Below are 188,221 nucleotides of genomic sequence, written 5' to 3'. Positions count from 1 at the left end.
CTTCGAGGGCTGACCGTCCCGACCCGCCGCGTGAGCAGACCTGGCGCGCGGCGGGGCGAGCGACCGTCGTTCCGGTGAGTCGTACGGGCAGTCGGAGTTCACGTGTCCCCGCGGGGGGCGGCCGACCGCGGCGGACGGGCACCCCTGTGCCGCCGGGGCCCCCTGTTGTCTTCCCAGTTGTCATGCATGCGAAGACCACGGTTCAGCGGGCGGACCGTCGAGAAGGCGAGCTTCTTCTTGTCCAAGAGGCAAGTGAGGCAGGGGAGTTCGCTGATGACCGGAGCAACACCGCCCGACCGACGCCGCTTTCTGACCGCCGGCGCCGCTGTGCTCGGCGCCGCCGCCTCCGCCCAGCTGTGGGTGCCGGGTACCGCCCGGGCGGCCGGATCGGCGCTGCCCGACGGTGTGTTCAGCCTCGGTGTCACCTCCGGCGACCCGCTGCCCGACGGCATCGTCCTGTGGACCCGGCTCGCCCCCGACCCGCTGAACGGCGGCGGCATGCCCGACCGGGCGGTGCCGGTGCAGTGGGAACTCGCGGAGGACGAGCGGTTCAGGAAGACCGTGCGCCGGGGCGTGGCCCAGGCCCGGCCCGAGTACGGGCACAGCGTTCACGTGGACGCACGCGGTCTGCGCCCGGGCCGCACCTACTGGTACCGCTTCCGCGCGAGCGGCCAGATCTCGCCCACCGGCCGCACCCGCACCGCCCCCCACCCGCACGCCAAGGGCGGCAGCCTGCGCTTCGCCCTCGCGTCCTGCCAGAACTACCAGCACGGCTGGTTCACGCCGTACGCCGACATGCTCGCCCAGGACCCCGACTTCGTGCTCTTCGTCGGTGACTACATCTACGAGTCCTCGCCCGCCTCGACCGGGGTGCGCCGGCACGAGGGCACCGGGGAGCCGTACACCCTGGTCCAGTACCGCAACCGGTACGCCCAGTACCGCTCGGACCCGGACCTGGCCGCGATGCACGCCGGCGCCCCCTGGATCGTCACCTTCGACGACCACGAGGTCGACAACGACTTCGCCGGCGAGATCCCGCAGGACCCCGACAAGCAGGCGCACGACGCCTTCACGGCTCGGCTGACCGCGGCCTACCAGGCGTACTACGAGCACATGCCGGTCCGCGCGACCTCCGTGCCGAACGGCCCGCACATCCAGATGTACCGCCGCCTGGAGTTCGGCCGCCTCGCCCGTCTCAACGTGCTGGACACCCGCCAGTTCCGCTCCGACCAGGCCACCAGCCAGGAGGGCGCCCAGGACCCCGCGCTCACCATGCTCGGCGCCCGGCAGAAGGAGTGGCTCCTCGACGGACTGCACGACTCACCGGCCCGCTGGAACCTCGTCGCCTCGCAGATCATGATGGCCGAGACCGATCTGAAGGTCGGCGAGGGCAAGCTCTGGTACTACGACGCCTGGGACGGCTACCAGGCCGAACGCAACCAGCTGATGCGGGAGTTCGAGGACGTCCGCAACCCCGTGGTGCTCACCGGCGACCGCCACCTGACCATGATCAGCGACCTCAAGGAGGACTACGCCGACCCGGACTCCGACGTCGTCGGCGCCGAGTTCGTGGGCACCTCCATCTCCAGCAACGGCGACCAGGACCAGGACGCCTTCCGCAAGCAGTGGGACCCGCTGATGGCGGACAACCCGCACTGGAAGCTGCTCGACGCCCACCGCGGCTACCACCTCTTCGACGTCGACCGGCACGGCATCGACGCCCAGGTCAGGGTCGTCGACACGGTGCGCCGGCCGAAGGCGACGGCGGGCACCCTGGCCAAGCTGCGGGTGGAGTCGGACCGGCCCGGGGTCGAGCTCGCCTGACCGTGGACCCGGGGTGACGGGAGCCTGGGACTCGTCGGTGTCCCAGGCCTCTCACAGCGTCGTCTCAGGAACCTGAGGGACCGGCTCGGTGCGCACGGGTTCACCTGGCCGGCCACCACCCGGCCTCCGATGGAGGGCCGCGCTCGCCGCGTGCGGCCGACCCGCGATGACGGGCGACATCGCGCCCACCGTTGGTCGAGCGCTGGGCCCGGGCGGTCGGGCCGGAGCGGATCACCGTCGCCGTGGTCGACGGCCGCGACCGGGGCGGACTGACGCGCGCCTTCGAGCGGCTCCTCGGGCTGCCCGAGAATCTCCTCCAGCCGGTCCCGGACGCCGCGAACCGTTCGCTCACCCTCGGCGAGACCGAAATGCTGCGGAATCTTAATAAGGAATTCCGCGGCAATGGACGGCCCGACGAGTTGTATTCCAAGCTCGTCGGCAACGGCGCCGTCGTGCATATGAAGAACACGTGCAGTCCCTCGTCCGAGGACGTGAAGATCGGCGCCCCGGACCGGGCCGTCGAGGCCGCCGCGCGGATCGGCGCCGAGACGGTCGGGCGGATCGCCGCGACGGGCGTGCGGGTGCTGGGCGATCCGGCGCTGCCGGCCGCCGTACCGCCGCCGCCCGTGGGGGAGGCGCCGGCTGAACCGCACGTCGCACCCGAGGTGACTGCCCAGGCACGGTACGGCGCCCTCGCGGCCGCCTGCAGCGCACACCGCGCCCGGCGCGGCGCTCTCGGTGCACCAGACGCACGCCCTCCCGGGAACTCGTGAAGGTGTTGGGGCATCGCTGTCTGAAGAAGCTCCGCGGACATTGACCGTTTGTGCGCTTACTCACAGCAATTCCGCGGGCGCCCGATTCGGGTCTCCCGCCGTCACCTGGAGTACAAGGTGAATGACAGATGGCGCGCACATATGCGGCGGAGGGCGCTCACCTTGCACTGCGGTAACCCGAAGTGGGACCATTTCCGAGTTCCCTGTCGCCCCGAGGTAGGTCATCTGTGTCCCAGCACATCGCCAAGCCCCGCACCACCGCAGTGATCCTGGCCGGGGGTACCGGTCAGCGCGTGGGTCTCTCGATCCCCAAGCAGCTGCTGAAGATCGCCGGCAAGGCAGTCATCGAGCACACCCTGACCACCTTCGAGAACGCCGACTCGATCGACGACATCATCGTCCTGATGGCGCCGGGCTATGTGCCGGACATAGAGAAGATCGTGGCCAAGGCCGGGTTCACCAAGGTCAAGAAGGTCATCGAGGGCGGCTCGACCCGGAACGAGACCACCGAGCGCGCCATCGAGGCGCTCGGCGAGGGGCTGGCCGAGGGCGAGGACCTCAACGTCCTGTTCCACGACGCCGTTCGCCCGCTGCTGTCGCAGCGCGTCATCGACGACTGCGTGGTCGCGCTGGAGCGCTACCAGGCCGTCGACGTCGCCATCCCGTCCGCGGACACCATCATCGTCACGCGCAAGCACGGCGACGACGGCGAGTTCATCACCGAGATCCCGGACCGCTCCCGGCTGCGCCGCGGCCAGACCCCGCAGGCCTTCAAGCTGTCCACCATCAAGCGGGCCTACGAGGTCGCCGCCGGTGACCCCAACTTCCAGGCGACGGACGACTGCTCGGTCGTGCTCAAGTACCTGCCGGACGTGCCGATCCGCGTCGTCGCGGGCGACGAGTACAACATGAAGGTCACCCAGCCCGTCGACGTCTTCATCGCCGACAAGCTCTTCCAGCTGGCCTCCACCGCCGCGCCCGAGCAGGTCTCCGAGGAGGCCTACCGCGAGCTGCTGACCGGCAAGACCGTCGTGGTCTTCGGCGGCTCGTACGGCATCGGCAAGGACATCGCCGAACTCGCCGAGGCCTACGGCTCGAAGGTGTACGCGCTGGGCCGCTCCACCACCGGCACGCACGTCGAGAACCCCGAGGAGGTCGACGACGCGCTGTCCAAGGCGTACGCCGAGACCGGGCGCATCGACTACGTCGTGAACACCGCGGGCGTGCTGCGCATCGGCAAGCTGGCCGAGACCGACAACGCCACCATCGAGGAGGCGCTGAAGGTCAACTACCTCGCCCCGGTGCAGATCGCGCGCTCCAGCTACAAGTACCTGGCCGAGACCAAGGGCCAGCTGCTGCTCTACACCTCCAGCAGCTACACCCGCGGCCGTGCCGAGTACAGCCTGTACTCCTCGACCAAGGCCGCGATGGTGAACCTCACCCAGGCCCTGTCCGACGAGTGGGCCGGTGACGGCGTCCGCGTCAACTGCATCAACCCGGAGCGCACCGCGACCCCGATGCGCACCAAGGCCTTCGGCCAGGAGCCCTCGGGCACGCTGCTCTCCTCCGAGGCGGTGGCCCGTACCTCGCTCGACGTCCTGCTCTCGGAGCTGACCGGTCATGTGATCGACGTCCGCCAGCAGGACCCGACCGCGGCCGCCGGTCAGGCCTCCGGCTTCGAGCAGGCGCTGGCCGCCGTGCTGGACCGTCAGGACGGCGTGGCATAATCGTCTGCAATTGAACATCTGCTATTCAGGCCTCTGTGGCTGCCCGTTATCGGAGCATTCGCAGGGGCCTGAATAGCTCCCCCTCGCGAATTCCTCACATGTTCGCTGCACGTCAGAACCACACCAGCACTCCCCCTCCAAGAGCAGGTTCCTCTGTGATAACCAGAGCCATTCGCGTCGCCCGGGTGGGCAGCGCGGCCGAACTGGCCGCGGCGGCCCTCATGATCCTGGGCTTCCCGGCGCTCATGCTGGCCGCGCTCGTCCCGAGCGTTCCCGCCTTCACGGCCGCCGCCGCGGTGACGTACCTGGCGGACCACTTTCTGCACCGCAAGGGCAGCTATCTGATCAACCGCCTGAGCAAGGTGCGCGCGGGCCTGTCGATCCGCTTCCTGATCAGGCAGCTGCTCCTGGTCCTGCTGCTGGCCCGCCTCGGCCTCGCGGACGGCCTGGTCTTCTACGGCACGGTCGCCTGCTTCATCGCGTTCTACGGCCTTCAGGCCCCGCACGGCGCGCTGGTCACCCTGATCCGCAACCGCCGCCGGATGCCGGTCGCCACCCGCAACGTGGACCTGAAGTCCCGCATCCGCATCCCGGACGCCCCGCCGCGCCGGCTGCTCAACCGCTCCGCCGAGAAGATGCTGCACCTGGACCTCGCCGCCGTCGTCGGCGTGCTGGTCGGCGCGGCCGTGGACGAGACCGTCCCGGCCCTGATCGGCACCGGTATGACGATAGCGCTGGGCTGCCTGTACGTCCTCGCGCTCATGCCGTACGTCCGCGGCAGCAAGACCCCGCCCAACGCGGATGCCGTGCTCGCCGCCGTCGACGACTGGCTGGCCGCCTACCGGCCGGAGACGGTGCTGTACTTCTCCGGCTCCAAGGACTCCGCCTACCAGGTCAACATGTGGCTGGAGACCATGGAGCAGCTGGACTCCAGGCCGCTGATCATCCTGCGTGAGCGGGTCATCCTGGCCAACCTGGCGCCCACCACGGTCCCCGTCATCTGCGTGCCCGGAGGGGTGCACCTGATGAACATGGACCTGACCAACGTGCGCGTCGCGCTGTACGCGGCGAACGTCGGCAAGAACATCCACCTGCTGCGGGTGCCGACCATGAAGCACGTCTTCATCGGCCACGGCGACAGCGACAAGCTCGCCAGCGTCAACCCGTTCAGCAAGGTGTACGACGAGGTGTGGACCGCGGGCCGCGCGGGCCGCGACCGCTACGCCATCGCCGACGTCGGTGTCCGCGACGACGACATCGCCGAGGTCGGCCGCCCCCAGCTGGCGCCCATCCAGACCTGGCAGGGCGTGCCCGAGGGCCGTATCCCGACCGTGCTGTACGCGCCCACCTGGGAGGGCTGGGACGGCAACCCCGGCAACACCTCGATCGTGCTGGCCGGCGAGAACATCGTGCGGCGGCTGGTGCAGGCCGACCCGCCGGTCCGGGTCCTGTACAAGCCGCACCCCTTCACGGGCACGGTGAGCAAGGAGGCGGGCGCCGCGCACGCGCGGATCACCGCCCTGGTCGAGAAGGCCGCAGCCGAGCGTGCCGCCGACGCCCGCTTCACCGCCGACGCGGCCGCCCAGGCGCGGGCCAAGGCGGACCTCGCCCGGATCGAGGCCCGGATCGCCGTGCTGTCCGGCAACGGCGGCGACAAGGGCGACGAGGCCGAGGCCACCCGGGACGGCGTGGTCGACGTGGCCAGGCACGAGGAGATCGCCCGGCTGCGCGCCGAGTGGAACGACGCCTACTGGCGTTCCTTCGGCAGCTTCGAGCACCGGGTCATCACCGGTGCCGAGCCGCGGCTGTACGACTGCTTCAACGTCTCCGACGCGATGGTCTCCGACATCTCCAGCGTGGTCTCCGACTTCATCGCCAGCGGCAAGCCGTACGCGGTGACGGACTCCGCCGAGCTGGGCGTGGAGGAGTTCAAGCGGCAGAACACCGCGGTGCGCGCCGCGACGATCCTGTCCAACAGCGCCGTCGAGCTCGGCGCTCTCCTGGACGCGGCCCGCGACCCGGCGGGCGACCCGCTGGCGGCGGACCGCAGGGAGCTCAAGCAGTACCTGCTGGGCCCGGACGAGCCGACCTCCATCGAGCAGTTCAACACCGCGGTGGCGAACCTCGCCCTCAAGGCGGAGGCGCGCAACGTCGGCCAGGAGTCACGGGCGGCGAGCGGAGCGACCGAGGCCACGACCACGGCCTGACCGACGCAGCGTCAAAAAGGGCCCTGTTTTCGAGAAGTGATTCCCGGAAACAGGGCTCTTTTACGTATGTGCAGCAGGGACAGCAGGGACAGCAGGGACAGGAGGGATGCGTGTCCAGGGCTCGGTGACCTGCGCCACAAAAATGGTATGAGCAGGCAACCGCTTCCCGTCCTCGTCCGTCTACTACGTTGCGAATAAGCCAATACAGGGGGAATGCCCTATGACCAAGGGTTCCTCATGATCTGGGGGAAGTGTGACCGTGCCGCAGCCTGATGTGACCGTGATCATCGGGGCGTACGAAGCGATGCCGTACCTGGTCGACTGCCTCGCCTCCGTCGAGGCCCAGACCATCGACCCCACACGCATCGAGGTCATCGCGGTGGACGACGGCTCCACCGACGGCACCGGCGAGTGCCTGGAGCGGTTCGCCGCCCGCGCCGACATGCCGGTCACGGTGATCCGGCAGGACAACTCCGGCGGTCCCAGCGGCCCGCGCAACGTCGGCCTGGGCAAGGCCGCCGGACGGTACGTGTTCTTCCTGGACGCCGACGACCGGCTCGGCCCGGAGGCCCTGGAGCGGATGGTCGCGATGGCCGACCGCAACGGCACCGACGTCGTGCTCGGCCGCGTCGAGGGCATCAACCGCAAGCCCCCGAAGTCGATGTGGGGCAAGACGCTGGAGCGCACCGACATCTGGTCCTCCAACATCAAGTTCACCCTGAGCGCGCAGAAACTCTTCCGCCGTGAGCTGCTGGAGCGTCACGGCATGCGCTTCGACGAGTCGTTGTGGACCGGCGAGGACGCCCTGTTCACCATGGAGGCCTATCTGCGGGCCGACGGCGTCTCCCTCATCGACGACTACGTCTGCTACTACCTGGTGGGCCGTGAGGACGGCAAGCACGTCACCAAGAGCGGCAGCTACACCCTGCGCTTCGACTCCGCGCGCGCCCTGATGACCCTGATCGCGGAGATGGTCCCGGCCGGCCCGCGGCGCGACATGCTCATGCTCCGCCCGTTCCTCGTCACCCTGCTGCCGCAGTTCGGCCCCCGCTTCCTCAAGGACAGCGAGCAGGTCCGCCGGCACAAGCTGGAACTCGCCAAGCCCCTGATGGACGCCTACTGGACCGACGAGGTCGCCGTCCGCCTCAAGGTCGAGGAGCGGCTGCGCCTGCACCTGATCGCCGAGGAACGGCCCGATCTCCTCCTGGACGTCCTCAGATTCCTGCGGGACAAGAGGCAGGCCGCCGCGCTCCTGGAGAAGCGCGGCCGCCGTCTGTACCTCGCCTACCCGCACTTCCGCGACGCCGCCGCCGGTATCCCCGACGCGGTCTACCTCGCCGAGCCGCGCGAGGCCCGGAACTTCCCCGGCTACCGGGAGGGCGGGCTCGACTCCTTCACCCGGCGGGCGGCGCGCAAGGCCCGCCGGATGCTGCCGGGCCGGGGCGTCAAGCGGGCTGCGGCGGTGTGACCGGCGCCTCGGCCTCGGTCTGCCGCGGAGCGGGGATCTCCGTCGCCAGCCGCTCCCGCATCCGCGTGCGGTGCTCCCCGGACTTCGCGCACAGCGTCTGCACGGCCGCGTCGAAGCGCACCTGCGACACCGGCTCCGCCGGACCCAGCAGATGGCGCTTCAACGCCGCCCGCTCCTGGGCCAGCCCGTCCTTCTCCGGCCTGCGCACCGCCTCCAGCAGCGCCGGCACCCCCTGCCCGTCCGGCGTCAGCACGGTCGCCGCCCGCACGGTCGGGAAGGTCTCACGGAACGCCTCCTCGGCCAGCCCGCTGGTGTTGGCCACCGCATAGGGCTTGCCGCTCGCCAGGAAGTCGCTGACCACGCTGGACACATCGCTGATCAGCAGATCGGCCTGGTTGAAGCAGGCGTACAGCGCGGGCCGGGCGTCGGTGACGACCTGGTGCTCCCACTCCGGCAGCGACGCCCAGTACGCCTCCTCCCAGGCGGCCGTGGCCCGCTCCACCGCCTGGGCCCGCCCCTTCGGCGGCACCGACTGCAACAGCATCCGCTCCACCTGGTCGGCGCCGTCCCGGAAGTCGGCCGTGGTGAGCCGGTCCAACTCCGCCGTCCGCAGCGCCAGTTCCCCGTCATCGGAGGGCCGCGGCCCGGTCCGCCGCCGGTTGGCCGCCCGGATCAGCTCCCGGATGCGCTGATCGGCCGCCCCGGCCCGCGGATCGACCGAACCGGTCAGCGGGTGCGGCTTGTACAGCAGCCGTACGCCGTCGTCGGCGAGCAGCGCCCGTACGAGGTTCTCGCCGGCCGCGATCACCGAGGTGTTGCCCGGGTTGCCGTCCCAGCCCTCCCACGTCGGCGCGTAGAGCACCGTGGTGTACGCGCCGGTCGGCGGGCCCGCGTACGGCGTCACGGCGTCCAGCTGGGGACGGCCGATCTCCACCACCTCCCGGTCGTCCACGCCGACCTCGGCCAGCGCGTAGCGCTCACGGGCCGCGGGACCGGCCACCCACACCTCGTCGTACGCCTTCGCGTACGGGTTGCACGAGGACAGCTTGTCGCTCTCGCCGTGGTTGACGAAGGTGTGCTTGAGCGTCGGGATGCGCAGGACCTGGGAGGTCTTGCCGGAGTTGGAGGGGTGGATCAGGACCTGGAGCGTGGACTGCTCCAGCCGCATCAGCGTGGTGACCTTGGGCAGGCAAATCACCGGGATGTCGGTCGCCGCGATCTTCTGCACCATGAACCGCTCACGCAGCACGACCACCGGCCGCGCGTCCAGCTTCGCGAGCGGCTCCAGCCACATGTTCGCCTGGTACGCCGAGGACGCGCCGCCGGAGAAGTACAGCCCGACGGTCGGCCGGTACTCGGCCAGCCACGCGTCGAACCAGTCCAGCACCTCCTGCTCGCCCGCCGGACGACGGCTCGGCAGCAGCCGCAGCAGCAGCTCACCCAGACCCAGCAGCGCCAGCAGCAGCGACAGCGCGACCCCCGCCGCCGCGGCCGCGGGCACGTCGGTGGCCGCCGTCGCCGCGAGACCGGCGGTGGCCGGCAGCCCGAACAGCAGCAGCCGGTGGCCCGGCCGGCGCAGCAGCAGCGCGGGCGGGGCGGTGGACAGGCGCAGCGCGGAGGCGTCGATGTTCCGGGTCACCACCGGCAGGGTGCGGGTGCGGCGGACCAGGACCGAGACCGCCTGGATCGCGAAGTGCAGACCGTAGAAGATCAGGACGCCGGCGACGAGCGGGGCGTACACCGACTCGCGCTCCTGCTCGCCGACCCGCAGCAGACCGGCCACGAGCAGCAGGTCGCGCAGCACGTGCCGCACGGTGATGTCCGCGTGCGACTTGGCGAACATCGACATCATGGGGCGCTGCCACCGGTACAGCACACCCTCCCCGGCCACGGAGGCGGCCGTCGCGGCGAGCAGCAGCGGGATGTCGGGCAGGAGGGCCGCGACGGCCTGCGCGGCGAACGCGGCGGCGAGCAGGGCGATGACGGACAGCTGGGCGGCGCGACGGCGCAGCGGGAGGGCGACCCGGCGCCTGCGCGGCCGGCTGAAGGGACGTTTCACGAGACCCGCGAGCGAGCGTGTGCGCGGGCGCCTCGGGGAGCGTCCGAGGCGGAGTCTCTTCGCGGGCCGTTTCGGCGTCTTGGACGCCTTCGGCCTCTTCTTGAAGCGCCGGCGGGCAAGGGAAGGGGACACTGCGTCACTCCAAGGTCGTCGCAGGACGTGCGCCCGGGTTAACGCCCGCCGACCTCTGGACGACACGCGCGTGTCCGGGCGCCTTGCGACGACCGTGGAGTGCTGGTGCCGCGGCACCAGGGACCGGCTCTCGCCGACCGGCCTACGGGCGGCCCGACTGAAGAGCCCGGCGGATGGGGGCGCCCACCACCCGGCGCGCCCGGCGGTAGACCGACGGCGCCGGAAGGCTCGCGGACGTCCGCGAACCGGACCTCGCCCGGGCCAGGTCCCGCTTCAGCCGTTCGTTGTCCCGGCTCAGTTCGGTGATCTGGCGCTGCATGTACGCCATCCGCCCGGCCAGCGAACCGAGGTCCGCCTCGAGCCAGGGACGCACCCCCGGCGGGAAGGAGAGCTTGCTCATCCGCTTCTCGAAGGCCGCGCCGCCGTCGCCGTGCGTGAAGGTGTTCCGCAGGCCGTTGCGCTCGAGGAACCCGGTGAACCGCTCGAAGCGCTCCTGGTGACCGCTCACCAGCGCGCCGAAGTCCGCCTCCTCGTACAGCCGCGCCGGGTCCAGGTCGGCGGGCACCTTGTCGATCGGGACGTGCGGGATGTCGAAGTAGCGGCACAGCTCCAGCGTCCGGGAGTCCCCGACGAGCACGGTCGCGGGGGTGCCCGCCAGCAGCGCCGCGATGTTGCCGTGGATGCGGGAGCCGAAGGAGAAGTCGAACTCGCGCAGGTCGTCGATCCAGGTGATCGGGTCGAGGTAGACCCGGACCTTGTCCTCCTGGTACATCGGGTGGTCGGGGTGCGTCGGTATCGCCGTCACCTTGGCGTTGGGGTCCGACAGGTCCCGCCAGTGCAGCTGCCGCGCGTCACTGAGGTTCTGGCCGATGAAACGCAGGTGCGGGTAGCGGGCGTGGGTCTGGGCTATGAGCTTGCCGAGGCCCTGCTTCTGCACCGCGTTGTGCGAGCCGTTGATCGCGATCCGGGACTCGGTGGTCAGCGCGGGCGTCCGCTTGCGCACGTCGAGTTCCTTGCCGTTCATGAACAGCGACGGGCAGCCGATCGTCTCGACGTCCCGGAACCCCATGTCCCTCAGGTACTGCTCGGTGAACTCGCCGCGCACCCCGATGGAGGCGCTGTGGTCGAGGACCGCCGAGACGAACGCGCGCACCGACGGCTCGATGGGCTTCAGGCGCGAGGGGTCGTAGTTCAGCCCGGTCTGCGCGCCGACCCCGACCACCACGACCGGGATCTTCAGCCGCTGGATCAGTCGCGTCAGGCGCTGGAGCTGGGCCTCGAACGACGGGCGGAAGGCGTTCGCCAGCGGCACGACGAAGGCGTCGTACTCCTCGTTGATCCGGGCGGCCTCGGAGACCAGGGACTTGATCCCGTTCGAGACGACCTCGGTGTCGGGTGTCTCAAGGATCTTGTGGGTGGCGTCACTGAAGATCAGGTTGCCCGAGTTGGTGGCGATGACGTCCCGTTGGAGGGATTCCTCCACGGGGACGACGTCGAACGGACTCTTGCCGGACCGGATCAGGATGCGCTGGGAGTTGCGAGCTTTGGGTGGCACACACTTCACAATAAGTTTTGATCTCCTTTGATTCCTAGACGCAACCCCTACAACCTTTTTGCCGTGCGCAAAGGGTGAGGGAGCGGTTACCTCCCGATGCGTCCGGGGGGTGGACCAGGACGTCTCAAGCGGGCCGCTTCGCGTAGATTGCTGCCAGGCGTGAGGAAGTGGGGACCGTGCAGGTGGCAAGCGCAAGGCAGGCCGTGGGCGAGGCCCGCAGGATCGTCGTCAAGGTGGGCTCCTCGTCGCTGACCACGGCGTCGGGCGGCCTGGACGCCGACCGGGTCGACGCCCTGGTCGACGTGCTCGCCAAGAGCCGCGGCGGGGGAGAGCGGGAGGTCGTCCTCGTCTCCTCCGGGGCCATCGCGGCCGGACTCGCCCCGCTGGGACTGCGCCGCCGCCCCAAGGACCTCGCCCGCCAGCAGGCCGCCGCCAGCGTCGGGCAGGGCCTGCTCGTGGCCCGTTACACCGCCTCCTTCGCCCGCTACGGCGTCCGGGTCGGCCAGGTCCTGCTCACCAGCGACGACATGAGCCGCCGCGCGCATCACCGAAACGCCTCCACGACCCTCGACAAGCTCCTCGCGATGGGCGCGTTCCCGATCGTCAACGAGAACGACACCGTCGCCACGGACGAGATCCGCTTCGGCGACAACGACCGTCTCGCCGCGCTCGTCGCCCACCTGGTCCGCGCCGACCTGCTGGTGCTGCTGTCCGACGTGGACGGGGTGTACGACGGCGATCCCAGCAGGCCCGGCACCTCGCGGATAGCGGAGGTGCGGGGCCCCGCGGACCTGGCGCACGTGGAGATCGGCAGCACCGGCAAGGCCGGCGTCGGCACCGGCGGCATGGTCACCAAGGTCGAGGCCGCCCGGATCGCCGCCGCGGCCGGTATCCCGGTGGTGCTGACCAGCGCGGTCCACGCCGCCGAGGCGCTCTCCGGCGGTGACACCGGCACCTACTTCCACCCCACCGGCAAGCGCTCCGCCGACCGCCTGCTCTGGCTCCAGCACGCCTCCACCCCGCAGGGCTCGCTGACCCTGGACGACGGCGCGGTCCGCGCGGTCGTGCAGCGCCGCACCTCGCTGCTGCCGGCCGGGATCGCCGCCGTCGAGGGCGAGTTCAACGCCGGTGACCCGGTCGAGCTGCGGGACGCCGAGGGGCGCGCGGTGGCCCGCGGGCTCGTCAACTTCGACGCCAGGGAGATTCCCCAGCTGATCGGGCGTTCGACCAGGGAGCTGGCGCAGGAGCTGGGCGCGGCCTATGAGCGCGAGGTCGTGCACCGCGACGACCTGGTGATCCTCCAGCCCTGACGCCGTCCGGGCGGCGTACCCGAAAACGGGGTGAACGCCCCGGCGGGACCGTCGCCCTCAGGTGGACGTTCCGCAAAAGCGCCACGCGAACCCTTGCGGCCTGCTCAACTTTGTCCCAGGGACACATTCCGCACGACCACCGGGTCGGTCACTGAGTGGAGGAGGCCGTCGTGAGACGAGTGCGCCCGGGGGATCGGTCCCGCAGCGAGGAGCGCGCCCTGACGAGCGTGGCGGCCGGTGACCGGTACGAGCAGCCGCGTGACCTGCCCCGGCTGTGGCATGTCACGCTCAGCGTCTCCGGGCCCCAGGCCCCGCTGACGGAGGTGCGGCGCGGTCTCGAACAACTCGCCCACGACCACCCTTTTCTGCTGACCAGCCGCTACGCGGGCGACCACGCGGAGATCCGGTACTGGGAGGAGGCCCGCGACCTGCACGACGCGGCCGCCGTCGCGCTGCGGCTGTGGGGCGAGCACCGGCTGACCGCGGGACTGCCGCCCTGGGAGATCGTCGGCCTGGAGGTCATCGACCGCGAGACCTACCACCACCGCATCGCGGAGGGGTACGGTCCGCTCCCGGCGACACCGGTGGGGGTCCACCCGTTCTGACGGCAGGTGGACGGATGTCTCGCGGTGTGGGATGAACGGTGGCCGCCCCGCTTGTGCGCACTACCCTTCCCTCATGACCACGCTTTCGCCGTACGACGCCATGTCCCCGGTCACCCAGGCCGCCTACCGTGCCAAGGCCGCCGCCGCCGACCTCGCCCCGCTGCCGCGGGTCGAGAAGGACGACGCGCTGCTCGCGATCGCGGACGCGCTGGAGGTCCGGACGAGCGAGATCGTCGAGGCGAACGCCAAGGACATCGCCAAGGCCCGCGAGGCCGGTACCAGCGAGGCGATCATCGACCGGCTCACCCTCACCCCCGAGCGGGTGCGGGCCATCGCCTCCGACGTCCGGGACGTGGTCGCGCTGCCCGACCCGGTCGGCGAGGTGGTGCGCGGCTCGACCCTGCCCAACGGCATCGACCTGCGCCAGGTCCGCGTCCCGCTCGGCGTGGTCGGGATCATCTACGAGGCCCGCCCGAACGTCACGGTGGACGCCGCCGCCCTGTGCCTGAAGTCCGGCAACGCCGTCCTGCTGCGCGGCTCGGCCTCCGCGTACGAGTCGAACACCGCCCTCGTACGGGTCCTGCGCGACGCCGTGGGCGGCGCCGGACTGCCCGCCGACGCGATCCAGCTCGTCCCCGGCCAGTCCCGGGAGAGCGTGCAGGAGCTGATGCGCGCCCGCGGCCTGGTCGACGTGCTCATCCCGCGCGGCGGCGCCTCGCTGATCCAGACCGTCGTCACCGAGTCGATCGTCCCCGTCATCGAGACCGGCACCGGCAACTGCCACGTCTACGTCGACGCCCAGGCCGACCTCGACATGGCGATCGACATCCTGATCAACTCCAAGGCCCAGCGGGTCAGCGTCTGCAACGCCGCCGAGACCCTCCTGGTCCACCAGGACATCGCCCCCGAGTTCCTGCCGCGGGCCCTGGACGCCCTCGCCGAGGCCGGGGTGACCGTCCACGCCGACCCGCGCGTGCTGGCGTACGCGAAGGACACCAAGGCGACCGTCGTCGAGGCGACGCTGGAGGACTGGGACACCGAGTACCTGTCCTACGACATCGCCGCCGCCGTCGTCGACTCGCTCGACAAGGCCGTCGAGCACATCCGGCTGTGGACCTCCGGCCACACCGAGGCCATCGTGACGACCTCCCAGCAGGCGGCCCGCCGCTTCACCCAGCTGGTCGACTCCACCACCGTCGCCGTGAACGCCTCCACCCGCTTCACCGACGGCGGCCAGTTCGGCTTCGGCGCCGAGATCGGCATCTCCACGCAGAAGCTGCACGCGCGCGGCCCGATGGGACTGCCGGAGCTGACGAGCACGAAGTACATCGTCACGGGCGACGGGCACGTCCGGCGCTGAGGCGCCGAGGCGCGGAAGAGGCGCATATGCGGTCGGCACACGCGTCCGGTACGCACCCGTACCGCACGAGAAGTGCCTCGGACGGCGGACGAATTTCCATACCGTCTGCCCAAAATGACCCCCCAGGTCTACTCTGGATCCGTGCCGGAGGACGTGGGGGGCATGCCGTTCCCTGACGGCTGGGAGCCCGACGACGACCACGACCGCGGGGTGTCGGACGAAGAGTTCGCCTCCGTGGTCTTCGACGAGGCTTTCGTACGAGCGGCCGTGGTGCACGAGCCGACCGCCGTCGAACGCCTCCTGGCCGCCGCCCAGGCGAGAGCGGAGGCCTCCGAGGCCGAGGCCCGCCGGGCCCACGGCGGCAGCGAGCGCTACGAGGACGGGTTCGGTCCCGCGGGACGCGGCTCTTTCGGCCATGATCCCGAGCTCGACGAGCTGGACGACACCGACATCCTCGAAGGCCGCTACGGCGCCCCCGGGACCTACGGCAAGCAGGTCCGCTGGCACCGTCCCGTCGCCTGGATGCTGGCGCTCGTGATGGGCATCGGCATGGTCGCGCTGGCCTTCGTCGCGGTCTACCGGGGCGCATCCTCCGACAGTCGGGACCAGGGCCCGCCCGCACCCGCCTCGACCGGTCTGGAACAGGGTTCCGCGGCGGCCCCCTCGGCCTCCGCCGACCATTCCCAGCCAGCCATCTCGGCCTTCCCGCGCACCCCCTGACCGAGGACCGGCCACCTGCCGACGATCCCGGTGAGAACGTGTCAGAAGTTGTCGCACAGCGGGGCGTTTACCTGAGCTCCCGGAGACCTACTCTGAAGGTATGGGAGGGCCTGGAGACCCGCCTGAGGGGGCACCCGAGGGCGTCCCCGGTGGCGGTGAGGACGAGTACCGATCCGTCGTCTTCGACGAGTCGTTCGTCCGCGCTGCCCGGCTCCAGGAGTTCTCCGCGCGGGAGCGCCTGGCCGACCACGCGCCCGCCGTCCGACGCCTCCCGCCGATGCGCCGGGGCCTGTCCCGGCAGCTGCTCGTGCTGGCCCTGCTGATCGCCCTGGCCTTCGGCACCGCGATCTACATGGGCGTACGGCACCCCTACGAGAACCCCGCCGCGCTCCGGGACGTCGAGGCCTCCGCGTTCCGCACGACGGTCGTCCCGCTCGCCCCGCAGGGCAAGGTGCCCGGCGCGGCCGACCCCGGGTTCCTGTACGACCACAGTCCCGCCGCCCAGTTCCGCGTCGGCGCCGCCGGGATCACCCTGCCCGCCGCCCGGGACACCTCGCACTTCTCCGCGACGCAGGTCATGAGCGCCCTGGACACCGTCAAGGAGTACCTCGTGCGCTCCGCGCTCTACCCGGAGGTGCTCACCGGCGGGGAGACCCGGCCCGTGCGGGTGCTGCTGCCGGCCGACCAGCACCCCCAGTTCGACGAGAGCCTGCACCGTCCGGCCGCCGACGGACGGCACGCGGTCACCGGATGGCTGGTGCGCTTCGACCCCGAGACCGTCGAGCTGGCCGACCCCCGGATCCGGGTCCAAGGCACCCTCAGGACCACCGAGACGTCCTCGGCGTTCCTCGAGATCACCTCGGACCACACCTTCGTCTACGCGCTGCGGCCGGCCGGCGCGGCCGCCGGGGCGGACTCCTCGCTGTTCACCGTGCGGCGCGAGATGCGCTTCCGCTTCGACCAGAACGACGTGCGGCTGCACCAGGCGCAGCTCACCGTGTCGTACGTCCAGGCCGGGCCGCTGTCCTGCGGGGACGACACGGCGGAGCTGCTGCGCCCGCTGCTGGCCGGCCGGACCGCGAAGGAGGGCGGGCCGGCCGGGACGGACCCGTTCGCGACGGGACGGGCGGCGGCGGTGTGCGGGACGTTGGCCACTGGGGCTCAGCCGAAGGTCTGAGGCCTCGACCCCGCGCCCCTTCGGGCGTCTTCAGCGGCTCTCAGTCGTCGTTGCGGGGCGGGGTGTCGCTCGGCGGTTCGTCGGCGGTCGGGGTCGTGGTCGCGAAGCCGCCGAAGCCGCGGCGGACCCGGCCGCCCAGGTCGCCCGCACCGCCCGCGATGTCCGAGACGAGCTTCATCAGCGGGTCCTTGGAGCTCTTGACGTTGCTCGCGTAGGCGGCCGCCGACTCGCGGAAGGAGTCCGTGACCGAGGTGTCCTTGTCCTCGTCGCGCCGCGGGTAGTGGCCGTCCATGATCCGCTGGTGGTCGCGGGACTCGGCCCACTTCTTCAGCTCGGCCGCCCGCACCGTGGTGAAGGGGTGGGAGCGCGGCAGGACGTTCATGATCTTCAGCACCGAGTCGCGCAGGTCGCCCCCGGCCTCGTACTCCTCGGCCTGCTTCAGGAACGCGTCCACGTTCATCTCGTGCAGATGGTGGCCGCCCGCCAGCTTCATCAGGCCGCGCATCGAGGCCCGCAGGTCCTGGCCGACCAGCAGGCCCGCCCGGTCCGCCGACAGCTCCGACTTGCGGAACCACTCGCGCAGCGCGGTCACGATCGCCATGATCGCGAGGTTGCCCAGCGGGATCCACGCCACCCGGATGGCGAGGTTGGTCAGGAACAGCAGGATGGTCCGGTAGACCGCGTGACCGGAGAGGGCGTGCCCCACCTCGTGCCCGACGACCGCCCGCATCTCCTCCTCGTCGAGCAGGTCGACCAGGCCCGTGGTGACCACGATGATCGGCTCGTCCAGGCCGATGCACATCGCGTTCGGCTGCGGGTTCTGGCTGACGTACATCGGCGGGACCTTCTCCAGGTCCAGGATGTAACAGGCGTCCCGCAGCATGTCGTTGAGGTACGCGAACTGCTGGTCCGACACCCGCACCGAGTCGGACAGGAACATCAGCCGCAGGCTCCGCTCGGGCAGCAGCCCGCTGAGCGCCTTGAAGACCGTGTCGAACCCGCTCAGCTTGCGCAGCGCCACCAGCGCGGAGCGGTCGGCGGGGTGCTCGTAGGCGCGCGAGGAGATCCCGGGGAAGCGCCTGCGCTGCCTGCTTGGCACGTTCTCGTGCCCGTTCTGCTCGTGGCCGTCGTCGGACATGTCTTCCCCCATGTGCGTGAGAGGTGGTCCTTTGCGGACCCTTGTGCGGTCCTTTGCGCCCCCGAAGCAGAGCCCAGCGTAGGCGGAGATACGGTGGACGGGCAGTACAGCGAAGGAGTCCCGTCATGGAGCACCACCCCGCGTCCGCCTGGCTCACCACAGCCGCGGGCGCAGCCGAGCAGCAAGGGCCGGGAAACCTGCTCCGGGTCGTACTGGTGGTGATGCTGGTGGGCTGTGCGCTGACCGCGTGGTTCCTGCTGCGTGGCTACAGGCAGAAGGACGACTGACGCGGCGCGGAGGTTCCCTTCGGCGCGAGCCGGACGGCAACCCGGCGTCCCAACGGCGGAGTCGGCGTGATCGGCGCGGGGCCGCCCGCTTACCATGGGCCGACATCTTTATCCCGCCCACCGGATAGGTCCTGCCGAAGATGAGCTTCCACAGCGCCGCTGCCCAGTTGGTCACCCTTGCCGCCGAGGGCGAGGAGCACGGCGGCAACCACGAGAGCCTCAGCCCGCTGCTCACCGGCGGCGGCGCGTTCGTCGCCCTGATGCTCCTGCTGTGGATCACCACTCGCTTCAACCGCGACCGCTGAGGCATCCGGTGCCCATACCGGGGCACCTCGGGCCTCCTCCGTCCGCTGCCCTCAGGACGGGCCGGTAGGGTCTGCACGCATGGGAGAGCAGGACATGCCTACCGGCCCGGGCAACGCCCCGTCGAACCGCGGCAAGCGTCGCCTCGGCGTGATGGGCGGAACGTTCGACCCGATCCACCACGGGCACCTCGTGGCGGCCAGTGAGGTCGCCGCGCAGTTCCACCTGGACGAGGTCGTCTTCGTGCCGACCGGGCAGCCGTGGCAGAAGAGCCACCGCAGTGTCTCGCCGGCCGAGGACCGCTATCTGATGACGGTCATCGCGACCGCGGAGAACCCGCAGTTCTCGGTGAGCCGGATCGACCTCGACCGCGGCGGCCCCACCTACACCGTGGACACCCTGCGCGACCTGCGCGCGCTCAACCCCGACACGGACCTGTTCTTCATCACCGGCGCCGACGCCCTCGCCCAGCTGCTCACCTGGCGAGACATGGAGGAGCTCTTCTCCCTGGCGCACTTCATCGGGGTCACCCGCCCCGGCCACCACCTCACCGACGCCGGACTCCCGGAAGGCGGTGTCTCCCTGGTGGAGGTTCCCGCGCTCGCCATCTCCTCGACGGACTGCCGCGCGAGAGTCGCCAAGGGCGACCCCATCTGGTACATGGTGCCGGACGGAGTCGTGCGCTACATCGACAAGCGCGAGCTGTACCGCGGCGAGTGAGCCGAGAGGGGCACCCGGTGAACGATCCATACGACGCGGGACACGGCGGCGACCACGAGGACCGCTACGAGGTGGTCGGCTACGACGAGTATGGCCGGCCCGTCTATCAGCAGGTCGCCCCCCAGCAGCCGCAGCAACACCCGCAGCAGCAGCCGTACGACCCGTACGCCCAGGGGCAGGGCTACGGCTACGACCCGTACGCCGCCGGCGGACAGCAGCAGGAGCAGTACCCCGCCCAGTACCCGACCCAGTACCAGGCGCAGTACCCGGGGCAGCCCTACGACACCGGCCAGCAGGCACCCGTGCCGCCCTACGACCCGTACGGGCACACCGGGGCTCCGGCCGCGGGCACGGCGTACGACCCCTACGGGCAGGCCGCCGCGAGCGGGCAGCAGCCCCGGGTCGCCGAGCAGACCGCCTACATCCCGCAGCAGGCGGGACCGGCCGAGGAGCCGGACGGCGGGGGCACACGGTCCGAACGGGACTACGAGACCGGCCAGTTCGCCTTCGTCGAGGAGCCGGACACCGACTCCGAGGACGTCATCGACTGGCTGAACTTCACCGAGAACCGCACCGAGCGCCGCGAGGAGGCCAAGCGCCGCGCGCGCAGCCGGCTCGTCGCCCTCGTCGTCGTCCTCGCCCTCACCGCGGTCGGCGGTGTCGGCTACCTCTGGTACGCCGGGAAGCTGCCCGGCCTGTCCTCGTCCGAGGACAAGACCGGCACGGCCACGTCCGCGGCCGCCCAGAACCGCGACGTGATCGTCGTCCACCTGCACAACACCAAGAAGGGCGGCACCTCCACGGCGCTGCTCGTCGACAACACCACCACGAAGCAGGGCACCACCGTCCTGCTGCCCAACTCCCTCGCCGTGGCCGACGACAACGGCACCACGACCACGCTCGCCAAGTCCGTCGAGGACGACGGCTCCTCCGGCACCCGCGAGGCCATCGACACGGTGCTGGGCACCCAGATCCAGGGCACCTGGCGGCTGGACACTCCCTACCTGCAGAACCTCGTCGACATCATCGGCAACATCGAGGTCGACACCGACGCCGACGTGCCCGACCCGGACGCCGGGAAGAAGGGCACCGCACCCCTGGTGAACAAGGGCGCGAACCAGACCCTCAGCGGCAAGATGGCCGTCGCCTACGCCACCTACCGCGGCTCCGGCGAGGCCCAGAACGCCCAGCTGGAGCGGTTCGGACAGGTCATGCAGGGCGTGCTGCGCAAGATGTCCTCCGACGCGCAGGGAGCCACGGTCACCGTCCAGACGCTGGCGCAGATCCTCGACCCCTCGCTCACCGACAAGGACCTCGGCACCTTCCTCGCCAAGCTCGCCGACCTCGCCAAGGGCGGCGACTACAAAACCGCCCTGCTGCCCGTCCAGACCGACGGCGCCCTGAGCGCCCAGGCCAGCGACAGCGTGGTCAAGGACGTTCTCGGCGGCACCGCCAAGAGCCCCGACCAGGACGCCGCGGTCCGGGTGTCCGTCCAGAACGCCAGCGGCGTCAAGGGCAACACCGAGAAGGCCCGCATCGTGCTCCTCAACGGCGGCTTCACCTTCCTGGAGGCCGGCACCGCGTCCACCGCGCAGAGCGCCTCCGAGGTGGTCTACGCCGACGCGGACGACAAGGAGAACGCCACCGAGGTCGCCAAGACCCTGGGCCTGCCCACCGGCGCAGTCACCAAGGGCAAGGTCTCCTCGAACGCCAACGTCTCCGTGGTCCTCGGCCAGGACTACGCGCCCTCGTCGTCATGATCACCGAACGGACGGGGACCCTCTGCGGTCCGTGAGACCCTTGAGGTCCAGCCATCACCGACCGAAAGCCGTGTAGTGACCGCCACTGACCGCTCCATCGAGCTCATCCACACCGCCGCCCAGGCGGCCGCCGACAAGCTCGCGCACGACATCATCGCCTACGACGTCAGCGACGTGCTGTCGATCACGGACGCCTTCCTGCTGGCCTCCGCGCCCAACGACCGCCAGGTCAAGTCGATCGTCGACGAGATCGAGGAGCGACTGAACAAGGAGCTCGGCGCCAAGCCGGTGCGCCGCGAGGGCGACCGCGAGGCCCGCTGGGTCCTGCTCGACTACGTCGACATCGTCGTGCACGTCCAGCACAGCGAGGAGCGCGTCTTCTACGCCCTGGAGCGGCTCTGGAAGGACTGCCCCGAGCTGGAGCTGCCCGAGGACGCCAAGGCCACCCGCGGCAAGGGCGAGGAGCACGCCAAGCTCAAGGCCGCCGAGGAGGCGGCCGACCTCGGTGAGGACTGGCGGTGAGCGCCACCGGTGAGGTGACGGGCGGCCGGTCCGGCCGGGGCCGCCGCGTCATTCTGTGGCGGCACGGCCAGACCGCCTGGAACGTGGAGCGCCGCTTCCAGGGCACCACGGACGTCGAGCTGACCGAGACGGGCCTGTCCCAGGCCCGCCGCGCCGCCCGGCTGCTCGCCTCCCTGAGGCCCGACGCGATCGTCGCCTCGGACCTGAAGCGGGCCGCGCACACCGCCGCCGAACTCGCCGCCCTCACCGGCCTCGACGTCAGCCACGATGAGGGCCTGCGGGAGACCTACGCGGGCGTCTGGCAGGGGCTGACCCACGACGAGATCATCGCCTCGCACGGCGAGGAGTACACCGCGTGGAAGCGCGGCGAGCCGATCCGCCGCGGCGGCGGCGAACTGGAGACCGAGGTGGCCGACCGCGCCGCCCCCGTGGTGCTCCGGCACGCCGACAAGCTCCCCGACGACGGCACCCTCGTCGTCGTCAGCCACGGCGGCACGATCCGCACCACCATCGGCCGGCTCCTCGGTCTGGAGGCGCGGCACTGGGAGAGCCTCGGCGGGCTCTCCAACTGCTGCTGGTCCGTCCTCGGTGAGGGCGCTCGCGGCTGGCGGCTGCTGGAGCACAACGCCGGCACGCTGCCCGAGCCGGTGCTCGGGGACGACGACTGAGCGGATTTCACTTTCTGGCAGGTCGCAGGCTAAAGTTCTTCTTGTTCGCCCCGCGGAGCGGAACGAACAAAGCAAGGGGCTATAGCTCAGTTGGTAGAGCGCCTGCATGGCATGCAGGAGGTCAGGAGTTCAATTCTCCTTAGCTCCACAGATCAAGATCCCGTCCCCTCAGGGGGGCGGGATCTTGTCGTATCGGACCGATCCGCATCCGGTCCGCATCCGATCCGCGTCCGGCTTGAGTCACTTGGGCCCCGGAGGCGTATACCTCTGCGGAGGCGCCTTGGCGTGGCTGTTCGCGCTGTCCGGCACGGCCCGCGGTGGGTGCCGTGTCCGGACTGGTACTGAGGCGTCGCTGACCGTATTGGTCCGGCCGTGGCAGAATCAAACGGCCGGAAGGGGGCGCGGCCCGACGGGAGGGAGCAGTGATGCCTGCGAGCATCCTCAAGGAGGTCGGCCACCTCCTTGAAGCAGCGTCGACACGGGACACGGTCACCCGGTTCACCTGCCCTTCCTGCGGTTCCCTGCACGTTGCCCAAGTCCTCGGTGACAATGGAGGGGTTTCCTACGTCTGCACGGCCTGCGGCCACAGCTGGAGCTGATCGATGGGTGCGCACAGGCGAAAGTGCGACTGGTGCGGCAGCGGGACGCCGATCGTGCGGGACATGGAGCCGGTCAATCCCGACTACCAGTACTGGTGCGAGGAATGCGCGCGAGCGCTGATCATAAAAGGCGACCCGATCGAGACGTACCGCGAGCTCGAGGGCGAGCCGATCTACGGCCGGCTGCTCGAGGAGCACTGCACGCTCAAGAGGTTCTACTCGTTCGTCACCGCGTGAGGCCCGCCGGTGGCGGGCCTCGGAAACGATTTGGTGTTCCACCCGGGTGACCGTGTAATGTTGGCGTCGCCGCCGGGGAAGCCCGGAGGACACCGCAAGGGGCTATAGCTCAGTTGGTAGAGCGCCTGCATGGCATGCAGGAGGTCAGGAGTTCAATTCTCCTTAGCTCCACGGAAAGATCCCGCCAGATCATCTCGATCCGGCGGGATTCTTGTGTTTCCAGAGGCAGTTGACACGGCGGTCGATACAGCGGTCGATACGGCGGTCGTGACGCCGAAGGGGCCGCCCGGAGACGGGCGGCCCCTTCGTGCTGCCGGTTCGTGCTGCCGGCTCAGCGGCCCAGGGCGCGGCGGCCGCGGCCCTGGGAGAGCACCGGGAGGTTGCGGGCGGTGCCGTTGTCGCGCGGGGCCGACTCCTCCAGGCGCAGGGCGAGGGCGGGGCAGCGGCGGACCGCGCGCAGCGCCTTCGCCTCGGCGTAGCGCGGGACTTGGGCCTGGGCGACGGTGGGGAAGCCGTCGGCGCCGAGCTCGAAGACCTCCGGGAGGATGCCGGCGCACAGACCGTGGCCCCGGCAGAGCGTCCAGTCGACGTAGATCTTCTGGCGGCTCGGGCCGTTCTCCTCGGACTCGGTGCCGCCCGGGAGGCCCGAGGGGGTCTGGCCGCCCTCGAAGAGCGGCAGGACGCCCTCCACGGGCCGTCCGCAGCCGTTGCCGAGGACGTGGGCGGCGAGGTCGTCGGTGAAGGCCTTGATGGTCGACTCCAGGAACATCGCGGAGCCGTCGGGGTGCGAGCACGCGCCGCGCCGCTTGACGTTCTTGGCGACCTGCTTGAGCGCCTCCAGGGCGGCCGGGCCACCGCCGTTCAGGATGTCCTCCAGGCCGCGCGCGGCGGCCGGCAGACCGAGGTAGCAGGGGCCGCACTGGCCGGCGCTCTCCTCGGCCAGCCACCTCGCCACCATCAGCGACTCACCCAGCGGGCAAGTCTCCTGACTGATCGGCAGGATGGCGCCGGCGCCGAGCGAACCGCCCACGGCGTCCAGGGAGTTGCGGGAGACGATCGCCTCGTTGACGGTCGCCGCGTCGATCCACTTGCCGTGGTAGCCGCCGGTCAGCACGCCCTGCGGGACCGGCGGGGCGCCCGCGAGCTGCAGGACGTAGCGCAGCGGCACGCCCGTGGGGACCTCGATCACCATGGGGCGGGCGACGGCGCCGGAGACGGTGAGCATGACGGTGCCCGGTTCGTCGTAGAGGCCGGTGTTGCCGTAGCGCTCGGGGCCGATGCGGGCGGCGATGGCGAGTTGGGCGAAGGTCTCGGCGTTCGACAGGAGGGTCGGGGCGCCGCCGACGCCGTTCTGGGAGGCGCTGACCTTGCGGCCGGGCGGGATCGCGGGGCCGCCGTCGATGGAGCGGACCAGTGAGGCCGCCGCCCCGGTGACCATCCGGACGGGGTTGCGCTGCACGCGGGCGCGCAGGGCAGACCTGCGGCCGTTGCTGAGGCCGCGTTCGGCGAGGGCGGCCTCCATGGAGCGCTGGGTGGACTCCCGGGTGACCCCCACCACGAGCGTGCGGGCGCCGAGGGCCTCGGCGACCAGCAGGGCGCCGTCCAGGATGAGGTGCGGGGCGCGGTTGATGAGCACCGTGTCCTTGCGGCAGGCCGGTTCGTCCTCGCTGCCGTTGACGACGACGACCGGGCGCACCCCGCGCTTGATCGCCGCCTCGGCGACCGAGCGCAGCTTCTTGTGGAAGGGGAAGCCCGCGCCGCCGCGGCCCTTCAGGTTGATGTTCTCGGAGAGCTTCGCGAGCTGCTCGCCGCCCAGGGGTTCCAGCGGCCCGTGCACCTTCAGGTGCATGGGCAGATCAAGTCTTTCGACAAGGTCGAAGCCCGACGTGAGCTGAGGAAGTCCGACCACGCGGACTTCTGGGACGTCGGGCAGGGCCTCGTTCACCTATAGCCTCCGGAAGGCATGTTCCAAGGTTCGCCCGGGCCCGGTGTGTCGAAGTCGTACGACTCACCCGGCGTTGGACCAGTGGCGGGACCGCTGTTGTACGTGTCGTTCGAGTAGTACGCGCCGGACATGGTGTTTGTCTCACCGGTGTCGTACATGTCACTCGTGCCGTATCCGCCCGTGCCCGGATCGCGGTAGGTCGGGATGGTGTAGCCGGTGTCCTGGAGCGGGTCGTAGGCCGAGGGGGGCGCCTCGCCGACCGGCGGGGGCAGGGGGATCGGCCAGCTGCCGGAGGTGCTGCCGCCGGTGTCGTAGCGCGGGATCGCCTCCGTGGCCTGCATGTCCGTCGGCAGGTCCATGCGGGCGGTCTGGTCGGCGCCGTAGGAGGGCTGCTGGGGGATGCGCGGGGTGGGTGTGACGGCACGGTAGGCGGCCGCGAAGCCGTTGGCGGGCTCCGCGGCGGAGGGTGCGGGGTCCTTGAACGCGGTGGACGGGCGGGACCGCGTCGCGCGCGTGCCCTCGTAGCCCGGCAGCGCGGAGGAGGAGGTCTCGGCGTTCCTGGCGCGGCTGGCGTCCAGCTCATCGCGGCCCCGGTTGTCCGGGGTGCCGAGGATCGCCTGGATGCGGTCGGCGACCTTGCGCTTGACCGGGCGGGGGGCGGCGCGCAGGGCCAGGGCGGCCATGACGCCGGCGAGCGACAGGCCGTAGAGGATCACGAAGACCGGCTTGGCCTCGCGGCCCGAGTACAGGCCGTGGAGCAGGGCGAAGCACCAGGCCGGGTAGGCCAGCATGTGCATGGCGCGCCAGCGGGCGGCGACCGGGGCCGGGGAGGCGAACTGGCTGCGCAGGGCGCCGGTGATGCCCACGAAGATCATCAGCAGGCCGGCCAGCGAGCCGAGGCCGATCAGGCCGGCGCTCCCGGTGACGCCGAGTGAGAACGGGATGATCGCGGAGATCAGCGTGGTGTGGTCGAGGACGACCTTGGTGGTGATGTGCAGCAGCAGGAAGGCGATCGAGCCGACCGCCGTGGTCCGGTGCACGGCCTGGCCGATGATCCGCTGTTGCGGGTTGAGGAAGATCCGGTCCTGGGCGACCAGGCCCCAGATCACCGAGCAGGTGAGGGAGACCAGGGACAGCACGCCCGCGCCGAAATTGAGGAAGTCTCGGACCCTCTCACCTCCGACCAGCACGAACACGGGTATGAAGAGCAGGACGACAGCCGACACCATCCCGTAGACCGAGCGACCGGCCTTGGGTAGTGAGCTGTTACTACGACGAGGGTTCATGGGGGCAACTCCGAGCAGTTCGGGAAAGCGGTCCCGCCGCCGCACTCTAAGTCGAGCCATACCGGTGGGTACGAGGTTTGAGTTATTGCGTTGTTATCAAAGGACAATGGGGTCGTGGTGATGTCCCTTAGCGGTTGTTACGCGAAGTAACTTTTGACTGTTGTTCAGTTGTTGTCGGGTGATGTTGGAGTGCTCTGCGGGATCTGAGCGAACGGCACCCGGTGCCAAGAGGGCATACGTAAGCGCGTCGCGGCTTGCTCAATGGCTGCGGTACCCTGACGCCATGCGTGCCGTACGCCTTCTGCTTAGCGAGCCGCGCTGATCAGTCCCGACCGCCGGTAACGGCCCGGTCGGCATCGGCGCGGCGTCCCCTCCTGTGCGAGGGGATTTTTCGTTTCCACACGAGACAGCCGCCGGCAGAGACGATCGATGGAGCTTGAGGATCATGAGCGAGACGAACCCCGCCGCTGCTGCCGAGGTGGCCGCGCCGCACCGCTACACGGCCGCCGTCGCGGCCGAGATCGAGGCGCGCTGGCAGGACTTCTGGGACGCCGAGGGTACGTACGCCGCACCGAACCCCAAGGGTGACCTGGCGGGCGACGCGGAGCTGGTCGCCAAGCCCAAGAAGTTCATCATGGACATGTTCCCGTACCCCTCCGGTGCGGGCCTGCACGTCGGCCACCCGCTGGGGTACATCGCGACCGACGTCTTCGCCCGGTTCCAGCGCATGACCGGCCACAACGTCCTGCACACCCTGGGCTTCGACGCCTTCGGCCTGCCCGCCGAGCAGCACGCCGTGCAGACCGGCGAGCACCCCCGGGTCACCACCGAGGCCGCCATCAACAACATGAAGTCCCAGCTGCGCCGGCTGGGCCTGGGCCACGACAAGCGCCGGTCGTTCGCCACGATCGACCCGGAGTACTACAAGTGGACCCAGTGGATCTTCCTGCAGATCTTCAACTCCTGGTACGACGACGAGGCGAGGAAGGCCCGCCCGATCTCCGAGCTGGTCGCCGCGTTCGAGTCCGGTGAGCGCGCGGTACCCGGCGGCCGTTCCTGGTCCGCGCTGACCGCCGCCGAGCGCGCCGACGTCCTGGGCGAGTACCGCCTGGCGTACGCCTCGGACGCGCCCGTCAACTGGTGCCCCGGCCTGGGCACCGTGCTGGCCAACGAGGAGGTCACCGCCGACGGCCGCTCCGAGCGCGGCAACTTCCCCGTCTTCAAGGCCAAGCTGCGCCAGTGGAACATGCGGATCACCGCCTACGCCGACCGGCTGCTGGACGACCTGGACGCGCTGGACTGGCCCGAGGCCATCAAGCTCCAGCAGCGCAACTGGATCGGCCGCTCCGAGGGCGCCCGCGTCGACTTCCCCGTCGACGGCGAGCACATCACCGTCTTCACCACCCGCCCCGACACCCTGTTCGGCGCGACGTACATGGTGCTGGCGCCCGAGCACCCGCTGGTCGAGAAGCTCACGCCGGCCGCCTGGCCCGAGGGCACCCACGACGTCTGGACCGGCGCTCACGCGACCCCCACCGAGGCCGTCGCCGCCTACCGCGCGCAGGCCGCCTCCAAGTCGGACGTCGAGCGCCAGGCCGACGCCAAGGACAAGACCGGCGTCTTCATCGGCTCGTACGCCACCAACCCGGTCAACGGCGAGCAGATCCCCGTCTTCATCGCCGACTACGTCCTGATGGGCTACGGCACCGGCGCGATCATGGCCGTCCCGGCCCACGACAACCGCGACTTCGCGTTCGCGCGCGCCTTCGAGCTGCCGATCCGCTGCGTCGTCGAGCCGACCGACGGCCGCGGCACGGACACCGCCACGTGGGACGACGCCTTCGTCTCCTACGACGCCACGATCGTCAACTCCGCGCGGGAGGGCGTCTCGCTGGACGGCCTGGGCGTCGCCGAGGCCAAGGCGCGCATCACCGAGTGGCTGGAGCGGACCGGCGTCGGCGAGGGCACCGTCAACTTCCGGCTGCGCGACTGGCTGTTCAGCCGGCAGCGTTACTGGGGCGAGCCCTTCCCGATCGTCTACGACGAGGACGGCATCGCCCACTCGCTGCCCGAGTCGATGCTGCCGCTGGAGCTGCCCGAGGTCGAGGACTACTCGCCCCGCACCTTCGACCCGGACGACGCGGACACCTCCCCGGAGACCCCGCTGTCCCGCAACGAGGACTGGGTCAACGTCACCCTGGACCTGGGCGACGGGCCGAAGAAGTACCGGCGTGAGACCAACACCATGCCCAACTGGGCCGGTTCCTGCTGGTACGAACTGCGCTACCTGGACCCGCACAACAGCGAGAAGCTGGTCGACCCCGAGATCGAGCAGTACTGGATGGGCCCGCGCGAGGGCCAGCCGCTCGGCGGTGTCGACCTGTACGTGGGCGGCGCCGAGCACGCGGTGCTGCACCTGCTGTACGCCCGCTTCTGGTCCAAGGTGCTGTTCGACCTGGGGCACGTCTCCTCCGCGGAGCCGTTCCACAGGCTGTTCAACCAGGGCATGATCCAGGCCTTCGTCTACCGCGACAGCCGTGGCTTCCCGGTGCCGGCCGAGCAGGTGGAGGAGCGCGACGGCGCCTTCTTCCACCAGGGCGAGAAGGTCTCCAGGCTGCTGGGCAAGATGGGCAAGTCCCTGAAGAACGCGGTCACCCCGGAGTCCATCTGCGAGGAGTACGGCGCCGACACCCTGCGCCTGTACGAGATGGCCATGGGTCCGCTGGACGTCTCCCGGCCGTGGGACACGCGCGCGGTGGTCGGCCAGTACCGCCTGCTGCAGCGGCTGTGGCGCAACATCGTCGACGAGGCCACCGGCCAGGTGACCGTCGTCGACACCGAGCCCGACGAGAACACGCTGCGCGCCCTGCACAAGGCGATCGACGGGGTGCGCCAGGACCTGGAGGGCATGCGGTTCAACACCGCCATCGCCAAGGTCACCGAGCTGAACAACCACCTGACCAAGGCGGGCGGCGCGGTCCCGCGTTCCGTCGCCGAGGCGCTGGTCCTGCTGGTCGCCCCGCTGGCCCCGCACATCGCCGAGGAGCTGTGGCGCAGGCTGGGGCACGCGGAGTCGGTCGTCCACCAGGACTTCCCCCTCGCCGACCCGGCGTACGTCGTCGACGAGACCGTGACCTGCGTGGTGCAGATCAAGGGCAAGGTCAAGGCCCGCCTGGAGGTCTCGCCGGCCATCTCCGACGAGGAGCTGGAGAAGGTCGCGCTGGCCGACGACAAGGTCGTGGCGGCGCTCGAGGGCGCGGGCATCCGCAAGGTGATCGTGCGGGCGCCGAAGCTGGTGAACATCGTTCCGGCGTGACGGGCTGGCGCGTGATGGGCTGGCGCGTGGCGCGCGGGGGTGTGTGACCTACGCGGGCGTGACGCGGACGCACGAGGGTGTGACGCACGACGGCGTGACGCGGACGCACGAGGGTGTGACGTACGAGGGTGTGACGCACGAGCGTGTGACGCGCGACGGCTGTCGCCTGCCGGTGGTGGTCCCCTAAGGGTTCGGTGCGGGCAGGGTCGGGGTTCTCCTGGAACTCCGGGCCTGCCCGTAGCGTTTACCGTGGGAGAGCGGCGCGGAACGTCGCGCCTGGTCCGAGGAGGAGCGTTGTGGAGGCATGGATGACGGTGGTCGCGCTGCTTTTCGTGCTCTTCCTCGTGCTCGGCGCCTACGCCACGGTGAAGGCGGTCGGCGCCGCCAAGCGGGGCGTGGACCGCACCCTGACCCAGGCCCGCCGCACGGTCGAGGACCACACCCTGCGCGCCAAGTCCTTCGCCCAGCCGGGCCCGGGGGGCGAACTGGCCCAACTCCGGCTGAAGCTGCGCACCTCCATGCGCGCCACCCAGGACGCGCTGCACGCGGGCGTGGCCGAGGACGAGTCCCTCAAGGAGTCCCTCGCCCTCTTCCAGCGGCTCAGCGCGCACGGACACGAACTGGACGGTGAACTCAGGCGGCTGGAGTCCGAGCCGGACCGGACCACCCTCGCCGAGCGGCTGCCCGGACTGCGCGAGCGCACCGAGCAGATCACCCACTCCGCGGACTCCCTGCGCTGGGCGGCCCGGGACCGCGCTCGCCGTTTCGCCGACGACGATCTGGACTCGCTGAGCACCCAGATCGACATGGAGGCCGGCGCCCTGCGGCACTGGACGACAGAACCGACCGCGTCGAACGGACCGGCGGGGCCGCCCGGATCGGCCGCCCAGGCGGCGCCGCCGTGGCCGGAGGCACCGACGGTCGCCGACGACGCGAGCGGTCAGCAGACCTGGCCGCAGACGCCGAGGTCATCCACCGCCGAGGAACCGACCCGGCCCGCCATCACCCCGCCGGGACAGCGGCCCGCCTACCCCTGGCAGAAGAAACCCCGTCCCGAGAGCACCACTTGATCCGGTCAAGGCTGTTCCAGGTGACAGGGGTCGGGCTGCCGCGCCCCCGCTACGGCAGGTAACCTCCAGCTCATGTCCCGCCATGTCGCGATCGTCACCGATTCAACGGCCTACCTGCCGCAGCGGACGATGGAGCGCCACGGCATCACCGCGGTGCCCCTGACCGTCGTCCTCGGCGACCAGGCACTCGAAGAGGGCACCGAGATCTCGACCCGTTCCCTGGCCCAGGCGCTCCAGAAGCGGCGCTCCGTCACCACCTCGCGCCCCAGCCCCCAGCAGTTCGCCGAGACCTACCGCGAGATCGCCGAGACCGGCGTCACCGGCATCGTCTCGCTGCATCTGTCCGCCGAGCTCTCCGGCACCTACGACGCGGCGGTCCTCGCGGCGCGCGAGGCGCCGGTGCCGGTGCGGGTCGTGGACACCGGGATGATCGCGATGGCGCTCGGCTTCTGCGCGCTCTCGGCGGCGGAGGCCGCGGAGTCCGGCGGCACGGTGGACGAGGCGGTCACCGCGGCGGAGAAGCGGGCCGCGGGGACCGCGGCCTACTTCTACGTCGACACCCTCGACTATCTGCGCCGCGGCGGCCGGATCGGTGCCGCGCAGGCCCTGCTCGGCTCGGCGCTGGCGGTCAAGCCGCTGCTCCAGCTGGAGGGCGGCCGGATCGTGCCCCTGGAGAAGGTGCGCACGGCGTCCAAGGCCATCGCCCGCCTCGAGGAGATCGTGGCCGACCGGGCGGGCAGCGCGCCGGTCGACATCGCCGTTCACCATCTCGCCGCTCCCGACCGGGCCGCGGCCCTCGCGGAGCGGCTGCGGGTGCGGGTGCCGGGGCTGGTGGATCTGCATGTCAGCGAGGTCGGTGCGGTGATCGGGGCGCATACGGGGCCGGGGTTGTTGGGGACGGTTGTGTCGCCGCGCTGAGAGGGCGCGGTGGGAGAGGTCGCGGTGGAGGGGTCTCGGCTTCACTCGTGTGAGTGGCCGAGTTATCCACAAGTGGGCTGCCGTCCCCGGGAATTGAGCAAGATCATCGCGTGAGCGCGGGGTGGCCGATCCTCGTCGCATGGCACTTCGATCACGTTCACGTACAGCGACTTTGACCAGTGGGCCGGGCCGTGGGCCCGCCTCCGACGTCCGTGCCCGCCACCGGCGCCGGTCACGGGTCCGGCATCGGCATGCGTCGGCCGAGGAGCTTCGGCGGCGGGCGGAGGCGATGTTCGCCGATCGCGTGGGGGAGCGGGGCGCGAGCGGGGACTCGGGGGTGGACTCGGACGCGGGTGCGGGCCCCGCCGTGGACTCGGGTGCGGTTGCGGGCGGTGTGCGGGCGCCGGATGCCGGCTTCGGGGTAGTTGACGCGGGGGCCGGGGCGCTGGTGGGCGCGCGGGTCGGGGGGGCTGCCGAGGGTGTGCGGGGCGGGGTGGCTGCCGAGGGCGTGCCGGAGGTCTGGGCCGACGGTCGTTCGGGCGCTGGGGTTGGGGCTGGGGCTGGGGCTGGGGCTGGGGCTGACGCCGGGGTCGGGGTCGGGGCTGGGGAGTGGCGGGTGCGGGCCGGGATGGCTCTGCGGGAGCGGCTGCCGGTGTGGGTGCAGACAAGGTGTGGGCTGGAGCGGCGGAGCGTGGTCGCGCTCGCGGTGCTGCTCGTCGTGGCCGCCGGTTTCGCCGTGCAGCACTTCTGGACCGGGCGGGCGCAGACCGTGCGGGCGCCCGAGGTGGTGGCGGCGCCCTACGCGGAGCGGGGTGCCGAGGCCGGGTCCGGCCCGGGTGCGCCGAGCACCGCGGGCACACCCTCGGCCGAGATCGTGGTGGACGTCAGCGGGAAGGTCCGCGAACCCGGCGTCCATCGCCTCCCCACGGGCTCGCGGGTCGCCGACGCGCTCCGGGCGGCCGGTGGGGTGCGGCCGGGCGCGGACACCACGGGGCTCAACCGTGCCCGCTTCCTCGTGGACGGTGAGCAGGTCGTCGTCGGTGCTCCCGGGGCAGCGCCCGGTGTCGGCGCCGGCTCGGGTGGTACGGCGGCCGGTGGTCCGGCCGGTGCGGTCGGTGCGGTGCCGGGAGCGGGGCCCGTGGCGCCGGTCTCGCTCAACACGGCCACCGTGGACCAGTTGGACACGCTGCCGGGGGTCGGTCCGGTTCTCGCCCAGCACATCGTCGACTACCGCACCCAGCACGGCGGCTTCCGCTCGGTGGACGAACTGCGCGAGGTCAACGGCATCGGCGAACGCCGCTTCGCCGATCTGCGGAATCTCGTACGGCCATGAGCCACGTACCCGAGGTTCGTCCGGCGGTGTCCCGGCCCCGCCGAACCGTGCACGCCGCCTCCGGCACCCGGCTCGGCGCGGCCCACCCCCGTCAGGAGGGGCCCACCGACCTACGGCTGGTCCCGCCCGCGCTCGCCGCCTGGGCGACGGCGGCGCTGACGCTGGACGCGGCGCCCGAGTGGACCGCCGGTGTCGTCGTCGCCTGCCTGGTGGTGGCTGGCGGGCTCCTGGTGACGCGGCGCGGCGCGGGGCCGCGGGTCGCGGTGGCCGCCGTGCTGCTCTGTGTCGCCGCGGCCGCCGCCTCGGCCGGGTTGCACGGAGCGGATCTGCGACGCGGGCCGGTGCCGGGGCTGGCGTGCGCGTACGCGACGGTGACCGCCGAGATCGAGGTCACCTCCGACCCCCGGCTGACCCGGCCGCGCGTGACGGGGGACCGGCCGGCCCCGGTCTCCGTGCTGATCAAGGGGGAGGTGCGGCGGGTCCGGAAGGCTGACGGGACGTCGGTGGACACGCGGGCGCCTGTGCTGGTCATGGTGGACGCGGGGGCCGGGGTGGATGCCCGGGAGGGGAGGGGAGCGAGCGCCGGGGCGGGGGGTGGTGAGGGGACGGCGGCGAATGCCGGGGACGGGATCGGGGGGAGGGGTGGCGAGGGCGCCGGGGAGGAGACCGGGGGGAACGTCGCTTCGGATGGGTCCACCTCGTCGTCCTGGCTGCGGCTGTTGCCCTCCACGCGGGTTCGGGTGAGCGCGCGGTTGGCGCCGGTGATGGTGGGTGGGGACCGGATCGCGGCCGTGGTGCGGGTGTGGGGGAAGGGGGCGCCGGAGATCGTCGCGGGGCCCTCGGGGGCACAGCGGTTCGCCGGACGGTTGCGGGCCGGACTGCGGGATGCCACCGACGAACTCCCGGGCGACGCGCGGGCGTTGCTGCCGGGACTGGTCGTCGGGGACACCTCGCGGATCACCGCGGAGTTGGACGAGGCGTTCAAGGAGACCGACCTCGCGCACACGCTCGCCGTGTCCGGGAGCAACCTCACGATCATCCTGGCCCTGCTCATCGGGCCGCCCGGACTGGCCCAGCGTGTCGAGCGAAGAGGGCTGGCGCCCAGGCTCGGCATCCCCCTGCGCACGACGGCACTGCTCGGCGGTGCGCTCACCCTCGCCTTCGTCGTCGTGTGCCGGCCGGACCCGAGTGTGCTGCGGGCCGCGGCCTGTGGAACGGTCGTCCTGCTCGCCCTGGCGACCGGGCGTCGCAGGTCCCTGATCCCGGCGCTGGCGACGGCCGTCCTGCTGCTGGTGCTCTACGACCCCTGGCTCGCCCGGAGTTACGGCTTCCTACTGTCCGTCCTGGCCACCGGGGCGCTGCTCACGCTGGCGCCCCGGTGGAGCGCGGCCCTGCGACGGCGCCGGGTGCCACCGCGGCTGGCCGAGGCGTTGGCCGCCGCGGGTGCCGCGCAGGCCCTGTGTGCGCCGGTCGTCGCGGTGCTGTCGGCGCGGGTGAGCCTGGTGGCGGTGCCGTGCAATCTGCTGGTGGAGTTCGCGGTGGCGCCGGCCACGGTGCTGGGGTTCGCCGCGCTGGCGACCGCGCCCCTGGCGATGCCGGTGGCCAAGTCGCTGGCGTGGTGCGCGAGTTGGCCCGCCGATTGGATCGCGGACGTCGCCCGTACCGGAGCCGCGCTGCCCGGCGCCGGGGTGGACTGGCCCGGCAGCTGGACCGGGGCGGCACTGCTCGCCCTGACGACGGTGGTCGGGGTGACGGCCGGTCGGCGCCTGCTGCGGCACCCCTGGTGGTGCGGGGTCTGCGGGGCGCTGCTCCTGCTGGTGGTGGTGCAGCCGCCGCCGCTGGCCAGAGTGGTCACGGGATGGCCGCCGCCCGGTTGGCGGTTCGCGATGTGCGACGTGGGACAGGGCGACGCGACCGTGCTCGCGGCGGGCGACGGTACCGGCGTGGTGGTGGACGCGGGGCCCGATCCGACGCTCGTCGACCGGTGTCTGCGCACCCTGGGCATCACCAGGGTTCCGCTGGTCGTCCTCACCCACTTCCACGCCGACCACGTGGCGGGCCTGCCCGGGGTGCTGCGTGGGCGGAGCGTGGCGGAGATCGAGACGACCGGGTTCGAGGAACCGGCGGACCAGGTGGAGTTCGTACGGCGGCAGGCGGCGCGGCATCGTGTTCCGGTCACCCGTGCCGTGGCGGGGGAGAGGCGGCGCACCGGGCCGCTGTCCTGGGAGGTGGTGTGGCCGCCGCCGCAGCAGCCGAGCCGGAGCGGGGCCTTTCCCGTACCGGGACCGGAACCCGAAGGCCCGAACGACGCGAGCGTCACCTTGCTGGTGCGGTCGGGCGGGCTGCGGTTGCTGTTGCTCGGCGATCTCGAACCCCCGGCGCAGCGGGCGCTGTCGAGATCACCGGCGGGTGCGCTGCTGGGCGGCGTGGATGTGCTCAAGGTCGCCCACCACGGCTCGGCGTACCAGGACCCGGACCTCATACGGCGGGTGGCTCCGCGCTTGGCGTTGATCTCGGTGGGCCGGGACAACACCTACGGGCATCCGGCGCCCGGCACGGTCGCGGCGCTGCGGGCGCTGGGCGCGAGGGTGCTGCGGACCGACGAGGACGGCGCGCTGGCGGTGGTGGGGACGGGCCCGGGGTTGCGGGTGGCAGGAGACTGACGGCATGAATTCCGCACAGGTTGATGCCTGTCTCCGCCGCCTCGGTGTCGAGCACCCGGCGTGGCCCACCGTGGACGTCCTGCGCGAACTGCACCTGCGCCACCTGCGGACCGTCCCCTTCGAGAACCTGTCGATCCATCTCGGCGAGGAGATCGTGCTGGAGGAGGAGCGGTTGCTGGACAAGGTGGTGGGGGCGCGAAGGGGCGGGTTCTGCTACGAACTCAACGGCTTCTTCGGGGCGTTGCTCGCCGCGCTGGGCTTCGAGGTGACGCTGCTCGCGGCCCGGGTGTACGGGGAGGAGGGGCGGCTCGGCGTCCCGTACGACCATCTCGCCCTGCGGGTGCGGACGGTGGACGGCGGCGACTGGCTGGCCGACGTCGGCTTCGGGGCGCACAGTCACCATCCCCTGGCCATCGGGGCGCGGGGCGAGCAGGTGGATCCCGGCGGCACGTTCCGGGTCGTCGAGGCCGGGGCGGACGCGGCCGGGGTGCGGGGTGGGCACACGGCGGCGGAGGCGGCCGACCTGGACGTCCTCAGGGACGGCCGGCCCCAGTACCGGCTGGAGGTGCGGCCCCGGGTGCTCGGCGACTTCGTGGCCGGCGCCTGGTGGCACACCACCTCACCGGCCTCGCACTTCACCCGCTCACTGGTGTGCTCGCTGGTCACGGAGGAGGGAGGCCGGATCACGCTCAGCGGCCGGACCTTCACGGCGACGGCGGCTGACGGAACGCGCGAGGTACGGGAGTTGGGGACCGACGAGGAGGTGCTCGGGGTGTACCGGGAGCGGTTCGGGATCGAACTGGAACGGGTGCCGGTGGTGCGGGGCGGGGGTGGGGGCCGGGGGGCCGACGAGGAGGGGTGAGCGGGGTCGGCTTGGGGATGGCGGGGCGGGGAGGGGAGGGGAGGGTTGCTGTCGGGTGGGTGGATTCGGGGCGCTGTCGGTGACGGGAGGGGCCGGGAGCGTAGGACGCGTCCTGTGGCGGCGGTTCGGTGCCGGTCGGGGTGCAGCGCCCGTCCGGCTCCGTGTCCCGGGGTTCGGCGCCTCCTCGGGGGGCTGTCCGGCGTGCCGGAGAATGGGGCTGTGAGCGATGTGAGACATGTGCTGGTGCTGCCCGACCGGGATGCCGCGGAAGCGGTGGTGGAGGCGCTCGGGGAGCGGTTCGGGGTGGCTGAGGAGCCGCGGATCGTGCGGGACGCGCTGGCGGGGGAGGACGACGCCGAGGACGCGCAGTGGCTCGTCGTGCTGCGGGACGAGGAGGGGCGGCTGGATCCGGGGGAGCTGGACGAGTTCGCCGGGCAGTGGGAGGGGTGGCGGGAGGAACCGTGACGCTCCGCCGGGACGCCGGGACGCCGGGACGCCGGGACGCCGGGACGCCGGGACGCCGGGACGCCGGGACGCCGGGACGCCGGGACGCCGGGACGCCGGGGCGACGGGGGTGCCGGGGACGCCAGGGTGCCGGGGGCGCCGGGGGCGCCGGGGACGCCGGGGTGCCGAGAGTGCCGGGGACGCCAGGGTGCCGGGGACGGAGAGGGCGGCGGGAGCCGGCGGGTGTGCGTGGCCGTACCGGTCGTCGTGTCAGTGGCCCGTGCCATGCTGTACGCGATGGCCAAGAAGACTGCGCATGACGACCTCCTCGCCCCGGTGACGCTCGCCGTGGGACAGGAGGACCTGCTGCTCGACCGCGCCGTGCGGGAGGTGGTGGCCGCCGCGAAGGCCGCCGACGCCGACACGGACGTACGGGACCTGACCTCGGACCAGTTGCAGCCCGGCACGCTCGCCGAGCTGACCAGTCCGTCACTCTTCGCGGAGCGCAAGGTCGTGGTCGTACGCGATGCGCAGGATCTGTCGGCCGACACCGTGAAGGACGTGAAGGCGTATCTCTCGGCGCCCGCCGAGGAGATCACCCTCGTGCTGCTGCACGCCGGCGGGGTGAAGGGCAAGGGACTGCTCGACGCCGCGCGGAAGGCGGGGGCGCGGGAGGTCGCCTGTCCGAAGATGACCAAGCCGGCGGACCGGCTGGCGTTCGTGCGGCAGGAGTTCCGGGCGACCGGGCGGTCGGCCACGCCCGAGGCGTGCCAGGCGCTCGTCGACTCCATCGGCAGCGATCTGCGGGAGCTGGCGTCGGCCGTGTCGCAGCTGGTCGCCGATGTCGAGGGGACGATCGACGAGGAGGTCGTGGGGCGGTACTACACCGGGCGGGCCGAGGCGTCGAGCTTCACCGTCGCCGACCGGGCGGTCGAGGGGCGGGCCGCGGAGGCGCTGGAGGCGTTGCGGTGGTCGCTGGCCACCGGGGTGGCGCCGGTGATGATCACCAGTGCGTTGGCGCAGGGGGTGCGGGCGATCGGGAAGCTGTCGTCAGCGCGGGGTGGGCGGCCCGCGGATCTCGCGCGGGAGCTCGGCATGCCGCCGTGGAAGATCGACCGGGTGCGGCAGCAGATGCGGGGGTGGACGCCGGACGGGGTCGCCGTCGCGTTGCGGGCGGTGGCCGAGGCGGACGCGGGGGTGAAGGGTGGCGGGGACGATCCCGAGTACGCGCTGGAGAAGGCGGTCGTCACCATCGCCCGGGCAGCGCGGTCGCGGGGGTAGGGAGTAGAGGGAGCGGGGTGGGCGGCTCGCGGTGCGCCGTGGCCGGTGGTGGGGTGTTTTCGCCCCCGCCGCCCTTTCCCGTTCCCATCCCCGTCCCCAGGGGCGCCGCCCCTTCGACCCCGGTCCTGAGGGCTCCGCCCCCAGACCCCCGTCGGCCCTGGACGGGCCTCGTCCTCAAACGCCGGACGGGCTGACAACAAGGACCTCGACAAAGCCGAAGACCCCGGCTTCCGCCCTGGGGAAGGGCGGGCTCCGGGGCCTCGGTGCAAGATGTCGAGCCCGTACCCGCGTGGCGAACGCAGGCCGCGTACGGGCTCTTGTGGGCCGGGCGGGAGCGGAAGAGAGAGGGCCCGCTCGGGTCCGTCCGGCGTCAAATCAAGTGTCAGCCGTTGAGGGACGCGACCTTGGAAGCGAGCGCCGACTTCTTGTTGGCAGCCTGGTTCTTGTGGATGACGCCCTTGGCGACGGCCTTGTCGAGCTGACGCGCGGCAGCGCGCTGGTACTCGGTGGCCTTCTCGGCGTCACCCGCGGCAGCGGCCTCACGGGCCTTGCGGATCGCGGTCTTCAGGGAGGACTTGACGGCCTTGTTGCGCAGCCGGGCCTTCTCGTTGGTCTTGATCCGCTTGATCTGGGACTTGATGTTCGCCACTGATGAGCCTTCTCAGGTTCAGGCACAGGACCGCGCGGGCCCCATGCCAGGTGATTTCTTGGGTTGTGCCTCGCGCTGAGAGGGCATGAGACACAGCCACCCAGGCTACCAGGGCCTCGCCCGACGGCCCAAAACGGCCCCCGGTCGCCCGTCGTGGGACCATGGAGCCTACGTATCGATCCGACCCGAGCCGCTGCTGACCCTGCGGATACCTCAAGAATCAGGACCCTGCGTGCCCGCGACCCCTAACAATGTGCCCGCGCCGAGCCGTACCGACCCGGCTCTGATCCGCAACTTCTGCATCATCGCGCACATCGACCACGGCAAGTCCACCCTCGCCGACCGGATGCTCCAGCTGACCGGTGTGGTCGAGCAGCGGCAGATGCGTGCTCAGTACCTCGACCGTATGGACATCGAGCGCGAGCGCGGCATCACGATCAAGTCCCAGGCGGTGCGTCTGCCGTGGGCTCCCACCACGGACCCCGGCACCACGCACATCCTCAACATGATCGACACCCCCGGGCACGTCGACTTCACCTATGAGGTCTCGCGGTCGCTGGCCGCGTGCGAGGGCACCGTCCTCCTCGTCGACGCCGCCCAGGGCATCGAGGCCCAGACCCTCGCCAACCTGTACCTGGCGATGGAGAACGACCTCAAGATCATCCCCGTACTGAACAAGATCGACCTGCCGGCCGCCCAGCCGGAGAAGTTCTCCGAGGAGCTCGCCAACCTCATCGGCTGCGACCCCGAGGACGTGCTGAAGGTCTCCGCCAAGACGGGTGTCGGCGTCGACGCGCTGCTCGACCGGGTGGTCCGCGAGGTCCCGGCGCCGGTCGGCGTCAAGGACGCCCCCGCCCGTGCGATGATCTTCGACTCGGTCTACGACTCCTACCGCGGTGTCGTGACGTACGTCCGTGTCATCGACGGCCAGCTCAGCAAGCGCGAGCGCATCAAGATGATGTCGACCGGCGCCACCCACGAGCTGCTGGAGATCGGCACGAACTCGCCGGAGATGCTCGGGGCCGACGGCCTCGGCGTCGGTGAGGTGGGCTACCTCATCACCGGGGTGAAGGACGTCCGCCAGTCCAAGGTCGGTGACACCGTCACCAGCCACTCCAAGGGCGCCACGGAGGCCCTCGGCGGCTACAAGGACCCCAAGCCGATGGTCTTCTCCGGCCTGTACCCGCTGGACGGCTCGGACTACCCGGAGCTGCGCGAGGCCCTCGACAAGCTTCAGCTCAACGACGCCGCGCTGGTCTACGAGCCGGAGACCTCCGCCGCCCTCGGCTTCGGCTTCCGCGTCGGCTTCCTCGGGCTGCTCCACCTGGACGTGATCCGCGAGCGCCTGGAGCGCGAGTTCGGCCTCGACCTGATCGCCACCGCGCCGAACGTGGTCTACCGGGTGGTCATGGAGGACGGCAGCGAGCACGTCGTCACCAACCCGAGCGAGTTCCCCGAGGGCAAGATCAACGAGGTGTACGAGCCCGTCGTACGCGCGACGATCCTCGCCCCCTCCGAGTTCATCGGGGCGATCATGGAGCTGTGCCAGACCCGGCGCGGCACCCTCCTCGGCATGGACTACCTCTCCGAGGACCGCGTCGAGATCCGCTACACCCTGCCGCTCGCGGAGATCGTCTTCGACTTCTTCGACCAGCTGAAGTCCAAGACGCGCGGGTACGCCTCCCTGGACTACGAGCCCACCGGCGAGCAGACCTCCAGCCTGGTCAAGGTCGACATCCTGCTGCACGGCGACAAGGTGGACGCCTTCTCGGCGATCACCCACAAGGACGCCGCGTACGCGTACGGCGTGCGGCTCGTCGCCAAGCTGCGCGAGCTCATCCCGCGGCAGGCCTTCGAGGTGCCGATCCAGGCCGCCATCGGCTCCCGGGTGATCGCCCGCGAGACCATCCGCGCCATCCGCAAGGACGTCCTCGCCAAGTGCTACGGCGGCGACATCTCCCGTAAGCGCAAGCTTCTGGAGAAGCAGAAGGAGGGCAAGAAGCGGATGAAGATGGTGGGCTCTGTGGAGGTTCCGCAGGAGGCCTTCATCGCCGTTCTGAGCAGCGACGAGAACGCGGGCTCGGGCAAGGGCAAGAAGTAACCGCGTACTTCCGCGTGAACAGGGGCCTGTCGCGTCCGAGCGCGATGGGCCCTACGCGTGCGTAACGTCGCGCACTGTAGGAAGTGACAGCCCGCCGCCCCTTACATAGGGGGCGGTCGCGCTCTAGTCTGATCTCCACTCGATGGTTACTCGTGAGTTAAACAACGCGCGAGAGCACACCAGCCGCACTGAGCAGCCGCCGCACTGTCGCGGGCCCCGGAGGATGTCGTGAGCGACACACAGACCCTGATCGAGAACCGTCCGCCGAGCGTGGCGACCCTCTTCCTGGAGCGCGTTTCGGCCACACCCGACGCCGAGGCGTACCGCTACCCGGTGCCCCCGGCCTCCGGTGAGGGTCCCGACGACTGGAAGTCGCTGAGCTGGGGGCAGACCGCCGAGCGGGTCTACGCCATCGCCGCCGGGCTGATCGAGCTCGGGGTGCAGCCCGAGCAGCGGGTCGCCCTGTCCTCCGCCACCCGGATCGAGTGGATCCTCGCGGATCTCGGCATCCTGTGCGCCGGTGCCGCCACCACCACGGTGTATCCGCAGACCAACGCCGACGAGTCCGCGTTCATCGTCTCCGACTCCGACAGCCGGGTGCTGTTCGCGGAGAACGCCGAGCAGCTGGCCAAGGCGCGGGACAAGCGCGGCGACCTGCCCGACCTGCACCATGTCGTGGTCATCGACGCCGAGGGCGTGGAGACCGGCGACTGGGTGCTCTCCCTGGCCGAGCTGGAGGCCCGCGGCGCGGCCCGGCTGGAGAAGGAGCCCGACCTGATCAGGGAGCGGGTCGGCGCGATCACCAAGGACCAGCTCGCCACCCTCATCTACACCTCGGGCACGACGGGCCGCCCCAAGGGCGTCCGGCTCCCGCACGACAACTGGGCCTACATGGCCAAGGCCATCGCCGCGACCGGCCTGGTCGGCGCCGAGGACGTGCAGTACCTGTGGCTGCCGCTCGCGCACGTCTTCGGCAAGGTGCTCACCTCCGGCCAGATCGCGGTCGGGCACGTCACCGCGGTCGACGGCCGGGTCGACAAGATCATCGAGAACCTGCCGATCGTCCAGCCGACGTACATGGCGGCCGTCCCGCGCATCTTCGAGAAGGTCTACAACGGCATCGCCAACAAGGCCCGCGCGGGCGGCGGCGCCAAGTACAAGATCTTCCGCTGGGCCGCCGACGTCGCCCGCGAGTACGCCAAGGTCACCCAGGACAACTTCCGCCGCACCGGCACCGCCAGCGCGCCCTTCGGCCTGGCCGCCAAGCACGCGGTCGCCGACAAGCTGGTGTACGCCAAGATCCGCGAGGCCTTCGGCGGCAATCTGCGCGCCTGTGTCTCCGGCTCCGTGGCCCTCGCCCCGGAGATCGGGTTCTTCTTCGCCGGCGCCGGCATCCACATCCTGGAGGGCTACGGCCTCACCGAGTCCTCCGCGGCCTCCTTCGTCAACCCGGGCGAGGCGTACCGCACCGGCACGGTCGGCAAGCCGCTGCCCGGCACCGAGGTGCGGATCGCCGAGGACGGCGAGATCCTGCTGCGCGGCCCCGGCATCATGGAGGGCTACCACGGGCTGCCGGAGAAGACCGCCGAGGTGCTGGAGGCCGACGGCTGGTTCCACACCGGTGACATCGGCGAGCTGTCGCCCGACGGCTACCTGCGCATCACCGACCGCAAGAAGGACCTGTTCAAGACCTCCGGCGGCAAGTACATCGCGCCGACCGAGGTCGAGGGTCAGTTCAAGTCGGTGTGCCCGTACGTCTCCAACATCCTGGTGCACGGCGCCGACCGGAACTTCTGCACGGCGCTCATCGCGCTGGACGAGGTGTCGATCCTCGGCTGGGCCGAGGAGAACGGGCTCGGCGGCAAGTCGTACGCCGACGTCGTGGCCGCGCCGGAGACCGTCGCGATGATCGAGGGCTACGTCAAGGAGCTCAACGAGGGGCTCCAGCGCTGGCAGACCATCAAGAAGTTCCGGCTGCTGCCGCGGGACCTGGACGTGGAGCACGGCGAGATCACGCCGAGCCTGAAGCTGAAGCGGCCGGTGGTGGAGCGGGAGTACAAGCACCTGATCGAGGAGATGTACGCGGGGACTCGCGAGGTGTAGCGCGAGGGCGGCGGGGCGCGTCGGCCGGTGACGGCGTCGTGGCCGGTCGAGCGGTCCCCAGCGCCCCTGGGGCAGTTGGCGCGCCGCTTGCCCCAGCGACGGCGACGGCCGCGGCTGCGCTCGCTTGGCCGCGCCGGACTCACCGCCCCGTTGATCGCGGAACGCGTCCGGCGGCCGGCGCACGGCTCCGGTCCAGCACCCCGCCCCCCTGAGCGCGGAACGCGTCCGGCGCACGCCCGCTCACGGCTCCGGTCGAGCACCCCGTCCCGTCCTGGACAATGGAAGGCATGCCTTCCGCACTCCCCGACGGCGAGCCCGTCCCCGACGACGGCGCGCTCCCCGCGTCCGCGCTCGCCGGGGCCGCCGACCGCCCCCTCGGGTTCTACCTGCACGTTCCGTACTGCGCGACCCGCTGCGGCTACTGCGACTTCAACACCTACACCGCGACCGAGCTGCGCGGCACCGGCGGCGTCCTCGCCTCCCGCGACAACTACGCGGACACCCTGATCGACGAGATCCGCCTGGCCCGCAAGGTCCTCGGCGACGACCCCCGCCAGGTCCGCACGGTCTTCGTCGGCGGCGGCACGCCCACCCTGCTGGCCGCCGGCGACCTCGTCCGGATGCTGGCCGCGGTCCGCGAGGAGTTCGGTCTCGCGCCGGACGCGGAGGTGACGACGGAGGCGAACCCGGAGTCGGTGGACCCGGCGTATCTGGCCACCCTGCGCCAGGGCGGCTTCAACCGGATCTCCTTCGGCATGCAGAGCGCCCGGCAGCACGTGCTGAAGGTGCTCGACCGCACCCACACCCCCGGCCGCCCGGAGGCCTGCGTGGCGGAGGCCCGCGCGGCGGGCTTCGAGCACGTGAACCTGGACCTCATCTACGGCACCCCGGGCGAGTCCGACGACGACTGGCGGGCGTCCCTGGAGGCGGCGATCGGCGCCGGACCGGACCACGTCAGCGCCTACGCCCTGATCGTCGAGGAGGGCACGCAGCTGGCCCGCCGTATCCGCCGGGGCGAGGTCCCGATGACCGACGACGACGTGCACGCGGACCGTTACCTGATCGCGGAGGACACGTTCTCGGCCGCAGGCTTCGACTGGTACGAGGTCTCCAACTGGGCCACCTCCGAAGCCGGCCGCTGCCTGCACAACGAGCTGTACTGGCGGGGCGCCGACTGGTGGGGCGCGGGGCCCGGAGCGCACTCGCACGTCGGCGGGGTGCGCTGGTGGAACGTGAAGCATCCGGGCGCGTACGCCGCCGCGCTCGCGGCGGGGAAGTCGCCGGGCGCGGGCCGCGAACTGCTCTCCGAGGAGGACCGCCGGGTCGAACGGATCCTGCTGGAGCTGCGGCTGCGGGAAGGGGTCCCGCTGGACCTGCTGCGCGAACAGGGGCTCACGGCCGCCCGGCGCGCGCTGTCGGAGGGGCTGCTCCAGGAAGCGCCGTACGAGAAGGGACGTGCCGTCCTGACTCTGCGGGGGCGGCTGCTGGCCGACGCGGTGGTGCGGGACCTGGTGGACTGAAAGGTTGCGGGGCGGCTGCGGGTCTGTTGTGGCTGGTCGCGCAGTTCCCCGCGCCCCTGGGTGCCGGTTCCCCCGGTCCATGAGATGCCGCGTGTCACGTCGTGACGAAGTCGATCAGCTCTTCCACTCGGCCCAGGAGCTCCGGCTCCAGGTCCTTGTAAGAGTTCACCCGCTTCAGGATCGCCTGCCACACCGCCCCCGTGTTCTCCGAAGGCCACCCCAGGGCCCGGCACACGCCCGTCTTCCAGTCCTGGCCACGGGGGACTTTCGGCCACCCGGCAATGCCCAGGGCGGACGGTTTCACCGCTTCCCAGATGTCGATGTACGGGTGCCCGACGACCAGGGCGTGCTCGCTCGTCACCTGCTGTGCGATGCGCCACTCCTTCGTGCCCGGCACCAGATGGTCCACGAGGACCCCCAGGCGGGCGTCCGGCCCGGGCGCGAACTCGGCGACGATCGAGGGCAGGTCGTCGACCCCCTCCAGGTACTCCACGACCACGCCCTCGATGCGCAGGTCGTCGCCCCAGACCTTCTCCACCAGTTCCGCGTCGTGCCGGCCCTCGACGTAGATGCGGCCGGCGCGGGCCACGCGCGCGCGTGCGCCGGGGACGGCCACCGAACCGGAGGCGGTACGGCTCGGACGTGCCGGAGCGGCGGCCGAGGGACGGACCAGCGTCACCACCCGGCCCTCCAGCAGAAAGCCCCGCGGTTCCATCGGGAACACCCGGTGCTTGCCGAACCGGTCCTCCAGGGTCACCGTGCCCGCCTCGCAGCGGATCACCGCGCCGCAGAACCCGGAGCCGGGCTCCTCGACCACCAGGCCGGGCTCCGCCGGGACCTCGGGGGCGGCCTTGGGCTTCTTCCAGGGAGGGGTCAGGTCGGCTGAGTACTGGCGCATTCGGATGACGATAGGAGAAGCGCCGGACCGCCTAGCGCGACACGCCGAAACGGGCGGCCAGCGCGTCCCGTTGCCCCCGGACGAAGGCCGCGTCCACCACCGCTCCGTGACCCGGCACGTACAGCGCGTCCTCGCCGCCGAGGTCCAGGAGCCGGTCCAGTGCCGCCGGCCACTGGGACGGTACGGCGTCGGGGCCGGCCTGCGGTTCGCCGGACTCCTCGACCAGGTCGCCGCAGAAGACCACCTCCGGGGCGCCCGGCACCAGCACGACGAGGTCGTGGCCGGTGTGGCCGGGGCCGACGTTGGCCAGCAGGACCTGGCGGCCGCCGCCGAGGTCGAGGGTCCACTCGCCGGAGACGAGGTGGCGCGGGCGGGGCAGGGCGTCCAGCGCCTCGTCGGCGAGCCGCTCGTCCAGCCCGTTGCGGAGCGCGTCCGCCCGCAGGTCCGCGCGTGCGTGCTGCTGCTCGAGGAGCGCGTCCATGCCCACCGGCCCGAACACCTCCGCGTCCGCGACGGCCGCCGCCCCGAACACGTGGTCGAAGTGGGGGTGGGTCAGCGCGAGATGAGTCACACGGTGGCCGGCCAGCGACTCCGCCTGCGCCCGCACGCGCGCGCCCTCCGCGAGGCTCGACCCGGCGTCGATCAGCAGGGCGGTCTCCACCCCGACGACCAGCCCCGCCGTGCAGTCCCAGCCAGGCAGACGGCACCGGCCCACCCCGGCCGCCAGCCGCTCCCACTCCAGCTCTTCCCAAGTCACCGTCATACCGCGACGCTAGCCGTACGCGGGGTCGCGGCGGGACCGTCCTTGCCGGGGCGGTACCCCACCGCCGTACACTGGCCGGGGGACACTGGCACTCGGACGGACAGAGTGCCAGGCGGGAAACCGAGGGAACGACATCTGGAGGTGCGCGCGATGCTGAGTGAACGCAGGCTTCAGGTGCTGCGTGCCATCGTCCAGGACTACGTCGGCACCGAGGAGCCGGTCGGCTCCAAGGCCCTCACCGAGCGGCACAGCCTCGGCGTCTCCCCGGCGACGATCCGCAACGACATGGCCGCCCTGGAGGACGAGGGGTACATCGCCCAGCCGCACACCAGCGCCGGGCGCATCCCCACGGACAAGGGCTACCGGCTCTTCGTCGACAAGCTCGCCGGCGTCAAGCCGATGACCGCGCCCGAGCGGCGCGCCATCCAGAACTTCCTCGACGGCGCCGTCGACCTCGACGACGTGGTGGCCCGGACGGTACGGCTGCTCGCGCAGCTCACCCGGCAGGTCGCGGTGGTGCAGTACCCCTCGCTCACCCGGTCCACCGTGCGCCATGTCGAACTGCTCGCCCTCGCGCCCGCGCGTCTGATGCTCGTGCTGATCACGGACACCGGGCGGGTCGAGCAGCGGATGATCGACTGCCCGGCGCCGTTCGGCGAGAGCTCTCTCGCCGATCTGCGGGCCCGGCTCAACAGCCGGGTCGCCGGGCGGCGCTTCACCGATGTGCCCAGGCTCGTCGAGGACCTCCCCGAGGGCTTCGACCTGGAGGACCGGGGCACCGTCTCGACGGTGCTCTCCACCCTCCTGGAGACGCTCGTCGAGGAGAACGAGGAGCGGTTGATGATCGGCGGCACCGCCAATCTCACCCGCTTCGGACATGACTTCCCCCTCACCATCCGGCCCGTCCTGGAGGCGCTGGAGGAGCAGGTCGTGCTCCTCAAGCTGCTTGGCGAAGCCGGGGATTCGGGCATGACCGTACGCATCGGTCACGAGAACGCCTACGAGGGACTCAACTCCACTTCAGTGGTGTCGGTCGGCTACGGTTCGGGCAACGAGGCAGTCGCCAAGCTCGGCGTGGTCGGACCGACCCGCATGGATTACCCGGGAACGATGGGAGCGGTACGCGCAGTGGCACGGTACGTCGGACAGATCCTGGCGGAGTCGTAAGTGGCCACGGACTACTACGCCGTTCTCGGCGTGCGCCGCGACGCGTCGCAGGATGAGATCAAGAAGGCGTTCCGCCGGCTCGCGCGCGAGCTGCACCCGGACGTCAACCCCGATCCGAAGACCCAGGAGCGGTTCAAGGAGATCAACGCCGCCTACGAGGTGCTCTCGGACCCGCAGAAGAAGCAGGTCTACGACCTCGGCGGCGACCCGCTCTCGCAGGCCGGCGGCGGCGCGGGCGGCTTCGGGGCCGGTGGGTTCGGGAACTTCTCGGACATCATGGACGCGTTCTTCGGTACGGCGTCCCAGCGGGGCCCGCGGTCGCGTACGCGGCGGGGCCAGGACGCGATGATCCGGCTGGAGATCGAGCTCGACGAGGCGGCCTTCGGCACCACGAAGGACATCCAGGTCGACACCGCGATCGTGTGCACCACGTGCAGTGGTGAGGGCGCGGCGCCGGGCACCTCCGCGCAGACGTGTGACATGTGCCGCGGGCGCGGTGAGGTGTCGCAGGTGACGCGGTCCTTCCTCGGGCAGGTCATGACCTCGCGGCCGTGTCCGCAGTGCCAGGGGTTCGGGACGGTCGTCCCGACGCCGTGCCCCGAGTGCGCGGGCGACGGGCGGGTCCGCTCCCGGCGCACCCTGACCGTGAAGATCCCCGCCGGTGTCGACAACGGCACCCGGATCCAGCTCGCGGGCGAGGGCGAGGTCGGGCCCGGTGGCGGTCCCGCCGGCGACCTGTACGTCGAGATCCACGAGATGCCGCACTCGCAGTTCCAGCGCCGGGGCGACGACCTGCACTGCACGGTCACCATCCCGATGACCGCGGCCTCGCTGGGCACGAAGGTGCCGCTGGAGACGCTGGACGGTCTGGAGGAGGTCGACATCCGGCCCGGTACCCAGTCCGGCCAGTCGATCCCGCTGCACAGCCGCGGCGTCACGCACCTGCGCGGTGGCGGTCGGGGCGACCTCATCGTGCATGTCGAGGTGCAGACGCCGACGAAGCTGGACCCGGAGCAGGAGCGGTTGCTGCGCGAGCTGGCGAAGCTGCGCGGCGAGGAGCGGCCGCTGGGGCAGTTCCAGCCGGGGCAGCAGGGGCTGTTCTCGCGGCTGAAGGACGCGTTCAACGGTCGCTGACCGTGGGGTGGCGGGGGCGGGGACCGACCGGCTCGGGGCCGGTCCTCAGCCCCCTCGCCCGCGGCCTGTTCCCCTGGACTATGCCGGTCGTGGGCCGGATTCGGTCCTGTCCGGTGGACGTGGCACCATGCGGGCATGTCCTCCGCGCTGACCGATCTCTTCCCCCATCCGATCGTGCAGGCCCCCATGGCGGGCGGCGTCTCCGTGCCGCGTCTCGCCGCCGCTGTGTCCGACGCCGGGGGGCTCGGATTCCTCGCCGCCGGGTACAAGACGGCGGACGGGATGTACCAGGAGATCAAGCAGCTCAGGGGCCTGACCGGGCGGCCGTTCGGGGTCAACCTGTTCCTGCCGCAGCCCGAGTACGCCGACCGCGCTTCCGTCGACGTCTACGCCCACCAGCTGGCCGGCGAGGCCGTCTGGTACGAGACCGAGCTCGGGGACCCCGACAGCGGCCGCGACGACGGCTACGACGCCAAGCTCGCCGTCCTGCTCGACAACCCCGTGCCGGTGGTCTCCTTCCACTTCGGCGTGCCGAGCGCCGACGTCCTCGACTCCCTGCGCCGCGCCGGCACCTTCACCCTGGTCACCGCGACCACCGCCGAGGAGGCCCTCGCCGTGCAGCGCGCCGGCGCCGACGCGGTCATCGCGCAGGGCGTGGAGGCCGGCGGACACCAGGGCACCCACCGTGACATCCCGGAGAACGACGGGTCAGGCATCGGGCTGCTGGCGCTCGTCGGACAGATCCGCGAGACCGTGGGCATCCCGATCGTCGCCGCCGGCGGCCTCATGCGCGGCAGCCAGATCGCCGCCGTCCTCGCCGCCGGTGCCAGTGCCGCCCAGCTCGGCACCGCCTTCCTCGCCACCTCCGAGTCCGGCGCCGCCGACGTGCACAAGCAGGCGCTCACCGACCCGCTGTTCGTGCGCACCGAGCTGACCCGGGCCTTCTCCGGCCGCCCCGCCCGCGGCCTGGTCAACCGCTTCCTGCGCGAGCACGGCCGGTACGCCCCCGCCGCCTACCCGGAGGTCCACCACCTCACCTCGCCGCTGCGCAAGGCCGCCGCCAAGGCCAAGGACGCGCAGGGCATGGCGCTGTGGGCCGGACAGGGGTTCCGGATGGCGCGCGAACTGCCCGCCGGACAGCTGGTGGAGGTCCTCGCCGCCGAACTCGCCGACGCCGCGACAGCGTTGTCGCGCCTGCCCAAGGGCGGTGACGTCCGATGACGGCGCCCGTGTTCGTGGTCGAGCACTTCCGAGCCGGGGGCGACGGGCAGTACGTGCTGGACGGGCCCGAGGGGCGGCACGCCGTCTCCGTGAAGCGGCTCGCACCCGGTGAGGACGTGATCCTCACGGACGGGGCCGGACGCTGGGCCGACTGCGTGGTGCTCGGCACCGAGGGCAAGGACCGGCTGATCGTCCGGCTGGACGCGGTGAGCGAGGAACCGGTGGAGGAGCCGCGCATCACCGTCGTGCAGGCCCTGCCCAAGGGCGACCGCGGCGAGCTGGCCGTCGAGACGATGACCGAGACCGGCGTCGACGCGATCGTGCCCTGGCAGGCCGCCCGCTGCATCACCCAGTGGAAGGGCGACCGCGGTCTGAAGGCGCTCGGCAAGTGGCGGGCCACCGCCCGCGAGGCCGGCAAGCAGTCCCGGCGCAGACGCTTCCCCGAGGTCGCCGACCTCGCCACGAGCAAGCAGGTCGCCGCCCTCCTCGCCAAGGCCGACTTCGCCGCCGTGCTCCACGAGAGCGGTGACGAACCGCTCGCCACCGTCGAACTCCCCACCGCGGGCGAGATCGTGCTGGTCGTGGGTCCCGAAGGGGGCGTCTCCCCGGAGGAGTTGGCACTGTTCGCACAGGCGGGTGCGAAGCCGTATGTGCTCGGGCGTAGCGTGCTGCGTACATCGACCGCCGGGACCGCGGCCGCCGCCGTGCTCCTCGCCCGCACCGGGCGCTGGTCCTGACCCCGAGGGGAACGCCTTGGAACTCGCACAAGTCCGGCTGCTCGTCAGCGACTTCCCCGCCTGCTACCGCTTCTACGCCGAAGTCCTCGGCCTCAAGCCGCAGTCGGGCGCGACACAGGGGCCGTACGAGAAGTTCAGCCCCAGCACCGGCTCGGCCGGGATCGCGCTCCAGGACCGGTCCATGATGGCCGGAGTCCTGGGGGAGTTGGGCGGCGCGGCGAGCGGGCACCGGTCCCTGGTCGTGCTCCGCGTCGACGACCTCGACACCTACTGCGCGCAGATCACCGAACGCGGCGCGAACCTCCTGCACGGCCCCGCCCCCATGACCGACCGCATGCGGGTCGCCCACCTCAAGGACCCGGAGGGCAACCTGGTGGAGCTCCAGCAGTGGCTGCTGCTGCGCTCCTGAGATCGACGGCCTGGGCGACGGCGTGGAACAGCTCCCAGCCGTCCACCTCCCGCTCGCCCGGCAGCGGCAGACCGCGCCGGTCCGCCTCGTCGACCAGGGCGCGTACGACGGCGGGTTCGCGCAGGTTGATCCCCGCCCCGCGGCCGTCCACCGCCCAGCCCTGGAACCAGATGTCCCCCTCGGAGACGTACCGCCCCGAGCCCGGCCCGCCCGCCCGGAAGACGAACCGGGTGCGATCACGGCCCCGGTGCAGCGTGAGGACGTCCCGCCACACGCCGTCGGTCCTCTTCTGCCGGAAGGTCCACGCGTAGGTCACCCGCTCGTCCACCACGAGCCGGCGGACCCGGCGGTCGTTGCGCATGGGGTCAGGTCAGAGGGCGGGCGGTGCTCGGTCCTCGGGTTTATTCGTCCGATCGAACGCGCGAAGGCCGTACGCCTGCCCGCTCGTCCGACACCCGAGTGGCTGGGGAGGGCGGAGAGTGTCCGTATGCGCTCTTCCGTGACGGCCGGGACAGTGGGAAGCTGCCCTCCATGGGGGCATTGAGGAGGATTTGGCGGCGCCGGGGCCGACGCGGACTCGCCGTGGCGGCGCTTGTCGTCGTGGGTGTGGGCGGTGCCGTCGGCTGTGACCCGGCGGGGCTGAACTCCGCGTCCGTGGCGTACACGACCGACCAGACCGTGACCCGGGAGCTGGAGCGGCAGAAGGCCGAGGTGCAGTGGCTGACCTGCCAGGCCTCCTACGGCGACCGGACCACGCCGACGGCGACCGAGGACGCCGTCGCCGAGGTCACCTGCACGGGCGAGACCACCGACGGCAAGGACATCGACGTCGACGGCAAAATCACCCGGGTCGTCAACGGACAGTGTGTCCGAGGTGAGTTGATCGCCAAGATCGACGGCAAGCAGTGGTTCCAGGTCAACGGGCTCGGCAACTGCAACGCCTCGCCCGAGCCGAACAACCCGGGCGGAAACGGACAGCCCGGAGCCACCGTCACCGTGACCGTCACGGAGACCATCTGGTGCGACAGGTACCCGGACTGCCGGCCCGTCCAGGGCAAGTGACCGTCAAGTGATCCAGAGCCCTGTCCGTCGAGGACCACCCCTGCATAAGCTGACCGGGTGACCCGGCCCGCGACGCCCTCGTATCTCCGATTCCCGCACCTGCACGGCGACTTGGTGACCTTCACCGCCGAGGACGACGTGTGGGTCGCGCCCCTCGACGGCGGCCGGGCCTGGCGGGTCAGCGCCGACCACGTGCCGGTCACCACCCCGCGCATCTCGCCCGACGGCACCACGGTCGCCTGGACCTCCACCCGCGACGGCACCCCCGAGGTGCACCTCGCCCCGGTCGACGGCGGCCCCGCGAAGCGGCTGACGCACTGGGGGAGCCCGCGTACCCAGGTGCGCGGCTGGACCCCGGACGGGCAGGTCCTCGCCCTCACCACCCACGGCCAGGCCAGCCTGCGCCGCTCCTGGGCGCACGCCGTCCCGCTCGACGGCGGACCCTCGACCGTGCTGCCGTACGGACCCGTCGGCGCCGTCGCGCACGGGCCGTCCACCGTGCTGCTGTCCGCGCCGATGGGGCGCGAGGCCGCCTGGTGGAAGCGGTACCGGGGCGGCACGGCGGGCAAGCTGTGGATCGACCACGAGGGCGACGGGGAGTTCGTACGGCTCCACGAGGACCTGGACGGGAACGTCGAGTTCCCGGTGTGGGCCGGCACGGGCAGGATCGCCTTCCTCAGCGACCACGAAGGCGTCGGCGCGCTGTACTCCTCCCTCGCCGACGGGTCCGACCTGCGCCGCCACACCGCGACCGACGGCTTCTACGCCCGGCACGCGGCCGGTGACGGCACCCGGGTCGTGTACGCCTGCGCCGGTGAACTGTGGGTCCTGGACGACCTCGACGGGGCCGAGCCGCGCCGCCTCGACGTGCGACTCGGCGGCCAGCGCACCGGCCGGCAGCCGTTCGCGCTGAACGCCGCACGCTGGTTCGGCTCCGCCGCCCCCGACCACACCGCGCGCGGCAGCGCGGTCGCCGTCCGGGGCGCCGTGCACTGGGTCACCCACCGCTTCGGCCCGGCCCGCGCGCTCGCCGCCGAACCCGGCGTCCGCGCCCGGCTGCCCCGCACCTTCCGCACGGAGGGCGAGGAGTGGGCGGTGTGGGTGACCGACGCCGAGGGCGAGGACGCCCTGGAGTTCGCGCCCGCCACCGGACTCGCCCCCGGCGCCACCCCGCGCCGCCTCGCCGCCGGACAGCTCGGCCGGGTCCTCGGTCTCGCCATGGCCCCCGACGGCAGCCGGGCCGCGGTCGCCGCGCACGACGGACGCGTACTGCTCGTCGAACGGGAGACCGGCGAGGTCCGCGAGGTGGACCGCAGCGAGGACGGCGACGTCTCCGGCCTCGTCTTCTCGCCCGACTCCACCTGGCTCGCCTGGTCCCACCCGGGCCCGCGCCCGCTGCGCCAGCTCCGGCTCGCCCACACCACCGACCTGTCCGTCACCGAGGCCACCCCGCTGCGCTTCCAGGACTACGCGCCCGCCTTCACCCTCGACGGCAAGCACCTCGCCTTCCTCTCCAGCCGCTCCTTCGACCCGGTCTACGACGAGCACGTCTTCGACCTGGCCTTCGTGGACGGCGACCGCCCGCACCTGATCACGCTGGCCGCGACCACGCCCTCGCCGTTCGGCCCGCAGCGGCACGGCCGGTCCTTCGAGGCGCCGGACAAGGACGAGACACCCGACAGCGAGGGCACCCCCGCCACCCGTATCGACCTCGAAGGGCTCGCCGACCGGATCGTGCCGTTCCCGGTCGAGGCCGCCCGCTACTCCAACCTGCGCGCGGCGAAGGACGGCGTGCTGTGGCTGCGCCACCCCGTCCAGGGCGTGCTCGGCTCCTCCCGGGCCACCCCGGACGACCCCGACCCCAGGACCGAACTGGAGCGGTACGACCTCGCCCAGCAGCGCCTGGAGCATCTCGCCGCCGACGCCGACCACTTCGCCGTCAGCGGCGACGGCAAGCGGGTGCTGCTGTGGACCGACGGACGGCTGAAGGTCGTCCCCAGCGACCGGCGCGCCTCCGGCGACGACGACAGCGACACCAACATCACCGTCGACCTCGACCGGGTCCGCCAGAGCGTCGACCCCTCGGCGGAGTGGCGGCAGATGTACGAGGAGACCGGCCGCATCATGCGGGACCACTTCTGGCGCCCCGACATGAGCGGCGTCGACTGGTCCGGCGTCCTGGACCGCTACCGCCCGGTGGTGGACCGGGTCGCCACCCATGACGACCTCGTCGACCTGCTGTGGGAGGTCCAGGGCGAGCTCGGCACCTCGCACGCCTACGTCATGCCGCGCGGCGGCCACGGCCACGGGCCCCGGCAGGGGCTGCTCGGCGCGGACATCTCCCGGCACGAGGACGGCAGTTGGCGGATCGACCGGATCCTGCCGAGCGAGACCTCCGACCCCGACGCCCGCTCCCCGCTCGCCGCGCCCGGCGTCGCGGTGCGCGCGGGCGACGCGATCGTCGCGGTCGCCGGGCACCCCGTCGACCCGGTCACCGGCCCCGGCCCGCTGCTCGTCGGCACGGCGGGCAAACCGGTCGAGCTGACCGTCTCACCGTCCGGCGGCGGCGACCTCAGGCACGCCGTCGTCGTACCGGTCGCCGACGAGGAACCGCTGCGCTACCACGCCTGGGTGACGGACCGGCGAAGTTACGTCCACGAGCGGTCCGGCGGCCGGCTCGGCTACCTCCACGTGCCCGACATGCAGGCCCCCGGCTGGGCCCAGATCCACCGGGACCTCAGGGTCGAGGTGGCCCGTGAGGGGCTGGTCGTCGACGTCCGGGAGAACCGCGGCGGCCACACCTCCCAACTGGTCGTCGAGAAGCTGGCCCGGCGGATCGTCGGCTGGGCCCTGCCGCGCGGGATGCGGGCGTACAGCTATCCGCAGGACGCGCCGCGCGGGCCGGTGGTCGCCGTGGCGAACGAGTTCTCCGGGTCCGACGGCGACATCGTCAACGCGGCGATCAGGGCGCTGGGCATCGGACCGGTGGTCGGCACCCGCACCTGGGGCGGGGTGATCGGCATCGACAGCCGTTACCGGCTCGTGGACGGGACCCTGATCACCCAGCCCAAGTACGCCTTCTGGCTGGAGGGTTACGAGTGGGGCGTGGAGAACCACGGCGTCGACCCGGACGTCGAGGTCGTCCAGCGGCCGCAGGACCACGCGGCGGGGCGGGACGTACAACTGGACGAGGCGGTGCGCATCGCGCTGGAGGCCCTGGAGGGGACACCGGCCAAGGTGCCGCCGTCGCTTCCCTGACCTGCTCGGTACGATGCCCCCACAGCCGCGACCGAAGGGACACCACATGCCAGGGGAACCGCAGGACGACTGCCTGTTCTGCAAGATCGTCGCGGGGGCCGTCCCGGCGACGATCGTCCGCGAGACCGACACCACCGTCGCCTTCCGGGACATCAACCCCCAGGCCCCCACGCACGTCCTGGTGATCCCCAAGGTCCACTACGAGAACGCCGCCGCCCTCGCCGCCGCCGAACCGGCCGTCGCGGCCGACGTGCTCCGCGAGGCGCAGGCCGTCGCCGACGACGAGAAGGCGGAGAGCTACCGCGTCGTCTTCAACACCGGCAGCGGCGCCGGTCAGACCGTCTGGCACGTCCACGCGCACGTCCTCGGCGGCCGCGGTCTCTCCTGGCCCCCCGGGTAAGTCACCGTGTCCGTACGCGAACTGGTGGTCCTCGGCACCGCCAGCCAGGTCCCCACCCGGCACCGCAACCACAACGGCTACCTCCTGCGCTGGGACGGCCAGGGCATCCTCTTCGACCCCGGGGAGGGCACCCAGCGCCAGATGCTGCGGGCCGGCGTCGCCGCGCACGATCTGCACCGCATCTGCGTCACCCACTTCCACGGCGACCACTCCCTAGGACTCGCGGGCGTCATCCAGCGCATCAACCTCGACCGGGTGCCGCACGAGATCACCGCCCACTACCCGAAGTCGGGCCAACACTTCTTCGACCGGCTGCGGTACGCCACCGCCTACCGCGAGACCGTCGCGCTCACCGAGGCGCCGGCCGACGCGGACGGCGTCCTGGCCACGACCCCCTCCTACACCCTTCAGGCCCGCAAGCTCTCGCACCCCGTCGAGTCGTACGGCTACCGCCTCGTCGAACCCGACGGGCGCCGCATGCTGCCCGAACGCCTCGCCGCGCACGGCGTCAAGGGCCCGGACGTCGGCCGCATCCAGCGCGAGGGCGCCGTCGACGGGGTCCGGCTCGAGGACGTCAGCGAGGTCCGGCGCGGGCAGCGGTTCGCCTTCGTCATGGACACCCGGCTCTGCGACGGCGTGTACGCCCTCGCCGAGCGCTGCGACATGCTCGTCATCGAGTCGACCTTCCTCGACGAGGACACGACCCTCGCGGTCGAGCACGGTCACCTCACCGCCGGGCAGGCCGCCACCGTGGCGCGCGAGTCCGGTGTACGGCATCTCGTGCTCACCCACTTCAGCCAGCGCTACACCGACCCCGACGAGTTCGAACGGCAGGCGCGGGCCGCCGGGTTCGACGGCGAGCTGACGGTGGCTCACGACCTGCTCCGGGTGCCGCTTCCGAAGCGCAGATAAATCGGTCGTACGATGCTTTGATGCCCCTCCCCAAAGCTGAACTGCACCTGCACATCGAAGGCACCCTGGAACCCGAGCTGGCTTTCGAGCTCGCCGCGCGCAACGGGGTCGAACTGCCGTACGCCGACACCGACGCCCTTCGCAAGGCGTACGCCTTCGAGGATCTCCAGTCCTTCCTGAACCTGTACTACGAGCTCATGGCCGTGCTCCGCACCGAGCGTGACTTCGAGGACCTCGCGAACGCGTATCTGGCCCGAGCCGCCGCCCAGGGGGTGCGGCACGCGGAGATCTTCTTCGACCCGCAGGCGCACATCGCGCGCGGTGTCCCCATGGGCACGGTGATGGACGGGCTGTGGCGGGCGCTCGGCGCGAGCGAGACGAACCACGGTGTCTCCACGCAGCTGATCATGTGCTTCCTGCGGGACGAGTCCGCGGAGTCGGCCCTTCGGACGCTGGAGGCCGCGAAGCCCTACCTCGACCGGATCGTCGGCGTCGGCCTCGACTCCGCCGAGGTCGGGCATCCGCCGGCGAAGTTCCGCGAGGTGTACGAGGCCGCCGCGGCCCTTGGTCTGCGGCGCGTCGCCCATGCCGGGGAGGAGGGGCCGCCGGAGTACATCGTCGAGGCGCTCGACGTGCTCGGCGTGGAGCGGATCGACCACGGGCTGCGGTGCGTGGAATCGCCGGAGCTGGTGGCCCGGCTGGTGCGGGACCGCGTGCCGCTGACGCTGTGCCCGCTGTCCAATGTGCGGCTGCGGACGGTCGACGTGCTGGCCGATCATCCGCTGCCCGCCATGCTGGACGCGGGGCTGCTGTGCACGGTCAACTCCGACGACCCCGCGTACTTCGGGGGGTACGCGGGGGACAACTTCGACGCGGTGAGCTCGGCGCTGGGCCTGGGCGAGGAGCGGTTGCGGGAGCTGGCCCGGAACTCGTTCGTCGCGTCCTTCCTGGAGCATGACGAGGATCGGCGGGCGCGGTATCTCGCTGAAGTGGAGGCGTACGAGTTCTAGTGCGGCGGCCGGCAACGTTTGCGCGTCGCGCCGGGGCGAACGTTGCCTGCCGCGGCACCAGCCCCCGGCGGGGCGCGTTCAGGCGGCCGTCGCCTTGTCGTACGCCTGGGTCTCCACCTGGATCTCCACCACCGGCAGCGGGCGCCTGCCCACGCCCAGCGCCACCGCGGTCATCGGGGCCGTGATCACCAGCAGGCCCGCCGCCAGGACCAGGCCCATCGCCGGGAAGCCCGCCTGGGCCGCCAGCAGGCTGCCGGTGAGGGGGCCCGCCGCCGTGCCCAGGGAGGACGCCGAGCCGACCAGGACCGCCCACCTGCCGCGCGGGTCCAGGGAGGCGGCCAGACCTATGACGTACGACAGGACGATCGGGTAGAGCGTGTTCCACGCGATCTCGCCCGTCGCGAAGGTCGTCACGTCGGTCGCGGACGCGCTCAGCGCGATGCAGACGGCGATCAGGGCCGTGCCACCGCCGACCGGCAGGGCGTGGCCGAGGCGGGGGCCGAGGGTGCCCGCGCCGATGACGCCCAGCAGGCCCGCGCCGAGCGCCACGGCGAAGACCGCGCCGACCGTGGCCTCCGTCAGGTGGGCCTGGGTGAGGCCGATCCGGCCGCTGACGCCCCAGAGCGCGTTCTGGGCGAGGGACCAGCAGGGGAGGGTGGCGGCGAGGAGCAGACCGGCCCGGAGATGGGGGAGCGGGGTCCTCGTCCGCCGGGTCTGCGGGGTGGGGGTGTGCAGCGGGAGACGGTTCGTCAGGGGCCAGACCGCCAGGGCGGTGAGAGCGATCGCGGCCAGCGGCTGGCCGTGGCCCGGGCCCAGGTGCGGGACGGTCAGATAGACGGCACCCGCGAGCGCGGAGACGCCGAGCAGGCCGAGCGTGGTCGTCCGGTGCGGGTCTCGCTGGGCGGCGATGCCGGTGGCGGCGACCGTGGTGGCCGTACCGGATCCGAACCCGCCGATCATCGCGCCGGTGACGACGGCCGCGACGCTGCCGCTGAGCGCGGCCCAGCCGTAGCCGGCCACCGCGAGGGTGAGTCCGATGCGCGCCAGCCTCCGCGCGCCGATCCGGTCCACCTTCGACGCCAGCAGGAACCCCGCGGACGCCGAACTCAGCAGCAGCGCGCTGCCGACGGCGCCCGCCTGCGTGGCGGTCAGGGGCAGCCCCGAGTCCAGTCTGCCGACGGTGGTCGGCAGGAGGTACGGGGCGAGGTACCCGGCCGTGAAAAGGGCGACGAGGGGCCAGGGGATGGTGCGGGGGGCGAACACGGGCGGTCCCAGGGCGTGCGAAAGGAGCGGCTCAAGAAGGGGGTTGGGCGCCGACCGTCGACGGACAGGAACGCGCGGGCAATTTGTATCAAGCACGCGGTTCGGGAAAGAAGGGCGGGGGGTGTGATCTGAGGCACGTTGTGTTTCGGGTAGGGGAGGGCGGGTAGAAGACACCGCTCCCACGTCGGCCGCGGTTCCCCAGGGGGCGCGGGGAACTGCGTGATTCGTCTTCCCTCATGGATGACGTCCACGTGGGGAGATGGGCGAGAGTGGGTCTCGATACCGGCGACCTCGTAGGAGAGACCCTGTGAACCTCACGATCACCGACGTACGGCTGACCCCGATCCTCGTCGCCGACCCGCCGCTGCTCAACACGCAGGGCGTGCACCAGCCGTACACCCCCCGGCTGATCGTCGAGGTGGAGACCGCGGACGGGGTCGTCGGGGCCGGCGAGACCTACGGCGACACCAAGTACCTGGAGGTCGCGCGGCCGTTCGCGCGGAAGCTGGTGGGGCGGCAGGTCAGCGACCTGAACGGGCTGTTCACCCTCGCCGACGACGTCGCGGTCGACTCCTCCCGGGTCTCGGGGCAGGTCGACGTCGGCGGACTGCGCGGTGTCCAGACCGCCGACAAGCTGCGGCTCTCGGTCGTCTCCGGGTTCGAGGTCGCGTGTCTGGACGCGTGGGGCAGGGCGGTCGGGATGCCCGTGCACGCCCTGCTCGGCGGGAAGGTGCGGGACACCGTCGAGTACAGCGCGTACCTGTTCTACAAGTGGGCCGACCACCCCGAGGGCGTGGCCCGCGAGAAGGACGACTGGGGCGCGGCGCTGGACCCGGCCGGGGTGGTGGCGCAGGCGCGGCTGTTCACCCGGCGGTACGGATTCACCTCGTTCAAGCTCAAGGGCGGTGTGTTCCCGCCGAAGGAGGAGATCGCGGCGGTCCGCGCGCTGGCCGAGGCCTTCCCCGGGCATCCCCTGCGGCTCGACCCCAACGGGGCCTGGTCCGTGGCGACCTCGCTGAAGGTCGCCGAGGAGCTGGGGGACGTCCTGGAGTACCTGGAGGACCCGGCGCTCGGCACGCCCGCCATGGCCGAGGTGTCCGCGGGGACCGACGTGCCGCTCGCGACCAACATGTGCGTGACGACCTTCGCGGAGATCAAGGAGGCGTTCGCCAAGGACGCCGTGCAGGTGGTGCTCTCGGACCACCACTACTGGGGCGGGCTGCGCAACACTCAGCAACTCGCCGCGATCTGCCGGACGTTCGGGGTGGGGGTGTCCATGCACTCCAACACCCACCTGGGCATCTCGCTGGCCGCGATGACCCACGTGGCGTCGACGGTCCCGAACCTGCACCACGCCTGCGACTCGCACTACCCCTGGCAGTCGGAGGACGTGCTGACCGAGCGGCTGACCTTCGAGGGCGGGTCCGTGCGGGTCAGTGACGCGCCCGGCCTCGGCGTCGAACTCGACCACGAGAAGCTCGCGTTCCTGCACCGGCGGTGGCTCGACGACGACGGGTCACTGCGCGAGCGCGACGACGCGGCGGCGATGCGGGTCGCCGAACCGGGGTGGATGACGCCGACCGTGCCCCGCTGGTAGCGCCCGCTGTCCCGACCCAGGGGTGGTTCGGCGGGGCCGGCGGTCGGGTTTCCGGTTGCGCGGGTGGGGCTGACGGTCGGTGGATCGGGTTTCCGGCTGTGCCGGTGGGGCCGGCGGCCGGTGGATCGGGTTTCCGGCTGTGCCGGTGGGGCCGGCGGCCGGTCGTCGGGTTCCGGGCCGCGCCGGCGGGGCTGACGGTCGGTGGTCGGGTTTCCGGCTGTGCTGGGCGTGCTGCCGGTGCGTGCGCGGGGGCGCACCGGCCGGATCCGGACGTGGCCGCCACCGCACCCGGGGCCGCTCCCGTCCCGAGGGTCCCACCGGGCGCGGCGCGTGTTGGCGGGCCGGGGCCGTCGAGGGCCCTGACGTGCTGGGCGGGTCGCGGGTGAGCGGCGGGTTGTCGGTGACGTGGTGCAAACTGGCCTGATCGGCACCACGTCAGGGAGCGCACCGTGATCGCGTCCGGGAAGGGACCGTCGTACGACACCGGGACAGCCGGGCACCGTCAGGCCCAGGTCGACCCGCTGGCCGCCGTGCGCACACCGGACGACCCGCCCTGGGACGTGTATCTGACCGGCCCCGTCTTCCTCGACATCATCTTCACCGGGCTCGACTCCGCCCCGGTGCGCGGGACCGAGTCCTGGGCGCGCGGGATGGGGTCGAGCCCCGGCGGTGTCGCCAACATGGCGACCGCGCTGGCCCGGCTCGGCCTGAGGACGTCCCTCGCGGCCGCCTTCGGCTCCGACCACTACGGCGAGTACTGCTGGGACGCGCTGGAGCAGGGCGAGGGCATCGACCTCTCCCCGTCCCGCACGGTCAGCGGCTGGCACTCCCCGGTCACCGTGTCGATGGCCTACGAGGGAGAGCGCACGATGGTCTCCCACGGCCACGAGCCGCCCCCCGAGGAGCCGGCCCCCGACTGCCCGCCCCGCGCGCGTGCCGCCGTGGCGTCGCTGGTGCCGGGCAAGCGGGCCCCCTGGATCGCCCAGGCCGCGAGCAAGGGCACCAAGATCTTCGGTGACGTCGGCTGGGACGAGACCGGGGCGTGGGACCTGGCGGGGCTGGCCGACCTGGAGCACTGCGAGGCCTTCCTGCCGAACGCCGAGGAGGCCATGCGGTACACCCGCACCTCCTGCCCGCGCGAGGCGGCCCACGCCCTCACCGCGCACGTGCCGCTCGCGGTGGTCACCCTCGGCGCGGAGGGCGCGTACGCCGTGGACCGGCGGACCGGGGAGAGTGCTGAGGTCCCCGCCATCGCCGTGGAGGCCCTCGACCCCACCGGCGCCGGTGACGTCTTCGTGGCCGGCTTCGTCACCGGCACGCTGGCCGGCTGGCCGCTCGCCGACCGGCTGGCCTTCGCGGGGCTCACGGCCGCCCTGTCGGTCCAGGAGTTCGGCGGCTCACTGTCGGCGCCGGGCTGGTCCGAGATCGGGGCGTGGTGGCGCCGGGTCCAGTCCGTGCCCGGCCAGGACCCCACGGCCCTGCACCGCTACGGCTTCCTCGCCGACCTGGTCCCGGCGGAACAGGCCCGCCCCTGGCCCGTACGCCGGGCGGTACCGACGATCGGCTTCCGCCGCTCGGCGTGAGGCCCCGCCGCTCGGCCCGAGGCCCCGCCGCTCGGCGCGACGCCCCGCCGCCCGGCGTGACGCCCCCCGGTCAGTGACCGGTCGCGCGGTCCAGGACCCCTGTCACCTCCTCGCGGACCACGGCCCACGCCTCCGCGGGCAGGGCGCCGAGCGGGGTGCGGGACAGGGTGTCCAGGGCCGGGGCGGGGTCCGTGGCGCACGGGACGCTCTCGCACAGGACGTCGTAGCCGACGCGCACCGCGACCCTCAGGACGCGGTCGTCGCGCACGGCCGTGGTCACGACCAGGGGCGGCTCGCCGCCGGGGGCGTCGGGGAGCTTGCGGTGGCCGCTGGCGACCGGGGTGCGCCAGCGCAGGCTGAGCAGGAGCGGACGCTTCGCCGTCAGTTCGGCGAGGTCCGTCTCATAGGGGCCCTGCGCGTCCAGCACCGTGGCGCGGGCGTCCAGAACGAGGGCCGCGGGCAGCAGACAGCGCAGCGTGCTGCCGACGATGTTCCCGCCGACCGTCGCGGCCCGGCGTACGGCCCCCGTGCCCACCCGCGAGGCCGCCCCGCGCAGCGCCTCGGGAACCCGGTCGTCGACCCGGGACAGCAGCACCGCCGCCCCCAGCTCCTCGGCACCGAGCACATTGGCCTCCGGCACCTCGCGCAGCGACATCGCCTGCTCCGGGAAGCCGTCCCGCTGCCAGACGGCCCACTGGAGCGTGGCACCACCGACGGGTATCGCTCCCTCGGACAGGCACCGCTGTGCCTCGGACACGGACGTGGGCAGACGCAAGAGCACGGCCGACCTGCTTTCCCCGGCGGGCGGGCGACCTGGTCGCCCCGAACATGTGTGGCACCGACGGGCGGAGTCTGCCCACGCGCGCGGGGGTCGCATGCAGGGCTCACCGCTGCACCGAGGGCGCCCTCCTCCGGCACCCCGGCACCGGCCTGGGCCCGAAAAGCCCTACGGGGTTGTCAGTCCCCCGGCGTACCCTTGAAACCGCCAGGCCGCCCGAGTGGCGGGCGAGTCGTTTCGAGGAGGACGAGCAAGGCCTTCAGAGCCGGCCCATGACTCAGACACCCACAGATCGCACACCCGCGCAGGGGCAGGCGAGAGCAGAGTTCACCGTCCCCGCCCAGCACCCCATGGTGACCGTGCTGGGGTCCGGCGACTCCCTGCTGCGCGTGATCGAGACGGCCTTCCCGGCGGCCGACATCCATGTCCGGGGCAACGAGGTCAGCGCGGTCGGCGACCCGGCCGAAGTCGCCCTCATCCAGCGCCTGTTCGACGAGATGATGCTGGTGCTCCGCACCGGACAGCCGATGACGGAGGACGCAGTGGAACGCTCGATCGCCATGCTCAGAGCGAGTGAGAACGGCGAGGGCGACGGCCCGGAGACCCCGGCCGAGGTGCTCACCCAGAACATCCTCTCCTCGCGCGGCCGCACGATCCGCCCCAAGACCCTGAACCAGAAGCGGTACGTCGACGCGATCGACAAGCACACGATCGTCTTCGGCATCGGCCCCGCCGGTACCGGCAAGACCTACCTCGCCATGGCCAAGGCGGTGCAGGCCCTGCAGTCCAAGCAGGTCAACCGCATCATCCTGACCCGCCCCGCGGTCGAGGCCGGCGAGCGGCTCGGCTTCCTGCCGGGCACGCTCTACGAGAAGATCGACCCGTACCTGCGCCCGCTGTACGACGCGCTGCACGACATGCTGGACCCGGACTCGATCCCGCGGCTCATGGCCGCCGGGACCATCGAGGTCGCCCCGCTGGCGTACATGAGGGGCCGCACCCTCAATGACGCCTTCATCATCCTGGACGAGGCCCAGAACACGAGCCCCGAGCAGATGAAGATGTTCCTCACCCGGCTCGGCTTCGACTCGAAGATCGTGATCACGGGTGACGTGACCCAGGTCGACCTGCCCACCGGCACCAAGTCGGGTCTGCGTCAGGTCCAGGACATCCTGGAGGGCCTCGACGACGTCCACTTCTCCCGCCTGTCCTCGCAGGACGTCGTACGGCACAAGCTGGTCGGCCGTATCGTCGACGCGTACGAGCAGTACGACAGCAAGCACGGCACCGAGAACGGCACCCACAAGGACAAGGGCGGCCGGGGCGGGCAGTCCGGGCACAAGGGGAAGTAGAAGCAACCGCACCATGTCGATCGACGTCAACAACGAGTCCGGAACCGAGGTCGACGAGCAGGCGATCCTCGACATCGCCCGCTACGCCCTCGCGCGGATGCGCATCCACCCGCTCTCCGAGCTGTCGGTGATCGTCGTGGACACCGACGCCATGGAGCAGCTGCACATCCAGTGGATGGACCTGCCGGGGCCGACGGACGTCATGTCCTTCCCGATGGACGAGCTGCGTCCGCCGTCGAAGGACGACGACGAGCCCCCGCAGGGCCTCCTCGGCGACATCGTGCTCTGCCCCGAGGTCGCCAAGAAGCAGGGCGAGGAGGCGCCGACGCAGCACTCCATGGACGAGGAGCTCCAGCTGCTCACCGTCCACGGCGTGCTGCACCTGCTCGGCTACGACCACGAGGAGCCCGACGAGAAGGCCGAGATGTTCGGCCTCCAGGCGGCCATCGTGGACGGCTGGCGCGCGGAGAAGGGCCACACCGGTCCGTCCCCGGCCCCGACCGTGTCATGAGCCTTCCCCTCGTCTCCGGCGCGATCGCCCTGGTCGTCGTCGCGTGGCTCGCCGCCTGCGCGGAGGCGGGCCTCGCGCGGATGTCCAGCTTCCGCGCCGAGGAAGCCGTCCGCTCCGGCCGCCGCGGCAGCGCCAAGCTCGCCCAGGTCGCGGCCGACCCGACCCGCTATCTCAACGTGGCGCTGCTGGTCCGCGTCGCCTGCGAGATGGCGGCGGCCGCGATCGTCACCTACGCCTGCCTCCAGCAGTTCGACGGCACCACCGAGGCCCTGCTGGTCGCCATCGGCGTCATGGTCCTGGTGTCGTACGTCGCCGTCGGGGTCTCCCCGCGCACCATCGGCCGCCAGCACCCGCTGAACACCTCCACGGCCGCCGCGTACGTCCTGCTGCCGCTCGCGCGGATCATGGGACCGATCCCCAGCCTGCTGATCCTCATCGGCAACGCGCTCACCCCCGGCAAGGGCTTCCGCCGCGGGCCCTTCGCCTCCGAGGCGGAGCTGCGCGCGCTGGTCGACCTCGCGGAGGCGGAGTCGCTGATCGAGGACGACGAGCGCCGGATGGTGCACTCGGTCTTCGAGCTCGGCGACACCCTCGTACGGGAGGTCATGGTCCCGAGGACCGACCTGGTCGTCATCGAGCGTTACAAGACGATCCGGCAGGCCCTCACCCTCGCTCTGCGCTCGGGTTTCTCGCGCATACCGGTCACCGGGGAGAGCGAGGACGACATCGTCGGGATCGTGTATCTGAAGGACCTGGCCCGCAAGACGCACATCAGCCGGGACGCGGAGAGCGAGCTGGTGTCGACGGCGATGCGGCCCGCCGCCTTCGTGCCCGACACCAAGAACGCCGGTGACCTGCTCCGTGAGATGCAGCGGGACCGCAACCACGTCGCCGTCGTCATCGACGAGTACGGCGGCACCGCCGGCATCGTCACCATCGAGGACATCCTCGAGGAGATCGTCGGCGAGATCACGGACGAGTACGACCGTGAGCTGCCGCCGGTGGAGGAGCTGGGCGAGGACCGCTACCGGGTGACCGCCCGCCTCGACATCACCGACCTGGGCGAGCTGTACGGGCTCGACGAGTACGACGACGAGGACGTGGAGACGGTCGGCGGGCTGCTTGCCAAGGCGCTCGGCCGGGTGCCGATCGCCGGGGCCTCCTCGGTGGTGGAGCTGCCGGACGGGCGCGGGCTGCGGCTCACCGCGGAGGCGGCGGCCGGGCGACGGAACAAGATCGTGACCGTGCTGGTGGAGCCGGTGGAGCCACCGAAGGAGGAGGACGAGCCGGAGTGACCCCCGAGCAACTGCGCGCCTTCTGTCTCTCCTTCAACGCCGCGGTGGAGGACTTCCCCTTCTCGCCGGAGATCTCCGTCTTCAAGGTGCGGGGCAAGATGTTCGCCCTGAGCTGGGTCGACGCGCGGCCGCTGAAGGTCAACCTCAAGTGCGATCCCGAGGACGCGATCCGGCTGCGGGGCGAGCACGAGGGGCTGATCGCTCCCGGGTACCACATGAACAAGCGGCACTGGAACACCGTCACGGTCGACGGGGGGCTGCCGGACCGGCTGGTGCGCGAGCTCATCGAGGACTCCTACGACCTGGTCGTCGCCGGGTTGCCGCGGGCCGAGCGGCTGCGGCTCGACCGCTCCTGAGGCCTCGCGGGACCCTTGGCGGGCCCGGTCCCGGGGTCTACGTATGCTCGGCTCATGACCGACAGCAGCGCGCTTGACCCCGAAGACCGCAAGATCGTCACCCTCGCCCGTTCCGCGCGGGCGCGCAACGGTGTGCCCGAGGGCGCGGCCGTGCGGGACGAGACGGGGCGTACGTATGTGGCGGGCACGGTGGAGCTTGCCTCGCTGCGGCTGAGTGCGCTGCGGACGGCCGTGGCGATGGCCGTGGCGTCCGGGGCGAAGTCGTTGGAGGCGGCGGCGGTGGTGACGGAGGCCGAGGGGGTCGCCGCCGAGGACCTCTTGGCGGTGCGGGATCTGGGTGGGACGGGGACGCCGGTGCTGGTCGCCGGGCCGGACGGGGCGGTGCGGGAGACGCTCGCCGCGGGGTGAGCGCGGGGCGGGTCCCGCCCCGCCCCCACCGGCGTCCGGAAGCCCGCGCCGGGACGTCGAGAAGCCCGTGCCGCCCGTCGGTTCAGAGCGCGTCGGGGCCGCGTTCGCCCGTGCGCACCCGTACGACCGTCTCGACCGGCAGCGCCCACACCTTGCCGTCGCCGATCTTGCCGGTGTACGCGGCCTTGACGATCGCGTCGATCACGGCGTCGGAGTCGGCGTCCTCGACGACGACCTCGATGCGGACCTTGGGGACCAGGTCGACCTGGTACTCGGCGCCGCGGTACACCTCGGTGTGGCCGCGCTGCCGGCCGTACCCGCTGGCCTCGGTCACGGTCAGGCCGTGCACGCCGATCTCCTGGAGCGCCGTCTTGACCTCGTCGAGGCGGTACGGCTTGACGATCGCGGTGATGAGCTTCATGCCTGGGACTTGACCTTCTGGGCGGAGGGGACGACGGAGGAGCTGACCGGGGCGCCGTGGCCCAGGACGCCGTGATCGTATGCCGTCTCGGCGTGCACCGTAAGGTCGAGACCGGTCTGCTCCTGCTCCTCGGTCGCCCGGAAGCCCAGCACCTTGTCGATCAGCTTGGCGATGCCGTACGTCACCAGGAAGGCGTACGCGCCCACGGTGACCACGGCCACCAGCTGCTTGCCGAGCTGGGTGAGGCCGCCGCCGTACAGCAGGCCCTCGGTGGACCCGGTCATCGACTCCACGGCGAAGACGCCGATCAGGAGGGTGCCGATGACGCCGCCGACCAGGTGGACGCCGACGACGTCGAGCGAGTCGTCGTAGTTGAGCCGGAACTTCCAGCCCACGGCGTACGAGCAGACGACACCGGCGGCGAGGCCGATGACGAGCGCGCCGAGCAGGGAGACCGAGCCGCAGGAGGGCGTGATCGCGACCAGACCGGCCACCGCGCCGGATGCCGCGCCCAGCGTCGTCGGGTGGCCGTCGCGCCTCTGCTCGACGAAGAGCCAGCCCAGCAGGCCCGTGCAGCCGGCCGCGAGGGTGTTGAGGAACGCGGCGGCGGCGAGGCCGTTCGCGCCGAGGGCGGAGCCGGCGTTGAAGCCGAACCAGCCGAACCACAGCAGGCCGGCGCCGAGCATGACCATGGGGAGGTTGTGCGGGCGCATGGCGTCCTTCTTGAAGCCCAGGCGCGGGCCGAGGACCAGGCACAGCGCCAGTCCCGAGGCGCCGGAGGTGATCTCGACGGGGAGGCCGCCCGCGAAGTCGAGGGCGCCGAGCCGGTCGAGGATCCAGCCGCCCGGGCCCCAGACCCAGTGCGCGACCGGAACGTATACGAGCAGCGCCCACACCGGAACGAACACCAGCCACGCCCCGAACTTCGCGCGGTCCGCGACCGCGCCGCTGATCAGCGCGGCGGTGATGATCGCGAAGGTCAGCTGGAAGGTGGCGAAGAGCAGGGTGGGGACGGTGCCCTGGACGCTGTCGGGGCCGAGCCCGGACATGCCGGCGTGCCGCAGGCCGCCGATGAGTCCGCCGCCCGCGTCCTGGCCGAAGGCGAGCGAGTAGCCGGCGGCCAGCCACACCACGGTGACCAGGGCGATCGACACGAAGCTCATCATCAGCATGTTGAGGACGCTCTTCGTGCGGACCATGCCGCCGTAGAACAGGGCGAGGCCCGGGGTCATCAGCAGGACGAGGGCGGTGGCGGCGAGCAGCCAGGCGGTGTCGCCGGTGTCGATCTCTGCGGCTCGGGCGGCTTGAGCGGCGGCGAAGGTCACGGAGGTCTCCAACGGGGTGGGGGCTCGTCAGAGGGTCACCGGCCCGCGTTTCCGGACGTGTACAGGTGTGTTTCCGCGAGGTTTCATTGCCGCGGGGTTACCGGGAGCTCACCGTCGGAGGCGTGTGCGGACGGATGTACGGCGGGGCTCCGGGGATCAGGGAGAATGGGGCCCATGAGCGTGCGCAGTCAGTCATCCGAGCAGTCCGCCGAGTCCGGGCACCGTGCGGGCTTCGCCTGCTTCGTGGGCCGTCCCAACGCGGGCAAGTCCACCCTCACGAACGCTCTGGTCGGCAAGAAGGTGGCGATCACCGCGAACCAGCCGCAGACCACGCGGCACACGGTACGCGGCATCGTGCACCGGCCCGACGCCCAGCTGATCCTCGTCGACACCCCCGGGCTGCACAAGCCGCGCACGCTGCTCGGTGAGCGGCTCAACGACGTCGTCCGCACCACGTGGGCCGAGGTCGACGTGATCGGGTTCTGCATCCCCGCGAACGAGAAGCTCGGTCCCGGTGACCGCTTCATCGCGAAGGAACTGGCGGCGATCAAGAAGTCCCCGAAGGTCGCCATCGTCACCAAGACGGACCTGGTCGACTCCAAGACCCTCGCCGAGCAGCTGATCGCGATCGACCAGCTCGGCAAGGAGCTGGGCATCGAGTGGGCGGAGATCGTCCCGGTGTCGGCGACGGCGAACACACAGGTCGACCTGCTCGCGGACCTGCTGATCCCGATGCTTCCCGAGGGGCCGGCGCTCTACCCCGACGGCGAGCTCACCGACGAGCCCGAGCAGATCATGATCGCGGAGCTGATCCGCGAGGCCGCGCTGGAGGGCGTGCGTGACGAGCTCCCGCACTCCATCGCGGTGGTCGTCGAGGAGATGCTCCCCCGCGAGGACCGCCCCGCCGACAAGCCGCTCCTGGACATCCACGCCTTCGTCTACATCGAGCGCCCCAGCCAGAAGGGCATCATCATCGGCCCCAAGGGCAAGCGCCTGAAGGAGGTCGGCATCAAGAGCCGCAAGCAGATCGAGGCCCTGCTCGGCACGCCGGTCTTCCTGGACCTCCATGTGAAGGTCGCGAAGGACTGGCAGCGGGACCCGCGCCAGCTGCGCAAGCTGGGCTTCTAGAAGACCCGGGATCTCCCGACGCCCCCAGGGCCTACTCCACCCCCTTGATCCTCCCCACCAGCACCGCCCCCGCGAGCGCCACCGCCGCCGCCACCCCGTACAGCACCCGGTACCCGCCCAGGTGCGTCACGATCGGCGCGGCCAGGGCGGGGGCGGCGACCTGGGGGAGGGCGTTGGCGACGTTGATGACGCCGAGGTCCCTGCCGCGGTCCAGGGCCGTGGGCAGGACGTCGGTCATCAGGGCGAAGTCGACCGACATGAACACCCCGAGGCCCACCCCCAGCAGCGCCGCCACCACGATCGCGCTCGGCCAGGTCTGCCACCCGGCCAGCAGGGCCGTCGCCGCCGCCATCAGCACCCCGGACCACCGCACGAACGGCTTGCGGCGGCCCACCCGGTCCGACAGGGCGCCGCCCACCACGACCGTGGCCAGCAGCGTCACGCTGTTCACCGCGGTCAGGACCAGCACGCCCTGCTCGGGGTCGTCGTGGCGCAGACCGTCCCGCAGGTAGTAGAGGAGGTAGAGGATCACCAGCGCGTTGCTGAGGTTGATCAGGAAGCGGGTCAGCCAGGCCCAGGCGAGATCCGGGTGCCGGCGCGGGCTCAGCCGGACGCCGCGCACGAACGACCCCCAGGACCAGGGCGGCCGGTCCGCGGCCGACAGGGTGAGATCACGGTGGCGCAGCACGTACGGCAGCACCCCCGCGAGGGTGAACACCGCGCACGCCGCGTAGCCCGCCGCGATGCCGCCCGCCGCGGTCGCGAGTCCCGTGCCGACGACCGCGCCCAGGATCTGCGCCGCGCCGATCCAGCCGCCCACCACGCCCCGCTGGAGCCGCGGCACCCGGTCCGGCACGGCCGCCGTGACCGCCGCGAAGGCCGCGTTCAGGGTCAGTTGGACCAGGCACCAGCCGAGCGTCATGAGCCACAGCCCGTCCGCCCCGGCGAGCACCAGCAGCGACAGCGCGCCGCCCGCCGCACCGGCCACGATCCACGGGCTGCGGCGGCCCCAGCGGGCCGTGGTGCGGTCCGACAGGGCGCCGAAGAAGGGGTTCGCCGCCAGCGACACCACCGCGCCCGCCCCGGTCACCCACGCCAGCAGCGTCTCCTTCGACATCCCGGCGCCGGGCGCGAAGTCCTCCGCCTGCCGGGCCAGCAGGATCTGGAGCGGGCCGTACCAGCCCACCCAGATCGCCACGTTGGCCAGCGACAGCGCCGACGTCCAGCCCCGGCCGACCCGGTCGACGGGCTCCGCGAGGGCGCCGGTGGTCACCTCTGGGCCCGGAGCACGTCCCGGTACCAGCCGTAGGACGCCTTGGGTGTCCTCGTCAGCGTCTCGAAGTCCACGTGGACCAGGCCGAAGCGCCGCGCGTACCCCTCCGCCCACTCGAAGTTGTCGAGCAGCGACCACACGAAGTACCCGCGGACGTCGACGCCCGCCTCCACCGCCCGGTGCAGCGCGCGCACATGGCCGTCGAGGTAGGCGATCCGGTCCTGGTCGTCGGTCCCCGGGTAGGAGCAGCCGTTCTCGGTGATGACGACGGGCGGCAGCCGGTCGCCGTAGCGGTCCGAGAAACCGGTGAGGAGTTCGGTGAGGCCCTCGGGGACCACCGGCCAGCCGAAGTCCGTCACCGGCACGTTCTCGATCTCCCGCACGGAGAAGGGGAGTTCGGCCGGGATGGTGAGGCCGCCGAACTCGATGTCGGTGCCCTGCGGGGCGCCCACGCGGGTCGGCGCGTAGTAGTTGACGCCGTAGAAGTCGAGCGGCTCGGCGATGACCTTGAGGTCGGCGGCGACGTCGCCCGGCATCAGGTCACCGAGGCCTGAGGGGTATTCACCCAGCAGGACCGGTTCGGCGAACAGGCGGTTCAGGAGCAGGTCGTAGAAGTCCGCGGCCTCCAGGTCCGGTTGCTCCTGGGAGGCGGGCCAGGTCGGGCCGTGCGAGTTGGCGATGCCGATGTCCGGGGCGCCGGCCGCGCGCAGCGCCTGTACGGCCAGGCCGTGGCCCAGGAGTTGGTGGTGGGCGGCGGGCAGCGCGTCGAACATCAGCTGCTTGCCCGGGGCGTGGGCGCCGAGCGCGTGGCCGAACAGGGTGTGTTCGGCGGGTTCGTTGAGGGTGATCCACTTCGTGACGCGGTCGCCGAGACGGCCGGCCACGAGGGAGACGTACTCCGCGAACCGGGAGGCGGTGTCCCGGTCCAGCCAGTCGAGCGTGACCGGCAGGTCCCAGTGGAAGAGGGTGGGGACCGGGCGGACGCCCGCGGCGAGCAGTTCGTCGACGAGACGGTCGTAGAAGTCGAGGCCGCCCGGGGAGTTCACCCGCGGCCAGGAGATGGAGAAGCGGTACGCGTCCACGCCGAGGCCGGCCAGCAGGGACACGTCCTCGCGGTAGCGGTGGTAGTGGTCGCAGGCGACCACCGCCGTGGAGCCGTCCTTCACCCGTCCCGGCTCGGAGGTGAAGGCGTCCCACACGGACGGCTCGCGCAGGTCCACCGCGCCCTCGATCTGGTGGGCCGAGGTCGAGACGCCCCACAGGAAGCCGGCCGGGAAGCGGGGTATCGGATGCTGTTCAGTCGCCATGGGCCGGATCATCCGTACCAGCGGTAACGGAAGTCAACGGGCGGGCGTGAAGCCGCGGTTACGCGCCCTCCTTCAGTACGCGCGAGATCAGGCTGCGCTGTTCCTCGGTCAGGTGCGGGTCGGCGGCGTGGACCGTCCTGTCGTCCACGGTGATCTCGTAGGCGAACCCGTCGGGCACGCCGAGGGGTGGAGTGCCCCGGCCGGCGGCGAGTGCCTGCTCGGCCAGGGCGTGCCACTCGTGGGCGTCGGGCCGCCCCGCGGTGTCCACCTCGGCGTGACGTTCGATGCCCGCGAATCCACCGGTACGGCTCACTCGAATACGCATGGGTCCGTGTCTAGTACGGAACTACGCCGCGCGCACCCCGACCCGCTCCCACGCCTTCAGGACGGCCTGAAGCTCCTCGCCGTCCTGGTAGCGGGCCTTGGCCGCGGCCACCGTCAGCGCCGCGAAGTCGGTGAACAGCGCGTCCTTCTTGAGCCGGCCGCCGGTCAGGACGTCGTACCAGATCTGTCCGGCCCGCTCCCAGGCGTGGCCGCCGAGGGTGGTGGCCGCGAGGTAGAACGCGTGGTTGGGGATACCGGAGTTGATGTGGACGCCGCCGTTGTCGCGGCCGGTGCGGACGAAGTCGTCCATGGTCGCGGGCTGCGGGTCCTTGCCGAGGACATCGTCGTCGTACGCCGTGCCCGGGGCCTTCATCGAGCGCAGCGCCGAGCCGGTGACGCGCGGGGCGAGGAGCCCGGCGCCGATCAGCCAGTCGGCCTCGTCGGCGGTCTGGCCGAGGGTGTGCTGCTTGATGAGGGAGCCGAAGACGTCGGACATCGACTCGTTGAGCGCGCCGGGCTGGCCGAAGTAGGTGAGGTTGGCCGTGTACTGCGTGACGCCGTGGGTGAGTTCGTGGCCGATGACGTCGATCGGGAGGGTGAAGTCGAGGAAGATCTCGCCGTCCCCGTCGCCGAACACCATCTGTTCGCCGTTCCAGAAGGCGTTGTTGTAGTTCTCGTCGTAGTGGACGGTGGCGTCCAGCGGGAGCCCGCAGCCGTCGATGGAGTCGCGTGCGTAGGCGCTCAGGAACAGCTCGAAGGTGGCCCCGAGGCCCGCGTAGGCGCGGTTGACCGTGGCGTCCGTGCCGGGCTCCTCGCCCTCGCCGCGGACCTTCCTGCCGGGCAGGTCGGTGCGGTGGCCGGCGTCGTGGATCGTGCGGTGCGGCCGGCCGGGCTCGGCGTCGGCGGGCGCGGCGATGGAGGGCGCGCCGACGACCGTGGTCAGCCGGCGGTGGGTGCGCTCGTAGGCGTCGCGCTGCAGGGTCCTGCGCGCGGGGTCGGCGAGCGCGGGGTCCTCGGACCGGGCGAGCTTGTCGAGGACGTGCGGTGGTACGACGGTGCAGAAGACGGGCTCTGAGCCCCCGTGGGTCGTCATGCCCGGCACCATTGCACTGCGTTATGTCCGTGTCACTACCCGCAACCATGATTGGTGAAATATACGGACAGGGAACGGCACGCTCCGTGACGAAGTGGTATGGCGCACTTTTTGTCCACTTTGCGACTCGGGTCCCGCATACTGATACGGCGCCCCGCGTCCGAACCGGCTCGGCTAGCATGCTTCGCATCATGCGTTTCGGGCTGCTTCTTCTTAGCTGCCGCGGCGAGGGCCTGTAGTCCAGGTCGACTCCCTCCCCGCGGAGCTTCGCGTTGCGTGTCGGCCGTCCTTCCGGACACCCTGAGGAGCCCCCGCATCATGGCGAACCGCCAGCAGCCCAGTTCCATGCCGATCCACAAGTACGGCCAGTACGAGCAGGTCGACATCCCGGACCGCACCTGGCCCAACCAGCGGATCACCGTCGCCCCCCGCTGGCTCTCCACCGACCTGCGTGACGGCAACCAGGCCCTGATCGACCCGATGTCGCCCGAGCGCAAGCGCCGGATGTTCGACCAGCTGGTCAAGATGGGCTACAAGGAGATCGAGGTCGGCTTCCCGGCGTCGGGCCAGACGGACTTCGATTTCGTACGCTCGATCATCGAGGAGCCGGGCGCGATCCCGGACGACGTGACGATCTCCGTACTGACCCAGGCCCGCGAGGACCTGATCGAGCGCACGGTGGAGTCCCTGAAGGGCGCCAAGCGGGCCACCGTGCACCTGTACAACGCCACCGCCCCCGTCTTCCGCCGCGTGGTCTTCCGCGGCTCCAGGGACGACATCAAGCAGATCGCCGTCGACGGCACGCGTCTGGTGATGGAGTACGCGGAGAAGCTGCTGGGCCCGGAGACCGAGTTCGGCTACCAGTACAGCCCCGAGATCTTCACCGACACCGAGCTGGACTTCGCGCTGGAGGTCTGCGAGGCGGTGATGGACGTCTACCAGCCGGGTCCGGGCCGCGAGATCATCCTCAACCTGCCCGCCACCGTGGAGCGTTCGACCCCCTCCACGCACGCGGACCGTTTCGAGTGGATGAGCCGCAACCTCTCCCGCCGCGAGTACGTGTGCGTCTCGGTCCACCCGCACAACGACCGCGGCACCGCCGTCGCCGCCGCCGAGCTGGCGCTGATGGCCGGCGCCGACCGCGTCGAGGGCTGCCTGTTCGGACAGGGCGAGCGCACCGGCAACGTCGACCTGGTCACCCTGGGCATGAACCTGTTCTCCCAGGGCGTCGACCCGCAGATCGACTTCTCCGACATCGACGAGATCCGTCGCACGTGGGAGTACTGCAACCAGATGGAGGTCCACCCGCGCCACCCGTACGTGGGCGACCTGGTCTACACGTCCTTCTCCGGCTCCCACCAGGACGCCATCAAGAAGGGCTTCGACGCCATGGAGGCCGACGCGGCCGCCAAGGGCGTCACCGTCGACGACATCGAGTGGGCCGTGCCGTACCTGCCGATCGACCCCAAGGACGTCGGCCGCTCCTACGAGGCGGTCATCCGGGTCAACTCGCAGTCCGGCAAGGGCGGTATCGCGTACGTCCTGAAGAACGACCACAAGCTGGACCTGCCGCGCCGGATGCAGATCGAGTTCTCCAAGCTCATCCAGGCCAAGACGGACGCCGAGGGCGGCGAGGTCAAGGGCTCCGACATCTGGGCGGTGTTCCAGGACGAGTACCTGCCGAACCCCGAGAACCCGTGGGGCCGCGTCCAGGTCAAGAACAACCAGTCGACGACCGACACCGACGGCGTGGACACGCTGAAGGTGGAGGCCACCGTGGATGGTCAGGACACGGTCCTGACCGGCTCCGGCAACGGTCCGATCTCGGCCTTCTTCGACGCGCTCCAGTCCATCGGGATCGACGTACGGCTGCTGGACTACCAGGAGCACACGATGAGCGAGGGCGCGTCCGCGCAGGCCGCGTCCTACATCGAATGCGCGATCGACGGCAAGGTTCTGTGGGGGATCGGGATCGATGCGAACACGACACGTGCGTCGCTGAAGGCGGTCGTCTCCGCCGTGAACAGGGCCGCGCGCTAGGAGGTGCCGCGCGGGGTGGTGTGCCGGCCGTGGCGTCGTCGAGGCTGGTCGCGCAGTTCCCCGCGCCCCTGAGGAGTGCCCCGCTCGCCGTTTCTCGGTGAGTGGGGCACCTCTGGTTTCGGCCAACGAGCTGTGCAGGTCACGGAAAGGTCTCGTCCAAGGTGCTGACTAGGGCACCCGGATGTGGCTAACATCACGCCAGCACGGCGATGTTGCCGTGCGGTCACGCGGAGGTGCGACGTGCTGCCAGGACGGGGACGAAACGGCCGTGCCGCCAGTGCTGCGCGCATTCTGGGCTGCCGTACCGCGTGGACGCCGACGGGCGACGGGGAGTTCTTCTGCCCGGGCTGCGGAGGCGACCGCAACTACCAGCGGCTGACCGGCAGGCGCCGCTTCACCCTCCTCGGCATGCCCGTGCTGCCGCGCGGCGAGACCGGACCGGTCGTGGAGTGCGCGGCGTGCAAGCGCCACTTCGGCACCGACGTCCTCGACCACCCGACCACCACCCGCTTCTCCGCGATGCTCCGCGACGCCGTCCACACCGTCGCCCTCGCGGTGCTCGCCGCGGGCGGCACCTGTTCCCGTACGGCACTGGAGACGGCCGCGGGCACGGTCCGTGCCGCCGGCTTCGACGACTGCACGCGGGAACAGCTCGGCGCCCTGGTCGAGGCGCTGGCCGCCGACACCGGACGGGTCTTCGGCGAGCCCTGCGGACCCGGCCTCGCCATCGAGCTCCACGAGGCGCTGGACCCGCTGGCCCCCCACCTCGCCCCGGCCGGCCGTGAGTCGATCCTGCTCCAGGGAGCCCGGATCGCCCTGGCCGACGGCCCGTACACCCCCGCCGAGCGGGACGCCCTCGCCACGGTCGGCGCCGCGCTCACCATCGGCGCGGACGACGTGACCCGGCTGCTCGCGGCGGCACGCACACCGTCGTAGGGCCGCCACGTTCGCAGCAGGACCTACTCCCCGGGGAGCAACGGCAGCCCGGGGACGCCCCGCGGAGTAGCCCCCAACTCGCCCTGCCGCCCGACGCGTCGGCCCCCGCCCACCGGGAGTCTGGAACCGAACCAGACACCGGACCGGGAGGAGGCCCGACTCATGGGGGCCGCCAGAACAACCATCGGGCGACGGCGTGCCGTGCCCTGGCTCGTGCTCGGACTGTGGATCGCCGTGCTGGCGCTGACATCGCCGTTCGCGTCCAAGCTCGCCGACGTGCAGCGCGACCGGCCCGTGGACTATCTGCCGGCGAGCGCCGACTCCACCCAGGTCGCCAGGATCCAGGACCGGTTGCCCGGCGGTGAAACGACCCAGATGGTCGTCGTCTACCACCGTGACGCGGGACTGACCGCCGCGGACCGGGCGACGGCCGGCGAGCAGATCGCCGAGATCGCGCGCACGCACCCGCTGACCGCGAAGCCCAAGGGCGTCCCGTCGGCCGACGGCACCACCCTGATGTACCCGGCGGCCAGCACCGAGCCGGGCACCGACGAGAACAAGCGCGACCAACTCGTGGGCGACGTACGGGACATCGCCCGGGGCGAGGACGGGCTGAGCGTCGAGGTGGGCGGCGAGGGCGCCCTCGCGACCGACGCCAGTGAGGTCTACAACTCCCTCGACGGGCCCCTGCTCTACACCACCGCCGCGGTCGTGGCCCTGCTGCTGATCCTGATCTACCGCAGCCCGTTCCTGTGGCTGGTGCCGCTCGCCGTCGCCGGCATGGCCGACTACCTGTCGATGGGCGTCGCCTACGGACTCCACCAGGCCTTCGGGACCTCGGTCTCCGGCCAGAGCTCCGGCATCATGACGATCCTCGTGTTCGGCGCCGGCACCGACTACGCCCTGCTGCTCGTCTCCCGCTACCGCGAGGAGCTGCGGCGCGTCGAGCGGCCCCACGACGCGATGGCGGCCGCGCTGAAGGGCTGCGGACCGGCGGTGCTGGCCTCCTCCGGGACGGTCGCCGCGGGCCTGTTCTGCCTGCTCGCCGCCGACCTCAACTCCAGCCGCGGCATGGGCCCGCTCGGCACCGTCGGCATCCTGTGCGCGCTGGCCGCCATGATGACCCTGCTGCCGGCGGTCCTCGTCCTGCTCGGCCGCCGCGTCTTCTGGCCCCTCGTCCCGCGCTACGGCACCACCCCCACGGTCCGCCGCTCCCTGTTCGCGGCGATGGGCGGTTCGGCCGGACGCCGGCCCCTGACGGTGCTCGCCGGCGGCGCGGTGCTGCTCGGCGCGCTGTCCCTCGGCGCCCTGAACCTGCCCGGCGCCCTCAAGCAGGAGGACTCCTTCACCTCCAGGCCCGAGGCGGTCGCCGCGATGCGGACCCTCGCCAAGGCCTACCCGGAACGCGGCACCCAGCCCCTCACGGTCATCGCCCCCACCGACCGCGCGGCCACCGTCCTGGCCGAGGCACGGGCCACCCCGGGCGTCGACAGCGCGACCCGCGGCCGCAGCGGCGACCGCTGGACCGAGATCTCCGTCACCGCCGTCTCCGCACCCCAGTCGGCGGGGGAGACCGCCACCATCGAGGCGTTGCGCGACCGCCTCGACGGCTCCTACGTCGGCGGCCCCAGCGCCGAGCAGCTCGATCTGAAGGACACCAACGCCCGGGACCGGCTGGTCGTCGTACCGCTCGTCCTGCTCTGCGTGCTGCTGATCCTCATCGCCCTGCTGCGGTCCGTCGTGGCGCCGCTGATCCTGGTGGCGGCCGTGGTCGCGGTGTGGGGCGCGGCACTCGGCATCGGCGGGCTGGTCTTCGGACCGCTCTTCGGGTTCGACGGCACCGACCCCGGGCTCGGCCTGCTGTCCTTCGTCTTCCTGGTGGCCCTGGGCGTCGACTACGGCATCTTCCTGATGCACCGCATGCGGGAGGAGTCCCTGAAGGGCACCGAACCGGCGCAGGCCGCGCTGACCGCGCTGCGCACGACGGGCGGGGTCATCGCCTCCGCCGGCCTGGTCCTCGCGGCGACCTTCGCGGTGCTCACCAGCATGCCGATGGCGCAGCTCGTGGAGCTGGGCTTCGTCATCGCGGTCGGGGTGCTCCTCGACACCTTCCTCGTCCGCACCTACCTGGTCACCAGCGCGAGCGTGGCGCTGGGCCGCACGGTGTGGTGGCCCGGGGCGCTGTCACGCCGACCGGCCGCGCAGCCCGCGCGGTCGCCCGAGCCGCTCACCCGACCGGTGGGCACCCGCTGAACCGGACCCGGGACGGCCGGCCGGACCTGCGGGCTCGCGCCCGAGGGGTCCGGCCCGCGGTCGGATCGGCGAGGATGGAGCACGTGGTGACCACCGGGGACCGTCTCGTTCGCCGCGTCCAGCGGCCCGCCTGGCGCGACTGGCTGTTCGCGGTGGGCGTCGCGGTGGCGTCCGTACCGCTGGCGTTCGTGGCGCAGGGGGCCAACGCGCACACCCCGGACGTGCTCGGCTGGACCCTGTACGCCCTGTCGGCGCTGACGCTCGCCTGGCGCCGGCACCACCCGATGGGGGTGCTGCTCGCGCTCATCGTCGTGGAGGGCACCTACCACCGGCTCCAGAACGCCCACTCCGCGCTGATCCCGGTGACGATGGTCGCCATCTACTCGCTCGCCGTGGCCGGGCCCCGCCGCCGGACCCTGACCGTGGTGCCCACGCTGCTCGGCCTGAGCGTGGTCATGCTGCTCTCCGTCAATCCGCACGAGGGCGTGGAACTGCTGCGCATCTCCGGCTGGATCCTCGCGTGCGCGATCACCGGCGAGGCGGTCCGGGTGCAGCGCAACTACATCGCCGCCATCGTGGAGCGCGCCGAACGCGCCGAACGCACCCGCGAGGAGGAGGCCCGGCGCCGGGTGGCGGAGGAACGCCTGAGGATCGCCAGGGACCTGCATGACCTGCTGGCCCACACCATCACCCTCATCGGTGTGCAGACCTCCGTCGCCGCCCATGTCCTGTCGGCCGACCCCGGGCGCCTGGACCGGGAGACGATCGCGAAGGCCCTCAACGACATCGCCGACACCTGCCGCACGGCACGCGGCGAACTGCGGACGACCCTGGAGGTCCTGCGCGACCAGGACGTCGAGGCCGACTCCCGCGGCCCGCTGCCCGGTCTCGACGGCCTGTCCGACCTGCTGGAGACCGCCCGGCTCGCGGGGGCGAGGGTGGAGCGGACGGTACGGATCGACAAGGCCCCGCCCGCCGTCGGCGCCGCGGCCTACCGCATCGTCCAGGAGGCCCTGACCAACGCGGTCCGGCACGCGGGACCCGCACCGACCGTCCGCGTCGAACTGTCCGAGGAGTGGGGCGCCCTGCGGCTGTCGGTGACCGACGACGGCGGGGGCCGGGGGACCGGCACCGAGGGCGCCGGGTTCGGGCTCGTCGGGATGCGGGAGAGGGCCCGCAGCGTCGGTGGCACACTCGACGCGGGACCGCGGCCGGAGGGCGGCTTCGCGGTGACGGCGGTCCTGCCGCTGACGCCGGTGCCGGCGAGGGCCGGATGACCATCCGCGTACGGCCTGAGGGCCGGACGACGACGCTGGAGAGGACCGGATGACCATCCGCGTACTGCTCGCCGACGACCAGACCCTCGTACGGGCCGCGTTCGCGATGCTCGTCGAGTCGGCACGGGACATGGAGGTGGTGGGCCAGGCCGCCACCGGCCGCGAGGCGGTGGAACTCACCCGCCGGTACCGTCCCGACCTCGTGGTCATGGACATCCGCATGCCCGAGCTCGACGGCATCGAGGCGACCCGGCTGATCGCCGCGGACGAGGGCCTCACCGAGGTGCGGGTGCTCGTCCTCACGACGTACGACACCGACGACAACATCGTCGAGGCGCTGCGGGCGGGGGCCTCCGGCTTCCTGGTGAAGGACACCAGGCCGGCCGAGATGCTGGACGCGATCCGCACGGTCGCGGCCGGGGACGCCCTGCTCTCCCCCGGCCCCACGGCCCGTCTGATCGCCCAACTCCTGCGCAGCCCCTCGGGGGTGGGCGCGATGTCCGTCTCGGGCGGCCCGGAGAGCCTCTCGGAGCGGGAGCGCGAGGTGCTCACGCTCGTCGGGCGGGGCCTGAACAACGCCGAGATCGCCGAGGTGCTGGGGCTGAGCCCGCTGACCGCGAAGACCCATGTCAGCCGGATCATGGGCAAGTTGGGGGCGCGGGACCGGGCACAGCTGGTGATCGTGGCGTACGAGTCGGGGATGGTGACACCCGGGGGCGTGTAGGTGAGCTGTGCCGACCGGGCTCCTACAACAGCCCCGCCGCGGCAAGGAACTTGCCCACCGCCTCGACCTCGGCCTCCGACAACGCCACCTGGGGCTCGGCGGTCACCGGACACCCGATGACGCCCCGCAGGTACAGCGCCGCCTTGAACGCCCCCAACGCCGCCGACGAGCCGCCCATCCTGCCCGCGTCCCCCGCCCGCACCATCCCGAACAGCGCGCACAACCGCTCCTGTTCCGCCCGGGCCCGTTCCCAGTCGCCCACCCGGCACAGCCGGTCCAGCCGCACGTAACCCTCCGGGTCCACGTTCGCCAGGCCCGGCACCGCGCCGTCCGCACCGACCTGGAGTGCCGCGTCCACGATGAGTTCGGAGCCGGTCAGGACGCTGAAGCCGTGGATGTCGCCGCGGGTCCTGGCCCCGACGGCCACCTCGCGGAACGCGCCCAGGTCACCGCTGGAGTCCTTGAGGCCGGCGAGGACGCCCTCGGCGGCGAGGTCGAGCACCAGCTCCGCGGGGAGCTTGGTGTGGACGGCCGTGGGGAGGTCGTAGGCGAGGACCGGGACCGGGGCGGCCGCGGCGACCAGGCGGTAGTGGCGGGCGACCTCCGCGGGGTGGGTGGCCGTGTAGAACGGGGAGATCACCACCACCGCGTCCGCGCCCGCCGCCGTCACCGCCGCCACATGCTCCAGGACCCGCGGGGTCGTCATGTCGATCGCGCCCGCCAGGACCGGGAGTTGACCGCCGACATGCCCCGTGACCGTCTCCACGACGAGCCTGCGCTGCGCGTCCGTCAGATACGCCGCCTCCGACGAGGTGCCGAGCAGGAACAGCCCGTCCACCCCGCCCCGCACCAGATGGTCGACGAGCCGGAGCAGCGAGGGGACGTCCACCTCGCGGGACGGGGTCAGGGGCGTGCAGACGGGCGGGACGACACCGGTCAGCGGGGCGGGGATCGTCATCGAGGCTCCCTGTGGTCGTGGCTCTGGCCCACCGGGACAGTGTGCCGCGCGCGGGGGCGGGAATCCGGCGGCGGATGGGGGGGCGGGGCGTGGTCGAATGGGCCCATGGACCAGTGGGACACGAACCTGGCGGGAGTCATGCGGCTGCCGTCCGGCCGGCTGGTGCGCGGCCGCGGCCTGCGATACCCGCTCGGACCGCAGGCGCCGACCCCGTCGTACGCCCTCTATCTCCTCGGCTCCCGGCCGCCCGAGGTGCCCTGGGAGTCCCGCTGGGTCCGCTGGCCCGACTTCCGGCTCCCGGCGGACGGGCCCGCCGCCCGCGCCGCGCTGACCGAGGCCTGGGAGCGCGCCGCGGGTGAGCGCGTCGAGGTGGCCTGCGGAGGCGGGCGCGGGCGGACGGGGACGGCGCTGGCCTGTCTGGCGGTCCTGGACGGCGTACCGGCGGACGAGGCCGTCGCGTACGTCCGGGCGCACTACCACCGGCGGGCGGTGGAGACGCCGTGGCAGCGGCGCTATGTGCGCCGGTTCTCAGGGACCGCGTAGGCCCGCGCCGGTCAACCGAGCGTGTCCGCCAGGAACTTGGCCGTGTCGGCGACCAGGACGTCGTCGCGGGCGGCCGATTGCTCCGGCTTCGTCGTCAGGATCGCCAGCAGCACCGGGGTCCCGTCCGGCTTCCAGGCGATGCCCGTGTTGTTGTTGGTGCCGTAGGAGCCGCCTCCCGTCTTGTCGGCGACCGTCCAGGACTTGGGCAGTCCGGCACGCAACCGGGTGCCGCTGGTGGTGTTGTTGAGCAGCCAGTGGGTGAGGAGCCGGCGGTCGGGGCGGTTCAGGGCGTCGCCGAGGACCAGCCGGCCGTACGTCCGGCCGATCGCGCGCGGGCTCGTGGTGTCCGTGATCCGCCACGGCTCCGCCGAGTTGAGCTCCGTCTCCCAGCGGTCCAGGCGGGTCACCCGGTCGCCGAGGGAGCGGGCGAAGCGGGTGATGGCGGCGGGGCCGCCGAGTTCGCGCAGCAGCAGGTTGCCGGCGCCGTTGTCGCTGAAGGTGATGGCGACCTCGGCGAGTTCGGCGACCGTCATGCCGTCGGCCAGGTGTTCGCGGGTCTTGTCGGAGCCCTCCTTCGGCAGGTCGGCGTCCGTGTAGTGGATCCGGCGGGACAGGAACTCGCCGTCCCGGTCCAGATCGCGCAGGACGGCCGCGGACGCCAGGGTCTTGAACAGGGAGCACATCGGGAACAGTTCGTCGGCGCGGTGCCGGACGGTCCGTCCGGTGCCGAGGTCGCAGGCGAACACACCCAGGCGGGCCCCGTGTTCGGCCTCCAGCTCGCGCAGGCGGTCGGTGACCTCGGGGGTGGCGTGTGCCGGGGTGGCCGCGAGCAACGTGGCGGCCGAGGCTGCGAGAAGGGTACGTCGGGTTAAGATCGCGCTCTCCTTCGTCCGGTGACTTGGATGATCTCTCAGTAGATCGACGCCGGACGTCATCCGTTGGTTGCGGCTCCGTAGACCATCGGCGGACGGCGGTACGGGCGCCGACTCGCCAGAGTGGCCGTATGGACAAGACCAAGGGGATCGATCGGGCACAGTTCCTGGCGGGCGCGGCGGCGGTCGCGGTGGGCGGGGCGGTGGTGCCGGCGGGGCGCGCGGGGGCGGCGGGCCGGGACACGGGGGCCGGAGCACACCGTGGCCTGACCCGGCGAGGGGTCGTCTACACCCTCGGCGCGGGGGAGACGCCGGCCACCGCGTGGAGCGCCGCGCGGATGCGGGCGGACCTGCGGGCCATCCGCGACGACCTGCACGCCGACACCGTCGACGTCACCGGCGACGGCGTCGAGCGGCTCACCGCCACCGCCGCCGAGGCCGCCGAGCTCGGACTGCACGTGTGGCTCCAGCCGACCCTCGGCGACGTCCCGGAGCGGGACATCCTGGAGCACCTCGCCGAGACCGGCCGGTTCGCGGAGCGGCTGCGCCGGCAGGGCGCGAGCGTCGAGTTCAGCGTGGGCTGCGAGTTCTGGCTGTTCGTGCCCGGGATCGTCCCCGGGGACAACGCCTTCGAGCGCATCGCCCACCTCCAGAACGGCACCGTCGACTGGGCGGCCATGCAGGCCCGCCTCGCCCGCTTCACGGCGCGGGCGGCGGCGCTCGGCCGCAAGGTCTTCCACGGCCGCCTCAGCTACGCCTCCGCCCCCGAGATCGACCTCGTCGACTGGAACCTCTTCGACGTCGTGGGCATCGACTACTACTCGTACTTCCCCCGACGAGCCGACTACGTACGGGAGTTGCGGCAGCACCTGCGCTGGGGCAAGCCCGTCGCCGTCACCGAGTTCGGCACCTGCACCTTCCGGGGCGCCCCCGAGGCGGGCGGCATGGGCTGGGACATCGTCGACCACGACAAGACCCCACCGGAGATCAAGGACCCGGTCCCGGTCCGCAGCGAGCGCACCCAGGCCACCTACCTCACCGACCTGTTGGACGTCTTCGAGTCGATGAACCTGTACGCCGCGATGGTGTTCGAGTTCCTCACCGCCGACGCCCCGCACCGCCCCGGCGACCCCCGCCACGACCTCGACATGGCGAGCTACGGCATCACCAAGGCGATCCAGGACCGCCCCGGCGACCCGGACACCCGCTGGCACCGGGAGCCGAAGGTGGCGTTCCACGCGGTCGCCCGCGCCTACCGCCGGGCCGGTCAGCGGCAGTAGGTGTCGCCGGCGGGACGCTCACCCGTGGCCAGGAACCGCGACACGAGCCCGTCCCCGCACGCGTTGCCGTTGTCCAGATAGGCGTCGTGGCCCGTGGAGTCCACGGTGACCATGACGGCACGCCGGCCGAGGGCCTCGCGGAGCTTCAGGGCGCCGCTCACGGGGGTGGCGACGTCCCGTTCGTTCTGCACGAGCAGGATGTTCGACGGCCCTCGGCCGGTGACGCGGACCGGCGGCTCCTCGGGCGCGTACGGCCACGCGGCGCAGACCATCGCGTTGCGCGGCATCCCGGCGGTGAGCGGGTACCTGGCCCGGCTCTCGGCGACACCCTTGCGGTACACCGCCGCGGCGCGCGGCCAGGCGACGTCGTTGCACAGGGTGCCGGCGCCGACCGCGGCCACGTTCTGCAGGACCGCGTCGGGCGGCGAGGCGGGCGCGGGCGGCAGGGTGCCGCTCTCGGCGGCCAGCATCAGCTTCGCCAGGACGGGGAAGTCGTCGGGGTCGTAGAGGCTGTCCAGCATGGTCTGGCGCAGCACGTTGCCGTTGAGCTCCTCCGGGTTGGCCCCGGGCCACGGCATCGGCTCCCGGTCCAGCCGCGCGGCCAGCCTCAGGAACAGCGGCCGCACCTCGGCGGCGCTCCCGGCGAGCCGGTACGGGTTGTCGGGCCGCGCCGCCCACTCGGCGAACTCCGGGAAGGTGTCCTCGACGCCCCGCTCGTGCCCGGCGAGCCAGGCTCGGGACACCTTCGCGGGGTCGGGGTCGTCGTTGCTGTCCAGCACGAGACGGTCGGTGCGGCGCGGGAACAGCTCGGCGTAGACGGCGCCCACGTACGTCCCGTACGACACCCCCCACGCGGAGATCTTCCGCTCGCCGAGCGCCGCCCGCAGCCGGTCGAGGTCCCGGGCCTCGTTGCGGGTGCTCAGGTGCCGGAGCAGCTCGCCGCCGTTGGCCGCGCAGGCGTTTGCCATCCGCCGGGCGGTGACCAGGTTGTCGTCGACGGACCCGTCGGCGGCGGGCCAGGGCCGCAGCTTGGACAGGGCGAGGTCGGCGTGGTCGAGCCCGCAGGTGACGGCGGTGGAGGGCGCGAGCCCGCGCGGCGCGAACCCGATCAGGTCGTAGGCGTCGCGTACCTCCTGCGGCAGCCGCTGCCCCTTGCCCGAGGGGTCGTTGAGACTCGACCCGCCCGGCCCCCCGGGGATCAGGAACAGCGCCCCGCGCCGGGCGTCCGGGTTCTCGCTCGGGATCCGGGACACGGCGACGGAGATCTTCCGGCCGCCCGGATCGGCGTAGTCCATGGGGACTTCGAGGGTGGCGCACCGCTGACGCGCGTCGACGGCCGAACCCGCGCACCGCGTCCACTCCAGGGCGGGGGAGGCGGCGCTCGCGGTGAGCGGGGTGACGACGCCGAGCGTGACGGCGGTGACGGCGACGAGGGCGGCGGTGCGTGCGGTCTGCTTCATGACCACGAGCCTCGCGGATCTTCGGCGACCGCCCCATCCGGCCAACTGCCCTGTCGCCACGGGGGATTACCCCCCGGCCGGGCGGCGCGGCGCGGAAAATCAGGGCGACCGGCAAGGGACGCCGTGGAATCGTGCCCCCGTGACCCTGCCCCGTACCACCCCCTACGACGACGACCGCGCCGCCTACTCGCGTGAGGCCCTGGCGCGCCTCGCCCTGTGCGCGCAGGCCGTGCACACCGCCTCCCGCGCCCAGGCCCTGGTGGCGACCCGCAACGACGTGGACACCGGCCCGGGCGGCCGGGTCAGCGAGGCGGTGAGCGTCGGGGATGCCGCCGAGCGGCTGCTGGCGCGGGCCGTCGTCTACGAGCGGGAGCGGGGGGCCTCCTGGGCGGAGATCGGGCACTATCTCGGGCTCGGCGCGGCGGAGGCCGAGGGCCGCTGGACGGCCGAACTCGACCGCTGGAGCGACGCCTTCGAGGTGCCGTACGAGCTGGACCCGACCGGGCGCAAGCGCGTCCCCCGGCTGCCCCGGGGCGCGTACGACCCGCGCGGTGCCCTGTGGGGGCTGGACCTCTGGGCGGGCCTGCACGTGACCACCGGTGACCGGCACGCCGTCAGCGGGGGCCTGACACCCTGCCCCGTCCACGCCGGGCGCGAACTCGGCGGCGCCGTCCGCAGCGCGCACCTGCGCACCTTCCTGGAGGTGCTCTCCGGCTACCTCATGTACGAGTTCGACGACACCGACTGGGACACCGTCGCGCTCGGCATCGAGGACACCGACGACGAGGAGGACGTCACCGGCTGGTACGACTATCCGCTGGAGGGCGGCCTGCACGCGGTCCGGGTGCACCTCGCCCTGTGCCGGCCCTTCGCGGAGGACGACGACGGTGAGCCCGACCTCGTCTCCGTGCGCGTCACGGGCGCCTTCTCCGCCGATCTGTGGCTGCGCGTCGACACCCTGATCACCGCGCTGTGAAACGGACAGACTCCTGCCGAGTGTAGGAGCAGTCCCTCACGCCGCAGGTGAAAAGCGTGAAACTCGACAGGGTCGGGGAGCCAGCTGACGGCGACGAAAGAGGAGCGGACATGAAACCCCCACCCCCCGTCGGAAGCCACGTGGTGGACACCCGCAGCGGAAGGGTCGGCATCGTCATGGGGCACGAGGGGCCGTACGTACAGCTCAGACCCTACGGCGGCGGCAAGGAGTGGGACGCGGACCCCGCCGGGATCCGCCGCGCCACCCCCGCGGAGCGGCTCGACGCCGGGAACGCGCCGACGGAGGCACGCGGCCGAGGCGAGGTCCCTTGAAGCGGACCGGCCCCGCCGCGCTCCGCGCGTACGCGAGAATGGACCCATGAGCCTGTTCCGTGACGACGGCATCGTGCTGCGTACCCAGAAGCTCGGTGAAGCCGACCGGATCATCACGCTGCTCACGCGCGGTCACGGGCGGGTGCGGGCGGTGGCGCGGGGGGTGCGCAGGACCAAGTCGAAGTTCGGGGCGCGGCTCGAACCCTTCTCCCATGTCGACGTGCAGTTCTTCGCGCGCGGCAGCGAGCTGGTGGGGCGCGGGCTGCCGCTGTGCACCCAGAGCGAGACCATCGCACCGTACGGCGGCGGGATCGTCAGCGACTACGCGCGCTACACCGCCGGGACGGCCATGCTGGAGACCGCCGAGCGCTTCACCGACCACGAGGGCGAGCCCGCCGTCCAGCAGTACCTGCTGCTCGTCGGCGCCCTGCGGACGCTCTCCCGCGGCGAGCACGCCCCGCACCTCGTGCTCGACGCCTTCCTGCTGCGCTCCCTCGCCGTCAACGGGTACGCCCCCACCTTCAGCGACTGCGCCCGGTGCGGAATGCCCGGGCCGAACCGGTTCTTCTCGGTCGGTGCGGGCGGTTCCGTCTGCGTGGACTGCCGGGTGCCGGGGAGCGTCGTACCCTCACCGCAGACCCTGGAACTCCTCGCCGCGCTCCTTACGGGAGACTGGGAGACCGCGGACGCGAGCGAGCCGCGGCATGTCCGGGAGGGCAGCGGGCTGGTCTCCGCCTATCTGCACTGGCATCTGGAACGCGGACTCCGCTCGCTGCGTTACGTAGAGAAGTAAGACGAAGAGGAATCGAGAAGCACATGGTCGTAGGCCGGCTGTTGGGGCGCCAGCGCCGCGAGTACAAGTCGCCGGAACCGCACCCGTCCGGTGCCCGCGCGCCGAAGCTCCCCGGCGAACTCGTCCCGAACCATGTGGCGATCGTCATGGACGGCAACGGCCGCTGGGCCAAGGAGCGGGGGCTGCCGCGCACCGAGGGCCACAAGGTCGGTGCCGAGCGCGTCCTGGACGTGCTCCAGGGCGCGGTCGAGATCGGCGTGGGCGCCATCTCGCTGTACGCCTTCTCCACCGAGAACTGGAAGCGCTCGCCCGACGAGGTCCGCTTCCTGATGAACTTCAACCGCGACTTCATCCGCAAGACCCGCGACACCCTCGACGCGCTCGGCATCCGGGTGCGCTGGGTGGGCCGGATGCCCAAGCTGTGGAAGTCGGTCGCCAAGGAGCTCCAGATCGCCCAGGAGCAGACCAAGGACAACGACCGGCTCACGCTGTACTTCTGCATGAACTACGGCGGCCGCGCCGAGATCGCCGACGCCGCGCAGGCCCTCGCGGAGGATGTCCGGGCCGGCCGTCTGGACCCGTCGAAGGTGACCGAGAAGACCTTCGCGAAGTATCTGTACTACCCGGACATGCCGGACGTGGACCTGTTCCTGCGGCCCAGCGGCGAGCAGCGCACCTCCAACTACCTGCTGTGGCAGAGCGCGTACGCCGAGATGGTCTTCCAGGACGTCCTGTGGCCGGACTTCGACCGCCGCGACCTGTGGCGGGCGTGTCTGGAGTTCGCCTCCCGGGACCGCCGCTTCGGCGGCGCGATCCCGAACGAGGAACTCCTGGCCATGCAGGGCAGGACGCCCGACGAGCGGGCCACCTCCTAGCCGCCCCCCGGGCCGTCGACGCCGCGGGGGACCGCCTCCCGGTCTCCCGCTCGTCGCGACGGCCCGTACGGGAGACGCGTGACCCCGCGGGGTCGGGGGAGCCGCCTAGGAGGCCTGCACGCAGTCCGCGCAGGTGCCGAAGATCTCCACCGTGTGGGCCACGTTGACGTAGCCGTGCTCGGCCGCGATGGCCTCGGCCCACTTCTCCACCGCGGGGCCCTCGACCTCGACGGCCTTGCCGCAGACGCGGCACACCAGGTGGTGATGGTGGTCGCCGGTGGAGCAGCGGCGGTAGACGGACTCGCCGTCGGAGGTGCGCAGGACGTCGACCTCGCCGGCGTCGGCGAGGGACTGCAGGGTGCGGTAGACCGTGGTCAGGCCCACCGAGTCGCCCTTGTGCTTGAGCATGTCGTGGAGATCCTGCGCACTGCGGAACTCGTCGACCTCGTCGAGCGCCGCCGCCACGGCGGCCCGCTGCCGGGTCGCGCGGCCCTTCACGGGCGGTCCAGCGGTCGTCACCGTTGCCTCCTACCTGACGTCTGCGGCTGCCGGGCCATTGTGCCAGCCCGTTCCGTGCCGAGTCAGACGCCGATCTTCCCGGTCGCCTCCCGGCTGGCCGGAATCGTGCATTCCGCCGGGTCGCCGCCGGGCTGCGCGGCCGCCGCCTGACGGGCCCGGCGCCGGGCCAGCGGGGTCGCCAGCACGGTCAGCACGATGAACGCGCCGATGGTCAGCAGCACGATCGTCGCGCCGGGCGGTACGTCCTGGTAGTACGAGGTCACGGTGCCGCCGATGGTCACCGCCACCCCGATCGCCACCGCGATCGCGAAGGTGGCCGCGAAACTCCGGCTGAGCTGCTGCGCCGCCGCCACCGGCACCACCATCAGCGCCGACACCAGCAGCAGGCCCACGACCCGCATGGCGACCGTGACCGTGATGGCCGCCGTGATCGCGGTCAGCAGGTTCAGGGCGCGCACCGGCAGCCCCGTCACGCGCGCGAACTCCTCGTCCTGGCTGACCGCGAAGAGCTGCCGCCGCAGTCCCAGCGTGACCAACACCACGAACGCGGCCAGCACGCAGATCGCGGTCACGTCGTCCTCGGAGACCGTGGACAGCGACCCGAAGAGGTACGAGGTGAGGTTCGCGTTGGAGCCGGTGGGCGCGAGGTTGATGAACATCACGCCGCCGGCCATACCGCCGTAGAAGAGCATGGCGAGGGCGATGTCGCCGCGGGTGCGGCCGAACCAGCGGATCAGCTCCATGAGGACGGCGCCGAGCACGGAGACGACGGTCGCCATCCACACCGGGGACCAGGACAGCAGGAAGCCGAGGCCGACGCCGGTCATCGCGACATGGCCGATGCCGTCGCCCATCAGGGCCTGGCGGCGCTGGACCAGGTAGATGCCGATCGCGGGGGCCGTGATGCCGACCAGGACGGCGGCGAGCAGGGCCCGCTGCATGAAGGCGTAGTTCAGGAATTCCATCAGCTCAGCAGTCCCGTCCGGATCGGTTCGGCGTCGTGAGCCGCGTGCGGGTGGACGTGGTCGTGGCCGGGCAGCGCGTGCTGGCCGACCGCCTTCGGGGGCGGGCCGTCGTGCAGGACGCAGCCGTCGCGCAGGACGACCGCGCGGTCGATCAGCGGCTCCAGCGGACCCAGTTCATGGAGGACGAGGAGGACGGTCGCGCCCTGCGCCACCTGCTCGCGCAGTGTGCGTGCCAGCACCTCCTGGCTGGCCAGGTCGACGCCCGCCATCGGCTCGTCCATGATCAGCAGTTCGGGGTCACAGGCCAGCGCCCGGGCGATCAGCACACGCTGGTGCTGGCCGCCGGAGAGGGCGTCCACGGAGTCCTTGGCGCGGTCCGCCAGACCGACCAGTTCCAGGGCGTGCCGCACGGCCGCGCGGTCGGCCTGGCGCAGCACGCCGAAACGGGCCCGGGACAGGCGGCCCGATGAGACCACCTCGGTCACCGTGGCGGGCACGCCGCCCGCGGCCGTGGTGCGCTGCGGGACGTACCCGACGCGCGCCCAGTCACGGAAGCGGCGGCGGGGGGTGCCGAACAGCTCGATCTCGCCGGCCGCGACCGGCACCTGGCCGATGACGCTGCGCACGGCCGTCGACTTGCCCGAGCCGTTGGCGCCGAGCAGCGCGACGACCTCACCGCGGTGCACGGTGAGGTCGATGCCGCGGAGCACGGGGCGCGAGCCCAGGTCGGCGCGGACCCCGCGCATCGATATGACGGGCTCGCTCACTGAGGCCTCCGTAACGGTCATGTGGCGCCGAGAGCTGTCTTGAGCGCCGCGAGGTTGGATTCCATGACCTGGATGTAGTCCTCGCCCTCGGACTTGTCGGTGATGCCCTCGAGCGGGTCGAGGACGTCCGTCTTGAGTCCCGCGTCCGAGGCGAGGGTCTTCGCGGTCTTGTCCGACACCAGTGTCTCGTAGAACACGGTGGTCACTCCGTCGGCCTTGGCCTCGGTCTGGAGCTCCTTGATCCGGGCGGGGCTCGGCTCGCTCTCCGGGTCGAGGCCGGAGATGGCCTCCTGGGTGAGGCCGTAGCGCTCGGCGAGGTAGCCGAAGGCGGCGTGGTTGGTGAAGAAGACCTTGGTCCTGGTGTTCTTCAGCCCGTTCTCGTACGCGGTGTCGAGGGCGTCGAGCTTCGCCGTCAGGGCGGCGGCGTTCTTCTTGTAGTCGGCCGCGTGGTCCGGGTCGGCCTTCTCGAAGGCTCGGGCGACACCCTCGGCGACCTCGCGGTACTTCACCGGGTCGAGCCAGAGGTGCGGGTCGAGGGCGTGCTCCTCCTCCTCGGAGTGCTCCTCCTCGCCGCCGTGCTCGTGCTCCACGTCGCCGTGGTCCTCCAGCGTGGTCAGCGAGGCGGCGTCGATCTTGGTCTCGACCTCGGACTGGGAGACGGCCTTGTCGACGGCCGGCTGGAGCGACTTCAGGTAGAGCACCGCGTCCGCCTCGCCCAGCTCGGCGGTCTGCTTGGTGCTGAGCTCCAGGTCGTGCGGCTCCTGACCGGGCTCGGTGAGGGTGGTGACGTTCACGTGGTCCCCGCCGATCTGCTCGGCGAGGTACTGCATCGGGTAGAAGGACGTGACGACGTCGAACTTCTCCGTGTTGCCGGCCGCGGTGCCGTCGCCGGAGCAGGCGGACAGGGTTCCGAGGCCGAGAGCGGTGGCCGCCGCGACCGCGATCCCGGATATGTGGTGTCGTCGTACGTTCATGACACTCATTTTCAACAAATATGGAAACCGTTGTCAACAAAGCGGGGGTGGGGAACCGATTTGATACCGGGGGTGGCGACGCCGGTAACCTGAGGCATTCGCTGCCGTCCATTCGTCATGAAGAGAGCACCGTGGCCGCCGACAAGATCGACACCATCGTCAGCCTGAGCAAGCGCCGTGGCTTCGTTTTCCCTTGTAGTGAGATCTACGGCGGTCAGAAGGCCGCCTGGGACTACGGACCCCTGGGTGTCGAGCTGAAGGAGAACCTGAAGCGTCAGTGGTGGCGCTACATGGTCACCTCGCGCGAGGACGTCGTCGGTCTCGACTCGTCCGTGATCCTGGCCCCCGAGGTCTGGGTCGCCTCCGGCCATGTCGCCACGTTCAGCGACCCGTTGACCGAGTGCACCTCCTGCCACAAGCGGTACCGCGCGGACCACCTGGAGGAGGCCTACGAGGCCAAGCACAACCGCCTCCCGGAGAACGGCCTGGCGGACATCAACTGCCCCAACTGCGGCAACAAGGGCCAGTTCACCGAGCCCAAGCAGTTCTCGGGTCTGCTCTCCACCCACCTCGGCCCGACCCAGGACTCCGGCTCCGTCGCCTACCTGCGTCCCGAGACCGCACAGGGAATCTTCACCAACTTCGCCCAGGTGCAGGTCGCTTCGCGCAAGAAGCCGCCGTTCGGCATCGCGCAGATGGGCAAGTCCTTCCGCAACGAGATCACGCCCGGCAACTTCATCTTCCGCACCCGCGAGTTCGAGCAGATGGAGATGGAGTTCTTCGTCAAGCCGGGCGAGGACGAGAAGTGGCAGGAGTACTGGATGGAGCAGCGCTGGAACTGGTACACCGGTCTCGGCATGCGCGAGGAGAACATGCGGTGGTACGAGCACCCGAAGGAGAAGCTCTCCCACTACTCCAAGCGCACCGCTGACATCGAGTACCGCTTCCAGTTCGGCGGCAACGAGTGGGGCGAGCTCGAGGGTGTGGCCAACCGCACCGACTACGACCTCACCGCGCACTCCAAGGCCTCCGGCCAGGACCTCTTCTACTACGACCAGGAGGCCGGCGAGCGCTGGACGCCGTACGTCATCGAGCCGGCCGCCGGTGTCGGCCGCGCGATGCTGGCGTTCCTCCTCGACGCCTACATCGAGGACGAGGCCCCCAACGCCAAGGGCAAGATGGAGAAGCGCACGGTGCTGCGTCTCGACCACCGCCTCGCCCCGGTGAAGGTCGCGGTCCTCCCGCTCTCCCGCAACCCGGAGCTGTCCCCGAAGGCCAAGGGCCTCGCCCAGGCGCTGCGTCAGCACTGGAACATCGAGTTCGACGACGCCGGCGCCATCGGCCGCCGCTACCGCCGCCAGGACGAGATCGGTACGCCGTTCTGCGTCACCGTCGACTTCGACACCCTCGAGGACAACGCGGTGACCGTCCGCGAGCGTGACTCGATGAAGCAGGAGCGCGTGTCGCTGGACCAGATCGAGGGCTACCTGGCGAGCCGACTGATCGGCTGCTAGTCACCCAGGGTTCGCCAAGACCCCGGTTCCGTGCCAGACGGCACGGGACCGGGGTCTTGTCCGTCCAGGGATTCCGCGCGGGGCCGAGTGGTCCCCGTGGCGGCCGGTGGATTGGCCCTGTAACCGGTGGCGCGGCCGCGCCAGGGTGAACGCCATGAGCCTCGCGTTCCTGCTGACCACCCTCGTCGTGGTCGCCACTCCCGGTACCGGTGTCGTCTACACCCTCGCGGCGGGCCTGTCGCGCGGGCGGCGGGCGAGCGTCGTGGCGGCGTTCGGCTGCGCCCTCGGGACCGTGCCGCACATGGTGGCGGCGATCACCGGTGCGGCCGCGCTGCTGCACACCAGCGCCACCGCCTTCCAGGTCCTGAAGTACGCCGGTGTCGCCTACCTGCTGTGGATGGCGTGGGCCACCGTGCGGGACCGGGACGCCATCGCCGTGGAGGGCCCGAGTGCCCCCGTCCCCGCGGGGCGGGTCATCGTCCGGGCGGTGCTGATCAATGTCCTCAACCCCAAGCTGACGATCTTCTTCTTCGCGTTCCTGCCGCAGTTCGTGACCCCGGGGGAGCCGCACGCGCTGGTGCGGATGCTCGGGCTGAGCGGGGTCTTCATGCTGGCGACCTTCGTGGTCTTCGCCGCCTACGGGGTGCTCGCGGCGTCGGTCCGCCGCCATGTGATCTCGCGGCCCCGGGTGATGACGTGGCTGCGACGGAGCTTCGCGGGGTCCTTCGTCCTGCTCGGAGCGAAGCTGGCGACGACCGACGGGTGACGCGACTTGCGTGACGGCCGACCGGTGACGCGGCTCCGTGACGACCGGGTGAGGTGAGCCCCTGACCGCCGAGCGCATCCTCGAAGGACCGAGGAGGTGCTGCGCCGCCACGGCCCGGCTCGGCTCGGAGGTGCGGTGCGGGACGCGCCGCCCGGGGCGACCGTTGCGGTCCACGTCCTGTGGGCGAACGCACCCGGGTTGGGCCCCGGGTTCGGAGGTGCGGTGGGGGGCGCGCCGCCCGGGCCTGACCACCGCGGCCCGCGGTCCGCGTCCTGTGGGCGAACGCGCCGTGGTCCCGCACGACCCCGCCCCCCCAACGGGCCTCGTCACCCCGCCGTGGGGTCCACCGTCGCCTGGTGTGCCTCGGCCAGGTGGTCCTCCGCCTTGAGCCACGGCAGGAACTGCGCGGCCTTGCGCCAGCCGCAGGTGTCGCATCTGATCGTGCGTTGCGTGCCCTGGCGGCGCACCTGGACGACGTGCTCGCGCCCGTGCTGGTCCCAGCGGCTCACTCTGCTCGAGTCGATCCCCGACACGGCCTCACCTCCGGTGAGGAGTGTGCAGCAGGATCAACATCAACAGCACTGTCTTCACGGCACGTTCGCCGTTCGTCGGCGTTCCCCGGCGTTCCCGGAACCGCCTCAGCCGACCGTCCGCGGCAACCGCAGGCTCAGCAGACCCGTCAGGGCCACGCCCGCCAGTTGCGCCGCCAGTGTCGTCACCAGCGCGTCCCGCATGCCCAACGCCGGGATCAGGGACAGGAAGAGGGTGCCGAGCGTGGCCACGCCCAGGGCCAGGGCGGACTGTTGGGTGGTCACCATGACGCCGCCGCCGACGCCCGCCCGCGCGGCCGGTACCTCGGAGAGCACGATCCGGAAGATCACCGGGAGTTGGAGGGCCTGCCCGGCGCCCGCGATCGCCGCTCCCGGGAGCAGTTCCAGTAGCCCGAGTCCCGGCCAGGAACGCCACGCCGCCAGCGCCATCAGTCCGACGCCGACCGCCTGGATCCCGGCCCCCGCGGTCACCACGCGCGTGCCGAACCTCGCGACCAGCCGCGGTCCCGCGAGGGAGACGAAGAAGAACGTCACCGCCATCGGTGCCAGCGCCAGCCCCGCCCGGACCGGGCCGAGCCCCGCGCCCCGCTGCAACGCCACCGCGATGACGAACATGAAGCCGCTGAACCCGATGGAGAACGGCACGATCATCACCAGCCCGCGCCGCAATGACACCAGCCGGAACAGGCTCGGCGGCACCAGCGGCGTACGCCCCAGCCGGTCCGCCCGGCGCTCCACCGCCCAGAACGCCGCCGCCGCGAACGGGAACGCCACCAGCGACAGCCACGTCCACAGCGGCCAGCCCGCCGAGCGGCCCTCCGTCAGCGGGGCCAGCAGGGTCAGCAGCGCGACGCCCAGCAGGACCGTGCCCGGGCCGTCCACCGGCTGCGGGTGCGGGGAGCGCGTCTCGGGCACGGCACGGGCGGCCAGGACCAGGCCGACGAGGACCACGGGCACGTTCACCAGGAAGACCGAGCGCCAGCCCGTGCCCGCGACGTCGGCGGCGACCAGGACGCCGCCCAGGATCTGGCCGGCCACCATCGACAGGCCGGCCGTCGCGCCGTACAGGCTCATCGCCTTGGCGCGCCGCTGTCCGGAGGTCGCCGCCTGGATGGTGGCGAGCACCTGCGGCAGCATCGCCGCGGACGCCATGCCCTGGGCGACCCGGGCCGCCACCAGGGTCCACGCGGTGGGCGCGAGCCCGCAGGCCAGCGAGGTCAGACCGAAGGCCGCCATGCCGCCGAGGAAGAGCCGGCGGCGGCCGAACAGGTCCCCGAGCCGGCCGCCGAGGACGAGGAGGACCGCGTACGCCAACCCGTAGCCGGACACGACCAGTTCGAGGACCGACTCGCTCGCCGCGAGGTCCCGGCCGATGGTGGGCAGGGCGACGTTCACGATGAAGAAGTCGATGAGGGGCAGTGCCGCGCCGAGCAGCACGGTGAAGAGTCCGAGGCCGCCGAGCACGGGTGGCGCGCTCGCGGTGCGGACCGGGCGTGGGGTGGTGGTTTCGGTGGTCACGCGCACCAGCCTCCGCCCGCCGCCAGACGGGTACCAGAGTGTCTTTATCCTGGTAGCAGGAGTACCTGGCAACAGGGTCCGGACGGCGGCACGCTGGAGGCATGACGACGATGGTCCAGGAGCCGACGGCGGCCCCCGCCGACATCCGGCGGCATGAACTCGCCGCCTTTCTGCGGCACCGCCGCGAGCACCTCACCCCCGAGCAGGTCGGCCTGCCCCGCGGCCGCAGGCGCCGCACCCCCGGACTGCGCCGCGAGGAGGTCGCCCACCTCTCCGCGGTCGGCGTCACCTGGTACACCTGGCTGGAGCAGGCCCGCGACATCCAGGTCTCCGTGCAGGTCCTGGACGCCCTCGCCCGCACCCTGCTGCTCGACCCGAGCGAGCGCGCCCACCTCTTCCAGCTCGCCGGGGCGGCGGACCCGACACCGGCCACCAGTTGCCCGTCGATCACCCCCGCGCTGCGCCAGATGCTCGAACAGCTGGAGCCGCTTCCGGCCTGCGTGCAGAACAGCCGCTACGACATCCTGGCCCACAACCGCACCTACGGCCTGCTCCTGTGCGACCTGGAGGCGGTGCCGCCGCAGGACCGCAACTGCATGGTCCTGTGCTACACCAACGAGGAGTGGGCCCGTTCGATCGTGCACCTGGAGGAGACCCGCCGGCTGATGGCCGCCCGGCTGCGCGCCGCCATGGCGAACCACCTCGCCGAGCCCGCCTGGAAGATGCTGCTGAAGCGGCTGCGCGCGGAGTCCCCGGAGTTCTGCGAGGCCTGGGACCGGCATGAGGTGGTCTCCCACCGCACCAAGCGCAAGGAGTTCCGCAACCCCCACGTCGGCCGGGTCTCGGTCATCCACACCGACCTCTGGCTCGGCCCGGACCTGGGGCCGCGCATGGTGACGTACACCCCGGCGGACGAGGAGTCGCGGGAGCGGCTGGAGAAGCTGCACGCCATCGCGGTCGCCCGGTCGGCGTGAGGCACCTACGCCGGGGCGGGGGCTACGCGCCGACCTGTGCCGCCTCGCGCGCCTCGGCCGACTCCAGCCGCTCGGCGGTGCGCAGCGCGGTCCGGCGCGCCCAGGCGCCGCTGGTCACCGCGCCCAGCACCAGCACCGCGAGCCCGCACCCGGCGATGATCCACCAGGCCGGCACCGAGGCGGCGACGAACGTGTCGGCGTACGAGGCCGAGCCCACGCCCGCCACCAGCACGGCTCCCACCACAGCCACGCCCAGGGTCTGACCCAGCTGCCGGCTGGTGGAGGCCACCGCCGCCGCGACGCCCGCCTGCGCCCGGGGCATCCCCGAGACCGCCGTGTTGGTGATCGGCGCGTTCACGAACCCGAAGCCGACGCCGAAGAGCACATAGCCGAGCAGGAGCGTGACATCGGAGGTCTCGGCCTCGAACGCGGCGAACAGCACCCCGCTCGCGGTGATCGCCACCCCGGCGACCAGCAGCGGCAGCCGCGGCCCGTGCCGGCCGACCAGCCGCCCGGAGAGCGGGGCGCACAGGAACGTCGGCGCCGCGATCGGCAGCATCCACAGACCGGCGTGCAGCGCGTCCAGACCGCGGACGTTCTGGAGGTAGAGGGTCGACAGGAACAGGAAGCCGCCCAGTGCCGCGAACGCGCTGATCGCGATCACCGTGGCCCCGCTGAACGGCGCCGAGCGGAAGAACCGCAGGTCGATCAGGGGTTCGTGGCGCCGGGGCTCGTAGACCAGCAGCCCCACCAGAGCGGCGAGCGCCAGCGCGGCGTACGGCAGGACCGGGCCGAGGCCGGTGTTCGGCGCCTCGATGATCGCGTACGTCAGGGAGCCGAACAGCGCGATCACCAGGAGCTGGCCGACCGGGTCGGGGCGGCGGGCCTTGGGGGCGCGGGACTCGGGGACGAAGCGGAGGGTGAGCACGAGGGCGGCGAGACCGACGGGGAGGTTGATCCAGAAGATCGAGCGCCAGCCGACGGAGTCCACCAGCAGGCCGCCCGCGACCGGTCCCGCGGCCATGGAGATACCGACGACCGCGCCCCACGCCCCGATCGCGCTGGCGCGTTCGCGGGGGTCCGTGAAGGTGTTGGTGATGATCGACATGGCGACCGGGTTGAGCATCGAGCCGCCCACCGCCTGGACCATGCGGAAGGCGATCAGCGCCTCCAGGTTCGGGGCGAGCGAGCACAGCACCGAGCCGAGGGTGAAGACGATCAGGCCCGCGACGAAGACCCGCTTGCGGCCGAGCCGGTCGGCGGTGGAGCCGGCGAGCATCAGCAGCGAGGCGAGCACCAGGGTGTACGCGTCGATGGTCCACTGGAGCCCGGACGTGGTGGCGTCGAGGTCGTGCTGCATGGACGGCAGGGCGACGTTCAGGACGGTGTTGTCGAGGCTGACGATCAGCAGGCTCATGCAGCAGATCGCGAGGACGAGCAGGCGTCGCCGGAAGCTGAGCTCGGGCATGGAGTCATCGTACGCCGGTATCGATAGTGCGTCTAACTAATGGTAGGTACAAGGTCAGGCGGACCGGCACCTGTCGTCGTACGCCACAATGGGGGAATGCCCACGACCGCGCCCACCTCGCACACGACCCTCCGGATCGGTCCGCACACCGTGCAGCCGCCCGTCGTCCTGGCCCCGATGGCCGGGATCACCAACGCGCCCTTCCGCACCCTGTGCAGGGAGTTCAGCGGCGGCAAGGGGCTGTTCGTGAGCGAGATGATCACGACCCGGGCGCTGGTCGAGCGCAACGAGAAGACCATGCAGCTGATCCACTTCGACGCGACCGAGAAACCGCGCTCGATCCAGCTGTACGGCGTCGACCCGGCGACCGTCGGCAAGGCCGTCCGCATGATCGCGGAGGAGGACCTCGCCGACCACATCGACCTCAACTTCGGGTGCCCGGTGCCGAAGGTGACCCGCAAGGGCGGAGGATCGGCGCTGCCCTACAAGCGGAACCTGCTGCGGGCGATCCTGCGCGAGGCGGTCAGCGGGGCCGGGGACCTGCCCGTGACGATGAAGATGCGCAAGGGCATCGACGACGACCACATCACCTACCTCGACGCGGGCCGGATCGCGGTCGAGGAGGGGGTGACGGCGATCGCGCTGCACGGCCGCACCGCCGCCCAGCACTACGGCGGCACGGCGGACTGGGAGGCGATCGCGCGCCTGAAGGAGCACGTGCCGGAGATCCCCGTCCTCGGCAACGGCGACATCTGGTCGGCGCAGGACGCGCTGCGGATGGTGCGGGAGACCGGGTGCGACGGCGTGGTCGTGGGCCGTGGCTGCCTCGGCCGGCCGTGGCTGTTCTCGGACCTGGTGGCGGCCTTCGAGGGGCGCACCGAGGACATCGCGCGGCCGTCGCTGCGCGAGGTCGCCGACGTCATGGTCCGCCACGCCACCCTCCTGGGCGAGTGGATCGGCGACGAGGCCCGGGGCGTCATCGACTTCCGCAAGCACGTGGCCTGGTACCTCAAGGGCTTCGCCGTCGGTTCGGAGATGCGCAAACGCCTCGCGATCACGTCGTCGCTGGAGGAACTCCGCTCCGGCCTCGACGAGTTGGACCTCGACCAGCCCTGGCCCACGGGCGCCGACGGACCCCGCGGCCGCACCTCGGGCAACAACAGGGTCGTCCTGCCGGACGGCTGGCTGAAGGACCCCTACGACTGCGCGGGCGTCAGCGAGGACGCGGAGCTGGACACGTCGGGGGGCTGAGGCGCTCCCGGCGGCTCGGGCTCGGTGGCGCGGGAGGCGACGCCGTCGCCGTGACCGTCAGTCCTTCGACGGGTGCGGTGTCGAGCCGTAGGCCGTCAGGAAGCGGTCGCGGAACGCACTCATCTTCCAGACCGGGGCGTTGTGGGCGGGACGCAGGCCGTCGGTCCAGTTCCAGTTCGCGATCCTGTCCAGCACCTTCGGGTCCTTGGCCACGATCGACACCGGGACGTCCCGGCTGGCGTGGTCGCCGCTGACGCGGGCGATGGGCTGGTGGTCGCCGAGGAAGACGAGGACGGTGTCGTCGGTGCCGTAGCGCTCCAGCCACTGGGTCAGCGCCGTGACCGAGTACTGGATCGACTTGCCGTACTCCTCGCGGGACTTGGTCGTGTCCGTGACGACGTCGCCGGGCTTCTCGCCGGCCTTCTGGATCGCGTCGAAGACCGAGCCGTCGCCCAGCTCGTCCCAGTCGACCAGCTTCGGGATCGGCGCCCACGGCTGGTGGCTCGACGTCAGGATGACCTCCGACATCAGCGGCCGGTCCCGCTTCTTGCCGTGGACCAGGCGCTGGAAGGCCTCCAGGGCGTACTGGTCCGGCATCGTCGACCAGCTGAACTTCGGTCCCCGATAGCCGAGTTGGAAGGCGTTGTAGACCTTGTCCAGGCCGTGGTACCGCGCCTCCGGCCAGCCCTTCTGGATGCCCGGCATCACCCCGACCGTGTCCCAGGCGCCGGTCTTCTGGAACGCCTTGGTGAGGGTGAGGTGGTCGCCCGAGGTCACCGTGCGGTACCGCTGCTGGTTGTCGATCCACAGGCCGGACAGGAACGTCGAGTGCCCCAGCCAGCTGCTGCCCCCGTACGTCGCCGACGTCAGCCAGCCGCTCTTGGCACGGAACCCCGCCTTCGCCAGGGCCTCGGTGCGCGCCGCCAGCGTCGCGTCCACCCCCGGCGCCATGATCGGGTCCTCGACCGCGCTGCGGCCGTAGCTCTCGATGAACGTGAAGATGACGTCCTTGCCCCGCAGGTCCGGCACCAGCTGCGCACCCGGCGTGGCCCCGAAGGTGTCCGCCTTCGCCTCCTTCGCGAACGCCGCCTCGTCCCGCACCGTGTCCACCACCCGCCGCGCCTGGATCTTCAGCGCGTCGGCGGCCCGGTCGGAGGCGATGGGCGTACCGGCGATCTGGAGCCCGAGGGCGTAGCAGGTGATCCAGGCCATCGCCGCGATCAGCGTGCCGCGCGCGGCGACCGGTCTGCTCGCCACCAGGACCTCGCTCAGCCGGACCATCGCCAGCGTCATCACCCCGACCACCACCAGCACCAGGACGACGGCGCCCACGGCGGCCAGCACCGCGAACGTCCCGCCCATCGAGTCCGCGACATACGCCTGCGCGTCGTCCAGCAACTCCCAGTCCAGGACCAGGTTGAAGCCCCGCCCCAGATACTCCCGGAACCCCATGTCGAGCACGTTCAGCACGGTCAGCACCCCGAGCCCCACCCCGGACACCACCGCCACGACCACCCGGGGCCGCCGCGGCAGCCACAACGCCACGGCCGCCCCGAGGATCGCCTCGACGGGGATCCGGGTGAACCGGTCCGGTCGCAGCGCCCCGACCGCGTTCGGCAGCAGCAGCGCACCGACGACCAGCACCGCGGCGAGCGCGGTGACGGTCCGGCGCAGGATCGGCGGGCGGCGCGGCGCGGGCGCCTCGGGGACGACGTCGTCGGTCGCGTCCGGCAGTTGCGGCGTGCTGGTGGAGGCAGACACCCGAAGGCCCTTCCGTACGAGACCCGGCAAGACGGCGGACCCGACCTGAGGTCCCGGAGCCGCCGCACTCCCGTACGGCACCCCACCCGCGCCTGTTCACGGGTTCGGGCAAACACCGGGCAAACGGTTGGTTCCCTAGGCGCCGCCCACCGCGGTCAGCAGGGCCAGGGGCGTCGCGGCCGACCGGGACTCGCGCACACACGCGTGCGGGTACGGCACCGGCTCCGGATGGGTGCCCCGGCCGTACCCGGCGAGCACCTCCGGCAACCGGTGTCCGGTGGCCGTCGCCGCGTCCACCAGCGCGTGGGCGACCGTCCGCGCCTCGTCGTGCAGCCCGTACCGCGCCAGCCCCAGTGTGATCAGGGCGTTGTCGTGCGGCCACACCGAACCGCGGTGGTACGACAACGGGTGGTACGCCCCCTGCCCCGCCGCCACCGTCCGGACCCCCCACCCGGAGAAGAAGTCCGGCTCCAGCAGCCGCCGCCCCACGGCCTCCCCGTACTCCTTGTCCAGCAGCCCCGACCACAGCAGATGCCCCGCGTCCGAGGCCAGCGCGTCCACCTGGCGGCCCTCGCCGTCCAGCGCCAGGGCCGGGAAGGCGACGTCGGGCATCCAGAAGTCCCGCTGGAACCGGTCCCGCAGATCGCCCGCCGCCTGCTCCAGCAGCGCCGCGTACGTCTCGTCGCCCCACGCCGTCCGCGCCACCGACGCCGTGCGCCGCAGCGCGTCGTACGCGTACCCCTGCGCTCCCGCCGCCAGCACCGGCCCGCTCGCCCGGGTCCCGTCGGCCCGGCAGATCGCGCCGGGGGAGTCCTTCCAGTTCTGGTTGGCGAGGCCGCCCTGGTCGGCGCGGTACACCAGGTAGCCGCGCGAGGTCAGCCCGCCGTGGTCCAGCATCCAGCCGACCGCGGCACGCGCGTGCGGCTCCAGACGGCGGGCCAGGGTCACGTCCCCGGTCCGCTCCACGTACGCGCCGAGCAGCACCAGGAACAGGGGGGTGGCGTCCACCGAGCCGTAGTAACGCCCGTAGGGGACCTGGCCGAAGTGGGCCAGCTCGCCGTGCCGTACCTCGTGCACGATCTTGCCCGGCTGGGCCACCGCGTCCACGCCGGTCTCCGTCGCCTGGGTCGCGGCGAGGGCGGGGAGGGTGGCGGCGGCCAGGCCGGGGCGGTAGGGGAGGGCGAACAGCGAGGTCAGCAGCGCGTCGCGGCCCAGCAGGGTCAGGAACCAGGGCGCGCCGGCGGCCGGGACGCGCAGTTCCTCGCCGTCCGGGCCGGTCGCCGGGACCTGGAGCGCGGCGAGGTCGGCGAGGCCGCGGGCGCAGGCGGCGGCCAGCTCGGGCCAGCCGCTCGGGAAGGGCACGTCCTGCACGAACTCGCCCTCCAGTCGGAGGAGTTCGTCGTGGAGCGCGGCCGGTGAGCGCGGTACCCGCAGCGCGCGCCGGTCGCCGTGCGGGCGGGCCATCACCCGCAGGGTGAGTTCCGCCGTGCCGTGCGGCTCCAGCTCCAGCGTCCAGACCAGGCGCCGCGCGCCGGTGCCGGTCTCCTCGACGGCGTCCGGGGCGGGCTCGGCCGTCACCGTCGTACGGGACCGCCATTCGCGGCGCCGGTAGGTGAACTCGACGCCCGCCTCGATGACGTCGCGGGAACGGGTGACGCCGGACTTGGTGTAGGTGCGGTGGTCGGAGCGGAGCTCGAACTGGTCGGCGAAGTCGGCGTCGGCGGTCATCGCGAGGCGGACCGTCGTCGGCACCGGGCGGTTGCCGGTGACGCGCAGGGTCTCGACGAACGAGCCGTCACCGACGGCCTGTTCACGGAAGACCGTGTACGCGGGCGGTTCCTGGCGGCCGCCGCGCGGGACCAGGACACAGCGGGCGCTGTCGCCGTCGGCCACGGGTGTGAGGGTCTCGGGCACGGCGCCGTCCAGCGTGAGCTGCCAGCGGCTCAGGTGCCGGGCGTCGCGCACGAACAGCCCCTCCGGGAAGGGCGCGTTGCCGCCCCGGACCCCGCTGATGTCCCCGTTGTCGCCCACGGCCGCGAAGGTCGCGCCGCGCACGAGCAGGTGATGCCGGTCCGTCATTCCCGTTCCCCTCCCTGGAAGATGCCGGTGTGCAACAGGTCGAGCGTGAGCGCGGCGGTCCAGCCGAAGCCGGTCGTGCCGCACGCCTCGCCGGTGTACGGATCGACGTACTCGGCGAAGTCGGAGGTGTCCGCGAGGTCCAGTACGGCCCGGCGCAGCGCGTCGGCGCGGCCTCGTTCGCCGTGGGTGCGCAGGCCCCGCTCCATCAGCCAGGCGGTGTTGAACCAGGCCGGGCCGCGCCAGTAGCGGTGCGGGTCGAAGGCCTCGCCGAGGAGGTCGTAGCTGGGGACCAGGCGGGTGGCGCCGCCGAGCCCGAAGTGCGCGGAGGCGGTCGTACGGACGAGGGCCTCGACGATGTCCCGGGGGAGTGTCGGCAGGAGCAGCGGGACCAGCCCCGACACGGCTCGCTCGGGGATCGGGCCGGCGCCCCGCACGTCCCGGCAGAAGAACATGCCCTCCGCCGGGTCCCACAGCCGGTCGATCAGCGCTCCCGTCAGGCGTTCGGCGCGCGCGTGGCGGGCCGTGCCCGGCGCGCCCAACTCCTCGGCGATCCGGGCGAGGGCGTGCTCGGAGGCGATGAGCAGGGCGTTGAAGGAGGGGTCCTCGACGGCGAAGTCGCCCTGGCCGTCGGTGTATCCGCCGTCGCGGTAGTCCGTCGCCAGCCGTACGTACCGCCCGTAGTCCAGGTCCGTGGGCCGGTCCTGAGCCGCCCCGTGGTCGAGGTCGGCGCGCCGGAAGGAGCGGGCCGGGGCGGGGGTGACGCGCGACAACGGCAGGTCCCAGCAGGGGCTGTTGTCCATTCCCTGCTCCCACGGGTGCACCACGGACACGAGTCCGCCGCCGCCCAGGTCCCGGCGGTGCAGCAGATAGCGGTGCCAGGCCGCCAGCCGGGGGTACACCCGGGCGAGGAAACCGCGCGCCCGGGACAGACCGGGGTCCGCGCGGTGCACAAGCCACGCGGCCAGCGCGTGCACCGGTGGCTGCACGATGCCCGAGGTCTGTACGGTGCGCGGGGCGCCCGCGGCGTGTCCCGCGGTCGAGGAGCGCCAGAAGTCGGGGCTCGGGAAGTACGCGTCGAGCGGCACGGAGGGGTTGAAGACGATGTGCGGGACACGGCCGTCGCCCCACTGGGCGGCGAGCAGCGTCTCCAGCTCCGTCTGCGCCCTGAGCGGCGACAGATGCCTCAGGCCGATCGCGATGAACGCCGAGTCCCATGACCACTGGTGCGGGTACAGACCGCGCGAGGGCACCGTGGAGGTGCCGGTCCAGTTGTCCTCCAGGACGCGTGCGGCCCGGCGGTGCAGCGCTTCCCGGGAGGGGGGTGGATCGTATGCGAAGGCGCGTTCCGCGCGGCGGGTGGTGAGCTGGGCAGTGCGATCCACTCGGGACTCCCCGAAAGACGTCCGGCCGACCCGTTCGGTCGTGACCACCGTAGAGTTACGTCTATTTAACACGCAAAACCCAATATGTAATGCAGAGTTGAGAAACACAAGGGGGTGCGCATGACCGGACGGGGTCAGGGAAGCGCCGGCGAACTGCTCGAACTGGTACGAACCGGGCGGGCGGTCACGCGCGGCGCGCTCCAGCGGGCCACCGGCCTCTCCCGTGCCACGGTCGGCCAGCGCCTGGACCGGCTCTTCCGCGCGGGCTGGCTGCGCGAGGGCGCCGGCGGTCCGGTGGACTCCCCGCTCGGCGGACGCCCCTCGATCACCCTGGAGTTCGACGACACCCACGCCGTCGTCCTCGCCGCCGACCTCGACACCCGGCACGCTCGCGCGGCCGTCCTGACGCTCACCGGCGACCTCCTCGCCGAACACGGCGGCATCCTCGCCGTCGAGGACGGACCGGACGCGGTGCTGGGGGAGCTGGGCCGCTGGTTCGCCGAACTGCTGGAGAAGGCGGGCCGGCGCGCGAGCGAGGTCTGCGGCATCGGGCTCGCGGTGCCGGGGCCGGTCGACAGCGGCAGCGGCCGGGTGGTCCAGCCGCCGATGATGCCGGGCTGGGACGGCTACGACATAAGAGGCCGCCTCGCCGGCTCCTTCACCGAGCACACGGGCACGCCCGCGGTCCCGGTCCTGGTCGACAACGACGCGAACCTCATGGCGTACGGCGAACAGCGCACGTCCTACCCCGACTGCTCGGCGTTCGCGCTGGTCAAGGTGTCGACCGGGATCGGCGCCGGAGTCGTCGTCGACGGCTCGATCTACCGGGGGATCGACGGGGGCGCCGGGGACATCGGCCATATCCGGGTGGGTGCGGACGCGCTGTGCCGGTGCGGTTCCCGGGGCTGTCTGGCCGCCGTCGCCAGTGGGGGCGCTGTGGCCCGCAGGCTGGTGGAGAAGGGGGTGCCCGCGGCGTCCGGCTCGGACGTGCGGGACCTGCTGACCGCCGGGCACCCGGAGGCGGCCGCGCTCGCCCGGGAGGCGGGGCGGCAGGTCGGGGACGTGCTCGCGACCGTGGTGACCCTGCTGAACCCCGGCGTGCTGATGATCGCGGGCGATTTGGCCGGAACTCCCTTCCTCACCGGGGTGCGGGAGCTGCTGTACCAGCGGGCGCTGCCACGCTCCACCGCTCATCTGGACGTCGTGACCTCCCTGCTCGGTGAGCGGGCCGCGCTGGTGGGGGCGGGCGCGCTGGTCGTGGAGCACCTGTACGCCCCGGAGCGGGTGGAGGAGCGGTTGACGGCGCGGGGTGTGTGACCGGCGTGTTTCGTTCCGGATGCCCGTCCGCATGGTGAAATCCGGGCGGCTGTGGCAGCGTGATTCTCGCCACCCCTGATAGGGGTCGCGCTCAGATGAGCGGATCATGAGCGGTTGCACTTCTCCAAGGGGTGGCACTGAGTGCCACCCTTTGATCGTTCATCGATCGAAATCAGACGTGTCGAAAGCTGCTCACATGAGCGAAATTCTCCGACTCGAAGAGTTCGATCGTTCAAGAAGTGAAAACATGACCATCCGCTCGCTTGCCAAGCTTTGACTTTCGATCCACTGGCAGCCGGGTGGTTACGGGCGCATGACGCGCAGGTGGACCTCCCCAGAGGCCTTCGATCTGGGTATGTTCCTGCCCGTCAGGGCAGCCACCGCGTCCTCGAGGGAGTCGAGACCCGTGTCGGAAAACAAAGATCTCCACGGAGCGAAGTTCGTTTACGACTTCACCGAGGGAAACAAGAACCTCAAAGACCTCCTGGGTGGCAAGGGCGCCAACCTCGCCGAGATGACCAACCTGGGCCTCCCCGTTCCCCCCGGCTTCACCATCACGACGGAAGCCTGCAAGGTCTACCTGGAGTCCGGCGAGGAGCCGGCGGCACTGCGTGACGAGGTGAGTGCGCACCTCGACGCCCTCGAGGCCAAGATGGGCAAGAAGCTCGGCCAGGCCGACAACCCGCTCCTCGTCTCGGTCCGCTCCGGCGCCAAGTTCTCCATGCCCGGCATGATGGACACGGTCCTGAACATCGGCCTCTCCGACCAGTCCGTCAAGGGCCTCGCCGAGCAGGCGGGCGACGAGCGGTTCGCCTGGGACTCCTACCGCCGGCTCATCCAGATGTTCGGCAAGACGGTCCTCGGCGTCGACGGTGACCTCTTCGAGGAGGCGCTCGAGAAGGCCAAGGAGGGCAAGAAGGTCACGGTCGACACCGACCTGGAGGCCGCCGACCTCAAGAAACTGGTCACCGCCTTCAAGAAGATCGTCAAGAAGGAGGCAGGCCGGGACTTCCCGCAGGACCCCCGCGAGCAGATGGACCTCGCCATCCACGCGGTCTTCGACTCCTGGAACACCGACCGCGCCAAGCTCTACCGCCGCCAGGAGCGCATCCCCGGCGACCTGGGCACCGCGGTCAACGTCTGCTCGATGGTCTTCGGCAACCTGGGCCCCGACTCCGGCACCGGCGTCGCCTTCACCCGCGACCCCGCCAGCGGCCACCAGGGCGTCTACGGCGACTACCTCCAGAACGCCCAGGGCGAGGACGTCGTAGCCGGAATCCGCAACACGGTCCCGCTCGCCGAGCTGGAGTCGATCGACAAGAAGTCGTACGACCAGCTGATGCAGATCATGGAGACCCTGGAGAACCACTACAAGGATCTCTGCGACATCGAGTTCACCATCGAGCGCGGCCAGCTGTGGATGCTCCAGACCCGGGTCGGCAAGCGCACGGCGGGCGCGGCCTTCCGGATCGCCACGCAGCTCGTGGACCAGGGCCTGATCGACGAGGCCGAGGCGCTCCAGCGCGTCACCGGCGCGCAGCTCGCCCAGCTGATGTTCCCCCGCTTCGACGAGGACGCGAAGGTCAAGCAGGTCGGCCGGGGCATCGCGGCCTCGCCGGGCGCCGCGGTCGGCAAGGCGGTCTTCGACTCGTACACCGCCGTCAAGTGGTCCCGCTCGGGCGAGAAGGTCATCCTGGTCCGCCGCGAGACCAACCCCGACGACCTCGACGGCATGATCGCGGCCGAGGGCATCCTGACCTCGCGCGGCGGCAAGACCTCCCACGCGGCCGTCGTCGCCCGGGGCATGGGCAAGACCTGTGTCTGCGGCGCCGAGGAGCTGGAGGTCGACACCAAGCGGCGCCGGATGACGGTTCCCGGCGGACACGTGGTGGAGGAGGGCGACCTCATCTCCATCGACGGCTCCAGCGGCAAGGTCTACCTCGGCGAGGTACCCGTCGTACCCTCCCCGGTCGTGGAGTACTTCGAGGGCCGGATGCACGCGGGTGCGCAGGACGCCGACGAGCTGGTCGAGGCCGTGCACCGGATCATGGCGTTCGCCGACCGCAAGCGCCGGCTGCGGGTCCGGGCCAACGCGGACAACGCCGAGGACGCCATGCGCGCCCGCCGCTTCGGCGCCCAGGGCATCGGCCTGTGCCGGACCGAGCACATGTTCCTCGGCGACCGGCGTGAACTGGTCGAGCGCCTCATCCTGGCCGACACGGAGAACGAGCGCGAGGAGTCGCTGAAGCAGCTGCTCCCGCTCCAGAAGCAGGACTTCGTGGAGCTGTTCGCGGCGATGGACGGCCTGCCGGTGACGGTCCGCCTCCTGGACCCGCCGCTGCACGAGTTCCTCCCCGACATCACCGAGCTGTCGGTGCGCGTCGCGCTCGCCGAGTCCCGTCAGGAACCGCACGAGAACGAACTGCGGCTCCTCCAGGCGGTCCACCGTCTGCACGAGCAGAACCCGATGCTGGGTCTGCGCGGTGTACGCCTCGGCCTGGTCATCCCCGGCCTGTTCACCATGCAGGTCCGGGCGATCGCCGAGGCGGCCGCCGAGCGCAAGAACGCCAAGGGCGACCCGCGTGCCGAGATCATGATCCCGCTCGTCGGCACCGTCCAGGAGCTGGAGATCGTCCGCGAGGAGGCCGACCAGGTCATCGCGGAGGTCGAGGCGGCGACGGGCACCCAGCTGAAGCTCTCCATCGGCACGATGATCGAGCTGCCCCGTGCCGCGCTGACCGCCGGTCAGATCGCGGAGGCGGCGCAGTTCTTCTCCTTCGGCACGAACGACCTCACCCAGACGGTGTGGGGCTTCAGCCGGGACGACGTGGAGGCCTCGTTCTTCACGGCGTACCTGGAGAAGGGCATCTTCGGGGTGTCGCCGTTCGAGACGATCGACAAGGACGGCGTCGGCTCCCTGGTGAAGCTGGCCGCCGAGGCGGGCCGCAAGACCCGCCCCGACCTCAAGCTCGGCGTCTGCGGCGAGCACGGCGGTGACCCGGAGTCGGTCCACTTCTTCCACGAGGTCGGCCTCGACTACGTCTCCTGCTCCCCGTTCCGGATCCCGGTGGCACGCCTGGAGGCGGGTCGCGCGGCGACCCAGTCGGAGGGCAGCGACCACCGCTAGGCCGTACGCCGTACGGTCACCGAACGCCGGAGCCGTCGTCCGTCCCCGACCCTCAAGACCGATGGGCGACGGTTCCGGATCACGAGAAGAGGGCGGCACCCGTGCGGGGGTGCCGCCCTTTCGCGTCGACCGCCTTCGCCCGAGGAGCCGTTCCTGCCTCAGCTGCCCCTGCCTCAGCTGTCGCAGCCGACGCCGTCGTTGTCGCGGTCCAGGTGGGAGCCGTAGCCGGGCTCGCCACGGTGGACGGGAGCGGCGCCGGCGGCGCGGGCCTCGGTGCAGTTGCCGTAGTACACGCTGCCGGAGCCGGAGCCGGAGCCGGAGCCGGAGCCGGAGTCGTTGTCCGCCTCGGTCTCGGTCTCGGCCTGGGCCTTGGCCGTGACCGTCTTGGTGACCTTGACCGTCTCCGTGGCGGTGACCGTCTCGGCGGGTTCCGGCTCCGCGGTGACCGTCGCGGTCGCGGTCGCGGTGACCGTCGGCCGGGGCTTGGCGCTGACCGGCTTGGCGTCGGTCGTGTCCTGGCCGCTGCCGCCTATGCCGACACCGACGAAGAGGGCGAGCGCGAGGGCGGGCAGGACGTAGCGCTTGCGGGCCCACCTGGGGGCGGGGCCGGAGGCGGTCGGTTCGGTGTACGGGTTGGTCATGTCGTCCCCCTGAGGTGTGGCGCGAGGGGATGACCGTAGTGCGGCGCCTCCGGTTGTGAAGGTGAAGTGTTCAATTCGTGACTATCGCGTGCCGTGGCGGTCAGGGCGTGTCGCGTCGCTTGGTCACGATCACCAGCGCGGCCGCTCCCGCGAGCATCACGGACATGCCGGCGGCCGCGATGTACGGGGTGGTGTCGTCGGCGCCGGTCGCGGCGAGGTCGGTGGCGTCCTTCTCGGTGCCGTCCTTCTCGGCGGCCTCCGCCGGTGCGGCGGCGTCCTCGGCGGGCTCGAAGCCCGCGGGCGGCTGGTCGCAGGCGGTGCCGTCGCCGTCGCGGTCCAGGTGGGTGCCGTAGTGCTCGTCGCCCTTCGGGATGTCGGAGTAGCCGTTCTCGTACGCCTCCGTGCAGGTGGTGAAGGGATGGTCCCCGTCGTGCGCCTCGGCGGCTGCGGGCAGGACGGCGAGGGCCAGCGCGGCGACGGCGATGGCGCCGGGCTTGCGGAGCAGGTTCACGGCGGGTCCTTCCACGTTCGTGGTGCGATGAGGTGCCGAACGTAGTGGGGGACCGCCGAGACGGAGGCGGCGCGAAGGAGCCGTGACGCGAACGTGACGTGATCGGACGATTGCGCACCGCGTTCGGTCAACCGCGGTCACCGGGCGCCCCGTTGGGGGCGCCCGGCGAAGACTACGAGCGGAACGGTCCCGTCACCTCGTAGGTGATCCCGCCGGACGAACTGCCCGTCGTGCCGCGCTGGCTGGAGAAGTACAGCCGCCTGCCGTCCGGGGAGAAGGCCGGTCCGGTGATCTCCGAGGACGACTGGCCGTCGACGCGCAGGAACGGCGCCACCACGTCGTCCGGGGTGATCAGACAGATCTCCATGGTGCCGCCGTCCTCGGCCACGAAGAGGTCGCCGGAGGAGGTCCCCGTGATGTTGTCGACGCCGGTCAGCGGGGCCGTCCCCGAGGTGACCAGCGAGTCGTCGTACGCCAACTCGTAGGTGCCGGCCGTCAGGTCGAGCTGCCAGACCCGGTTGTCGCCCTTGGTCGTGAACCAGACCTTGTCGTCGGCGTAGTAGCAACCCTCGCCGCCGTTGAAGGACTTGGAGCCGGAGACCTGGGTGCGGGTCGAGGTGGGGGAGCCGTCCGGGTCGGGAACGTTCACCCAGCTGTAGGAGCCCGAGGTGCCGGAGCCGGCGACCATCACCTGGAGGGTTCCGGCGGACAGGTTGCCCCAGGTCGTGGGCACGAAGCGGTAGAAGCGGCCGTTGGTCTCGTCCTCGGTCAGGTAGACCACCTTGCGGACCGGGTCGGCGGCGGCCGCCTCGTGCTTGAAGCGGCCCATCGCCGGGCGCTGCACCGCCGCGTTCACACCCCACGGGTCCGTCTCGTACACATAGCCCCGGTCGACCTCCTCGCAGGACAGCCAGGTGTTCCACGGGGTCCGCCCGCCCGCGCAGTTCTGCCGGGTGCCCGACAGCACCCGGTAGGCCGACGTGATCGTGCCGCTGGAGGAGAACCGCACCGCGCTCGCGCCGCCCGACGGATTGATCTCCGAGTTGGAGACGTAGATCCAGCCCGTCCCGTCCGCGTAACAGGCCCCGCCGTCCGGGGCGTTGTGCCAGGTGTACGACGTTCCGCCGACCGTCTGGCCCGAGCGGGCGATGACCCGGCTGGTGAAACCGGCGGGCAGTCTGATGCCGTTGGCGTCCGGCGAACCCGGCGCCCCGTAGGGGCCGGTGCCGGGCTGGGCCGGCGCGGCGTACGCGGCGCCGCGCCACAGGGTGCCGCCGAAGACGGCGGAGGTGCCGCCGAGGGCGGTCGCGCGGAGGAAGGTACGACGTTCCACTGTCGCTCCAAGGGGTGCCGTGACCGTCCCGCCACCGGTCGGAGGCGGGGGGCGTGCGGGTGGGAACCTAGGCGAAGGGAGTGGACATGTCATGGACGGCCCGTGAACTCGTGCGCGCGGTCTGTACGGCGGGCCGTGCGCACGCGTGGCCCGGCCGGTCCCGGGCACGCCGCGCGGCCGGTCCCGGGCACGTGCCGCGCGGCCGGTCCTGCGCGGGCCGTCGACGCCGGGGCGCGACGCGGGCAGGCTGGCGGCAAGCGCTTCAAGCCCGGCGGGAAGGAGCCCGGTCATGTCCGGCTGGAACGAGCAGAGCATCCCCGACCAGCACGGCCGTACCGCTGTCGTCACCGGGGCCAACAGCGGCATCGGCTACGTCACCGCACGCGAACTGGCCCGCAGGGGCGCCCGGGTGGTGCTCGCCTGCCGGAGCGAGGCGCGCGGGACCGAGGCCGCGGTCCGGCTGGCGAGCGAAGTGCCGGGCGCCCAAGTGGAGTTCGCGCGTCTCGACCTCGGGGACCTGGCCTCCGTGCGGGAGTTCGCGCGCCGGCTCCCGTACGACCGTCTCGACCTGCTGGTCAACAACGCGGGCGTGATGGCGCTGCCGTACGGGACGACCGCGGACGGCTTCGAGACGCAGTTCGGCGTGAACCACCTCGGCCACTTCGCGCTGACCGGGCTGCTGCTGCCGGCACTGCTCGACACACCGGGTGCCCGGGTGGTGACCGTCTCCAGCTCCACGCACGCACTGGCCAACATCGACATCGACGACCTCAACAGCGAGCGCCGCTACCGGCGTTGGATCGCCTACGCCCGCTCCAAGACCGCCAACCTGCTCTTCACCCACGAACTGGCCCGCAGGCTCGCCGCCCTCCCCCACTCCCGGCTGCACCCGAGCGAGCAGCCCCCCGCCCCGGACGTGATCGCGGCGGCCGCGCACCCGGGGTACGCGGCCACCAACCTCCAGGCGGCCGGACTCCGTATGGCGGGCCGCCGCCTCGCCGAGCGCTTCATGGCGGTCGGCAACAGGTTCTTCGCCCAGTCCGCGCAGGCGGGCGCCCTCCCGACCCTCTACGCCGCCACGGCCCCCGAGGTGCGGCCCGGCTCCTTCACGGGCCCGTCCCTGGCCGGTTGGCGCGGCACCCCGGCCCCGTCCTGGCGAGCCCCCTGGACCCGCAACGACCGCGCGGGAGAACTCCTGTGGACCGCTTCGGAGCGGCTCACCGGAGTGTCGTACGAGGTGCTGAAGGCCTAGGCTTTCCGCGCGCCGGTCCCGATCCGGTGCGGGGCTGGACGGGACGGCGGGGCAAGGGCCGCTCAGGCCGTCGCCCCGCTGTCCACCACCAGGTCCGTGCCCACGACCGAGGAGGCGTCGTCCGAGGCGAGGTAGAGGATCGCGGCGGTGACCTCGGCGGTGGTGGAGACGCGGCCGAGGGGGACGGCGGACTTCATGCGGGCGGCGCGGTCCGCCTCCGTCTCGCCCGGGCGCAGGGACATGGGGGTGGCCACGGCGCCCGGGCTGACCGCGTTGATGCGGACGCCGTCGCCGATGTGGTCGCGGGCGGCGCCCCGGGTCAGGGTGGAGACGGCCGCCTTGGTGGCGGCGTACGCGGCGGCGCCGGGGTGGCGGGCGTGGGCGCCGAAGGTGGAGGCGATGTTGACGATCGCGCCGCCGGAGGGCTGGGCGCGCATCTGGCGGATCTCGGCCTGGAGGGCGTGGAACACCCCGGTGACGTTGACGGCGAGCTGCTCGTCCCAGTCCGCCTCCGGCAGCTCGGCCAGCGGCTGCCCGCCGCGGAAGACCCCCGCGTTGTTGACCGCCACGTCGAGCGAGCCGAAGTGGTCCACCGCGGCCTCCACGACGGACCGGACGTCCCGCGCGCGCGAGACGTCGGCGGTCACCGCGAGCGCCTTGCCGCCCGCCTCCTCGATCAGCCGCGCGGTCTCCGCCAGCGGCTCCTGACGGCGGCCGGCCACGACGACCCGCGCGCCCTCGGCGGCCAGCGCCAACGCCACGGTGCGGCCGATGCCCGAGCCCGCGCCGGTGACGAGCGCCGTCCTGTCGGTGAAGCGAGTCCTGATGGTCATGATCTCCCCTGTAATTCTTGACCGATCGGTTCAGTATGGCGGCAGGAAAAAGGGCGCCGCCCGGGCGGCGCCCCTTCCGTCTCAGTCGAGCAGCGCCAGCGCCTGCTCCGCCGCGTCCCGCGCCCGGGCCGGGTCCGGCGACGCCTTGCCCACCACCTTCAGGCCCTGGAGCAGGACCAGCAGCATGCGTGCGAGGGTGAGCGGATCGCGGTCCGCGCCGAGCTCTCCCTGGGCCCGGGCGCGGGTCAGTGCCGAGTGCAGCACCGTCTCCATGTGATCCCAGCTCCGCTCGACCTGCCGTGCGGCCGCCGGGTCGTGCGGGGCGAGCTCGGCGGCCGTGTTGGTGATGAAGCAGCCGTTCAGGCGCAGGTCCTCGGCGGTGGCCTCGGCCGCGTACCGCCGGACCAGGGCCCGTACGGCGGGCAGGACCGGCCCCGGCCGGGACAGCTCCCCGAGCAGGTCGGGAAGCTGTTCCTGGTAGCGCTCCAGCGCCTTCAGGTACAGCTCGTGCTTGTTGCCGAAGGTCGCGTAGACGCTGGCGCGGCCGATGTCGAGATGCTCCACGAGGTCGGCCATGGATGTCGCCTCGTAGCCGCGCCGCCAGAACAGCTCCAGCGCCGCCTGCAGTGCGGCCTCGGGATCGAACTCCTTGGTCCTGGCCATGTGCCGCAGCCTAGATCCAACGAGAACGAACGGTCAAGAAAGGCACCTTCGGGGCTGTGAAACGGGGCCGTGATCCGGTGTCGGAACCCGGCGTCGGAGTCCGAGAGCTACGAGACCCGCACCTGATACGTCGGGATCCGCACCGTCTCGTCGTCCAGGCACTGCCCCGACAGCAGGTCGAAGCGCTGCTTGAGCAGGGGGGAGGCGACGAACGGGCGGCCCTGGTGGGTGCCGGTCAGGCCGCGGGAGAGGACCGCCGCGCCGCCGAACGGGTCGCGGTTGTCGATGGCGTACAGCTCGCCCGCGCGGTCACGGAAGAGGGCCACCTGGCGGCCGTCCGGCAGCAGGGCCGCCACTCCGCGCCCCGGCAACAGGACATCGAGGTCGCAGACGGTGAACCAGCTGTCGTCGAGGCGCAGTTGGATCTTGAGGGTGGTCGTCTCGGGGGCCAGGGTCATCGCTGGGCGCTTCCTTCCAGGACGTCTTCAGCGGGGCGCATGCCGATGGACAGCAGCGGCAGGTCGGGCTTGATCTGGTCGCGCTCGGGGACGAAGCCGACGACCGGGTCGGGGGTGTCCGGGGCGTTCACGAAGGACACGAACCGGGCCAGCTTCTCGGGGTCGTTGATGGTGTCGGACCACTCGTCGCGGTAGTGGGCGACGTGCGAGGTCATCAGCGACTCCAGCTCCTCGCAGATGCCGAGGGAGTCCTCCACCACCACGTCCCGGACGTGGTCCAGGCCGCCGGGGATCCGCTCCAGCCAGGTGGAGGTGCGCTCCAGGCGGTCGGCGGTGCGGATGTAGAACATCAGGAACCGGTCGATCAGACGGATCAGTTCGGCGTCCGAGAGGTCCTGTGCCAGGAGGTCCGCGTGGCGGGGCGTGGCGCCGCCGTTGCCGCCCACGTAGAGGTTCCAGCCGTTCGACGTCGCGATGACGCCGAAGTCCTTCGACTGGGCCTCCGCGCACTCGCGGGCGCAGCCGGACACCGCCGACTTGAGCTTGTGCGGCGACCTCAGTCCCCGGTAGCGCAGCTCCAGGTCGATGGCCATGCGGACCGAGTCCTGGACGCCGTAGCGGCACCAGGTCTGGCCGACGCAGGACTTCACCGTGCGCAGGGACTTGCCGTAGGCGTGGCCGGACTCGAAGCCGGCGTCCACCAGGCGGGTCCAGATCAGCGGGAGTTGCTCGACGCGGGCGCCGAACATGTCGATCCGCTGACCGCCGGTGATCTTGGTGTAGAGGCCGAAGTCGCGGGCGATCTCGCCGATGACGATCAGGCCCTCCGGGGTGATCTCACCGCCGGGGATCCGGGGGACGACCGAGTACGAGCCGTTCTTCTGGAGGTTGGCCAGGAAGTGGTCGTTGGTGTCCTGGAGCGCGGCCTGCTCGCCGTCCAGGACGTAGACGTCGGCGCCGATGGTCGGGGCGAGGGAGGCGATGATGGAGCCGACGGCCGGCTTGCAGACATCGCAGCCGTCGCCGCCCCGGGCGTCCTCGCGGCCGTAGCGGTCGAGCAGGTCCTGGTAGGTGTTGATGCGCAGGGCGAGGACGATCTCGTAGAGCTCCTCGCGGGTCTGCGAGAAGCAGCCGCACAGGCCCTTGTCGACCTCGACGCCGGACGCCTCCAGCTCCGCGGTGACCAGCTGGCCGAGGACCTTGATGCAACTGCCGCAGGTCGTACCGGCCTTGGTGCACTTCTTCACCTCGGGCACGGTCGTGCAGTTGTGCTCGGTGACCGCTCCGCGGATCGTGCCCTTGCGGACGTTGTTGCAGGAGCAGATGATCGCGTCGTCCGGCAGCGCGGTCGGGCCGAGCTGGACGGACTCACCGGCGCCCGCGGGCAGCACCAGCGACTCGGGCGAGATCGGCGGTACCGAACCGGTGAACGCCTTCAGCGTGCCGTACGCCTCCGCGTCGCCGACCAGGATGCCGCCGAGCAGCGTGCCGTCACGGCCGATGACCAGCTTCTTGTACAGGCCCGAGCGGGAGTCGGAGTAGACGACGTCGAGGCAGTCCTCGGTGGTGCCGTGCGCGTCGCCGAAGGAGGCGACGTCCACGCCGAGCAGCTTCAGCTTGGTGGACAGGTCGGCGCCCAGGAAGGCCGCCTCGTCGGAGGCGATGGTCGCCGCCACCGTCTCCGCCTGCTCGTAACCCGGCGCCACCAGGCCGTACACCCGGCCGTCCGCGGCCAGCGCGCACTCGCCGATCGCGAAGACGTGCGGGTCGGCGACCGTGCGGCACTGCGCGTCGACGGTGATGCCGCCGCGCTCGCCGACCGTCAGACCGCAGTCGCGGGCGAGCTGGTCGCGGGGGCGGACACCGGCGGAGAACACCACCAGGTCGGTGGCGAGTTCGCTGCCGTCGGACAGCTTCATGCCGGTGACGGCACCGTCCTCGTCGACGACGATCTCCTGCGTGCCGACGCCCGTGTGGACGCTCAGGCCCATCTCCTCGATGGTGCGCAGCAGCGCCGCGCCACCGCCCTCGTCGACCTGCACCGGCATCAGCCGCGGCGCGAACTCCACGATGTGGGAGGTGAGTCCGAGGCCCTTCAGCGCACCGGCCGCCTCCAGTCCGAGCAGACCGCCGCCGACCACGGCACCGGTGGTGCGGGTCTTCGCGTACTCCTCGATGGCGAGGAGGTCGTCGATCGTGCGGTAGACGAAGCAGCCCTTGGCGTCCTTGTTCGGGACCGGCGGCACGAACGGGTAGGAGCCGGTGGCGAGGACCAGGATGTCGTAGCCGAAGACCTGGCCGGACCGGGCGGTCACCGTGCGGGCCTCGCGGTCGACGCTCTGGGCGGGGTCGCCGACGTACAGCTCGATGCCCTCCTTCTCGATGAACGCCATGTCCGTCATCGACAGGTCCTCGGGCGTCTTGCCCGAGAAGTACGAGGTGAGCGCGACGCGGTCGTAGGCGGGGCGCGGCTCCTCACAGAGCACGACCACGCGGTGCGTGGCGGTCAGGCCGCGCTCGGCGAGCGCTTCGAGGAAGCGCTGGCCGACCATGCCGTGGCCGACGAGCACGATCGTGGGAGTGGTCGCCCTGTTGGCGGTCATCAGGAGCCTCCGTCGTTGGTGAGCAGGTGGAGCAGGGGACCGTTGTCGGGGAGCGGCTCTGCTCCCTCCCAGGCGCGCGCGAGCGCGCCGACGGTGCCGAGTTCGCCGACGAGGACCCCGCCGACCAGCCGGTCGTCGCGGACGACGACCTTGCGGTAGGTGCCCCGGGTGGCGTCGGTGAGCTGGACGACGTCGTCGCCGGGAAGTGCCTCCGTCTCGCCGAACGCGGCGAGGTCGAAGGCGGTCTGACCGGCCAGCGTGAGCCGGGTCAGTGAACGGGTGCCGGTGTAGCGGGCGTTCGCCCGGCCGGCCAGCGACTCCGCCAGGATCTCGGCCTGTTCGAGGGCCGGGGTGGCGAGCCCGTAGACGTTTCCGTCGTGCTGGGCGCAGTCGCCGATGGCGTGGATGTACGGGTCGGAGGTGCGCAGTTCGTCGTCGACGACGATGCCCTTGCGGACCTCCAGGCCCGCGCTCCAGGCGAGACCCGCGCGGGGGCGGACGCCGCAGGCCAGGACGACCAGATCGGCGTCGAGCGCGTATCCGTCGGCCATCTCCACCGAGCGGACCGCGCCGCCGACACAGCGCACGTCACGGACCCGCAGGTCGGTGTGGACCTCGACGCCGAGGTCCTTGAGGTGCCGCTGCACCAGCTTCGAGGCGTTCGGGTCGAGCTGGCGCTCCATGAGCCGCTCGGACTGCTGGGCGAGGATCACCTGGGCGCCGCGCTGGGCGAGCGCCCGGGCGGCGGAGACCCCGAGGAGCCCGCCGCCGATGACGACCGCCTTCACCCCCGGCCGGACCGCCTTGGACAGGCCCAGGCAGTCGTCCATGGTGCGGAAGGCGTGGACGCCCTCCGGCAGGACGTGGTCGGGGGTGAACAGGCCGCGCAGCGGCGGCAGCACCGGGTTCGAGCCGGTGGCCAGGACCAGCCGGTCGTACGCGATCGTGGAACCGTCCGCGCACTCCACGGTCCGCGCCCGGCGGTCGATGCCGGTGACCCGGGCACGGGTGAGCCCCGCGGGCGCGGGCAGCGCGATCACGTCGGGGCTGTACCGTCCGGCCAGCACCTCGGCGAGCAGCACCCGGTTGTAGGGCCGGTGCTCCTCCTCGCCGATCAGCGTCACGGGCGTACCGAGCTCGCCGAGCCGCCGGGCGAGACGGACGCCCGCGAGCCCGGCGCCGATCACCACCACACGCGTATTCGAGGTCATGTCCAGGAGCGTGCGTTGCCGGTGTTTCCCGACCGCATCACCTCTGTTTCCCGCGAGGAACGCTGCCCTCAGCGGGGGCGGGGGGCGAGTGTGAGGGTTCCCGGGGTGCGCCGGGGACGGGCTGTGAGGTGGCGGGCGAAGCGCGATCCGCGCAGGTGACAATCGTCTACGAGGCGCAGAACCCGTACCTCGCGGCCCGCACGGTCCTCGCGACCGGCATGCTGACGGCGCTGGTCGCGTGGGCGGCGAGAACGGCGTGGGAGCGGTGGGTGGCCTGACGCTACGGTGACCGCATGACGCAGACCCAGGTGATCGTGCTCAACGGCGGCTCCAGTTCCGGCAAGTCCGGGATCGCGCGGTGTCTTCAGGCGGTGCTCCCCGAGCCCTGGCTGGCCTTCGGAGTCGACTCGCTGATCGAGGCGATGCCGGGCACGGGCGCGGGCATCTCGTTCGAGCCGGACGGCGCGGTGAGCGTCGGCCCGGAGTTCATGACCCTGGAGGCGGCCTGGGCGCGGGGGATCGCGGCCATGGTGCACGCGGGCGCCCGGGTGATCATCGACGACGTCTTCCTGGGCGGTGCCTCCACCCAGGACCGCTGGCGCACGGTCCTCGACGGCCTGGACGTGCTCTGGGTCGGCGTCCACTGCGAGGCCGGCGTCGCCGCCGGCCGCGAGATCGCCCGCGGCGACCGGGTGCGCGGAATGGCGGAGAAGCAGGCGGAGATCGTCCACCAAGGGGTGGCGTACGACGTGGAGGTGGACACGGCCGTGACCGAGTCGCTGGAGTGCGCGCGGATCATCGCCCGCAAGGTGGTCAGCGGCTCGCCGTGAGGTGGGCGAAGACGACGACGTTCCCCTGGTACCCGGTGGACCGTGAGTAGCCGCCCCCGCAGGTGATCACCCGCAGCTCGGGTCGTTTCGACGCGCCGTACACCTTCTCGTCGGGGAAGTCCTTCGCGTCGTACACCTCGACGGAGTCGATCGAGAAGACGGCCGTGCCGCCGTCGCGTCGGTCCACCTCGATGGTGCCGCCCTTCTTCAGGGCGCCGAGGCGGTAGAAGACGGCGGGCCCTTCGGCGTTGTCGACATGGCCGGCGAGGATCGCGGTGCCCGTCTCGCCGGGTGTGGTGCCGGCCTCGTACCAGCCGGCGAGGTTCTTCCGCTCCGCGGGCGGTACGGCGAGGCTGCCGGTCGGGGTCAGTCCGAGGCCCGTCAGCGGCGCGTCCACCCCGATCGCGGGGATGCGGACGCGGTCGGGCGGGGAGGGCGGCAGCGGGGGCGCCGAGCGCGGGTCGGCGTGGCCGCCCCGGGCCTCGGCCGGGGCGGGCTGCGGCGGGGCGTGGGTCGCGGCACCACTGCGCAGCAGCCAGGCACCGCACGCCAGGGCGACGACGGTGACGGCCGCTATGACGGCGTTGCCGTAACTGCTGCATCTGCTGAATCTGCGCACGCGAGCCTCCGGCCTGGGGAGCGGGTGGACCCGCCCCCCTCCGGGCCGCGAGGGGCGTCGGACCCGGAGGGGGAGGGACATGCGGTACCGGCGGACGGACAGCGGAGGGTGTCCGTCAGATCCCGTCGCCTCTCGCCCGGCGATGCAGGAGCCAGGTACCGCCCGCGGCGGCGACGGCGAGAGCCGCCACGCCGGCCGCGGTCTGCACGGGGTCGGGGCCCAGAGCGCCACCGACCCCCGTCTTCACACTTCCGCGGGGATACACCTGCCGGGCGGAGGTGAGCGTGACCACCAGGTCGCCGGTGACCCGCCGCCCGCCCTCCGCGCACGTCGCGACGATCTCGTACGTCCCCGGCTGGGCGCTCTCGGGCACCTTGAACTGCCCGATCACGTCCTGCTCATGGGTGCTCGGCGCGAGCGTGAACGACCCGGCGCCCACCGCGCTCGCGTCACCCGCCGCCGTACCGCCGTCCCCGCACGCCGCCGTGTTCACCGTGACCTGCCCGCCCGGGACGACCGAGGACGGGTACACCTCCAGACGGCCCGCGTCGGCGCCGGCGGCGGGCGCGGCGGCCAGACCGGCGGCGGCCACGGCGAGCGCGGTGCCGGTCAGCATGCGGGCGGTAGAACGCATCGGTGCTCCCTGCAGCTCTTCGGTGTCCCTGCCCCTCCGAGGTAAGTGGCAGCGGGCCGAGCGCGCTTGCTGAGGGGGCGTCAGAAATGCGGTGAACGGGTGTCAGGTCGGTGCGGGGCGAGGCCTGCCCGCCGGTGTTTGGGCAGGTCACCGGCGTGGTTCGAGGGTGTCGGGGAAGAGAACCCGAAGGGCACGCGGCGCGGGTGCGACCGGGTGACCCCGACCCGACGGGCGGGGCTTGACCTCAACCTTCCTTGAGGTATCACGCTGTTCCCCATGCAGATCACAGACGCTCCCCTGAAGGTCACCCTGGTCATCGGCAGCAACCGCCACGGCCGCTTCGGACCCGTCGTCGCCGACTGGCTCCTGGACCGCCTGCGCGCCCACGACGACCTGCTCCCCGAGGTGGTGGACGTCGCCGAGGCCGACCTGCCCATGTCCTTCGCCCGTACGACGGACACGGCGACCGCCCTCGCGGACATCACCCCGAGACTGGCCGCCGCCGACGCCTTCGTCGTCCTCACCCCCGAGTACAACCACTCCTACCCGGCCGGCCTGAAGAACCTCATCGACTGGCACTACACCGAATGGCAGGCCAAACCCGTCGCCCTCGTCTCCTACGGCGGCATGTCCGGCGGCCTGCGCGCGGTGGAACACCTCCGCCAGGTCTTCGCGGAACTCCACGCGGTGACGGTGCGCGACACGGTCTCCTTCCACAACGCGGGCGGCTCCTTCGACGACGAGGGACGCCTGAAGGACCGCGCGGGCCCGGACGCGGCGGCGAAGGCGATGCTGGACCAGCTCGTGTGGTGGGCGAGGGGACTGAAGGAGGCGAGGCGGAAGCACCCCTACGGGACGTGACCCGGCTGTCGGGGCGACCGGGGCCGGGCCGAGAATCGTCTCTGTGAGACTCCCGTTCTTCGTCTACGGCACCCTCCGCCCCGCAGAGGTCAACCACGACGCCTTCCTGCGCGGCCGCACGGCGTCGGAGGAACCGGCGCGACTCGACGGCGCGGCACTGTACGACGGCCCCGGCTACCCCTACGCCGTCGAGGAGCCCGGCACGATCCACGGCGACCTGATCACCGCCCGCCCCGACGCGTACGCCGAACTCCTCGTCGCCCTCGACCGGTTGGAGGAGTTCGTACCCGGCGACCCGCGCAACCTGTACGAGCGGGTCGCGCGCGACGTCGTACGCACCGCCGACGAGAGCACCGTCCAGGCGTGGGTGTACGTCGCAGCCCCCGCCGTGGCGACCCGGCTGCGGGCCCGCGGCGAACGCATCGAGAGCGGCGACTGGACGGCACGCCCCCCAGGGGCGCGGGGAACTGCGCGACCAGCCACGAAGGCGCCGCGCCCGGTCGACGACCCGACGAGGCACTGACGCCCCGTCCCGGCACTCCCCGCGGCGCGCTCCGCACTGACGCCCCGTCCCGGCACTCCCCGCGGAGCGCCCCGCTACTTCACCGTCTCCAACCGCACCGCGCACACCTTGAACTCCGGCATCCGCGAGGTCGGGTCGAGGGCCGGGTTGGTGAGGGTGTTCGCGCGGCCCTCGCCCGGCCAGTGGAAGGGCATGAAGACGGTGTCGGGGCGGATGCCGGTGGTGATCCGGGCCGGTGCCACCGCCCGGCCGCGCCGGGAGACGACCGCCACCGGGTCGCCCTCGGCCGCGCCCAGCCGGGCCGCGAGCCGGGGGTGCAGCTCGACGAACGGGCCGGGCGCGGCGGCGTTCAGTTCCTCGACACGGCGGGTCTGGGCGCCGGACTGGTACTGGGCGACGACCCGGCCGGTGGTCAGCAGCACCGGGTACTCGTCGTCCGGCTCCTCGGCGGCCGCCCGATGCGAGACCGGGACGAACCGGGCCCGGCCGTCGGGCGTGGCGAACCGGTCGAGGAACAGGCGCGGGGTGCCGGGGTGCACGTCCTCCTCGGGCGTCGGGCACGGCCAGAACACCCCGTTCTCCTCGGCCAGCCGCCGGTAGGTGATCCCCGAGTAGTCCGCAGGACCACCCGCGCTGGCCCGCCGCAGCTCCTCGAAGACCTCCTCGGGATCGGTCGGGAACCCCTTCTCCACGCCGAGCCGGTCGGCCAGTTCGTGCAGGACCTCCAGGTCGCTGCGGACACCGTCGGGCGGGGTGATCGCCTGGCGGCGCAGCAGCACCCGGCCCTCCAGGTTGGTCGTCGTGCCCGTCTCCTCCGCCCACTGCGTGACCGGCAGGACCACGTCCGCCAGCTCCGCCGTCTCGGAGAGGACGACGTCACAGACGGCCAGGAAATCAAGGGACTTGATGCGCTCCTCGATGTGCGCGGCACGCGGCGCCGACACCACCGGGTTGGACCCCATCAGCAGCAGCGACTTGATGTCCGAGCCCAGGGCGTCCAGCAACTCGTAGGCGCTGCGCCCCGGTCCGGGCAGGGAGTCGGGATCCACGCCCCACACCTCGGCGACATGCCGGCGCGCCGCCGGGTCGTCCAGCTTGCGGTAGCCGGGCAACTGGTCCGCCTTCTGGCCGTGTTCGCGCCCGCCCTGCCCGTTGCCCTGCCCGGTCAGGCAGCCGTACCCGGAGAACGGCTTCCCCGCCCGGCCCGTCGCCAGGCACAGGTTGATCCACGCGCCCACGGTGTCGGTGCCCTTGGACTGCTGCTCGGGCCCGCGCGCGGTCAGCACCATGGCGGCCTCGGGCTCGCAGAACATCCGTACCGTCTCCCGGAGCTGGGGCACGGGCACGCCGGTGATCCGCTCCACGTACTCCGGCCAGTGCGCCATCGCCGCGGCCCGGGCCTCCTCCCAGCCGGCCGTGCGCTCGGTGACGTACTCCTCGTCGACCCGCCCCTCGGCGACGATCAGGTGCAGCAGGCCGAGGGCCAGGGCGAGGTCCGTGCCGGGGCGGGGCATCAGATGCAGGTCGGCCTGCTCGGCGGTCTTGGTCCGGCGCGGGTCGACGACGATCAACGTGCCGCCGTTCTCCTTCAGTTCGCGGAAGAACCGCAGCGACGGAGGCATGGTCTCGGCGAGGTTGGAGCCGACGAGGATCACGCACCCCGTCCTCGGGATGTCCTCCAGCGGGAAGGGCAGCCCCCGGTCGAGACCGAACGCCTTGATGCCGCCCGCCGCCGCCGAGGACATGCAGAAGCGGCCGTTGTAGTCGATCTGCGAGGTGCCGAGGACGACCCGGGCGAACTTGCCCAGCGTGTACGCCTTCTCGTTCGTCAGGCCGCCCCCGCCGAACACCCCGCACGCGTCCGGGCCATGTTCCGTACGCGTACGCCGCAGTCCCTCGGCGATCCGGTCCAGTGCTTCCTCCCAGGTGGCGGGCGTGAGCTTGCCCTCGGAGCGCACCAACGGGGAGGTCAGGCGCACCCGGGAGGAGAGCACCTGGGGCGCGGTACGGCCCTTGCCGCACAGCGCCCCCCGGTTCACCGGGAAATCCGCGCGCTCGGTGACCTCCACGCCCCCGTCCGGGACGGGCGTGAGATTCATCCCGCACTGCAGGGCGCAGTAGGGGCAGTGGGTGGGCGTCGCGGAGTTCTGCATGCTCCTCAGCGTGCTTCCGCCGTGTTACGTGCGCGACGGCTCCCTGTTACGCGGGCGGGACGGCGACCTCCCCGCCGGGCGCCGGGCGCGGTGAGGCCGCCTGGCCGGGCGCACGGGTGCCCCTCAGGAGTCGCCGCCGACGGTGACGAAAGTTGCCTCTGCTGTGAAAGACGCCACATGTGGCTCGTTCCGTCTCGTCGTTGGCCGGGGACGCATTGTTGAGCGTTGAAAAACCCGAGCTACAGTCGAGCGCGGATCCAGCTTGGCGCCAGGCAATCTCTCACGCGAAAAGCCAGCCAGGAGGTTTCCCCAGCATGCCCCTGCGCCATTTGACCCCCCGCGACCAGCACCTCTTCCACCGGTACGGTTTCGGCCCGGCCGTCCCCGTCCCGGATCCGCTGATCCACCACGCCGTCGAGCGGCAGGCGGCCGCCGCCCCGCACGCCGTCGCCGCCGAACACCTCGGCGCCCGGATCACCTACGGCGAGCTCGACCGCTGTGCCGACGCCGTCGCCGCCCGTCTGATCCGCCGGGGTGTGCGCCCCGGCGACCACGTCGGCCTCTTCGTCCGCCGCTCCGTGCCGATGCTCGTCGGCCTCCTCGGCATCCTGAAGGCGGGCGCCGCCTACGTCCCCCAGGACGTGGGCCTCGCCCCCGCCTCCCAGCTCGCCCACGTGATCCGCGCCGCCCGCACCCGCGTCGTGATCACCGTCGCCGAGCACGCCCACCGCGTCCCGCTGCCGCCGGGCCATGACCTGATCGCCCTCGACGAGCCGTTGCCGTACGTCCCGGGCCCCCGCAGCGCCGCCCCCGGACCGCGCCCGGACGTTCGGGTGCACCCCGACGACGGCTGCTACGTCCTGTTCACCTCCGGCACCACCGGCCGCCCCAACGGGGTGAAGGTCACCCACCGCAACGTCGCGAACATCCTCCTCACCGCCCCCGGCGACCTCGGCATCCGCCCCGGCGACCGGGTGGCCCAGCTGCTCAACATCGCCTTCGACATGGCCGCCTGGGAGATCCTCGGCTGCCTCGCCCACGGCGCCACCCTCGTCATCCGCGGCAAGGACATCGCGGCGGCGGCCCGCGGCGCGGACGTCGTCATCGCCACCCCGACGGTCCTGTCCGGCGTCGACCCGGCGACCTGCCCGCGCGTGCGCACCGTGGCGGTGGCGGGGGAGCCCTGCCCGCGCCCGCTCGCCGACCGCTGGGCCCGCCAGGCGACGTTCTACAACTGCTGCGGCCCGACGGAGACGACCATCGTCAACACGATGCGCCGCCACGAGGTGTCGTCCCAAACCCTCACCATCGGCCGCCCCACCCCCAACAACACGGTCTACGTCCTCGACCCGGACCTGCGCCCGCTCCCCATCGGCGAGGTCGGCGAGATGTGGGCGGGCGGCGCCTGCGTCTCGGCGGGCTACCTGGACGACGACCGGCTCAACGCGGAGCGCTACGCCCCCGACCCGTTCCTGGGCGCCGGCCACCGCATGTTCCGCACCCGGGACCTCGGCCGCTGGACGTCCGACGGCGAACTGGAGCACCTCGGCCGCACCGACGACCAGGTCAAGGTGCGCGGCTTCCGCGTCGAACTCGACTCCGTCTCCTCGGTGCTGGAGTCGGTCGAGGGCTGCCGGCGTGCGGTGACCCTGAAGCGGGACGCCCGCACCCTCGTCTCCTTCGTCACCCCGGCCGACGTCGACCCCGACACGGCCCGGCGCGCGGTGGCGGACGCGCTGCCGTACTACTGCGTGCCCGATAGTGTCATGCCCCTGACACACCTGCCCGAGACGGACCGCGGCAAGATCGACAAGGCGGCGCTGCTGCGGCTGGCCGAGGAGCGCACGGCGGTGTCCCGATGACGACCTCACTCGAGCGCCAGGCGGTGGAACTGCCCCCGCGGACCTCGGCCCCGCGCCGACTGCTGAAACACCCGCGGCTGATGCACTACAACCGCCTGGCGGCACTGGTACTGACGGCCAACCTGGTCTTCCTGTACGTGAGTTGGATCCCGTCGACCCGCACCATGGGCCACGCGGCCCTCGCCGACCTGGCCCTCGCGATCCTCGTCCGCCAGCAGTACGTCATCAACCTCCTCTTCAAGCTGGCCACTTGGGCGCCGACCAGCTGGCCGCTGAAGGTCCGCTGGACGCTGGGGAAGGTGTACCACTTCGGCGGACTGCACGTGGGCGGGGCGCTGGCGGGGGCGAGCTGGTTCCTGGCGCTCACGATCACCACGACCGACGCCCCGCTCAGGGCGGTGGGCTGGACCCTGACGGCCCTCCTCGCACTGATCATCGCCACGGCCCTGCCACCCTTCCGCTCCCGCCACCACGACCACTTCGAGAAGATCCACCGCTTCGGCGGCTGGACGGCCCTCGTCCTCTTCTGGACGCACACCCTCCTGGCGGCCCCGGGTCCTGTGGAGGTGGCGGTCCTGTCGGTCGTCACCTTCAGCGTCGTCCTGCCGTGGCTGCGCCTGCGCAAGGTCGACGTACGCGTCGAACGCCCCTCCCCGCACGTGGTGCTGGCCCGCTTCGACCACGGCGAGACCCCCTTCGCCGGCTCCTCCACGGCCATCAGCCGCAGCCCGCTGAAGGAATGGCACTCCTTCGCCAACGTCCCGGCCCCCGGCGAGCCCGGCTTCCGGCTGACGATCTCCCGGGCCGGTGACTGGACGGGCGCCTTCATCGACGACATGCCGGACCGGATCTGGGTGAAGGGCATCACCACGGCCGGAGTCGCCAACATCGAGACCCTCTTCACGAAGGTGGTCTACGTGGCGACCGGCAGCGGCATCGGCCCCTGCCTCCCGCACCTCCTGGCCGCCGAGGTCCCCTCCCGCCTGGTCTGGGCGACCCGCGACCCCCGCACCACCTACGGCGACGCCCTCGTCGACGAGATCCTCGCCGTCCAGCCCCACGCCCTGATCTGGGACACCTCCCGCGACGGCAAACCCGACATGGTGCGCCTCGCGTACGCCGCCTACCGCGACTTCGGTGCCGAGGCGGTGATCTGCATCAGCAACAAGAAGCTGACCTGGCAGGTGGTCCACGGCCTGGAACAGCGGGGGATTCCGGCGTACGGCGCGATCTGGGACTCGTGAGGTGACGGAGGAGAAATGAACACGGTAAAGATCGAGCGCCACGGCCGAGTCGTGGCCGTACGCCTGCACCGCCCCCACGTCCGCAACGCGCTGAGCGGCGAGCTCCTGACCGAACTCCTGGACGCGCTGCGCCCGTTGGACGCCGACCCCGAGGCCGGCTGCTTCGTCGTCACCGGCTCGGAGAAGGTCTTCGCGGCGGGCGCCGACATCAAGGAGATGGCCACGCGGACGGCCGTGGACATGGCGGCCGAGGACTACTTCCGCGCGTGGGAGGAGTTCGCGGACCTCCGCACCCCGAAGATCGCCGCCGTCAACGGCCATGCCCTGGGCGGAGGTTGCGAACTGGCGATGATGTGCGACCTCGTGATCGCGGGGGAGTCGGCGGTGTTCGGCCAGCCCGAGATCAAGCTCGGCGTGATCCCCGGCATCGGCGGCACCCAGCGTCTGACCCGCCTCATCGGCCGGGCCAAGGCCATGGACCTGGTTCTCACCGGCCGCACGATGGACGCGAGGGAGGCGGAGAGCGCCGGCCTGGTCTCCCGGGTCGTCCCCGACGAACGGGTCCTCACGGAGGCACTGGAGGCCGCGGAGACGATCGCCTCGTACGGCCGTACGGCGGTCAGAGCCGCCCGCGACTGCGTCGACCGTTCCCTGGAGACGGGCCTGCGCGACGGCATCCGCTACGAACGCCGCGTCTTCCACGCCCTGTTCGCGACCCACGACCAGAAGGAGGGCATGACCGCCTTCCTGGAGAAACGCGCCCCCCGCTTCACCGGCCGCTAGTGAGCGCCTGCCCGACCCCCGGTTCCTCCGGCCCGAGGAACCGGGGGTCCGGCTCGAAGACCGCGTCGAGCGCCGCCTTGCCCGCCGCGAGGACCTCCCGGGCGCCGCCGTAGTACCAGGTGGCGTCGTGCTTGGCCTCGACCCCGACGCCGTACGACGTGACGCCCGCCGCCTGGCACAGCGCGACCGCCCGCCGGATGTGGAAGCCCTGGCTGATCAGCACCGCCTCGTCGACACCGAAGATCTTCTTGGCGCGGACACAGGAGTCCCAGGTGTCGAACCCGGCGTAGTCGCTGACGATGCGCCTGTCGGGCACCCCGTGCCGGGTCAGATAGGCGCGCATCGCGTCCGGCTCGTCGTAGTCCTCGCGGCTGTTGTCGCCGGTGACCAGGACGACCTCGACGCGCCCCGCGCGGTACAGCTTCGCCGCCGCGTCCAGCCGGTGCGCGAGATACGGCGAGGGCTCGTCGTTCCACAGCCCGGCGCCGAAGACCACGGCGACCTCCGTGTGCGGCACGTCGGCGGTCGTGCGCAGCCGGTCGCCCGCCACGGCGTACATCCACGTCGCCGGCAGGAGGGCGAGGACACACCCGAGCATCACCACCTGCACGAGCCGCCGCTGCCCGGTACGGGTGCGCGGCAGACGGGGTCTGCGCAGTCTCACGAGGGGTCCCTCCCTGGTCGGCCTTCGACAGTCAGGGACGACAGGCGGGGGCCCACGGTTCACGCCGGACCACGTGACCAGCCTCACCGGCCGATGAAAACGCAGGTCAGAGATGCTCACAGCGCCCTACCACCGCACCGTGAACCCATGGAAAATCCCCGTTATCTTGGCGCAACGGGGTGGCAACCTCCCGCCGTCACCATCGGTCCATGACGGCGACGAGTAACTCGACGGACAGCTCGACGGCTCCTCGCGACGAGTCCAGGACGCTCCACCTCGACAGTACGGCGCACCTCATGAACCGGATCACCAGCCAGCTCGCCGGCCGGCTCGGCCTCGTGTCGCTCGACGGCCGGCGGCGCCCCGAACCGCCCGCCCTCGTCGTCGTCGCCCACGGCAGCCGCGACCCGCGCGCCCTGAGCACCGTACGCGCGCTCCTCGACAAGGTCCGCGCCCTGCGCCCCGGCCTGCCCGTCCACCTCGGGCACATCGAGCTGAACGAGCCCCTGCTCACCGACACGCTCACCGCCCTCGGCGACCGCGCGGCGATCCTCGTCCCGCTCCTGCTCAGCCGCGGCTACCACGTCAAGCGCGACATCCCCGAGATGGCCGCCGAGACCCGGGTACGCGCACGCGTGGCCGCACCGCTCGGCCCGCACCCCCTCCTGGTGGAGGCCCTGCACGCCCGCCTGGTCGAGGCCGGCTGGCGCGCCCCCGCGGACGAGGAGACCCGCGCCCGCAGCGCCGTGGTGCTGGCCGCGGCGGGCTCCAGGGACCCCGAGTCCAAGGTCGACACCGGCCGTACCGCCCAGCTCCTGTCCGCCCGCCTCGGCGTGCCGGTCGTCCCCGCCTACGCCACCACGGCCGCCCCGAGGGTCCCGGACGCCATCGAGGCCCTCGTCGCGAGCGGCCGCACCCAGGTCGCCGTCGCCTCCTGCTTCACGGCCCCCGGGCGCTTCGCCACCGAGTGCGCCGAGGCCGCCCCGTGGATCGCGTCGGCCCCGCTCGGCACCCACCCGGCGATGGCGAGGCTGCTGCTGCACCGGTACGACCAGGCCATGGCGATTCCGCTCGCGACGGAACGGGCACTGGCCTCGGCGTGAAGGCGCCCCCCGATTGTCAGTACCTGCCCGTACTGTCGAGGCATGGAAGGCGAGAACCACATCCCACCCGCGGGCTATGACCCGGCGTCAGTCGAACGATGGGCGACCGAACACGACAAACGTCCGGGCCGCACCGCCTTCCAACGCGACCGCGCCCGCATCCTGCACTCGGCCGCGCTCAGAAGGCTCGCCGGCAAGACCCAGGTCGTCACGCCCGGCACCCGCAGCCAGGCCTGGGACGCCAGCCCCCGCACCCGCCTCACGCACTCCCTGGAGTGCGCCCAGGTCGGCCGGGAACTGGGCGCCGCCCTCGGCTGCGACCCCGACCTCGTGGAGGCGGCCTGTCTCTCCCACGACCTCGGCCACCCCCCGTTCGGCCACAACGGCGAACAGGCGCTCAACGAGTTCGCGGAGGACTGCGGCGGCTTCGAGGGCAACGCCCAGTCCCTGAGGCTCCTCACCCGCATCGAACCCAAGCGGTTCACCCCCGAGGGTTCCGTCGGCCTGAACCTCACCCGGGCCACCCTGGACGCCGCCACCAAGTACCCGTGGCCGCGGGGCGGGCACCCCGCGGACCCCGCCTCCCCGAAGTTCGGCGTCTACGAGGACGACCGCCCCGTCTTCGACTGGGTCCGCAAGGAGGCCCCCGGCACCCGGACCACCTTCGAGGCCCAGGTCATGGACTGGGCCGACGACGTGGCGTACTCGGTCCACGACGTCGAGGACGGCCTGCACGCCGGCCACATCGACCCCAACTGCCTGCACGCGGAACCCGAACGCCAGGAGGTCTTCGCCGTCGCCCGCGGCCGGTACGTACCCGCGGACACCGACCCGGCGGAACTCGCGGCGGCCCTCGACCGACTCCAGGACCAGCCCTGGTGGCCGCACGGCTACGACGGCTCGGCGGTCGCCCAGGCCCGCCTGAAGGACGCCACCAGCCAGCTCATCGGCCGCTTCTGCCTCGCCGCCGAGGCCGCTACCCGCGCGCGCTACGGCCTCGGGCGCCTGAGCCGCTACACCGCCGAACTCGTCGTACCGCGCGAGGCGCGGCTGGAGTGCGCGGTCCTCAAGGCGGTCGCCGACCGGTACGTCATGCAGCGCGCCGAACAGGAGCTGCTGCGCGCGGACCAGCGGATCGTGGTCGCCGAACTCGCCGAGGCGCTCACCGCCCGCGCCCCGGACGGCCTGGAACCCCAGTTCCGCGCGGTCTTCGACCAGGCCCCCGACGACCGCGCCCGCAAGCGGGTGATCGTCGACCAGGTCGCCTCCCTCACCGACGCCTCCGCCCGCTCGCTTCACGCACGGCTGACGGGGCACTCGTGAGACATACGTGCCACGGGTGACGTGAAACGCGCCCGAATGTGACCCTCCGTGGCCTGATCGGGCCACTCCCTCTTCCCCCATCACACTCCGTGCGGGACGCTCCCATGTGGCGGCACGTTGCTGTGTTCTCTGGGGGGACACCCCCAGACCCCCGGTAGGAGGCATCAAGTGGTCGACGCGGATCAGACATTCGTCATCGTCGGAGGCGGTCTCGCCGGCGCCAAGGCGGCCGAGACGCTCCGCACGGAGGGCTTCACCGGCCGCGTGATACTGATCTGCGACGAACGCGATCACCCCTACGAGCGCCCCCCGCTGTCCAAGGGCTACCTGCTCGGCAAGGAGGAACGCGACAGCGTCTTCGTGCACGAACCGGCCTGGTACGCGCGCAACGACATCGAACTGCACCTCGGCCAGACCGTCGACCATGTCGACCGCGCGGCCAGGACCGTCCGCTTCGGTGACGACGGCACGCTCGTGCACTACGACAAGCTCCTCATCGCCACCGGCGCCGAACCCCGCCGCCTCGACATCCCCGGCACCGACCTCGCCGGCGTCCACCATCTGCGCCGCCTCGCCCACGCCGAGCGGCTCAAGGGCGTCCTCGCCGCGCTCGGCCGGGACAACGGCCACCTCGTGATCGCCGGCGCCGGCTGGATCGGCCTGGAGGTCGCCGCGGCGGCCCGGGAGTACGGCGCCGAGGTCACCGTCGTCGAGCCCGAGCCGACCCCGCTGCACTCGGTGCTGGGCCCCGAGCTCGGCGCGCTCTTCGCCGACCTGCACCGTGAGCACGGCGTCCGCTTCCACTTCGGCGCCCGGCTCACCGAGATCGTCGGCCAGGACGGCATGGTGCTGGCCGCCCGCACCGACGACGGCGAGGAGCACCCGGCCCACGACGTCCTCGCCGCGATCGGCGCCGCCCCCCGCGTCGCCCTCGCGGAAGCGGCGGGACTGGACATCGCCGAGCGCGCGCACGGCGGCGGGATCGTCGTCGACCAGCAGCTGCGCACCTCCGACCCCGACGTCTACGCCGCCGGTGACGTGGCCTCCTTCCACCACGCCCTCTTCGACACCCGGCTGCGCGTCGAGCACTGGGCCAACGCCCTCAACGGCGGCCCCGCGGCGGCCCGCGCGATGCTCGGCCGCGACCTCGCCTACGACCGCGTGCCCTATTTCTTCTCCGACCAGTACGACCTGGGCATGGAGTACAGCGGGTGGGCGCCGCCGGGGTCCTACGACGAAGTGGTGATCCGCGGGGACGCCGGAAAGCGTGAGTTCATCGCGTTCTGGGTGAAGGAGGGCCGGGTGCTCGCCGGGATGAACGTGAACGTGTGGGACGTCACAGAGCCCGTACAGCAGCTGATTCGCTCCAGGACCCGGGTGGACACCGACGCGCTGGCGAACCCGCACGTTCCGCTCGACAGCCTCCTCTCCTAGTGCCGCGCCGTCCGGGGGGAGCGCCCCCCGGACCCCGGCCGAGGACCGCTCGCCCCATGAGTGTCAGTTCTGCCCCGTAGAATCACCACGTGGCAGGACGGATCAACGACGAGGACGTGAAGGCGGTACGGGACGCGGTCCCGATCGACGCCGTGGTGTCCGAGTACCTCCAGCTGCGCAACGCGGGCGGCGGCAACCTCAAGGGCCTGTGCCCCTTCCATGACGAGAAGTCGCCGTCCTTCCAGGTCAGCCCGAGCAAGGGCCTCTTCCACTGCTTCGGCTGCCAGGAGGGCGGCGACACCATCACGTTCGTGATGAAGGTCGACCACCTCACCTTCTCGGAGGCGGTCGAGCGCCTCGCCGGCCAGGCCGGCATCACCCTGCGCTACGAGGAGGGCGGCTACAACCCCTCCCACCAGCGCGGAGAGCGCATCCGCCTGGTCGAGGCCCACAAGATCGCCGCCGACTGGTACGTGGAACAGCTCGCCACCAGCCCCGAGGCCGACGCCGGCCGCAAGTTCCTCGCCGAGCGCGGCTTCGACCAGTCCGCCGCCGAGCACTTCTCCGTCGGCTACAGCCCCCAGGGCTGGGACCACCTCACCCGCTACCTGCGCGGCAAGGGCTTCACCGACAAGGAACTGCTGCTCTCCGGCCTCGCCCAGGAAGGCCGCCGCGGCCCCATCGACCGCTTCCGCGGCCGGCTGATGTGGCCCATCCGCGACATCGGCGGCGACGTCGTCGGCTTCGGCGCCCGCAAGCTGTACGAGGCGGACACCGGCCCCAAGTACCTGAACACGCCCGACACCCCGATCTACCGGAAGTCCCAGGTCCTCTACGGCATCGACCTCGCCAAGAAGGACATCGCCAAGGCCTCCCGCGCGGTCGTCGTCGAGGGCTACACCGACGTCATGGCCTGCCATCTCGCCGGCGTGACCACCGCCATCGCGACCTGCGGCACCGCCTTCGGCAGCGACCACATCAAGATCCTGCGCCGGCTGCTGATGGACAACGGCTCGGCCCGCGTGATCTTCACCTTCGACGGCGACGCCGCCGGCCAGAAGGCGGCCCTGCGCGCCTTCGAGGACGACCAGAAGTTCGCCGCCGAGACCTACATCGCCATCGCCCCCGACGGCATGGACCCCTGCGAACTGCGCCTCGCCAAGGGCGACGAGGCGGTCGCGGACCTGGTCGAACCCCGCACCCCGCTCTTCGAGTTCGCGCTCCGCCAGATCGTCGTCCGCTACGACCTCGACACCCCGGCCGGCCGCGCCGCCGCCCTGGACGAGGCCGCCCCGATCGTCGCCCGCATCAAGAACACCGGCGCCCAGCACGAGGTCGCCGTGCAGCTCGCCGGGATGCTCGGCATCCTCGACACCCAGTTCGTCGTCAAGCGTGTCGCCCAGCTGGCCCGCTGGGCCCGCGACCGCGGCGGCAAGGGCCCGGCCCCGGCCGCGCGCGGCCCCCGGCCCTACGACTCCGCACCCCGCTCCAGCGCCTCGGGACCGGCCCTCAACCTCCGCAACCCCGTCTACGCCACCGAGCGCGAGCTCCTCAAACTCGCCCTCCAGCGCCCCGAGTTGGTCGCCCCGGCGTTCGACGCGTACGGCATCGACGAGTTCACCGCCGCGCCCTACGCCGCCGTACGCCAGGCGATCATGGAGGCCGGCGGCGCCGAGTACGGCGTGCAGGACTCCCAGGACTACCTCGTCCGGGTCCGCGCGGCGGCGCCCGACGACGCGGTACGCGCCATGGTCACGGAGCTGGCCGTCGAGGCGATCATGCGCCGCACCGTCGACGAGAACTACGCCGGCGAGCAGCTCGTCACCGTCCGCCGCCGCGCCGTCGAGCGCCGCGTCCGCGACATCCAGAGCACGCTCGCCCGCCTCGGCACCCACGGCGACCCCGCCCAGCTGGCCGCCGTACAGAACGAATTGTGGGTGCTCCAGCAGTACGACCAGGCGCTGCGCGGGCAAGGAGCCGCAGCTCTCTGAGGGTTGGCGTCCGGCAGGGTAACCACGCGGTCACGGACCGGACTCAAAAAGTCACCGCACGCCCCTCGTGGCGGCGATGTGTCGTACTCCACACTGGGTTCCGGTGCCTGAGTCCTCGGAGCGCGGCCGATCCGTCCCCAGCGGGTCCCTGACCCCCGCGGTTCCGCTCATCGCGTGCGGGACGGACAGCGGCGAGGCCGCCGACTCCGCCCCCGAAACAGCGCTGCCGCTCACCTCTGCAGCGATCATCCTGGAGGTCGCCCCCGTGCAGACCCGGACCCTCAACAAGACCGACGCCCGTACCGACGGCACGGACGCGGAGACGGAGACCGGCGTCCTCGCCGCGGTCCCTCCGCAGAGCCGCGTCGCGCACCACCCCGAGGCGGAGCCGGACGAGGCGCCCGCCGGCGCCCTGGAGGGCGCGGAACCCGCCGAGCCTCCGGTGAGCCGCGCCCGCGCCGACACCAGCGGCCCCTCCTCCGACCTGTTCCGCCAGTACCTCCGCGAGATCGGCCGCATCCCGCTGCTCACCGCGGCCGAGGAGGTCGAACTCGCGCGGCGCGTCGAGGCCGGACTGTTCGCCGAGGAGAAGCTCCTCAACACCCCCGACCTGGACAGCCAGTTGGCGCTCGACCTGGACCGTCTGGTCGTCATGGGCCGGATGGCCAAGCGCCGCCTCATCGAGGCGAACCTGCGGCTGGTGGTGTCCGTGGCCAAGCGGTACGTCGGCCGCGGCCTGACCATGCTCGACCTGGTCCAAGAGGGCAACCTGGGCCTGATCAGGGCGGTCGAGAAGTTCGACTACGCCCGCGGCTACAAGTTCTCGACGTACGCGACCTGGTGGATCCGCCAGGCCATGTCCCGGGCCCTCGCCGACCAGGCCCGGACCATCCGCGTCCCCGTCCATGTCGTCGAGCTGATCAACCGGGTCGTCCGCGTCCAGCGCCGCATGCTCCAGGAACGCGGTCACGAACCCACGCCCGAAGAGGTCGCCGCCCATCTCGACCTGGCCCCGGAACGCGTCAGCGAGGTCCTGCGCCTGGCCCAGGAGCCGGTGTCCCTGCACGCGCCGGTGGGCGAGGAGGACGACGTCGCCCTCGGCGACCTCATCGAGGACGGCGACGCGGCCTCACCGGTCGAGTCGGCGGCGTTCCTGCTCCTCCGGCAGCACCTGGAAGCGGTGCTGTCCACGCTCGGCGAACGCGAGCGGAAGGTCGTCCAGCTCCGGTACGGCCTGGCGGACGGCCGCCCGCGCACGCTGGAGGAGATCGGCAGGATCTTCGGCGTGACCCGGGAACGGATCAGGCAGATCGAGTCGAAGACCCTGAACAAGCTGCGGGACCACGCGTTCGCGGATCAGCTTCGGGGATACCTGGACTGAACCCCCCCAGGGGCGCGGGGAACCGCGCGACCAGCCACGACGGACCGGCAGACAACCGACGGCCCGTCGTGGCCCTTGCCGCGGAGCGACTAGTCGACCTCCGCCACCGCCTGGGCGAACTGCGCCTGGTACAGCCGCGCATACGCCCCGTCGGCCTCCAACAGCTCCGCGTGCGCGCCCTGTTCCACGATCGAACCGTTCTCCATCACCAGGATCGTGTCCGCGTCCCGGATCGTGGAGAGCCGGTGGGCGATGACGAACGACGTCCGCCCGTGGGCCAGTTTCGCCATCGCCTTCTGGATCAGCACCTCGGTGCGGGTGTCCACCGAGGACGTCGCCTCGTCGAGGACCAGGATCACCGGATCGGACAGGAACGCCCGGGCGATGGTGATCAGCTGCTTCTCACCCGCGCTGACCCCCGACCCCTCGTCGTCGATCACGGTGTCGTACCCGTCGGGCAGCGTCCGGACGAACCGGTCGGCGTGCGCGGCGCGCGCGGCCTCCTCGATCTCGCCCCGGGTGACCTCCCGCGAGGCCCCGTACGCGATGTTCTCCGCGATCGTGCCGCCGAACAGCCAGGTGTCCTGGAGCACCATGCCGATCCCGGCCCGCAGCTCGTCCCGGGACATCCTCGCGATGTCGACGCCGTCGAGGGTGATCCGCCCGCCCGACACCTCGTAGAACCGCATCAGCAGGTTGACCAGCGTGGTCTTGCCCGCGCCGGTCGGTCCGACGATCGCGACCGTGTGCCCGGGTTCGACCTTGAGCGACAGGTCCTCGATCAGCGGCTTGTCCGGGTCGTAGCGGAAGGACACGCCCTCCAGCGACACCCGCCCGCGCAGTTCGGCGGGCCGCTCGCCCGGCACCGCGTCGGCCTGCTGCTCCTCGGCGTCGAGGAGTTCGAAGACCCGCTCGGCCGAGGCGACCCCGGACTGCACCAGGTTCGCCATGGACGCGACCTGCGTCAGCGGCATCGAGAACTGGCGGGAGTACTGGATGAAGGCCTGCACGTCACCGATGGACAGAGACCCCGAGGCGACCCGCAGACCGCCGACCACCGCGATCAGGACGTAGTTCAGGTTCGACACGAACATCATCAGCGGCTGCATGACCCCGCTGTTGAACTGCGCCTTGAACCCGGCCTCGTACAGCGCCTCGTTCTGCTCGGCGAACTGCTGCGCCGACTCCTCCTGGCGTCCGAACACCTTCACCAGGGTGTGCCCGGTGTACATCTCCTCCACATGCGCGTTGAGCTTGCCGGTCGAGCGCCACTGCTGCACGAAGTGCGGCTGGGACCGCTTGCCGACGCGGGTGGCGACGACGAACGACAGCGGCACCGTCACCAGCGCGACCAGCGCCAGCACCCACGACACCCAGAACATCATCGCGAGCACACCGATGATGGTGAGCAGCGAGTTGATGAGCTGCCCCATCGACTGGTTGAGGGTCTGCCCGATGTTGTCGATGTCGTTCGTCGCCCGGGACAGCACCTCACCGCGCTGCCGCTTGTCGAAGTACGACAGCGGCAGCCGGGACATCTTCGTCTGCACGTCCTCGCGCATCCGGAACATGGTCCGGTTGACCACCCGGTTCACCAGCCGCGTCGCCACCAGCATCAGCAGCCCGGCGACGACGAACACCCCGAGCGCGAGCAGCAGGACGTGCCCGACGGCGTCGAAGTCGATGCCCTCGCCGGGGGTGAAGTCCGTGCTGCGCAGCATGTCGGCGATCTGGCCGTCACCGCGCTCCCGCATCCCCTGAAGGACCTGCTCCTTCGAGGCGCCGGGCTCCATCTGCCGGCCGACGATGCCCGCGAAGACCAGGTCGGTGGCCTCGCCGAGGATCTTCGGCCCGACGACCGACAGCCCCACGCTCACCAACACGCAGGCCACCAGCGCGAGGACCGTGAACCGCTCCGGCCGGAACCGGGCGACGAGCCGCCGGCCCGACACCTTGAAGTCCAGCGAACGGTGGTCCGGGCCGGTCCCGGCCATCATGCGCCCCATGGGCCCGGCCATCAGGCAGCCTCCGCTTCCGTGAGCTGGGAGAGCACGATCTCCCGGTAGGTCTCGTTGTCCGCCATCAGCTCGTGATGCCGGCCGGTGCCGACGACCCGTCCCTCGTCGAGTACGACGATCCGGTCGGCGTCCCGGATGGTCGCCACCCGCTGGGCGACGATCACGACGGTCGCCTCGGCGGTCTCCCGGGACAGCGCCGCCCGCAGCGCCGCGTCGGTGGCGTAGTCGAGGGCGGAGAAGGAGTCGTCGAAGAGGTAGATCTCCGGGCGCTGCACGAGCGTACGGGCGATGGCGAGCCGCTGCCGCTGACCGCCGGAGACGTTGGTGCCGCCCTGGGCGATGGGGGAGTCGAGGCCGTTCTCCAGGCGCTCCACGAAGTCCTTGGCCTGCGCCACCTCCAGCGCGTGCCACAACTCCTCGTCGGTGGCGTCCGGGTTGCCGTAGCGCAGGTTGGTCGCCACGGTCCCCGCGAACAGGTACGGCTTCTGCGGGACCATCCCCACGGTCTTCGCCAGCAGCGCGGGGTCGAGGGCCGCCACGCTCTCCCCGTCGACGAGCACCTCCCCGTCGGTGGCGTCGAACAGGCGCGGTACCAGTCCGAGGAGGGTGGACTTGCCGCTGCCGGTCGACCCGATGACGGCGGTCACCTCACCGGGCCGGGCGACGAGGTCCACATCGCGCAGGACGGGCTCCTCGGCACCCGGGTAGCGGAAGCCCGCCCCACGGATCTCCAGATGCCCGTGCCGCCGCAGCTCCAGCACCGGGGCCTTGGGCGGGACCACGCTCGAGGAGGTGTCCAGCACCTCCTGGATCCGCTCGGCGCACACCTCGGCGCGCGGCACCATCATGAACATGAAGGTGGCCATCATCACGGACATGACGATCTGCATCAGATAGGCGAGGAACGCGGTGAGGTCACCGATCTGCATCTCGCCGCCGTCGATCCGGTGGGCGCCGAACCACACCACCGCGATGGACGACAGGTTCACCACCGTCATGACCATCGGGAACATCAGCGCGAGGTACCTGCCGGTGCCCAGCGACATCTCGGTGAGTTCGGCGTTGGCCTCCCGGAAGCGGTCCTTCTCGTAGTCGTCGCGGACGAAGGCGCGGATCACCCGGTTGCCGGTGATCTGCTCGCGCAGCACCCGGTTCACCGTGTCGAGGCGCACCTGCATGGTCCGGAACAGCGGCCGCAGCCGGCGCACGATCAGCGTCACGCTGAGGCCGAGCACGGGCACCACCGCGACCAGCACCGCCGACAGCGGCACGTCCAGGCCGAGCGCCAGCACGATGCCGCCCACGCACATGATCGGCGCGGACACCATCAGCGTGAACGTCATCAGGGCCAGCATCTGGACCTGCTGGACGTCGTTGGTCGTCCGGGTGATCAGCGAGGGCGCGCCGAAGTGGCCCACCTCGCGGGCGGAGAAGGACTGCACCCGGTCGAACACGGCGGCCCGCATGTCGCGGCCCAGCGCCGAGGCCGTCCGGGCGCCGTAGTACACGGCCCCGATGTTGCACACGACCTGGATCAGCGAGATGCCGATCATCAGGGCGCCGAAGGACAGGATGTAGCCGGTGTCGCCCTTGACGACGCCGCTGTCGATGATGTCCGCGTTCAGCGTGGGCAGGTAGAGGGTGGCGCAGGTCTGGAGGAACTGGAGCACCACCAGCAGGGTGATGGGTTTTCGGTAGGGCCTGAGATAGGTCCGCAGAAGTCGTATGAGCACGCTGGGTCTCTCGGAGTCGGCGACAGGGGCCGGAGGTGGTTGCCCCTGGCCCCCATCGTCGGACACTCCACCCGCGTTACCTCAACCGATTAAGCCGACAGCGGTGCTCCGTACGGCCTTACGGGTGCCGAAGGCGCCGGCTTCCTACCGGTGTCTTACCTTCCGCTACGACCGGAAGGCCCCCGGGTGCGTCTGCTCCCGCACCGACACGAACTGCTGCCGCACCGCCTGCCCGACCGCCAGCTCCTCACCGGGCTCCAGGATCTGCGCGGCCGCCCCCTGCCAGGCCGGCGGGGTCCGCGGGTCGAGCGTGCCCTGCGACACCCCGAGCGCCCAGGCGGCCTGCCGAGCGGCACCCCGCGCCGCGTAGTCCGCGGGCTGCGGTACGACGACCTGCGTCCCGAAGATCGCCGGCGCCGCCGCCTGCACGGCCGACAGCTCCGCGGCCGCGCCCAGCAGGAAGACCCGGCGCACCTCCACGCCCCGGCCGCGCAGGACGTCCAGGGCGTCGGCGAGCCCGCACAGCATGCCCTCGAAGGCGGCGCGCGCGAGGTGCTCCGCCTTCATGGACTCCCTGCGCAGTCCGGCGAGCGTCCCGGCGGTGTGCGGCAGGCTGGGCGTCCGCTCGCCCTCCAGATAGGGCAGCAGCACCAGGCCGTGGGAGCCCGGGGTCGACTTCATCGCCAGCTCGGACAGGCTCTCCAGGTCGGGCAGCCCGAGGAGCTCGGCGGTGCCGCGCAGGGTCCGTACCGCGTTCAGCGTGGTGACGACCGGCAGGTGCATGCCGGTGGCGTCGGCGAGGGACGTGATCATCCCGCTGTTGTCGTAGAGGGCCTCGGGGTGGACGGCCATGACGGAGCCGGAGGCCCCGAGGGAGACGACGGCGTCGCCGAGCCCGATACCGAGCCCGAAGGCGGCGGCCATGGTCTCGCCGGTCCCGGCGGAGATCAGCAGCCCCTCCGGTGTCGTACCGGCGGCCTCGGCGGGGCCGATCACCTCGGGCAGCATCGCCTGGTGACCGAGGGCGAGTTCGACGAGGTCGGTGCGGTAGGCGCCGGTGGCGGCGGACCAGTAGCCGGTACCGGAGGCGCCGCCGCGGTCGGTGGTCCGGCGCACCGGACGGCCGAGGAGCTGCCACACCAGCCAGTCGTGGGCCTGGAGCAGGACGGCGGTGCGCAGCGCGGCGTCGGGTTCGTTCTTCACGAGCCAGCGCAGTTTGGTGACGGGCTGCGCGGCCTGCGGGACACATCCCACGGCCTGCGCCCACGCCTCGCGCCCACCGAGCGCGTCGACGAGGTCGACCGCCGCGACCTGGGCGCGCTTGTCGCCGCCGACGAGGGCGGGGCGGACGGTGTTGCCCTGGGCGTCCAGCGGCACCAGGGCGTTCTGCTGGGCCGACACGCCGATGGCCTGCACGCCCTCGAGGAGTCCGCCGCCCGCGGCCTCGCCGAGGGACAGCAGCCAGGCCTGGGGATCGATGTCGGAAGGCCGGCCTTCGACCGGATGCGGCGCGTACCCCTGTTTGAGTACGGCGCCCGTGTCTGCGTCACAGACGACGATACGAGTGAAATCGGGCGAACTGTCCAACCCGGCGACTATCCCCATGGCCAAAATTCTGCCGCACCGCGGGGGGTGGCCGTACCCGGTGAAGGTACGGCCGACCGATTATGAGTCCGTTGTCACGTACTACTGGTCCCGGTGCCGGTGCCCCAGTCGTCCGCGGCCGCCCCGTTCGTGTTCCGGTCCCGCAGGGATCGCACCCGCTGGGTCACCGACTCCGGAACCCGGTCGCCCACCTTCTCGCTGACCACGTGGTACGCCTTGCCCGCGAAGTGGCGGCCCTGCTGGGCGGCCGACTCGGCGGTGTTGCGGACCGCGGGGTTCTGGGAGACCTGACGTGCCGACTTCTTCAACTGTTCATAGCGTTCCCGTCCGGCCCGGGTACCCAGCACGTATCCCAGTGCCAGCCCGGTGACGAACGTGAGCTTGAAGCGCATGGCGGAGCCACCCTTCCCTCGTGGAGGAGTACCGATTGGCGGAGCACCCCCCTGCTTGCGCTAATGTATGTGTCGCAGCGAACGCCCGCCCCCTGGCGACTACCCAGGGAGTTACGTTCGATGCAACGAGGCATTCCTCCGTAGCTCAATTGGCAGAGCAGCCGGCTGTTAACCGGCAGGTTACTGGTTCGAGTCCAGTCGGGGGAGCTTCGATCTTCCGTAGCTCAATTGGCAGAGCAGCCGGCTGTTAACCGGCAGGTTACTGGTTCGAGTCCAGTCGGGAGAGCACACGGACAAGGACCCCCGCGGGGGTCCTTTTTCATGTGATCATCCCTGCGCCCGGGAACCGTGCAGGTCACGGCGGAGTCCTTCAGGGCATGCGAAGTCGACCGTACGAAGCAGGAGATCGTATGAGCGGCTATGCTGCGGCAGACGGCGCGCACACATGTACGCGACACGCCGCTATGGGGCGGTAGCTCAGCCGGTTAGAGCAGCGGACTCATAATCCGCCGGCCGTGGGTTCGAGTCCCACCCGCCCCACCGCGCAGGCCCCTGGCCTGGGGAAACGTTTACTTCGGGCTGTCGGATCGCCCACGCCCCCGGGGTCCCGGCGGGCGCCTTCAGTTCTTCGCTTCGGCTCGTTCCGCCGTCACGTGGGCCACCGCGGCGGAGAGTTGTTTGCGGGTTGCCTCCGGCAGGGGTTCGCCGCGGACCGAGTCCACCAGTTGCTGGGCGCCGCGGTGCAGCTTGGTGTTGGTGTTCTGGGAGGTCATCACCAGGACGTTCCAGGCCTCCTCCGCGGTGAGCGAGAAGGTGGCCATCAGGATGCCGCGGGCCTGGTCGATCAGTCCCCGCGTCTGCATGGCGCGCCGCAGTTGGGCGGCCTCGACCCGTGGGTCCAGGGCGCGCCGCAGTTGGGCGGCCTCGACCCGTGGGTCCGTGGTGGCGCGGTCCTCCTGGTGCCGCACTTCGGCCTCCGGGTCGAACAGGGGCAGGGTGCCGGTGAGGGAGAACACCCGCGCGGCAGCCGGGCTGAGGCGCCGGATCGTGGCCGTCTTGTACTGGTCCAGCGCCTGCTGCCGGATCCCCAGCAGGATGTTGAGCCCGGAGCAGTCGCAGAAGTCGACGCCGCCCAGGTCCAGGTCGATGCCCTTGCCGGAGTCGTTGAGCGCCGAGCGCAGGGCGTGCTGGAGCGTCTGGTCCGCGGCGAGGTCGAGGTCCCCGCTGACCGTGACCACCGTCCGGTCGCCCTCGGGGCGGGCGCAGACCGTCAGCCGGGCCGAGCCGTCCCGACCGGCGCGCCTGGTGCATCCGCGGTCCGGTCCAGCACAGCAGGGTGCCGACTTGGGCATGTTCCTCTCCCCACGGCTGGGTACACCCGTCTTTCCGACCCCCTCAGAGTCCCCCGCGCACGGACGCACGTCAAGCGATACATGAAACTGATTTCGTGTATTTTCATGCGTGAATCCTCAGGCGTACGATGCCCACATGAGTGGAGCGACGGAATCGCACACGGGCTGGACCTTCATCACCAACCACGCACGCGTACTGGCCGCCATCGCCGAGGACCAGAGCGCGCGGGTCCGGGACATCGCGGCGCACTGCCGACTCACGGAACGCGCCGTCCAGAAGATCATTTCCGATCTGGAGCGCAGCGGCTATCTGTCCCACACCCGCGAGGGGCGGACCAACACCTACCGGATCGAGCAGGGGAAGGTCCTGCGCCATCCGGCCGAGGCCGGCCTCACCGTGGCCGCCCTGCTGGCGCTGCTGGTCCAGGTGGACGGGCAGCACGAGGTCCTGCCCCGCGCCGGCACGGCGGCCGCCGAAGAGGCCTGAGCGACGCGGGCCCCGGACGGGACCCGCGTCGCGGTGTGCGCGTCAGCGCCGGGCAGCCGCCAGGACCGCTTCCAGCTGCCGCAGCGGCTCGGCGCCGACGAACCGGAGGACGACGGTGTCGGCGCCCGACTCCTCGAGCGCGCCGATCCGTTCCGCGGCCCCCGCGGCGTCACCGGAGACGGTGAAGACCTCCTCCTGCGGGCGGCCCAGCCAGGCGCCGTGCCCCTCGGTGAACGGGTGCAGGGTCCGCGCGACCTCCTCGGCGTCGTCGCCGACACAGGCGAACGCGAACACGTTCAGCGTGTGGTCGTCGCCCGCGCCGCCCTTGGCCAGCAGCGCCCGGATGTGCCCCAGGTCCCGCGGGCCGTGGCCCTCGGCGATCAGCGTGCCGTCCGCGACCCGCCCGGACAGCTCCAGCGAGCGCGGCCGTACCACCCCCGCCACCACCGGCGGCGGCTCGGCGGGCGGATGCACGAGCTTGATGCCGTCGATCCGCACCTCCCGCCCGTCCACCGTGACCCGCTCCCCGTGCAGCAGCGCCCGCACCGCGGTGATCGTCTCCTCCAGCAGGGCCAGCGGAGAGCGCGGCGCCACCCCGACCTGCTCCATCCACTCCCGCACGCCATGACCGATCCCGGCCACCAGCCGGCCCGGGAACACCCGTGCCAGCGTGGCCAGTTCCATCGCCAGCAGGGCCGGGCTGCGCAGCGGCGCCGGGGCGATCCCGATGCCCACCCGCAGCCGCTCGGTCGCGCCCAGCGCCACGGCCGCCGCCGACACCCCGCCGTTCCAGCGCAGGTCCTCCACCACCCACAGGTCGTCCGCGCCGAGCGCCTCGGCCCGCCGCGCGAACCCGGGCAGCTCCTCGGGGGCCCAGTCGCGGTCGTACATCACACCGATCCGGAGATTCGTCATGCGACGGAACCTACGGTCCGGCCGAAGAAATGATCAACGGCTTTGCCGGTACGGGGTCGGCTTTCGGCCCCGGCCGGGGCCGCTCAGTCCAGACAGCCGCGGACCGCCGTGCGCAACGCCGTGCGCACCTCCTCCGGCGGCGGCGGGCCGTCGGGCCTGGTGCCGGCGGTGAGGGCCGCCGCTACGGTGCGCAGCTTGGTGTTGGACAGCTGGGAGGTGGTCCGCAGAATGGCCCAGGCCTCCTCGGGGGTACAGGCGTGGGCGGCCATCAGTATGCCGCGGGCCTGGTCGATGACGGGCCGCGAGACGATCGCCTGGCGCAGCTGCTCGACCTCCTCGCGCAGCAGCTGGAGCTGTTCCGTGCGCTCCAGGGCGACCGCGGAGGACGCCGGGGGAGCGGGCTCGGGGTCGTCCGGGCGGGGGGCCGTGTGCAGCGGGTCGGCGGTGTCCAGGCCGGCGAGTTCCAGGATCCGGCGCGGCTGGCCGGTCCAGCGCGAGGTGGTCACCGGGACGTGCCGGCGGTGGCGGTAGTCGTCCAGAAGCTCCAGGAACTGGAGCCCGGCCGTGTCCATGAACACCACGCCGGTCATGTCCAGCTCGACCCGGTGGACCTCGTCCGGCAGCGCCGACAGGGCCGCCTCCAGGACCCGCGCACAGCCGTGCACCAGCTCGCCCCGCGGTCGCAGCTCGGCCCGGCCCGCGTCCGTGCGGGTCTCGATGACCAGGGTGTTCAGTCGCCGTGCCAGAGGTGTGTGTGCCGCTGAGTTCATGTCCCCGTCTCGTCGGTCCCCTACCGTCGTCACGCTGACGGGCCTCCTTCGTGCCACCGGTTCTGGACGGATGCAGAGCGTCAGCCCCGCGGGGGCCCGGCGGTGCCGCCCATGCGCCTGCCCGACCCGGCACGGGCTACACCTGGGGCGGACGGGGGAGTGGGAGCTTCCCGGCGGGGTACACGCGTGCTTGCCCGGAGGCGGCGGTCTGCGCGCCGCGGGCGAGGTGGCTCTGGCCACTCACGGGATACGGGAGCGCGCTGGAGCGGGCGGTGGGCGCGTGTGCCGACGTGTACGGTCTGGAGCTGTCCGCCGTGACGTTCGTCGAGGTCACGGACGCTGATGCCCTCGCGGCCGCCGCACGGCGTCTGGAGGAGGGTCGGTTGTTGGAGTCGCACGGTCCGCCGTCCATGCTCAGCCGGACTCTTGAGCTGTTCTGGCCAGGACTGTCCGGGAGCGAGGTGTCGTCGTCGTGAGCGCCCCGTTCCTGCACCCCGCGCTCTTCTACGGCGACGCCCAGGAGTACCTCGCCGGCACGGTCCCCTTCGTCCGCGAGGGTCTGGAGGCGGGCGAGCCGGTCGCCGTGGCCGTGCCGGGCGACAACCTCGGGCTGATCCGCGACGCGCTCGGCACCGACGCCGACGCGGTACGGCTCCTGGACATGCGCGAGGCAGGCCGCAACCCCGGCCGGATCATCCCCGGTGTGCTGCGCGCCTTCGCCGACACCCAGCGGCCCGGCCACCGGGTGCGGATCATCGGCGAGCCGATCTGGGCCGGCCGCACCAGCGGCGAGTACCCCGCCTGCGTCCAGCACGAGGCACTGATCAACGCCGCCTTCGCGGACCGGCACGCCACCATCCTGTGCCCCTACGACGTCCGGCGCCTCGACGAGACGGTGCTCGCCGACGCCTGTGCCACCCACCCCACCGTCATCCCCTCCGGCGGCGGGCCGGAACAGCGGAGCGACGCGTACGCCCCAGACGCGGTGGTGGACCGTTACAACGAGGCGCTGCCCGTCGTCCCGGACGTGCTCTGCCTCGGCTTCGACGTGCAGTCGCTCTCCGCGGTCCGCCATCTCGCGACCGCCGAGGGCGCGCGGCTCGGGCTGACCGGGATCGCGCTGGAGAACCTCGCCCTGGTCGCGGCCGAGCTGACCACCAACAGCGTGGTGCACGGGGGCGGTACGGGGACGCTGCGGGTGTGGACCGAGGAGGGGTACGCGATCTGCGAGGTCCGGGACAAGGGGTGCCTTGCCGACCCGCTGGCCGGACGGCGGCCCCCGGCGCGCGACCAGCGCGGCGGACGCGGGCTGCTGCTGGTCAACCTGGTGGCCGACCTGGTGCGGACGCACACCGGGGCGGAAGGCACCACCGTGCGGTGCTGGTTCGCCCGCTGACCGTCTCGGCCCCGCCGACCGACCTGCCGGACAGTGCTCAGAGCGGCGCCTGCCAGGTCACCGTCGTCCCCGTGCCGTCGCCGTCGGCCGTCCCCTCGTCGGCCGCCCCGTCGTCGTGCACCGTCAGCCGTACGCCCTCCCGGCCGTCCGGCAGGGTCGCCGTCGCGTCGACCGCGACCTCGATACGACCGACGCCGGGCCGGCGGGAGGCAGTGGCCAGGGCGCGGCGCAGGGCGGTCAGGAGGTGCCCGGCGGTCGCCTCCCGGATGCGGCTCTCGACGGCGCCGGTGAACCGGGTGGACGGGGCGAAGCCCAGCAGGGCGGCCGCCCCCGCGGTCTCCCGGAGCACCCTGCCCCGGAACGTCGTCGGGGCGTCCGCGGGCGGCTGCTGGAGGGCGAAGATCGTCGTGCGGACCTCCTGGACGGTGGAGTGCAGTGCGTCGACCGCCCGGCCCAGCGTCTCGTGGACCTCGTCCCCCTCGCTGCGGCGCTGGGCGGACTCCAGCATCATGCCGGTGGCGAACAGCCGCTGGACGACCAGGTCGTGCAGGTCCCGGGCGATGCGGTCACGGTCCTCGAAGACCGCGAGCAGCTCACGGCTGTGCTGGGCGTCGGCGAGGACCAGGGCGAGCGCGGCCTGCGAGGCGAACTGCACCGCGAGAAGCCGCTCGACGGAGGTGTACGGGCGGTCGCCGCGCCGGCGGGGCAGGGCGAGGGTGCCGATCAGCCGGCCGCCCGCCTGGAGCGGCAGCATCATGCTGGGTCCGAACCGGTGCCGGACACGCGTCGTCATGCGCGGGTCGGTCGCGGAGTCGTCGACGAACACCGGTTCACCGCCGAGGAGTTGATCGAGGACCGGGCTGCCGGGCGCGATGGTCGTACCGACGATGTCGCCCGGGTCGTCGTGCGTCGACGCCGTCACGATCTCCATGCCGCCCTCCTCGGTGGGTTGCAGGATGACGCCCGCGCAGGCGTCGGCGAGGAGTCGGGCGCGCTCGGCGACCGTGGTGAGCGCGTCGGCCGCCGGGCCCTCGCCGAGCAGCGCGGTGGTGACGGCGGCCGCGCCCTCGATCCACCGCTCGCGCTGCCGGGCCGCCTCGTAGAGCCGGGCGTTGCCGATGGCGATGCCGGCCTGGACGGCGAGGACGTGCAGGAGCTGTTCGTCCTCGGCGGTGAAGCGGTCCTTCCCGGCGAGGTGGAGCCTGCCGAACTCCTCGTCCTGGACATGGATCGGCACCGTGAGGCAGGCGGTGGCGGCCGGTACGGCGCCCGGGGTGCGGATCTCGCTGAGCCCGTCCTGCCCGGGGTCGGCCGTGCCGAGCGCGGCGTACCGGGCGCCGGTGAGCTCGGCGGCGGCGTCCACGATGTGCTGGAGGGTGGTGCGCAGTTCGAGGTCGGTGCCGACGCCGAGGACGGCTTCCAGGAGCGGGGGGAGGGGGTCTTCGGGCATGGCCGAGGCCGACGTCGGCTCAGTCGGTCAGCGGGCTCAGCGCGAGCGGTTCGATACGGCCCTCCAGCATCGCGCCGAGCCCCTCCACCGCGCACACCTCGGGCCGCTCGGCGATGTGCACCGGCATGCCGGTGGCGTGCCGCAGCATCTGGTCGAAGCCGGGCAGCAGGGCGCTGCCGCCGACCATCATGATCCCGCGGTCGGCGAGGTCGGCCACCAGGTCGGGCGGGCAGTCCCGCAGCACCTTGCCGATGCCGTCGAGCACGGCGGTCAGCGGGGTCTGGATCGCGTTCCGGACGGCGGCGGTGTCGACCTGGACGGAACGGGCGAGGCCGGTGGCGACGTCCCGTCCGTGGATCTCGGTGGAGGCGGGGCCGGAGGGGGTGAGGCCGTTGCCGGACAGGGCGAGTTGCAGCGGTCGTACGGACTGGCTCGGCAGCATCAGCTCGTGCTGGTGGCGCAGGTGCTGCACGATCGCGTGGTCCACGGCCTCACCGCCGACGGGGATGCGTACGGCGTTGACGATCGAGCCGAGCGAGAGCACGGCGACCTGGGTGGCCGCGGCGCCGCAGACCAGCACCATGGTGGCCTCGGGCCGCTCCACGGGCAGTCCGCAGCCGACGGCGGCGGCGATCAGCGTGTCGACCAGCTCCACCCGCCGGGCGCCCAGTCCGACCAGCGTCTCGATGCAGGCGCGCTGGGCGAGGGGGTCCGCGTCGTGGGGGGTGCAGGCGGCGGCGCGCAGGATCGGCTTGCGCCGCAGCGAGCGGCGGATCTTGTCGCCGAGCAGGTGCCGCAGCATGCGCTGGGCCATCTCGATGTCGACGACGGTCCCGCCGGAGACGGGCCGTACGACCCGGATGTAGTCCGGCGTCCGGCCCGTCATCTTCTCCGCGAACTCGCCCACCGCGATCAGCGCGCCGGTCCGGGTGTTCACGGCGGCGACGGACGGCTGGTCGACGACGAGCCCGGCGCCCTTCACGTACACCCGCGTCCTCGCCGCGCCCAGGTCGACGGCGAAGTGGCAGCGACGCAGCTGCTCCAGACTGGCGGTGGCGGTCATGGGCAGGTCCTCCCGAGAACACAGACCGTGGCCGCGCCGGGCGGCGGGGCTCACTGGCATCGTGCGAGGGGCGGGGGTGGGGCGCCTTCTGGAGGGGGCCGGGCGGGGCGCGACTGAATGGGGGGTTTTGTCTGTTATGTCCGATGTAAGCGTTCCGTAAAGGGCTTGATGCGGGGTCAGCCCGTTCGGATCACCCCCAGTTCCGCCAGGTCCTGGGGCCGCAGCCGCAGGTGGTCCGCGGTCGCCGCCGTCTCCTGCGGAGGCCGTTTCAGGATGGCCGCCGCCGACTCCGGGGCGATCACCGAGAAGTAGCTGTCCGGGGCGGCCCAGGTGGCGCCGGGGGCGGCCAGCGCGAGGGCGCCGCCGGAGCCGCCCTCGCCGATGAGCAGCGTGGTGATCGGGGTGCGGACGGTGGCCACCGCGGCGAACAGGTCGGCGATCGCCGCCCCCGCGCCCTGGCGTTCGGCCTCCGCGTCGTTGGCGGCGCCCGGGGTGTCGACCAGGGTCAGGACCGGGATGCCGAGCCGGTCCGCGAGGCGGATCAGCCGGGCGGCGGTGCGGTAGCCGGCCGGGCGGGTCGCGGTGCCGGCCTGCGCGGCGTAGGCGACCGTCCGCCCCGCGTGCTCCCCGAAGCCGCACAGCATCCCCGGGTCCGTGCCGCCGCAGCGGTCGCCGGAGATCGCGACGCGGTGGGTGAAGTAGGCGTCCAGGTAGCGGTCGGCGCGGGGGCGCCGGGGAGAGCGGGCGCGCTGGACCGCCTCCCAGCCGGTGCGCGGGAGGCCGGGCGCGGGGGGCGGGCCGGGGTGGCGGGGCAGCGGTGCCTCCAGGGCCGGGGAGGTCAGCAGGCGCAGCCAGCGGCCGAGGGTGCGGCGCAGGTCCTTGGGCCGGACGAGGGCGTCGGCGGCGCCCGCCGCCACCTGGGCCTCGGCCGTGTACGCCGCCGGGTCCGCGTCCGGGGGGCGGACCCGGGAGCCCGCGAAACCGACCTGGGCGCCCGGCAGGGCGAGGACGACGTCGGCGCCCGCGCCCAGGGTGGCCCAGCCGCCCCCGGTGGTCGGGTCCCTCAGGACCGCGACCTGGGGCAGGCCCGCCGCCCGGGTGAGCGCCGACTGCCGGGCCACGCGCTGGAGTTGGGTGAGGGCGAGCATGCCCTCCTGCATCCGGCTGCCGCCCGTGGCGACCAGCGGGACGACCGGGAGGCGGTGGGCGCGGGCGTATCCGTACGCCGCCTCCAGGCGGTCGCCGGTGCGCACGCCCAGGGAGCCGCCGAGGTAGCCGAACTCGAAGGCGAGCAGGACCGCTCGCACCCCCTGGACGTGCCCCGTGCCGCACACCACGGACTCCGCCTCGCCGGTGCGCTCGCTCGCCCGGGCTCGTGCGGCGTCGTAGCCCGGCCAGGCGAGCGGGCCGTCGGGCCCGCACTCGCCCTCGGGGGTGGGCAGTTCGGTGAAGTCGTCCGTGACCTGGGCGAGGAACGCGCGGGCGGAGCGGCGGTCGGTGCGGTCAGTCACGGGCCAGTGCCCGCTTCATGATCTTCCCCATGTCGTTGCGGGGGAGGGCGTCCAGGTGATGGACGACCCGGGGCCGCTTGTGCGGGGCGAGCCGCCGGGCCACGTGGTCGGCCAACTCCTCGGTGCCGGGCGGCGACTGGGGGTCCGCCGGCACGATCCAGGCGACGATCCGCTCGCCCAGGTCGGCGTCCGGCTCCCCGGTGACCGCCGCCTCCCGCACCCCGGGGTGCTCCAGGAGCGCGTTCTCGATCTCACCCGCCCCGATCTTGTAACCCCCGCTCTTGATCAGGTCGGTGGCCTTGCGGCCGACGATCCGGACGTACCCGTCGGCGTCGCGCACCGCCATGTCGCCGGTGCGGAACCAGCCGTCCGCGGTGAACGCGGCCGCCGTGGCGTCGGGCCGGTTGAGGTACCCGGTGAACAGGTTCGGGCCGCGCACCTGGATCTCGCCGACCGTCTCCCCGTCGTACGAGGCGATCGGCGTCCCGTCCTCCTCCACCAGCCGCAGCTCCACCCCGGGCAGGGGCACCCCGACCGTGCCCGCACGGGCCTCGCCGTCCGCGCGGACGCTGGTGTTCATCAGGGTCTCCGTCATGCCGTAGCGCTCGATGACGGGGCGGCCGGTCGCGGCGGTGATCCGCTCGTGGTCGTGCACGGGCAGCGCGGCGGAGCCGGAGACCAGCAGCCGGGCCCGGCCCAGCGCCTTCGACAGGTGCGGGTCGGCGGGCAGGGCCTGGGCGATCCGGTGGTACATCGTCGGGACGCCGAACAGCAGGGTCGCGCCGTCGTTCAGCTCGCGGGCCACGCCCTCGGGGCTGAACCGGCCGAGGTGGCGGACCGAGCCGCCGCGGCGCAGCGGGCCGAGGATGCCGAGCACCAGGCCGTGCACATGGAACAGGGGCAGGCCGTGGACGAGGACGTCGTCACCGGTCCACCGCCAGGCGTCCGCCAGCGCGTCCAGCGTCGAGGCGATCGCCCGGCGGGGGATGACCGCGCCCTTGGGCGGGCCCGTGGTGCCGGAGGTGTAGACGACCAGGGCGGCGGCGGTGTCCTCGGCGTCGGTGTCGGCGACGGACCCGCCGGTGCGGTCGAGGGTGACGTCCAGGCGCGGCACGTCCCGCACAGGGGCGGGCAGTTCGTCGCCCGGGGCGGCCAGGACCAGGGCCGGCGAGCTGTCCGACAGGATGTGGCCGAGCTCCCTCTCGCCCGATTTCGGGTTCAGCGGAACGGCCGGTACGCCCGCCCGGAGCGCCGCGACCACGGCGACGGCGGTCTCCAGGGCCGGGGTCGCCCAGACGGCGACGCGGCCGGCGTCCCGCAGACGGTCCGCGAGGACGCCGGTCACGGCGGCGAGTTCCCCGTACGTCAGGGAGCGGTCGCCGAACCGCAGGGCGGGGCGGTGCGCCGGGGCGTTGGTCAGGGCCGGGAAGAGAGGGGTCACGCGTCGTACTCCTTCAGCGTTGCCGGGATCTTTCGGGGCGGCGCTCCGGTACGGCTCCTACCCGATGGGCCGTGCCCGGACGCCCGCCCGCCGCCCGTCCATGTCAGACGGGCGTACGCTCCACGGGGATCCACAGCTCCGCGTCCGCCTCGGCCGCGTCCGGGGTCAGGCGGGTGCGCAGCAGCTCGGGGCCCGGGCGGCTGCGGTACGGGTTGGACGGGAACCACTGGGTGAACACGTCCCGCCACAGGTACTGGAGTGTCTGCGGGAAGGGACCGGAGTTCTCGAACACCGCCCAGGTGCCGGCCGGCACGGTGAGCGAGTCCAGGTGCTCGGGCGCGTCCGCGCCGGTCACCACCCCGTGGTAGTAGTCGAGTTCGGTGCCCTCGGCCCGGCTCGGGTCGAGGTCGTCACTGACCCCGATGATCCCGCGCGGCTCCTGGTCGGCGAGGCCCTCCAGGCGCCGCAGCGTCTCCTGGTCGATGCCCCGGATGAACTCGACCAGGGCCGGGTTCATCCCCTCGTGCACCAGGGGGACGCGTGCCTTGCGGCCGACCACCCGGAACTCGTCCTTCTCCACGATCCGATAGCGCATGCTGCTGTTCCCTTCGACGGTGAGGCGGAAGGAGAGCCGGGGCTGGGACTCCAGGCTCGCACCGGAGCGCCGGGCCTCGCCCGGGCCGACACCGTGCAGGGCGCGGAACGCCCGTGCGAACGCCTCGCCGGACGTGTAGCCGTAGCGCACCGCGATCTCCAGCAGCGTCCGGTCCCCGGCCAGCACCTCCGCGCCGGCGACGGTGAGCCGTCTGCGCCGGATGTACTCCGACAACGGCATCCCCGCCAGCGCGGAGAACAGCCGCCGCAGGTGGTACTCCGACGTCGTCGCGATCCGTGCCAGGTCGGCCGCCTCGATCCGCTGGTCGAGCCGCTGCTCGATGTGCTCCATGGCCTCGTTCAGCCCTTCCAGCACCCCGGTCTCCTTCCCTTTCGCTCCCTCACACTAGGAAGGACCCACCCTGCCGGACCCGACATCCTGTGCCCGATCAGGTCGGGTCGAACGGGTTGCCGCGGTCGTGGGGGACGTGGCTAGCCTGCCGAGGTCAGTGCCGTAGTGGAAGGGACCCTGTCGTGCCCCGAGTCGCCCTTGTCACCTATGACCCCCGGCCCGAGCCGCACCGTGATCGAGACCTGCCCGTGCTGGTGGAGGCCCTGCGGGCGGCCGGGGCCGGGGCGGACGCCGTGTTCTGGGACGACGCCGACGTCGACTGGGGCGGCTACGACCTCGCTGTCATCCGGTCCACCTGGGACTACAGCTGGCGGGCCGCGGAGTTCGTGGCGTGGGCGCAGCGGTGCGGCAAGGTCACCCGGCTCGCCAACCCGGCCGGGGTCGTGCGGTGGAACACCGACAAGCGCTACCTCGGGGAGCTGGCCGCGGCCGGGGTGCCCACCGTGCCCACGCGCTATCTGGCGCCCGGCGACCCGGCGGACCTCCCGGACGAGGGCGAGTACGTCGTCAAGCCGACCTCCGGGGCGGGCGCCCGGTACGCCGCGCGGTACACGCCGGACCGGCACGAGACCGCCGTACGGCAGCTGGCGCGGATGGGCGAGGAAGGGCTCACCGCGATGGTGCAGCCGTACATGAGGGGCATCGACACCGGCGGGGAGCGGGCGCTGGTGTACGTCGGGGGACGGTTCCTGCACGCCAGCCGCAAGCGGGCCGTGCTCGCGCCCGGCACGGCCTTCGACGCGGACAAGGTCGCCCACCCCGGCCTGGAGCCGTGGACCGCGACCCCGGCCGAACTCGCCGTCGCCGAGCGCGCCCTGGCCGCCGTACCGGAGGCCCCGGAGCTGCTGTACGCGCGCGTGGACCTCGTCGACGGCGACGACGGACAGCCGCGGGTGATGGAGCTGGAACTGGTCGAGCCGAACCTCTTCCTCGACCTGCATCCGCGGTCCCTGCCCGCCGTCGTGGCGGCGATCCTGGACGCGGCCGCCGGGGGCTCGTGATCAATACACCTGGCGCACGGCGACGCGTTGCAGCAGCCCCCAGGTGAACTCGGCCGCGCAACTGCGCCGTACGCCGCCGCCGTCCGGGGCGGTGAACGCGAGCCCCCAGCGGGTGGGCGCCGTGCCCTCCAGGGGGCGGGCCGGGGCGAAGGCGCGGGCCACCTCGTCGACGGTGCACGACCAGGGCGCGAGGTCGTCGAGGGTCCCCAGCTCGGGGCCCGGCGCCCCCGGCGCGCGGACCAGCCACTCGTTCCACACCCCGCCGTTCGGCGCGAGCAGCACCTCGAAGCGCAGCTCGGGCCAGAGCGGCAGGGGCCACAGCCAGGCCTCGCAGTCCAGGTCACCCACCCGGCGGCCGAGCACCGACTCCGGGGCGCCCAGGACCGAGCGGTAGCGCGCGGCGGCGCCCCGGGCTCGCGGGGAGCGGAGCATCGCCTGCCAGCGCTTGTTGGCCTCGCGCATCTCGGCCAGGGAGGCGCCCAGCGCACGGCGGGCGTCCTCGACGAGGTCCGGGTTGTGGTCGGCCATGCGGCGCAGCAGGACCAGCTGGAAGTCGCGCGGGGTGAAGGGGCTAACCGGGGGCTTCGCGGAGGGCATGGGGACCATCGTCGCCGATCGGGCGGCGGCCGTCCGGCAGGAAGAGCACCGAATTGACGTACCGGGGTCCCCGGAAGGGCAGCACGCGGCGGAGCAGACCGTGGTTCACGACGTACGAGGCCCGCGCCTGATGCGCCTCCAACGGGAAGGCGCTCAGCGGTATCCAGTCCCGCCCGGGCAGCACCCAGCCGTCGTAGCCGAGCAGCGCCAGATACGTCACCACCGGACCGATCGGCTGGATACGGGACTCCAGCTCGATGAAGAGGGCCGGCCGGTCCCGCGCCAGGATGCCCGTGGCGCCGCGCAGCACCGCCAGTTCGCTGCCGTCGACGTCGATCTTGACGAACCCGACGTCCTTCAGGTCGAGTTCGTCGAGGGTGACGCAGCCGACCGGCAGCGCCTGGGCGTGGATGTCGCGGCGGACCAGGGAGGAGACACCCCGGTCGCCCGCGTCGCGGGCCGGCAGCCACAGGTGGGCCCGGCCGGGGCGCTCGGCCGCGGCGGCCTGCACGACCCGGACGTTGGGCGGGGCCGTCGCCGCGAGCAGCCGCGCGAGGTGGGGGACCGGTTCCACGGTCACCACCCGGTGGGCCCGCCGCGACAGCCGACGCGTCCACGGCCCGTACCAGCCACCGACGTCCACGGCGGTCCCGCACCCGGCCGGGCACAGCTCGGCCAGCCGCGCCAACTCCGGTTCAAAACGCGGGTACACGGCCCGGGCGACGGCGGCGACCAGCCGGGTGGGCAGCAGGGAGGCGACTTTCGCGGCCAGGGTCATGGGGTCATCCGCTGGAGGAGTTCCTCGTGCTCGTCGTCCGAGACCTGTTCCCCGGAGGACGGCAGCAGCTGCGGGATGCCGTCCACGACGGGGTAACGGCGGCGCAGGCGCGGGTTGTAGAGGACCTCGTCCGGGGCCGCCGGGTCGTCCGGCCCGACGAGGTGCAGCGGGCCCTTGTCGAGCGGGCACGCGAGGATCTGCAACAGCGGGTCGTCGGCTTTCATGGGGGCGTCAACTCCTTGGCACCGATGGGGGGTTGCGCGGGACGCTGGTCGTGCTTGGGCATGGCCAGCAGTACGGAGACGGCCAGCGCCGTCCCGGCCAGCCGCAGCGCGAGGCGCAGCGGGTCGTGCGGCAGTGCCTCGCCGAACGACAGCGTGCCGAGCACCGCGGTGAACAGACTGGTCACGGTGGTGCACACCGGCACGATCAGCGACGCCCGGCAGCGCTGGAGCGCGGCCTGCGACATGACGAGCCCGAACGCGCCGGTGAACAGCAGGAGATACGGGTACGGGGAGCGCAGGACCCCGGTCAGGGCCCCTCCCCAGTCGCCCGAGGTCAGATACGTCGACACGCCCTTGATCGCGAGCGAGCTGACGCCGTAGAGCAGGCCGACCGCCACGCCGTACTCGACGCCGGTCGTCGGCAGCCGGTGCCGGTGCCTCGCGCGCCGCTCGGCGGACCCGTACAGCCACACGCCCCCCGCCAGCGACGGCACACACACCAGCAGGATCAGCGGGTACGGGGCGGCGTGGCTGACGGTGTCCGCGCGTTCGTCCAGGGACAGCACCACCATCAGCAGCGCCCCGAGGATCGCCGCCAGCGCGTACCGCTCCCGTCCGGTGGTCCGCTCGCCCAGCAGCCGCGCGGACAGCAGGACCAGCAGCACCAGGCCGGACACGAAGATGCCCTGCGCGGCGGCGATCGGCAGCGTGCGGTAGACGATCAGCTGCGCGCCGAACCCGGCGGCCAGCGCGAGCGACCCGCCGATCCACAGGGGGCTGCCCAGCACCAGCCGGAGCAGCCGCGCCGGTTGCCGGATCGACACCTCGGGCAGGGAGGTGAGCGCCCGTTTCTCCAGGACGAAACCGATGCTGTACAGGGTGTTCGCCAGCAGGGCCGCGGCCACTCCCCACCACATCCGGCCCCCTAGGTCTTCCGAGCGTGCAACAGCAGGATCGAGGCGAGCGACGGTCTGTGACACGCCAGCCGGTCCAGCGGACGCATCGGCCGCGGTACGCCGTGGAAGGGCGCCCCTTCCAGCCGTACGACGGTGAAGCCGGCCGCCGCGACGAACTCCCGCAGCGCGCGGGCCGTGTAGAGCCGCAGGTGGCCCACGACCTCCCGGCCGGGGCGCCCGTGGATGGCGCGCAGGCTGACCTCGGAGAACACCGGCTGCACGCCCGCCAGCAGCAGGGCGCGGTTGTACCAGGCGGCCAGGTTCGGTGTGGAGAGCAGCAGATGGCCGCCCGGGCGCAGGACCCGCCGGATCTCCTCAAGCGCCGAGTCCGGGTCGACGAGATGCTCGATCACCTCGCTGAACAGCACGGCGTCCACGGACTCGGTGCCGAACGGCAGCCCCCCGTCGCCGAGTTCGCCCCGCACCGCGTACGGCATCCGGGTGCGGGCGCGGCGCAGCGCGTCCTGGGACCAGTCGACGCCGACGAGACGGTGGCCGGGGAGCAGGGGGGCGGCGACGGCGGCCGCGGTGCCGTCGCCGCAGCCGATGTCGAGGACGGTCCGGGGGCGGCCGGTCCCCAGGGCCCGCGCCAGCATGCGGGCCTGCCGGAGGCTGCGGGGGGCGCCGGAGGCGACGGGGACGGCGGGGTCCTCGTAGAAGTCACGCAGGCCGGGCGGTTTGGCGGGCGCGGTCCCGGTGGTCCCGGCGGCCCGGGGGCCCTCGGTGGTCTCGGGGGGCTGGGTGGACGTCATCGGGACTCCGCGTCCGTCGTGTGCAGACAGTGCTCGAACAGGTCCCGCAGATGGGCGCCGTCGCCCTCGCCGAGCAGGGCGCGCGACCAGCGCAGGGCGAGATGGAGGCGGCCGGCGGTGGAGGCGGTGGTGACGGTGAGGCCGCGGGGCATCCGGGCCGGCGCCGAGAACCAGACGGCGTGCGCGCGGCCCGCCTCCTCGCCGAAGTCCAGCGGGTACGGGACGCGGCCGATGTTGCTCAGGAGCGTGGTGGACGTCCAGGGCGCGGCGGCCCGGCGCAGACCCCGGGTGACGGCGGCCCGCCACGCCACCGGGGTGACCGGGGCGGTGAGCAGGCCGGCGCCGTGGCCGAGCTGGGGGCGGGGCAGGGACTTCAGGGCGCGGGTGCGCGACGCCGTGCGGCGCAGCAGGCCGGGCAGGTCGTCGGTCACCAACTCCTCTGGTGCGAAGGGGACTTCGACGAGCCGGGTGCCGTTGCCGATGGGCATGGTGGTGTCCCGGGGGCGGTCGTCCACGGGCATCGTGATGCGCAGCGGGCGGGGGCGGGCGCCGTGTTCGCGGTTCCAGTGCGCGATGGTGAGGGCGGTGGCGACCATGAGCTGGTCGTTCACCGTGTAGGGGGCGCCCTTGGGGCGGCGCGGCAGGGGCAGTTCGGTGACGAGCAGGCCGTTGCCGGGGGAGTTCTCGGGGGTGCCGGGGGCGACCCGGGCGGGGGGTGCCCAGTTGGAGGGTGTGTCCGTGGGGGCCTGCTGGGGCTCGGGCGGGCGCACGGGGGGTGCGGCGGGGCTGTTGTCCCGGCCGCTGTAGAGCTCGGCGGCAGTGGCCAGGACGCGCAGACAGGCCGGTCCGTCGAGGGCGGTGTGGTTGATGGTGAGGAACAGGACCGTGCCCCCGGGCGGGGACGGGGGTTCTTCCGGGACGTCGCCGGCGCCGGCACCCCGTTCGTCCGCACCCCGTCCGTCCGCACCCCGTCCGTCCGCACCCCGACCCGCCGTAAGGCCCACGGCCTCGCCGCCCCCCGCCCGGCCCGCCTCCTCCACCACCTCCAGTCTGATCGGCGGTGAGTCCGTCAGCGGCGGTGCCGTCGTCAGGGCCCGGGTCCGGGCGTCCCGTAACGCGTCGGGGCCCGGCGCCGGGAAGGTGACCACCTCCACGTCCGGGCGCTCGGTCAGCTCCCACTCGTAGCGGCGCCGGTACCAGGGGCCGCGGGCCTCCCGCATGAGGATGCGCGGATGGCGCAGCAGCGCCTCGTGGAACGCCTTGCGCAGCCCCGCCGGGTCCAGGCGTCCCGGCAGGTGGACCTCGATGTGGACCGTCTCCGGTTCCTCCTCCTGGAGGCAGTGCCGGGAGACCTCGTCCACCACGGGGAACGGAACGCGCTCGGGTGCGGCGGTCATGCCGGTTCGCCCTCCTCGGTCCTGGGCAGCCGTCGCGTCGGTGCCTCGGAGTCGGGTGGGCCCGTCTCGGGTGACGGCTCGCGTACGCTCACCACCGCCGCGAACAGGCCGATCAGCGCCAGCAGTTGGGCCGTGTGACCGAAGGCGCCGTGGCCCGCCGACACCGGCTCGCCCGCTCCCGTCGCGGCCGCGACGCCCGCTCCGGCCAGCGCCACGAACGCGACCGGCATGAGCCACTCGTGCCTGCGGTGGGCCAGCAGCGCGAGCGCCGGTACCAGCAGCGCGAGCCACCCGGCGATGACCACGCCCACCAGGGTGAGCGCGACCGTGCCCAGCCAGAGCCCCGGCGGCGGGGGCGGCGGTTGCGGCGCGTCGGGGTTGGGTTCGTGCCGCCGCCACAGCACCAGGCCGACCAGGACCAGCACCGCCACACCGCTGCCGATCAGGGCGCCGTCGTAGGTCGTCGCCGGCTCGTAGCTGAGCTTGACCGTGCCGCCCGCCCCGGCCGGGACCCGCCAGCCCTGCTGCCAGCCGTCGAGCCGCACCGACGACAGCTCCTTGCCGTCGAGCGTGGCCTTCCAGCCGTCGTTGTAGTTCTCGTACGTCGTCAGGTACATGGCCGCGCCGGAGCCGACGGTCACCTCGCGGCGGTCGCCGAGCCAGTCCCGTATCCGCAGGTCCCGGCCCACGGAGGTGGGTTCGGTGACCGTGCCCCGGGTCAGGGTGAGGTCGGTGAGGAGCAGCGGTCCGGCGTCCCCGGCCTCGACCTGGTGCGCACCCGCGCCCAGCTCCAACCCGGGCTTGTCGCGCCTCTGCTGACACAGCGTCACCTCGACGGGCCGACGCTCGGTGAGGTCGCCCGCCGTGCCCTTCACGCTGGTCTCGTAGAGCTCGCGGTCCACCGAGACCACCGGGCCCTTGCCGCAGGGCAGCGAGAACGCGCGGTCGCTGTCGGGCTGGGGCGTGCGGTAGGAGGCGTCGGGGGTCTCCAGCGAGGGGAGGTAGGCCTCGGTCAGGCCCACCGGCAGCCGCAGGTCCTCGTCGACCACCGGGTTGTACAGGGTCAGTGGCGCGGTCTGGGTGATCGTGATGTCGAGGCGGTCGGTGGTGATCGCCGGGAAGCGCACCCAGCCGTTCTCGTCGACGCCGGCGACGGTCGCGCCGTCCGGGGAGCTGATGCTCACCTCGGTGGGCCGGGTGGACAGCCCGCCCGCGGGGGCCAGCACCAGTTCGCTGATGGGCTGCTTGCCGTCCCAGCGCAGATGGATCGTGGGCCGGTCGCCCGCGACCCACGCCGTCGTCAGATCGCCGTCGGTGAGGTTGCGCGCGGACAGCCCCGCCCCGAGGGCGGCCGTGGAGTCGGCGGTGGCGGTCACCCGCCGGTCCTGGGTGGGCGCGACCTCGTACAGCATCCGGTCCAGTTCCTCGCCCGGCACGGCGGTCGCGCTCGCACGGATCGTGTACGTCCCTGCCGTGGCCGTCGAGAACCGCCGGTGCAGGCCGGCCTCGGTACCCGTGGCGGACAGGCCCGTGGGGTTCGCGGCGCGGTGCAGGGAGACCAGTTCGGCGGCGGCGCCGCTCTCCTCGGCGTCGGTGGGCAGCCGCAGCAGCCGGGTCACCTGGACGTCCGGCAGGGCGACCTCGGAGAACCCGGCGCCCAGCAGACCGGTGCGGCGCTCCGCCGAGTCGAGGATCGTCAGCCTCATCCAACTCGTCGGTCCGGGCGGTGCCTTGATGGTCTGCGTGCTGCCGTCGGAGCGCACGATGGTGGTCTGCTCGCCCTTCTCCGTCTCCACCCGCACCTTCGTCGCCGCCGCCCGGACGCTCTCCTGGGGCAGCGGGGTCACCTTGAACGAGGACGGCATGTCGTAGGCCTTGTCGGAGAACTCGATCCGCAGCCACTGCCCGTCCGCCGAGCCCAGGGAGCCCTCCGCCCACGCGGTGTCCGGGTCGCCGTCGAAGGCGTTGACCGGGTCGTACTGGGGGAGGTGGAAGAGCCAGTTGCCGTAGCTGGACGCCGACACCGAGCGGGCGCCGCGCAGTTGGGCCACCGTCTGGTGCTCCAGGCCCTTCGTCGGCAGGATCTGGCGTGGTTTGTCGCCCGGGTCCTCGGCGGCGTCCGGGGCGTTGCGCTCGTCGGCCGTGTACGTGTACGAGGTGTTGGCGTTGACCAGGCCGAACCGGGTGTCCGCGCGGCGCAGTCCGTCGCCGACCACCTGGAGCGGCGGGCTGCCGACTCCGGGGTGGTGGTCGCCGGTCAGTACGGTCGGCCGGCCGCGCAGCTCGGAGGCGAGCGGCAGCAGCGACTCGGGGCCGCCGGAGACGACGGCGGTGTCGGCGACCGGGAGCAGGCCCGCGTGCCGGGGGCGGGGGACGTCGTCGGCGGGCCGGTAGATCTCCACCGCCCGCTGCCGCGGGTAGAGGCCCTCGACGGCGAGCGGGGCGTCCTCGATGATCCGGCCGCCGGTCATCACCGGACCGAGACCTTTCATCCGGACGTACCCGGACTGCTCCAGGGTCCGCTTCACCGTGGTCGTCGGCACATAGCCGATCTGGTCGGGGTCGAGGTCGTTGCGGACGACGACGTAGTGGATGCCGGAGCGGCTCAGGTAGTCGGCCAGTCCCGGGACTTCGCCGCCGGTCATCAGGGCCTGCTCGACGGCGTCCATCGCGCGCCGGTTGCCGGGCGTGCCGAAGGGGACGTAGTCGCGCTGCGCCCAGCGGGACCCGGCGACCACGTCCAGCGGCTGGTCGATGGGGGAACCCCAGGTGTAGATGCCGTGCGCGGTCGCCGGGACGACCAGGGCGCGGGCGTCCGGCGAGGCCTCCTCCAGCCAGTCGGCCGTGGCCTTCCAGTACTTGGGGATCTCCTGGAAGGAACCCGGGTTGAGGATCGAGCCGTTGAGGTACGGCCACATCAGACCCGGCAGGATCAGCACCGCGGCGATCAGCGGCGCGAACCGGCGCCCCCGTACCGGCCGGGCCCCCCGCGCCTCGGCCGCGACCCCCGCCAGATGCGCGAGGCCCAGCACCAGCGCCAGGGCCAACCCCGTCTGGAACTTGTAGATGTTCCGGAAGGGCACCAGAGGGCCGTTCAGCCAGTCCTGCACCACCCCGTGGAAGGGCGCCCCGAAGGCGCCGCCGTACCCGGCGAGCAGGATCGGCGCGATCACGATCACCGTCAGCGTCAGCCAGCGCCGCTCCGGCATGTCCCGCCGGGCGAGCCCCGCGAGGCCGAGTCCGGCGGCGAGGGCGGAGCAGACGATGACGAGCACCGAGGCGACGACGGTCCAGCCGGCCGGCAGCCAGGCCTCACCGAAATGCAGATACGCCACCCAGTTCCCGGCACCGCGCAGCGCCTCGGTCGCCGCCATGGTCTCGGTCGTGGTCTGCGAACTCTCCACGTACGGAAGGAAGTTCTCACCGTAGAAGCCGAGCAGCAGCAGCGGTATCCACCACCAGGCGGTCGCCAGCACCAGACCCGGCAGCCACCAGGCGATCAGCTTGCGCTGCCGGGGTCCCGGCGGCCGGGACAGCAGATAGAGCCCGACGGGCAGCAGGGAGGCGAGGGTGGAGGCCGCGTTCACCCCGCCCATGAAGGGGATGAGCACGGCCGAGCGCAGGGCGGCGACCCGGGCGCTGTGGCGCTCGTCCACCAGCGGCAGCAGCACCCAGGGCAGGAAGGCGCCGGGCAGCGCGGCCGCCGACGTGGAGCCGACGACGATGGTGAAGACCGGCCACAGCGCGTACGCGAGGGCGGCGAGCAGCCGCGAGGCGCCGCTGCCGATCCGCAGCCGCTCGGCCAGCCGCAGCGCGCCCCAGAAGGCGACCGCCACGATGAGCGACATCCACAGCCGCTCCGCCAGCCACACCGGCAGCCGTACCAGGTCGGCCAGCCAGTAGAACGGCAGCATCGGCCACAGGTAGCCGGTGTACTGGTCGGAGATCCCGCCGAAGCCGCCCCGGTCCTGCCAGAGCTGACCGAGGTCGGAGAGGAACCGGCCCGGGTCGACGGTGACCCCGAGCTTGGTGTCGAAGGTCTGCCGCCCCGGCTGGACGGCCAGGAACAGCACGAACACCACGGCCCAGAACCCCAGCAGCCAGCGCCGCGAGCGCGGGCCCTCCGGCGGGCCCGACATACGCGCCGTGGAGGGTACGGCGGCCGGGGGAGGGGCCTGGACCGTGGACGTCGTCATGGTGGACACCGCCGGAGGATGAGGAGGAGGTTCCAGGTGGCGATCTCACGGATGCCGGGCGCCTTGACGACGGTCTCCGCGAGAAAGGGCCAGTAGCGGGAGCGCGCCGAGACCACCCGCACGTCGTCGCGGGCGCGCACCTGCCGCAGGGTCGGGCCGATGTGCACGGCGAACAGGTTCTCGCCGAGGGTGTGCTTGGCGGCCCGTCCGGTACGGCGCCGGTAGCGGGCCCGCGCCCGCTCGGCGCCCAGGTAGTGCCAGGGCGCCCACTCGTGGCCGCCCCATGGGGAGAGCCAGTTGGTGAACGACAGATAGATCAGGCCGCCGGGCCGGGTCACCCGTATCAGCTCGCTGACGAAGGTCTGCGGATCGGCGACGTGCTCCAGCACGTTGGAGGAGAACGTGACGTCCGCGACCCCGCCGGACAGCGGCAGCAGATAGCCGTCGGCGACCACGGCCCCCTCGGGCGGCGCGGGGCCCAGCTCCCGCGGGTCGGGTTCGAAGAGGTAGGCGTGCGCGCCCCGTCGGCGGAACTCCTCGGTGAAGCACCCGCTGCCGCCGCCGACGTCCACGACGACCCGCCCGTCGACCGGGCCGTCGTAGGCCTCGACCTGGTCGACGGAGTCCCGGGCGAGGAGGCGGTAGCAGGCCTCGGGGTCGTCCTGCTCGCGCAGGAAGGCCCGGAAGAGGGCGACCGATCTGCGGATCGAGGGGTCCTTGAGGCCGGTGCCCGTCACGGTGCCCAGCTCCTCACCGCCTCGGCGGCGACGGCACGGAACTGTCTGACCGTACGGTCCCAGCGGTAGCGGGCCGCGCGTTCCCGTGCCGCCTTGCCCATCAACTCCCGGCGCTCTCCCGAGAGGGCGAGCGTGCACCAGGCGGCGGCGAACGTGGACTCACCGCGCGCGAGGACACCGGTCTCCCCGTCCACGACGGAGTCCCGCAGCCCGGGTACGTCGAAGGCGACCGTCGGGGTCTCGCGGGTGGCGGCCTCGGTGACGACCAGACCCCACCCCTCCACCGCCGAGGGGTGCAGCAGCAGCCAGGCCGCGCACAGCAGCCGGTGCTTCTCCGCCTCGGAGACATGACCGGTGAACTCGACGCCAGGACCGGCGAGTTGCTCCAGGCGCTCGCGTTCGGGGCCGTCGCCGACGATGACCAGCCGGCCGCCGGTCACGGGCCGTACCCGCTCCCACAGCCGCAGCAGCAGATCGATCCGCTTGTACTCGACGAGCCGCCCGACGGCGACGAACAGCGGTTCGGGCGACCGGTCGGCGCGCGGGCCGGGCTCCTCGACGCCGTTGTGGACGACGCGGATACGGTCCCGCTCCACGCCGATGCCGCGCAGCGCGTGCGCCGTCGAGGAGGACACGGCGACCAGCAGACTGCGGTGCTGCGCGCCGGTCAGCGCCCACTGCTCGAGTCTTCGGCCGAGGCGGGCCGCGGGCGCCATCGGCCCGCCGAACCGCATCTTCCACAGGTCGGTGTGCACATGGTTGACCAGGCACAGCGTGGGACCGCGGTGCCAGACGGGCGCGAAGTACGGCATCCCGTTGCAGACCTCGACCAGCAGGTCGCAGTCGCCGACCTGACGGGAGAAGGCCGAGCGGGCGCGCAGGAAGTGCCCGAGTTCGCCGCCCGCGGAGACGACCCGGTAGTCGCGGTACGAGGCTGGACCGCCGCACAGCAGGGTGACCTGGTGGCCGAGCCGGGTGAGGCCGTCGGCGAGCCGGTCGACCAGGAGTTCGGAGCCTCCGGCGGCCGGGTTGCCGAGGTCGCGATGGGCGAGGAAAACGATTCGGCGCGGAGGTGGGGGGAGCGCCGAGGGGTGCTGCGTCGCCCGGGGATGCGGGGTGTGCAGCGAGGGTGGCACGTGCTGGGGCATGTGCGCTCCAACTCGTCTCAGGGTGCGGAACTTTGAGCGTGGGGGCGTGCTGTGCGTTCCTGTGGGGGGTTGAGGTGCTTGTCGCGAGGGTGATGTGGGTGGACCGTGCTCGGGTGGGGAGTGGACAGTTTTCGCCCACCCGTTCCCCGTGGCTACTCACGGAGGTGACAATTTCCGGCGTTATTAGAGCTGACGTCCAATCACTTCATGAGCGGGGAGCCGGGCGTATCGGAAGAACCGGGACGCCGCCTCCCTCGTACCACCAAAACGGAACCGGCCACCACCAGGACGAACCCCGCCACAGCCGCCCCGATCGGCACCGTCTCGCCGATGGCGCGCAGTTGGCCGCTGTCCTGCTCGGCCTTCTCCACCGCGTCCTTCTGTGTCCCGGTCGTGAAGGCGATCTTCTCGCTGTCCAGCAGCACCACCGCGTCCTTCTTGGCGCCCGGCGCCCGCAGGGTGCGCCTCGGGCCGGTCTGCGCGTAGATCACGCGGCCGGTGCGCTGGTCCACGACCAGCTCGAAGCCGTGGTTGGAGTACCACTCCTCGGCCAGCACCTGCGGACTGTCGGGCCGGCCGACGAGGGTGCCCGGCACCATCCGGCTGCCGACCCGGGTCGGGGCGACCGTGCCGGTGAACCGGTAACCCGTGTACCCCTGGACCTTCTTGGTATCCCGGTAGGTCAGCACGACCGTGTTGCCGAGGGTGTTGTCCCACCACTGGTAGGAGCGTTTCTGCACGTCGAAGGGGAACTTCAGGTACGCCTCGCCCTCGATGTAGGGCGTCTCGCCGCAGCAGTGCACGGGCTTGGTCGTCCTGCGGTCCATCACCCAGCGGTGCGGCACGAAGTCCAGCGCGTCGTGCGGATCCGAGGCGGGCAGCGTCTTGTCGGTGTCGACGGTGGTCGTCACGTCCCACACCGCGTCACCGCTGCGCTCGCTGTCCTCGACGTTGCCGCGCACCCGCTGGGTGACGGTGATCGTCTGACCGTCCAGGGTCTTGACCTTGCCGGTGTCGAAGACACGGCCGGTGCCCTTGTAGACGGCGGTCTGGTCGATGTCGATCGGGTTCACGGCGGCCCGTGGGGTCACGTACCACGCCAGCATGGGCGCCAGGACCAGCAAGAACGTGCCAAGTCCCAGCAGGATCAGGGAGAAAGGAGAGGCTGTACGGCGCATCCGGGCACTCCTGGGGCTCGAGGGTACGGAGTTCGGGCCGCTCTGGGTTCGTCGTCACGCCGCGGGGCGGGCGGCAGTGTGACGACAGGGACCTTGGGCCGGGAACCGTAGGCGGCCCTTGACGGAGTGTCAATGTCGCGCTGACACTGGGACGGACAGACAGGGTGGGACGCCGGGGTGGGGACGCCGGACCGAGCCACTGAAAGGCTGACCCTGCGATGTCCAGACTGCTCGCTGTCGCGCTGACCGTCGTGGCCGCCGCCGCGCTCGCCGTGGGCGCCGCGTTCGGGATCGTCGCGCTGCTGGAGGCGACGCCCGACCAGCCGAACACGCCCTTGATCACGTACGAGCAAGCCGGCCAGGGGAGTTGACCCGTGACGGCGGTGACCTCCCGCTCGGCCTGGCTCGACGTACCACGGCTCAAGGTGCGCCGCTTCGCGGAGATCGCGATGGCGGAGGCACCGGCGCTCGCCGAGGAGATCCTGCGCGAGATCCGCCGTGAGTACCCCCATCTGCCCCTCGTCCTCGACGAGTCGGGCGAACCCATGGCCCTGGTCGGCATCCGCCGCGCCATCGAGGTCTTCGTCCAGCACCTGGAGACCGCCGAGGGCCGCCCCTCGGTCCCGCCCGGCGTCTTCCAGGAGTTCGGCCGCGGCGAGGGCCTCAACGGCCGCAGCCTGGACTCCTTACAGGCCATCTACCGCATGGGCGTACGCCTCGCCTGGCGCCGCTTCGCCGACATCGGCCAGCGCGTCGAGATCCCGCCGCCCGCGATGTACGAACTCGTCGACGCGGGCTACGAGTACCTCGACGGCCTCGTCGACCAGTCGGTCCGCGGCTACGCGGAGGCGGCGGCCCGCCAGGCGGGCGAACGGCTGCGGCTCCAGCGCCGCCTGATGGAGCTGCTGCTGGCCGAGCGCCACCGGCACGGCGACCCCGCCGAGGCCCTCACCGAACGCGCCGCCCGGATCGGCTGGCCGCTGCCCGCACGGGTGGCGGTCGGGGTCCTGCTGCGCCCGGCACGGGAGGCGGTGCCGCCCGCGGTCGGACAGCGCGTGCTCCTGGACATGGAGTACGAGCAGCCCCGCATGGTCGTGCCCGAGCCGGACGCGGCGGGCCGCCCGGAGCTGCTGCAACGCGCCCTGACCGGCTGGGCGGGCGCGATCGGACCCCCGGTACCGCTGGCCGACGCGGCGAAGTCGCTGCGCTGGGCCGAGGCCGCGGTACGGCTGATGGAACGCGGCCTGCTCCCGGCGGGCGAGGTCCTGTACTGCACCGAGCACACGGAGGCGCTGGTGCTCCTCCAGCCCGAGGAACTCATCGACGACCTGGCCCTGCGCTGCCTCGCCCCCCTGGCCCACTGCGGCCCCACCCACGGCCGCCGTCTCGCCGAGACCCTGCTGGCCTGGCTGGAGACCCGCGGCGGCGCCCCGGAGGTGGCCGCGCGCCTCGGCGTGCACCCCCAGACGGTCCGCTACCGCCTGCGCCAGATCCGGGAGCTGTGGGGCGCCGAGATCGACGACCCGGACCGCCGCTTCGAGCTGGAACTGGTGCTCAGGGCGCAGCGGTTGCGAGGGGCGCTCGGGGTGACACGGGGGTAGGCCTCGCGCGTCGTGAGGTCAGGGCCGGGTCAGGTGCGGCGCTTGAACTCCACCGGGCCGGCGTTCATCTGGATCGTGCCGTCCGGGTGCAGGACCGGGCGGCGCTCGGTCATGCGGCTGCTGTAGGCCTCGATCTGGTGGACCGCCGCGCCCTCGGGGACGGTGAAGTCGACGAGGGCGATGGCCACCCAGAAGCGCGTCGAGGTGTTCTCGAACAGCGGCACGGTGACCTGGGAGCCGCGACCGTCGTCCACGACGACCCGGGCGCCGAAGCTCTTGAAGGAACCGAAACCGTTGCTGACCGCGGAGTAGGCACACAGCAGGACGTACCCCTGCTCGTCGGGCCGTCCGACGCGGATCGTCTCGCGGCCGGGGGCGCGGGAGTCGCCGTCGAGCTGGATGTAGGGCGGCTGCTGGAGCGAGCCCAGGTTCTTGTAGTAGACGACGCCGGGTTCCTCGCCGCCCTTCTGCCCGGAGCGGTCCTTCTTGACGATGGTGCCCGCAGCCTGCCCGCCGCCGGGGCGCGCCTGCGAGGCGGGCACGAACAGCGCGTACAGATCGAGGTCGGCACCGCGCTGGCGCCGCTGATCACTGCCGCCGTCCCATTCCAGCGACACGGTGACGACCAGCGCGCGGTCCTGCTTGTCCAGGCTGATCGAGACCTGGCCGCCCTTGTCGAGGCTGACCTTGCCGAGCGGGGGTTTGGTGAGGTCGGCGGGCCGGCCCGCGGGCGCCGGCGGCGGGACAGGTGCGGGCACGGGGGCCGGGACCCGCGCCTCGGGCTCGGGCTCGGCGACCTCGATCCCGAAGTCCGTCGCCAGTCCGGCCAGCCCTTCCGCGTACCCCTGCCCGATGGCCCGGAGCTTCCACCCCTCGCCCCGCCGGTACAACTCCATGAGCAGCACGGCCCGCTCGCCGTCGGTCAGCGCGGGCGGGTGGAAGACGACGGGCTCGCCACCGTCCTGGTGGGCCCGCACGGTGACCTCCTTGACGTCACGGAAGGTACGGGTGGTGTCGTCGGGGTCACAGCTGCCGACGAGCACGACCCGGTCCACGTCGGCGGGCAGCCCACCCGGATCGACGACGACCCGCTCGGCCCCACCCCCGTCGGCCCCCGCATGCCGCACCGCACCGCCCTCGGCGAGCGGCTGGTTGTAGAAGACCAGATCCCCGTCCGACCGCACCCGCCCGTCCGCCCCGACGAGCAGAGCGCTCAGATCCACGGCCTCCCCGGCAACCCGCAACTCCACCGTCACGACCCCGGGCCCCAGCCCGGTGTTCCCGCCCTTGAGCAGCTCAGGCACGGCATCCCCCTCCGCTTTTCGGCCACCCTGTCACACCGGGTATACGCAGGACCATTGCCGGGAGAAAGCCGAGTTGAGTAGCCTGTGTTCGTCATTCCGATCGGCTGTTGAAATTTCGAACGCAGCCTCACATGCAAGGGAGGGGGCCGGACGTGGGACGTCTCGTACCTGCCGTGACCCGGGCTCTCGACATTCTCGAGCTCTTTCTCGACGGGGACGGCACGCTCTCCGCCCCCGACATCGTGCGCAAGCTCCAGCTGCCGCGCACCACGGTGCACGAGCTGGTGACCACGCTGGCCGCGCGGTCGTACATCGTGGCGGTGCCCGGTCAGCCCGGACGCTACCGGCTCGGGGTGCGGCCGTACCAGCTCGGCAGCCGATACGCCGAGCAGCTCGACCTCGCCGCCGAGGGCCAGCAGGTCGCCCGGTCCGTCGCCGAGACCTGCGACGAGACGGTGCACGTGGCGATCCTCGAGGGTACCGACGTCATCTACATCGCCAAGGTGGACTCCACCCACGCGGTGCGCATGGTGTCCGCCGCCGGTCGCCGGCTCCCCGCCCACTGCACCTCCGTCGGCAAGATGCTGCTGGCCTCGCTCCCCGAGCCGGAGCTCGCCTCCCGGCTCCCGGAAGGTGTCGAGCTGGTCGCGATGACCCCGAACAGCATCACCGACCCGGCCGTCCTGCGCGAGGCCCTCGCCGAGATCCGTGAGCGCGGCCTCGCCGTGGAGCGCCGGGAGTCCAACCCGGACGTCTCCTGTGTCGCCGCCCCGGTCCGCGACCGCACCGGGCGGGTCGTCGCCGCGCTGTCCATCTCCGTGCCGATGATCCGCTGGAGCGACGACCGCCGCGAGGAGCTGGAGCAGCTCGCCGCCAAGGGCGCCGCCGAACTCTCCGAGCGCCTCGGTCACCGGAGCGTGGCATGAGCCGCTACGGGTACGAGGTCGCCGTGCGGGCCGAGGCCACCCTCGGAGAGGGGCCCACCTGGGACGCCGCCTCCGGCCGGCTGATCTGGCTGGACATCCTCGGCGCCCGCGTCAACACCTACGACCCCGTCTCCGGCCGGCGCACGGCCCGGGTCGTCGACCAGCACGTCGGCGCCGCCAAGCCGCGCGCCGGCGGCGGGCTCGTCCTGAACCTGCGGGACGGGGTGGCGCTGCTCGACGCCGACGACTCCCTGCGCTGGCTGCACCACGAGCCGGTCCCCGGCCGCCGCGCCAACGACGCCGCCGTCGCCCCCGACGGCTCCCTGTGGGCCGGCACCATGCGCTACGACGAGGCCCCGGGCGGCGGCACCCTGTCCCGGTACACCGGCGACGGCTCGACCGAGACCGTCCTCGACGACGTCGCCGTCAGCAACGGCACCGGCTGGAGCCCCGACGGGCGGCTGATGTACTACATCGACTCGCCCACCCGCCGCGTCGACGTCTTCGACCACGACGCCGGCCGTGTCTCCGGCCGGCGCGCCTTCGCCGAGATCGAGGACGGCGCCGGCTTCCCCGACGGCCTCACCGTCGACGCCGACGGCTGTGTGTGGGTGGCGCTGTGGGACGGCGGAGCCGTACGCCGGTACACTCCGCGGGGCGACCTGGACCGGGTCGTCAGCCTGCCGACCCCCAGGGTCACGGCCTGTGCCTTCGGCGGCGCCGACCTGACCGACCTGTACATCACGACGGCACGGGTCGGCCTGGACGCCCCGCACCCGGTGGCGGGCTCGCTGCTGGTGGTACCGGGCGCGGGGCAGGGGTTCGAGCAGCCGGCCTTCGCCGGGTAGCGGGCGGCCGCTGTCCCGGCGGCTACTGAAGGCCCGCCTTCTTCAACTCCTCGGCGGTCAGCGGCGGCGCGTTCAGCGGGGGCTTCAACGGCCCCACCGCCGCCGCCAGCAGCACCGACGGACTCAGCAGCACCTCCGCCCGCCGCTCCAGCGACGTCACGTCGGTCACGCGGCGGGCGATCCGTCCGTTGCCCGTGGCGGTGTACATCAGCCGGTCCACGTACCCCGCCACCAGCCGGTCCCGCAGCGTCGGCCCGTTCTCCGTGGCGCCCGGATAGAACACGTCCTGGCCGATCGCCAGGTCCCAGGCCGCCCCGACCGGCCGGGCCACCGCCTTCTGGACCCGACGGGACAGCCCGGGCGCGCCCCAGCCGTGCCGCCGGGTCACCTCGCGCAGGATCAGCGCGCTCTGCGCCCCGACCGCCAGCCCGTGGCCGTAGACCGGGTTGTACGCGGCCAGCGCGTCGCCGAGGACCGTGAAGTTCTCGGGCCAGGCCGGCATCCGCTCGTAGAAGTGGCGCCGGTTGACGGTGGTGCGGGTGAACGCCACGTCGGACAGCGGCTCGGCCCGCGCGATCAGCTCGCCGATGATCGGATGCCGCAGCTTCTCGCGGGCGAAGCGGACGAACTCGTCGTCGCAGGAGCCGGAGGGGTCGCAGGAGCCGGCGGGGTCGGTGGAGCCGGAGGGGTTCGAGGAGTCGCGGGGGCCCGAGGGCCCGGCGGAGGCGGGAGGCTCGCCGCCCCTCGTGCCGCTCAGCGTGACCAGCCAGCGGCCGTTCTCGATGGGCAGCAGGACCCCCGCCCGGCCGGGACCTCCCGCCCGTGGATCGACCTGCACGTTGACCACCGGGAAGCCGCCCCGCGCCGGCTCGGGGGCGAGCAGGAGCCGGCTCGCGTACGCCAGTCCGGAGTCGACCTCGCGCCGCACGGGCGCCGGCAGTCCGAGCCCGGCCAGCCAGCGGGGCGCCGCGGAGCCCCGGCCGGTGGCGTCCACGACCAGGCCCGCCCGCAGCGTGCTCTCGCGGCCGTCGCGCCCGCGCAGCCGTACCCCCGTGACCGCCCGAGCGTCGCCGAGCAGGCCGAGCACCTCCGTGCCGTCGAGGACCTCGACCCGCTCGTCGGCGAGGACCCTCTCGCGGACCGTCGCGTCGAGCAGGTCGCGTCCGGCAAGGACCATGTGGTGCGACTCGGGCCAGCGGCGGAACCAGCCGCGCGCCGACAGGGCGACCATGTCCGTCGTGATCGGCGTCCGGCGCGCCCCGGCGGCCCGCAGCGCCCCGGTGATGCCCGGCAGGAGTTCCTCCATGGCCAGCACCCCGCCCGACCAGAGCAGATGCACATGGCGGGCCTGCGGCAGCCCCTTGCGGGGGTCGGGTCCGGCGGGGAGCACATCCCGCTCCACGACGACCACCCGCTCGGCGAGTCCGGCCAGGGCACGTGCCGCGAGCATGCCGGTATGGGACCCCCCGAGGACCACGGCGACTCTGGCGGGGGAGGGGCGTTCACTCATGCGCGGACATGCTCTCTGCCGGGACGGCCGCGCGGGCGCGTACCGCCGTGATCTCGTCGGGGCTGCGCAGGGCGCCGGAGACGGCGTGGATCTCCCGCAGCAGGTAGGTGGTGTCGGGGTCCCCGGTGCCGTCGCCGTCCGGCACGCGCCGTCCGGTCTCGACGGCGTCGAGGATCACCGCCGCGACGGCCAGAGCTCGGGCCCGGCCGGGCTCGACGCCGAGGTCGAGGGCGGCGTCCTGGGCGCGTCGGCGCAGGTCGTCGTCGAGGTGGCGGGAGAGCTGCAGGAGCGCGTCGCGGATGTAGGTCTCGCGGCGGATGAGCCGGATCTCGGGCGCCGCCCGCAGTTCGAACGGCTCGCGGCGACCGGCGACCGTCCGCAGCAGCCGGGCCAGCGGTTTCAGGCTCCGCCGCCGGCGCCGCACGAGCAGCCGCTCCTGGAGGTACTGGCCGGCGTGCGGGACGATCACGCCGACCGCGACCATGGTGGCGCCGATGCAGGCGGCGGACGGCGCGATGTTGGTGTTGAGCCAGTCCAGGTCGTGCCCGGTCCAGCGGGCCACGATGGCGGTGAACTTGGCGGCGCTGAAGAGCAGGTTGGTGACATAGCCGACGCTCAGGAACCGCAGTCCCCAGCGCAGCCAGCCGTCCAGGCCCTCGGTGCGGATCCAGGTCCAGATCAGCCGGGCGGTGATCAGACAGGCCACGGTGTGCACGACCAGGTAGAGGAGGATCTCCTCGCGCATGAACGGCGTGGTGGCGTAGTAGGTGTCCAGGTCCTGGATCTGCTCCACGGGGACGTCGGCCAGCGCGAACAGCACCCACAGCGCGACCACCACGGTGGCGTAGACGGAGACCACCCACCGGGTCGCGCGCCGGGTCTGCTCCCGGCGTTCGGTGTGGCCGTCGCGCCAGTGCACCACCAGCAGCAGCCAGGACGCGGACAGCGCGGTGATCAGGGAGTACACCCAGGGCGCGGCGATGTTGGGGACGCCGGTGACCCGGTTGGTCCAGGCGATGGTGCCCGGGGCCGCGAAGACGAAGACCGAGCAGGCGAGCAGCAGCAGGCCGCCCACGGCGCGCAGCAGCGGGTCCCGCCACAGCTTGACGATGCTGGGCAGCTTGATGGCCAGGGCCACGCCGAGGACGAGGCCCGGGAGCCAGAAGGAGATGTACAGGCCGGAGAGGAACTCGACCGGCCCTGCGGCCAGTTGCGCAGGTGTCACCGCGTTCTGCCTCCGCGTCCGCGATAGCCGAGCGAGCGGTGGACCGGGTCGGGGGAGGCGCCGTCGGCCTCTCCGCAGGCCAGGCCCCGGAACGCGGCGGCCAGCCGGTGCCCGAAGTCGTCCGCCTCGGCCTCGTCCGTCTGCCGGGAGCCGTCGCGGGCCGCGACCGTGAGGGCCACGTCGTCCCAGTCGGGCCGCCCGGTGAGGGCGTGTCCGGCGGCCGTGCCGACGCCGTGGTGGTGGTGCCGGTGCCCGGCGTCGAGGTGCCACAACTCATGGCCGAGGATGACCAGTTGCTGCACCGCCTCGGCCCGCTCCTCGACGATGACCAGGTCGAAGTCCTGGAACTCCACCCAGAGTCCGGTCACCTCGATCTCGTCGGGGAACCGCTCGAAGCGCAGTTCGACGGGGCGTCCGCCGCGGCGCGCGCTCATCTCCTCGCACAGCGCCTGGCACACCTCGCGCACCCCGGTCGGGGGTGTGGGTCTGGCGTGCAGCGCGGCGTCGAGCGCGTCGGCCAGCCGGCGCATCGCGGAGCGGGTTCTCGCACGCCGCAGCGCCGCGGCGACCCGCCCCGCCCTCGTGCGCGCGATGTCCATCGATCCCCCTCTCGCCGCCGCCCGGCAGCCCGTCCGAGCGTACGCGGCGGGAAGTGTCCACGTCATGCGATCCGGCGACCGTTCGTACAACTCCGTACCAGTGACAGCGGCGTTCGGGGTTCTGGAAATGTTGTCCGGACCATTGACTAGAAAGCGCTTCCTATCTACGGTCCCGTTCGAAGTTGCGAGCGCATTTCGAAATATCGAACAAGTGGATCTTCTTCTCCGACTGTAAGGGCAGGCAATGGGACGACCTGACCTGAACCGCAGGCACCTGCTCGCCGTCGCGGGCGGGGCTGCCGTGGCCGGCAGCTTCGGCTTCGCCGCGCTCGGCACCGGCGCCGACGCGCTGGCCGCCGGCGCGGACACCCGGGTGCGCTACTGGAACCTCTTCAGCGGTGGCGACGGCGCCAACATGATCGCGATGCTGGACGCCTTCCGCGCCGAACACCCCGGCATCGCCGTCAAGGACTCCACGCTCCAGTGGGGCAACCCCTTCTACACCAAGCTCGCCATGGCCGCCGCGGGCAACCGCGCCCCCGAGCTCGGCGTCATGCACATGGGCCGGGTCACCGGCTTCTCACCCGGCCGCCTCCTCGACCCCTGGGACGTCGACCTGCTCGCCGAGTACGGCGTACGGGAAGGGGACTTCAACCCCGCCCTGTGGAAGCGCGGTGTCATCGACGGCAAGCTCTACGCCCTCCCTCTCGACATCCACGTCCAGCTCTGCTTCTACCGCAAGGACGTCCTGAGGAAGGCCGGCCTGCTCGGCGACGACGGCCGGATGATTCCGGTCTCCTCCCCCGAGGAGTGGTTCGACGTCCTGAAGAAGGCCAGGGCCGTCCAGAAGAAGGGCTTGCAGACCATCGGCCTGTGGACCCACGACCAGAACTTCCAGTGGTGGTTCTTCGTCGCCTTCTACACCCAGCTCGGCGGGCAGTGGTTCGACGACACCGACACCGACGTCCTCTTCGACGAGGACAAGGCCACCCAGGTCCTGGAGTTCCTGCGCCGGCACGTCACCGACGGATACGTCGTCCCCGGCGCCCCGACCGGCGAGCAGTTCATCAACGGCGCCCCCTTCACCTGGGAGGGCAACTGGTCCGTGCCGGTCTTCTCCGGCGCGAAGCTGGACTACGGCGCCACCCCGCTGCCGCCCGTCTTCGGCAGGCCGGCCACCCACGCCGAGTCGCACGCCTTCGTGCTGCCCCACCAGTCGGGCCGCGGCGGCCCCGGGAACGAGGCCGCCCACGAACTGGCGGCCTATGTCGTCAAGCACGCCCAGCAGTGGGCGGCGGGCGGCCACATCCCCGCCTACACCCCGACCCTGTCCACCCCCGCGTACCAGAAGCTCACCCCGCAGAACGAGTACGTCAGCGCCATGGACCACCAGGCCACCGAGCCCAAGGTGTGGTTCGCCGGCTCCACCGGTGTACTCGCCCAGGACCTCGGCCCGGTCGTCGTCTCCTCCACGACGGGCTCCGCCCGGCCCGCCGCGGTGGCGAGGACGATGAAGAGCCGTCTGACCAGGCTCCTCGCCTCCAAGAACCCGATGGACGGCAGGACCGCCGCGCAGGGAGGTGCGGTCGCATGACGACCAGCGCTCAGACCGTCGTCGCGCCGACCCGCGCCAGGAGCGCGACGGCCACCGCGACCGTCCGCCGCAAGCAGGGCTTCCAGCACGGGGGTTGGTTCGTCGCCCCCTTCCTCCTGCTCTTCGCCCTGTTCGTGGCCTGGCCGCTGCTGCGCGGCCTCTACCTCAGCTTCACGGACGCCAACATCTCCGGCGAGGGCGCGCGTTTCATCGGCCTCGACAACTACCGCGAGGCCTTCCACGACCGGATGATGTGGGACGCGCTGGGCCACAGCGCGTACTTCACCCTGCTCGTCGTGCCCTGCATCACGGTCCTGGCGTTCCTGCTGGCGATGCTCGCGCACCACATCGAGCACGGCACATGGCTGTGGCGCCTGTGCTTCTTCGCCCCCTTCCTGCTCCCCTCCACCGTCGCCGCCAACCTGTGGCAGTGGCTGTTCACCCAGGGCATCGGCCTGTTCAACGAGACCCTCGGGCTCGACACGCCCTGGCTGACCGACAAGTCCTACGCGATGCTCGCGATCGTCATCGCGACCCTGTGGTGGACGGTCGGCTTCTCCTTCCTGCTCTACCTCGCCGCCCTCCAGGGCATCCCCGGCCATCTCTACGAGGCCGCCAGGCTCGACGGCGCGAACGCCTGGCACCGCATGGTCCACATCACCCTGCCGATGCTGCGCAACATCACCGGACTGGTGATCGCGCTCCAGATCCTCGCCTCGCTCCAGCTCTTCGACCAGGCCGTCGTGATGCAGGACTTCGGGCCCGGACCGGAGCTCAGCACCCGCCCCTTCGTCCAGTACACCCTCGAACAGGGCTTCACCAGCTACCGCGTGGGCTACGCCTCGGCGATGTCCATCATCTTCTTCGTGATCATCGCAGTCGTCGCGCTGACGCGGATGTGGCTGCTGCGCACCCGTGAGGAGAGCGTCCGATGAGCAGCACCCCGATCAAGCTCAAGCCGCGCAGCACCTGGACCGCCAGCCAGATCGTCCTCACGGTGATCGGCGGGGTCGTCTCCGCCGTCTTCATGGCACCGATCGCCGCGGCCCTGGTCACCTCCTTCAAGTCCGAGGCGGAGGCGGCCGAGATCCCGCCGCACTGGCTGCCCGAGGTGTGGACGGGCCAGGCGTGGAAGGCGCTGTGGGAGACCGGCAACGTCACCAACTGGTTCGTCAACTCCCTGGTGGTGTCGGTCTGCGTGACGGCCGTCGTGCTGGTGGTGTCCGCGCTCGCCGGATACGGCTTCGCCCGCACCGAGTTCCGGGGCAAGGGCGTCCTGCTGGGCGTGGTGCTGGCGGGCCTGATGGTCTCCCCGGCGATCCTCGGCGTGCCCCTGTTCACCACGGTCCAGCAGATGGGGATGGTCGACACCTACTGGGGCATGATCCTTCCGCAGTGCGCCCCGTCCGCGATGGTCTTCATCCTCTACAAGTTCTTCCAGGGCATCCCGCGGGAGCTGGAGGAGGCGGCGTTCATCGACGGCGCGGGCCGCTGGCGGGTCTTCTTCACCATCGTCGTCCCGCTCGCGCGGCCCTCCCTCGCGGCGGTCGGCATCTTCACCTTCATCGCCTCGTGGAACAACTTCCTGTGGCCGTACACGGTGACCAACAACCCCGACCTGATGACCATGCCCAACGGCATCGCCACCGTCATGAACTCCTACGGCATCCAGTGGGCCCAGCTCATGGCCGGCGGTCTGATGGCGGGCCTGCCGCTGATCGTCGTGTTCGTCTTCTTCCAGCGGCAGATCGTGGCGGGCGTCGCCCACACGGGATTGGCGGGACAGTGACCCTGCGCAGAGCCCTCACCGCCCTCACCGCCGCGGCCGTCCTCGCCCTGCTGCCCAACTCGGCCCAGGCGGAGGCCGCTTACCCCGACCCTCGCCCCATCACGGGCCAGCAGATCATCCACGACCCGACCGTCATCCGCCTCAAGTCCGGCCAGTACGCCGCCTACTCCACCGGCGGCGTCATCGGCGCCCGCCTGTCGAAGGACGGCAAGCGGTGGGACGACGCGGGCAACGCCTTCGCCACGCCCCCGAGCTGGTGGTACGAGTACAACGACACCGGCGACCCCTGGGCCCCCGACATCTCCTACCGGGCGGGCCGCTACTGGCTGTACTACGCGGTGTCGTCCTGGGGCACCAACCACTCCGCGATCGGCGTGGCCACCTCCCCCTCGGGCCTCCCCGGCACCTGGACCGACCACGGCAAGGTCCTCACCTCCGAGACCACCGACCCCTGGAACGCCATCGACCCCGCCCTGGTCAGAGCCGACGGCAGGCTCTGGATGTCCTACGGCTCGTACTGGACCGGCATCCGCATGGTCGAGCTGGACCCGAGGACGGGCAGGGCGAAGGCGGGCGCCCCCGTCCACCACCTGGCCACCCGCCCCGACGCCCCGTACGCGGTCGAGGGCCCGTACATCGTGCGGCACGGCCGCTTCTTCTACCTCTTCGCGTCCTACGACACCTGTTGTGCGGGAGTGAACTCCACGTACAGGATCAGGGTCGGAAGGTCCACGACGGTCACCGGACCCTACGTCGACAGCACCGGCAAGCCGCTGCTGGAGGGCGGCGGCGACCTGCTGCTGGCGGGACACGGGAGGTACATCGGCACGGGCGGCCAGTCGGTCTTCCGCGACCGCGGCCAGGACTGGCTGGCCTACCACTACTACGACGCAGAGGACAACGGCACACCGAAGCTGGGCCTGAACAGGCTCGGTTGGGTCCGTGACTGGCCGGTTGTCAAGTAACTCCGTTCCTGAAAGGTCGCCATGAGCAAGTCCACCGCCCGCTTCACCCTCGACCCCGCGTTCACGGTCGGCGAGGTGAACCCCCGTGTCTTCGGCTCCTTCGTCGAGCACCTGGGGCGCTGCGTCTACACCGGCATCTTCGAACCGGACCACCCCACCGCCGACGACAAGGGCCTGCGCCAGGACGTCCTGGACCTCGTCCGCGAACTCGGTGTCACCGCCGTCCGCTACCCCGGCGGCAACTTCGTCTCGGGCTACAAGTGGGAGGACTCGGTCGGCCCCGCCGCGGACCGTCCTCGCCGCCTCGACCTCGCCTGGCACTCCACCGAGACCAACCGCTTCGGCCTCTCGGAGTACATCGACTTCCTGCGCAAGGTCGGCCCTCAGGCCGAGCCCATGATGGCCGTGAACCTGGGCACGAGGGGAGTCGCCGAGGCCCTGGAGCTCCAGGAGTACGCCAACCACTCCGGCGGCACCGCGCTCTCCGACCTCCGTGCCGCGCACGGTGACAAGGACCCCTTCGGCATCCGTCTGTGGTGCCTCGGCAACGAGATGGACGGTCCCTGGCAGACCGGCCACAAGACGGCGGAGGAGTACGGCCGGGTCGCCGCCGAGACGGCCCGCGCGATGCGCCAGCAGGACCCGAAGGTGGAGCTGGTCGCCTGTGGCTCCTCCAGCCAGTCCATGCCGACCTTCGCCGAGTGGGAGGCGACGGTCCTGAAGGAGACGTACGACCTCGTCGACTACATCTCCCTGCACGCCTACTACTGGCCGGAGGAGGGTGACGTCGACTCCTTCCTGGCCTCGGCCGTCGACATGGAGTCGTTCATCGAGAACGTCGTCGCGACCGCCGACCACGTCGGGGCCCGGCTGAAGTCGAAGAAGAAGATCAACCTCTCCTTCGACGAGTGGAACGTCTGGTACCTGCCCGAGTGGGAGGCGCGCGCCAAGGAGTTCGCGCAGGACGAGTGGCCGGAGGCGCCCCGCCTGCTGGAGGACAACTACAGCGTCATGGACGCGGTCGTCTTCGGCTCGCTGCTGATCGCGCTGCTGCGGCACGCCGACCGCGTCACCGTCGCCTGCCTCGCCCAGCTCGTCAACGTCATCGCGCCGATCATGACCGAGCCGGGTGGCCCGGCCTGGCGCCAGACGACGTTCTTCCCGTTCGCCCAGGCCTCGACGTACGGCCGCGGCGAGGTCCTGGACGTCCGGGTCGACTCCCCGACGTACGCGACGAGGAAGTACGGCGAGGCCGACCTGCTGCACGCGACGGCCGTGCGCGGCGAGGACGGCTCGGTCACGGTGTTCGCGGTCAACCGCGGCCGGACCGAGCCGCTGCCCCTCGAAGTCGTCCTCAACGGGCTGAACCTGACGTCGGTCGTCGAGCACAGCGCCCTCGCCGACGCCGACCCGGACGCCCGCAACACCCTCGCCGAGCCCGAGCGGGTCGCCCCGCACGCGGTCGAGGGCACCGTGCTGAGCGACGGCACCCTGACCGCCGTACTCGAACCGCTGTCGTGGAACGTGATCCGGCTGGCCTAGGCCGACCGGACCCAGCCCCTCACCGCTCGATGGACACCTGTGCGGGTGGGTACGGCGAGGACGAGTTCGTGCCGACGGACCAGTACCCGCCCGCACCGGGGACGGACGCGAGCCCCATCGGCAGCACCGGCGTGGTGGACAGCGGCCCCCGCTCGCTCACCCAGGCCCCGTCCGACCACCGGAGGTAGTGCGCGCGGGTCTGGTCCCAGAAGTCCCAGCCCGCGATGCGGTCGGGGCCGCCCTGGTCGTCGGCGACGATCGCGGTGAGCATGCCGACGGTGAACGGGGTGGTGGCGTAGCTCCAGGCGCTGCCGTCCCAGTGCCGCAGGGTGACGCTCGGCGGCTTGCCGGGCGGGCCGCCGACGCCGTGGTCGTAGCCGGTGAGCCACACGTCGTCCGGGGTGACCGGGAGCAGTCCGGTGACGTACGGGCGCAGGCCGGCCGGGGTGGGCAGCGCGGTCCAGCTCTCGCCGTCCCAGCGGGCGACGAGCGCGGCGTCGTACACCCAGACGTCGCCGCCCGGGGCGATGCGCAGGCCTGCCGGTGCGCTCGTGGGCGGGTTCGGGGGCGGGGTCACCCAGGTCCAGTCGTCCCCGTCGCCCGTCAGGAGGACGCTGCCGTCGCTGGTGCGGCCGGAGAGCCAGACCCGGTCGTCGGCGGCCAGTGCCACACCGGTCAGGGCCGTGCCGTACGCCGGCCGTCCGGCGAAGTCGGACTCCTGCCAGGTCGCCCCGTCCCAGCGCAGCAGTCTGGTCTTGCCGTCCGCGCCGGTGGCGACGGCCCAGGCGGCGCCGTACGAGCCGGCGACCGCGCGCAGATGGCCGCGGCCGAGGGCGAGGTGGGAGAGGTCGAGGCGGGTCCATGCGATGCCGTCCCAGATCAGGGCGAGCGGTGTCCCGCGGGTGCTGCCGTTGCGGCCCTCCTCGCCGACGGCCCACGCGAGGTCGGGGCCGGCGGCGGCGACCGAGAGGAGCTGCGCGGCCGGGCCGCACGCCGGGGCCGGGACGGTCTGCCAGTCGTGCGGGCCGGTCTGCCGCGGGCCGGCGGCCGGTGGTGGTGCGGTCCGGGCGACTCCACTGCTCTCCGGGGCGATGCTCATCGCCGCCCCGGCGCCGAGTAAGCCGCCCAAGAAACGCCGTCTTCGCACAGGGTTCCCCTCCTCACAGGTCGCGCACGCGCACCCCGCCCGCCGTCGCCCCCAGCAGTGTCAGACGGACGTCCTTCGGGCCCGCCTGCGTGGTGCCGTCCGAAAGGACGGCCAGAGCAAGGGTGTTGGCGCCCCGCGTGCGCAGGACGCCGTTCGGCAGGACGAAGGCGTGTTGCGGGCCGACGTCGTTGACGTACTGACCCATGTTCCAGCCGTTGAGGAAGATGTCCACCCGGTAGGCGCGTTCCGGATCGTCGTCGAGGGTGAGGGCGATCGAGGCGTCGGTGCCGGGGTCGACGGACAGCCGGAAGGTCGTGCGGTACCACGTCACGCCCTGGCGGCGGTCCTCGCGCGGCAGCCCGACGCTCTCCCAGTCGCCGTCGTCGAAGCCGGGCAGGTGCCAGCCCTCCCGCTCCCCGTGCAGTCCGCCGCCGTTCAGGGCGCCACGCACCGGGTCGGGCTCCGCCGCGCCCTGGATCCGCCATCTCGCCTTCGGGGACGCCCCCTTGAAGGTGACCGCGGTCAGGCCGCGGGCCGCCCTGTGGGTGTCGCGGGCCTCGTCGTCCTGGTCGTGCTGCATCCGCCGGACGAGGACGGACAGCACGTGCGAGGTGTCCTTGTCCGGCTCCTCCCGCCCCTTCTCGCGGAGCTTCGCGGGGATGCCGAGGACGGCCGTGTCCGTCCAGGTGCCCTTCCGGGCCGTCCCCTTGTCCGGTACCGGCATCCGGTGGGTGCCCAGCGGCTCGCCGTCCAGCCAGGCCATCAACAGGCCCTGGGTGCCGGTGCTGTAGGCGAGGGACACCGACTCGGCGTCCGCGAGGTCCGTGACGCGGGCGCGGTACCAGACGTCGCCGTAGTGGAAGCCGTAGTCGTCCGCGAAGAGCACGGGCCGGCCCTCGGGCACCGGGGTGGTGCTGAACGAGCGTTTCTTGTCGGCCCGTTGCCACGCCGAGTCGTCGAAGTCGGGCTCGGACTCGGGGTTCTCGGTGCGCCGGCGCCAGCCCTTGTCCAGTGCGGGCAGGGGCACGGGGCCCTGTCCGGCCAGCGGGGCGAGAGCGAGGAGGCTGTTGGTGGCGCTGATCCGGGAGGCCACCGGGCGCCCGTTCCAGGTGACCTGGCCGATGCCGCGCGGGCCCCACACCTCCAGACCGGTCACCTTGGTGGTGTCGCCGGTGACCTGGACCGTGGAGTCCTTCAGGGTGACGTCCCGGACCAGCGACGGGCCGTAGACCAGCACCGTCCCGGACGGTGTCTCGCGGGGCCACAGCCGCAGCGCGGTCGCCTCGTCGGCGAACAGCAGCAGCAGCGGGCGGCCGGAGCCGCCGTTCTCCACCTTGACGCGGGCCAGCTCGCCGACGCCGAGCGGGCAGGTCACCCGCAGCAGGCCACGGTCGTAGATCCACGCCGGTTCCGCGTCCAGGCGGGTCGCGGTGGGCTCGTCCGGGCACTCCAGGACGACCTGGGCCATGTCGCCGTACCGGCCGGAGAAGACGGCGATGTCCTGCCGCCCGGCGGCGACGAACATGGCGAGCTGGGCGGTGGCGTACCGCAACGTCCGTCCACCGAGCCGCATTTGGGTGGTGAGGAGCTTGGCGTCGTGGGCCGGGACGGTCACCGGGACCTCGATGCCGGCGTCCGGCAGCGGGGTGGAGACGTCCTCGGCGGAGTCGTTGCGCACGACGTAGACGTGGGAGCCGGTGTCGCGGTTGGTGAGGTGGGTCACCGTGAGCCGGTCGTCGTGCGGCGCGACCGGCCTCGCCCGGTCCAGCTTCGCGAAGTCGGGGATGTGCCGCAGCAGATGACCGAGCTGGTGCAGCGGGGCGAGCGCGGCCGTCTGCCGGCGCCCCTCGTCCAGGGGTGCCCCGTGGTCGTACGACGTGTAGACCTGCGGTGCGGGCAGCCGGCCCCAGGAGGTGCCGCCGAAGGCCATGGGGACCTCGTGCAGCGTGACCCCGTCGGCGAGGTCGGCGAGGTGGCGGCGCCGCTCGTACGCCGCGTTGCGGGTCCGCCGCACCTCCTCGTACCCCTTGCCGTCGAAGGGCGCCCCGCCCCACGGGACCGCCGCCGTGTCCGCGGCCGTGAAGGAGTCGGCCACCAGCCGGCCGGCACGCCCCGGGCCGTGCGGGAGGAGGGGGACGTCGATGCCGTCCGCCCGTGCCTTCGCGCGCAGATGGGAGAGGTAGGCGGTGTCGACGCCGCTCTCCAGCTGGTGGAGCAGGACCGTGCCCGTGCCCTTGGTGTACTGGTGCCGGGCGGCGATCGCGTGCACCCGCGTCAACCACGCGTCCGCGTGCGCCAGATAGGCCGGGTCGGTGGTGCGGGCCCGGCCCCCGGTCGCCGTCAGCCAGCCGGGCAGGCCGCCCGCGTCCACGTCGGCGCCGATGTACGGGCCCGGGCGCAGGATCACGTACAGACCGGTCTCGGCGGCCGTGCGCAGGAACAGGTCCAGGTCGCGCACGCCGGTGAAGTCGTAGGTGCCGGGCGCGGGGGAGTGGTGGTTCCAGGCCACGGGGACGCTCACCGCGTTGTGGCCGTGGGCGCGCATCTTCTGCAGCACGTCCCGCCACAGCGACGGGCTCGGCAGCCGGAAAGGGTGCATCTCGCCGGACCACAGGACCAGCCGACGGCCGTCGACGAGCAGGGAGTAGCGGTCGAGAGCGACGGTGTGCGCTCTGCCGTCCGCGGCGGGCGGGCTCGGCGGCGGCCCCGTGGGCGTGGGCCCGGGCGTGGCGGAGGACGGCAGCGTGCCGCCACTGCCGGACAGCGCCAGGCCGAGCGCGGTCGTGCCGGCCAGGGCGCTGAATGTACGTCTGCTGAGCTCCACGCGAGCGTCGCCTCCTGTTGTGCCTGCGTTTCCCGGGGACGCGAGTGAGGGACCATTCTCCACGCCGTGAGGGGCACGCCTCACAATGGGAGGCATGAGGATCTCGGCACGGGCGGACTACGCGGTCAGAGCGGTACTGGAGCTCGCCGTGCGACAGGGTGACGGGTCGGTCAAGGCGGAGGCCATCGCCGCCGCTCAGGACATCCCGCACAAGTTCCTGGAGGGGATCCTCGGCGACCTGCGGCGCGGTGGCGTGGTCGACAGCCGGCGCGGCGGCAACGGCGGTTACCGGTTGGCCCGTGACCCGGCCCTGATCACGGTCGCCGACGTGATCAGGGCTGTGGACGGCCCGATCGTCTCGGTGCGCGGCGAACGCCCCAACAAGCTCTCCTACACCGGCTCCGCGCAGCCGCTGCTGCCGCTGTGGATCGCGCTGCGCGCCAATGTGCGCCGCATCCTGGAGGGCGTGACCGTCGCCGACATCGCGGCGGACGCGCTGCCGGAGCCGGTCCAGGCGCTGGCGGCGGAACCGGCCGCGTGGGAGAACCCCTGACGCTCCCCGCGGCGATCCCGTTCCTGTGAAGGAAATGTGAAAAGCGCAGGTGTGAATGGCTGGAGTTCCTCCTGTCCGCGAGGCGTGCGGCTCCCTACGGTCCGGGGTGCGACAACCACCCCCCAACCCCTCAGGGAGAGACCATGGCTGGTGGACTCCTGCTGGGCGGCGCCCTCGCCGCTCTGCTCACCACCGCACTGCCCGCACAGGGCCCGTCCGACGGATTCGAGGACCCGCCGCCGGACAAGATCGTCATCAAGGTCGCCACGGTGAACGGCTCGGGCTGCCCACAGGGCACGACCGCGGTCGCCGTCTCCGAGGACAACACGGCCTTCACGGTGACCTACAGCGACTACCTCGCCCAGGCGGGCGGCGGTTCGGACCCGACCGCCTTCCGCAGGAACTGTCAGCTCAACCTGATCGTCCATGTCCCGCAGGGCTTCACGTACGCCGTCGCCAGCGCGGACTACCGCGGCTTCGCCGCGCTCCAGCCCGGGGCGAGCGCCACCCAGAGAGCCTCGTACTACTTCCAGGGCTCCTCGCAGACGGCGTTCAAGAGCCACCCCTTCAGCGGCCCGCTCAACGACAACTGGCAGGCCACCGACAGCACGGAATGGGCCCAACTCGTCTGGGCGCCCTGCGGGGTTCAGCGCAACTTCAACATCAACACCGAGATCCGGGTCAACGCGGGGACGACGTCCGCGAACAAGGTGAGCTTCATGACCATGGACTCGACGGACGGTGACATCAGCACGGTGTACCACATGGCGTGGAAGGAGTGCCCGGAGTCGTAGCGACAGCGCTCCCCGGGTCCCCGCGGTCGGCGGCGGGGACCCGGGGAGGCGGGCGAGGGGGGTGCGGGTGACGGTGGTCGCCGAGTACGGAGTAGTCACGTTTTGAAGTCCGGCGCCCCGTTTCTTCTCTAGCGTGGGCCCATGACCGACAACCGGATCGAGCTGGCCGACGCCGTGCAGGCCGTGCGAGACGAACTGATCACCGCGGCGGCCCGTTCCACCGGCCATGATCTGGCCTTCGAGGTGGGCGACATCGAGCTGGAATTCGGCGTCGAACTGCGCAAGGAGGCCAGGGGCGGCGCCAAGGTGAAGGCCTGGGTCGTCGAGGCCGGCGCGGACGGGAGCGGCGGCACGACCCGCGCGCACCGGGTGACCGTCACGCTGCGGGCCCTGGACCGCCGGACCGGGCAGCCGTGGAAGGTGCGCGGCGACAGCCGGGGAAGCGTCGGCCGGTTCGGCGCGGGTGACGACGGCCGGTGATCGGCGGAAGGGCCCTGGGCCGGGCGGTCGTGGTGCGCGGCGACGACGGTCAGGGGAGCGGGGTGCTGCTGGACCGGCGGCGGGTGCTGACGGCGTGGCACGTGGTGGCGGACAGCAAGTACGTCGAGGTGGTGCATCCCTCGTCGGGCAAGCCGGTGCCCTGCCATGTGACCTGGGCGGGCGAGTCGCTCGACGCGGCCGTGCTGACCGCCGCGACCGACGTGATCAGCGCCGGGCGGGCGGCACCCATGGGCCGCCTGAGGATCGGTGAGGTCGCCACCGGCACCGCGCTGCCGCACTGCGAGATCGTCGGGTTCCCGCGGATCCAGCGCTACGGCGCGCTCGGCGAGGACCTGGAGTACGACCAGTACCGGGTGAGCGTGCTCCCGATGGCCGGGCGGATCAAGGGCGCCCTGACCTGCGAGCTCGACCAGCCGGCCGCCGCCGAGCGGGAGGGCGGCACCTCCCCCCTGCAAGGGCTGTCCGGCGCCCCGGTCTTCGCCGGACCCGTGCTGCTCGGCGTGGTCACACAGGTGCCCCAGGGGCGCCGGCATCTGCGGATCGAGGGCGCGCCCCTGCGGGAGATCCTCGAACGCAGCTCGCTGAAGCTGCCCGGGACCTGGCCGGAGGAGATCACCGAGGTCCATCCCGAGGACGAGCGCTTCGAGGCCCGGTACGCGAAGGACCTCAGTTCCCAGTACCGCCGGACGGAGATCTTCGGGATCGAGGAACTGGGGCGCAGCGAGTCCCGGTGGGACCTGGACACCGCCTATCTCAGCCTGACCGCCGAGGCCCCCGGGACCGCCTCCGGTGCGCAAGGGACCCGCCCGCTGTGGGGCCCCCAGCGCATCGAGACCCTGCTGGCCGACCGCCCCCGCGCCCTGCTGCGCGGCGAGGCGGGCGCCGGCAAGACGACCCTGGTCTGGTGGCTCGCCGCCCATGCCGCCAACGGCACCCTGGACGACGCCCTCACCGACCTCAACGGGCTCGTCCCCTTCGTCGTCCCGCTGCGTGAGGTCCACGCGCGCGGCGGCCGTTTCCCCCTGCCCTCCGAACTGCTCACCGCCGGCCGCGCGATCACGGACGGCCAGCCCGAGGGCTGGGCGCAACGCGTACTGGCGGCGCGCCGCGGCTTCCTCCTGGTGGACGGCCTGGACGAGGTCCCGGAGCCGGAGCGGGACGAGGCCCGGCGCTGGCTCGCCACGCTCCTCGACCGCTATCCCGGCACGCGCTGCCTGGCCACGGTGCGCCCCAACGCGGTGGCGAAGAACTGGCTCCAGGCGGAGCGCTTCGCCGAGCTGACCCTGCTTCCCATGAACGACGCCGACGTCCACGCCTTCATCGAGGCCTGGCACGCCGCCGCCCGTATCGAGTGCGGTCACACCGACGACGACCTCCTCGCCTCCCTGGAACAGGACCTGGCCCACCAGCTGGACCGCAACACCGCACTGCGCGACCTCGCCCGCACCCCGTTGCTGTGTGCCGTGATCTGCGCCCTGCACCGGCGCCGGAGAGGCTTGCTGCCCACCACCCGCTGGCAGCTCTACCAGGCCGCCCTCGCCATGCTCCTCGGCGGACGCGACGCCGGGCGGGGGGTCCGGCACGCCGACCACCTCCGGCTGGACTCC

Annotated in this window: 163 protein-coding genes and 5 tRNA genes (1 of these 168 cut by a window edge); 98 read left to right on the top strand and 70 right to left on the bottom strand. The window is 72.1% G+C overall.

Going from position 1 to position 188,221, the window contains the following annotated elements; genetic code table 11:
• Positions 1–273: 273 nt before the first annotated feature.
• The 5 genes from ACZ56U_RS22800 to ACZ56U_RS22780 all read left to right on the top strand — a co-directional run bounded on the left by ACZ56U_RS22800 (position 274) and on the right by ACZ56U_RS22780 (position 7,999).
• Positions 274–1,824, top strand: a complete 1,551-nt coding sequence (locus ACZ56U_RS22800; RefSeq protein WP_469085825.1) for an alkaline phosphatase D family protein — start codon at positions 274–276, stop codon at positions 1,822–1,824.
• A gap of 191 nt (positions 1,825–2,015) precedes the next feature.
• Positions 2,016–2,597 carry a hypothetical protein gene (locus ACZ56U_RS22795; protein ID WP_469085824.1) on the top strand — a complete coding sequence of 194 codons (582 nt, stop codon included), beginning with the start codon at positions 2,016–2,018 and terminating at the stop codon, positions 2,595–2,597.
• 227 nt (positions 2,598–2,824) lie between these two features.
• Complete coding sequence (locus tag ACZ56U_RS22790) at positions 2,825–4,324, top strand: D-ribitol-5-phosphate cytidylyltransferase (protein ID WP_469085823.1); 1,500 nt, start codon at positions 2,825–2,827, stop codon at positions 4,322–4,324.
• Positions 4,325–4,509: 185 nt separating this feature from the next.
• Complete coding sequence (locus ACZ56U_RS22785) at positions 4,510–6,531, top strand: hypothetical protein (RefSeq protein WP_469085841.1); 2,022 nt, start codon at positions 4,510–4,512, stop codon at positions 6,529–6,531.
• A 253-nt stretch (positions 6,532–6,784) separates the two neighbouring features.
• Positions 6,785–7,999 (top strand): glycosyltransferase family 2 protein, encoded by a 1,215-nt coding sequence (locus ACZ56U_RS22780; protein WP_469085822.1) that lies wholly within the window; start codon positions 6,785–6,787, stop codon positions 7,997–7,999.
• Here the strand turns inward: ACZ56U_RS22780 and ACZ56U_RS22775 are convergent.
• Complete coding sequence (locus tag ACZ56U_RS22775) at positions 7,977–10,010, bottom strand: hypothetical protein (protein WP_469085840.1); 2,034 nt, start codon at positions 10,008–10,010, stop codon at positions 7,977–7,979. The genes ACZ56U_RS22780 and ACZ56U_RS22775 overlap by 23 nt on opposite strands.
• Before the next feature lie 322 nt (positions 10,011–10,332).
• Complete coding sequence (locus ACZ56U_RS22770; protein ID WP_469085821.1) at positions 10,333–11,745, bottom strand: polysaccharide pyruvyl transferase family protein; 1,413 nt, start codon at positions 11,743–11,745, stop codon at positions 10,333–10,335.
• A gap of 182 nt (positions 11,746–11,927) precedes the next feature.
• Here ACZ56U_RS22770 and proB point away from each other — a divergent pair, with 182 nt between their 5' ends.
• The 5 genes from proB to ACZ56U_RS22745 all read left to right on the top strand — a co-directional run bounded on the left by proB (position 11,928) and on the right by ACZ56U_RS22745 (position 16,917).
• Positions 11,928–13,055 carry a glutamate 5-kinase gene (gene proB / locus ACZ56U_RS22765; protein WP_469085820.1) on the top strand — a complete coding sequence of 376 codons (1,128 nt, stop codon included), beginning with the start codon at positions 11,928–11,930 and terminating at the stop codon, positions 13,053–13,055.
• A 170-nt stretch (positions 13,056–13,225) separates the two neighbouring features.
• A complete protein-coding gene (locus tag ACZ56U_RS22760; protein ID WP_469085819.1) occupies positions 13,226–13,660 on the top strand; it encodes a hypothetical protein in 435 nt (144 codons plus the stop codon).
• A gap of 73 nt (positions 13,661–13,733) precedes the next feature.
• A complete protein-coding gene (locus tag ACZ56U_RS22755) occupies positions 13,734–15,020 on the top strand; it encodes a glutamate-5-semialdehyde dehydrogenase (RefSeq protein WP_469085818.1) in 1,287 nt (428 codons plus the stop codon).
• Between the two features lie 141 nt (positions 15,021–15,161).
• On the top strand, positions 15,162–15,740 hold the full coding sequence (locus ACZ56U_RS22750) for an SCO2584 family spore wall biosynthesis protein (protein ID WP_469085817.1): 579 nt from the start codon (positions 15,162–15,164) through the stop codon (positions 15,738–15,740).
• Between the two features lie 100 nt (positions 15,741–15,840).
• Positions 15,841–16,917: an SCO2583 family membrane protein gene (locus ACZ56U_RS22745; RefSeq protein ID WP_469085816.1), complete on the top strand. Its 1,077-nt coding sequence runs from the start codon at positions 15,841–15,843 to the stop codon at positions 16,915–16,917.
• A 40-nt stretch (positions 16,918–16,957) separates the two neighbouring features.
• Here the strand turns inward: ACZ56U_RS22745 and ACZ56U_RS22740 are convergent, their stop codons facing one another.
• Positions 16,958–18,055 (bottom strand): M48 family metallopeptidase, encoded by a 1,098-nt coding sequence (locus tag ACZ56U_RS22740; RefSeq protein ID WP_469085815.1) that lies wholly within the window; start codon positions 18,053–18,055, stop codon positions 16,958–16,960.
• 125 nt (positions 18,056–18,180) lie between these two features.
• Between ACZ56U_RS22740 and ACZ56U_RS22735 the strand changes: the two genes are divergently transcribed.
• The 9 genes from ACZ56U_RS22735 to ACZ56U_RS22695 all read left to right on the top strand — a co-directional run bounded on the left by ACZ56U_RS22735 (position 18,181) and on the right by ACZ56U_RS22695 (position 23,322).
• Positions 18,181–18,342, top strand: coding sequence for a hypothetical protein (locus tag ACZ56U_RS22735; protein ID WP_469085814.1), 162 nt, complete (start codon positions 18,181–18,183; stop codon positions 18,340–18,342).
• Positions 18,343–18,482: 140 nt separating this feature from the next.
• The gene (locus ACZ56U_RS22730) at positions 18,483–18,647 is read left to right on the top strand and encodes a hypothetical protein (RefSeq protein ID WP_046259935.1); all 165 of its coding nucleotides are present in this window, start codon (positions 18,483–18,485) and stop codon (positions 18,645–18,647) included.
• A 79-nt stretch (positions 18,648–18,726) separates the two neighbouring features.
• Positions 18,727–19,365: a nicotinate-nucleotide adenylyltransferase gene (gene nadD, locus ACZ56U_RS22725; protein ID WP_469085813.1), complete on the top strand. Its 639-nt coding sequence runs from the start codon at positions 18,727–18,729 to the stop codon at positions 19,363–19,365.
• A gap of 17 nt (positions 19,366–19,382) precedes the next feature.
• The gene (locus ACZ56U_RS22720) at positions 19,383–21,125 is read left to right on the top strand and encodes an LCP family protein (protein WP_469085812.1); all 1,743 of its coding nucleotides are present in this window, start codon (positions 19,383–19,385) and stop codon (positions 21,123–21,125) included.
• A 75-nt stretch (positions 21,126–21,200) separates the two neighbouring features.
• The gene (rsfS, locus tag ACZ56U_RS22715) at positions 21,201–21,647 is read left to right on the top strand and encodes a ribosome silencing factor (RefSeq protein ID WP_391229084.1); all 447 of its coding nucleotides are present in this window, start codon (positions 21,201–21,203) and stop codon (positions 21,645–21,647) included.
• Positions 21,638–22,315 (top strand): histidine phosphatase family protein, encoded by a 678-nt coding sequence (locus tag ACZ56U_RS22710; protein ID WP_469085839.1) that lies wholly within the window; start codon positions 21,638–21,640, stop codon positions 22,313–22,315. The genes rsfS and ACZ56U_RS22710 overlap by 10 nt, the downstream gene beginning before the upstream one ends.
• A gap of 75 nt (positions 22,316–22,390) precedes the next feature.
• Positions 22,391–22,463: transfer RNA gene (locus ACZ56U_RS22705), tRNA-Ala, on the top strand.
• A gap of 454 nt (positions 22,464–22,917) precedes the next feature.
• Entirely contained in the window at positions 22,918–23,151 is a 234-nt protein-coding gene (locus tag ACZ56U_RS22700; protein WP_003976229.1) for a hypothetical protein, read from the top strand.
• A 98-nt stretch (positions 23,152–23,249) separates the two neighbouring features.
• Positions 23,250–23,322: transfer RNA gene (locus ACZ56U_RS22695), tRNA-Ala, on the top strand.
• Positions 23,323–23,482: 160 nt separating this feature from the next.
• Here the strand turns inward: ACZ56U_RS22695 and ACZ56U_RS22690 are convergent.
• Together ACZ56U_RS22690 and ACZ56U_RS22685 are read right to left on the bottom strand one after the other, a co-directional pair.
• Positions 23,483–25,096, bottom strand: coding sequence for an NADH-ubiquinone oxidoreductase-F iron-sulfur binding region domain-containing protein (locus ACZ56U_RS22690; RefSeq protein ID WP_469085811.1), 1,614 nt, complete (start codon positions 25,094–25,096; stop codon positions 23,483–23,485).
• Positions 25,093–26,382, bottom strand: coding sequence for a cytochrome b/b6 domain-containing protein (locus ACZ56U_RS22685; RefSeq protein WP_469085810.1), 1,290 nt, complete (start codon positions 26,380–26,382; stop codon positions 25,093–25,095). The genes ACZ56U_RS22690 and ACZ56U_RS22685 overlap by 4 nt, the downstream gene beginning before the upstream one ends.
• A gap of 445 nt (positions 26,383–26,827) precedes the next feature.
• Here ACZ56U_RS22685 and leuS point away from each other — a divergent pair, with 445 nt between their 5' ends.
• The 8 genes from leuS (at position 26,828) to holA (ending at position 38,269) form a co-directional block, all read left to right on the top strand.
• Complete coding sequence (leuS, locus tag ACZ56U_RS22680; RefSeq protein WP_469085809.1) at positions 26,828–29,698, top strand: leucine--tRNA ligase; 2,871 nt, start codon at positions 26,828–26,830, stop codon at positions 29,696–29,698.
• A gap of 308 nt (positions 29,699–30,006) precedes the next feature.
• Positions 30,007–30,768 (top strand): hypothetical protein, encoded by a 762-nt coding sequence (locus ACZ56U_RS22675; RefSeq protein WP_469085808.1) that lies wholly within the window; start codon positions 30,007–30,009, stop codon positions 30,766–30,768.
• 72 nt (positions 30,769–30,840) lie between these two features.
• Positions 30,841–31,686 carry a DegV family protein gene (locus ACZ56U_RS22670; RefSeq protein WP_469085807.1) on the top strand — a complete coding sequence of 282 codons (846 nt, stop codon included), beginning with the start codon at positions 30,841–30,843 and terminating at the stop codon, positions 31,684–31,686.
• A gap of 139 nt (positions 31,687–31,825) precedes the next feature.
• Positions 31,826–33,019, top strand: coding sequence for a ComEA family DNA-binding protein (locus tag ACZ56U_RS22665; protein ID WP_469085806.1), 1,194 nt, complete (start codon positions 31,826–31,828; stop codon positions 33,017–33,019).
• On the top strand, positions 33,016–35,682 hold the full coding sequence (locus ACZ56U_RS22660) for a ComEC/Rec2 family competence protein (RefSeq protein ID WP_469085805.1): 2,667 nt from the start codon (positions 33,016–33,018) through the stop codon (positions 35,680–35,682). The genes ACZ56U_RS22665 and ACZ56U_RS22660 overlap by 4 nt, the downstream gene beginning before the upstream one ends.
• 4 nt (positions 35,683–35,686) lie before the next feature.
• Positions 35,687–36,544 carry an arylamine N-acetyltransferase family protein gene (locus ACZ56U_RS22655; protein WP_469085804.1) on the top strand — a complete coding sequence of 286 codons (858 nt, stop codon included), beginning with the start codon at positions 35,687–35,689 and terminating at the stop codon, positions 36,542–36,544.
• Between the two features lie 219 nt (positions 36,545–36,763).
• Positions 36,764–37,009: a hypothetical protein gene (locus ACZ56U_RS22650; protein WP_469085803.1), complete on the top strand. Its 246-nt coding sequence runs from the start codon at positions 36,764–36,766 to the stop codon at positions 37,007–37,009.
• A 276-nt stretch (positions 37,010–37,285) separates the two neighbouring features.
• Positions 37,286–38,269 carry a DNA polymerase III subunit delta gene (holA, locus tag ACZ56U_RS22645; RefSeq protein ID WP_469085802.1) on the top strand — a complete coding sequence of 328 codons (984 nt, stop codon included), beginning with the start codon at positions 37,286–37,288 and terminating at the stop codon, positions 38,267–38,269.
• 382 nt (positions 38,270–38,651) lie between these two features.
• On the opposite strand, the gene rpsT is transcribed toward holA, so the two are convergent.
• The gene (rpsT, locus tag ACZ56U_RS22640; RefSeq protein WP_469085801.1) at positions 38,652–38,918 is read right to left on the bottom strand and encodes a 30S ribosomal protein S20; all 267 of its coding nucleotides are present in this window, start codon (positions 38,916–38,918) and stop codon (positions 38,652–38,654) included.
• Between the two features lie 232 nt (positions 38,919–39,150).
• Between rpsT and lepA the strand changes: the two genes are divergently transcribed.
• The 3 genes from lepA (at position 39,151) to hemW (ending at position 44,642) form a co-directional block, all read left to right on the top strand.
• Positions 39,151–41,019: a translation elongation factor 4 gene (gene lepA, locus ACZ56U_RS22635; protein WP_469085800.1), complete on the top strand. Its 1,869-nt coding sequence runs from the start codon at positions 39,151–39,153 to the stop codon at positions 41,017–41,019.
• 228 nt (positions 41,020–41,247) lie between these two features.
• On the top strand, positions 41,248–43,122 hold the full coding sequence (locus tag ACZ56U_RS22630; RefSeq protein ID WP_469085799.1) for an AMP-dependent synthetase/ligase: 1,875 nt from the start codon (positions 41,248–41,250) through the stop codon (positions 43,120–43,122).
• 287 nt (positions 43,123–43,409) lie between these two features.
• Positions 43,410–44,642, top strand: coding sequence for a radical SAM family heme chaperone HemW (hemW, locus tag ACZ56U_RS22625; protein WP_469085798.1), 1,233 nt, complete (start codon positions 43,410–43,412; stop codon positions 44,640–44,642).
• 94 nt (positions 44,643–44,736) lie between these two features.
• On the opposite strand, the gene ACZ56U_RS22620 is transcribed toward hemW, so the two are convergent.
• Both ACZ56U_RS22620 and ACZ56U_RS22615 read right to left on the bottom strand, forming a co-directional pair.
• Positions 44,737–45,540: a DUF3097 domain-containing protein gene (locus ACZ56U_RS22620; protein ID WP_469085797.1), complete on the bottom strand. Its 804-nt coding sequence runs from the start codon at positions 45,538–45,540 to the stop codon at positions 44,737–44,739.
• Positions 45,541–45,571: 31 nt separating this feature from the next.
• Positions 45,572–46,303, bottom strand: coding sequence for an MBL fold metallo-hydrolase (locus tag ACZ56U_RS22615; protein WP_469085796.1), 732 nt, complete (start codon positions 46,301–46,303; stop codon positions 45,572–45,574).
• Positions 46,304–46,453: 150 nt separating this feature from the next.
• Between ACZ56U_RS22615 and hrcA the strand changes: the two genes are divergently transcribed.
• The 5 genes from hrcA (at position 46,454) to ACZ56U_RS22590 (ending at position 50,971) form a co-directional block, all read left to right on the top strand.
• Positions 46,454–47,470: a heat-inducible transcriptional repressor HrcA gene (gene hrcA, locus ACZ56U_RS22610; protein WP_391229111.1), complete on the top strand. Its 1,017-nt coding sequence runs from the start codon at positions 46,454–46,456 to the stop codon at positions 47,468–47,470.
• Positions 47,471–48,604 (top strand): molecular chaperone DnaJ, encoded by a 1,134-nt coding sequence (gene dnaJ / locus ACZ56U_RS22605; RefSeq protein WP_469085795.1) that lies wholly within the window; start codon positions 47,471–47,473, stop codon positions 48,602–48,604.
• Between the two features lie 135 nt (positions 48,605–48,739).
• Positions 48,740–49,825, top strand: a complete 1,086-nt coding sequence (locus ACZ56U_RS22600; RefSeq protein WP_469085794.1) for a nitronate monooxygenase — start codon at positions 48,740–48,742, stop codon at positions 49,823–49,825.
• Positions 49,822–50,562, top strand: coding sequence for a 16S rRNA (uracil(1498)-N(3))-methyltransferase (locus ACZ56U_RS22595; protein ID WP_469085793.1), 741 nt, complete (start codon positions 49,822–49,824; stop codon positions 50,560–50,562). Before ACZ56U_RS22600 ends, ACZ56U_RS22595 begins: the two co-directional genes overlap by 4 nt.
• Positions 50,563–50,578: 16 nt before the next feature.
• Positions 50,579–50,971 (top strand): VOC family protein, encoded by a 393-nt coding sequence (locus ACZ56U_RS22590; RefSeq protein ID WP_469085792.1) that lies wholly within the window; start codon positions 50,579–50,581, stop codon positions 50,969–50,971.
• Here the strand turns inward: ACZ56U_RS22590 and ACZ56U_RS22585 are convergent.
• A complete protein-coding gene (locus ACZ56U_RS22585) occupies positions 50,913–51,332 on the bottom strand; it encodes a hypothetical protein (protein ID WP_469085791.1) in 420 nt (139 codons plus the stop codon). The two genes, ACZ56U_RS22590 and ACZ56U_RS22585, sit on opposite strands and share 59 nt — an antisense overlap.
• 170 nt (positions 51,333–51,502) lie before the next feature.
• Here ACZ56U_RS22585 and ACZ56U_RS22580 point away from each other — a divergent pair, with 170 nt between their 5' ends.
• From ACZ56U_RS22580 to ACZ56U_RS22560, 5 genes are read left to right on the top strand one after another with little or no spacing between them, the layout of a single operon-like run.
• The gene (locus ACZ56U_RS22580; RefSeq protein WP_469085790.1) at positions 51,503–52,033 is read left to right on the top strand and encodes a hypothetical protein; all 531 of its coding nucleotides are present in this window, start codon (positions 51,503–51,505) and stop codon (positions 52,031–52,033) included.
• A gap of 57 nt (positions 52,034–52,090) precedes the next feature.
• Positions 52,091–55,291, top strand: coding sequence for a S41 family peptidase (locus tag ACZ56U_RS22575; protein ID WP_469085789.1), 3,201 nt, complete (start codon positions 52,091–52,093; stop codon positions 55,289–55,291).
• A gap of 46 nt (positions 55,292–55,337) precedes the next feature.
• The gene (locus ACZ56U_RS22570) at positions 55,338–55,691 is read left to right on the top strand and encodes a histidine triad nucleotide-binding protein (RefSeq protein WP_469085788.1); all 354 of its coding nucleotides are present in this window, start codon (positions 55,338–55,340) and stop codon (positions 55,689–55,691) included.
• A gap of 6 nt (positions 55,692–55,697) precedes the next feature.
• On the top strand, positions 55,698–56,603 hold the full coding sequence (locus tag ACZ56U_RS22565) for a ribonuclease Z (RefSeq protein WP_469085787.1): 906 nt from the start codon (positions 55,698–55,700) through the stop codon (positions 56,601–56,603).
• A 20-nt stretch (positions 56,604–56,623) separates the two neighbouring features.
• Positions 56,624–57,613, top strand: a complete 990-nt coding sequence (locus ACZ56U_RS22560) for an adenosine deaminase (protein WP_469085786.1) — start codon at positions 56,624–56,626, stop codon at positions 57,611–57,613.
• A gap of 78 nt (positions 57,614–57,691) precedes the next feature.
• Here the strand turns inward: ACZ56U_RS22560 and ACZ56U_RS22555 are convergent, their stop codons facing one another.
• On the bottom strand, positions 57,692–58,876 hold the full coding sequence (locus ACZ56U_RS22555; RefSeq protein WP_469085785.1) for an MFS transporter: 1,185 nt from the start codon (positions 58,874–58,876) through the stop codon (positions 57,692–57,694).
• A 307-nt stretch (positions 58,877–59,183) separates the two neighbouring features.
• Here ACZ56U_RS22555 and ACZ56U_RS22550 point away from each other — a divergent pair, with 307 nt between their 5' ends.
• Together ACZ56U_RS22550 and ACZ56U_RS22545 are read left to right on the top strand one after the other, a co-directional pair.
• Positions 59,184–60,473, top strand: a complete 1,290-nt coding sequence (locus tag ACZ56U_RS22550) for a glucarate dehydratase family protein (RefSeq protein ID WP_469085784.1) — start codon at positions 59,184–59,186, stop codon at positions 60,471–60,473.
• A gap of 449 nt (positions 60,474–60,922) precedes the next feature.
• Positions 60,923–62,056 (top strand): carbohydrate kinase family protein, encoded by a 1,134-nt coding sequence (locus tag ACZ56U_RS22545; protein ID WP_469085783.1) that lies wholly within the window; start codon positions 60,923–60,925, stop codon positions 62,054–62,056.
• Positions 62,057–62,126: 70 nt separating this feature from the next.
• Here the strand turns inward: ACZ56U_RS22545 and ACZ56U_RS22540 are convergent, their stop codons facing one another.
• Positions 62,127–62,837, bottom strand: a complete 711-nt coding sequence (locus ACZ56U_RS22540) for an FAD binding domain-containing protein (RefSeq protein WP_469085782.1) — start codon at positions 62,835–62,837, stop codon at positions 62,127–62,129.
• A 269-nt stretch (positions 62,838–63,106) separates the two neighbouring features.
• Between ACZ56U_RS22540 and ACZ56U_RS22535 the strand changes: the two genes are divergently transcribed.
• Genes ACZ56U_RS22535 through ACZ56U_RS22515 form a run of 5 tightly spaced genes read left to right on the top strand, consistent with a single transcriptional unit; the run spans position 63,107 to position 66,756 of the window.
• Positions 63,107–64,186, top strand: a complete 1,080-nt coding sequence (locus ACZ56U_RS22535) for a PhoH family protein (RefSeq protein ID WP_469085781.1) — start codon at positions 63,107–63,109, stop codon at positions 64,184–64,186.
• A gap of 13 nt (positions 64,187–64,199) precedes the next feature.
• On the top strand, positions 64,200–64,697 hold the full coding sequence (ybeY, locus tag ACZ56U_RS22530) for an rRNA maturation RNase YbeY (protein WP_391229133.1): 498 nt from the start codon (positions 64,200–64,202) through the stop codon (positions 64,695–64,697).
• On the top strand, positions 64,694–65,992 hold the full coding sequence (locus tag ACZ56U_RS22525; RefSeq protein ID WP_469085780.1) for a hemolysin family protein: 1,299 nt from the start codon (positions 64,694–64,696) through the stop codon (positions 65,990–65,992). The genes ybeY and ACZ56U_RS22525 overlap by 4 nt, the downstream gene beginning before the upstream one ends.
• Positions 65,989–66,348, top strand: coding sequence for an MmcQ/YjbR family DNA-binding protein (locus ACZ56U_RS22520; protein WP_469085779.1), 360 nt, complete (start codon positions 65,989–65,991; stop codon positions 66,346–66,348). Before ACZ56U_RS22525 ends, ACZ56U_RS22520 begins: the two co-directional genes overlap by 4 nt.
• A 54-nt stretch (positions 66,349–66,402) precedes the next feature.
• Positions 66,403–66,756 carry a cytidine deaminase gene (locus ACZ56U_RS22515; protein ID WP_469085778.1) on the top strand — a complete coding sequence of 118 codons (354 nt, stop codon included), beginning with the start codon at positions 66,403–66,405 and terminating at the stop codon, positions 66,754–66,756.
• 82 nt (positions 66,757–66,838) lie between these two features.
• Here ACZ56U_RS22515 and ACZ56U_RS22510 read toward each other — a convergent pair whose 3' ends face one another.
• Both ACZ56U_RS22510 and ACZ56U_RS22505 read right to left on the bottom strand, forming a co-directional pair.
• On the bottom strand, positions 66,839–67,177 hold the full coding sequence (locus ACZ56U_RS22510; protein WP_469085777.1) for a P-II family nitrogen regulator: 339 nt from the start codon (positions 67,175–67,177) through the stop codon (positions 66,839–66,841).
• Entirely contained in the window at positions 67,174–68,514 is a 1,341-nt protein-coding gene (locus ACZ56U_RS22505; protein WP_469085776.1) for an ammonium transporter, read from the bottom strand. The genes ACZ56U_RS22510 and ACZ56U_RS22505 overlap by 4 nt, the downstream gene beginning before the upstream one ends.
• A gap of 153 nt (positions 68,515–68,667) precedes the next feature.
• Here ACZ56U_RS22505 and era point away from each other — a divergent pair, with 153 nt between their 5' ends.
• Positions 68,668–69,630 carry a GTPase Era gene (era, locus tag ACZ56U_RS22500; protein ID WP_469085775.1) on the top strand — a complete coding sequence of 321 codons (963 nt, stop codon included), beginning with the start codon at positions 68,668–68,670 and terminating at the stop codon, positions 69,628–69,630.
• A 31-nt stretch (positions 69,631–69,661) separates the two neighbouring features.
• Here era and ACZ56U_RS22495 read toward each other — a convergent pair whose 3' ends face one another.
• From ACZ56U_RS22495 to ACZ56U_RS22480, 4 genes are read right to left on the bottom strand one after another with little or no spacing between them, the layout of a single operon-like run.
• Entirely contained in the window at positions 69,662–70,903 is a 1,242-nt protein-coding gene (locus tag ACZ56U_RS22495; RefSeq protein ID WP_469085774.1) for an MFS transporter, read from the bottom strand.
• On the bottom strand, positions 70,900–72,210 hold the full coding sequence (locus ACZ56U_RS22490) for a GH1 family beta-glucosidase (protein ID WP_469085773.1): 1,311 nt from the start codon (positions 72,208–72,210) through the stop codon (positions 70,900–70,902). The genes ACZ56U_RS22495 and ACZ56U_RS22490 overlap by 4 nt, the downstream gene beginning before the upstream one ends.
• A gap of 58 nt (positions 72,211–72,268) precedes the next feature.
• Positions 72,269–72,535, bottom strand: coding sequence for a protealysin inhibitor emfourin (locus ACZ56U_RS22485; RefSeq protein WP_469085772.1), 267 nt, complete (start codon positions 72,533–72,535; stop codon positions 72,269–72,271).
• Positions 72,536–72,556: 21 nt separating this feature from the next.
• The gene (locus ACZ56U_RS22480) at positions 72,557–73,627 is read right to left on the bottom strand and encodes a M4 family metallopeptidase (RefSeq protein WP_469085771.1); all 1,071 of its coding nucleotides are present in this window, start codon (positions 73,625–73,627) and stop codon (positions 72,557–72,559) included.
• A 318-nt stretch (positions 73,628–73,945) separates the two neighbouring features.
• Between ACZ56U_RS22480 and leuA the strand changes: the two genes are divergently transcribed.
• From leuA to ACZ56U_RS22455, 5 genes are all read left to right on the top strand, one after another.
• Positions 73,946–75,667, top strand: coding sequence for a 2-isopropylmalate synthase (gene leuA / locus ACZ56U_RS22475; RefSeq protein ID WP_469085770.1), 1,722 nt, complete (start codon positions 73,946–73,948; stop codon positions 75,665–75,667).
• 240 nt (positions 75,668–75,907) lie between these two features.
• A complete protein-coding gene (locus tag ACZ56U_RS22470; protein WP_469085769.1) occupies positions 75,908–76,603 on the top strand; it encodes a tellurite resistance TerB family protein in 696 nt (231 codons plus the stop codon).
• A 162-nt stretch (positions 76,604–76,765) separates the two neighbouring features.
• A complete protein-coding gene (locus ACZ56U_RS22465; protein ID WP_469085768.1) occupies positions 76,766–78,856 on the top strand; it encodes an MMPL family transporter in 2,091 nt (696 codons plus the stop codon).
• A gap of 74 nt (positions 78,857–78,930) precedes the next feature.
• Positions 78,931–80,133, top strand: coding sequence for a sensor histidine kinase (locus ACZ56U_RS22460; RefSeq protein ID WP_469085767.1), 1,203 nt, complete (start codon positions 78,931–78,933; stop codon positions 80,131–80,133).
• Positions 80,134–80,182: 49 nt separating this feature from the next.
• Positions 80,183–80,857 carry a response regulator gene (locus ACZ56U_RS22455; protein ID WP_469085766.1) on the top strand — a complete coding sequence of 225 codons (675 nt, stop codon included), beginning with the start codon at positions 80,183–80,185 and terminating at the stop codon, positions 80,855–80,857.
• 22 nt (positions 80,858–80,879) lie between these two features.
• Here ACZ56U_RS22455 and ACZ56U_RS22450 read toward each other — a convergent pair whose 3' ends face one another.
• The gene (locus ACZ56U_RS22450) at positions 80,880–81,815 is read right to left on the bottom strand and encodes a dihydrodipicolinate synthase family protein (RefSeq protein WP_469085765.1); all 936 of its coding nucleotides are present in this window, start codon (positions 81,813–81,815) and stop codon (positions 80,880–80,882) included.
• Between the two features lie 105 nt (positions 81,816–81,920).
• Between ACZ56U_RS22450 and ACZ56U_RS22445 the strand changes: the two genes are divergently transcribed.
• On the top strand, positions 81,921–82,358 hold the full coding sequence (locus tag ACZ56U_RS22445; RefSeq protein WP_469085764.1) for a protein-tyrosine phosphatase family protein: 438 nt from the start codon (positions 81,921–81,923) through the stop codon (positions 82,356–82,358).
• An 11-nt stretch (positions 82,359–82,369) separates the two neighbouring features.
• On the opposite strand, the gene bla is transcribed toward ACZ56U_RS22445, so the two are convergent.
• On the bottom strand, positions 82,370–83,293 hold the full coding sequence (gene bla, locus ACZ56U_RS22440) for a class A beta-lactamase (RefSeq protein WP_469085763.1): 924 nt from the start codon (positions 83,291–83,293) through the stop codon (positions 82,370–82,372).
• A gap of 68 nt (positions 83,294–83,361) precedes the next feature.
• Here bla and ACZ56U_RS22435 point away from each other — a divergent pair, with 68 nt between their 5' ends.
• Complete coding sequence (locus ACZ56U_RS22435; RefSeq protein WP_469085762.1) at positions 83,362–84,510, top strand: abortive phage infection protein; 1,149 nt, start codon at positions 83,362–83,364, stop codon at positions 84,508–84,510.
• Here ACZ56U_RS22435 and ACZ56U_RS22430 read toward each other — a convergent pair.
• Positions 84,498–85,970, bottom strand: a complete 1,473-nt coding sequence (locus ACZ56U_RS22430) for an alpha/beta hydrolase (protein WP_469085761.1) — start codon at positions 85,968–85,970, stop codon at positions 84,498–84,500. The two genes, ACZ56U_RS22435 and ACZ56U_RS22430, sit on opposite strands and share 13 nt — an antisense overlap.
• A gap of 139 nt (positions 85,971–86,109) precedes the next feature.
• Here ACZ56U_RS22430 and ACZ56U_RS22425 point away from each other — a divergent pair, with 139 nt between their 5' ends.
• The 4 genes from ACZ56U_RS22425 (at position 86,110) to ACZ56U_RS22410 (ending at position 88,946) form a co-directional block, all read left to right on the top strand.
• A complete protein-coding gene (locus ACZ56U_RS22425; protein WP_469085760.1) occupies positions 86,110–86,946 on the top strand; it encodes a hypothetical protein in 837 nt (278 codons plus the stop codon).
• Positions 86,947–87,056: 110 nt separating this feature from the next.
• On the top strand, positions 87,057–87,278 hold the full coding sequence (locus ACZ56U_RS22420) for a hypothetical protein (RefSeq protein ID WP_469085759.1): 222 nt from the start codon (positions 87,057–87,059) through the stop codon (positions 87,276–87,278).
• Positions 87,279–87,324: 46 nt separating this feature from the next.
• Positions 87,325–88,071, top strand: coding sequence for a DNA repair protein RecO (gene recO, locus ACZ56U_RS22415; RefSeq protein ID WP_391229165.1), 747 nt, complete (start codon positions 87,325–87,327; stop codon positions 88,069–88,071).
• Between the two features lie 23 nt (positions 88,072–88,094).
• Positions 88,095–88,946, top strand: a complete 852-nt coding sequence (locus tag ACZ56U_RS22410) for an isoprenyl transferase (RefSeq protein WP_469085758.1) — start codon at positions 88,095–88,097, stop codon at positions 88,944–88,946.
• A 105-nt stretch (positions 88,947–89,051) separates the two neighbouring features.
• Here the strand turns inward: ACZ56U_RS22410 and ACZ56U_RS22405 are convergent, their stop codons facing one another.
• The 4 genes from ACZ56U_RS22405 to ACZ56U_RS22390 all read right to left on the bottom strand — a co-directional run bounded on the left by ACZ56U_RS22405 (position 89,052) and on the right by ACZ56U_RS22390 (position 92,171).
• The gene (locus tag ACZ56U_RS22405; protein WP_469085757.1) at positions 89,052–89,465 is read right to left on the bottom strand and encodes a Fur family transcriptional regulator; all 414 of its coding nucleotides are present in this window, start codon (positions 89,463–89,465) and stop codon (positions 89,052–89,054) included.
• A 62-nt stretch (positions 89,466–89,527) separates the two neighbouring features.
• The gene (locus ACZ56U_RS22400) at positions 89,528–90,430 is read right to left on the bottom strand and encodes a metal ABC transporter permease (protein ID WP_469085756.1); all 903 of its coding nucleotides are present in this window, start codon (positions 90,428–90,430) and stop codon (positions 89,528–89,530) included.
• On the bottom strand, positions 90,430–91,218 hold the full coding sequence (locus ACZ56U_RS22395; protein ID WP_469085755.1) for a metal ABC transporter ATP-binding protein: 789 nt from the start codon (positions 91,216–91,218) through the stop codon (positions 90,430–90,432). Before ACZ56U_RS22395 ends, ACZ56U_RS22400 begins: the two co-directional genes overlap by 1 nt.
• Positions 91,215–92,171, bottom strand: coding sequence for a zinc ABC transporter substrate-binding protein (locus ACZ56U_RS22390; RefSeq protein WP_469085754.1), 957 nt, complete (start codon positions 92,169–92,171; stop codon positions 91,215–91,217). Before ACZ56U_RS22390 ends, ACZ56U_RS22395 begins: the two co-directional genes overlap by 4 nt.
• A gap of 131 nt (positions 92,172–92,302) precedes the next feature.
• Here ACZ56U_RS22390 and ACZ56U_RS22385 point away from each other — a divergent pair, with 131 nt between their 5' ends.
• Positions 92,303–93,685 (top strand): glycine--tRNA ligase, encoded by a 1,383-nt coding sequence (locus ACZ56U_RS22385; protein ID WP_469085753.1) that lies wholly within the window; start codon positions 92,303–92,305, stop codon positions 93,683–93,685.
• 154 nt (positions 93,686–93,839) lie between these two features.
• Entirely contained in the window at positions 93,840–94,451 is a 612-nt protein-coding gene (locus tag ACZ56U_RS22380) for a LysE family translocator (protein WP_469085752.1), read from the top strand.
• Between the two features lie 326 nt (positions 94,452–94,777).
• On the opposite strand, the gene ACZ56U_RS22375 is transcribed toward ACZ56U_RS22380, so the two are convergent.
• Both ACZ56U_RS22375 and ACZ56U_RS22370 read right to left on the bottom strand, forming a co-directional pair.
• Positions 94,778–94,984 (bottom strand): hypothetical protein, encoded by a 207-nt coding sequence (locus ACZ56U_RS22375; RefSeq protein ID WP_469085751.1) that lies wholly within the window; start codon positions 94,982–94,984, stop codon positions 94,778–94,780.
• Between the two features lie 105 nt (positions 94,985–95,089).
• Positions 95,090–96,520, bottom strand: coding sequence for an MFS transporter (locus ACZ56U_RS22370; protein ID WP_469085750.1), 1,431 nt, complete (start codon positions 96,518–96,520; stop codon positions 95,090–95,092).
• 101 nt (positions 96,521–96,621) lie between these two features.
• Here ACZ56U_RS22370 and ACZ56U_RS22365 point away from each other — a divergent pair, with 101 nt between their 5' ends.
• Positions 96,622–97,494 (top strand): helix-turn-helix transcriptional regulator, encoded by an 873-nt coding sequence (locus ACZ56U_RS22365; RefSeq protein ID WP_469085749.1) that lies wholly within the window; start codon positions 96,622–96,624, stop codon positions 97,492–97,494.
• A 22-nt stretch (positions 97,495–97,516) separates the two neighbouring features.
• On the opposite strand, the gene ACZ56U_RS22360 is transcribed toward ACZ56U_RS22365, so the two are convergent.
• Positions 97,517–98,962, bottom strand: coding sequence for an MFS transporter (locus tag ACZ56U_RS22360; protein WP_469085748.1), 1,446 nt, complete (start codon positions 98,960–98,962; stop codon positions 97,517–97,519).
• A 96-nt stretch (positions 98,963–99,058) separates the two neighbouring features.
• On the opposite strand from ACZ56U_RS22360, the gene dusB reads away from it, so the two are divergent.
• Positions 99,059–100,213 carry a tRNA dihydrouridine synthase DusB gene (gene dusB, locus ACZ56U_RS22355; RefSeq protein ID WP_469085747.1) on the top strand — a complete coding sequence of 385 codons (1,155 nt, stop codon included), beginning with the start codon at positions 99,059–99,061 and terminating at the stop codon, positions 100,211–100,213.
• Between the two features lie 57 nt (positions 100,214–100,270).
• On the opposite strand, the gene ACZ56U_RS22350 is transcribed toward dusB, so the two are convergent.
• The 3 genes from ACZ56U_RS22350 to ACZ56U_RS22340 all read right to left on the bottom strand — a co-directional run bounded on the left by ACZ56U_RS22350 (position 100,271) and on the right by ACZ56U_RS22340 (position 105,435).
• Complete coding sequence (locus ACZ56U_RS22350; protein WP_469085746.1) at positions 100,271–101,974, bottom strand: alkaline phosphatase family protein; 1,704 nt, start codon at positions 101,972–101,974, stop codon at positions 100,271–100,273.
• 135 nt (positions 101,975–102,109) lie between these two features.
• Positions 102,110–104,053 (bottom strand): amylo-alpha-1,6-glucosidase, encoded by a 1,944-nt coding sequence (locus ACZ56U_RS22345; RefSeq protein WP_469085745.1) that lies wholly within the window; start codon positions 104,051–104,053, stop codon positions 102,110–102,112.
• Positions 104,050–105,435, bottom strand: a complete 1,386-nt coding sequence (locus ACZ56U_RS22340; RefSeq protein ID WP_469085744.1) for an MGH1-like glycoside hydrolase domain-containing protein — start codon at positions 105,433–105,435, stop codon at positions 104,050–104,052. Before ACZ56U_RS22340 ends, ACZ56U_RS22345 begins: the two co-directional genes overlap by 4 nt.
• Positions 105,436–105,555: 120 nt before the next feature.
• Here ACZ56U_RS22340 and ACZ56U_RS22335 point away from each other — a divergent pair, with 120 nt between their 5' ends.
• Positions 105,556–106,752, top strand: coding sequence for an ROK family transcriptional regulator (locus tag ACZ56U_RS22335; RefSeq protein ID WP_469085743.1), 1,197 nt, complete (start codon positions 105,556–105,558; stop codon positions 106,750–106,752).
• 406 nt (positions 106,753–107,158) lie between these two features.
• A complete protein-coding gene (gene ppdK, locus ACZ56U_RS22330; RefSeq protein ID WP_469085742.1) occupies positions 107,159–109,879 on the top strand; it encodes a pyruvate, phosphate dikinase in 2,721 nt (906 codons plus the stop codon).
• Positions 109,880–110,052: 173 nt separating this feature from the next.
• On the opposite strand, the gene ACZ56U_RS22325 is transcribed toward ppdK, so the two are convergent.
• The 3 genes from ACZ56U_RS22325 to ACZ56U_RS22315 all read right to left on the bottom strand — a co-directional run bounded on the left by ACZ56U_RS22325 (position 110,053) and on the right by ACZ56U_RS22315 (position 112,364).
• Entirely contained in the window at positions 110,053–110,520 is a 468-nt protein-coding gene (locus tag ACZ56U_RS22325; RefSeq protein ID WP_469085741.1) for an excalibur calcium-binding domain-containing protein, read from the bottom strand.
• Positions 110,521–110,620: 100 nt separating this feature from the next.
• Positions 110,621–111,031, bottom strand: a complete 411-nt coding sequence (locus ACZ56U_RS22320) for an excalibur calcium-binding domain-containing protein (protein WP_469085740.1) — start codon at positions 111,029–111,031, stop codon at positions 110,621–110,623.
• Between the two features lie 172 nt (positions 111,032–111,203).
• A complete protein-coding gene (locus ACZ56U_RS22315) occupies positions 111,204–112,364 on the bottom strand; it encodes an alkaline phosphatase PhoX (protein WP_391229206.1) in 1,161 nt (386 codons plus the stop codon).
• A gap of 289 nt (positions 112,365–112,653) precedes the next feature.
• Between ACZ56U_RS22315 and ACZ56U_RS22310 the strand changes: the two genes are divergently transcribed.
• Complete coding sequence (locus ACZ56U_RS22310) at positions 112,654–113,616, top strand: oxidoreductase (protein ID WP_469085739.1); 963 nt, start codon at positions 112,654–112,656, stop codon at positions 113,614–113,616.
• Between the two features lie 62 nt (positions 113,617–113,678).
• Here ACZ56U_RS22310 and ACZ56U_RS22305 read toward each other — a convergent pair whose 3' ends face one another.
• The 5 genes from ACZ56U_RS22305 to ACZ56U_RS22285 form a co-directional block, all read right to left on the bottom strand.
• Positions 113,679–114,449: an SDR family NAD(P)-dependent oxidoreductase gene (locus ACZ56U_RS22305; RefSeq protein ID WP_469085738.1), complete on the bottom strand. Its 771-nt coding sequence runs from the start codon at positions 114,447–114,449 to the stop codon at positions 113,679–113,681.
• An 81-nt stretch (positions 114,450–114,530) separates the two neighbouring features.
• Complete coding sequence (locus tag ACZ56U_RS22300) at positions 114,531–115,112, bottom strand: TetR/AcrR family transcriptional regulator (RefSeq protein ID WP_469085737.1); 582 nt, start codon at positions 115,110–115,112, stop codon at positions 114,531–114,533.
• Between the two features lie 107 nt (positions 115,113–115,219).
• On the bottom strand, positions 115,220–115,570 hold the full coding sequence (nirD, locus tag ACZ56U_RS22295) for a nitrite reductase small subunit NirD (protein ID WP_391229219.1): 351 nt from the start codon (positions 115,568–115,570) through the stop codon (positions 115,220–115,222).
• Complete coding sequence (gene nirB / locus ACZ56U_RS22290) at positions 115,567–118,173, bottom strand: nitrite reductase large subunit NirB (protein ID WP_469085736.1); 2,607 nt, start codon at positions 118,171–118,173, stop codon at positions 115,567–115,569. Before nirB ends, nirD begins: the two co-directional genes overlap by 4 nt.
• Positions 118,173–119,384: an NAD(P)/FAD-dependent oxidoreductase gene (locus ACZ56U_RS22285; protein ID WP_469085735.1), complete on the bottom strand. Its 1,212-nt coding sequence runs from the start codon at positions 119,382–119,384 to the stop codon at positions 118,173–118,175. The genes nirB and ACZ56U_RS22285 overlap by 1 nt, the downstream gene beginning before the upstream one ends.
• Positions 119,385–119,539: 155 nt before the next feature.
• Between ACZ56U_RS22285 and ACZ56U_RS22280 the strand changes: the two genes are divergently transcribed.
• Complete coding sequence (locus ACZ56U_RS22280) at positions 119,540–119,662, top strand: hypothetical protein (RefSeq protein ID WP_469085734.1); 123 nt, start codon at positions 119,540–119,542, stop codon at positions 119,660–119,662.
• A gap of 15 nt (positions 119,663–119,677) precedes the next feature.
• Positions 119,678–120,214: a chloramphenicol phosphotransferase CPT gene (gene cpt, locus ACZ56U_RS22275; RefSeq protein WP_469085733.1), complete on the top strand. Its 537-nt coding sequence runs from the start codon at positions 119,678–119,680 to the stop codon at positions 120,212–120,214.
• Here cpt and ACZ56U_RS22270 read toward each other — a convergent pair.
• Positions 120,198–120,833 carry a class F sortase gene (locus tag ACZ56U_RS22270; RefSeq protein WP_469085732.1) on the bottom strand — a complete coding sequence of 212 codons (636 nt, stop codon included), beginning with the start codon at positions 120,831–120,833 and terminating at the stop codon, positions 120,198–120,200. The genes cpt and ACZ56U_RS22270 overlap by 17 nt on opposite strands.
• A gap of 115 nt (positions 120,834–120,948) precedes the next feature.
• Complete coding sequence (locus ACZ56U_RS22265; protein WP_469085731.1) at positions 120,949–121,467, bottom strand: hypothetical protein; 519 nt, start codon at positions 121,465–121,467, stop codon at positions 120,949–120,951.
• A 276-nt stretch (positions 121,468–121,743) separates the two neighbouring features.
• Here ACZ56U_RS22265 and ACZ56U_RS22260 point away from each other — a divergent pair, with 276 nt between their 5' ends.
• Together ACZ56U_RS22260 and ACZ56U_RS22255 are read left to right on the top strand one after the other, a co-directional pair.
• On the top strand, positions 121,744–122,328 hold the full coding sequence (locus tag ACZ56U_RS22260) for an NADPH-dependent FMN reductase (protein WP_469085730.1): 585 nt from the start codon (positions 121,744–121,746) through the stop codon (positions 122,326–122,328).
• A 43-nt stretch (positions 122,329–122,371) separates the two neighbouring features.
• Complete coding sequence (locus ACZ56U_RS22255; RefSeq protein ID WP_469085729.1) at positions 122,372–122,851, top strand: gamma-glutamylcyclotransferase family protein; 480 nt, start codon at positions 122,372–122,374, stop codon at positions 122,849–122,851.
• A 74-nt stretch (positions 122,852–122,925) separates the two neighbouring features.
• On the opposite strand, the gene ACZ56U_RS22250 is transcribed toward ACZ56U_RS22255, so the two are convergent.
• Entirely contained in the window at positions 122,926–125,004 is a 2,079-nt protein-coding gene (locus ACZ56U_RS22250) for a molybdopterin oxidoreductase family protein (protein WP_469085728.1), read from the bottom strand.
• 314 nt (positions 125,005–125,318) lie between these two features.
• On the opposite strand from ACZ56U_RS22250, the gene ACZ56U_RS22245 reads away from it, so the two are divergent.
• The 3 genes from ACZ56U_RS22245 to ACZ56U_RS22235 are packed head-to-tail and all read left to right on the top strand — an operon-like array spanning position 125,319 to position 128,893.
• The gene (locus ACZ56U_RS22245; protein WP_469085727.1) at positions 125,319–126,866 is read left to right on the top strand and encodes an amino acid adenylation domain-containing protein; all 1,548 of its coding nucleotides are present in this window, start codon (positions 125,319–125,321) and stop codon (positions 126,864–126,866) included.
• Positions 126,863–128,110 (top strand): ferredoxin reductase domain-containing protein, encoded by a 1,248-nt coding sequence (locus ACZ56U_RS22240; RefSeq protein ID WP_469085726.1) that lies wholly within the window; start codon positions 126,863–126,865, stop codon positions 128,108–128,110. The genes ACZ56U_RS22245 and ACZ56U_RS22240 overlap by 4 nt, the downstream gene beginning before the upstream one ends.
• A 15-nt stretch (positions 128,111–128,125) precedes the next feature.
• The gene (locus ACZ56U_RS22235) at positions 128,126–128,893 is read left to right on the top strand and encodes an enoyl-CoA hydratase-related protein (RefSeq protein ID WP_469085725.1); all 768 of its coding nucleotides are present in this window, start codon (positions 128,126–128,128) and stop codon (positions 128,891–128,893) included.
• On the opposite strand, the gene ACZ56U_RS22230 is transcribed toward ACZ56U_RS22235, so the two are convergent.
• Positions 128,880–129,557, bottom strand: a complete 678-nt coding sequence (locus tag ACZ56U_RS22230) for a SanA/YdcF family protein (RefSeq protein WP_469085724.1) — start codon at positions 129,555–129,557, stop codon at positions 128,880–128,882. The genes ACZ56U_RS22235 and ACZ56U_RS22230 overlap by 14 nt on opposite strands.
• Positions 129,558–129,766: 209 nt before the next feature.
• Here ACZ56U_RS22230 and ACZ56U_RS22225 point away from each other — a divergent pair, with 209 nt between their 5' ends.
• From ACZ56U_RS22225 to ACZ56U_RS22205, 5 genes are all read left to right on the top strand, one after another.
• Positions 129,767–130,660, top strand: coding sequence for a sirohydrochlorin chelatase (locus ACZ56U_RS22225; protein WP_469085723.1), 894 nt, complete (start codon positions 129,767–129,769; stop codon positions 130,658–130,660).
• A gap of 42 nt (positions 130,661–130,702) precedes the next feature.
• Positions 130,703–131,983, top strand: coding sequence for a deoxyguanosinetriphosphate triphosphohydrolase (locus ACZ56U_RS22220; RefSeq protein ID WP_469085722.1), 1,281 nt, complete (start codon positions 130,703–130,705; stop codon positions 131,981–131,983).
• 168 nt (positions 131,984–132,151) lie between these two features.
• The gene (locus ACZ56U_RS22215) at positions 132,152–133,417 is read left to right on the top strand and encodes an NAD(P)/FAD-dependent oxidoreductase (protein WP_469085721.1); all 1,266 of its coding nucleotides are present in this window, start codon (positions 132,152–132,154) and stop codon (positions 133,415–133,417) included.
• 89 nt (positions 133,418–133,506) lie between these two features.
• A complete protein-coding gene (gene dnaG, locus ACZ56U_RS22210; RefSeq protein WP_469085720.1) occupies positions 133,507–135,408 on the top strand; it encodes a DNA primase in 1,902 nt (633 codons plus the stop codon).
• A 103-nt stretch (positions 135,409–135,511) separates the two neighbouring features.
• Positions 135,512–136,789, top strand: coding sequence for an RNA polymerase sigma factor (locus ACZ56U_RS22205; RefSeq protein WP_469085719.1), 1,278 nt, complete (start codon positions 135,512–135,514; stop codon positions 136,787–136,789).
• 89 nt (positions 136,790–136,878) lie between these two features.
• Here the strand turns inward: ACZ56U_RS22205 and ACZ56U_RS22200 are convergent, their stop codons facing one another.
• The 4 genes from ACZ56U_RS22200 to ACZ56U_RS22185 form a co-directional block, all read right to left on the bottom strand.
• Positions 136,879–138,807 (bottom strand): ABC transporter ATP-binding protein, encoded by a 1,929-nt coding sequence (locus ACZ56U_RS22200; protein ID WP_469085718.1) that lies wholly within the window; start codon positions 138,805–138,807, stop codon positions 136,879–136,881.
• The gene (locus ACZ56U_RS22195) at positions 138,807–140,540 is read right to left on the bottom strand and encodes an ABC transporter ATP-binding protein (RefSeq protein ID WP_469085717.1); all 1,734 of its coding nucleotides are present in this window, start codon (positions 140,538–140,540) and stop codon (positions 138,807–138,809) included. Before ACZ56U_RS22195 ends, ACZ56U_RS22200 begins: the two co-directional genes overlap by 1 nt.
• 165 nt (positions 140,541–140,705) lie before the next feature.
• On the bottom strand, positions 140,706–142,145 hold the full coding sequence (locus ACZ56U_RS22190) for an FGGY family carbohydrate kinase (protein WP_391229254.1): 1,440 nt from the start codon (positions 142,143–142,145) through the stop codon (positions 140,706–140,708).
• A 74-nt stretch (positions 142,146–142,219) separates the two neighbouring features.
• Positions 142,220–142,537 carry a YtxH domain-containing protein gene (locus ACZ56U_RS22185; protein WP_469085716.1) on the bottom strand — a complete coding sequence of 106 codons (318 nt, stop codon included), beginning with the start codon at positions 142,535–142,537 and terminating at the stop codon, positions 142,220–142,222.
• Between the two features lie 134 nt (positions 142,538–142,671).
• Between ACZ56U_RS22185 and ACZ56U_RS22180 the strand changes: the two genes are divergently transcribed.
• From ACZ56U_RS22180 to ACZ56U_RS22170, 3 genes are all read left to right on the top strand, one after another.
• A tRNA-Asn gene (locus ACZ56U_RS22180) sits at positions 142,672–142,744 on the top strand.
• 6 nt (positions 142,745–142,750) lie between these two features.
• A tRNA-Asn gene (locus tag ACZ56U_RS22175) sits at positions 142,751–142,823 on the top strand.
• A 180-nt stretch (positions 142,824–143,003) separates the two neighbouring features.
• Positions 143,004–143,077, top strand: a tRNA-Ile gene (locus ACZ56U_RS22170).
• 80 nt (positions 143,078–143,157) lie between these two features.
• Here ACZ56U_RS22170 and ACZ56U_RS22165 read toward each other — a convergent pair.
• Positions 143,158–143,889 carry an ANTAR domain-containing protein gene (locus tag ACZ56U_RS22165; protein ID WP_469085715.1) on the bottom strand — a complete coding sequence of 244 codons (732 nt, stop codon included), beginning with the start codon at positions 143,887–143,889 and terminating at the stop codon, positions 143,158–143,160.
• A 136-nt stretch (positions 143,890–144,025) separates the two neighbouring features.
• Here ACZ56U_RS22165 and ACZ56U_RS22160 point away from each other — a divergent pair, with 136 nt between their 5' ends.
• Positions 144,026–144,376 (top strand): helix-turn-helix transcriptional regulator, encoded by a 351-nt coding sequence (locus tag ACZ56U_RS22160; protein ID WP_469085714.1) that lies wholly within the window; start codon positions 144,026–144,028, stop codon positions 144,374–144,376.
• A gap of 42 nt (positions 144,377–144,418) precedes the next feature.
• Here ACZ56U_RS22160 and ACZ56U_RS22155 read toward each other — a convergent pair whose 3' ends face one another.
• Both ACZ56U_RS22155 and ACZ56U_RS22150 read right to left on the bottom strand, forming a co-directional pair.
• Positions 144,419–145,291, bottom strand: a complete 873-nt coding sequence (locus ACZ56U_RS22155) for an LLM class flavin-dependent oxidoreductase (protein WP_469085713.1) — start codon at positions 145,289–145,291, stop codon at positions 144,419–144,421.
• An 83-nt stretch (positions 145,292–145,374) separates the two neighbouring features.
• A complete protein-coding gene (locus ACZ56U_RS22150) occupies positions 145,375–146,061 on the bottom strand; it encodes an ANTAR domain-containing protein (protein ID WP_469085712.1) in 687 nt (228 codons plus the stop codon).
• Positions 146,062–146,333: 272 nt separating this feature from the next.
• Between ACZ56U_RS22150 and ACZ56U_RS22145 the strand changes: the two genes are divergently transcribed.
• Together ACZ56U_RS22145 and ACZ56U_RS22140 are read left to right on the top strand one after the other, a co-directional pair.
• Positions 146,334–146,537, top strand: coding sequence for an anti-anti-sigma factor (locus tag ACZ56U_RS22145; protein ID WP_469085711.1), 204 nt, complete (start codon positions 146,334–146,336; stop codon positions 146,535–146,537).
• On the top strand, positions 146,534–147,457 hold the full coding sequence (locus tag ACZ56U_RS22140) for an anti-sigma factor RsbA family regulatory protein (protein WP_469085710.1): 924 nt from the start codon (positions 146,534–146,536) through the stop codon (positions 147,455–147,457). Before ACZ56U_RS22145 ends, ACZ56U_RS22140 begins: the two co-directional genes overlap by 4 nt.
• Before the next feature lie 37 nt (positions 147,458–147,494).
• On the opposite strand, the gene ACZ56U_RS22135 is transcribed toward ACZ56U_RS22140, so the two are convergent.
• From ACZ56U_RS22135 to ACZ56U_RS22115, 5 genes are all read right to left on the bottom strand, one after another.
• Positions 147,495–148,907, bottom strand: a complete 1,413-nt coding sequence (locus tag ACZ56U_RS22135; protein WP_469085709.1) for a sensor histidine kinase — start codon at positions 148,905–148,907, stop codon at positions 147,495–147,497.
• Between the two features lie 19 nt (positions 148,908–148,926).
• Positions 148,927–149,970, bottom strand: coding sequence for a rod shape-determining protein (locus ACZ56U_RS22130; protein WP_469085708.1), 1,044 nt, complete (start codon positions 149,968–149,970; stop codon positions 148,927–148,929).
• Between the two features lie 176 nt (positions 149,971–150,146).
• Positions 150,147–151,481: a carboxyl transferase domain-containing protein gene (locus tag ACZ56U_RS22125; protein ID WP_469085707.1), complete on the bottom strand. Its 1,335-nt coding sequence runs from the start codon at positions 151,479–151,481 to the stop codon at positions 150,147–150,149.
• Positions 151,474–152,922 (bottom strand): acyl-CoA synthetase, encoded by a 1,449-nt coding sequence (locus tag ACZ56U_RS22120; protein ID WP_469085706.1) that lies wholly within the window; start codon positions 152,920–152,922, stop codon positions 151,474–151,476. The genes ACZ56U_RS22125 and ACZ56U_RS22120 overlap by 8 nt, the downstream gene beginning before the upstream one ends.
• A 103-nt stretch (positions 152,923–153,025) precedes the next feature.
• Positions 153,026–153,892, bottom strand: coding sequence for an AraC family transcriptional regulator (locus ACZ56U_RS22115; protein ID WP_469085705.1), 867 nt, complete (start codon positions 153,890–153,892; stop codon positions 153,026–153,028).
• A 158-nt stretch (positions 153,893–154,050) separates the two neighbouring features.
• Between ACZ56U_RS22115 and ACZ56U_RS22110 the strand changes: the two genes are divergently transcribed.
• Positions 154,051–154,929, top strand: a complete 879-nt coding sequence (locus ACZ56U_RS22110) for an ATP-grasp domain-containing protein (protein WP_469085704.1) — start codon at positions 154,051–154,053, stop codon at positions 154,927–154,929.
• On the opposite strand, the gene ACZ56U_RS22105 is transcribed toward ACZ56U_RS22110, so the two are convergent.
• The 10 genes from ACZ56U_RS22105 to pgfA form a co-directional block, all read right to left on the bottom strand.
• Positions 154,930–155,535, bottom strand: coding sequence for a hypothetical protein (locus ACZ56U_RS22105; protein ID WP_469085703.1), 606 nt, complete (start codon positions 155,533–155,535; stop codon positions 154,930–154,932).
• Positions 155,501–156,304, bottom strand: a complete 804-nt coding sequence (locus ACZ56U_RS22100; protein WP_469085702.1) for an FkbM family methyltransferase — start codon at positions 156,302–156,304, stop codon at positions 155,501–155,503. The genes ACZ56U_RS22105 and ACZ56U_RS22100 overlap by 35 nt, the downstream gene beginning before the upstream one ends.
• Positions 156,301–156,528, bottom strand: a complete 228-nt coding sequence (locus ACZ56U_RS22095; protein ID WP_469085701.1) for a Trm112 family protein — start codon at positions 156,526–156,528, stop codon at positions 156,301–156,303. The genes ACZ56U_RS22100 and ACZ56U_RS22095 overlap by 4 nt, the downstream gene beginning before the upstream one ends.
• Entirely contained in the window at positions 156,525–157,433 is a 909-nt protein-coding gene (locus ACZ56U_RS22090) for a hypothetical protein (protein ID WP_469085838.1), read from the bottom strand. Before ACZ56U_RS22090 ends, ACZ56U_RS22095 begins: the two co-directional genes overlap by 4 nt.
• Positions 157,434–157,453: 20 nt before the next feature.
• Complete coding sequence (locus ACZ56U_RS22085) at positions 157,454–158,236, bottom strand: class I SAM-dependent methyltransferase (protein WP_469085700.1); 783 nt, start codon at positions 158,234–158,236, stop codon at positions 157,454–157,456.
• The gene (locus ACZ56U_RS22080; protein ID WP_469085699.1) at positions 158,233–159,633 is read right to left on the bottom strand and encodes a condensation protein; all 1,401 of its coding nucleotides are present in this window, start codon (positions 159,631–159,633) and stop codon (positions 158,233–158,235) included. The genes ACZ56U_RS22085 and ACZ56U_RS22080 overlap by 4 nt, the downstream gene beginning before the upstream one ends.
• The gene (locus ACZ56U_RS22075; protein WP_469085837.1) at positions 159,630–163,829 is read right to left on the bottom strand and encodes an alpha-(1->3)-arabinofuranosyltransferase domain-containing protein; all 4,200 of its coding nucleotides are present in this window, start codon (positions 163,827–163,829) and stop codon (positions 159,630–159,632) included. Before ACZ56U_RS22075 ends, ACZ56U_RS22080 begins: the two co-directional genes overlap by 4 nt.
• Entirely contained in the window at positions 163,826–164,566 is a 741-nt protein-coding gene (locus ACZ56U_RS22070) for a class I SAM-dependent methyltransferase (RefSeq protein WP_469085698.1), read from the bottom strand. The genes ACZ56U_RS22075 and ACZ56U_RS22070 overlap by 4 nt, the downstream gene beginning before the upstream one ends.
• Entirely contained in the window at positions 164,563–165,714 is a 1,152-nt protein-coding gene (locus ACZ56U_RS22065; RefSeq protein WP_469085697.1) for a glycosyltransferase family 4 protein, read from the bottom strand. The genes ACZ56U_RS22070 and ACZ56U_RS22065 overlap by 4 nt, the downstream gene beginning before the upstream one ends.
• Positions 165,715–165,914: 200 nt before the next feature.
• On the bottom strand, positions 165,915–166,892 hold the full coding sequence (pgfA, locus tag ACZ56U_RS22060; protein ID WP_469085696.1) for a cell envelope lipid trafficking protein PgfA: 978 nt from the start codon (positions 166,890–166,892) through the stop codon (positions 165,915–165,917).
• 218 nt (positions 166,893–167,110) lie between these two features.
• On the opposite strand from pgfA, the gene ACZ56U_RS22055 reads away from it, so the two are divergent.
• Together ACZ56U_RS22055 and ACZ56U_RS22050 are read left to right on the top strand one after the other, a co-directional pair.
• Positions 167,111–167,263 (top strand): hypothetical protein, encoded by a 153-nt coding sequence (locus tag ACZ56U_RS22055; RefSeq protein ID WP_391229296.1) that lies wholly within the window; start codon positions 167,111–167,113, stop codon positions 167,261–167,263.
• A gap of 12 nt (positions 167,264–167,275) precedes the next feature.
• Positions 167,276–168,493: a PucR family transcriptional regulator gene (locus tag ACZ56U_RS22050; protein ID WP_469085836.1), complete on the top strand. Its 1,218-nt coding sequence runs from the start codon at positions 167,276–167,278 to the stop codon at positions 168,491–168,493.
• A 29-nt stretch (positions 168,494–168,522) separates the two neighbouring features.
• On the opposite strand, the gene ACZ56U_RS22045 is transcribed toward ACZ56U_RS22050, so the two are convergent.
• Entirely contained in the window at positions 168,523–169,797 is a 1,275-nt protein-coding gene (locus ACZ56U_RS22045) for a TerD family protein (protein ID WP_469085695.1), read from the bottom strand.
• Positions 169,798–169,949: 152 nt separating this feature from the next.
• Here ACZ56U_RS22045 and ACZ56U_RS22040 point away from each other — a divergent pair, with 152 nt between their 5' ends.
• Entirely contained in the window at positions 169,950–170,723 is a 774-nt protein-coding gene (locus tag ACZ56U_RS22040) for an IclR family transcriptional regulator (protein WP_469085694.1), read from the top strand.
• Positions 170,720–171,571 (top strand): SMP-30/gluconolactonase/LRE family protein, encoded by an 852-nt coding sequence (locus tag ACZ56U_RS22035; protein WP_469085693.1) that lies wholly within the window; start codon positions 170,720–170,722, stop codon positions 171,569–171,571. The genes ACZ56U_RS22040 and ACZ56U_RS22035 overlap by 4 nt, the downstream gene beginning before the upstream one ends.
• A 22-nt stretch (positions 171,572–171,593) precedes the next feature.
• Here the strand turns inward: ACZ56U_RS22035 and ACZ56U_RS22030 are convergent, their stop codons facing one another.
• From ACZ56U_RS22030 to ACZ56U_RS22020, 3 genes are read right to left on the bottom strand one after another with little or no spacing between them, the layout of a single operon-like run.
• Entirely contained in the window at positions 171,594–173,081 is a 1,488-nt protein-coding gene (locus ACZ56U_RS22030) for an NAD(P)/FAD-dependent oxidoreductase (RefSeq protein ID WP_469085692.1), read from the bottom strand.
• A complete protein-coding gene (locus tag ACZ56U_RS22025; protein WP_469085691.1) occupies positions 173,074–174,306 on the bottom strand; it encodes an MAB_1171c family putative transporter in 1,233 nt (410 codons plus the stop codon). The genes ACZ56U_RS22030 and ACZ56U_RS22025 overlap by 8 nt, the downstream gene beginning before the upstream one ends.
• Positions 174,303–174,905, bottom strand: coding sequence for a toxin-antitoxin system, toxin component family protein (locus ACZ56U_RS22020; protein WP_469085690.1), 603 nt, complete (start codon positions 174,903–174,905; stop codon positions 174,303–174,305). Before ACZ56U_RS22020 ends, ACZ56U_RS22025 begins: the two co-directional genes overlap by 4 nt.
• Before the next feature lie 244 nt (positions 174,906–175,149).
• Here ACZ56U_RS22020 and ACZ56U_RS22015 point away from each other — a divergent pair, with 244 nt between their 5' ends.
• From ACZ56U_RS22015 to arfA, 5 genes are read left to right on the top strand one after another with little or no spacing between them, the layout of a single operon-like run.
• Positions 175,150–176,499, top strand: coding sequence for an extracellular solute-binding protein (locus tag ACZ56U_RS22015; RefSeq protein WP_469085689.1), 1,350 nt, complete (start codon positions 175,150–175,152; stop codon positions 176,497–176,499).
• Entirely contained in the window at positions 176,496–177,434 is a 939-nt protein-coding gene (locus ACZ56U_RS22010; RefSeq protein WP_469085688.1) for a carbohydrate ABC transporter permease, read from the top strand. The genes ACZ56U_RS22015 and ACZ56U_RS22010 overlap by 4 nt, the downstream gene beginning before the upstream one ends.
• Positions 177,431–178,288, top strand: coding sequence for a carbohydrate ABC transporter permease (locus ACZ56U_RS22005; protein ID WP_469085687.1), 858 nt, complete (start codon positions 177,431–177,433; stop codon positions 178,286–178,288). The genes ACZ56U_RS22010 and ACZ56U_RS22005 overlap by 4 nt, the downstream gene beginning before the upstream one ends.
• Positions 178,285–179,253 carry an arabinan endo-1,5-alpha-L-arabinosidase gene (locus ACZ56U_RS22000; protein ID WP_469085686.1) on the top strand — a complete coding sequence of 323 codons (969 nt, stop codon included), beginning with the start codon at positions 178,285–178,287 and terminating at the stop codon, positions 179,251–179,253. Before ACZ56U_RS22005 ends, ACZ56U_RS22000 begins: the two co-directional genes overlap by 4 nt.
• 21 nt (positions 179,254–179,274) lie before the next feature.
• On the top strand, positions 179,275–180,795 hold the full coding sequence (gene arfA / locus ACZ56U_RS21995; protein ID WP_469085685.1) for an arabinosylfuranosidase ArfA: 1,521 nt from the start codon (positions 179,275–179,277) through the stop codon (positions 180,793–180,795).
• Between the two features lie 19 nt (positions 180,796–180,814).
• Here arfA and ACZ56U_RS21990 read toward each other — a convergent pair whose 3' ends face one another.
• Together ACZ56U_RS21990 and ACZ56U_RS21985 are read right to left on the bottom strand one after the other, a co-directional pair.
• Entirely contained in the window at positions 180,815–181,894 is a 1,080-nt protein-coding gene (locus tag ACZ56U_RS21990) for a hypothetical protein (protein WP_469085684.1), read from the bottom strand.
• Between the two features lie 61 nt (positions 181,895–181,955).
• Positions 181,956–184,766 carry a beta-galactosidase gene (locus tag ACZ56U_RS21985; protein ID WP_469085683.1) on the bottom strand — a complete coding sequence of 937 codons (2,811 nt, stop codon included), beginning with the start codon at positions 184,764–184,766 and terminating at the stop codon, positions 181,956–181,958.
• 94 nt (positions 184,767–184,860) lie between these two features.
• On the opposite strand from ACZ56U_RS21985, the gene ACZ56U_RS21980 reads away from it, so the two are divergent.
• The 4 genes from ACZ56U_RS21980 to ACZ56U_RS21965 form a co-directional block, all read left to right on the top strand.
• Complete coding sequence (locus tag ACZ56U_RS21980; protein ID WP_469085682.1) at positions 184,861–185,319, top strand: RrF2 family transcriptional regulator; 459 nt, start codon at positions 184,861–184,863, stop codon at positions 185,317–185,319.
• A 143-nt stretch (positions 185,320–185,462) separates the two neighbouring features.
• Complete coding sequence (locus ACZ56U_RS21975; protein ID WP_469085681.1) at positions 185,463–186,113, top strand: DUF4360 domain-containing protein; 651 nt, start codon at positions 185,463–185,465, stop codon at positions 186,111–186,113.
• A gap of 141 nt (positions 186,114–186,254) precedes the next feature.
• A complete protein-coding gene (locus ACZ56U_RS21970) occupies positions 186,255–186,593 on the top strand; it encodes a trypco2 family protein (RefSeq protein ID WP_469085680.1) in 339 nt (112 codons plus the stop codon).
• Positions 186,590–188,221, top strand: the 5' portion of a protein-coding gene (locus ACZ56U_RS21965; protein ID WP_469085679.1) for an NACHT domain-containing protein. The gene runs 1,539 nt beyond the window's last position; the window shows 1,632 of its 3,171 coding nt (coding positions 1–1,632); its start codon is at positions 186,590–186,592; its stop codon lies beyond the right edge, outside the window. Before ACZ56U_RS21970 ends, ACZ56U_RS21965 begins: the two co-directional genes overlap by 4 nt.

Source organism: Streptomyces sp. NPDC034103, assembly GCF_055575395.1.
The sequence above is the reverse complement of the archived record's forward strand: the minus strand, read 5'-3'. Positions and strand labels throughout refer to the sequence as shown.

Bases quoted from the DNA above. Each gene is read 5' to 3' on its own strand.
- ACZ56U_RS22035 (WP_469085693.1), top strand. From the start codon at position 170,720: ATGAGCCGCTACGGGTACGAGGTCGCCGTGCGGGCCGAGGCCACCCTC.
- ACZ56U_RS22620 (WP_469085797.1), bottom strand. From the start codon at position 45,540: ATGCGCCAGTACTCAGCCGACCTGACCCCTCCCTGGAAGAAGCCCAAG.
- ACZ56U_RS22735 (WP_469085814.1), top strand. From the start codon at position 18,181: ATGGAGCACCACCCCGCGTCCGCCTGGCTCACCACAGCCGCGGGCGCA.
- ACZ56U_RS22220 (WP_469085722.1), top strand. From the start codon at position 130,703: ATGGAAGGCGAGAACCACATCCCACCCGCGGGCTATGACCCGGCGTCA.
- ACZ56U_RS22675 (WP_469085808.1), top strand. From the start codon at position 30,007: ATGACGGTGGTCGCGCTGCTTTTCGTGCTCTTCCTCGTGCTCGGCGCC.
- ACZ56U_RS22165 (WP_469085715.1), bottom strand. From the start codon at position 143,889: ATGCCCAAGTCGGCACCCTGCTGTGCTGGACCGGACCGCGGATGCACC.
- ACZ56U_RS22700 (WP_003976229.1), top strand. From the start codon at position 22,918: ATGGGTGCGCACAGGCGAAAGTGCGACTGGTGCGGCAGCGGGACGCCG.
- ACZ56U_RS22105 (WP_469085703.1), bottom strand. From the start codon at position 155,535: ATGGTCCCCATGCCCTCCGCGAAGCCCCCGGTTAGCCCCTTCACCCCG.
- ACZ56U_RS22510 (WP_469085777.1), bottom strand. From the start codon at position 67,177: ATGAAGCTCATCACCGCGATCGTCAAGCCGTACCGCCTCGACGAGGTC.
- nirD (WP_391229219.1), bottom strand. From the start codon at position 115,570: ATGACCCTGGCCCCCGAGACGACCACCCTCAAGATCCAACTGCGCCTC.
- ACZ56U_RS22335 (WP_469085743.1), top strand. From the start codon at position 105,556: ATGACCGGACGGGGTCAGGGAAGCGCCGGCGAACTGCTCGAACTGGTA.
- ACZ56U_RS22005 (WP_469085687.1), top strand. From the start codon at position 177,431: ATGAGCAGCACCCCGATCAAGCTCAAGCCGCGCAGCACCTGGACCGCC.
- ACZ56U_RS22615 (WP_469085796.1), bottom strand. From the start codon at position 46,303: ATGACGGTGACTTGGGAAGAGCTGGAGTGGGAGCGGCTGGCGGCCGGG.
- ACZ56U_RS22740 (WP_469085815.1), bottom strand. From the start codon at position 18,055: ATGTCCGACGACGGCCACGAGCAGAACGGGCACGAGAACGTGCCAAGC.
- ACZ56U_RS22580 (WP_469085790.1), top strand. From the start codon at position 51,503: ATGGGGGCATTGAGGAGGATTTGGCGGCGCCGGGGCCGACGCGGACTC.
- ACZ56U_RS22310 (WP_469085739.1), top strand. From the start codon at position 112,654: ATGTCCGGCTGGAACGAGCAGAGCATCCCCGACCAGCACGGCCGTACC.
- ACZ56U_RS22020 (WP_469085690.1), bottom strand. From the start codon at position 174,905: ATGGACATCGCGCGCACGAGGGCGGGGCGGGTCGCCGCGGCGCTGCGG.
- ACZ56U_RS22445 (WP_469085764.1), top strand. From the start codon at position 81,921: ATGGACCAGTGGGACACGAACCTGGCGGGAGTCATGCGGCTGCCGTCC.
- ACZ56U_RS22085 (WP_469085700.1), bottom strand. From the start codon at position 158,236: ATGACGTCCACCCAGCCCCCCGAGACCACCGAGGGCCCCCGGGCCGCC.
- ACZ56U_RS21975 (WP_469085681.1), top strand. From the start codon at position 185,463: ATGGCTGGTGGACTCCTGCTGGGCGGCGCCCTCGCCGCTCTGCTCACC.
- ACZ56U_RS22455 (WP_469085766.1), top strand. From the start codon at position 80,183: ATGACCATCCGCGTACTGCTCGCCGACGACCAGACCCTCGTACGGGCC.
- ACZ56U_RS22075 (WP_469085837.1), bottom strand. From the start codon at position 163,829: ATGACGACGTCCACGGTCCAGGCCCCTCCCCCGGCCGCCGTACCCTCC.
- ACZ56U_RS22235 (WP_469085725.1), top strand. From the start codon at position 128,126: ATGAACACGGTAAAGATCGAGCGCCACGGCCGAGTCGTGGCCGTACGC.
- hrcA (WP_391229111.1), top strand. From the start codon at position 46,454: ATGCTGAGTGAACGCAGGCTTCAGGTGCTGCGTGCCATCGTCCAGGAC.
- ACZ56U_RS22135 (WP_469085709.1), bottom strand. From the start codon at position 148,907: ATGCCCGAAGACCCCCTCCCCCCGCTCCTGGAAGCCGTCCTCGGCGTC.
- leuS (WP_469085809.1), top strand. From the start codon at position 26,828: ATGAGCGAGACGAACCCCGCCGCTGCTGCCGAGGTGGCCGCGCCGCAC.
- nadD (WP_469085813.1), top strand. From the start codon at position 18,727: ATGGGAGAGCAGGACATGCCTACCGGCCCGGGCAACGCCCCGTCGAAC.
- ACZ56U_RS22055 (WP_391229296.1), top strand. From the start codon at position 167,111: ATGTCCAGACTGCTCGCTGTCGCGCTGACCGTCGTGGCCGCCGCCGCG.
- bla (WP_469085763.1), bottom strand. From the start codon at position 83,293: ATGACGTCCGGCGTCGATCTACTGAGAGATCATCCAAGTCACCGGACG.
- ACZ56U_RS22400 (WP_469085756.1), bottom strand. From the start codon at position 90,430: ATGGAATTCCTGAACTACGCCTTCATGCAGCGGGCCCTGCTCGCCGCC.
- ACZ56U_RS22285 (WP_469085735.1), bottom strand. From the start codon at position 119,384: ATGACCTCGAATACGCGTGTGGTGGTGATCGGCGCCGGGCTCGCGGGC.
- recO (WP_391229165.1), top strand. From the start codon at position 87,325: ATGAGCCTGTTCCGTGACGACGGCATCGTGCTGCGTACCCAGAAGCTC.
- ACZ56U_RS22225 (WP_469085723.1), top strand. From the start codon at position 129,767: ATGACGGCGACGAGTAACTCGACGGACAGCTCGACGGCTCCTCGCGAC.
- ACZ56U_RS22155 (WP_469085713.1), bottom strand. From the start codon at position 145,291: ATGACGAATCTCCGGATCGGTGTGATGTACGACCGCGACTGGGCCCCC.
- ACZ56U_RS22095 (WP_469085701.1), bottom strand. From the start codon at position 156,528: ATGAAAGCCGACGACCCGCTGTTGCAGATCCTCGCGTGCCCGCTCGAC.
- ACZ56U_RS22325 (WP_469085741.1), bottom strand. From the start codon at position 110,520: ATGACCAACCCGTACACCGAACCGACCGCCTCCGGCCCCGCCCCCAGG.
- ACZ56U_RS22435 (WP_469085762.1), top strand. From the start codon at position 83,362: ATGGACAAGACCAAGGGGATCGATCGGGCACAGTTCCTGGCGGGCGCG.
- ACZ56U_RS22185 (WP_469085716.1), bottom strand. From the start codon at position 142,537: ATGCGCTTCAAGCTCACGTTCGTCACCGGGCTGGCACTGGGATACGTG.
- ACZ56U_RS22755 (WP_469085818.1), top strand. From the start codon at position 13,734: ATGACCACGCTTTCGCCGTACGACGCCATGTCCCCGGTCACCCAGGCC.
- ACZ56U_RS22240 (WP_469085726.1), top strand. From the start codon at position 126,863: ATGACGACCTCACTCGAGCGCCAGGCGGTGGAACTGCCCCCGCGGACC.
- ACZ56U_RS22015 (WP_469085689.1), top strand. From the start codon at position 175,150: ATGGGACGACCTGACCTGAACCGCAGGCACCTGCTCGCCGTCGCGGGC.
- ACZ56U_RS22670 (WP_469085807.1), top strand. From the start codon at position 30,841: ATGTCCCGCCATGTCGCGATCGTCACCGATTCAACGGCCTACCTGCCG.
- ACZ56U_RS22560 (WP_469085786.1), top strand. From the start codon at position 56,624: ATGCCCCTCCCCAAAGCTGAACTGCACCTGCACATCGAAGGCACCCTG.
- ACZ56U_RS22745 (WP_469085816.1), top strand. From the start codon at position 15,841: ATGGGAGGGCCTGGAGACCCGCCTGAGGGGGCACCCGAGGGCGTCCCC.
- era (WP_469085775.1), top strand. From the start codon at position 68,668: ATGGGGCCCATGAGCGTGCGCAGTCAGTCATCCGAGCAGTCCGCCGAG.
- hemW (WP_469085798.1), top strand. From the start codon at position 43,410: ATGCCTTCCGCACTCCCCGACGGCGAGCCCGTCCCCGACGACGGCGCG.
- ACZ56U_RS22525 (WP_469085780.1), top strand. From the start codon at position 64,694: ATGAGCCTTCCCCTCGTCTCCGGCGCGATCGCCCTGGTCGTCGTCGCG.
- ACZ56U_RS22080 (WP_469085699.1), bottom strand. From the start codon at position 159,633: ATGACCGCCGCACCCGAGCGCGTTCCGTTCCCCGTGGTGGACGAGGTC.
- ACZ56U_RS22030 (WP_469085692.1), bottom strand. From the start codon at position 173,081: ATGAGTGAACGCCCCTCCCCCGCCAGAGTCGCCGTGGTCCTCGGGGGG.
- ACZ56U_RS22345 (WP_469085745.1), bottom strand. From the start codon at position 104,053: ATGACGGACCGGCATCACCTGCTCGTGCGCGGCGCGACCTTCGCGGCC.
- ACZ56U_RS22410 (WP_469085758.1), top strand. From the start codon at position 88,095: ATGGTCGTAGGCCGGCTGTTGGGGCGCCAGCGCCGCGAGTACAAGTCG.
- nirB (WP_469085736.1), bottom strand. From the start codon at position 118,173: ATGACCGCCAACAGGGCGACCACTCCCACGATCGTGCTCGTCGGCCAC.
- ACZ56U_RS22730 (WP_046259935.1), top strand. From the start codon at position 18,483: ATGAGCTTCCACAGCGCCGCTGCCCAGTTGGTCACCCTTGCCGCCGAG.
- ACZ56U_RS22130 (WP_469085708.1), bottom strand. From the start codon at position 149,970: ATGACCGCCACCGCCAGTCTGGAGCAGCTGCGTCGCTGCCACTTCGCC.
- ACZ56U_RS22390 (WP_469085754.1), bottom strand. From the start codon at position 92,171: ATGAACGTACGACGACACCACATATCCGGGATCGCGGTCGCGGCGGCC.
- ACZ56U_RS22245 (WP_469085727.1), top strand. From the start codon at position 125,319: ATGCCCCTGCGCCATTTGACCCCCCGCGACCAGCACCTCTTCCACCGG.
- dusB (WP_469085747.1), top strand. From the start codon at position 99,059: ATGCCCACGACCGCGCCCACCTCGCACACGACCCTCCGGATCGGTCCG.
- ACZ56U_RS22305 (WP_469085738.1), bottom strand. From the start codon at position 114,449: ATGACCATCAGGACTCGCTTCACCGACAGGACGGCGCTCGTCACCGGC.
- ACZ56U_RS22665 (WP_469085806.1), top strand. From the start codon at position 31,826: ATGGCACTTCGATCACGTTCACGTACAGCGACTTTGACCAGTGGGCCG.
- ACZ56U_RS22250 (WP_469085728.1), bottom strand. From the start codon at position 125,004: ATGCAGAACTCCGCGACGCCCACCCACTGCCCCTACTGCGCCCTGCAG.
- ACZ56U_RS22655 (WP_469085804.1), top strand. From the start codon at position 35,687: ATGAATTCCGCACAGGTTGATGCCTGTCTCCGCCGCCTCGGTGTCGAG.
- ACZ56U_RS22660 (WP_469085805.1), top strand. From the start codon at position 33,016: ATGAGCCACGTACCCGAGGTTCGTCCGGCGGTGTCCCGGCCCCGCCGA.
- ACZ56U_RS22485 (WP_469085772.1), bottom strand. From the start codon at position 72,535: ATGCGTATTCGAGTGAGCCGTACCGGTGGATTCGCGGGCATCGAACGT.
- ACZ56U_RS22600 (WP_469085794.1), top strand. From the start codon at position 48,740: ATGTCCTCCGCGCTGACCGATCTCTTCCCCCATCCGATCGTGCAGGCC.
- ACZ56U_RS22200 (WP_469085718.1), bottom strand. From the start codon at position 138,807: ATGGCCGGGCCCATGGGGCGCATGATGGCCGGGACCGGCCCGGACCAC.
- ACZ56U_RS22430 (WP_469085761.1), bottom strand. From the start codon at position 85,970: ATGAAGCAGACCGCACGCACCGCCGCCCTCGTCGCCGTCACCGCCGTC.
- ACZ56U_RS22160 (WP_469085714.1), top strand. From the start codon at position 144,026: ATGAGTGGAGCGACGGAATCGCACACGGGCTGGACCTTCATCACCAAC.
- ACZ56U_RS22480 (WP_469085771.1), bottom strand. From the start codon at position 73,627: ATGACGACCCACGGGGGCTCAGAGCCCGTCTTCTGCACCGTCGTACCA.
- ACZ56U_RS22395 (WP_469085755.1), bottom strand. From the start codon at position 91,218: ATGACCGTTACGGAGGCCTCAGTGAGCGAGCCCGTCATATCGATGCGC.
- ACZ56U_RS22490 (WP_469085773.1), bottom strand. From the start codon at position 72,210: ATGGCGACTGAACAGCATCCGATACCCCGCTTCCCGGCCGGCTTCCTG.
- ACZ56U_RS22800 (WP_469085825.1), top strand. From the start codon at position 274: ATGACCGGAGCAACACCGCCCGACCGACGCCGCTTTCTGACCGCCGGC.
- ACZ56U_RS22460 (WP_469085767.1), top strand. From the start codon at position 78,931: ATGGAGCACGTGGTGACCACCGGGGACCGTCTCGTTCGCCGCGTCCAG.
- ACZ56U_RS22585 (WP_469085791.1), bottom strand. From the start codon at position 51,332: ATGCGCAACGACCGCCGGGTCCGCCGGCTCGTGGTGGACGAGCGGGTG.
- ACZ56U_RS22065 (WP_469085697.1), bottom strand. From the start codon at position 165,714: ATGCCCCAGCACGTGCCACCCTCGCTGCACACCCCGCATCCCCGGGCG.
- ACZ56U_RS21980 (WP_469085682.1), top strand. From the start codon at position 184,861: ATGAGGATCTCGGCACGGGCGGACTACGCGGTCAGAGCGGTACTGGAG.
- holA (WP_469085802.1), top strand. From the start codon at position 37,286: ATGGCCAAGAAGACTGCGCATGACGACCTCCTCGCCCCGGTGACGCTC.
- ACZ56U_RS22420 (WP_469085759.1), top strand. From the start codon at position 87,057: ATGAAACCCCCACCCCCCGTCGGAAGCCACGTGGTGGACACCCGCAGC.
- ACZ56U_RS22380 (WP_469085752.1), top strand. From the start codon at position 93,840: ATGAGCCTCGCGTTCCTGCTGACCACCCTCGTCGTGGTCGCCACTCCC.
- ACZ56U_RS22265 (WP_469085731.1), bottom strand. From the start codon at position 121,467: ATGCGTTCTACCGCCCGCATGCTGACCGGCACCGCGCTCGCCGTGGCC.
- ACZ56U_RS22465 (WP_469085768.1), top strand. From the start codon at position 76,766: ATGGGGGCCGCCAGAACAACCATCGGGCGACGGCGTGCCGTGCCCTGG.
- ACZ56U_RS22150 (WP_469085712.1), bottom strand. From the start codon at position 146,061: ATGAACTCAGCGGCACACACACCTCTGGCACGGCGACTGAACACCCTG.
- ybeY (WP_391229133.1), top strand. From the start codon at position 64,200: ATGTCGATCGACGTCAACAACGAGTCCGGAACCGAGGTCGACGAGCAG.
- ACZ56U_RS21990 (WP_469085684.1), bottom strand. From the start codon at position 181,894: ATGAGCATCGCCCCGGAGAGCAGTGGAGTCGCCCGGACCGCACCACCA.
- ACZ56U_RS22360 (WP_469085748.1), bottom strand. From the start codon at position 98,962: ATGCCCGAGCTCAGCTTCCGGCGACGCCTGCTCGTCCTCGCGATCTGC.
- ACZ56U_RS22570 (WP_469085788.1), top strand. From the start codon at position 55,338: ATGCCAGGGGAACCGCAGGACGACTGCCTGTTCTGCAAGATCGTCGCG.
- ACZ56U_RS22010 (WP_469085688.1), top strand. From the start codon at position 176,496: ATGACGACCAGCGCTCAGACCGTCGTCGCGCCGACCCGCGCCAGGAGC.
- pgfA (WP_469085696.1), bottom strand. From the start codon at position 166,892: ATGCGCCGTACAGCCTCTCCTTTCTCCCTGATCCTGCTGGGACTTGGC.
- ACZ56U_RS22535 (WP_469085781.1), top strand. From the start codon at position 63,107: ATGACTCAGACACCCACAGATCGCACACCCGCGCAGGGGCAGGCGAGA.
- ACZ56U_RS22100 (WP_469085702.1), bottom strand. From the start codon at position 156,304: ATGACCCTGGCCGCGAAAGTCGCCTCCCTGCTGCCCACCCGGCTGGTC.
- ACZ56U_RS22515 (WP_469085778.1), top strand. From the start codon at position 66,403: ATGACCGACAGCAGCGCGCTTGACCCCGAAGACCGCAAGATCGTCACC.
- ACZ56U_RS22450 (WP_469085765.1), bottom strand. From the start codon at position 81,815: ATGACGATCCCCGCCCCGCTGACCGGTGTCGTCCCGCCCGTCTGCACG.
- leuA (WP_469085770.1), top strand. From the start codon at position 73,946: ATGGCGAACCGCCAGCAGCCCAGTTCCATGCCGATCCACAAGTACGGC.
- ACZ56U_RS22260 (WP_469085730.1), top strand. From the start codon at position 121,744: ATGCAGATCACAGACGCTCCCCTGAAGGTCACCCTGGTCATCGGCAGC.
- ACZ56U_RS22300 (WP_469085737.1), bottom strand. From the start codon at position 115,112: ATGGCCAGGACCAAGGAGTTCGATCCCGAGGCCGCACTGCAGGCGGCG.
- ACZ56U_RS22685 (WP_469085810.1), bottom strand. From the start codon at position 26,382: ATGAACCCTCGTCGTAGTAACAGCTCACTACCCAAGGCCGGTCGCTCG.
- ACZ56U_RS22365 (WP_469085749.1), top strand. From the start codon at position 96,622: ATGACGACGATGGTCCAGGAGCCGACGGCGGCCCCCGCCGACATCCGG.
- ACZ56U_RS21970 (WP_469085680.1), top strand. From the start codon at position 186,255: ATGACCGACAACCGGATCGAGCTGGCCGACGCCGTGCAGGCCGTGCGA.
- ACZ56U_RS22190 (WP_391229254.1), bottom strand. From the start codon at position 142,145: ATGGGGATAGTCGCCGGGTTGGACAGTTCGCCCGATTTCACTCGTATC.
- arfA (WP_469085685.1), top strand. From the start codon at position 179,275: ATGAGCAAGTCCACCGCCCGCTTCACCCTCGACCCCGCGTTCACGGTC.
- cpt (WP_469085733.1), top strand. From the start codon at position 119,678: ATGACGCAGACCCAGGTGATCGTGCTCAACGGCGGCTCCAGTTCCGGC.
- ACZ56U_RS22595 (WP_469085793.1), top strand. From the start codon at position 49,822: ATGACGGCGCCCGTGTTCGTGGTCGAGCACTTCCGAGCCGGGGGCGAC.